This is a genomic window from Embleya sp. NBC_00888, from assembly GCF_045207655.1.
GTDB lineage: Bacteria > Actinomycetota > Actinomycetes > Streptomycetales > Streptomycetaceae > Embleya.
Map to the genome: position 1 here is coordinate 5168107 of NZ_CP108784.1, position 229738 is coordinate 5397844.

217 protein-coding genes, 2 tRNA genes and 1 riboswitch (2 of these 220 running past the window's edge) are annotated in these 229738 nt (G+C 71.0%); of the genes, 150 read left to right on the top strand and 69 right to left on the bottom strand.

The genetic code is table 11. From position 1 onward, the window contains the following. A protein-coding gene (locus OG948_RS22075; RefSeq protein WP_406298183.1) for a pyridoxal phosphate-dependent aminotransferase crosses the window boundary here: on the bottom strand, window positions 1-915 show its 5' portion. The gene continues 327 nt to the left of window position 1, outside the view; only the first 915 of its 1242 coding nucleotides appear in the window; the start codon lies at window positions 913-915; the stop codon falls past the left edge of the window. A 205-nt stretch (window positions 916-1120) separates the two neighbouring features. Between OG948_RS22075 and OG948_RS22080 the strand changes: the two genes are divergently transcribed. From OG948_RS22080 to truA, 48 genes are all read left to right on the top strand, one after another. Next, window positions 1121-1193: transfer RNA gene (locus OG948_RS22080), tRNA-Trp, on the top strand. 119 nt (window positions 1194-1312) lie between these two features. Then, complete coding sequence (gene secE / locus OG948_RS22085; protein ID WP_079026295.1) at window positions 1313-1639, top strand: preprotein translocase subunit SecE; 327 nt, start codon at window positions 1313-1315, stop codon at window positions 1637-1639. A 65-nt stretch (window positions 1640-1704) separates the two neighbouring features. Further along, a complete protein-coding gene (gene nusG / locus OG948_RS22090; RefSeq protein WP_406298184.1) occupies window positions 1705-2553 on the top strand; it encodes a transcription termination/antitermination protein NusG in 849 nt (282 codons plus the stop codon). Between the two features lie 173 nt (window positions 2554-2726). After that, a complete protein-coding gene (rplK, locus tag OG948_RS22095) occupies window positions 2727-3161 on the top strand; it encodes a 50S ribosomal protein L11 (protein ID WP_020549250.1) in 435 nt (144 codons plus the stop codon). A gap of 130 nt (window positions 3162-3291) precedes the next feature. Beyond that, a complete protein-coding gene (gene rplA, locus OG948_RS22100; RefSeq protein WP_020549249.1) occupies window positions 3292-4008 on the top strand; it encodes a 50S ribosomal protein L1 in 717 nt (238 codons plus the stop codon). A 460-nt stretch (window positions 4009-4468) separates the two neighbouring features. Next, entirely contained in the window at window positions 4469-5032 is a 564-nt protein-coding gene (gene rplJ, locus OG948_RS22105) for a 50S ribosomal protein L10 (protein WP_406298185.1), read from the top strand. Between the two features lie 93 nt (window positions 5033-5125). Then, window positions 5126-5506 carry a 50S ribosomal protein L7/L12 gene (rplL, locus tag OG948_RS22110; RefSeq protein ID WP_406298186.1) on the top strand — a complete coding sequence of 127 codons (381 nt, stop codon included), beginning with the start codon at window positions 5126-5128 and terminating at the stop codon, window positions 5504-5506. Between the two features lie 670 nt (window positions 5507-6176). Next, window positions 6177-9656 carry a DNA-directed RNA polymerase subunit beta gene (rpoB, locus tag OG948_RS22115; RefSeq protein ID WP_406298187.1) on the top strand — a complete coding sequence of 1160 codons (3480 nt, stop codon included), beginning with the start codon at window positions 6177-6179 and terminating at the stop codon, window positions 9654-9656. Window positions 9657-9794: 138 nt separating this feature from the next. Further along, window positions 9795-13670 carry a DNA-directed RNA polymerase subunit beta' gene (locus OG948_RS22120; protein ID WP_391585398.1) on the top strand — a complete coding sequence of 1292 codons (3876 nt, stop codon included), beginning with the start codon at window positions 9795-9797 and terminating at the stop codon, window positions 13668-13670. A gap of 147 nt (window positions 13671-13817) precedes the next feature. Next, window positions 13818-14330 carry a DUF4190 domain-containing protein gene (locus tag OG948_RS22125; protein WP_406298188.1) on the top strand — a complete coding sequence of 171 codons (513 nt, stop codon included), beginning with the start codon at window positions 13818-13820 and terminating at the stop codon, window positions 14328-14330. A gap of 450 nt (window positions 14331-14780) precedes the next feature. Next, the gene (gene rpsL / locus OG948_RS22130) at window positions 14781-15155 is read left to right on the top strand and encodes a 30S ribosomal protein S12 (protein WP_020549242.1); all 375 of its coding nucleotides are present in this window, start codon (window positions 14781-14783) and stop codon (window positions 15153-15155) included. Then, window positions 15155-15625 carry a 30S ribosomal protein S7 gene (gene rpsG, locus OG948_RS22135; RefSeq protein WP_020549241.1) on the top strand — a complete coding sequence of 157 codons (471 nt, stop codon included), beginning with the start codon at window positions 15155-15157 and terminating at the stop codon, window positions 15623-15625. The genes rpsL and rpsG overlap by 1 nt, the downstream gene beginning before the upstream one ends. A 42-nt stretch (window positions 15626-15667) precedes the next feature. After that, complete coding sequence (gene fusA, locus OG948_RS22140) at window positions 15668-17797, top strand: elongation factor G (RefSeq protein WP_395871693.1); 2130 nt, start codon at window positions 15668-15670, stop codon at window positions 17795-17797. A 132-nt stretch (window positions 17798-17929) separates the two neighbouring features. Further along, a complete protein-coding gene (tuf, locus tag OG948_RS22145; protein WP_395871691.1) occupies window positions 17930-19123 on the top strand; it encodes an elongation factor Tu in 1194 nt (397 codons plus the stop codon). A gap of 525 nt (window positions 19124-19648) precedes the next feature. Next, a complete protein-coding gene (gene rpsJ / locus OG948_RS22150) occupies window positions 19649-19957 on the top strand; it encodes a 30S ribosomal protein S10 (RefSeq protein ID WP_020549238.1) in 309 nt (102 codons plus the stop codon). A gap of 13 nt (window positions 19958-19970) precedes the next feature. Beyond that, entirely contained in the window at window positions 19971-20615 is a 645-nt protein-coding gene (gene rplC / locus OG948_RS22155) for a 50S ribosomal protein L3 (RefSeq protein WP_391585394.1), read from the top strand. A gap of 5 nt (window positions 20616-20620) precedes the next feature. Then, on the top strand, window positions 20621-21298 hold the full coding sequence (gene rplD / locus OG948_RS22160; RefSeq protein WP_395871689.1) for a 50S ribosomal protein L4: 678 nt from the start codon (window positions 20621-20623) through the stop codon (window positions 21296-21298). Next, the gene (gene rplW / locus OG948_RS22165) at window positions 21295-21636 is read left to right on the top strand and encodes a 50S ribosomal protein L23 (RefSeq protein WP_020549235.1); all 342 of its coding nucleotides are present in this window, start codon (window positions 21295-21297) and stop codon (window positions 21634-21636) included. The genes rplD and rplW overlap by 4 nt, the downstream gene beginning before the upstream one ends. A gap of 34 nt (window positions 21637-21670) precedes the next feature. Next, complete coding sequence (rplB, locus tag OG948_RS22170) at window positions 21671-22507, top strand: 50S ribosomal protein L2 (protein WP_020549234.1); 837 nt, start codon at window positions 21671-21673, stop codon at window positions 22505-22507. An 11-nt stretch (window positions 22508-22518) separates the two neighbouring features. Further along, window positions 22519-22800, top strand: a complete 282-nt coding sequence (gene rpsS / locus OG948_RS22175) for a 30S ribosomal protein S19 (protein ID WP_020549233.1) — start codon at window positions 22519-22521, stop codon at window positions 22798-22800. Between the two features lie 43 nt (window positions 22801-22843). Then, window positions 22844-23188 carry a 50S ribosomal protein L22 gene (gene rplV, locus OG948_RS22180; RefSeq protein ID WP_026217944.1) on the top strand — a complete coding sequence of 115 codons (345 nt, stop codon included), beginning with the start codon at window positions 22844-22846 and terminating at the stop codon, window positions 23186-23188. Then, entirely contained in the window at window positions 23188-24060 is an 873-nt protein-coding gene (gene rpsC, locus OG948_RS22185; RefSeq protein WP_078975729.1) for a 30S ribosomal protein S3, read from the top strand. Before rplV ends, rpsC begins: the two co-directional genes overlap by 1 nt. A 5-nt stretch (window positions 24061-24065) precedes the next feature. Next, window positions 24066-24485 (top strand): 50S ribosomal protein L16, encoded by a 420-nt coding sequence (rplP, locus tag OG948_RS22190; protein WP_020549230.1) that lies wholly within the window; start codon window positions 24066-24068, stop codon window positions 24483-24485. Beyond that, window positions 24485-24718, top strand: a complete 234-nt coding sequence (rpmC, locus tag OG948_RS22195) for a 50S ribosomal protein L29 (protein WP_020549229.1) — start codon at window positions 24485-24487, stop codon at window positions 24716-24718. Before rplP ends, rpmC begins: the two co-directional genes overlap by 1 nt. Further along, window positions 24715-24996 carry a 30S ribosomal protein S17 gene (rpsQ, locus tag OG948_RS22200; RefSeq protein WP_355532996.1) on the top strand — a complete coding sequence of 94 codons (282 nt, stop codon included), beginning with the start codon at window positions 24715-24717 and terminating at the stop codon, window positions 24994-24996. Before rpmC ends, rpsQ begins: the two co-directional genes overlap by 4 nt. Window positions 24997-25058: 62 nt before the next feature. After that, the gene (rplN, locus tag OG948_RS22205; RefSeq protein WP_020549227.1) at window positions 25059-25427 is read left to right on the top strand and encodes a 50S ribosomal protein L14; all 369 of its coding nucleotides are present in this window, start codon (window positions 25059-25061) and stop codon (window positions 25425-25427) included. Window positions 25428-25442: 15 nt separating this feature from the next. Continuing rightward, window positions 25443-25766 carry a 50S ribosomal protein L24 gene (rplX, locus tag OG948_RS22210; RefSeq protein WP_026217943.1) on the top strand — a complete coding sequence of 108 codons (324 nt, stop codon included), beginning with the start codon at window positions 25443-25445 and terminating at the stop codon, window positions 25764-25766. Beyond that, complete coding sequence (rplE, locus tag OG948_RS22215; RefSeq protein ID WP_020549225.1) at window positions 25766-26335, top strand: 50S ribosomal protein L5; 570 nt, start codon at window positions 25766-25768, stop codon at window positions 26333-26335. The genes rplX and rplE overlap by 1 nt, the downstream gene beginning before the upstream one ends. Window positions 26336-26379: 44 nt before the next feature. Next, window positions 26380-26565, top strand: a complete 186-nt coding sequence (locus OG948_RS22220) for a type Z 30S ribosomal protein S14 (protein ID WP_020549224.1) — start codon at window positions 26380-26382, stop codon at window positions 26563-26565. 187 nt (window positions 26566-26752) lie between these two features. Then, window positions 26753-27151 (top strand): 30S ribosomal protein S8, encoded by a 399-nt coding sequence (gene rpsH, locus OG948_RS22225; RefSeq protein ID WP_020549223.1) that lies wholly within the window; start codon window positions 26753-26755, stop codon window positions 27149-27151. A gap of 18 nt (window positions 27152-27169) precedes the next feature. Then, the gene (gene rplF / locus OG948_RS22230; RefSeq protein WP_406298189.1) at window positions 27170-27709 is read left to right on the top strand and encodes a 50S ribosomal protein L6; all 540 of its coding nucleotides are present in this window, start codon (window positions 27170-27172) and stop codon (window positions 27707-27709) included. A 2-nt stretch (window positions 27710-27711) separates the two neighbouring features. Beyond that, window positions 27712-28095 carry a 50S ribosomal protein L18 gene (rplR, locus tag OG948_RS22235; RefSeq protein WP_020549221.1) on the top strand — a complete coding sequence of 128 codons (384 nt, stop codon included), beginning with the start codon at window positions 27712-27714 and terminating at the stop codon, window positions 28093-28095. A gap of 46 nt (window positions 28096-28141) precedes the next feature. Continuing rightward, window positions 28142-28747, top strand: coding sequence for a 30S ribosomal protein S5 (gene rpsE / locus OG948_RS22240; RefSeq protein ID WP_020549220.1), 606 nt, complete (start codon window positions 28142-28144; stop codon window positions 28745-28747). Beyond that, complete coding sequence (rpmD, locus tag OG948_RS22245; protein ID WP_020549219.1) at window positions 28747-28929, top strand: 50S ribosomal protein L30; 183 nt, start codon at window positions 28747-28749, stop codon at window positions 28927-28929. Before rpsE ends, rpmD begins: the two co-directional genes overlap by 1 nt. Before the next feature lies 1 nt (window position 28930). Continuing rightward, entirely contained in the window at window positions 28931-29389 is a 459-nt protein-coding gene (gene rplO, locus OG948_RS22250) for a 50S ribosomal protein L15 (RefSeq protein ID WP_395871687.1), read from the top strand. Window positions 29390-29738: 349 nt separating this feature from the next. Then, entirely contained in the window at window positions 29739-31061 is a 1323-nt protein-coding gene (gene secY, locus OG948_RS22255; RefSeq protein ID WP_020549217.1) for a preprotein translocase subunit SecY, read from the top strand. Beyond that, complete coding sequence (locus OG948_RS22260) at window positions 31062-31715, top strand: adenylate kinase (RefSeq protein WP_406298190.1); 654 nt, start codon at window positions 31062-31064, stop codon at window positions 31713-31715. Window positions 31716-31858: 143 nt separating this feature from the next. Next, on the top strand, window positions 31859-32626 hold the full coding sequence (gene map, locus OG948_RS22265) for a type I methionyl aminopeptidase (RefSeq protein ID WP_406298191.1): 768 nt from the start codon (window positions 31859-31861) through the stop codon (window positions 32624-32626). A gap of 88 nt (window positions 32627-32714) precedes the next feature. Then, window positions 32715-33281, top strand: a complete 567-nt coding sequence (locus OG948_RS22270) for a DUF1707 domain-containing protein (RefSeq protein ID WP_406298192.1) — start codon at window positions 32715-32717, stop codon at window positions 33279-33281. 18 nt (window positions 33282-33299) lie between these two features. Further along, entirely contained in the window at window positions 33300-33680 is a 381-nt protein-coding gene (locus OG948_RS22275; protein WP_406298193.1) for a DUF1707 domain-containing protein, read from the top strand. 195 nt (window positions 33681-33875) lie between these two features. After that, entirely contained in the window at window positions 33876-34097 is a 222-nt protein-coding gene (gene infA, locus OG948_RS22280; protein ID WP_018382544.1) for a translation initiation factor IF-1, read from the top strand. Window positions 34098-34213: 116 nt separating this feature from the next. Next, entirely contained in the window at window positions 34214-34327 is a 114-nt protein-coding gene (gene rpmJ, locus OG948_RS22285; protein ID WP_009740505.1) for a 50S ribosomal protein L36, read from the top strand. A 182-nt stretch (window positions 34328-34509) separates the two neighbouring features. Then, window positions 34510-34890 carry a 30S ribosomal protein S13 gene (rpsM, locus tag OG948_RS22290; protein WP_020549212.1) on the top strand — a complete coding sequence of 127 codons (381 nt, stop codon included), beginning with the start codon at window positions 34510-34512 and terminating at the stop codon, window positions 34888-34890. Between the two features lie 67 nt (window positions 34891-34957). Beyond that, window positions 34958-35359, top strand: a complete 402-nt coding sequence (gene rpsK, locus OG948_RS22295) for a 30S ribosomal protein S11 (RefSeq protein WP_020549211.1) — start codon at window positions 34958-34960, stop codon at window positions 35357-35359. 28 nt (window positions 35360-35387) lie between these two features. Next, window positions 35388-36014, top strand: coding sequence for a 30S ribosomal protein S4 (gene rpsD / locus OG948_RS22300; RefSeq protein ID WP_020549210.1), 627 nt, complete (start codon window positions 35388-35390; stop codon window positions 36012-36014). A gap of 100 nt (window positions 36015-36114) precedes the next feature. After that, window positions 36115-37131: a DNA-directed RNA polymerase subunit alpha gene (locus tag OG948_RS22305; protein WP_020549209.1), complete on the top strand. Its 1017-nt coding sequence runs from the start codon at window positions 36115-36117 to the stop codon at window positions 37129-37131. A 99-nt stretch (window positions 37132-37230) separates the two neighbouring features. Further along, on the top strand, window positions 37231-37752 hold the full coding sequence (gene rplQ / locus OG948_RS22310; protein ID WP_406298194.1) for a 50S ribosomal protein L17: 522 nt from the start codon (window positions 37231-37233) through the stop codon (window positions 37750-37752). 100 nt (window positions 37753-37852) lie between these two features. Further along, the gene (gene truA, locus OG948_RS22315) at window positions 37853-38695 is read left to right on the top strand and encodes a tRNA pseudouridine(38-40) synthase TruA (RefSeq protein WP_406298195.1); all 843 of its coding nucleotides are present in this window, start codon (window positions 37853-37855) and stop codon (window positions 38693-38695) included. A gap of 44 nt (window positions 38696-38739) precedes the next feature. Here the strand turns inward: truA and OG948_RS22320 are convergent, their stop codons facing one another. Continuing rightward, complete coding sequence (locus OG948_RS22320; RefSeq protein WP_406298196.1) at window positions 38740-39786, bottom strand: hypothetical protein; 1047 nt, start codon at window positions 39784-39786, stop codon at window positions 38740-38742. Between the two features lie 357 nt (window positions 39787-40143). On the opposite strand from OG948_RS22320, the gene rplM reads away from it, so the two are divergent. The 3 genes from rplM to glmM all read left to right on the top strand — a co-directional run bounded on the left by rplM (window position 40144) and on the right by glmM (window position 42642). After that, complete coding sequence (gene rplM, locus OG948_RS22325) at window positions 40144-40587, top strand: 50S ribosomal protein L13 (protein ID WP_020549205.1); 444 nt, start codon at window positions 40144-40146, stop codon at window positions 40585-40587. Between the two features lie 41 nt (window positions 40588-40628). After that, on the top strand, window positions 40629-41114 hold the full coding sequence (gene rpsI / locus OG948_RS22330) for a 30S ribosomal protein S9 (protein WP_020549204.1): 486 nt from the start codon (window positions 40629-40631) through the stop codon (window positions 41112-41114). A gap of 160 nt (window positions 41115-41274) precedes the next feature. Then, window positions 41275-42642, top strand: a complete 1368-nt coding sequence (gene glmM / locus OG948_RS22335) for a phosphoglucosamine mutase (protein WP_406298197.1) — start codon at window positions 41275-41277, stop codon at window positions 42640-42642. A gap of 21 nt (window positions 42643-42663) precedes the next feature. On the opposite strand, the gene OG948_RS22340 is transcribed toward glmM, so the two are convergent. Further along, window positions 42664-43638 (bottom strand): DUF389 domain-containing protein, encoded by a 975-nt coding sequence (locus OG948_RS22340; RefSeq protein WP_406298198.1) that lies wholly within the window; start codon window positions 43636-43638, stop codon window positions 42664-42666. 19 nt (window positions 43639-43657) lie between these two features. Next, window positions 43658-44626 (bottom strand): type I pantothenate kinase, encoded by a 969-nt coding sequence (gene coaA / locus OG948_RS22345; protein WP_395871666.1) that lies wholly within the window; start codon window positions 44624-44626, stop codon window positions 43658-43660. Between the two features lie 93 nt (window positions 44627-44719). Between coaA and glmS the strand changes: the two genes are divergently transcribed. Beyond that, on the top strand, window positions 44720-46570 hold the full coding sequence (gene glmS, locus OG948_RS22350; protein ID WP_395871664.1) for a glutamine--fructose-6-phosphate transaminase (isomerizing): 1851 nt from the start codon (window positions 44720-44722) through the stop codon (window positions 46568-46570). 96 nt (window positions 46571-46666) lie between these two features. Here glmS and OG948_RS22355 read toward each other — a convergent pair whose 3' ends face one another. Next, a complete protein-coding gene (locus OG948_RS22355) occupies window positions 46667-47221 on the bottom strand; it encodes a MarR family winged helix-turn-helix transcriptional regulator (RefSeq protein ID WP_406298199.1) in 555 nt (184 codons plus the stop codon). A gap of 112 nt (window positions 47222-47333) precedes the next feature. On the opposite strand from OG948_RS22355, the gene OG948_RS22360 reads away from it, so the two are divergent. From OG948_RS22360 to tsaE, 6 genes are all read left to right on the top strand, one after another. Then, window positions 47334-48290: an EamA family transporter gene (locus OG948_RS22360; protein ID WP_406298200.1), complete on the top strand. Its 957-nt coding sequence runs from the start codon at window positions 47334-47336 to the stop codon at window positions 48288-48290. 122 nt (window positions 48291-48412) lie between these two features. Then, complete coding sequence (locus OG948_RS22365; RefSeq protein ID WP_395871658.1) at window positions 48413-48781, top strand: holo-ACP synthase; 369 nt, start codon at window positions 48413-48415, stop codon at window positions 48779-48781. An 11-nt stretch (window positions 48782-48792) separates the two neighbouring features. After that, entirely contained in the window at window positions 48793-50259 is a 1467-nt protein-coding gene (locus tag OG948_RS22370; RefSeq protein ID WP_406298201.1) for an NAD(P)H-hydrate dehydratase, read from the top strand. Between the two features lie 131 nt (window positions 50260-50390). Further along, window positions 50391-51548 (top strand): alanine racemase, encoded by a 1158-nt coding sequence (gene alr / locus OG948_RS22375; RefSeq protein ID WP_406300316.1) that lies wholly within the window; start codon window positions 50391-50393, stop codon window positions 51546-51548. Further along, entirely contained in the window at window positions 51545-52687 is a 1143-nt protein-coding gene (locus tag OG948_RS22380; RefSeq protein ID WP_406298202.1) for an alpha/beta fold hydrolase, read from the top strand. Before alr ends, OG948_RS22380 begins: the two co-directional genes overlap by 4 nt. 146 nt (window positions 52688-52833) lie before the next feature. Then, complete coding sequence (gene tsaE, locus OG948_RS22385) at window positions 52834-53364, top strand: tRNA (adenosine(37)-N6)-threonylcarbamoyltransferase complex ATPase subunit type 1 TsaE (RefSeq protein WP_406298203.1); 531 nt, start codon at window positions 52834-52836, stop codon at window positions 53362-53364. Window positions 53365-53415: 51 nt separating this feature from the next. Here tsaE and OG948_RS22390 read toward each other — a convergent pair whose 3' ends face one another. Beyond that, the gene (locus OG948_RS22390; RefSeq protein WP_406298204.1) at window positions 53416-55731 is read right to left on the bottom strand and encodes a transglycosylase domain-containing protein; all 2316 of its coding nucleotides are present in this window, start codon (window positions 55729-55731) and stop codon (window positions 53416-53418) included. A 179-nt stretch (window positions 55732-55910) separates the two neighbouring features. Next, window positions 55911-56531 (bottom strand): L,D-transpeptidase, encoded by a 621-nt coding sequence (locus OG948_RS22395; protein WP_406298205.1) that lies wholly within the window; start codon window positions 56529-56531, stop codon window positions 55911-55913. Window positions 56532-56714: 183 nt separating this feature from the next. On the opposite strand from OG948_RS22395, the gene tsaB reads away from it, so the two are divergent. The 5 genes from tsaB to OG948_RS22420 all read left to right on the top strand — a co-directional run bounded on the left by tsaB (window position 56715) and on the right by OG948_RS22420 (window position 60620). Further along, window positions 56715-57398 (top strand): tRNA (adenosine(37)-N6)-threonylcarbamoyltransferase complex dimerization subunit type 1 TsaB, encoded by a 684-nt coding sequence (gene tsaB / locus OG948_RS22400; protein WP_406298206.1) that lies wholly within the window; start codon window positions 56715-56717, stop codon window positions 57396-57398. 124 nt (window positions 57399-57522) lie between these two features. Then, window positions 57523-58011 (top strand): ribosomal protein S18-alanine N-acetyltransferase, encoded by a 489-nt coding sequence (gene rimI / locus OG948_RS22405; RefSeq protein WP_406298207.1) that lies wholly within the window; start codon window positions 57523-57525, stop codon window positions 58009-58011. Next, window positions 58004-59047: a tRNA (adenosine(37)-N6)-threonylcarbamoyltransferase complex transferase subunit TsaD gene (tsaD, locus tag OG948_RS22410; protein ID WP_406298208.1), complete on the top strand. Its 1044-nt coding sequence runs from the start codon at window positions 58004-58006 to the stop codon at window positions 59045-59047. The genes rimI and tsaD overlap by 8 nt, the downstream gene beginning before the upstream one ends. Before the next feature lie 59 nt (window positions 59048-59106). Further along, entirely contained in the window at window positions 59107-59382 is a 276-nt protein-coding gene (locus OG948_RS22415; protein WP_406298209.1) for a hypothetical protein, read from the top strand. 344 nt (window positions 59383-59726) lie between these two features. Further along, window positions 59727-60620 (top strand): polysaccharide deacetylase family protein, encoded by an 894-nt coding sequence (locus OG948_RS22420; protein ID WP_406298210.1) that lies wholly within the window; start codon window positions 59727-59729, stop codon window positions 60618-60620. 19 nt (window positions 60621-60639) lie between these two features. Here the strand turns inward: OG948_RS22420 and OG948_RS22425 are convergent, their stop codons facing one another. Next, a complete protein-coding gene (locus OG948_RS22425) occupies window positions 60640-61848 on the bottom strand; it encodes a THUMP-like domain-containing protein (RefSeq protein ID WP_406298211.1) in 1209 nt (402 codons plus the stop codon). Window positions 61849-62093: 245 nt separating this feature from the next. On the opposite strand from OG948_RS22425, the gene groES reads away from it, so the two are divergent. From groES to OG948_RS22440, 3 genes are all read left to right on the top strand, one after another. Further along, complete coding sequence (groES, locus tag OG948_RS22430) at window positions 62094-62402, top strand: co-chaperone GroES (RefSeq protein ID WP_161359282.1); 309 nt, start codon at window positions 62094-62096, stop codon at window positions 62400-62402. Between the two features lie 134 nt (window positions 62403-62536). Further along, complete coding sequence (gene groL, locus OG948_RS22435; protein ID WP_395871633.1) at window positions 62537-64165, top strand: chaperonin GroEL; 1629 nt, start codon at window positions 62537-62539, stop codon at window positions 64163-64165. Window positions 64166-64359: 194 nt separating this feature from the next. Continuing rightward, window positions 64360-65178, top strand: coding sequence for an SDR family oxidoreductase (locus tag OG948_RS22440; protein ID WP_406298212.1), 819 nt, complete (start codon window positions 64360-64362; stop codon window positions 65176-65178). Between the two features lie 145 nt (window positions 65179-65323). On the opposite strand, the gene OG948_RS22445 is transcribed toward OG948_RS22440, so the two are convergent. Beyond that, window positions 65324-65659: a WhiB family transcriptional regulator gene (locus tag OG948_RS22445; protein WP_406298213.1), complete on the bottom strand. Its 336-nt coding sequence runs from the start codon at window positions 65657-65659 to the stop codon at window positions 65324-65326. Window positions 65660-66150: 491 nt separating this feature from the next. On the opposite strand from OG948_RS22445, the gene OG948_RS22450 reads away from it, so the two are divergent. The 5 genes from OG948_RS22450 (at window position 66151) to OG948_RS22470 (ending at window position 70736) form a co-directional block, all read left to right on the top strand. Then, complete coding sequence (locus tag OG948_RS22450; protein WP_020549179.1) at window positions 66151-66762, top strand: response regulator transcription factor; 612 nt, start codon at window positions 66151-66153, stop codon at window positions 66760-66762. Between the two features lie 233 nt (window positions 66763-66995). Beyond that, the gene (gene shbA / locus OG948_RS22455; protein ID WP_205354273.1) at window positions 66996-67589 is read left to right on the top strand and encodes an RNA polymerase sigma factor ShbA; all 594 of its coding nucleotides are present in this window, start codon (window positions 66996-66998) and stop codon (window positions 67587-67589) included. Beyond that, window positions 67586-67792, top strand: coding sequence for a hypothetical protein (locus OG948_RS22460; RefSeq protein WP_395871627.1), 207 nt, complete (start codon window positions 67586-67588; stop codon window positions 67790-67792). The genes shbA and OG948_RS22460 overlap by 4 nt, the downstream gene beginning before the upstream one ends. Before the next feature lie 204 nt (window positions 67793-67996). After that, window positions 67997-69499, top strand: coding sequence for an IMP dehydrogenase (gene guaB / locus OG948_RS22465; RefSeq protein ID WP_395871626.1), 1503 nt, complete (start codon window positions 67997-67999; stop codon window positions 69497-69499). A gap of 121 nt (window positions 69500-69620) precedes the next feature. Beyond that, window positions 69621-70736, top strand: a complete 1116-nt coding sequence (locus OG948_RS22470; RefSeq protein ID WP_406298214.1) for a GuaB3 family IMP dehydrogenase-related protein — start codon at window positions 69621-69623, stop codon at window positions 70734-70736. Here the strand turns inward: OG948_RS22470 and OG948_RS22475 are convergent. Next, a complete protein-coding gene (locus OG948_RS22475) occupies window positions 70714-71154 on the bottom strand; it encodes a hypothetical protein (protein WP_406298215.1) in 441 nt (146 codons plus the stop codon). The two genes, OG948_RS22470 and OG948_RS22475, sit on opposite strands and share 23 nt — an antisense overlap. A gap of 181 nt (window positions 71155-71335) precedes the next feature. On the opposite strand from OG948_RS22475, the gene OG948_RS22480 reads away from it, so the two are divergent. The 7 genes from OG948_RS22480 (at window position 71336) to OG948_RS22510 (ending at window position 83953) form a co-directional block, all read left to right on the top strand. Next, complete coding sequence (locus tag OG948_RS22480; RefSeq protein WP_406298216.1) at window positions 71336-73042, top strand: glycerol-3-phosphate dehydrogenase/oxidase; 1707 nt, start codon at window positions 71336-71338, stop codon at window positions 73040-73042. A 244-nt stretch (window positions 73043-73286) separates the two neighbouring features. Continuing rightward, window positions 73287-75131, top strand: coding sequence for a serine/threonine-protein kinase (locus OG948_RS22485; protein ID WP_406298217.1), 1845 nt, complete (start codon window positions 73287-73289; stop codon window positions 75129-75131). A 39-nt stretch (window positions 75132-75170) separates the two neighbouring features. Next, window positions 75171-76958, top strand: a complete 1788-nt coding sequence (locus OG948_RS22490) for a serine/threonine-protein kinase (RefSeq protein WP_406298218.1) — start codon at window positions 75171-75173, stop codon at window positions 76956-76958. A 109-nt stretch (window positions 76959-77067) separates the two neighbouring features. Then, the gene (locus OG948_RS22495; protein ID WP_406298219.1) at window positions 77068-78744 is read left to right on the top strand and encodes a protein kinase domain-containing protein; all 1677 of its coding nucleotides are present in this window, start codon (window positions 77068-77070) and stop codon (window positions 78742-78744) included. 223 nt (window positions 78745-78967) lie between these two features. Beyond that, entirely contained in the window at window positions 78968-80806 is a 1839-nt protein-coding gene (locus OG948_RS22500) for a serine/threonine-protein kinase (protein ID WP_406298220.1), read from the top strand. Window positions 80807-80873: 67 nt separating this feature from the next. Then, on the top strand, window positions 80874-82268 hold the full coding sequence (locus OG948_RS22505) for a dihydrolipoyl dehydrogenase family protein (protein ID WP_406298221.1): 1395 nt from the start codon (window positions 80874-80876) through the stop codon (window positions 82266-82268). A 101-nt stretch (window positions 82269-82369) separates the two neighbouring features. Beyond that, window positions 82370-83953 carry a succinic semialdehyde dehydrogenase gene (locus tag OG948_RS22510; protein WP_406298222.1) on the top strand — a complete coding sequence of 528 codons (1584 nt, stop codon included), beginning with the start codon at window positions 82370-82372 and terminating at the stop codon, window positions 83951-83953. Between the two features lie 602 nt (window positions 83954-84555). On the opposite strand, the gene OG948_RS22515 is transcribed toward OG948_RS22510, so the two are convergent. Further along, complete coding sequence (locus OG948_RS22515; RefSeq protein ID WP_406298223.1) at window positions 84556-84840, bottom strand: chorismate mutase; 285 nt, start codon at window positions 84838-84840, stop codon at window positions 84556-84558. Window positions 84841-85131: 291 nt separating this feature from the next. Here OG948_RS22515 and guaA point away from each other — a divergent pair, with 291 nt between their 5' ends. Together guaA and OG948_RS22525 are read left to right on the top strand one after the other, a co-directional pair. Next, the gene (gene guaA, locus OG948_RS22520) at window positions 85132-86721 is read left to right on the top strand and encodes a glutamine-hydrolyzing GMP synthase (protein WP_406298224.1); all 1590 of its coding nucleotides are present in this window, start codon (window positions 85132-85134) and stop codon (window positions 86719-86721) included. Window positions 86722-87021: 300 nt separating this feature from the next. Then, complete coding sequence (locus OG948_RS22525; RefSeq protein ID WP_406298225.1) at window positions 87022-88218, top strand: hypothetical protein; 1197 nt, start codon at window positions 87022-87024, stop codon at window positions 88216-88218. 100 nt (window positions 88219-88318) lie between these two features. Here the strand turns inward: OG948_RS22525 and pcrA are convergent, their stop codons facing one another. Next, window positions 88319-90835, bottom strand: a complete 2517-nt coding sequence (gene pcrA / locus OG948_RS22530) for a DNA helicase PcrA (RefSeq protein WP_406298226.1) — start codon at window positions 90833-90835, stop codon at window positions 88319-88321. A gap of 157 nt (window positions 90836-90992) precedes the next feature. Between pcrA and OG948_RS22535 the strand changes: the two genes are divergently transcribed. Together OG948_RS22535 and OG948_RS22540 are read left to right on the top strand one after the other, a co-directional pair. After that, window positions 90993-91712 carry a PIG-L deacetylase family protein gene (locus OG948_RS22535; RefSeq protein WP_406298227.1) on the top strand — a complete coding sequence of 240 codons (720 nt, stop codon included), beginning with the start codon at window positions 90993-90995 and terminating at the stop codon, window positions 91710-91712. Between the two features lie 45 nt (window positions 91713-91757). Further along, the gene (locus tag OG948_RS22540) at window positions 91758-92996 is read left to right on the top strand and encodes an IS4 family transposase (protein ID WP_406298148.1); all 1239 of its coding nucleotides are present in this window, start codon (window positions 91758-91760) and stop codon (window positions 92994-92996) included. Between the two features lie 308 nt (window positions 92997-93304). On the opposite strand, the gene OG948_RS22545 is transcribed toward OG948_RS22540, so the two are convergent. Continuing rightward, complete coding sequence (locus tag OG948_RS22545) at window positions 93305-93661, bottom strand: hypothetical protein (RefSeq protein WP_395869993.1); 357 nt, start codon at window positions 93659-93661, stop codon at window positions 93305-93307. A 344-nt stretch (window positions 93662-94005) separates the two neighbouring features. Then, a riboswitch (cyclic di-AMP (ydaO/yuaA leader) is annotated at window positions 94006-94143 on the top strand. Between the two features lie 9 nt (window positions 94144-94152). On the opposite strand from OG948_RS22545, the gene OG948_RS22550 reads away from it, so the two are divergent. Continuing rightward, window positions 94153-95238 (top strand): NlpC/P60 family protein, encoded by a 1086-nt coding sequence (locus tag OG948_RS22550; protein WP_406298228.1) that lies wholly within the window; start codon window positions 94153-94155, stop codon window positions 95236-95238. Window positions 95239-95333: 95 nt separating this feature from the next. On the opposite strand, the gene OG948_RS22555 is transcribed toward OG948_RS22550, so the two are convergent. Both OG948_RS22555 and OG948_RS22560 read right to left on the bottom strand, forming a co-directional pair. Beyond that, window positions 95334-96011, bottom strand: a complete 678-nt coding sequence (locus OG948_RS22555) for a LuxR C-terminal-related transcriptional regulator (RefSeq protein WP_406298229.1) — start codon at window positions 96009-96011, stop codon at window positions 95334-95336. Next, entirely contained in the window at window positions 96008-97270 is a 1263-nt protein-coding gene (locus OG948_RS22560) for a PspC domain-containing protein (protein ID WP_406298230.1), read from the bottom strand. Before OG948_RS22560 ends, OG948_RS22555 begins: the two co-directional genes overlap by 4 nt. Window positions 97271-97403: 133 nt before the next feature. Here OG948_RS22560 and OG948_RS22565 point away from each other — a divergent pair, with 133 nt between their 5' ends. Further along, a complete protein-coding gene (locus tag OG948_RS22565) occupies window positions 97404-98681 on the top strand; it encodes a PspC domain-containing protein (protein WP_406298231.1) in 1278 nt (425 codons plus the stop codon). Window positions 98682-98757: 76 nt separating this feature from the next. Next, complete coding sequence (locus OG948_RS22570) at window positions 98758-99294, top strand: hypothetical protein (RefSeq protein ID WP_406298232.1); 537 nt, start codon at window positions 98758-98760, stop codon at window positions 99292-99294. A gap of 64 nt (window positions 99295-99358) precedes the next feature. Here OG948_RS22570 and OG948_RS22575 read toward each other — a convergent pair whose 3' ends face one another. The 3 genes from OG948_RS22575 to OG948_RS22585 form a co-directional block, all read right to left on the bottom strand. Then, a complete protein-coding gene (locus OG948_RS22575) occupies window positions 99359-100276 on the bottom strand; it encodes a glutathione S-transferase family protein (protein WP_406298233.1) in 918 nt (305 codons plus the stop codon). Window positions 100277-100345: 69 nt separating this feature from the next. After that, window positions 100346-102043 (bottom strand): peptidoglycan DD-metalloendopeptidase family protein, encoded by a 1698-nt coding sequence (locus OG948_RS22580; RefSeq protein WP_406298234.1) that lies wholly within the window; start codon window positions 102041-102043, stop codon window positions 100346-100348. Between the two features lie 89 nt (window positions 102044-102132). Next, window positions 102133-103002: a lipase family alpha/beta hydrolase gene (locus OG948_RS22585; protein WP_406298235.1), complete on the bottom strand. Its 870-nt coding sequence runs from the start codon at window positions 103000-103002 to the stop codon at window positions 102133-102135. A 270-nt stretch (window positions 103003-103272) separates the two neighbouring features. Here OG948_RS22585 and OG948_RS22590 point away from each other — a divergent pair, with 270 nt between their 5' ends. The 3 genes from OG948_RS22590 to OG948_RS22600 all read left to right on the top strand — a co-directional run bounded on the left by OG948_RS22590 (window position 103273) and on the right by OG948_RS22600 (window position 106751). Then, complete coding sequence (locus tag OG948_RS22590) at window positions 103273-103683, top strand: cobalamin B12-binding domain-containing protein (protein WP_395869976.1); 411 nt, start codon at window positions 103273-103275, stop codon at window positions 103681-103683. Window positions 103684-103772: 89 nt separating this feature from the next. Beyond that, the gene (locus OG948_RS22595) at window positions 103773-105125 is read left to right on the top strand and encodes an SWIM zinc finger family protein (protein ID WP_406298236.1); all 1353 of its coding nucleotides are present in this window, start codon (window positions 103773-103775) and stop codon (window positions 105123-105125) included. A gap of 147 nt (window positions 105126-105272) precedes the next feature. Beyond that, window positions 105273-106751, top strand: a complete 1479-nt coding sequence (locus tag OG948_RS22600) for a DUF5691 domain-containing protein (protein ID WP_406298237.1) — start codon at window positions 105273-105275, stop codon at window positions 106749-106751. A gap of 22 nt (window positions 106752-106773) precedes the next feature. Here OG948_RS22600 and OG948_RS22605 read toward each other — a convergent pair whose 3' ends face one another. Further along, on the bottom strand, window positions 106774-107415 hold the full coding sequence (locus tag OG948_RS22605) for a Uma2 family endonuclease (RefSeq protein WP_406298238.1): 642 nt from the start codon (window positions 107413-107415) through the stop codon (window positions 106774-106776). Window positions 107416-107586: 171 nt separating this feature from the next. Between OG948_RS22605 and OG948_RS22610 the strand changes: the two genes are divergently transcribed. Genes OG948_RS22610 through OG948_RS22620 form a run of 3 tightly spaced genes read left to right on the top strand, consistent with a single transcriptional unit; the run spans window position 107587 to window position 112147 of the window. After that, window positions 107587-108690 (top strand): AAA family ATPase, encoded by a 1104-nt coding sequence (locus tag OG948_RS22610; protein ID WP_406298239.1) that lies wholly within the window; start codon window positions 107587-107589, stop codon window positions 108688-108690. Further along, complete coding sequence (locus OG948_RS22615) at window positions 108690-110987, top strand: DUF5682 family protein (RefSeq protein ID WP_406298240.1); 2298 nt, start codon at window positions 108690-108692, stop codon at window positions 110985-110987. Before OG948_RS22610 ends, OG948_RS22615 begins: the two co-directional genes overlap by 1 nt. Next, window positions 110984-112147 carry a VWA domain-containing protein gene (locus tag OG948_RS22620; RefSeq protein WP_406298242.1) on the top strand — a complete coding sequence of 388 codons (1164 nt, stop codon included), beginning with the start codon at window positions 110984-110986 and terminating at the stop codon, window positions 112145-112147. The genes OG948_RS22615 and OG948_RS22620 overlap by 4 nt, the downstream gene beginning before the upstream one ends. A gap of 81 nt (window positions 112148-112228) precedes the next feature. Here OG948_RS22620 and OG948_RS22625 read toward each other — a convergent pair whose 3' ends face one another. Next, window positions 112229-112849, bottom strand: coding sequence for a Uma2 family endonuclease (locus OG948_RS22625; RefSeq protein WP_406298243.1), 621 nt, complete (start codon window positions 112847-112849; stop codon window positions 112229-112231). 409 nt (window positions 112850-113258) lie between these two features. On the opposite strand from OG948_RS22625, the gene sucC reads away from it, so the two are divergent. Next, complete coding sequence (sucC, locus tag OG948_RS22630) at window positions 113259-114434, top strand: ADP-forming succinate--CoA ligase subunit beta (RefSeq protein ID WP_406298244.1); 1176 nt, start codon at window positions 113259-113261, stop codon at window positions 114432-114434. A gap of 16 nt (window positions 114435-114450) precedes the next feature. Then, window positions 114451-115335 carry a succinate--CoA ligase subunit alpha gene (gene sucD / locus OG948_RS22635; RefSeq protein WP_126637535.1) on the top strand — a complete coding sequence of 295 codons (885 nt, stop codon included), beginning with the start codon at window positions 114451-114453 and terminating at the stop codon, window positions 115333-115335. Between the two features lie 94 nt (window positions 115336-115429). Here sucD and OG948_RS22640 read toward each other — a convergent pair whose 3' ends face one another. Further along, window positions 115430-116650: an RNA polymerase sigma factor gene (locus OG948_RS22640; protein WP_406298245.1), complete on the bottom strand. Its 1221-nt coding sequence runs from the start codon at window positions 116648-116650 to the stop codon at window positions 115430-115432. A 139-nt stretch (window positions 116651-116789) separates the two neighbouring features. Here OG948_RS22640 and OG948_RS22645 point away from each other — a divergent pair, with 139 nt between their 5' ends. Further along, window positions 116790-118568 (top strand): DUF6350 family protein, encoded by a 1779-nt coding sequence (locus OG948_RS22645; protein ID WP_406300317.1) that lies wholly within the window; start codon window positions 116790-116792, stop codon window positions 118566-118568. A gap of 52 nt (window positions 118569-118620) precedes the next feature. Here the strand turns inward: OG948_RS22645 and OG948_RS22650 are convergent, their stop codons facing one another. After that, window positions 118621-119283 carry a hypothetical protein gene (locus OG948_RS22650; protein ID WP_402230324.1) on the bottom strand — a complete coding sequence of 221 codons (663 nt, stop codon included), beginning with the start codon at window positions 119281-119283 and terminating at the stop codon, window positions 118621-118623. 324 nt (window positions 119284-119607) lie between these two features. Here OG948_RS22650 and purN point away from each other — a divergent pair, with 324 nt between their 5' ends. Further along, the gene (gene purN, locus OG948_RS22655; RefSeq protein WP_406298246.1) at window positions 119608-120252 is read left to right on the top strand and encodes a phosphoribosylglycinamide formyltransferase; all 645 of its coding nucleotides are present in this window, start codon (window positions 119608-119610) and stop codon (window positions 120250-120252) included. Further along, entirely contained in the window at window positions 120249-121844 is a 1596-nt protein-coding gene (purH, locus tag OG948_RS22660) for a bifunctional phosphoribosylaminoimidazolecarboxamide formyltransferase/IMP cyclohydrolase (protein ID WP_406298247.1), read from the top strand. Before purN ends, purH begins: the two co-directional genes overlap by 4 nt. A gap of 118 nt (window positions 121845-121962) precedes the next feature. Here the strand turns inward: purH and OG948_RS22665 are convergent, their stop codons facing one another. Next, a complete protein-coding gene (locus OG948_RS22665; protein ID WP_406298248.1) occupies window positions 121963-122619 on the bottom strand; it encodes an RDD family protein in 657 nt (218 codons plus the stop codon). A gap of 235 nt (window positions 122620-122854) precedes the next feature. Between OG948_RS22665 and OG948_RS22670 the strand changes: the two genes are divergently transcribed. From OG948_RS22670 to OG948_RS22680, 3 genes are all read left to right on the top strand, one after another. After that, window positions 122855-125044: an FUSC family protein gene (locus OG948_RS22670; protein ID WP_406298249.1), complete on the top strand. Its 2190-nt coding sequence runs from the start codon at window positions 122855-122857 to the stop codon at window positions 125042-125044. Next, complete coding sequence (locus OG948_RS22675; RefSeq protein ID WP_406298250.1) at window positions 125041-125898, top strand: bifunctional methylenetetrahydrofolate dehydrogenase/methenyltetrahydrofolate cyclohydrolase; 858 nt, start codon at window positions 125041-125043, stop codon at window positions 125896-125898. Before OG948_RS22670 ends, OG948_RS22675 begins: the two co-directional genes overlap by 4 nt. A 122-nt stretch (window positions 125899-126020) precedes the next feature. Further along, window positions 126021-126401, top strand: coding sequence for a DUF3017 domain-containing protein (locus OG948_RS22680; protein WP_395869943.1), 381 nt, complete (start codon window positions 126021-126023; stop codon window positions 126399-126401). 125 nt (window positions 126402-126526) lie between these two features. Here OG948_RS22680 and OG948_RS22685 read toward each other — a convergent pair whose 3' ends face one another. Further along, window positions 126527-127900: a glutamine synthetase gene (locus OG948_RS22685; RefSeq protein WP_406298251.1), complete on the bottom strand. Its 1374-nt coding sequence runs from the start codon at window positions 127898-127900 to the stop codon at window positions 126527-126529. Between the two features lie 231 nt (window positions 127901-128131). Here OG948_RS22685 and OG948_RS22690 point away from each other — a divergent pair, with 231 nt between their 5' ends. Further along, complete coding sequence (locus OG948_RS22690; protein ID WP_406298252.1) at window positions 128132-129121, top strand: malate dehydrogenase; 990 nt, start codon at window positions 128132-128134, stop codon at window positions 129119-129121. Between the two features lie 251 nt (window positions 129122-129372). On the opposite strand, the gene OG948_RS22695 is transcribed toward OG948_RS22690, so the two are convergent. Beyond that, the gene (locus OG948_RS22695; RefSeq protein WP_406298253.1) at window positions 129373-130395 is read right to left on the bottom strand and encodes an ADP-ribosylglycohydrolase family protein; all 1023 of its coding nucleotides are present in this window, start codon (window positions 130393-130395) and stop codon (window positions 129373-129375) included. 149 nt (window positions 130396-130544) lie between these two features. Here OG948_RS22695 and OG948_RS22700 point away from each other — a divergent pair, with 149 nt between their 5' ends. After that, a complete protein-coding gene (locus OG948_RS22700) occupies window positions 130545-131039 on the top strand; it encodes a MarR family winged helix-turn-helix transcriptional regulator (RefSeq protein WP_406298254.1) in 495 nt (164 codons plus the stop codon). Between the two features lie 737 nt (window positions 131040-131776). On the opposite strand, the gene OG948_RS22705 is transcribed toward OG948_RS22700, so the two are convergent. Further along, a complete protein-coding gene (locus OG948_RS22705) occupies window positions 131777-133081 on the bottom strand; it encodes a cytochrome P450 (RefSeq protein ID WP_406298255.1) in 1305 nt (434 codons plus the stop codon). Continuing rightward, entirely contained in the window at window positions 133033-133266 is a 234-nt protein-coding gene (locus tag OG948_RS22710) for an SCO4848 family membrane protein (protein ID WP_406298256.1), read from the bottom strand. The genes OG948_RS22705 and OG948_RS22710 overlap by 49 nt, the downstream gene beginning before the upstream one ends. A gap of 236 nt (window positions 133267-133502) precedes the next feature. Here OG948_RS22710 and OG948_RS22715 point away from each other — a divergent pair, with 236 nt between their 5' ends. After that, window positions 133503-134585: a D-alanyl-D-alanine carboxypeptidase family protein gene (locus OG948_RS22715; RefSeq protein ID WP_406298257.1), complete on the top strand. Its 1083-nt coding sequence runs from the start codon at window positions 133503-133505 to the stop codon at window positions 134583-134585. A 98-nt stretch (window positions 134586-134683) separates the two neighbouring features. On the opposite strand, the gene OG948_RS22720 is transcribed toward OG948_RS22715, so the two are convergent. From OG948_RS22720 to trpS, 3 genes are all read right to left on the bottom strand, one after another. After that, complete coding sequence (locus tag OG948_RS22720; protein ID WP_406298258.1) at window positions 134684-135691, bottom strand: YihY/virulence factor BrkB family protein; 1008 nt, start codon at window positions 135689-135691, stop codon at window positions 134684-134686. A gap of 75 nt (window positions 135692-135766) precedes the next feature. Beyond that, complete coding sequence (locus OG948_RS22725) at window positions 135767-136309, bottom strand: 2'-5' RNA ligase family protein (RefSeq protein ID WP_406298259.1); 543 nt, start codon at window positions 136307-136309, stop codon at window positions 135767-135769. A gap of 10 nt (window positions 136310-136319) precedes the next feature. Then, window positions 136320-137348 carry a tryptophan--tRNA ligase gene (trpS, locus tag OG948_RS22730; RefSeq protein WP_406298260.1) on the bottom strand — a complete coding sequence of 343 codons (1029 nt, stop codon included), beginning with the start codon at window positions 137346-137348 and terminating at the stop codon, window positions 136320-136322. Between the two features lie 580 nt (window positions 137349-137928). Here trpS and OG948_RS22735 point away from each other — a divergent pair. Both OG948_RS22735 and rocD read left to right on the top strand, forming a co-directional pair. Then, window positions 137929-138810: a dimethylarginine dimethylaminohydrolase family protein gene (locus OG948_RS22735; RefSeq protein WP_406298261.1), complete on the top strand. Its 882-nt coding sequence runs from the start codon at window positions 137929-137931 to the stop codon at window positions 138808-138810. A gap of 159 nt (window positions 138811-138969) precedes the next feature. Further along, window positions 138970-140238 (top strand): ornithine--oxo-acid transaminase, encoded by a 1269-nt coding sequence (gene rocD / locus OG948_RS22740; RefSeq protein WP_406298262.1) that lies wholly within the window; start codon window positions 138970-138972, stop codon window positions 140236-140238. 148 nt (window positions 140239-140386) lie between these two features. On the opposite strand, the gene OG948_RS22745 is transcribed toward rocD, so the two are convergent. The 3 genes from OG948_RS22745 to OG948_RS22755 form a co-directional block, all read right to left on the bottom strand. After that, window positions 140387-141808: an ATP-binding protein gene (locus OG948_RS22745; protein WP_406300318.1), complete on the bottom strand. Its 1422-nt coding sequence runs from the start codon at window positions 141806-141808 to the stop codon at window positions 140387-140389. Window positions 141809-142064: 256 nt separating this feature from the next. Further along, entirely contained in the window at window positions 142065-142667 is a 603-nt protein-coding gene (locus OG948_RS22750; protein WP_020554598.1) for a TetR/AcrR family transcriptional regulator, read from the bottom strand. A gap of 58 nt (window positions 142668-142725) precedes the next feature. Continuing rightward, window positions 142726-143694: an acyl-CoA desaturase gene (locus OG948_RS22755; RefSeq protein WP_406298263.1), complete on the bottom strand. Its 969-nt coding sequence runs from the start codon at window positions 143692-143694 to the stop codon at window positions 142726-142728. 344 nt (window positions 143695-144038) lie between these two features. On the opposite strand from OG948_RS22755, the gene OG948_RS22760 reads away from it, so the two are divergent. From OG948_RS22760 to pth, 5 genes are all read left to right on the top strand, one after another. Then, window positions 144039-144111: transfer RNA gene (locus OG948_RS22760), tRNA-Gln, on the top strand. 172 nt (window positions 144112-144283) lie between these two features. Then, window positions 144284-145822, top strand: a complete 1539-nt coding sequence (glmU, locus tag OG948_RS22765) for a bifunctional UDP-N-acetylglucosamine diphosphorylase/glucosamine-1-phosphate N-acetyltransferase GlmU (protein ID WP_406298264.1) — start codon at window positions 144284-144286, stop codon at window positions 145820-145822. Continuing rightward, complete coding sequence (locus tag OG948_RS22770) at window positions 145819-146796, top strand: ribose-phosphate diphosphokinase (RefSeq protein ID WP_406298265.1); 978 nt, start codon at window positions 145819-145821, stop codon at window positions 146794-146796. The genes glmU and OG948_RS22770 overlap by 4 nt, the downstream gene beginning before the upstream one ends. Before the next feature lie 411 nt (window positions 146797-147207). Further along, window positions 147208-147789 (top strand): 50S ribosomal protein L25/general stress protein Ctc, encoded by a 582-nt coding sequence (locus OG948_RS22775; protein WP_395869911.1) that lies wholly within the window; start codon window positions 147208-147210, stop codon window positions 147787-147789. Window positions 147790-147831: 42 nt separating this feature from the next. Next, the gene (gene pth / locus OG948_RS22780; protein WP_360307941.1) at window positions 147832-148428 is read left to right on the top strand and encodes an aminoacyl-tRNA hydrolase; all 597 of its coding nucleotides are present in this window, start codon (window positions 147832-147834) and stop codon (window positions 148426-148428) included. A 69-nt stretch (window positions 148429-148497) separates the two neighbouring features. On the opposite strand, the gene OG948_RS22785 is transcribed toward pth, so the two are convergent. Continuing rightward, the gene (locus OG948_RS22785; RefSeq protein ID WP_406298266.1) at window positions 148498-148980 is read right to left on the bottom strand and encodes an SUKH-3 domain-containing protein; all 483 of its coding nucleotides are present in this window, start codon (window positions 148978-148980) and stop codon (window positions 148498-148500) included. Between the two features lies 1 nt (window position 148981). Beyond that, window positions 148982-149497, bottom strand: coding sequence for a YwqJ-related putative deaminase (locus OG948_RS22790; RefSeq protein ID WP_406298267.1), 516 nt, complete (start codon window positions 149495-149497; stop codon window positions 148982-148984). Window positions 149498-149785: 288 nt separating this feature from the next. Between OG948_RS22790 and OG948_RS22795 the strand changes: the two genes are divergently transcribed. The 7 genes from OG948_RS22795 (at window position 149786) to OG948_RS22825 (ending at window position 156958) form a co-directional block, all read left to right on the top strand. Beyond that, a complete protein-coding gene (locus OG948_RS22795) occupies window positions 149786-150847 on the top strand; it encodes a Gfo/Idh/MocA family protein (RefSeq protein WP_406298268.1) in 1062 nt (353 codons plus the stop codon). Next, window positions 150844-151809, top strand: a complete 966-nt coding sequence (locus tag OG948_RS22800) for an NAD-dependent epimerase/dehydratase family protein (RefSeq protein ID WP_406298269.1) — start codon at window positions 150844-150846, stop codon at window positions 151807-151809. Before OG948_RS22795 ends, OG948_RS22800 begins: the two co-directional genes overlap by 4 nt. Before the next feature lie 100 nt (window positions 151810-151909). Further along, window positions 151910-153073 carry a DegT/DnrJ/EryC1/StrS family aminotransferase gene (locus OG948_RS22805; protein ID WP_406298270.1) on the top strand — a complete coding sequence of 388 codons (1164 nt, stop codon included), beginning with the start codon at window positions 151910-151912 and terminating at the stop codon, window positions 153071-153073. Next, the gene (locus OG948_RS22810; protein WP_406298271.1) at window positions 153073-153783 is read left to right on the top strand and encodes an acetyltransferase; all 711 of its coding nucleotides are present in this window, start codon (window positions 153073-153075) and stop codon (window positions 153781-153783) included. The genes OG948_RS22805 and OG948_RS22810 overlap by 1 nt, the downstream gene beginning before the upstream one ends. Beyond that, on the top strand, window positions 153773-154909 hold the full coding sequence (locus OG948_RS22815; RefSeq protein WP_406298272.1) for a DegT/DnrJ/EryC1/StrS family aminotransferase: 1137 nt from the start codon (window positions 153773-153775) through the stop codon (window positions 154907-154909). The genes OG948_RS22810 and OG948_RS22815 overlap by 11 nt, the downstream gene beginning before the upstream one ends. After that, window positions 154906-156429, top strand: a complete 1524-nt coding sequence (locus OG948_RS22820; RefSeq protein ID WP_406298273.1) for a Rieske 2Fe-2S domain-containing protein — start codon at window positions 154906-154908, stop codon at window positions 156427-156429. Before OG948_RS22815 ends, OG948_RS22820 begins: the two co-directional genes overlap by 4 nt. Window positions 156430-156802: 373 nt before the next feature. After that, window positions 156803-156958 (top strand): hypothetical protein, encoded by a 156-nt coding sequence (locus OG948_RS22825; RefSeq protein WP_406298274.1) that lies wholly within the window; start codon window positions 156803-156805, stop codon window positions 156956-156958. Between the two features lie 107 nt (window positions 156959-157065). Here the strand turns inward: OG948_RS22825 and OG948_RS22830 are convergent, their stop codons facing one another. The 3 genes from OG948_RS22830 to OG948_RS22840 all read right to left on the bottom strand — a co-directional run bounded on the left by OG948_RS22830 (window position 157066) and on the right by OG948_RS22840 (window position 160647). Then, on the bottom strand, window positions 157066-158322 hold the full coding sequence (locus OG948_RS22830) for a nucleotide sugar dehydrogenase (protein ID WP_406298275.1): 1257 nt from the start codon (window positions 158320-158322) through the stop codon (window positions 157066-157068). 56 nt (window positions 158323-158378) lie between these two features. Further along, entirely contained in the window at window positions 158379-159008 is a 630-nt protein-coding gene (locus OG948_RS22835; protein WP_406298276.1) for a hypothetical protein, read from the bottom strand. A gap of 172 nt (window positions 159009-159180) precedes the next feature. After that, window positions 159181-160647, bottom strand: coding sequence for an aldehyde dehydrogenase family protein (locus tag OG948_RS22840; protein WP_406298277.1), 1467 nt, complete (start codon window positions 160645-160647; stop codon window positions 159181-159183). A gap of 264 nt (window positions 160648-160911) precedes the next feature. Here OG948_RS22840 and mfd point away from each other — a divergent pair, with 264 nt between their 5' ends. The 3 genes from mfd to OG948_RS22855 all read left to right on the top strand — a co-directional run bounded on the left by mfd (window position 160912) and on the right by OG948_RS22855 (window position 166481). Next, entirely contained in the window at window positions 160912-164469 is a 3558-nt protein-coding gene (gene mfd, locus OG948_RS22845; protein ID WP_406298278.1) for a transcription-repair coupling factor, read from the top strand. 218 nt (window positions 164470-164687) lie between these two features. Further along, on the top strand, window positions 164688-165407 hold the full coding sequence (locus OG948_RS22850) for a SurA N-terminal domain-containing protein (protein ID WP_406298279.1): 720 nt from the start codon (window positions 164688-164690) through the stop codon (window positions 165405-165407). Window positions 165408-165428: 21 nt separating this feature from the next. Continuing rightward, window positions 165429-166481 (top strand): MazG family protein, encoded by a 1053-nt coding sequence (locus OG948_RS22855; protein ID WP_406298280.1) that lies wholly within the window; start codon window positions 165429-165431, stop codon window positions 166479-166481. Window positions 166482-166557: 76 nt separating this feature from the next. Here the strand turns inward: OG948_RS22855 and OG948_RS22860 are convergent, their stop codons facing one another. From OG948_RS22860 to sdhC, 4 genes are read right to left on the bottom strand one after another with little or no spacing between them, the layout of a single operon-like run. Next, on the bottom strand, window positions 166558-167340 hold the full coding sequence (locus OG948_RS22860; protein WP_395866534.1) for a succinate dehydrogenase iron-sulfur subunit: 783 nt from the start codon (window positions 167338-167340) through the stop codon (window positions 166558-166560). After that, window positions 167337-169094 carry a succinate dehydrogenase flavoprotein subunit gene (sdhA, locus tag OG948_RS22865; protein ID WP_406298281.1) on the bottom strand — a complete coding sequence of 586 codons (1758 nt, stop codon included), beginning with the start codon at window positions 169092-169094 and terminating at the stop codon, window positions 167337-167339. The genes OG948_RS22860 and sdhA overlap by 4 nt, the downstream gene beginning before the upstream one ends. Window positions 169095-169122: 28 nt before the next feature. Further along, window positions 169123-169569: a succinate dehydrogenase hydrophobic membrane anchor subunit gene (locus tag OG948_RS22870; protein WP_395866482.1), complete on the bottom strand. Its 447-nt coding sequence runs from the start codon at window positions 169567-169569 to the stop codon at window positions 169123-169125. Window position 169570: 1 nt separating this feature from the next. Beyond that, window positions 169571-169951: a succinate dehydrogenase, cytochrome b556 subunit gene (sdhC, locus tag OG948_RS22875; protein ID WP_360307991.1), complete on the bottom strand. Its 381-nt coding sequence runs from the start codon at window positions 169949-169951 to the stop codon at window positions 169571-169573. 395 nt (window positions 169952-170346) lie between these two features. Here sdhC and OG948_RS22880 point away from each other — a divergent pair, with 395 nt between their 5' ends. The 10 genes from OG948_RS22880 (at window position 170347) to OG948_RS22925 (ending at window position 184520) form a co-directional block, all read left to right on the top strand. Beyond that, entirely contained in the window at window positions 170347-172254 is a 1908-nt protein-coding gene (locus tag OG948_RS22880) for a methylmalonyl-CoA mutase subunit beta (RefSeq protein WP_406298282.1), read from the top strand. After that, the gene (scpA, locus tag OG948_RS22885) at window positions 172251-174467 is read left to right on the top strand and encodes a methylmalonyl-CoA mutase (RefSeq protein ID WP_406298283.1); all 2217 of its coding nucleotides are present in this window, start codon (window positions 172251-172253) and stop codon (window positions 174465-174467) included. Before OG948_RS22880 ends, scpA begins: the two co-directional genes overlap by 4 nt. Next, complete coding sequence (meaB, locus tag OG948_RS22890; protein WP_406298284.1) at window positions 174467-175465, top strand: methylmalonyl Co-A mutase-associated GTPase MeaB; 999 nt, start codon at window positions 174467-174469, stop codon at window positions 175463-175465. Before scpA ends, meaB begins: the two co-directional genes overlap by 1 nt. A gap of 184 nt (window positions 175466-175649) precedes the next feature. Then, window positions 175650-176858 (top strand): amidohydrolase, encoded by a 1209-nt coding sequence (locus tag OG948_RS22895; protein WP_406298285.1) that lies wholly within the window; start codon window positions 175650-175652, stop codon window positions 176856-176858. A 399-nt stretch (window positions 176859-177257) separates the two neighbouring features. Next, window positions 177258-178370 carry a BMP family protein gene (locus OG948_RS22900; protein ID WP_406298286.1) on the top strand — a complete coding sequence of 371 codons (1113 nt, stop codon included), beginning with the start codon at window positions 177258-177260 and terminating at the stop codon, window positions 178368-178370. 128 nt (window positions 178371-178498) lie between these two features. Continuing rightward, a complete protein-coding gene (locus OG948_RS22905; protein ID WP_406298287.1) occupies window positions 178499-180115 on the top strand; it encodes an ABC transporter ATP-binding protein in 1617 nt (538 codons plus the stop codon). Next, entirely contained in the window at window positions 180112-181437 is a 1326-nt protein-coding gene (locus tag OG948_RS22910) for an ABC transporter permease (RefSeq protein ID WP_406298288.1), read from the top strand. Before OG948_RS22905 ends, OG948_RS22910 begins: the two co-directional genes overlap by 4 nt. Before the next feature lie 29 nt (window positions 181438-181466). Beyond that, complete coding sequence (locus OG948_RS22915) at window positions 181467-182783, top strand: ABC transporter permease (protein WP_406298289.1); 1317 nt, start codon at window positions 181467-181469, stop codon at window positions 182781-182783. Between the two features lie 6 nt (window positions 182784-182789). After that, window positions 182790-183179 (top strand): cytidine deaminase, encoded by a 390-nt coding sequence (locus OG948_RS22920; protein ID WP_406298290.1) that lies wholly within the window; start codon window positions 182790-182792, stop codon window positions 183177-183179. A 54-nt stretch (window positions 183180-183233) separates the two neighbouring features. Next, complete coding sequence (locus tag OG948_RS22925) at window positions 183234-184520, top strand: thymidine phosphorylase (protein ID WP_406298291.1); 1287 nt, start codon at window positions 183234-183236, stop codon at window positions 184518-184520. A gap of 166 nt (window positions 184521-184686) precedes the next feature. Here OG948_RS22925 and OG948_RS22930 read toward each other — a convergent pair whose 3' ends face one another. Next, entirely contained in the window at window positions 184687-185415 is a 729-nt protein-coding gene (locus tag OG948_RS22930; RefSeq protein WP_406298292.1) for a nitroreductase family protein, read from the bottom strand. A 68-nt stretch (window positions 185416-185483) separates the two neighbouring features. Here OG948_RS22930 and OG948_RS22935 point away from each other — a divergent pair, with 68 nt between their 5' ends. After that, window positions 185484-185882, top strand: coding sequence for a winged helix-turn-helix transcriptional regulator (locus OG948_RS22935; protein WP_406298293.1), 399 nt, complete (start codon window positions 185484-185486; stop codon window positions 185880-185882). Between the two features lie 9 nt (window positions 185883-185891). On the opposite strand, the gene OG948_RS22940 is transcribed toward OG948_RS22935, so the two are convergent. After that, the gene (locus tag OG948_RS22940; protein WP_406298294.1) at window positions 185892-186062 is read right to left on the bottom strand and encodes a hypothetical protein; all 171 of its coding nucleotides are present in this window, start codon (window positions 186060-186062) and stop codon (window positions 185892-185894) included. A 65-nt stretch (window positions 186063-186127) separates the two neighbouring features. Further along, entirely contained in the window at window positions 186128-187435 is a 1308-nt protein-coding gene (locus OG948_RS22945; protein WP_406298295.1) for an MFS transporter, read from the bottom strand. A gap of 63 nt (window positions 187436-187498) precedes the next feature. On the opposite strand from OG948_RS22945, the gene OG948_RS22950 reads away from it, so the two are divergent. From OG948_RS22950 to OG948_RS22960, 3 genes are all read left to right on the top strand, one after another. Next, a complete protein-coding gene (locus tag OG948_RS22950) occupies window positions 187499-188473 on the top strand; it encodes a LysR family transcriptional regulator (RefSeq protein ID WP_406298296.1) in 975 nt (324 codons plus the stop codon). A 65-nt stretch (window positions 188474-188538) separates the two neighbouring features. Then, window positions 188539-189672 (top strand): adenosine deaminase, encoded by a 1134-nt coding sequence (locus OG948_RS22955; RefSeq protein ID WP_406298297.1) that lies wholly within the window; start codon window positions 188539-188541, stop codon window positions 189670-189672. A 199-nt stretch (window positions 189673-189871) separates the two neighbouring features. Continuing rightward, on the top strand, window positions 189872-190270 hold the full coding sequence (locus OG948_RS22960; protein ID WP_406298298.1) for a hypothetical protein: 399 nt from the start codon (window positions 189872-189874) through the stop codon (window positions 190268-190270). Window positions 190271-190504: 234 nt separating this feature from the next. Here OG948_RS22960 and OG948_RS22965 read toward each other — a convergent pair whose 3' ends face one another. From OG948_RS22965 to OG948_RS22985, 5 genes are all read right to left on the bottom strand, one after another. Further along, window positions 190505-191539, bottom strand: a complete 1035-nt coding sequence (locus OG948_RS22965; RefSeq protein WP_406298299.1) for a trypsin-like serine peptidase — start codon at window positions 191537-191539, stop codon at window positions 190505-190507. A 134-nt stretch (window positions 191540-191673) separates the two neighbouring features. After that, window positions 191674-191865 carry a PspC domain-containing protein gene (locus OG948_RS22970; RefSeq protein WP_395866443.1) on the bottom strand — a complete coding sequence of 64 codons (192 nt, stop codon included), beginning with the start codon at window positions 191863-191865 and terminating at the stop codon, window positions 191674-191676. A gap of 101 nt (window positions 191866-191966) precedes the next feature. Next, window positions 191967-192617, bottom strand: a complete 651-nt coding sequence (locus tag OG948_RS22975) for a hypothetical protein (protein ID WP_406298300.1) — start codon at window positions 192615-192617, stop codon at window positions 191967-191969. A 23-nt stretch (window positions 192618-192640) separates the two neighbouring features. Then, window positions 192641-194293: an ATP-binding protein gene (locus OG948_RS22980; protein WP_406298301.1), complete on the bottom strand. Its 1653-nt coding sequence runs from the start codon at window positions 194291-194293 to the stop codon at window positions 192641-192643. Next, entirely contained in the window at window positions 194290-194967 is a 678-nt protein-coding gene (locus tag OG948_RS22985) for a response regulator transcription factor (protein WP_174861367.1), read from the bottom strand. Before OG948_RS22985 ends, OG948_RS22980 begins: the two co-directional genes overlap by 4 nt. Window positions 194968-195133: 166 nt before the next feature. Between OG948_RS22985 and OG948_RS22990 the strand changes: the two genes are divergently transcribed. From OG948_RS22990 to OG948_RS23010, 5 genes are all read left to right on the top strand, one after another. Next, window positions 195134-195757 carry a SigE family RNA polymerase sigma factor gene (locus OG948_RS22990; RefSeq protein ID WP_395866437.1) on the top strand — a complete coding sequence of 208 codons (624 nt, stop codon included), beginning with the start codon at window positions 195134-195136 and terminating at the stop codon, window positions 195755-195757. Between the two features lie 350 nt (window positions 195758-196107). After that, window positions 196108-196440, top strand: a complete 333-nt coding sequence (locus tag OG948_RS22995; RefSeq protein WP_406298302.1) for a hypothetical protein — start codon at window positions 196108-196110, stop codon at window positions 196438-196440. A 98-nt stretch (window positions 196441-196538) separates the two neighbouring features. After that, window positions 196539-197381 carry a hypothetical protein gene (locus tag OG948_RS23000; protein WP_406298303.1) on the top strand — a complete coding sequence of 281 codons (843 nt, stop codon included), beginning with the start codon at window positions 196539-196541 and terminating at the stop codon, window positions 197379-197381. Next, a complete protein-coding gene (locus OG948_RS23005; protein ID WP_406298304.1) occupies window positions 197378-198400 on the top strand; it encodes an endonuclease/exonuclease/phosphatase family protein in 1023 nt (340 codons plus the stop codon). Before OG948_RS23000 ends, OG948_RS23005 begins: the two co-directional genes overlap by 4 nt. Before the next feature lie 149 nt (window positions 198401-198549). Next, window positions 198550-198687 carry a hypothetical protein gene (locus OG948_RS23010; protein WP_406298305.1) on the top strand — a complete coding sequence of 46 codons (138 nt, stop codon included), beginning with the start codon at window positions 198550-198552 and terminating at the stop codon, window positions 198685-198687. A 68-nt stretch (window positions 198688-198755) separates the two neighbouring features. On the opposite strand, the gene OG948_RS23015 is transcribed toward OG948_RS23010, so the two are convergent. From OG948_RS23015 to deoC, 3 genes are read right to left on the bottom strand one after another with little or no spacing between them, the layout of a single operon-like run. Beyond that, window positions 198756-199634, bottom strand: coding sequence for an aldehyde dehydrogenase family protein (locus OG948_RS23015; protein ID WP_406298306.1), 879 nt, complete (start codon window positions 199632-199634; stop codon window positions 198756-198758). Then, window positions 199627-201063: an aldehyde dehydrogenase family protein gene (locus OG948_RS23020; RefSeq protein ID WP_406298307.1), complete on the bottom strand. Its 1437-nt coding sequence runs from the start codon at window positions 201061-201063 to the stop codon at window positions 199627-199629. Before OG948_RS23020 ends, OG948_RS23015 begins: the two co-directional genes overlap by 8 nt. Window positions 201064-201068: 5 nt before the next feature. Beyond that, a complete protein-coding gene (gene deoC, locus OG948_RS23025; protein WP_406300319.1) occupies window positions 201069-202043 on the bottom strand; it encodes a deoxyribose-phosphate aldolase in 975 nt (324 codons plus the stop codon). Between the two features lie 94 nt (window positions 202044-202137). Here deoC and OG948_RS23030 point away from each other — a divergent pair, with 94 nt between their 5' ends. Further along, on the top strand, window positions 202138-202722 hold the full coding sequence (locus OG948_RS23030; RefSeq protein ID WP_406298308.1) for a PH domain-containing protein: 585 nt from the start codon (window positions 202138-202140) through the stop codon (window positions 202720-202722). An 88-nt stretch (window positions 202723-202810) separates the two neighbouring features. On the opposite strand, the gene OG948_RS23035 is transcribed toward OG948_RS23030, so the two are convergent. The 4 genes from OG948_RS23035 to OG948_RS23050 form a co-directional block, all read right to left on the bottom strand. Then, a complete protein-coding gene (locus tag OG948_RS23035; RefSeq protein ID WP_406298309.1) occupies window positions 202811-203143 on the bottom strand; it encodes a hypothetical protein in 333 nt (110 codons plus the stop codon). Window positions 203144-203369: 226 nt separating this feature from the next. Beyond that, window positions 203370-205064 carry a phospho-sugar mutase gene (locus OG948_RS23040; RefSeq protein ID WP_406298310.1) on the bottom strand — a complete coding sequence of 565 codons (1695 nt, stop codon included), beginning with the start codon at window positions 205062-205064 and terminating at the stop codon, window positions 203370-203372. A 52-nt stretch (window positions 205065-205116) separates the two neighbouring features. Then, window positions 205117-205926 (bottom strand): purine-nucleoside phosphorylase, encoded by an 810-nt coding sequence (locus OG948_RS23045; RefSeq protein ID WP_406298311.1) that lies wholly within the window; start codon window positions 205924-205926, stop codon window positions 205117-205119. 284 nt (window positions 205927-206210) lie between these two features. Further along, window positions 206211-206651, bottom strand: a complete 441-nt coding sequence (locus tag OG948_RS23050) for a gamma-glutamylcyclotransferase (RefSeq protein WP_395866415.1) — start codon at window positions 206649-206651, stop codon at window positions 206211-206213. A 36-nt stretch (window positions 206652-206687) separates the two neighbouring features. Here OG948_RS23050 and OG948_RS23055 point away from each other — a divergent pair, with 36 nt between their 5' ends. Both OG948_RS23055 and OG948_RS23060 read left to right on the top strand, forming a co-directional pair. Continuing rightward, window positions 206688-208106: an NAD(P)H-quinone dehydrogenase gene (locus OG948_RS23055; RefSeq protein WP_406298312.1), complete on the top strand. Its 1419-nt coding sequence runs from the start codon at window positions 206688-206690 to the stop codon at window positions 208104-208106. Window positions 208107-208625: 519 nt separating this feature from the next. Then, complete coding sequence (locus tag OG948_RS23060; protein WP_020552647.1) at window positions 208626-209444, top strand: DeoR/GlpR family DNA-binding transcription regulator; 819 nt, start codon at window positions 208626-208628, stop codon at window positions 209442-209444. A 21-nt stretch (window positions 209445-209465) separates the two neighbouring features. On the opposite strand, the gene OG948_RS23065 is transcribed toward OG948_RS23060, so the two are convergent. The 3 genes from OG948_RS23065 to OG948_RS23075 all read right to left on the bottom strand — a co-directional run bounded on the left by OG948_RS23065 (window position 209466) and on the right by OG948_RS23075 (window position 212550). Further along, window positions 209466-210128, bottom strand: coding sequence for a hypothetical protein (locus OG948_RS23065; RefSeq protein ID WP_406298313.1), 663 nt, complete (start codon window positions 210126-210128; stop codon window positions 209466-209468). Window positions 210129-210353: 225 nt separating this feature from the next. Further along, window positions 210354-212123: an acetyl/propionyl/methylcrotonyl-CoA carboxylase subunit alpha gene (locus OG948_RS23070; protein ID WP_406298314.1), complete on the bottom strand. Its 1770-nt coding sequence runs from the start codon at window positions 212121-212123 to the stop codon at window positions 210354-210356. A 214-nt stretch (window positions 212124-212337) separates the two neighbouring features. Further along, the gene (locus OG948_RS23075) at window positions 212338-212550 is read right to left on the bottom strand and encodes a hypothetical protein (RefSeq protein ID WP_395866405.1); all 213 of its coding nucleotides are present in this window, start codon (window positions 212548-212550) and stop codon (window positions 212338-212340) included. Between the two features lie 424 nt (window positions 212551-212974). On the opposite strand from OG948_RS23075, the gene OG948_RS23080 reads away from it, so the two are divergent. Further along, window positions 212975-213505, top strand: a complete 531-nt coding sequence (locus OG948_RS23080) for a hypothetical protein (protein ID WP_395866403.1) — start codon at window positions 212975-212977, stop codon at window positions 213503-213505. Window positions 213506-213568: 63 nt separating this feature from the next. Here OG948_RS23080 and OG948_RS23085 read toward each other — a convergent pair whose 3' ends face one another. Both OG948_RS23085 and OG948_RS23090 read right to left on the bottom strand, forming a co-directional pair. After that, window positions 213569-214387: a helix-turn-helix transcriptional regulator gene (locus tag OG948_RS23085; RefSeq protein WP_406298315.1), complete on the bottom strand. Its 819-nt coding sequence runs from the start codon at window positions 214385-214387 to the stop codon at window positions 213569-213571. Between the two features lie 77 nt (window positions 214388-214464). After that, window positions 214465-214920, bottom strand: a complete 456-nt coding sequence (locus OG948_RS23090; RefSeq protein ID WP_406298316.1) for a hypothetical protein — start codon at window positions 214918-214920, stop codon at window positions 214465-214467. Between the two features lie 247 nt (window positions 214921-215167). Here OG948_RS23090 and OG948_RS23095 point away from each other — a divergent pair, with 247 nt between their 5' ends. After that, window positions 215168-216859, top strand: a complete 1692-nt coding sequence (locus tag OG948_RS23095; RefSeq protein ID WP_406298317.1) for a hypothetical protein — start codon at window positions 215168-215170, stop codon at window positions 216857-216859. 48 nt (window positions 216860-216907) lie between these two features. Here OG948_RS23095 and OG948_RS23100 read toward each other — a convergent pair whose 3' ends face one another. The 4 genes from OG948_RS23100 to OG948_RS23115 form a co-directional block, all read right to left on the bottom strand. Further along, window positions 216908-217516: a Maf family protein gene (locus OG948_RS23100; protein ID WP_406298318.1), complete on the bottom strand. Its 609-nt coding sequence runs from the start codon at window positions 217514-217516 to the stop codon at window positions 216908-216910. A 35-nt stretch (window positions 217517-217551) separates the two neighbouring features. Beyond that, on the bottom strand, window positions 217552-217668 hold the full coding sequence (gene mmpB, locus OG948_RS23105; protein WP_395866393.1) for a morphogenic membrane protein MmpB: 117 nt from the start codon (window positions 217666-217668) through the stop codon (window positions 217552-217554). 126 nt (window positions 217669-217794) lie between these two features. Beyond that, the gene (locus tag OG948_RS23110; protein WP_395866391.1) at window positions 217795-217992 is read right to left on the bottom strand and encodes an acyl-CoA carboxylase subunit epsilon; all 198 of its coding nucleotides are present in this window, start codon (window positions 217990-217992) and stop codon (window positions 217795-217797) included. A 71-nt stretch (window positions 217993-218063) separates the two neighbouring features. After that, the gene (locus tag OG948_RS23115; RefSeq protein WP_395866389.1) at window positions 218064-219650 is read right to left on the bottom strand and encodes an acyl-CoA carboxylase subunit beta; all 1587 of its coding nucleotides are present in this window, start codon (window positions 219648-219650) and stop codon (window positions 218064-218066) included. Between the two features lie 103 nt (window positions 219651-219753). Between OG948_RS23115 and OG948_RS23120 the strand changes: the two genes are divergently transcribed. From OG948_RS23120 to OG948_RS23130, 3 genes are all read left to right on the top strand, one after another. After that, window positions 219754-220572 carry a biotin--[acetyl-CoA-carboxylase] ligase gene (locus OG948_RS23120; RefSeq protein ID WP_406298320.1) on the top strand — a complete coding sequence of 273 codons (819 nt, stop codon included), beginning with the start codon at window positions 219754-219756 and terminating at the stop codon, window positions 220570-220572. A gap of 318 nt (window positions 220573-220890) precedes the next feature. Beyond that, a complete protein-coding gene (locus OG948_RS23125; RefSeq protein WP_406298321.1) occupies window positions 220891-221421 on the top strand; it encodes a PH domain-containing protein in 531 nt (176 codons plus the stop codon). A 57-nt stretch (window positions 221422-221478) separates the two neighbouring features. Continuing rightward, on the top strand, window positions 221479-222570 hold the full coding sequence (locus OG948_RS23130) for an adenylate/guanylate cyclase domain-containing protein (protein ID WP_395866383.1): 1092 nt from the start codon (window positions 221479-221481) through the stop codon (window positions 222568-222570). Between the two features lie 49 nt (window positions 222571-222619). On the opposite strand, the gene OG948_RS23135 is transcribed toward OG948_RS23130, so the two are convergent. Further along, window positions 222620-223015 (bottom strand): SRPBCC family protein, encoded by a 396-nt coding sequence (locus tag OG948_RS23135; RefSeq protein ID WP_406298322.1) that lies wholly within the window; start codon window positions 223013-223015, stop codon window positions 222620-222622. Between the two features lie 379 nt (window positions 223016-223394). On the opposite strand from OG948_RS23135, the gene OG948_RS23140 reads away from it, so the two are divergent. Beyond that, complete coding sequence (locus OG948_RS23140) at window positions 223395-225191, top strand: GGDEF domain-containing protein (protein WP_406298323.1); 1797 nt, start codon at window positions 223395-223397, stop codon at window positions 225189-225191. Window positions 225192-225305: 114 nt separating this feature from the next. Here the strand turns inward: OG948_RS23140 and fdhD are convergent, their stop codons facing one another. Continuing rightward, entirely contained in the window at window positions 225306-226154 is an 849-nt protein-coding gene (gene fdhD, locus OG948_RS23145) for a formate dehydrogenase accessory sulfurtransferase FdhD (RefSeq protein ID WP_406298324.1), read from the bottom strand. A gap of 162 nt (window positions 226155-226316) precedes the next feature. Here fdhD and hutH point away from each other — a divergent pair, with 162 nt between their 5' ends. Both hutH and OG948_RS23155 read left to right on the top strand, forming a co-directional pair. Continuing rightward, window positions 226317-227888, top strand: coding sequence for a histidine ammonia-lyase (gene hutH / locus OG948_RS23150; protein ID WP_406300320.1), 1572 nt, complete (start codon window positions 226317-226319; stop codon window positions 227886-227888). 193 nt (window positions 227889-228081) lie between these two features. Beyond that, complete coding sequence (locus OG948_RS23155; protein WP_406298325.1) at window positions 228082-228942, top strand: MurR/RpiR family transcriptional regulator; 861 nt, start codon at window positions 228082-228084, stop codon at window positions 228940-228942. Window positions 228943-229044: 102 nt separating this feature from the next. Here the strand turns inward: OG948_RS23155 and OG948_RS23160 are convergent, their stop codons facing one another. After that, complete coding sequence (locus OG948_RS23160; protein WP_406298326.1) at window positions 229045-229332, bottom strand: hypothetical protein; 288 nt, start codon at window positions 229330-229332, stop codon at window positions 229045-229047. A gap of 207 nt (window positions 229333-229539) precedes the next feature. On the opposite strand from OG948_RS23160, the gene hutU reads away from it, so the two are divergent. Beyond that, a protein-coding gene (hutU, locus tag OG948_RS23165; RefSeq protein WP_402230414.1) for a urocanate hydratase crosses the window boundary here: on the top strand, window positions 229540-229738 show its 5' end (the start). 1475 nt of this gene lie beyond the right edge of the window; the window shows 199 of its 1674 coding nt (coding positions 1-199); it begins with the start codon at window positions 229540-229542; its stop codon lies beyond the right edge, outside the window.

The following is a 229738-nucleotide window of genomic DNA, read 5'->3' on the forward strand; positions in this document are numbered from 1 at the left end:
CACCGCGGTCAGGTCGCCGGTCAGCGCGGCGAGCGCGGCGGCCTGTGCCACGTTGCACACGTTCGAGGTGGCGTGCGACTGGAGGTTCGTCGCGGCCTTGATCACGTCCCGGGGACCGATCACCCAGCCGACCCGCCAGCCGGTCATCGCGTAGGTCTTGGCGACCCCGTTGACGATCACGCAGCGGTCCGCCAGCTCCGGCACCACCACCGGCATCGAGACGAACTCGGTGTCGTCGTAGACCAGGTGTTCGTAGATCTCGTCGGTCAGCACCCACAGCCCGTGCTCGACCGCCCAGCGCCCGATCGCCTCGGTCTGCGCCCGCGAGTACACCGCGCCGGTCGGGTTCGACGGCGAGACGAACACCAGCACCTTGGTGCGCTCGGTGCGCGCCGCCTCCAACTGCTCGACGGACACCAGATAGCCGGTGGTCTCGTCGGCGACCACGTCCACCGGGACCCCGCCCGCGAGCTTGATCGACTCCGGGTAGGTGGTCCAGTACGGCGCGGGCACCAGCACCTCGTCGCCCGGGTCCAGGATGGCGGCGAACGCCTCGTGGATGGCCTGCTTGCCGCCGTTGGTGACGAGCACCCGGTCCGGCTCCACCGCCAGGCCCGAGTCGCGCAGCGTCTTGGCGACGATCGCGGCCTTCAACTCCGGCAGCCCGCCGGCCGGGGTGTACCGGTGGAATCCGGGCTCGCGGCACGCCGCGACCGCCGCGTCCACGATGTAGTCGGGCGTCGGGAAGTCCGGCTCGCCGGCGCCGAAGCCGACCACGGGGCGACCGGCCGCCTTGAGCGCCTTGGCCTTGGCGTCGACCGCGAGCGTCGCGGACTCGGCGATGGCGCCGACGAGGGCGGAGATCCGACGCTCGGACGCGGGTACGGACGGGGAACTGGAGGTGGGAGCCGTCATGCCCGGCATGGTGCCATTCCCGTCCCACCGGGGGCACGCGGAAAACGGGCCGGCGGCGCCCGACGGCCGGCCCGCACGGCACGGGTTCGACCTGACGCACTCGACCCCGTACACTCGACGCTTGGCGGTCCCAACCTGCGTGCTGCCGCGCCCGAAAATTTCGTGTTCTCGGGTCGGCGACTCCGCTAGGTTGATGACCACGTGAAGGGCACTAGCTCAATTGGCAGAGCACCGGTCTCCAAAACCGGGGGTTGGGGGTTCAAGTCCCTCGTGCCCTGCGATGTGCGACCGCGGTCGATCCCCGGATCGACCGTGACTCGCACGCAGTCAGCGCAAACTGTCGGCGCCGACAACCCCGTCGGTGATCCACGGTCGGACCGGATCAGGTGAGGACGAGTTGACGGAGGCCCACGGCTCCACGGCTACGCCTGAGCACAGCAGCTCTGATGGCCGCGGCTCCGACGACGAGCCCCCCGGCGGTCGCCGGGCGAACCGCCCGAAGGGCTCTTCGGGCAAGCCGGAGCAGAAGAAGAAAAACCTGTTCGCGCGGGCGGCTCTCTTCTACCGGCAAATCATCGCCGAGCTGCGCAAGGTCGTTTGGCCGACCCGCAACGAGCTGAGCACGTACACCACGGTGGTCATCGTGTTCTGTCTGATGATCATCGGAATCGTCTACGGACTCGACCTCGGCTTCGCGAAGGCAGCGCTCGCCATCTTCGGCTGAGCCCCATCCTTGCGCAGCGCGCCTGCAACGACCGTTCGACCCCCAGCCAGGAAGAAGCACCCAACGTGTCTGACCCGAACCTGTCCGCCGACAACTCCGCCGACGAGACGGCGGCCCTGTCGGAGCAGGCGGAGGCCGCTGCTCTCGAGGACGCCCTCGAGGACGCGGCCGAGGCCCCGGCCGTCTCCACCGATGACGAAGTGGAAGACGCCGAGGCCACCGAGGACGACGCCGAGGGCGTGGACGACGAAGAGTTCGATGACGACGACGAGGCCGCCGAGGCCGAGGACGACGCCGAGCTCGAGGACGCCCCCGAGGGCGACCCGGTCGAGGACTTCAAGGAAGCGCTCCGTCGCGCCCCGGGCGAGTGGTACGTCATCCACTCGTACGCCGGCTACGAGAACCGCGTGAAGGCCAACCTCGAGTCCCGCACCACCTCGCTCAACATGGAGGACTACATCTTCCAGGTCGAGGTGCCGCAGGAAGAGGTCGTCGAGATCAAGAACGGCCAGCGCAAGACCGTCAAGCGCAACAAGTTCCCCGGCTACGTGCTGGTCCGGATGGACCTGACGAACGAGTCGTGGGGCGCCGTCCGGAACACCCCCGGTGTCACCGGCTTCGTCGGCAACGCGCACGAGCCCTTCCCGCTCACCCTCGACGAGGTCGTCAAGATCCTCGCCCCCGAGGAGGAGAAGGCGACCGGCGGCGGCAGCGGTGCCAAGAGCACGACCGAGGTCAAGGTGCTCGACTTCGAGGTCGGCGACTCGGTCACCGTCATCGACGGTCCCTTCGCGACGCTGCAGGCGACGATCAACGAGATCAACGCCGATTCGCAGAAGGTCAAGGGTCTGGTGGAGATCTTCGGGCGCGAGACGCCGGTCGAGCTCTCGTTCAACCAGATCCAGAAGAACTGATACTTCCCCCAGGTGGGACCCCGTTTCGCCGGGGTCGCATCCGGGTGGTGGACAAGGCGCCCTCACAACGGTGGTTATCGTTGAGGGGGCGCCGCACCGCGTGGCGGGCCCGAACACGTCCGCGCTCCGCGTGGTGATCGGGACGTACATCTCGTCGAAGGACCCGGAAAAAAATGCCTCCCAAGAAGAAGAAGCTGTCAGCGATCATCAAGCTGCAGATCAAGGCCGGCGCAGCCACGCCGGCCCCGCCGGTCGGCCCCGCGCTGGGTCAGCACGGCGTCAACATCATGGAGTTCTGCAAGGCCTACAACGCCGCGACCGAGTCGCAGCGTGGCGACATCGTCCCGGTGGAGATCTCGGTCTACGAAGACCGTTCCTTCACCTTCGTGACGAAGACGCCGCCGGCCGCGCGCCTGATCCTCAAGGCCGCCGGTGTCGAGAAGGGCTCGGGCGAGCCGCACAAGACCAAGGTCGCCAAGGTCACCCGCGAGCAGATCCGCGGCATCGCGCAGACCAAGATGGCCGACCTGAACGCCAACGACATCGACGCCGCCGAGAAGATCATCTCCGGCACCGCGCGTTCGATGGGCATCACGGTCGAGGGCTGATCCAGCCCCGCAGTCAGGCAGTACCGGAATCGACGCGAGGACGTGCGCGACAGCCCACGGCCCCGCGGAGTGGAAGGGTCCGCGCGACCCGCTCCCACCACAACTCCTTTCAGAATTCCAGGAGCTTTCAGTGAAGCGCAGCAAGTCCTACCGCGAGGCCGACACCAAGATCGACCACGAGCGGCTCTACTCGCCCCTCGAGGCCGTTCGTCTGGCCAAGGAGACCTCGCCCACCAAGTTCGCGGGCACCGTCGAGGTGGCCATGCGTCTGGGCGTCGACCCGCGCAAGGCCGACCAGATGGTCCGCAGCACCGTCATCCTCCCGCACGGCACCGGCAAGACCGCCCGGGTCCTGGTCTTCGCGACCGGTGACCGTGCCGAGGCTGCCAAGGCCGCCGGCGCCGACATCGTCGGTTCCGACGAGCTCATCGACGAGGTCGCCAAGGGTCGGCTCGACTTCGACGCCGTCGTCGCCACCCCGGACCTGATGGGCAAGGTCGGCCGCCTGGGCCGCGTGCTCGGCCCGCGTGGCCTCATGCCCAACCCGAAGACCGGCACGGTCACGCCCGACGTGGCGAAGGCCGTGAACGAGATCAAGGGCGGCAAGATCGAGTTCCGCGTCGACAAGCACTCGAACCTGCACTTCATCATCGGCAAGACGACGTTCGACGACACCCAGCTCGTCGAGAACTACGCCGCCGCCCTCGAAGAGGTGCTCCGCGCGAAGCCGTCGGCCGCCAAGGGTCGCTACATCAAGAAGGTCGGCGTCTCGACCACGATGGGCCCCGGCATCCAGGTCGACCCCAACCGCACCCGCAACCTCCTGGTGGAGGAAGAGGCGGTCTGACCGCCCCGCACGCGAACGAGGCCCGGCACACCACACGGTGTGCCGGGCCTCGGCGCGTCCGCCCGCGCCCGGCAGACCGGGGCGCGGGCACCGAGGACGGGCCGAAAACCCGCCGGCAGAACCGTCGTCGCCCACCCGCCGGCAACCGATTTGCTCCGAACGAGTGCCGTCGCGTACCTTGAGTCCAAGCCAAAGACCGTCGGTCGTTGTCGTCGTGCCGTAAGGCAGGGTCGGCAAACGAAGGTTCCGCATCGCGGACGACCTGCGCAGGTGTGAACGTGAGACGTTGCCCTCGAGGCACGCGCATGGCGCGTGATTCGAGGATGTACGCCCCGTGCGCCTGCGCCGGGGCGTTTTTCGTATGTGGACCCCTTCCGCCCTGCGGACCGGCGTATTCATCCGGCACACGATCGACCGCCACGGTCGATCGGCAATCGCATCGCGGAAGGAGGCCAGCCCTATGGCGAGGCCCGACAAGGCGGCCGCGGTCGCCGAGCTCACGGAGCAGTTCCGTGACTCGAACGCCGCAGTGCTGACCGAGTACCGCGGGCTCACCGTCGCGCAGCTCAAGGAGCTGCGTCGTTCGCTCGGTGAGAACGCGCAGTACGCCGTGGTGAAGAACACGCTGACCAAGATCGCCGCCAACGAGGCGGGCATCGATCAGCTCGACGACCTCCTCGAGGGCCCGTCCGCGATCGCGTTCGTCACGGGTGACCCCGTGGAGGCCGCGAAGAGCCTGCGTGACTTCGCCAAGGCGAACCCCCTTCTCGTCATCAAGGGCGGCGTCCTTGAGGGCAAGGCGCTCAGCGCCGACGAGATCAAGAAGCTCGCGGACCTCGAGTCCCGCGAGGTGCTGCTCTCCAAGCTGGCGGGCGCCATGAAGGGATCCATGGCCAAGGCCGCGGCGACCTTCCAGGCCCCGCTCACGGAGTTCGTCCGCACTGCGGACGCGCTTCGGGCGAAGCTCGAGCAGGGCGGTGCCGGCGAGCCGGCTCCCGCCGCCGAGGCCGAGACCGCCGAGTAGTTCGGCAGTCGCGACCGACGTCGCCGGGGGCAGCGCCCCCGCCCATCCACACCACCCGGCACCAGCCGAATTGATCAGGAAGGACCGCCGATCATGGCGCTCACCCACGAAGAGCTCATCGAAGAGTTCAAGGCCATGCCCCTCATCCAGCTCTCGGACTTCGTGAAGCTGTTCGAGGAGACCTTCGACGTCAAGGCTGCCGCCCCGGCCGCCGTCGCGATCCAGGGTGCCTCCGGCGTCGTCGCCGACGCCCCCGAGGAGCAGGACGAGTTCGACGTCATCCTCACGGGTGCCGGCGACAAGAAGATCCAGGTCATCAAGGAGGTGCGCGCGCTCACGAGCCTCGGTCTGAAGGAGGCCAAGGACCTCGTGGACTCCGCCCCCAAGGCGCTCCTGGAGAAGGTCTCGAAGGAGGCCGCCGAGAAGGCGAAGGCCGCCCTCGAAGGCGCCGGCGCCTCGGTCGAGGTCAAGTAATTCGACGCCGCCCACCGGGTGGCATCACCGAAGGCGATCGTCCGTCAGGGCGGTCGCCTTCGGGCTTTTCCGGGGCTCTCCGGGGGCGCCTCGCGGGCGTCGGTCGAGCGCCGCGGCGGGCCGCGCGAGGGTGGGGATACCCCTGTCGGCCTCGCTCGAAAGGGTGATACTCCCAACACCCTCGGCACCCGTGGGACCCCCTCGTACCAGGCCCGTCGTGCCTCGGCGAGGGCGCGCGCCACGGCGCGCGCGGCGACTTCCGAGCGCCGGATCCGGTCGTTGTCGGACCGCCGGTCTACCGTGTTTTCCAGGCTTCCCGAGGCTCCTCGCGAGCGCGGTCGGCCACTGTGACGAGACTCTCGTCGCAGGCCGCGGGATCGGGACCTCCGTCCGGTTTTCTCGGTCCGCGGAAGGGTTCCGTCGGCTCTGAGGGGGAAAGCAACCCCTTGACGAACGGTTCGGGGCGCGCAATTCTTCGGACGCACCCCTGAAGCACGGTTGCCGGATGGTTTCTGAATCCGGGTTGTGGACCGGCCCTTCGTAGGGGCTGGACAGCGGTGTGCCTTGTGGCTACACTGACCCTTTGCGCTGCCTATTGACTTCTCCCGGTGTATGAACCCGGGCCGTCTTGTATGCGCATAGTGAGTCCGAGCCCTCGGAAGGACCCCTCTTGGCCGCCTCGCGCACCGCCTCCGCTACCAACCCCGGCGCCGCCACTGCCCCGCTCCGCATCTCCTTCGCCAAGATCAGGGAACCCCTGGAGGTTCCGAACCTTCTCGCGTTGCAGACCGAGAGCTTCGACTGGCTGCTCGGCAACAGTGCGTGGAAGGCACGGGTCGAGGCCGCCCTCGCGGGCGGACAGGATGTGCCCACCAAGTCCGGCCTCGAAGAGATCTTCGAAGAGATCTCTCCGATCGAGGACTTCTCCGGGTCGATGTCCCTGACGTTCCGGGACCACCGGTTCGAGCCTCCGAAGAACTCCATCGAGGAGTGCAAGGAGCGCGACTTCACCTACTCGGCGCCGCTGTTCGTCACGGCCGAGTTCACCAACAACGAGACCGGCGAGATCAAGAGCCAGACGGTCTTCATGGGCGACTTCCCGCTCATGACGAACAAGGGCACCTTCATCATCAACGGCACCGAGCGTGTCGTGGTGTCCCAGCTCGTTCGTTCCCCGGGTGTCTACTTCGACAGCCAGGTCGACAAGACGTCCGACAAGGACATCTTCAGCGCGAAGGTGATCCCCTCGCGTGGTGCCTGGCTCGAGCTGGAGATCGACAAGCGCGACACCGTCGGTGTCCGCATCGACCGCAAGCGCAAGCAGAGCGTCACCGTGCTGCTCAAGGCGCTCGGCTGGACCGACTCCCAGATCCTCGAGGAGTTCGGCCAGTACGAGTCGATGCGGCAGACCCTGGAGAAGGACCACACCCAGGGCCAGGACGACGCGCTGCTGGACATCTACCGCAAGCTGCGTCCGGGGGAGCCGCCGACCCGCGAGGCCGCGCAGACCCTGCTCGAGAACCTCTACTTCAACCCGAAGCGCTACGACCTCGCCAAGGTCGGCCGCTACAAGGTGAACAAGAAGCTCGGGGTCGAGCAGGCGTTGGACGCCGGCGTCATGACCGTCGAAGACGTCATCGCGACCATCAAGTACCTGGTCAAGCTGCACGCCGGTGAGGTCGACATGGCCGGCGCGTCCGGCCAGGAGATCGTGGTCGAGGTCGACGACATCGACCACTTCGGCAACCGTCGCCTGCGCAACGTCGGCGAGCTCATCCAGAACCAGGTGCGCACCGGCCTGGCCCGGATGGAGCGCGTCGTCCGCGAGCGGATGACCACCCAGGACGTCGAGGCGATCACGCCGCAGACCCTGATCAACATCCGGCCGGTCGTCGCCTCCATCAAGGAGTTCTTCGGCACCAGCCAGTTGTCCCAGTTCATGGACCAGACGAACCCGCTGTCGGGCCTGACCCACAAGCGTCGTCTGTCCGCGCTGGGCCCCGGTGGTCTCTCCCGTGAGCGGGCCGGCTTCGAGGTCCGTGACGTGCACCCGTCGCACTACGGCCGGATGTGCCCGATCGAGACCCCCGAAGGCCCGAACATCGGTCTGATCGGCTCGCTCGCGTCCTACGGTCGGGTCAACGCGTTCGGTTTCGTGGAGACCCCGTACCGCAAGGTGATCGAGGGCCGGGTCACCGACGGCATCGACTACCTGACCGCGGACGAGGAAGACCGCTTCGTCATCGCCCAGGCGAACGCGCCGCTGAACGAGGACGACTCGTTCGCCGAGGCCCGTGTGCTCGTGCGTCGCCGCGGCGGCGAGATCGACTACATCCCCGGCGACGAAGTCGACTACATGGACGTCTCGCCGCGCCAGATGGTGTCGGTCGCGACCGCGATGATCCCGTTCCTCGAGCACGACGACGCGAACCGCGCGTTGATGGGCTCGAACATGATGCGCCAGGCCGTGCCGCTGCTGAAGGCGGAGTCCCCGCTGGTGGGCACCGGCATGGAGTACCGCGCCGCGGTCGACGCCGCCGACGTGATCACCGCCGAGAAGCCGGGCGTGGTCCAGGACGTCTCGGCCGACTACATCACCGTGATGAACGACGACGCGACGTACACCACGTACCGCGTGCAGAAGTTCATGCGCTCGAACCAGGGCACGTCCTTCAACCAGAAGGTCGTCGTCGACGAGGGCGCGCGGGTCGAGGCCGGCCAGGTGCTGGCCGACGGTCCGTGCACCGAAGAGGGCGAAATGGCCCTCGGCAAGAACCTGCTCGTGGCGTTCATGCCGTGGGAGGGCCACAACTACGAAGACGCGATCATCCTGTCGCAGCGTCTGGTGCAGGACGACGTCCTCTCCTCGATCCACATCGAGGAGCACGAGGTCGACGCCCGGGACACCAAGCTCGGCCCGGAGGAGATCACCCGGGACATCCCGAACGTCTCCGAGGAGGTCCTCGCGGACCTGGACGAGCGCGGCATCATCCGGATCGGCGCCGACGTCGTCCCCGGCGACATCCTGGTCGGCAAGGTCACGCCCAAGGGCGAGACCGAGCTGACCCCGGAGGAGCGCCTGCTCCGCGCGATCTTCGGCGAGAAGGCGCGCGAGGTGCGCGACACCTCGCTCAAGGTCCCGCACGGCGAGTCGGGCAAGGTCATCGGCGTCCGCGTGTTCGACCGCGAGGCCGGCGACGAGCTGCCGCCGGGCGTGAACCAGCTCGTTCGCGTCTACGTCGCGCAGAAGCGCAAGATCACCGACGGTGACAAGCTCGCCGGTCGCCACGGCAACAAGGGCGTCATCTCGAAGATCCTGCCGGTCGAGGACATGCCGTTCCTGGAGGACGGCACCCCGGTCGACATCATCCTCAACCCGCTCGGTGTCCCGTCCCGAATGAACCCGGGTCAGGTCCTGGAGACGCACCTCGGCTGGATCGCCAAGACCGGCTGGAGCGTCGAGGGCGACGACGAGGACTGGAAGGGTCGCCTCCGGGCGATCGCGGCCGACCAGGGTGCCCCCGGCACCAACGTCGCCACCCCGGTCTTCGACGGTGCGCGCGAGGAGGAGATCACCGGTCTCCTCGACTCGACCAACAAGACCCGCGACGGCGTCCGTCTGATCGACGGCACCGGCAAGGCGAAGATGTACGACGGCCGCTCCGGCGAGCCGTTCCCGCACCCGGTCTCGGTCGGGTACATGTACATCCTCAAGCTGCACCACCTGGTCGACGACAAGCTGCACGCCCGGTCGACCGGTCCCTACTCGATGATCACCCAGCAGCCGCTGGGTGGTAAGGCCCAGTTCGGTGGCCAGCGCTTCGGTGAGATGGAGGTGTGGGCACTCGAGGCATACGGTGCCGCCTACGCCCTCCAGGAACTGCTGACCATCAAGTCCGACGACGTCCTCGGCCGCGTGAAGGTGTACGAGGCGATCGTCAAGGGCGAGAACATCCCGGAGCCGGGCATCCCCGAGTCCTTCAAGGTGCTCATCAAGGAGATGCAGTCGCTCTGCCTCAACGTGGAGGTCCTCTCCAGCGACGGTATGTCGATCGAGATGCGCGACACCGACGAGGACGTCTTCCGCGCTGCGGAGGAGCTTGGTATCGACCTGTCGCGGCGCGAGCCGAGCAGCGTCGAAGAGGTCTGAGGCTCCCTCCCGGGTCCGGCCGTGAGGCCGGCCCCGGGATTTCGACCCCAGTCCTGATGAAGACACACACTGGTGATCACGGCACAGCCCCCGCCGTGACCGCCGGGACCAAACCCCGAAAGAGGGATTGACGAAACAGTGCTCGACGTCAACTTCTTCGACGAGCTGCGTATCGGCCTCGCTACCGCAGACGACATCCGCCAGTGGTCGCACGGTGAAGTCAAGAAGCCCGAGACCATCAACTACCGCACCCTGAAGCCGGAAAAGGACGGGCTCTTCTGCGAGAAGATCTTCGGTCCGACCCGGGACTGGGAGTGCTACTGCGGCAAGTACAAGCGCGTCCGCTTCAAGGGCATCATTTGTGAGCGCTGCGGCGTCGAGGTCACTCGCGCCAAGGTGCGTCGTGAGCGCATGGGCCACATCGAGCTCGCCGCGCCGGTCACGCACATCTGGTACTTCAAGGGCGTGCCCAGCCGCCTCGGCTACCTGCTCGACCTCGCCCCGAAGGACCTCGAGAAGGTCATCTACTTCGCGGCGTACATGATCACGTACGTCGACGACGAGCGTCGCCAGCGCGACCTGCCGTCCCTCGACGCCAAGATCTCGGTCGAGCGGCAGCAGATCGAGCAGCGTCGCGACGCCAGCGTCGAAGAGCGCCAGAAGAAGCTCGAGACCGACCTCGCCGAGCTGGAGGCCGAGGGCGCCAAGTCCGACGTCCGCCGCAAGGTGCGCGAAGGCGCCGAGCGCGAGATGAAGCAGCTGCGCGACCGCAACCAGCGCGAGCTCGACCGTCTCGACGACGTCTGGACCCGGTTCAAGAACCTCAAGGTCCAGGACCTCGAGGGCGACGAGATCCTGTTCCGCGAGATGCGGGACCGGTTCGGCACGTACTTCATGGGCGGCATGGGCGCGCAGGCGCTCCAGCGTCGGCTGGAGTCGTTCGACCTCGACGCCGAGGCCGAGAAGCTGCGCGAGATCATCCGCACCGGCAAGGGCCAGAAGAAGACCCGCGCGCTCAAGCGCCTCAAGGTCGTCTCCGCGTTCCAGCAGACCCGGAACAGCCCCAACGGCATGGTCCTGGACTGCGTCCCGGTGATCCCGCCGGACCTGCGTCCGATGGTGCAGCTGGACGGTGGCCGCTTCGCGACCTCCGACCTGAACGACCTGTACCGCCGCGTGATCAACCGCAACAACCGGTTGAAGCGTCTGCTCGACCTCGGCGCCCCCGAGATCATCGTGAACAACGAGAAGCGGATGCTCCAGGAGGCCGTCGACGCGCTGTTCGACAACGGCCGCCGCGGTCGTCCGGTGACCGGCCCGGGCAACCGGCCGCTCAAGTCGCTGTCCGACATGCTCAAGGGCAAGCAGGGTCGTTTCCGCCAGAACCTGCTCGGCAAGCGCGTGGACTACTCCGCGCGTTCGGTCATCGTCGTCGGCCCGCAGCTCAAGCTGCACCAGTGCGGTCTGCCGAAGGCCATGGCGCTCGAGCTGTTCAAGCCGTTCGTGATGAAGCGCCTGGTGGACCTCAACCACGCGCAGAACATCAAGTCGGCCAAGCGCATGGTCGAGCGCGCCCGCCCCGTGGTGTGGGACGTGCTCGAAGAGGTCATCGCCGAGCACCCGGTGCTGCTCAACCGCGCACCGACGCTGCACCGTCTGGGCATCCAGGCGTTCGAGCCGCAGCTCGTCGAGGGCAAGGCCATCCAGATTCACCCGCTCGTGTGCACCGCGTTCAACGCGGACTTCGACGGTGACCAGATGGCCGTGCACCTGCCGCTGTCCGCGGAGGCGCAGGCCGAGGCCCGCATCCTGATGCTCTCGAGCAACAACATCCTGAAGCCGGCCGACGGTCGTCCCGTCACCATGCCGACCCAGGACATGGTGCTGGGCCTGTTCTTCCTGACCTCCGAGCGGGAGAACACCAAGGGCGACGGACGCGTGTTCGCGTCCACGGCCGAGGCGATCATGGCGTTCGACGCCCGTGAGCTCGACCTGCAGGCGAAGATCGAGCTGCGACTGCCGGCGGGCACCGTCCCGTCGCGCGGCTGGGTCGCGCCCGAGGGCTGGGAGCCGGGTTCGCCGCTGCGCGTGCGCACCTCGCTCGGTCGCGCGTTGTTCAACGAGCTCCTGCCGGCGGACTACCCGTTCGTCGACGAGGAGATCGGCAAGAAGACGCTGTCGATCATCGTGAACGACCTGGCGGAGCGGTACCCGAAGGTGGTCGTGGCGGCGACGCTGGACAACCTGAAGGAGGCCGGCTTCCACTGGGCCACCCGTTCCGGTGTCACCGTCTCGATCTCCGACGTCGTCGTGCCGCCGGCGAAGAAGGAGATCCTGGAGCGCTTCGAGGCCCAGGCCGAGAAGGTCCAGAAGCAGTACGAGCGCGGCCTGATCACCAAGGACGAGCGTCAGCAGGAGCAGATTCAGATCTGGACCAAGGCGACCAACGAGGTTGCCGAGGCGATGAACCTGAACTTCCCCAAGACGAACCCCATCTTCATGATGGTCGACTCGGGTGCTCGCGGAAACATGATGCAGATGCGTCAGATCGCGGGTATGCGTGGTCTGGTGTCGAACGCCAAGAACGAGACGATCCCTCGTCCCATCAAGGCGTCCTTCCGTGAGGGTCTGTCCGTCCTCGAGTACTTCATCTCGACGCACGGTGCCCGTAAGGGTCTGGCCGACACCGCGCTGCGTACCGCCGACTCGGGTTACCTGACCCGTCGTCTGGTGGACGTCTCGCAGGACGTGATCGTGCGCGAGGAGGACTGCGGCACCGACCGCGGCTTGGTCCTGTCGATCGCCACCCGCGGTGCCGACGGCGTGCTCCGCAAGGACGACGACGTCGAGACCAGCGTGTACGCCCGCAACCTGGCCGAGGACGTCGTCGTCGACGGCAAGGTGCTGGCCCCGGCCAACGCCGACCTCGGCGACGTGATCATCAACCACCTCGTCGCCGAAGGCGTCGAGTCGGTGAAGACGCGTTCGGTGCTGACCTGCGAGTCCAAGGTCGGTACGTGCGCCATGTGCTACGGCCGCTCGCTGGCGACCGGCAAGCTCGTGGACATCGGCGAGGCGGTCGGCATCATCGCCGCCCAGTCGATCGGTGAGCCCGGCACCCAGCTCACGATGCGTACCTTCCACACCGGTGGTGTGGCGGGTGACGACATCACGCAGGGTCTGCCGCGTGTCGTCGAGCTCTTCGAGGCGCGCACCCCCAAGGGTGTCGCCCCGATCAGCGAGGCGGCCGGTCGGGTGCGCATCGAGGACACCGAGAAGACCCGCAAGGTCGTGGTGGTCCCGGACGACGGTTCCGAGGAACTGGCGTACGCGGTCAGCAAGCGCTCGCGCCTGCTGGTCGACGAGGGCGACCACGTCGACGTCGGTCAGAAGATGCTCGTCGGCGCGGTCAACCCGCACGACGTGCTGCGCATCCTCGGCCAGCGCGCGGTGCAGATCCACCTCGTGGCGGAGGTCCAGCAGGTCTACCGCTCGCAGGGTGTGTCGATCCACGACAAGCACATCGAGATCATCATTCGGCAGATGCTCCGCCGCGTGACGATCATCGAGTCGGGCGACGCCGAGCTGCTTCCGGGCGAGCTCGTCGAGCGCGGCCGGTTCGAGACCGAGAACCGTCGGGTGATGTCGGAGAGCGGGCACCCGGCCTCGGGTCGTCCGCAGCTCATGGGCATCACGAAGGCGTCGCTGGCCACCGAGTCGTGGCTGTCGGCGGCCTCCTTCCAGGAGACCACCCGAGTGCTGACCGACGCGGCGATCCACGCCAAGTCGGACCCGCTGCTCGGCCTGAAGGAGAACGTGATCCTCGGCAAGCTCATCCCGGCCGGTACGGGCATGCCCCGCTACCGCAACATCCGGGTCGAGCCCACCGAAGAGGCCAAGGCCGCGATGTACTCGATGTCCGGGTACGACGAGGCCGACTACTCCGCGTTCGGTTCGGGCTCCGGCCAGGCCGTCCCGCTGGAGGAGTACGACTTCGGCGGCTACCAGGGCTGATTTGCCCACAGCCGGGAACAGGGCCGTCACCTTTCGGGGTGGCGGCCCTGTCGCGTGCGCGGACCCGGGTTGTCCGCAGGCCTCCATGCCGGCTCCGATCGGTGCGACGATGCTGCACAACGCGCCGTCCCACCCCGGGAGAACCCCATGAGCACCCCTGACGGGCCGCAGTACGAGCCCCGATACGAGCCGCACGAAGACCAGCCCCCGGGCGCCGCCTGGAGCCCCTACGGCGAGCCGCCCCCGCCGCACGGCCAGGGCTACGCCCCGGGGGAGCAGCCCCCGCCGTACGGGTACGGCCAGGCGCCGCCGTACGGGCAGCAGCAGCCGTACGCGTACGGCTACTACCAACACCCCGGCTACGGCGGATACCTGCCCCAGCCGGGCACCAACGGCCTGGCCATCGCCTCGATGATCCTGGGCATCGTCTGGATCTATTGGATCGGCAGCCTGCTCGCGGTGATCTTCGGGCACATAGCCCTGGCCCAGACCGAGCGCACCGGTCAGCAGGGTCGGGGCATGGCGATCGCCGGCGTGGTGCTGGGCTGGATCGGCATGGCGCTGCTGGCGCTGGTCATCGTGATCGTCGTGCTGGACTCGGACGGCCACGACTATTCCGATCACCTGAATCTGTTCGGCGCGCTGCGCGCCGTGTGCTGAGTCACCGCGGTCCCGCCCGGGCGACCACCACGCGTGCGCTCGTTCGCCTCCGGCCGCAATGCCGGGTACGGTGGGGCTCGGAGGGTGATGTACCGCCCTGAACGATTCGGTGCTCCACCAAGGTGAGAGCGCCGAATTCCATGTCGTGGCGGGGGTCTTTCTTTTCGCTTTGACCTCTGCTGCTGTGGTAGGTAGTCTCTCTCCTTGTGCCTGGGGTGTCCCCGGGCTCTTGTGCCTGCGCTCACCGCAATCCCCACGGGATGCGTGCGTGAGAGGGCGTAAGGGACCGACCCGCAGCCTCCACAGCAAGCACACTCCCAAGACCGGGCGACACGCCCGACCGCGGGGGTCGGACTTGCGGTTGGCTCCGGCGTCGACCGGGATGCAGGCCGATTCAGACATTGCAGTCGCTTCAAAAAGACCGCTCGGCACGAAGAAGACGGAGACGCGGTGCCCACGATCCAGCAGCTGGTCCGAAAGGGCCGCCAGGACAAGGTCGACAAGGCCAAGACTCCGGCGCTCAAGGGGAGCCCGCAGCGTCGCGGCGTGTGCACCCGTGTTTACACGACGACGCCGAAGAAGCCGAACTCTGCGCTTCGCAAGGTCGCGCGTGTGCGCCTCACGAGTGGCATCGAGGTGACGGCCTACATCCCCGGTGAGGGTCACAACCTCCAGGAGCACTCGATTGTGCTCGTTCGCGGTGGTCGTGTGAAGGACCTCCCCGGTGTCCGCTACAAGATCATTCGTGGTTCGCTCGACACCCAGGGTGTCAAGAACCGCAAGCAGGCGCGCAGCCGCTACGGCGCGAAGAAGGAGAAGAGCTAATGCCGCGTAAGGGCCCTGCCCCCAAGCGACCGGTCATCATCGACCCGGTTTACAACTCGCCGCTGGTCACCTCGCTGGTGAACAAGGTCCTGATGAGCGGCAAGCGCTCCGTCGCCGAGAAGATCGTCTACGGCGCTCTCGAAGGCTGCCGCGAGAAGACCGGTACCGACCCGGTCATCACGCTCAAGCGCGCGCTCGAGAACGTGAAGCCGACCCTCGAGGTCCGCAGCCGCCGTGTCGGTGGCGCGACCTACCAGGTGCCGGTCGAGGTCCGTCCGGGCCGCTCCACGACCCTCGCTCTCCGCTGGCTCGTCGGCTACTCCCGCGCCCGTCGCGAGAAGACGATGACCGAGCGTCTGATGAACGAGCTCCTGGACGCGAGCAACGGTCTCGGTGCCGCGGTCAAGCGCCGCGAGGACACGCACAAGATGGCCGAGTCCAACAAGGCCTTCGCGCACTACCGCTGGTAGTTCCACCCGCAACGACGAGAAGCCGAGAGAAGACAAGCCACGATGGCTACCACTGCTCTTGATCTGGCCAAGGTCCGAAACATCGGCATCATGGCCCACATCGACGCGGGCAAGACCACCACCACCGAGCGGATCCTGTTCTACACCGGGGTCAACTACAAGATCGGTGAGGTTCATGAGGGCGCTGCCACCATGGACTGGATGGAACAGGAGCAGGAGCGCGGCATCACCATCACGTCTGCCGCGACGACCTGTCACTGGACGCTCGAAGACGTCGATCACACGATCAACATCATCGACACCCCGGGCCACGTCGACTTCACCGTAGAGGTGGAGCGTTCGCTGCGTGTGCTCGACGGCGCCGTCACCGTCTTCGACGGTGTCGCCGGCGTGGAGCCGCAGTCCGAGACCGTTTGGCGTCAGGCCGACCGGTACGGCGTGCCGCGTATCTGCTTCGTGAACAAGCTCGACCGCACCGGCGCCGAGTTCCACCGCTGTGTCGACATGATCGACGAGCGGCTGGGCGCGGTTCCGCTGGTCATGCAGCTTCCGATCGGCACCGAGATGGACTTCCAGGGCGTTGTCGACCTGGTCGCCATGAAGGCGCTGGTCTGGTCGGCCGAGGCGGCCAAGGGCGAGATGTACGACGTCGTCGACATCCCGGCCACGCACACCGAGGCCGCCGCCGAGTACCGCGGCAAGCTGCTCGAGACGATCGCCGAGTACGACGAAGAGATGATGGAGCTGTACCTGGAGGGCGAAGAGCCCACCACGGAGCAGCTGATGGCCGCGATCCGTCGCGCCACCATCGCCTCGACCAAGGGTGACAACAAGGGCCAGCCGACGTTCACTCCGGTGTTCTGCGGTACCGCGTTCAAGAACAAGGGCGTTCAGCCCCTGCTCGACGCGGTCGTCCGTTACCTGCCGTCGCCGCTCGACATCGAGGGCATCCAGGGCCACGCGGTGAACAAGGAGGAAGAGGTCATCGTTCGCCAGCCGAGCGATGACGAGCCTTTCGCGGGCCTCGCCTTCAAGATCATGCGTGACCCGCACCTGGGCAAGCTCACCTTCGTTCGGGTCTACTCGGGTGTCCTCGAGGCCGGCAGCTCCGTGCTGAACTCGGTCAAGGGCAAGAAGGAACGCATCGGCAAGATCTACCGGATGCACGCGAACAAGCGTGAGGAGATCCCGTCGGTCGGCGCGGGCGACATCATCGCCGTGATGGGTCTCAAGGACACCACCACCGGTGAGACGCTCTGCGACCCGGCGAACCCGGTGATCCTGGAGTCGATGACGTTCCCGGCCCCGGTCATCCAGGTGGCCATCGAGCCGAAGTCCAAGGGCGACCAGGAGAAGCTGGGCGTCGCCATCCAGTCCCTCGCCGCCGAGGACCCCTCGTTCCAGGTGCACACCGACGAGGAGACCGGCCAGACGATCATCGGCGGCATGGGCGAGCTGCACCTCGAGGTGCTGGTCGACCGGATGAAGCGCGAGTTCCGCGTGGAGGCCAACGTCGGCAAGCCGCAGGTGGCCTACCGCGAGACGATCCGCAAGGTCGTCGAGCGCGTGGACTACACGCACAAGAAGCAGACCGGTGGTACCGGTCAGTTCGCCAAGGTGCAGATCGCGCTCGAGCCGCTCGAGGGTGACGCGTACGAGTTCGTCAACAAGGTCACCGGTGGCCGTATCCCCAGGGAGTACATCCCCTCGGTGGACGCGGGTGCGCAGGAGGCCATGCAGTATGGCGTTCTCGCCGGCTACCCGATGGTCGGCGTGCGTCTGACGCTGATCGACGGTGGCTACCACGAGGTCGACTCGTCCGAGCTCGCGTTCAAGATCGCCGGTTCGCAGGCGTTCAAGGAAGCGGCCCGGCAGGCCAGCCCGGCTCTCCTCGAGCCGATGATGGCCGTCGAGGTCACCACGCCCGAGGACTACATGGGCGACGTGATCGGCGACCTCAACTCGCGTCGCGGCCAGATCCAGGCCATGGACGAGCGCTTCGGTGCGCGCGTCGTCAAGGCCTTGGTCCCGCTTTCGGAGATGTTCGGCTACGTCGGCGACCTCCGCAGCAAGACCTCGGGTCGCGCGAGCTACTCCATGCAGTTCGACTCCTACGCCGAGGTTCCGAGGAACGTCGCCGAGGAGATCATCGCCAAGTCGCGCGGCGAGTAATCACCGCCCCAGCGGCAGCAGCGATACCAGGGGGACCCGGGGTCCGTATCCGGACTCCGGTGCCCCCGCCCCGGCTCACCCCCGATACCCGACGTCGTACGGCGTAAAGAACCAGTCCACAGGAGGACCCCAGTGGCGAAGGCTAAGTTCGAGCGGACTAAGCCGCACGTCAACATCGGCACCATTGGTCACATCGACCACGGTAAGACGACGCTGACCGCGGCGATTACCAAGGTGCTGCACGACGCGTACCCGGACCTGAACCCCTTCACGCCGTTCGACCAGATCGACAAGGCGCCGGAGGAGCGGCAGCGCGGTATCACGATCTCGATCGCGCACGTCGAGTACCAGACGGAGAACCGTCACTACGCGCACGTCGACTGCCCCGGGCACGCCGACTACATCAAGAACATGATCACCGGTGCCGCGCAGATGGACGGCGCGATCCTCGTGGTCGCCGCCACCGACGGCCCGATGCCGCAGACCAAGGAGCACGTGCTCCTGGCCCGCCAGGTCGGCGTTCCGTACATCGTGGTCGCGCTGAACAAGGCCGACATGGTGGACGACGAGGAGATCCTGGAGCTCGTCGAGCTCGAGGTGCGCGAGCTCCTCTCCGAGTACGAGTTCCCGGGCGACGACCTTCCGGTCGTGCGGGTCTCGGCGCTCAAGGCGCTCGAGGGCGACAAGGAGTGGGGCAGCAAGCTGCTCGAGCTCATGGCCGCCGTCGACGAGGCGATCCCGACCCCGCCGCGTGACACCGACATGCCGTTCCTGATGCCCGTCGAGGACGTCTTCACGATCACCGGTCGTGGCACCGTCGTCACCGGCCGCATCGAGCGTGGCATCGTCAAGGTCAACGAGACTGTCGACATCGTCGGCATCAAGGAGACCAAGACCACCACGACGGTCACCGGCATCGAGATGTTCCGCAAGCTGCTCGACGAGGGCCAGGCGGGCGAGAACGTCGGTCTGCTCCTGCGCGGCATCAAGCGCGAGGACGTCGAGCGCGGCCAGGTCATCATCAAGCCGGGTTCGGTCACGCCGCACACCGACTTCGAGGCTCAGGTCTACATCCTGTCGAAGGACGAGGGTGGCCGTCACACCCCCTTCTTCAACAACTACCGGCCGCAGTTCTACTTCCGTACGACGGACGTGACCGGCGTGGTGACCCTCCCCGAGGGCACCGAGATGGTCATGCCGGGTGACAACACCGGCATGGACGTCGCGCTGATCCAGCCGATCGCCATGGAAGAGGGTCTGCGTTTCGCCATCCGCGAGGGTGGCCGCACCGTGGGCGCCGGCCAGGTCGTCAAGATCAAGAAGTGATGAAATCCCGCCCGCCGGTCCACCTGGGTCGGCGGGCGGGGCTTTGTCCGGATCGATTCCACCCCCTAGGTGGGACCGGATATCCATTGCTCGGGGGCTCTCTCAAACCTGGGGGAGTCGCTCGATTGGCCAAGCCCGCCATTCGTGGGGCATACTAGCCAAGTTGCTCGGATAGACAACGGGCTGCGCCGTGCCTGTCGAACAGACAGAGCCGTGGCGCCGGCCCCGTTGGCTCCGAACAATCGGTGGACTTCTGTCCTGCCACCCATGCAGCCGGCGTCGTCGCTTAGCGACCTCGTGCCGTCCTTTCGCTTGCCGCAGCGAAGGTGACGCCGAGAGTACGTTGCCCAGGCCCCCAGGCCGCCCGTAAGGGTTTCCAAGGGGCGCTTGTGAGCAACAGAGCGACACGCCCGACCGCGGGGGTCGGCGGGGAAGGGAAACCCCAAGGGGTTTTCAGCCCAAGTCTTCTCCCCGTGTCAGCGGGGGTGATCCGCAGCGGTACGAGAGAAGGAATTCGAAGCAGCCATGGCGGGACAGAAGATCCGCATCAGGCTCAAGGCCTACGACCACGAGGTCATCGACAGCTCGGCGAAGAAGATCGTCGAGACGGTGACGCGTACTGGTGCGCAGGTTGCGGGACCGGTGCCGCTGCCGACCGAGAAGAACGTGTACTGCGTCATCCGCTCGCCGCACAAGTACAAGGACTCGCGCGAGCACTTCGAGATGCGCACTCACAAGCGGCTCATCGACATCCTCGACCCCACGCCGAAGACGGTCGACTCGCTTATGCGTCTCGACCTGCCGGCCGGCGTCGACATCGAGATCAAGCTCTGAGGACGCACCGACGATGACGAAGCAGATGAAGGGCATTCTGGGCAAGAAGCTCGGCATGACCCAGGTCTGGGACGAGAACAACCGCGTCGTTCCAGTGACTGTGGTCGAAGCCGGGCCCTGCGTCGTGACCCAGGTCCGCAACGCCGAGGTCGACGGCTACTCCGCCGTCCAGATCGCGTTCGGCGCGATCGACCCGCGCAAGGTGAACAAGCCGCTCGCCGGCCACTTCGCCAAGGCCGGGGTGACCCCGCGTCGCCACCTGGTCGAGCTCCGTACCTCCGACGCCGGCGAGTACACGCTGGCGCAGGAGATCACCGCCGAGGTGTTCGAGGCCGGCCAGAAGGTCGACGTCATGGGCACCTCGAAGGGCAAGGGCACGGCCGGTGTCATGAAGCGACACGGCTTCAAGGGTCTCGGCAGCTCGCACGGTACGCAGCGCAAGCACCGCTCGCCCGGCTCGATCGGTGGCTGCGCCACCCCGGGTCGTGTGTTCAAGGGCGTGCGCATGGCAGGCCGCATGGGTAACGAGCGCGTCTCCACCCAGAACCTGACCGTGCACGCCGTAGACGCCGAGAAGGGCCTGCTCCTGATCAAGGGCGCGGTCCCCGGCCCCAACGGCGGCCTGGTGCTGGTGCGCACTGCTGCGAAGGGTGTGTGAATTTCATGACCAGCATTGACGTTCTTTCGCCCGCCGGCGAGAAGTCCGGGACGATCGATCTCCCCGAGGGGATCTTCGACGTCCAGGTGAGCATCCCGACGATCCACCAGGTCGTCGTGGCCCAGCTCGCCGCGGCTCGTCAGGGCACGCACAAGACCAAGACTCGTGGCGAGGTCCGCGGCGGTGGGCGCAAGCCGTACCGCCAGAAGGGCACCGGTCGCGCCCGTCAGGGCTCGACCCGCGCGCCGCAGTTCGCCGGTGGTGGCGTCGTGCACGGTCCCGTGCCGCGCGACTACGAGCAGCGGACCCCGAAGAAGATGAAGGCGTCCGCCCTGCGCGGTGCCCTCTCCGACCGGGCGCGTCACGAGCGCATCCACTGCGTTTCCGCGCTGGTCGAGGGCGACAAGCCCTCGGTCAAGGCGGCGAAGACGCTGCTCGGCAAGATCAGTGAGCGCAAGAACGTGCTCCTGGTCGTCGAGAAGTCCGACACCACTGCCTGGCTGAGCGCCCGCAACCTTCCGCAGGTGCACTTGCTCGAGGTCGGGCAGCTGAACACCTACGACGTGCTCGTCTCCGACGACGTGGTCTTCACGAAGGCCGCTCTGGAGCGCTTCATCGCCGGACCGGCGCAGGCCGCCTCGGCGGTCGCGAGCTCCGACGAGCTCGAAGGGAGCCACGCGTGAGCACCGACACCGTCGAGAGCACGACGAAGGTCACCAGCAAGACCTACACCGACCCGCGCGATGTGCTGCTGAAGCCGGTGATCTCGGAGAAGAGCTACGGGCTCATCGACGAGAACAAGTACACGTTCATCGTGCACCCCGACGCCAACAAGACCCAGATCAAGCAGGCCGTCATCGCGGTCTTCGGGGTCAAGGTCGAGAGCGTCAACACGATCAACCGCGTCGGTAAGCGCAAGCGCACCAAGACCGGTTTCGGCAAGCGCAAGGACACGAAGCGCGCGATCGTCACCCTTGCAGAGGGCGAGCGGATCGACATCTTCGGTGGACCCGTCGGCTGACGGCCGCTGATACGGACGAGGACTAAGAGAAGCCATGGGCATCCGCAAGTACAAGCCGACGACGCCGGGCCGTCGTGGCGCCAGCGTCGCCGACTTCGTCGAGATCACGCGGTCCGAGCCGGAGAAGTCGCTGGTCCGCCCTCTGCACAGCAAGGGTGGTCGTAACAACCACGGCCGTGTGACTGCTCGCCACCAGGGTGGCGGCCACAAGCGCGCGTACCGACTGATCGACTTCCGGCGCAACGACAAGGACGGCGTTCCGGCGAAGGTCGCTCACATCGAGTACGACCCGAACCGCACCGCGCGCATCGCTCTTCTGCACTACGCGGACGGCGAGAAGCGCTACATCCTGTGCCCGAACAAGCTGAAGCAGGGCGACCGGATCGAAAACGGTCCGGGCGCCGACATCAAGCCGGGCAACAACATGCCGCTCCGGAACATCCCGGTCGGTACGGTCATCCACGCCATCGAGCTTCGGCCCGGTGGCGGCGCGAAGATCGCCCGTTCCGCGGGTGTCAGCGTGCAGCTGCTGGCGAAGGAGGGCGCTCACGCGACCCTCCGCATGCCCTCGGGCGAGATTCGCCTGGTGGACGTGCGCTGCCGGGCGACGGTCGGCGAGATCGGCAATGCCGAGCAGTCGAACATCAACTGGGGCAAGGCCGGTCGCATGCGCTGGAAGGGCAAGCGCCCGACCGTCCGCGGTGTGGCGATGAACCCCATCGACCACCCGCACGGTGGTGGTGAGGGTAAGACCTCCGGTGGTCGCCACCCGGTGAGCCCCTGGGGTAAGCCCGAGGGTCGTACTCGTCGGCCGAAGAAGGCCAGCGACAAGCTCATCATCCGCCGCCGCAAGACGAACAAGAAGCGCTAGGAGCAGTCTCGATGCCGCGCAGTCTCAAGAAGGGACCCTTCGTCGACGGCCACCTGATCAAGAAGGTGGACGTACAGAACGACAAGGGAACCAAGAACGTCATCAAGACCTGGTCCCGCCGCTCGATGATCGTCCCGGCGATGCTGGGCCACACGATCGCGGTGCACGACGGCCGTAAGCACGTCCCGGTGTTCGTGACCGAGTCGATGGTCGGCCACAAGCTCGGCGAGTTCGCGCCGACTCGGACCTTCCGCGGTCACGAGAAGGACGACCGGAAGTCGCGTCGTCGCTGACGCGGCGAATCGCATGGATATCGAGATGAGCAAGGGGACGTCGATGGAAGCCAGGGCTCAGGCGCGGTACATCCGCGTCACGCCCATGAAGGCCCGCCGTGTGGTGGACCTCATCCGTGGCATGAACGCCGCGGAGGCCCAGGCGGTCCTGCGATTCGCTCCGCAGGCCGCGAGTGAGCCGGTCGGCAAGGTGCTGGACAGCGCCATTGCCAACGCCGGTCACAACCACAACTTGGACACGAACATCCTGTACGTGTCCGCCGCCTACGTGGACGAGGGTCCGACCCTCAAGCGTTTCCGTCCGCGGGCACAGGGCCGGGCGTACCGCATCCGCAAGCGCACCAGCCACATCACCGTGGTTGTCGCCGAGAAGGAGAGGACCCGCTAGTGGGCCAGAAGGTTAACCCGCACGGGTTCCGTCTCGGCATCACCACGGACTTCAAGTCCCGGTGGTACGCCGACAAGCTGTACAAGGACTACGTCGGCGAGGACGTCAAGATTCGTCAGATGATGACGAAGGGCATGGAGCGCGCCGGGATCTCGAAGGTAGAGATCGAGCGCACCCGTGAGCGCGTCCGCGTCGACATCCACACCGCCCGGCCGGGCATCGTCATCGGCCGTCGTGGTGCGGAGGCCGACCGCATCCGCGGTGAGCTCGAGAAGCTCACCGGCAAGCAGGTTCAGCTGAACATCCTCGAGGTCAAGAACCCCGAGGTCGACGCTCAGCTTGTGGCGCAGGGTGTGGCCGAGCAGCTCTCGAGCCGCGTGTCCTTCCGCCGCGCGATGCGCAAGGCGATGCAGAGCTCCATGAAGGCCGGGGCCAAGGGCATCAAGATCCAGTGCGGTGGTCGTCTGGGTGGGGCCGAAATGTCCCGCTCGGAGTTCTACCGTGAGGGTCGCGTGCCGCTGCACACGCTGCGCGCCAACGTCGACTACGGCTTCTTCGAGGCCCGTACGACGTTCGGTCGCATCGGTGTGAAGGTGTGGATCTACAAGGGCGACGTCAAGAACATCGCCGAGGTTCGCGCCGAGAACGCCGCGGCTCGCGCCAGCAACCGTCCCGCCCGTGGTGGCGCTCCCGAGCGTCCCCGTCGTGGCGAGGGTGGTGGCGGCGGTCGTGGCGGCGAGCGCGGCGGCCGTGGTGGCCGCGGCGGACGTCCGCAGCAGAACGACGCGCAGGCCACCGGTTCCTCGGACACCGGCTCCGCGCCGGCGGCCGAGGCTGTGAACTCGGCGCCCGAATCCGGATCGGAGGCCTGACCCCGATGCTGATCCCCCGCAGGGTCAAGCACCGCAAGCAGCACCACCCCAAGCGCGGTGGCCGCGCCAAGGGCGGTACGGAACTGGCGTTCGGCGAGTACGGCATCCAGGCCCTCGGCCAGGCGTACGTGACCAACCGTCAGATCGAGTCCGCTCGTATTGCCATCACCCGGCACATTCGCCGTGGTGGCAAGGTGTGGATCAACATCTACCCCGACCGTCCGCTGACCAAGAAGCCTGCCGAGACCCGCATGGGTTCCGGTAAGGGCTCGCCCGAGTGGTGGGTCGCGAACGTCAAGCCCGGTCGGGTGATGTTCGAACTGTCGTACCCGAACGAGAAGGTGGCTCGTGAGGCGCTTACCCGCGCCGTGCACAAGCTGCCGATGAAGTGCCGGATCGTCCGGCGCGAGGCTGGTGAGGCGTGATGGCGGCCGTTACCAAGGCGTCCGAGCTCCGCGAACTCGGTGACGAGGAAATCGTCGCCAAGCTCCGCGAAGCCAAGGAGGAGCTGTTCAACCTCCGTTTCCAGGCGGCGACCGGGCAGCTCGAAAACCACGGGCGGCTCAAGGCTGTCCGTAAGGACATCGCCCGGATCTACACGCTGATGCGCGAGCGCGAGCTGGGCATCGACGTGCAGGAGACCGGAGGCGCGGCGTGAGCGAGAAGACTGAGATGACTGAAGCAACCCGGGGTTTCCGCAAGACCCGTGAGGGCCTCGTCGTCAGCGACAAGATGGACAAGACCGTCGTTGTCGCCGTCGAGGACCGCGTGAAGCACCCGATGTACGGCAAGGTCATCCGCCGCACGAACAAGCTGAAGGCTCACGACGAGCAGAACGCCTGTGGCGTCGGTGACCGTGTCGTCCTCATGGAGACTCGGCCGCTGTCCGCCAGCAAGCGTTGGCGCATCGTCGAGATCCTCGAAAAGGCCAAGTAGCGAGCGCCGGTCGCCCCACCAACCGTGGGTCGTGACCGCGACGTGACGATCAGGAGTTAGACGTGATCCAGCAGGAGTCGCGACTGCGAGTCGCCGACAACACGGGTGCGAAGGAGATTCTCTGCATCCGTGTGCTCGGTGGCTCCGGCCGGCGCTACGCGGGCATCGGGGACGTCATCGTTGCCACCGTCAAGGACGCGATCCCCGGTGGCAACGTGAAGAAGGGTGACGTCATCAAGGCGGTCATCGTGCGGACCGTGAAGGAGCGCCGGCGTGTCGACGGCTCCTACATCCGCTTCGACGAGAACGCCGCCGTTGTCCTGAAGAACGATGGCGAACCCCGAGGCACCCGTATTTTCGGCCCGGTCGGCCGTGAGCTTCGTGAGAAGAAGTTCATGAAGATCATCTCGCTCGCGCCGGAGGTGCTCTAACCAATGGCGAAGGCGATGAAGATCAAGAAGGGTGACCTGGTACAGGTCATCACGGGCAAGGACAAGGGCAAGCAGGGCAAGGTCATCGCGGCCTACCCGCCGAAGGAGCGCGTCCTGGTCGAGGGCGTCAACCGGATCAAGAAGCACACCAAGGTGGGTCAGTCCGCCAAGGGTGCCAAGACCGGTGGCATCATCACCCAGGAAGCCTCCATCCACGTCAGCAACGTGATGCTGGTCGTGGAGAAGGACGGTAAGAAGGTCCCGACGCGGACCGGCTTCCGGTTCGATGACGAGGGCAACAAGATCCGGTACGCCAAGCGGACCGGTGAGGACATCTGATGACGGTCACCACTGAGGCGCGCGAACTGCCGCGTCTGAAGCAGCGTTACCGCGAGGAGATCCTCGGCAAGCTGCGTGAAGAGTTCTCGTTCGAGAACGTCATGCAGGTTCCGGGTGTCACCAAGATCGTGGTCAACATGGGTGTGGGCGACGCCGCCCGCGACTCGAAGCTGATCGACGGCGCGATCAAGGACCTGATGGCCATCACCGGCCAGAAGCCCCAGGTCACGAAGGCCCGCAAGTCCATCGCGCAGTTCAAGCTGCGCGAGGGTCAGCCGATCGGCGCGCACGTTACACTGCGCGGCGACCGGATGTGGGAGTTCCTCGACCGTCTGCTGTCGATCGCTCTGCCGCGTATCCGCGACTTCCGCGGCCTCTCGCCGAAGCAGTTCGACGGCCGCGGCAACTACACCTTCGGTCTCACGGAGCAGTCGATGTTCCACGAGATCGACCAGGACAAGATCGACCGCGTTCGCGGCATGGACATCACTGTGGTGACCAGCGCCAAGAACGACGACGAGGGCCGCGCTCTGCTGCGTCTCCTCGGCTTCCCGTTCAAGGAAGCGTGAGCAGTCGGCTCGCCGACTGAGGAACGCAACAAGGAGACTGAGACGTGGCGAAGAAGGCCCTGATCGCAAAGGCCGCCCGCAAGCCGAAGTTCGAGGTTCGTGGCTACACGCGCTGCCAGCGCTGTGGCCGTCCTCACTCGGTGTACCGCAAGTTCGGTCTGTGCCGTGTGTGCCTGCGCACCATGGCGCACGCCGGCGAGCTGCCGGGCGTCACCAAGAGCAGCTGGTAGTTCGCGGCGGCCGTTTCGACGGCCGACGCGACCCGGCACATCGCCCGTCCCGCGGGGACGAGCGAGAACAGTAACGACGTCGTAGGTCCCGCACCGCAGTCGTCGCTCCGCCGCCCTCCCTCGGGAGGGCGGCGGAGCGAGGGATCGCACGCCGGGAAACCACGGCGAGAAAGGCCTTGAGGCCGTCATGACCATGACCGACCCCATCGCAGACATGCTGACCCGTCTGCGGAACGCCAACTCGGCATATCACGACGATGTCGTGATGCCGTTCAGCAAGATCAAGTCGCACATCGCGGAGATCCTCCAGCAGGAGGGTTACATCCAGGGCTGGCGCGTCGAGGACGCGGAGGTGGGCAAGAAGCTCACCGTCGTCCTCAAGTACGGCCCGAACCGCGAGCGCTCGATCGCCGGCGTCCGCCGTGTGTCGAAGCCCGGTCTGCGGGTGTACGCAAAGTCCACGAACCTGCCGAAGGTGCTCGGTGGCCTCGGCGTCGCGATTATCTCGACGTCGACCGGTCTCCTCACCGACAAGCAGGCGGCCAAGAAGGGCGTGGGCGGGGAAGTCCTCGCCTTCGTCTGGTAAGGGAAGGGAAGGAGAGCAATGTCGCGCATCGGACGTCTCCCCATCCCGGTTCCCACCGGTGTGGACGTCACCATCAATGGCCGCGAGGTTGTCGTGAAGGGCCCCAAGGGTTCCCTGTCGCACACCATCGCCGCCCCGATCGAGATCGCACAGTCGGATGACGGCACCCTCGCGGTGACCCGTCCCGACGACGAGCGTCGCTCGAAGGCCCTGCACGGGCTGTCCCGGACGCTGGTGGCGAACATGATCACTGGTGTGACCCAGGGATACATCAAGAAGCTCGAGATCAGCGGTGTCGGTTACCGAGTCCAGGCGAAGGGCTCCTCGCTGGAGTTCGCGCTCGGATTCAGCCACCCCGTCGTCGTCGAGGCCCCGGAGGGCATCACCTTCGTGGTCGAGGCCCCGACCCGTTTCTCGGTCGAAGGCATCGACAAGCAGAAGGTCGGTGAAATCGCCGCGAACATCCGCAAGCTGCGGAAGCCCGACCCGTACAAGGCCAAGGGCGTCAAGTACGCCGGCGAGGTCATCCGCCGCAAGGTCGGAAAGGCTGGTAAGTAGGCATGGCTGTCGGCGTGAAGACCGGCAAGGGCGTTGCGAAGAAGTCTGTCGCACGCAAGCGCCGGCACATCCGGGTGCGGAAGAAGGTTTCCGGCACCCCGCTGCGGCCCCGTCTCGTCGTGAGCCGCTCCACCCGTCACATGGTGGCGCAGGTTATCGACGACATCGCCGGCCACACTCTCGCTTCGGCCTCCACGATGGACCCGTCCATCCGTGGTGGTGAGGGCGACAAGACCGCTCAGGCTCGCAAGGTCGGCGAATTGGTCGCCGAGCGCGCGAAGGCTGCCGGTGTAGAGGCCGTTGTGTTCGACCGCGGTGGTAACAAGTACCACGGTCGTATCGCCGCCCTCGCGGATGCCGCACGCGGTAACGGGCTGACCTTCTGAGCCCGCTCCGGGACAAGCTTCGAACGACAGATGTGAGGACATTCTGATGGCTGGACCCCAGCGCCGCGGTGGCGGCGCCGGCGGCGGCGAGCGGCGGGACCGGCGGGATCGACGTGATGGTGGCGCAGCCGCCGAGAAGACCGCTTACGTCGAGCGCGTCGTCGCGATCAATCGCGTCGCCAAGGTCGTGAAGGGTGGTCGTCGCTTCAGCTTCACCGCGCTGGTCGTGGTTGGCGATGGCGATGGCACCGTAGGTGTCGGTTACGGCAAGGCCAAGGAGGTGCCGGCCGCGATCGCCAAGGGTGTTGAAGAGGCCAAGAAGCACTTCTTCAAGGTCCCCCGTATCCAGGGCACCATTCCGCACCCGATCCAGGGTGAGAAGGCTGCCGGCGTCGTGCTCCTGAAGCCGGCCTCGCCGGGTACCGGTGTCATCGCCGGTGGCCCCGTGCGCGCCGTGCTCGAGTGCGCCGGCATCCACGACGTGCTGAGCAAGTCGCTCGGTTCGTCGAACCCGATCAACATCGTGCACGCGACCGTCGCGGCGCTCCAGGGGCTCGTTCGCCCCGAGGAGATCGCGGCTCGTCGTGGCCTGCCTCTGGAGGACGTGGCCCCGGCCGCGCTCCTGCGGGCCCGCGCGGGGGTTGGTGCGTAATGGCACGTCTCAAGGTCACGCAGACCCGATCCAAGATCGGTGGCAGGCAGAACCAGCGGGACACTCTCCGTTCGCTCGGTCTCAAGCGCGTCCACGACGTGGTCGTCAAGGAAGACCGCCCGGAGATCCGCGGCATGATCGCGACGGTGTCGCACCTCGTCACCGTCGAGGAGGTCGACTGACATGGGTGCTGACAACCCGCTGAAGGTGCACCACCTGCGGCCCGCCCCGGGCGCCAAGACCGCCAAGACCCGCGTGGGTCGTGGCGAGGGCTCCAAGGGTAAGACCGCCGGTCGTGGCACCAAGGGCACCAAGGCTCGTTACCAGGTGCCGGCCCGCTTCGAGGGTGGGCAGATGCCGCTGCACATGCGGCTGCCCAAGCTCAAGGGCTTCAAGAACCCGTTCCGGGTCGAGTTCCAGGTCGTGAACCTGGACAAGATCGAGGCCCTGTACCCCAACGGTGGCGAGGTCACCGTCGAGGGTCTGATCGAAAAGGGCGCGGTTCGCAAGAACCTGCCCGTCAAGATCCTGGGCACCGGCGAGATCTCGGTTGCCGTCCAGGTGAAGGTGCACGCCTTCTCCGGCTCGGCGAAGACCAAGATCGCCGCCGCGGGCGGTTCGACCGACGAACTGTCGGTCTGATCCGAACGCGGGACAAGGTGTGATCGTCATGGCCCGTTCGGATCGGTACCGAACGGGCCTTGACGTCGTTGGAGGCTATAGCGCAGGGGTGTCACGCCGGTAAGGTGGTGGCGCCCCTGTGGTTTGCTGTGACGTGGGGGCAGGTTCATTGCTCCACCCCCACACATGACTTGCTCTGTTTTTACCGTGTGTTGTGTCATGTCGCAGGAACGTCGGGCCGGGGCGATACTTCCGGGCCGTCGGCGCTGTTATTGTCCGTGAGGTTCCTGTGTGGGACCTGACCAGTGGTCCTACCGGACCGACGACTCGATCGACTCGCCCCTAAGACGGGCGAGGCGCAGGAGGCAGTGTGCTCACCGCGTTCGCCAGGGCGTTCCGCACGCCCGACCTGCGCAAGAAGCTGCTGTTCACGTTGGCGATCATCGTCCTCTTCCGGATCGGGTCGCATATCCCGGTACCGGGCGTCTCGTTCGAGATGGTGCGCTCTTGCGTAGAGGACTCCAACCGGAACAGCCTGTTCGGCCTCGTGAACATGTTCAGCGGCGGCGCGCTGCTGCAACTCACGATCTTCGCGCTGGGGATCATGCCGTACATCACGGCGAGCATCATCCTGCAACTCCTCACCGTGGTGATCCCGCGGTTGGAGGCCCTCAAGAAGGAGGGCCAGTCCGGCACCGCGAAGATCACCCAGTACACGCGCTACCTGACCATCGCCCTGTCGATCCTGCAGTCCACCGCGCTGATCGCCACCGCCCGCAGCGGCGCGCTGTTCTCCAGCGCCCGCAGCGCCACCTGCGACCCGCAGGGCATCGTTCCGGACGACTCGCTCTTCCGAGTGATCGTCATGGTCGCCGTGATGACCGCCGGCACCTCGACGATCATGTGGCTCGGTGAGCTGATCACCGACCGCGGCATCGGCAACGGCATGTCCATCCTGATGTTCGTCTCGGTCGCCGCCGGTTTCCCGGCCGCGCTGTGGACGATCAAGGAGCAGGGCACCATCGGCGGCGGCTGGGTACCGTTCTTCACCGTCATCGCCATCGGCCTCGTGATGGTCGGCCTGGTGGTCTTCGTGGAACAGGCGCAGCGCCGGATTCCGGTGCAGTACGCCAAGCGCATGATCGGGCGTCGCGCCTACGGCGGGACCTCGACCTACATCCCGCTCAAGGTGAACCAGGCGGGCATCATCCCCGTCATCTTCGCCTCGTCGCTGCTGTACATCCCGGCTCTCATCGCTCAGTTCAGCGGTGGGAAATCGGACTGGGCGGTATGGATCGAACGCCACTTCGTCAAGGGCGACCATCCGCTGTACATGATCACGTACTTCCTGCTGATCGTCTTCTTCGCGTTCTTCTACGTGGCCATCACGTTCAACCCCGAAGAAGTTGCCGACAACATGAAGAAGTATGGTGGCTTCATTCCGGGGATCCGCGCCGGCAGACCGACCGCGGAATACCTGAACTACATCCTCACCAGGATCACGTGGCCCGGATCGTTGTACCTGGGCATGATCGCGTTGGTACCCAGCATCGCGCTCGTGCTCTTCAACGCCAACCAGAACTTCCCGTTCGGCGGCACGAGCATCCTGATCATCGTGGGAGTGGGTCTGGAAACCGTGAAGCAGATCGAGAGTCAGCTCCAGCAGCGCAACTACGAAGGCTTCCTCCGCTAAATGCGTATCGTTCTCGTGGGGCCTCCCGGCGCGGGTAAGGGAACCCAGGCCCAGTACATCGCCGCCAACCTGTCGATTCCCGCCGTCTCGACCGGTGACATCTTCCGCGCCAACGTGAGTCAGGGCACCCCGCTCGGCCGCGAGGCGAAGACCTACATGGACGCGGGCAACCTGGTACCCGACGAGGTGACCATAGGCATGGTCCGGGAGCGCCTGGCGCAGCCGGACGTCGCCGCCGGTTTCCTGCTCGACGGGTTCCCGCGCAACACGGCCCAGGCCAAGGTGCTCGACGAGATCCTCGCCGAGAACGACACCGAACTCGACGTCGTGCTCGAACTCAAGGTCGACGACTCGGAGATCATCCAGCGGATCTCCGGCCGTCGGCAGTGCCGCGCCAACGGGCACGTCTGCCACATCCTGACCGACCCGCCGAAGGTCGCCGGGGTCTGCGACGAGTGCGGGAGCGAGCTGTACCAGCGCGACGACGACCGCGAGGAGACCGTCCGGCACCGTCTGGACGTGTACAAGGAGCAGACCGAACCCTTGGTCGGCTATTACTCCGAGCGCAACCTCCTGCTGCCGATCCAGGCGACCGGTCCGGTCAAGGAGGTCACCGAGCGCGCGATGGCCGCGCTTCGGGAGTTCGGCGCCTGATCGGGCGTCGGCCGCGACAGACATCACACATGGGCGATCCGGGGAAACCCCGGATCGCCCATCGTGCTTTCGCGCCGACACACAACTTCGGCGACACACGAATACGAATGAGGACGGCCATGCCGGTGTTCAGGAAGCGGCAGATGCGAATCGAACGCAAGACGCCCGAGCAGATCGAGAAGATGCGTCGTGCCGGGGCCGTCGTGGCGCACACCCTGGAGGCGCTGCGCGAGGCGGCGAAGCCGGGCGTGACCACGGCCGACCTGGACGCGATCGCCGAGCGCTCGATCCGCGCCGCGGGCGCGATCCCCTCGTTCAAGGGCTACCACGGCTTCCCCGCGTCGATCTGCGCGTCGGTCAACGACGTGGTGGTGCACGGGATTCCGGACGAGACGCCGTTGCGCGACGGGGACATCATCTCGATCGACTGCGGGGCGATCCTGGACGGCTGGCACGGCGACTCGGCGATCACCGTGCCGATCGGCACGGTGCGGCCCGAGGTGCTCGAACTGAGCCGGGTGTGCGAGCAGTCGATGTGGGCGGGCATCGAGGCCGCGGTGGCCGGCGGTCGGCTGACCGACATCAGCCACGCGGTGGAGAAGTCGATCCGGGCCAACCCGCTGCCGGGCGGCGCCAAGTACGGCATCGTCGAGGACTACGGCGGCCACGGCATCGGCACCGAGATGCACCAGGACCCGCACGTGCTCAACTACGGCCCCGGCGGGCGCGGGCCGCGCCTGGAGGTCGGGGTGTGCCTGGCGATCGAGCCGATGGTCACCCTCGGCAAGCCGGACACGTACACGCTGGCCGACGAGTGGACGGTCAAGACCACCGCGGGTGGCTACGCGGCGCACTGGGAGCACTCGATCGCGATCACCGAGAACGGGCCCGTGGTACTGACGCTGCCCTGATGCCAGACCCCCCTCAATGGTGGGGCTGGCACCATGTACGACTCTTCGCGCCCTGCCTAGTGTCGATGACATGGTGAGGACTCCGACCATGCGGGCATCCGACGTGGACCGTGAGGCGGCGGTGACGCTGCTGCGCGATCACCACGCCGTCGGACGGTTGACGCTCGCAGAGTTCAACGAACGCATGGGGGCCGCCTACGAGGCGGTCACGCTGGGGGAACTGGCCCGGCTGATCGCCGATCTGCCGCCGCCGGAACACCTGGAGGCGGACGTCGAGGTGATCCGCGCGCGGATGGCCTACGAGGTGGCCCGCACCCGGGCGACCCTGGCCCGGCCGGTCGCGCCGGAGTCGCCGCCGGCCGCGTCGTGGCCGACGCCCCGACCCGCGCCGGCGCCGGTCCGGCCGCAGGTGCGCCGAGAGGTGGTTCCGACGCACGGGGAGCGCGACGGGTGGGCCGCCGGCGCGCGGGCCCTGCGCGCGGCGTGGACCACGCTGAACGCGATCACCGCGTTGAACGTGGTGATCTGGCTGCTGGTCGCGGTGGCCGGTACCGGGGTCGTGTACTTCTGGCCGGTGTGGGTCTACGGTCCGGCCGCGGCCGTGCTGGGTTCGATCCAGATGGTCTACTGGCGCCACGGGCGCTCCTCGCCGTGACCGGGCTACCCTCGTCTCATGGACCGAGATCCGAACGCTCCCGCGACTCCCACGGACCGCGAACGCGTGACCGCCGAGCTGCGTGAGCACCTCGCGTCGGGTCGGCTGGCGCTGTCCGAATACCGGGCGCGCCTGGACGCGGTCCGCCGAGCCGGTACGGTGGGGGAGCTCGACGCGGTCTCGGCGAATCTGCCGGGTCGCGAGGATCGAGACGACGCGGCGGGTGCGACGCCGCCGCCGGAGTACCGACCGATCGTCGACGCGCCTCCACGAGCCGGTGCCTACGGTCCGGCGGAGGAGCGGCGTCCGCGGGTTTCCACCGCGACGTTGAACAAGGTCTGGTTGGTCGTGATGTCACTCGGCGTGCTGGTGTGGGCGCTGGTCTACTTCCTGAGGTAGGCCGACGGGCCCGGCGGGAACGGAACCTGCGGTTCCGGGCCCGGTTTCGCTTTCACTGGCCGAGTGCCTTAGACTGACTCGTCGGCTCACATGTAGCCAGGTTTGGCGCGCCCGTCATCTGGGCGCCAAAAATTTGAGCTTCGTCATGTGCGCCGGGTAACGGTAGCTGATCCCGAGATACGAAGCGCGGAGGACATGCCCAAGAAGCAAGGGGCCATCGAAATCGAGGGCACCGTCATCGAGTCGCTCCCCAACGCCATGTTTCGCGTGGAGCTTCAGAACGGGCACAAAGTCCTCGCGCACATCAGTGGGAAGATGCGGATGCACTACATCCGTATTCTTCCGGACGACCGGGTTGTCGTGGAGCTGAGCCCTTACGACCTGACCCGCGGCCGGATCGTCTACCGCTACAAGTAGGCGAGCCCCGGCCCTGCCCACGCCGAGCGTGGTGTGCGGGGCTTGGACGCAAACCGATAACCGACTCGGCGACGGCGGCGTGCCCGCACGCCTTCGTCACACGTACCGGAGAAATCATGAAGGTCAAGCCGAGCGTCAAGAAGATCTGCGACAAGTGCAAGGTGATCCGCCGTCACGGCCGGGTCATGGTGATCTGCGAGAACCTGCGCCACAAGCAGCGCCAGGGCTGAGCAGCACCCCCCTCGCACAACGAGCGATCGACGCGCGACGCACCCCGTAAGAGCCGCAGCACCCGACCCCCGTCTCGTGCGGGACGCCACCCTCGGCCGGAGGCCGAGGACCGAGGACATCTCCAGAAGGTGTGCCGGACCGGTGCTGGGCCAGACCTCCGACTAAACCAGGAGCCACACATATGGCACGCCTCGTCGGCGTCGACCTCCCCCGTGAGAAGCGGGTCGAGGTCGCTCTGACCTACATCTTCGGCGTCGGGCGCACTCGTGCGCTGGACACGCTGAAGAACACCGGTGTCAACCCCGACACCCGCGTCCGCGATCTCGCCGAGGACGACCTGATCAAGCTTCGCGACTGGATCGAGTCGAACTACCGCGTCGAGGGTGACCTCCGCCGCGAAGTTCAGGCCGACATCCGCCGCAAGGTCGAGATCGGTTGCTACGAAGGTCTGCGTCACCGTCGCGGTCTTCCCGTCCGCGGTCAGCGCACCCACACCAACGCGCGTACCCGCAAGGGCCCGCGCCGCGCGATCGCCGGCAAGAAGAAGCCGGGCAAGAAGTAGTCCGCGTACGACGGATCACGCGGTCCTCAATTCGTAGCGGACCGACGACCTCAGGAGTTTCCAGCAGATGCCTCCCAAGAGCCGCGCGGGCGCCAAGAAGGTGCGCCGCAAGGAAAAGAAGAACGTCGCTCACGGGCACGCCCACATCAAGAGCACGTTCAACAACACCATCGTTTCGATCACGGACCCCAGCGGCAACGTGATCTCGTGGGCCTCCGCGGGCCACGTCGGCTTCAAGGGTTCGCGCAAGTCGACCCCCTTCGCCGCGCAGATGGCCGCCGAGTCCGCCGCGCGTCGTGCCCAGGAGCACGGCATGCGCAAGGTCGACGTTTTCGTCAAGGGCCCGGGTTCCGGTCGTGAGACCGCCATTCGTTCGCTGCAGGCCACCGGCCTGGAGGTCGGCTCCATTCAGGACGTCACCCCCGTGCCGCACAACGGCTGCCGCCCCCCCAAGCGCCGCCGCGTCTGACCAGCAGCTGACTAGGAGTTAAAGAACAATGGCGCGTTACACCGGCGCGGACTGCAAGCGCTGCCGTCGCGAGAAGATGAAGCTGTTCCTCAAGGGCAGCAAGTGCGAGGGCCCGAAGTGCCCGATCGAGATTCGCCCCTACCCGCCGGGTGAGCACGGTCGTGGCCGTACCAAGGACAGCGAGTACCTGCTGCAGATGCGCGAGAAGCAGAAGTGCGCGCGCATCTACGGTGTGCTCGAGAAGCAGTTCAAGGGCTACTACGAGGAAGCGAACCGTCGCCAGGGCAAGACCGGCGAGAACCTGCTTCGCATCCTCGAGTCGCGCCTGGACAACGTGGTCTACCGCGCGGGCTTCGCCAAGTCGCGTGACCACGCCCGTCAGCTCGTTCGCCACGGTCACATCGTGGTCAACGGCGTCAAGACGGACATCCCGTCGTTCCGGGTCTCCGACAACGACATCATCGAGGTCCGCAAGGACTCGGTCGAGCTGACCCCGTTCGTGGTCGCCCGTGCCGAGGCCGGCGAGCGCACCGTCCCGGCCTGGCTCGAGGTCATCCCGGGCAAGATGCGCATCCTCGTGCACTCCCTCCCCGCGCGTCAGGTCATCGACACGCAGGTGCAGGAGCAGCTCATCGTCGAGCTCTACTCCAAGTAAGAGCTCCACGGGATCGGGCGGACCGGGATTGTGCCGGTCCGCCCGTATCCTTGTTTCCACTGGCGTCAAATAGCGGGCGTCATTACCAGGAGGCATCCCCATGCTTATCGCCCAGCGGCCGACCCTCACCGAGGACGTCGTCGACGAATACCGCTCGCGGTTCGTCATCGAGCCCCTCGAGCCCGGCTTCGGCTACACGCTCGGCAACTCGCTCCGTCGTACGCTCCTCTCCTCGATCCCGGGCGCGGCTGTCACCAGCATCCGGATCGACGGCGTCCTGCACGAGTTCACCACCGTGCCGGGTGTCAAGGAGGACGTCACCGACCTCATCCTGAACATCAAGCAGCTCGTCGTCTCCTCGGAGCACGACGAGCCGGTCGTGATGTACCTGCGCAAGCAGGGCCCGGGTGTGGTCACCGCCGGCGACATCGCGCCGCCGGCCGGTGTCGAGGTGCACAACCCCGACCTGGTCCTGGCGACGCTGAACGCCAAGGGCAAGCTGGAGATGGAGCTGACCGTCGAGCGCGGTCGCGGCTACGTCTCCGCGGTGCAGAACAAGCAGGCGGGCCAGGAGATCGGCCGCGTGCCGGTCGACTCGATCTACTCGCCGGTGCTCAAGGTCACGTACAAGGTCGAGGCCACCCGTGTCGAGCAGCGCACGGACTTCGACAAGCTGATCGTCGACGTCGAGACCAAGCAGTCCATGCGTCCGCGCGACGCGATGGCCTCCGCGGGCAAGACGCTGGTCGAGCTGTTCGGTCTCGCCCGCGAGCTGAACATCGACGCCGAGGGCATCGACATGGGCCCGTCGCCGACCGACGCCGCGCTCGCGGCCGATCTGGCGCTGCCGATCGAGGAGCTCGAGCTCACGGTCCGCTCGTACAACTGCCTCAAGCGCGAGGGCATCCACACCGTGGGTGAACTGGTCGCGCGCAGCGAGGCCGACCTGCTGGACATCCGCAACTTCGGTGCGAAGTCCATCGACGAGGTCAAGGCGAAGCTCAACGGGATGGGTCTGGCCCTCAAGGACAGCCCGCCCGGGTTCGACCCGACCGCCGCCGCGGACAGCTTCGGCGACGAGGACGACCACGGCTTCGCCGAGACCGAGCAGTACTGAGCTTCGTCGCGAGGCGTAGCCCACCACCCGGGCCGACCGGCCCGGGTGGACTGACGCCGGTACCTGATACGGCCGGCGCAGGAATATCTAGGAGAGAACATGCCCAGGCCCACCAAGGGTCCGCGCCTCGGCGGCGGCCCGTCCCACGAGCGGCTGATCCTGGCCGGTCTCGCGACGGCGCTGTTCGAGCACGGTCGGATCACCACGACCGAGGCCAAGGCGCGTCGGCTGCGTCCCGTCGCCGAGCGACTGATCACCAAGGCGAAGAAGGGCGACCTGCACAACCGTCGCCAAGTGCTCACGATCGTTCGTGACAAGAGCGTCGTGCACGCGCTCTTCGAGGAGATCGCTCCTCGGTACGAGAACCGCCCGGGCGGTTACACGCGCATCACCAAGATCGGCAACCGCAAGGGCGACAACGCGCCCATGGCGGTCATCGAGCTGGTCGAGGCGCTGACCGTGGCGCAGACCGCGGTCGGCGAGGCCGAGGCCGCCACGAAGCGCTCGGTCAAGGAGCAGGAGACCGCCAAGGTCGAGACGACGAAGGTCGTCGAGACCGAGGAGGCGCCCGCCGCCGAGGCCGAGCAGGCCGAGGAGAGCAAGGACGCCGACAAGGCCTGACGGTCTCGTCGCATGCTCCACGCGTTCTGAATCACAGTGCGAGCCCGTCCCCCGTATCCGTACGGAGGGCGGGCTCGCGCCATGCCCGGAGGTGGTTGAGGTGGTGCGCTTGCGCATCGATCTGTCGTACGACGGCACCGAGTTCGCGGGCTGGGCCCGGCAGCGCGAGCTGCGCACCGTGCAGGGCACGCTGGAGAGCGCCCTGACCACCGTGCTGCGGCTGGCCGAGCCCGCCCAGCTGACGGTGGCCGGGCGCACGGACGCGGGGGTGCACGCGCGGGGCCAGGTGGCCCACCTCGACGTGCCCGACGAGGTGTGGGCCGCGCTGGGCGACGTGGCGCTGCGTCGGGTCACCGGGGCGCTGCCGCGGGACCTGCGGGTGCGCGACATCACCGTGGCGCCCGAGGGCTTCGACGCCCGGTTCGGCGCGATCTGGCGGCGCTACGCGTATCGGGTGTGCGACGCGCCGGGCGGGGTGGACCCGCTGCGGCGGGGCAGCGTGGTGTGGCACGACCGGCCGCTGGACGAGACCCGGATGAACGCGGCGGCGCAGCGGCTGTTGGGCGAGCACGACTTCGCGTCGTTCTGCCGCAAGCGCGAGGGGGCCACGACCGTGCGCTGCCTCCAGGACTTCTCCTGGGCGCGCGAGACGCCGACCGGGGCCGATGTGGGTCCCGCGTTTCGGCCGGTGATCGTGGCGACCGTGCGGGCCGACGCGTTCTGCCACAACATGGTGCGCTCGCTGGTGGGCGCGATGCTGGCGGTGGGCACCGGACGCAAGCCGGTGGAGTGGCCGCTGGAGGTGCTCGGGCGCGCGGTGCGCGACTCGGGCGTGCACGTCGCGCCCGCGCACGGGTTGACCCTGGAGGAGGTGGCCTACCCGGCGGACGCGTTGCTCGCGGACCGGGTGACGGCCACCCGTCGGCGCCGGGACGGCGGCTGAGTTCGGGACGGGCGGGGCCGGGAGGCGGCCCCGGCCCGTCCGGGTCAGCCCTGGATCTGTTCCAAGGCCTTGCGCCGGTTCTCGTCGTCGATCTGCTTGGACCGCGCCTCGCCGCGTGCGGTCAGCGAGTTCCACAGGAACTTGTCCACGTCGTCCTGGGCCTGCGCCATGGTCTTGTCGTCGCCCACCGGGTCCTTGCCGTCGGCGTACCAGTCCAGGGTGAACAGCGCGTAGCGGCCGACGGAGTTGCGCAGCTTGCCGTGTTTTTGCTTCTGCGCGTCGAGGACCTTGACGCCGGGGCCGGCCAGCGGCAGCAGTTCGCCGCCGTCCTTGCCGTTCTTGATCGCCGCGGCCTTGTCGGCCGAGGGGAACGAGGCGACCGCGGCGGTGGAGACGACGCCGTTCGGGCCGACCACCGCGAGCCGGATGAGCTGGGTGCACTGCTGGTTGCGCGCGGCCGGGCCGAGCTTGCCGTCGGTGCCGTCCGAACAGGTGTTGTCCAGCTTGCTCGCGACCACCGAGTACTGCCGCCCGTTGACGGTGAACTTCGCGCCGGGGAACAGCGATTCGACCGTGAACGGCGCGTTGTCCAGGGCCGGGTCGGCGAGCACGGCCTGGGCCGGGGGCGGCGGCGGGACGGTGGGCGCGGGGCGGAAGGTGGGCTTGGCAGGGGCGAAGGTCGAGGCGGACGGGCCGCCCGAGGCGCCCGGTCCCGCGCTCTTCTCGTCGTCGCCGCCGGAGGTGGCCATGACCGCCGCGACCACGCCGCCGATCAGGGCGAGGCCGAGCACGGAGCCGCCCACGGTGAACAGCAGCCTGCGGCGGCGGGCCGCCGCGTCGCGTCGCTCCGCCAGCGCGTCCCAGTCGGGACCGGCGGAGGAGCCGAACTGTTGTTGCCCCGTTGGCTGTTCGTGCGCCGGTCGGGCGAAGGGCTGCTGTGGCTGGGGATGCGGCTGTGGCCCCTGGGGGCCGTGCTCCTGGGTGGGGAACGGTTCCCACGCGTGGGCCGGCTGCCCCGGTGACCCGGGCCCGCCCGGGCGTACGCTCCAGGGCTGCTGCCCGTCGTCTCCCGGTGTACCGACCCCCGACATACCCGCCCCCTGCAAGGAGTGATCCGCCTCGGCTCCCCATGCGCCGACGACCCGATCGTTCGGCGCATCGTACCTATCCGCCGATCCGGTGAGGACCGGCGTGGCACGGTAGGAGCACCCGCGCGGATGGCTTACGCTGGGGAGGGGCGTGAGCAGATCATCGCCCCATTGCTCGTTTTGACCGGCACCCCCTTGACCCGGTATTGTGCCGGTTCGTTGTGCGTATTGGCTTGCTTGAGTGGAGTCGGTACGCCGGGCCGCCGGCCACCGGAGTCCGCATTCGGTTCGGAATCATCTCCCGGACAGCCAGTCGGCATCCGTAAGCACACACTCACGAAGAAGCGAAGGCTATCGACCGTGCGCACGTACAGCCCCAAGCCCGGCGACGTCCAGCGTCAGTGGCACGTCATCGACGCGACCGATGTCGTGCTCGGCCGTCTGTCCACCCAGGCTGCTGCCCTGCTCCGGGGTAAGCACAAGCCGGTGTACGCGCCGCACGTCGACACCGGCGATTTCGTCATCATTGTGAACGCCGACAAGGTTCACCTGTCGGGCAACAAGCGCAGCCAGAAGATGGCGTACCGCCACTCCGGCTACCCGGGTGGCCTCCGCGCCGTCCGCTACGACGAGTTGCTGGAGAAGAACCCCGAGAAGGCCGTGGAGAAGGCCATCAAGGGCATGCTCCCGAAGAACACCCTGGGTCGGCAGATGTTGTCGAAGCTCAAGGTGTACCGCGGTTCCGAGCACCCGCACTCGGCGCAGCAGCCGGTTCCGTTCGAGATCACCCAGGTCGCGCAGTAGTCACGGCCACCGCCTGACGAACGAATAGTTTGAGGAGAACAGTGGCCGAGACCATTGCAGAAACCCCGATCGAGGAGACCGAGGGTCTTCCGCTCGAGAGCTACACGTCCGAGTCGCTCGCCTCGCGCTTCAGCGAGCCGCAGGCGGGTTCGGCCACCGGCCGCCGCAAGGAAGCCGTCGCGCGCGTCCGGATCGTTCCGGGCACGGGCAAGTGGAAGATCAACGGGCGCACGCTCGAGGAGTACTTCCCGAACAAGGTGCACCAGCAGCTCGTCAACGAGCCCTTCAAGGTGCTCGAGCTGGACGACCGCTACGACGTGCACGCCCGCATCCACGGTGGCGGCGTCTCCGGCCAGGCCGGCGCGCTGCGTCTGGGTGTGGCCCGTTCGTTGAACGAGGCCGACGTCGAGGCGAACCGCCCGGCGCTCAAGAAGGCCGGCTTCCTGACCCGTGACCCGCGTGCCACGGAGCGCAAGAAGTACGGTCTGAAGAAGGCGCGCAAGGCGCCTCAGTACAGCAAGCGCTAAACAGCCCGCAGCACCCTCTGCGGCTGTACGCAGCGTCATCAGGCCCCGGGGGCACGGTTCGTGCCCCCGGGGCCTGATGCATTTTCCGGCGGTACTCCTGGGGGAGTGGCGTCGCGAGGTAGTGTCCGAGACATCCGGAATGTATGCGGGAGATCCAACTGTGGGACGACTCTTCGGTACGGACGGCGTGCGTGGCCTGGCGAATGGCCGGCTGACCGCGGAACTGGCGCTCGATCTGGCGGTCGCCGCCGCGCGGGTGCTCGGATCACGCGGCCGGGACGGGATTCCGCAATCAGGGCACGGCCGCAGGCCGTTCGCCGTGGTGGGTCGTGACCCCCGGGCCTCCGGAGAGTTCCTCGAGGCGGCCGTGGTCGCGGGTCTGGCGGGCGCGGGTGTGGACGTGTACCGCGCCGGCGTGTTGCCGACGCCGGCGATCGCCTACCTGACCGGGCTGCTCGGCGCGGACATGGGCGTGATGCTGTCGGCGAGCCACAACGCGATGCCGGACAACGGGATCAAGTTCTTCGCGCGGGGCGGGCACAAGCTGCCCGACGACGTGGAGAACGAGATCGAGGCGCTGCTGGGCACCGCGTGGGAGCGGCCGACCGGCTCCGGGGTGGGTCGGGTGCAGGACCATCCCGAGGGCCACGAGCGCTACGTCGAGCACCTGCTGTCCTCGCTGCCGCATCGCCTGGACGGGCTCAAGGTCGTGGTGGACTGCGCGAACGGCGCCTCCTCGGCGGTGGCGCCGGACGCGTTGCGTCGGGCCGGGGCCGAGGTGATCGCGATCCACGCGGAGCCCGACGGGCTGAACATCAACGACGACTGCGGTTCCACGCACATGGACGCGCTGCGGGCGGCCGTGGTCGAGCACGGCGCGGACGCGGGCATCGCGCACGACGGCGACGCGGACCGGTGCCTGGCGGTGGACGCGCGCGGCGAGTTGGTCGACGGCGACGCGATCCTGGCGGTGCTCGCGCTGGCGATGCGCGACGGCGGACAGCTCGTGGAGAACACGCTGGTGGCCACCGTGATGTCCAACCTGGGACTCAAGCTGGCCATGCAGGCCGCGGGCATCAAGATGGTGGAGACCGCGGTCGGCGACCGCTACGTGCTGGAGGCGATGCAGGCCTCGGGCCTGTCGCTGGGCGGCGAACAGTCCGGCCACGTGGTGTTGTTGGACCACGCGACCACGGGCGACGGCACGCTGACCGCGCTGCGCCTGCTCGCGCGCGTCGCCGAGACCGGCACGCCGCTGCACGAGTTGGCCTCGGTGATGACGCGCCTGCCGCAGATGTTGGTCAACGTCGCCGGCGTGGACCGCACCCGGGTGCACACCACGCCCGAACTGGCCCAGGCCGTCGCGCTGGCGGAGAAGCGATTGGGCGACACCGGCCGGGTGTTGCTGCGTCCCTCGGGCACCGAGCCGTTGGTGCGGGTGATGGTCGAGGCGCAGACGCACGACCAGGCGCACGACGAGGCCGCGGGTCTGGCCGAGGTCGTGCGGACCCTGCTCGCGCTGGAGTAGCACGGTCGAACCCCCGCGGGTTCACGACGACTTGCCGGCCCCCGTCGTAGGCGACGGGGGCCGTCGTTTCGCCCGGGCGGCCTGCAGGCTCCACAGGCCGCGCTGGAGGAGCAGGGTGAGGGTGCCCGCGAGCACGATGCCGACCAGGTTCAGGCCGAGTTGGCCCAGCGAGCCGGCCGCCTGCCGGTAGTCGGCGTACCGGATGGCCACCGACGCGTTCGCGGCCGCGGGCACGGTGGTGACCGAGATCAGTACGCCGATCAGCGCGCCGGACTTGGCGCTGGTCAGCGAGAGCATGCCCGCGACGCCGGCGAGCAGCGCGACCCAGAACGACAACCAGTCCGGTTGGAAGATGAACTCGGTGAGTGGGCGCGAGCGTTCGAGCATTTCGCGGTCGAACAGGCCGAACGCGCCCAGGAGTGCGGTGAACGCCATGGTGATCGCCATCGCCACCGGGAAGCCGATCAGCAGCGCGAGCGCGGAGCGGCCGGCGAGTCGGGGCTTGCGCTGCACGGCGGCCACGCACAGTCCGGCGAGCGGGCCGAACTCGGGTCCCACCACCATCGCGCCGACGATCAGGATCGGGTTGTCCAGCAGTACACCGCACGCCGCGATCATGGTGGCCACCGTCAGGAAGGCCAGGAAGGTCACCGAGAGGGTGGACTCCTCGGAAGTGGCCTCCTCGATCTCCTCCCAGACCACGGAATCGGCGCTGTCGCCCGGCGCCTTGCGCTCCGCCTCGTCCGCGGACCGGGACAACATCACGTCCAGGTCCTCGAGCGCGATCGCGCCGTCGTCCTCCAGGCCCAGCGCGCGCAGGTCGGCGAGCACCGCACTGGTGGCCTCGCGCGCGAGATCGCAGGCGATCACGTCACCGGTGGGCTGCACCGCCGCGCCCGGCCACACCACCAGATGGGTCGCTCCCGGCTCGACGAGCAGCAGGTCGCGCACGGCGGCGCTGCGGTCGGCCGGGACGATCAGGCGCAGATGGAACATCCCGTGACGGTACCCGCCTTCACAGCTTGCGCAGTCGCAATCTGCTCACCGCGTGCTCCGCATCCTTTTGCAGGACCAGCGTGGCGCGGGCGCGGGTGGGTCGGATGTTCTGCACCAGGTTGGTCTCGTTGATGGTGGCCCAGGTGTTCTCCGCGTAGCGCAGCGCGTCCTCGGGGGTCATCACCGCGTACTTGCGGAAGTACGAGGCCGGGTCGCGGAACGCGGTCTGGCGCAGCTTGACGAAGCGTTCCAGGTACCAGCGGCGGATGTCCTGGGTGCGGGCGTCCACGTACAGGCTGAAGTCGAAGAAGTCGGACAGCGCGAGTCGGGGTCGGCCGTCGGCGGTCGGCGAGGCGGGTTGCAGCACGTTCAGGCCCTCGACGATCAGGATGTCGGGCCGGTGGATGGTCAGCCGCTCGTTCGGCACGATGTTGTAGGTCAGGTGCGAGTACACCGGCGCGGTGACCTCGGGCTTGCCCGCCTTGACGTCGGCGACGAAGCGCACCAGGGCGCGTCGGTCGTAGGACTCGGGGAAGCCCTTGCGGTGCATGATCCCGCGGCGCTCCAGCTCCTCGTTGGGGTAGAGGAAGCCGTCGGTGGTCAGCAGTTCGACGTGCGGGTGGTCGGGCCAGCGGGCGAGCAGTTCGCGCAGGATGCGGGCGGTGGTGCTCTTGCCCACCGCGACGCTGCCCGCTACGCCGATCACGAACGGTATGCCCGGGTTCTCGCCGTTGCCCAGGAACGTGGTGAGCGCGCGGCCCAGGCCCCGGGTGGCGCCCACGTAGAGGTTCAGCAGCCGGGACAGCGGCAGGTAGACGTCGGAGACCTCGTCGAGGTCGACCACGTCGCCCAGGCCGCGCAGGCGTTCGAGTTCGTCGGCGGTCAGTGGCAGCGGCGTCCCGGCCCGAAGCCGGGTCCAGGCGGCGCGGTCGAGTTCGACGAAGGGGGACAGGTCGCGAGCCGGCCCCTGAGCCGCGAAGGAGTGCACGTGCCTATTGTCCCGAGTGTGTGCCCGCGCGCCGTCGCCGGGCCGTCGAACGTGTTTCCGCCGGCCCGATGTGGACCCCGTAGGCTGGCCCCCATGTGCGGGATTGTGGGATATGTGGGCGCTCAATCGGCGCTGGACGTGGTCATCGGCGGGCTCAAGCGGCTGGAATACCGCGGTTACGACTCGGCCGGGGTGGCCGTGCTCTCCGCCGGTGCCCTGGTGAGCGAGAAGCGCGCCGGGAAGCTGGCCAACCTGGTGGGCGCGCTGGCGGAATCGCCGCTTCCGGTGGGGACGTGTGGCATCGGGCACACGCGGTGGGCCACCCACGGTGCGCCCAACGACGCGAACGCGCATCCGCATCTGGACAACGCGGGTCGGGTCGGCGTCGTACACAACGGGATCATCGAGAACTTCGCCGCGCTGCGCGCCGAGCTGGCCGAGCGCGGGCACAAGCTCGCCTCGGAGACCGACACCGAGGTGGTCGCGCACCTGCTGGCCGAGGAGTTCGCGGGCGCGGGCGAGGACCTGGCCGAGGCGATGCGCCGGGTCTGCCGTCGGCTGGAGGGCGCGTTCACCCTGGTCGCGGTGCACGCGGACGCCCCCGACGTGGTGGTCGGCGCGCGCCGCAACTCGCCGCTGGTGGTCGGTCGCGGTGTCGGCGAGAACTTCCTCGCCTCGGATGTGGCCGCGTTCATCGAGCACACGCGCGAGGCGATCGAACTGGGCCAGGACCAGGTGGTCGAGCTGCGCCGGGACGCGATCACGGTGACCGACTTCGACGGCGCGCCCGCGGCCATTCGCGAGTACCACGTGGACTGGGACGTGTCGGCCGCCGAGAAGGACGGCTACGACTACTTCATGCTCAAGGAGATCGCCGAGCAGCCCAAGGCGGTCGCCGACACGCTGTTGGGCCGGATCGGCACCGACGGGCGCCTGGTGCTCGACGAGGTGCGGATCGCGGACGAGGTGCTGCGCGAGATCGACAAGGTCGTGATCATCGCCTGCGGCACGTCCTTCCACGCGGGACTGATCGCCAAGTACGCGATCGAGCACTGGACCCGCGTGCCCTGCGAGGTCGAACTGGCCAGCGAGTTCCGCTACCGCGACCCGATCCTGGACCGGCAGACGCTGGTGGTGACCATCTCGCAGTCCGGCGAGACGATGGACACGCTGATGGCCCAGCGGCACGCCCGCGAGCAGGGCGCCAAGGTGCTGGTCATCTGCAACACCAACGGCTCGACGATGCCGCGCGAGGCGGACGCGGTGTTGTACACGCACGCGGGCCCCGAGGTCGCGGTCGCCTCGACCAAGGCGTTCCTGACCCAGTTGGTCGCCTGCTACCTGGTCGCGCTGTACCTGGGCCAGGTGCGCGGCACCAAGTGGGGCGACGAGATCACCGAGGTGATCGAGCAGCTCGCGGCGATGCCGGAGATGGTGGACAAGGTCCTGGACACGATGGAGCCGGTGCGCGAGCTGGCCCGTTCGCTCAAGGACGCCGGTTCGGTGTTGTTCCTGGGCCGGCACGTGGGTTACCCGGTGGCCCTGGAGGGTGCGCTCAAGCTCAAGGAGCTGGCGTACATGCACGCCGAGGGCTTCGCGGCGGGCGAGCTCAAGCACGGTCCGATCGCGCTGATCGAGGAGGGCCTGCCGGTCGTGGTGGTGGTCCCGTCGCCGCGTGGGCGCTCGGTGCTGCACGACAAGATCGTGTCCAACATCCAGGAGATCCGGGCCCGCGGCGCACGCACCATCGTGATCGCCGAGGAGGGCGACGAGGCGGTCGTGCCGTACGCCGACCACCTGGTGCGCATCCCGGTCACGCCGGTGCTGCTGCAGCCGCTGGTGTCCACCGTGCCGTTGCAGGTGTTCGCGTGCGAGCTGGCCACGGCCAAGGGCCACGAGGTGGACCAGCCGCGCAACCTGGCGAAGTCGGTCACGGTCGAGTAGTCCGACCCGATCCTCGACCGCCCCGCGCCCCCTTCGTCGAAGGGGCGCGGGGCGGTTTCGCGTTTCGGGCGGGGCGCTCGGGCGGATCGGTTCGGGTCAGCCCAGGTGGGTGTCGCCCTGGGCGATCAGGAGCTTGCGCAGCAGGGCGTTGAGCTGGTCGCGCTCGCTTTCGTCGAGGACGGCGAGGAAGCGGCCCTCGTTCTCCAGGTGGCCGACCAGGATGTCGTCCACGAGCTTGACGCCCTCGGGGGTCAGCTTGACCAGGACCGAGCGGCGGTCCTCGGCGCTGACCGAGCGCTCGACCAGGCCCTTCGCGGTGAGCTTGTCCACCCGGTTGGTGATCGCGCCCGACGTGACCATCGCCGAGCGCAGCAGCGTGCCCGCGCTGACCCCCTCGACGCCGCCGGAGCGGCGCAGCGTGGCCAGCACGTCGAACTCGGAGAAGTCGAGCCCGTAGCGGGCGAAGTAGGTGCGCAACGTCTGGTCGATGAACCGGCGCAGCCGGTTCATCCGCCCGACGGCCGCCATGACGTCGAGGCTCTCGGGAGCGATGTCGGGCCGCTCCCGGTGCCATTGGTCCCAGACGTCGTCGATCGCGTCGCGGCTGTCTGCGTCGCGGATGTCTGTCTCGGATGTGCCGCGTTCGGTCATGCCGCCAATTTATCTCAACGCTCATCTACTTGACGCTCACAGAAGGAAGGTATTTACTTATCTCAACGCTCAGATAGTTACTGCTCGCAAAACTAGCGTTGAGGTGAATGGCATGGCGGTTCAGGGTGGCAGCAAGGGACTCGGTCGTGTGGGGATGCTCCTGGCGACGGCCGTGGCCCCGGCCACGTGGGGGACCACCTACCTCGTGACCACGGAGATGCTCCCGGCCGACCGGCCGCTGCTCGCGGCCGGCGTGCGGGCGTTGCCCGCGGGTCTGCTCCTGGTCGCCATGTCCAGACGGCTGCCGACCGGGGTGTGGTGGTGGCGCTCGTTCGTCCTGGGGATGCTCAACGTCGGGTTGTTCTTCCCGCTGATCTTCGCCGGCGCGTACCGCCTGCCCGGTGGTGTCGCGGCCACCATCGGCTCGGTGTCGCCGCTGATCGTCGCGGGCCTGTCGTTCCTGATCCTGAAGGTGCGGGCACAACCGCGGGTGCTGCTCGCCGGCGTGGGCGGCGTGGTCGGGGTCGCCCTGCTCGTGCTCGGCTCGGAGGCCGAACTCGACCCGATCGGTGTCGGCCTGATGCTGCTGGCCACCACCCTGATGGCGATGGGCGTGGTGATGTCGGCGCGCTGGGGTCGACCCGAGGGGGTCTCGCTGTTGGCCACCACCGGTTGGCAACTCACCGTCGGCGGCATGGTGATCGTCCCGATGATGTTCGCGATCGAGGGCATGCCGCCGGTGCCCACCGGCCGCAACCTGCTCGGCTTCGGCTACCTGGTGCTGATCGGCACCGCGCTCGCCTACGTGCTGTGGTTCCGCGGCATCGAGCGCCTCGGCGCCGGCGTGGCGTCCTTCCTCGGCCTGGTCAACCCGGTGGTCGCAACCCTCGCCGGCCTGCTCGTGCTGAGCCAGACGCTGACCGCGCTCCAGGTGCTCGGGCTGCTGATCGCCCTCGGCGCGATGTTGCTCGGCCAGCGGCAGTCGCGGCGGCGCACCGAGGTGCGCGTCGAGCCGCCGGTGACTTTGGTCAACGAGCGCAACCGGGCCGACGTCGTCGAGGCGTCGTGACCCGAGAGCGCCCCACGAGCCCACCGGGCCGCATCCCCGCCGGGGGTGCGGCCCGGGCTCGTCGTGGGCCGCACCCCCGTGGGCCGGGACGCCGGCGGCCCCGGTGTTTGTAGGCTCGGGCCGTGATCATCGGTGTGGGTATCGACGTCGCGGACATCGCGCGGTTCGGGCAGTCGTTGGAGCGGACCCCCGGTTTGGCCGATCGGCTCTTCACCGAGGGGGAGCGCTGGGTGCGGTCCGGGCAGGAACGCGGCGTCGCCTCGCTGGCCGCCCGGTTCGCCGCCAAGGAGGCCCTGGCCAAGGCGCTCGGCGCGCCCGGCGGCCTGCACTGGCTGGACGCCGAGGTGACCACCGAGGACTCCGGCCGGCCGCTGCTCGCGGTGACGGGCACGGTCGCCGCGCGGGCCTTCGAACTGGGCGTGCGGCACTGGCATGTGTCGCTCAGCCACGACGCGGGCATTGCTTCCGCTGTCGTCATCGCCGAGGGCTGAGGGGGTCGCGCATGCGCGCAGCGCACGACGTCGAGCAGGTGCGCGGCGCGGAGGCCGCGCTGTTGGCCGCGTTGCCCGAGGGCACGCTGATGCGGCGCGCCGCGACCGGCCTGGCGCATACGTGCGCCCGACTCCTCGGCCGGGTCTACGGCACCCGGGTCGCGCTGCTGGTGGGCAGCGGCGACAACGGCGGGGACGCGCTGTACGCGGGCGGCATGCTGGCCCGACGCGGCGCGCGGGTGGACGCGTTGCTGCTCGCGCCGGAGCGGGCCCACCCGGCGGGCCTGGCGTGGGCGCGGCGGGCCGGCGTACGGGTGTGGGACGCCGGGGCGCCGGACCGGGCCACCACGATCGACCTGCTCGGGCGGGCCGACCTGGTGCTCGACGGCATCGTCGGGATCGGCGGCAAGGGCGCGCTGCGCCCGCCCGCCGCGGAACTGCTCGCGCACGTGCGGGATTCGATCGTGGTCGCGGTCGACGTGCCCAGCGGGGTGGACGCGGACACCGGGCGGGTCGAGGGCGCGGCGGTGCGGGCCGATGTCACGGTCACCTTCGGCACCTACAAGCCCGGCCTGCTGGTCGACCCCGGAGCGCAGTACGCCGGCGTGCGGCACCTGGTGGACATCGGGCTCGACCCGCACCTGCCGACGTCGCGGGTGGAGGTCCTGCAACACGCGGACGTGGCCCGGCTGTTGCCCGCGCCCACGGGGGAGAGCGACAAGTACTCGCGCGGGGTGCTCGGCGTGGTCGCCGGCTCGCCCCGATACCCCGGCGCGGCGGTGCTCGTGGTCGGCGCGGCCGTGCGCGGCGGCGTGGGCGCGGTCCGCTGCGCCGGTCCGGACCAGGTGTTGCGCCCGGTGCTGGCGGCCTGGCCGGAGACGCTGGCGACCGAGGCGGCCCCGGTCGACGCCGGTCGGGTGCAGGCCTGGGTGGTGGGACCGGGCCTGGACACCGACCAGGACGCCCAGGCGCGCTGGGCGGGCGTACTGCACGGCTCGGTGCCGGTGCTGGTGGACGCGGACGGACTGACCCTGCTCGCCCGGGCGAGACCCGGCACCTGGCCGACCCCCGCGCTGCTCACCCCGCACGCGGGAGAGGCGGTGCGCCTGTTCGCCGCCGCCGGGGTCGTCACGACCCGCGAACGCGTCGAGGCGGAGCGGCTGGAGCATACGCGCCGGCTCGCCGCGCTCTACGCCTGCGTGGTGCTGCTCAAGGGCTCCACCACGGTGATCGCCGCGCCCGACGGCCGGGCCAGGATCAATCCCACCGGCACCCCGTGGCTGGCCACCGCGGGCAGCGGCGACGTGCTCTCCGGCCTGGCCGGCGCGCTGCTCGCGGCGGGCCTGGACCCGCTGGACGCCGGTTCGGTGGCCGCCTACCTGCACGGCCTGGCCGCCCGCGCGCTGCCCGGCCCGGTGACCGCGCCGGACCTGATCCGGGCGCTGCCCGCGGTGTGGGCGGACGTCACAGGCACGTGACAGGGAGACCGCCCCGGCACGGGCCTGCCACACTGGGAGTCTTGAGCTCCGGGATGCCCGGCCCCGGATCCCGTCCGGAGCCGGGACGCGGGCTCTCGTCGATGACCGTCGTCGGAAGGACCACCAGCCACATGCGTGCCGAGGCGCGGATCGATCTCGATGCCATTCGGGACAACATCGCGGCCGTCCGGGCTCGGGTGGGCTCGGCGGCGGTGATGAGCGTGGTCAAGGCGGACGCCTACGGACACGGCCTGCTCCCGTGCGCGCGGGCGGCCCGTGCGGGCGGCGCCGCGTGGCTGGGCACCGCGGTGGTCGAGGAGGCGCTCGCGTTGCGCGCGGCCGGCGACACCGGGCGCGTGCTCACCTGGTTGTGGGCCCCGGGCGACCGCTTCGAGGACGCGGTGCGCGCCGACGTGGACATCTCGGTGAGCGGGCTCTGGGCGATGCGCGAGGTGGTGGACGCCGCACGGGCGAGCGGCCGGACCGCACGCGTGCACCTCAAGGCGGACACCGGCCTGGGCCGCAACGGTTGCCAGCCCGCCGACTGGCCGGCCCTGGTCGAGGCCGGGCTCAAGGCCCAGGCCGACGGCGCCGTGGAGGTGGTCGGCCTGTGGTCGCACTTCGCCTGCGCGGACGAGCCCGGACACCCCTCGATCCCGGTGCAACTGGTCGAGTTCACCGAGATGCTGGCGCACGCCGAGGGCCGCGGGGTCACCCCCGAGGTGCGGCACATGGCCAACTCGCCCGCGACGCTGCTGCTGCCCGAGTCGTACTTCGACCTGGTCCGGGTGGGCCTGGTCAGCTATGGCCTGTCGCCCGTGCCGGAGGTCGGCGGCCCCGCCGACTTCGGGCTGCGCCCGGCGATGACGCTGGCGGCGAGCCTGGCCGGGGTCAAGCGGGTCCCGGCCGGGCACGGCGTGTCCTACGGGCACTCGTGGATCGCGCCGCGCGAGACCACGCTCGCGCTGGTGCCCACCGGCTACGCGGACGGCATCCCCAGGAACGCGAGCAACGCCGGTCCGGTCCTGGTGGCCGGCCGCCGGCGCACGATCGCGGGCCGGGTGGCGATGGACCAGTTCGTGGTCGACCTCGGCGACGACCCGGCCGCCGCGGGCGACGAGGCGATCCTGTTCGGGCCGGGCGATCGGGGCGAGCCCACCGCGGAGGACTGGGCGGTGGCGACCGGCACGATCAGCTACGAGATCGTCACCCGGATCGGCGCGCGGGTGCCTCGCGTGTACACCGGGACGACCGCCGGGACGACCGCCACCGGGACGGCCGCGCCGTGAGCACCCCCGTGCCGGGCCCCTCCGGCGGCGGTCGTGCGCTCGGCCGCCGGGCCGGCATCGTGGGCGCCGCGGTCGGTGTGCTCGCGGCCGGCGCCGCCGCGGGCGTGGCGATCGAGCGAATGACCGTCGGCCGCGCGTTCCGCCGCCGGACCGAGGCGCAGATGGACGCGCTGGCCGAGTTCGGCACGTTGCGCGGCGAACCGCACATCGTCACCACCGGCGACGGCATCGAGCTGTACGCCGAGGTGGACGGCAGGCGCGACGCGGCGGTGACCGTGGTGCTGTGTCACGGCTACTGCCTCGACATGGACTGCTGGCACTACCAGCGGGCCGAACTGCGCGACGAGTACCGCCTGGTGTTCTACGACCAGCGCAGCCACGGCCGATCCGGCCGGGGCGCGCCGGAGACCTCGACGATCGACCACCTCGGCGCCGACCTGTACACGGTGCTGACGGAACTGGCGCCCGAGGGACCGCTCGTGCTGCTGGGCCACTCGATGGGCGGGATGACCATCATGGCGCTGGCCGATCAGCACCCCGAGTTGTTCGGGGACCGGGTGATCGGCGTCGCGCTGATGAACACCTCGGCGGGCCGCTGGGCGACGGTGACGCTGGGCATTCCCGCGGCCGGCGCCCGGCTGGTGCACCGGATCGCGCCCGGGTTGCTGCGTACGCTCGGCCGGCGGGCCGCGCTGGTGGAGGCGGGTCGGCGGGCGGCCCGCGACCTGGTGTACCTGTTCACCGAGCGGTACGCGTTCGACTCCGAGGTGGATCCGACCCTGGTGCGGTTCACCGACCGGATGATCTCCGGTACGCCGATCGACGTGATCGCCGAGTTCTTCCCGGCCTTCGAGGCACACGACAAGATGGCCGCGCTGCCGGCGCTGGCGGGGGTGGAGACGCTCGTGGTGGGCGGCGAGGGCGACCTGATCGCGCCGGCCACGCACAGCGAGGCGATCAAGGAGGCGCTGCCCGGCGCCGAGTTGCTGATCGTGCCGCAGTCGGGGCACCTGACCCCGCTGGAGCATCCGGAGGTGGTCAACGCGGCCGTGCGCGATCTTCTCGCGCGCGCCGCGAGTGCACCCGGGCGGCGCGCCGGGCGATCCGGCGGGCACGCGCGCGGCGAATCGTCCGCATAGGTCGGAATCGACGCGAGTCGTGATCCTGCGGGACAGTGATCCCGGGTGATGACCTCGAGCGATGATCCCGGGAAGCCGGGACGGCTCGGGGAGGGCGGGCCCGAAGCGGTTCGGGTTCGCGAGTTCGGCGTGGTGGGAGTGCTGAAGTGGTGCGAAGTGTGACGGTGACGGTCGCCGGCGGCGCGGACACGCGCGCGCTCGGCGCCCGCCTGGCCAAGTTGCTGCGGGCCGGCGACCTGATCGTGCTGTCCGGCGGCCTGGGCGCGGGCAAGACCACGCTGACCCAGGGCATCGGGGTCGGCCTGGGAGTGCGCGGCGCGGTGACCTCGCCGACGTTCGTGATCGCCCGGGTGCACCCCTCCGAGGTCGGCGGCCCGGCCCTGGTGCACGTCGACGCCTATCGGCTCGGCGGTTCGGCGGACGTCACCGCCGAGATCGACGGCCTGGACCTGGACGCCTCGCTCGACGAGTCGGTGACCGTCGTGGAGTGGGGCGAGGGCATGGTCGAGGAACTGACCGAGGACCGCCTGGACATCGCCATCGCGCGCGACGCGCTCGGGCCGGACGCGCTCGCGGAGAGCGCGACCGACTTCGCCGGCGACGAGGTGCGCGCGATCCGGGTGACCGGGGTCGGCGCCCGCTGGGCGAGCGTCGACCTCGACGCGTTGGCGGGCTGAACCGGACCGGGATCGGCCGACCCGGACCGGGACCAAGGCCCTGGGCCGGGATCAGGTGACGGCCGCCGCCGGGGACTCGGGCGCGTCCGGGGACTCGGGCACGTTCGAGGGCGGGCGGCTGGTCGCGCCGCCGCCGCCCGAACCGCCCGGCGGGGCGGACGTGGCCGGCGGGCGGGTGCCGGTCGCCGGGGGCGTGGTCGGCGGAGCGGTGGTGCCGGTGTCGCCGGTCGGCGGTCCGGTGGTCGGCGTGGCCGGCGCGCTGGGCGTGGCGGTACCGGTGTTCGGCGGCACCAGGCTGGTGTCCGGCCCACCGAGGCCGCCGGCGGTCTCCTCCGGGAAGTCGGTCGCCTTCTGCCCGGCGAGTGCGGCACGCATGTAGGTCGTCCACATCCGGGTCGGCAGGTTGCCGCCGTCCACCCGTTCCAGCCCGGCGACCCCGGACAGGGACAGGAACGCGTGCGTCGCGGCGTCCTCGCGGAACATGCCCATCGAGGTGGACAGGTCCGGGGTGTACCCGACGAACCAGGCCGAGCGGTTGTCGTCGGTGGTGCCGGTCTTGCCCGCCGCCGGGCGGTTCAGCGCCTGTGCGCGAAATCCGGTGCCGCTGTCCACGACGCCGCGCAGCACCTGGGTGACCGCGTTCGCCTCCTGGTCGTCGTAGGGGTTCTCGGTGTCGTGATCGGGCAGGTCCACGGTGTCGCCGGAGCGGGTCAACCGGTCCACCGGGTAGGGCGCGCGCTGTTTGCCCTCGGCCGCGAACGTGGCGTACGCCGAGGCCATGTCCAGCGCGCTGGGGGTGGAGGTGCCCAGCGACACGGACGGGATCGGTTGCAGCCCCGGCGTGCTCGCGGGCAGTCCCGCGTCCACCGCGGCCCGCACCACCCGGTCGGGGCCGACGTCCATGCCCAGTTGGGTGTAGACGGTGTTCACCGACTTGTCCATCGCCCGGGCCAGGGTGATCTGCCCGTAGTCGACGCCGTCCTCGTTGCCCGGTTGCCAGGGCACGCCGTCCTGGAGGACGGGCTTGCCGTTCGGGTAGCGGATCACCACGTTGTCGTTGCCGTTGTAGACCGTGCGCGGGCTGATCCGGTCCCGCCTGCCGTCGCGGTCCTGCACGCCGTCGCGCAGTCCGGCGGCCAGCACGAACGGCTTGAACGTGGAGCCGACCTGCACGTCGCGGCGGGTGGCGTCGTTGACGAACTGCCGGACGTAGTTCGGGCCGCCGTAGATCGCGACGATCCGGCCGCTGCCCGGCTCCACCGACGCCGCGGCGACGCGTACGCCGACGTCCGCGGAGCGCTCGGCCGGGTCCAGCGACTGGGCGAGCTGGTCCTGCACGGTCTGCTGGAGCACCTCGGTCATGCGCTTGTCGAATGTCGTGGTGATCGCGTAGCCGCCGGCGTCGAGCCGGTCCTCGTCGACCACGTCGTGGTCGAGCAGGTAGCGCTTGGCCATCTCCACCAGATAGCCGTTGACCCCGGCCAGGTTGGCCGCCGGACGCGGGTCGATCGGCTCCGGGAAGACCATGCCGGCGCGCTGCTCGGGGGTGAGCCACTTCTCCTTGACCATGCCGTCCAGGACGTAGTCCCAGCGTGCGAGCACCCGCCGCCGGCCCGCCTCGGTGGTGTTGCGGACGTCGTTGGCGCTGGGCGCGTTCAGCAGCACCGCCAGGTAGGCGCCCTGCTCGACGGTGAGTTGCCCGACGTCGATGCCGTAGTACGCCTGCGCGGCGGCCTGGATCCCGTACGCGCCGCGGCCGAAGTACACGCTGTTGAGGTAGCCGGTGAGGATCTCGTCCTTGGAGACGGTGCGGTCGAGTTTGACCGAGATGATCGCCTCCTTGAACTTGCGGCCCAGCGTCTGCTCCTGGGTCAGGTAGACGTTCTTGACGTACTGCTGGGTGATCGTCGAACCGCCCTGGAGACCGTCCGAGCCACCCGCGGCGTTGCGCAGCAGGGCACGCACGGTGCCGGTGATCGATACGCCGGCGTTGGAGAAGAAGGAGCGGTCCTCGGCGGCGAGCACCGCGTGCTGCACGTCGATCGGGATCGCGGCCAGTGGCACGGTCTGCCGGTTGGTGGTGCCGGTGCGGGTGATCTCGCTGCCGTCGCTCCAGTACCAGACGTTGCTCTGCTGCCGGGCCTGGGCGTTGACGGTGTGCGGGACCGGGGTGACCGCGTAGACCAGGCCCACGGCGGCGAACAGGCCGGACAGGACCAGCAGGACGAAGGTGAGCAGGTGCTTGAACGAGGGCAACCAACGCCGGAGTCCCCGCCGATTGCTCCGGGGGTAGTCGAACAACCTGCGCCGGGGAGTCGGCCCCTGGACGTCGCCGGGACCGCTCGGACCGGAGGAGTCGTGCGCCACGCCGCCACCATTTCCTCGGTGCCATTGCCCTGACGGGCCCTGTCGGTCAGCCGCGCGTGCCCGATGGGGCTGGTGTGACCGGAGGGATCATCATCCTGATGATATGTGGGCAAAGCATGGGGATAGCCGCTGAATGGGGCAATGGTGGGCGTGGCGTGGTGAATCGGACCGCTGTGCGGTCAGGGCACCACGATCACGGGTGTGCCGACCGGGGCGAAGGCCCACAGGGCCGCGCCGTCGTCCGGCTTGGAGCGGATACCCGCGCTCCTGCCCGCCGGTGTGGAGGCCTTCGGACGTGCGGTGCCGCTGGGGGAGGGGCCGGGCTTGGCGCCGGTGTCGATCTTGTCCAGCGGGGTGTCCGTCGCGGCGAAGCCGAGCGGGATGCCCTGCACCGCGCCGAAGCGCACCGAGTAGGTGATCCGGAGGTTGTCGCTGCCGGTCTGCGCCTCCTCCTTCTTCAGGGTCACCTGGTACGAGCCCGGTTGCGGCTTGACCGGCGCGTTCGCGACGGCGTACTCGCGCAGCGTGCGCTCGGCCTCGTCGACCAGCCAGACGTGGCTGTCCTTGATCGAGTAGACGACCCGCTTGCCGGTGCCGGAGCCCGCGGGCACGGGCGGCGGTACGTAGACCGGGGGCACGGGCGCCCCGGACGGGGCGGTGGGGGTCGGCGTGTTCGTGCGCGCTATCCCCCGGTTGTCCGGTGCCGAGTTCGCGGCCTGCGCCGCGAGGAAGCCGACGCCGACCAGTGCGGCGATGGTGATGCCCGCGACGGCCACGCCCGGGTTGAGCCGCTTCGCCATTGCCTTGGGTCCCTCTTCCGCCGTGTGGTGGCCTCCATGGTGCCGGCAGGCACCGTCCGCGCGTTGGAGCCGGGTGCACTTTTCCTTCCCGGCGGCCCGCGGCGCCCGTCCGCACCCCGGGCACCCACGCGTCCCGCGGGCGCGGCGGGCGAGAGCGCGGCGCGCGGTCGGTAGCCTGGTGCCGTGCTGCTGCTCGCCTTCGACACCGCCACCCCGGCCGTCACGGTCGCCCTCCACGACGATTCCGCCGTCCTCGCCGGTTCCACCCGGGTCGACGCCCGTCGGCAGGGCGAACTGCTCGCGCCCGGCATCGCCGACGTGTTGCGCGCGGCGGGCCGAACCCGCGCCGACGTCACCGCCATCGCGGTCGGCGTCGGGCCCGGGCCGTACACCGGCCTACGCGTGGGCATCGTGACCGCGCTCGCGATGGGCGACGCGCTCGGCATCCCCGTGTACGGCGTGTGCACCCTCGACGCGCTCGCGTACGCGGCCCGCCGGGACGGCACCGTCACCGGGCCGTTCGTGGCGGCGACCGACGCGCGCCGCAAGGAGGTCTACTGGGCGCGGTACGACGATGCGGGCGCGCGCGTGCGGGGCCCGGCGGTGGATCGCGCCGGCGACCTGGCCGAGGACGTCACCAAGCTGCCGGCGGTGGGCGCGGGCGCCGCGTTGTACGCGGGGACGTTCACCGACGCGCGTTCGCCGGAGCACCCGGACGCGGCGGCGCTCGCGGCGTTCGCCGTACGGCGACTGGCGGCCGGGGAGGCCCTGTCGACCCCCGAGCCGTTGTACCTGCGCCGCCCCGACGCGCAGGTTCCCGCGGGCTACAAGGCCGTGACACCCGACGGACCGCCGCCCCGGGCCTGACGGTCACCGATCCGCGGTCCGCGACGCCGGCGCCACCCGGGCAACCCCTGACGGTCGCACCGCCCCCGGGCCGGCCCGATCGATCGGGCTCAAGGGGTGGTTGGGCAGTCGATACACTCCCGGCATGGAATCCGGCCCTCGGCTGCGGCGCATGCGGTGGTGGGACATCGAGGCCGTCATGCGACTCGAACACGAACTGTTCGCCGAGGACGCGTGGTCGGCCGGGATGTTCTGGTCCGAGTTGTCCGAGCCCGAGTTGCGCTGTTACGTGGTGGCCGAGGACGAGACCGGGGCGCTCGCCGGGTACGCCGGGCTCGCGGTGATCGGCGACGAGGGCGACGTGCAGACGATCGGGGTGCGCCGCGATCGCTGGGGGACGGGCCTGGGCTCGGTGTTGTTGACCGAGCTGCTCGATCTGGCGCTCGAACGCGGCTGTCGGGACGTACTGCTGGAGGTGCGCGTGGACAACGCCCGCGCACAGGCGCTCTACGAGCGCTTCGGATTCAAGGGGATCGGCGTGCGGCGGGGCTATTACCAGCCCGCCAACGTGGACGCGCTCGTGATGCGCCGCGATCTCAAGGAACGTCGGGAAGGAACGGCCACCGGTGGCTGACGAACCACTCGTCCTGGGCATCGAGACCTCGTGCGACGAGACGGGCATCGGCATCGTGCGCGGCACCACGCTGCTCGCCGACGCGGTTGCCTCCAGCGTCGACGAACACGCCCGGTTCGGCGGGGTGGTGCCCGAGGTGGCCAGCCGCGCGCACCTGGAGGCGATGGTGCCCACGGTGCGCCGCGCGCTCGCCGACGCGGGTGTCACCATGCGCGACATCGACGCGATCGCGGTCACCTCCGGCCCCGGCCTGGCGGGGGCGCTGCTGGTCGGCGTCGCGGCGGCGAAGGGCTACGCGATCGCGCTGGACAAGCCGCTGTACGGCGTCAACCACCTGGCCTCGCACGTGTGCGTGGACCAGTTGGAGCACGGCAGGCTGCCCGAGCCGTGCATGGCCCTGCTGGTCTCCGGCGGACACTCCTCGCTGCTCCTGGTCCCCGACATCACCGCCGACGTGCGGCCGCTCGGGTCGACCATCGACGACGCGGCGGGCGAGGCGTTCGACAAGGTCGCGCGGGTGCTCGGGCTCGGCTTCCCGGGCGGACCGGTGATCGACCGGCGGGCGCGCGAGGGCGACCGCACGGCGATCGCCTTCCCACGCGGGCTGACCGGACCGCGCGACGCGCCCTTCGACTTCTCCTTCTCCGGCCTCAAGACCTCGGTCGCGCGCTGGGTCGAGGCCCGGCAGCGGGCCGGCGAGACGGTGCCGGTGGCCGACGTCGCGGCCTCCTTCCAGGAGGCGGTGGTGGACGTGCTGACCCGCAAGGCGATCCGCGCCTGCAAGGAGAACGGCGTCGAGCACCTGATGATGGGCGGCGGCGTCTCGGCCAACTCGCGGTTGCGCGCCCTGGCGCAGGAGCGCTGCGACGCGGCCGGGATCGTGCTGCGGGTGCCGCGGCCGGGCCTGTGCACCGACAACGGCGCGATGGTCGCCGCGCTGGGCGCCGAGATGGTCGCCCGGGACCGGGCCCCGTCCACGCTGTCCATCCCGGCCGACTCCTCGATGCCGGTCACGGTGACGCAGGCACTGTCGTAGTCGCGGGCGCTCACGCCGGAGTACGACGGTTCGGGAACGGTGGAGACGGGAGAGGCGAGATGGCGATCGCGGCGATGTGGGAGGCCAGGGCCGAGGCCGGTGGGGGAGCGGCGCTGGCCGCGTGGGTGCACGCCGCGGCGCTGCCGGTCCTCGTCGACGCGCCCGGCCTGGAAAGGGTCGAGGTGTTCGCCTCCTCCGACGAGCGGGACGGCGACCGGGTCGTGGTGATCGCGCTGTGGACCGGCGAGCCGGTGTCGCTGCCGGACCCCCCGGCCGCGCTGGCCGCCCGCCCGCCGCACGCGTGGAGCTTCGAACGGCTCAGCGTCGGCCCCTGACCGGGCGCCGCGTTCGGGCCGACACGCGCGAGTGGGCGTCCGGGTCCGCGTCGGAGTTCCGGTCCGTGTCGGCGTCCGGGCCCGCGTCGGGTCCGGGTCCGCGCAACACTCGACCCGCGTCCGACGAGGAGGCCATTCGCAAGCCGGACGCGGGTCGAGTGCCTTGGCTGATGGCTGCGTGCCGCCGCACGTGCCATTGGCCTTGCCGGGAGTGTGCCCAGCTCATCGGCTGCTCAACAGTCCTTCGACAGTCCCTTGAACAGCCCTTGTCCGGACCGTGACAGGCCGCCGCGACGCGTAGCGTGGGCGCGATCGGAGCACACGAACGAAAGGGCCCGGCGACAGTGGCGCATCGAACGGTACAAAAGCGGCGGGGCGCGGCCCGCACCTCGGCCCTGATCGGCCTGGCCGGCGCGCTGCTCGTCGCGCTGACCGGCTGCGGCGGCTCCGACGACACCGCCGCGGTCAAGGGCACCGGCCGGCCCACCGGCGGCGCGTCCACCGACCCGACCAGGCCCACACCCGCCGCGAAGCCGGACACCCCGGGCGCCGACGCCGCCGCGCTCGCCGCGAAGTGGAACCTGAAGCCGTTCACCCCGCCGCCCGCCCCGCCCGCGGTCAAGCCGATCAAGGCCGGCGGGCCCAAGCCGCCGGTGGTGGACAAGATCCCCACCGAGGAGAAGATCGTGTTCATCACGATCGACGACGGGGCGGAGAAGGATCCCGGGTTCCTCGACATGATGCGGGACCTGCGGATCCCGGTGTCGATGTTCCTCAACGACACCTACGTGCGGCAGGACCCGGAGTACTTCCGCAAGCTCCAGGCGCTCGGCGCCACGGTGCAGAACCACACGCTGTCCCACCCGGACCTCAAGACGCTGGGCGCGGAGGCGCAGAAGCACCAGATCTGCGGTCAGCAGGACCGACTCGCCGAGATCTACGGCAAGCGCCCGACGCTGTTCCGCCCGCCGTACGGCAACTGGAACGCGACCACGCAGACGGTGGCCGGTGGTTGCGGCGGGATCGACGCGATCGTCAAGTGGCAGGAGTCGATGCAGATCAACGACATGCAGTACGTGGGCGAGAAGAAGCTGCACCCGGGCGACATCATCCTGGCCCACTTCCGCGGGCCCGGTGAGCTCAAGGGCACCACGATGACCGAGATGTTCGGCAACATGCTGCGCAAGATCCAGGCCCAGGGCTACACGGTCGCGCGCCTGGAGGACTACATCGGCTGAGGCCCTCCCGGTCGCTCGACTACCCCGCCGAGGCCCGCCGATCGGTCGGCTGCCCCGGGGACACCGGCTGCCCGATCAGCATCGTGGGCGCGCCCGCCACCCGGGTCAGCAACACCGTGGCCGCGTTCGGGCCGGTCGGCCCGACCCGGCGGCGGACCTCCTCGGGTTCGACCGCCGAGCCGCGCTTCTTGACCGTGAGGTTGCCGACGCCGCGCTCGCGCAGCAGGGCCTTGAGCCGCTTCAGGTTGAACGGCAACACGTCGGTGATCTCGTACACGCTCGCGAACGCGGTGGCGACCAGCTTGTCCGAGGCGAGGTAGGCGATCGTCTCGTCCACCAGGTTGCCGTCCACCAACTCGCCCACCTCGGCCACCAGGTGCGCCCGGATCACCGCGCCGTCCGGCTCGTAGAGGTAGCGGCGGACCGGGCCCACCGGTGCCCTGCGGGCCGGGCCCGAGGCCAGCGCGGCGCCGGCGGGCAGCACGGTGGCGCGCAGGCCGCCACGCGCTAGCCGACCCCACCACAACACCGCCTCCTTGACGTCGCCGCGATCGGAGACCCACTCGGCCTCCATGCCCTCGGGCACGATCTCGTGCGGGATGCCGGGCGCGACCTTGGCCGCGCCGCACGGCACCCGGGCGGCGAGCGTGGTCAGGAACGAGAACGGCGGCGAGTATGCCCGGGGGTCGAAGGTGCGGCCCCGGGCGGTGCGCCGGGCCGGGTCGATCAGCGCCGCGTCGTACCCGCCCAACTCCACCTCGGTCACGTCCGCGCACTCGACGGTGAGCAGGTGCGCCAGGCCCAGCGCGTCGGCGTTGGCCCGGGCGACCGCGCAGGTCAGCGGGTCCAGGTCGACCGCGTGTACGGCGATCCCGGCGCGGGCCAGCGCGAGCGCGTCGCCGCCGATGCCGCAACACAGGTCCACGACCCGGTCGATCCCGCCGGCCGCGACCAGCCGGGCGGCCCGGTGCTCGGCCACCGAGGTGCGGGTGGACTGTTCCAGCCCATGGGGTGTGAAGTACATCCGCGCCGCGTCCGCACCGAACTTGGCCCGCCCGCGCTGCCGCAGCCGGGACTGGGTGAGCGCGGCGGCCACCAGCTCCGGCGTGTGCTCCCGACGCAGCCGGGTGGCCAACGACAGCTCTTCGCCGATCTCGTGGTCGGCGAGCAGGTCCAACAACGAATGGCCCTCGTCGGTCAGCAGCGCGGTGAAAGCTTCGGTGTGCACGCGCCCATTCTCGCCGAGCGCCGCCGGCCCCCGTCGGGAAGGCCACCGGTATGAACAATGCGGTCCGACGCGCTGAATCTGGCACTCTGGTTGACGGAGTGCTAACCGCCACCTAGTGTCTGTGCTGGCACTCTCCCCATGAGTGTGCCAGTGCGATACGAGCAGGTCCGGCACCCGCGACGACGGATCTGTCCCATCGCCGACAGACATTTTTCCGTGAGATCTCCGAAGGGGGAGGTCGCATCGTGACGACCGCCAACACCAAGGTTGCCATCAAGCCGCTCGAGGACCGCATCGTGGTTCAGACGCTTGAGGCCGAGCAGACCACCGCGTCGGGTCTCGTGATCCCGGACACCGCCAAGGAGAAGCCCCAGGAGGGCGTCGTCCTGGCCGTGGGCCCGGGTCGTTTCGAGGACGGTCAGCGTCTGCCGCTCGACGTGAGCGTCGGTGACACCGTGCTGTACAGCAAGTACGGCGGCACCGAGGTGAAGTACAACGGCGAGGAATACCTCGTTCTCTCGGCTCGCGACGTGCTCGCGATCATCGAGAAGTGACATCGCGCTGACGCGCCGGAACCGGTGACGGTTCGACGACCCCGCCCCGGATCGCCCTGCCCTCGCGGCCGGTGGACCCGGGGCGGAGTCGGTTGTACGACGTCGACTAGCAACCTTTAAGGACGAAGACCCTCATGGCGAAGATCCTCCAGTTCGACGAGAAGGCCCGGCGGTCGCTGGAGCGCGGCGTCAACGCGCTGGCCGACACCGTCAAGGTCACGCTCGGCCCCAAGGGCCGCAACGTCGTGATCGACAAGAAGTTCGGTGCCCCGACCATCACCAACGACGGCGTGACCATCGCCCGTGAGGTGGAGCTCGAGGACCCGTACGAGAACCTCGGCGCGCAGCTGGCCAAGGAAGTCGCGACCAAGACCAACGACATCGCGGGTGACGGCACCACCACCGCGACGGTGCTCGCCCAGGCGCTGGTACGCGAGGGTCTGCGCAACGTGGCCGCCGGCGCGGCCCCGATGGACCTGAAGAAGGGCATCGACCTCGCCGTCGCCGCGGTGTCCGAGCAGCTGCTCAAGACCGCCCGCGCGATCGACGGCAAGGAAGACATCGCCGCCGTCGCCGCGCTCTCGGCGCAGGACCAGCAGATCGGCGAGCTGATCGCCGAGGCCATGGACAAGGTCGGCAAGGACGGTGTGATCACCGTCGAGGAGTCCCAGACCATGGGTCTGGAGCTGGAGTTCGCCGAGGGCCTCCAGTTCGACAAGGGCTACCTGTCGCCGTACATGGTCACCGACCAGGAGCGTATGGAGGCCGTCCTCGACGACCCGTACATCCTGATCCACCAGGGCAAGATCTCGGCCATCGCCGAACTGCTGCCGCTGCTCGAGAAGATCATCCAGGCCGGCGCGTCCAAGCCGCTGCTGATCGTCGCCGAGGACGTCGACGGCGAGGCGCTGTCGACCCTGGTCGTGAACAAGATCCGCGGCACGTTCAACGCCGTCGCGGTCAAGGCCCCGGGCTTCGGCGACCGCCGCAAGGCGATGCTGGAGGACATGGCGATCCTGACCGGCGGTCAGGTCATCGCCCCCGAGGTCGGCCTCAAGCTCGACCAGGTCGGCCTGGAGGTGCTGGGCAGCGCCCGTCGCATCACCATCACCAAGGACGCGACCACCCTGGTCGACGGCGCCGGCGACGCCGCCGCGATCGCGGACCGGGTCAAGCAGATCAAGCGCGAGATCGACGACACCGACTCCGACTGGGACCGCGAGAAGCTCCAGGAGCGCCTCGCGAAGCTGGCCGGCGGCGTGTGCGTGATCCGTGTGGGCGCGGCCACCGAGGTCGAGCTCAAGGAGAAGAAGCACCGCCTCGAGGACGCGGTCTCCGCGACCCGCGCGGCCATCGAGGAGGGCATCGTCGCCGGCGGCGGCACCGCCCTGGTGCACGCCGTCTCCGTGCTCGCCGACAACCTCGGCCAGACCGGCGACATCGCGACCGGCGTCGCGGTCGTGCGCCGCGCCGCGGTCGAGCCGCTGCGCTGGATCGCCGAGAACGCGGGCCTCGAGGGCTACGTCATCGTCAACAAGGTGCAGGAGCTCGGCATCGGGCACGGCTTCAACGCCGCGACCGGCGAGTACGGCAACCTGGTCGACTCGGGCGTCATCGACCCGGTCAAGGTGACCCGTTCCGCGCTGCAGAACGCCGCGTCGATCGCGTCGCTGCTGCTCACGACCGAGACCCTGGTCGTCGAGAAGCCGGCCGAGGAAGAGCCCGCCGCGCACAACCACGGCGGCCACGGCCACTCGCACTAGTTCCACCCGCGACACCTGCGACACCCCGCGACACCCCGACGGGCCCGACCGCTTCGCAGCGGTCGGGCCCGTCGGCCTTTCCGGTGCCGGCCCGATCTGCGAGAGTGCCGGGAGCCGTTAACTGACGGACCGTCAGGAGTCGGTCGGGCGACTGCCGTCGAGCGCCGTCGGTCGGGCACCATCGAAGGAGAGACATGGGTACCTACGCGATCACCGGAGCGGCCTCGGGTCTGGGCGCCGCGACCAAGGCCCGACTGGAGGCGGACGGCCACCGGGTGATCGGCGTCGACCTGCACGACGCCGACGTCGAGGTGGACCTGAGCACCGCCGAGGGGCGCGCCGAGGCGATCGCCGCGGTCACCGGGCTGTCCGGCGGGGCACTCGACGGCTTCGTGCCCTTCGCGGGTCTGGCGGCGGCCACCGGGCGCCCGGGCGGTCTGCTCGTGTCGGTGAACTACTTCGGCGCGATCGCGCTCCTGGAGGGGCTGCGTCCGCTGCTCGCGGCCGGCACGAACGCGTCCGTCGTGCTGATCAGCTCGAACTCGACGACCGCCCAGCCGAACTGGCCGGTGGAGGTGGCCGAGTTGTGTCTGGCGGGCGACGAGGCGGGCGCGACGGCGGCGACCGAGGCGTTCGGCGAGTTCGCCGCGCTCCAGGCCTATCCCGCGACCAAGGCCGCGCTCGCGTGGTACGCGCGCATCAAGTGCGCCGAGTACATCGCCGACGGCATCCGGCTGAACGCGATCGCGCCGGGTCTGATCGAGACGCCGATGACGGCCGAGGGTCGCAAGGACCCGCTGACCGCCGAGGGCATGGAGATGTTCCTGAACACGATCCCGGCCGGCCGCGGCGGCCGGCCCGAGGAGATCGCCGCGCTGGTGGCGTTCCTGCTCGGCGGCGAGTCGAGCTTCTTCGTCGGTTCGGTGGTCTTCTGCGACGGCGGTACCGACGCGGCGTTCCGGGGCAAGGACTGGCCGAAGGTGTGGGAGATGGACATGTCCGCCTTCCAGTAGGCGATCGCGGCGCCTCGGCGTCGGTGTGGTGACACGCGCGGCGTCGCGTGCGTCACGTGCCGCGACTCGTGGTGACACGTGCCGTGCCCAAGCTCGGCGGCCCGCCCCCGGTTCCGGGGGCGGGCCGCCGAGCTTGGTGTGTGTCTCAGTGCGTCACGTGCGCGCCGCCGGCCGCGGCTGCCGCGCGTTCCGCGGCGACCCCGTGTCGGCGGTCGCTGTCGAGTTCGACCCGTTCGTCCTCGGTGAGCCCGCCCCATACGCCATACGGCTCGCGCACCTTCAGGGCGTGCGTGGCGCACTGGCGACGGACCGGGCACCGCATGCAGACTTCCTTGGCCGAAGCCTCTCGGGCGACCCTGGCGGCGCCTCGCTCGCCTTCGGGATGGAAGAACAGTGCGCTGTCGACTCCGCGACAGGCTGCCGAGAGCTGCCAGTCCCACAGATCGGCGTTGGGGCCGGGGAGTCGCGAGAAATCAGCCATGACTCGTCCCTCTTGCTTATCGCGTACGAGTTGTCGGTGAGCAGGGTTGCCACCTCGGGTGCAGACCGTGCAGAACAGTCGTGATCAAGCGATCAGAAGTAGGTGCGACTGTGTCACGAATTGATCAGTTCCAATCCTAATTCCCACTTATGCACTGAAAGCAGAAAAAATTACTCACTCTGGTGGCTCACGGACACCGGTGGGTGCGCTTCGGTGGGATTCGAGGAGGGGAAGCGGTGGAAGGTGACGGTGAGTGCGCGAACGATCACCCGTGCGTGTCCTCGGGCTCGGTCGCCTCGTTGTCGTAACGGCGGAGCGGAACTCCCCCCGTAACCCTTTCGAGTGATGCTCGTTGGGGTGGGTGAAGCGGTTGGCGATGGAGGCGGTCGGGGTCGAACCCCGAGTCACCGTTCTCCGGGACCGCCGCAAAGGAAACGGTACGTACAGGCGTGGAGGCTCAACGTGACGCGGATCCACTGCGGAGGCCGGCGATGACGACCGTCCTGGTCTGCGACGATTCCCCGCTGGTTCGGGAGACCCTGCGGCGGGCGGTGGCCACGGTCCCCGGCGTCGAGAGGGTGACGACGGCCACGAGTGGCGAGGAGGTACTGCGGCGCTGGGGCGCGGAGCGGTCCGATCTCGTCCTCATGGACGTGCGGATGCCCGGGCTCGGCGGCGTCGAGGCGGTGCGCCGCCTCCTGGCCGGCGACCCCGGCGCACGGGTGATCATGCTGACGATGGCCGAGGACCTGGACGGCGTGGCCCTCGCGGTCGCCGCCGGGGCTCGGGGATATCTGCACAAGGACGCGTCGCGCGCGGAGTTGCGCGCGACCGTCTCCCAGGCGCTCGCCGACCCGACCTGGCGGCTCGCGCCCCGGCGTCTGCGTTCGCCCGACATGGGCGTGGCGCCGACCCTGACGGCACGTGAGATCCAGGTGCTCGAAGGGATGAGTCACGGGCGCAGCAACGCCGAGATCGGGCGCGAACTGTTCCTGTCGGAGGACACCGTCAAGACCCACGCGCGCCGGCTGTTCAAGAAGCTGGGCGCGTCCGACCGGGCCCACGCGGTCGCGCTCGGATTCCGGTGGGGACTCGTGCGATGACGCACACACGCGAGGACTCCCCCGACCGTGAGGGGCCCGGGGGTCGCCTCCCGGGTGGGCACGGTCGGTGGGGACTTGTGCGATGAGGCGTGTGCCGACGGCCCCCGACGGGCGAGGGTCCGTGCGGTGATTGCCGTTGCCCGGGGGGCCGGATGAGTCCCCCGGGTCGGCATGGCCGCGATTCGGTCGCCGATCCCTGCATACTGAATGGCATGGGTGGGACCCCCGAGCGAATGCCGGACGAGCCGTACGAAGCACACGCGCAGGCCGACGACGGCATGCGTGCCGTCGTGGTTCGCGCGGTCCAGGGGGACGTGCAGGCGACCGACGAACTGCTCGCGTACGTGCGACCTCTGGTGTTGCGCTACTGCCGGGCCCGGCTCGGCCGGGTCTCCGGCGCCGAGCACGCGGCGGACGACGCCGCGCAGGAGGTCTGCCTGGCGGTGTTGTCCGCACTGCCGCGCTATCGCGACGAGGGCCGCCCGTTCGAGGCGTTCGTGTTCGGCATCGCGGCACACAAGGTGGTCGACGTGCAGCGTGCCGCGATGCGCGGCGCGGTGCCCACGTGCGATCTGCCGGAGGCGGTGGACGACCATCCCGGTCCCGAGGACCAGGTGGTGCGGCGCAGTGACGCCGCGCACGCCCGGGCCCTGCTCGGCCGCCTTCCCGACAACCTGCGCGAGTTGCTCGTGCTGCGGGTCGCCGTCGGGCTCTCCGCCGAGGAGACCGGGCGGGCGATGGGCATGTCGCCCGGCGCGGTGCGGGTCGCGCAACACCGTGCGCTGACTCGCCTGAGGGCGTTGGCGGGCGAGGAGAAGACCGCGTGAGCGGCGGCGGTGTGCGGTTCGGCGGCCGATCCGGCACCGCCGACCTGGGCCTGCTGCGGCAGGACGACGAACTCGTCGAGCAGTTGCGGCGGCGCCGTCCCACGCCCGCCCAGGACCGGATCGCCCGGCTGTTCGACGCGCTGCTCGCCGAGGTGGACGGCACCGCGGCGAACCGTCGCCGGGCGGTGCCCGACCGCTGCTGAGGCGGGTCGGGAATGGCGCGGACCCGGTGGGCGGTTGTGCTCACCATCGGCAAGCGGGCTCGAAGCACCGCGTGGGGCCAGTAGCATGAACCCTCAATCCACCCATCCGCTTGCCGAGAGCGCGTTTCCGCCGTACCCGGGGACCCGCCCTGTTCGGGGAGCGGGCCGGCGGAGCGGTCCATCGGAATACCTTCGGAAGGTGTCATGAGTCTCACGGCCGACGGCGTACCCGAGAAGTTCGCGATGCTCGGGCTGACGTACGACGATGTCCTGCTGCTGCCGGGCGCGTCCGACGTCGTGCCGAGCGAGGTGGACACCTCCGCCCGGGTCACCCGCAACATTCGCGTCCGGATCCCGCTGTTGTCCTCCGCGATGGACACCGTGACCGAGGCCCGGATGGCGATCGCCATGGCCCGTCAGGGCGGCGTCGGCGTGCTGCACCGCAACCTCTCGATCGAGGACCAGGCCGCGCAGGCGGACACGGTCAAGCGCTCCGAGGCCGGCATGGTGCTCGACCCGATCACCATCGGCGCGGACGCCACGCTCCAGGAAGTCGACGCGCTGTGCGCGCGGTTCCGGATCAGCGGCGTCCCGGTCACCGACGACAACGGTCGGCTGCTGGGCATCGTGACCAACCGCGACCTGCGCTTCGAGGTCGACCACTCGCGCCGGGTGCGCGACATCATGACCCCGATGCCGCTGGTCACCGGCAAGGTCGGCACCACCGGCGACCAGGCGATGGAACTGCTGCGCCGGCACAAGGTGGAGAAGCTGCCGCTGATCGACGACGCGGGCAAGTTGCGCGGTCTGATCACGGTCAAGGACTTCGTCAAGAGCGAGCAGTACCCGAACGCGACCAAGGACGCGGACGGCCGACTGGTGGTCGGCGCCGCGATCGGCACCGGCGACGACAGCTACCGCCGGGCCCAGGCGCTGGTCGAGGCCGGCGTCGACTTCATCGTGGTGGACAGCGCGCACGGCCACTCGCGCAACGTCCTGGAGATGATCGCCAAGGTCAAGGCGAACACCAAGGTCGAGGTGATCGGCGGCAACATCGCCACCCGCGACGGCGCGCAGGCGCTGATCGACGCCGGCGTGGACGGCGTCAAGGTCGGCGTCGGCCCGGGCTCGATCTGCACCACCCGGGTGATCGCGGGCGTGGGCGCGCCGCAGGTCACCGCGATCTACGAGGCGGCCCAGGCCGCCCGCGCGGCGGGCGTGCCGGTGATCGGCGACGGCGGCCTGCAGTACTCCGGCGACATCGCCAAGGCGATCGCGGCCGGCGCCGACACGGTGATGCTCGGCAGCCTGCTCGCGGGCTGCGAGGAGAGCCCCGGCGACCTGATCTTCATCAACGGCAAGCAGTTCAAGTCCTACCGGGGCATGGGCTCGCTCGGCGCGATGCAGTCGCGCGGCCAGGCCAAGTCCTTCTCCAAGGACCGCTACTTCCAGGACGACGTGCTCTCCGAGGACAAGCTGGTCCCCGAGGGCATCGAGGGCCAGGTGCCCTACCGGGGCCCGCTCTCCGCCGTCGCGCACCAGTTGATCGGCGGCCTGCGCGCGTCGATGGGCTACGCGGGCGCCGCGACCGTCACCGAGCTCCAGGACAAGGGCCGCTTCGTGCGGATCACCTCGGCCGGGCTCAAGGAGTCGCACCCGCACGACATCCACATGACCCAGGAAGCGCCGAACTACCACTCGCGCTAGATCGCGCCACACCCCGAGGGGCTTCGTCCGTACCGCGGGCGGGGCCTCTCGCCGGTTTGCCCGCCCCGTACCCTGGGATACGGGTTTTCCCATCCACCGATTCCAGCAGGAGAGGCGCAACGTGACTGAGGTCGAAATCGGCCGGGGCAAGCGTGGCCGGCGTGCCTATCACTTCGACGACGTCGCCATCGTCCCCAGCCGGCGGACCCGGGACCCCGAAGAGGTCTCGATCGCGTGGCAGATCGACGCGTACCGGTTCGAGCTGCCCTTCCTGACGGCGCCGATGGACAGCGTCGTGTCGCCGCAGACCGCGATCGAGGTCGGTCGCATGGGCGGCCTGGGCGTGCTCAACCTCGAAGGGCTGTGGACCCGCTACGAGGACCCGACGCCGCTGATCGAGGAGATCGGCGCGCTGGACGAGGACGCGGCCACCCGGCGGATGCAGGAGATCTACGCCGAGCCGATCAAGGAGGAGCTGATCGGCGCGCGGATCAAGCAGATCCGCGACTCGGGCGTGGTCACCGCCGCGGCGCTGTCGCCGCAGCGCACCGCGCAGTACCACAAGGCCGTGATCGACGCGGGCGTGGACGTGTTCGTGATCCGCGGCACCACGGTCTCGGCCGAGCACGTCTCCGGGCGCGCCGAGCCGCTGAACCTCAAGCAGTTCATCTACGACCTCGACGTGCCGGTGATCGTCGGCGGTTGCGCGACCTACCAGGGCGCCCTGCACCTGATGCGGGCCGGCGCGGCCGGGGTCCTGGTCGGCTTCGGCGGCGGCGCGGCGCACACCACCCGCGGCGTGCTCGGTGTCGCGGTGCCGATGGCCACCGCGGTGGCGGACGTGGCCGAGGCACGCCGCGACTACCTCGACGAGTCCGGTGGCCGGTACGTGCACGTGGTCGCCGACGGCAGCGTGGGACGCAGCGGCGACATCGCCAAGGCGGTCGCGTGCGGCGCGGACGCGGTGATGATCGGTTCGGCGCTGGCCCGGGCCGGCGACGCCCCCGGCGCCGGGCACCACTGGGGCTCCGAGGCGCACCACCCGGAACTGCCGCGCGGTCGGCGGATGAACCTGGGCGCGGTGGGCACGCTGGAGGAGATCCTGCTCGGTCCCTCGCACGTATCCGACGGTTCGATGAACCTGTTCGGCGCGCTGCGCCGGGCGATGGCCACCACCGGCTACTCGGAGCTCAAGAAGTTCCAGCAGGTCGAGGTCACCGTCTCGCCCGCACACTGACCGAAGTCCGCACACCGACGAGGTCCGCACACCGGCGCGGTCGCCGCCCGGGAAGTCGGTGCCCGGACCGAAGTTGCCGAACGGCCCCGAACACCCTTGGTGTTCGGGGCCGTTCGCGGTCGCGGTCGGCGCGGTCGGCGCGGTCGGCGCCGGGGGAGGTGTGTGCCCGCGGGGTGCCGTCGTCGCCGGTGAGCGCGAGTGCGGTGAGTACGCCCGCCGCGATCAGGACGACCACGAGCAGCGCCGCGACCGGTCCACCTCGTCCGGCCGGCAGCCCCTCGGGTGCCCGTACCTCCGTGAGCGCGACCTCGCGGCCCAGGGTGACGTCCCGGGCCCGCCGCACCGTGCCCACGCCGCCCGCGCCGAGGCGTTCGATCGGCTCGAACCGACCGTCGCCGACCATGCGTCCCGCGTCCACGCCGCCCCCGGAGCCGAGTACGGGGAACCGGCGCGCGCCTTCCGGCCACGGCGCCGGTGCCGGAACCCACCCGGAATGACAGGGCGCGTGGTCCGGCCGACGGGCATTGGGTAGGCGGGGGTGGGGCGAGTCGCCCGATCGGTGTGGTCCGGTAGGTGATGATCGGTTTCGGAGGTGGCTGATGCGGACCGCGGCGATGGGACCTCGGGCGCGCGCGCAGGCGTTGCGGCGGATGACCGAGCGCGAGTTGGACGTGGTCGTGGTGGGCGGCGGCGTGGTCGGCGCGGGCACCGCCCTGGACGCGGTCACCCGCGGCCTCTCGGTGGGACTGGTCGAGGCGCGCGACTGGGCGTCGGGCACCTCCAGCCGGTCCAGCAAGCTGATCCACGGCGGCCTGCGCTACCTGGAGATGCTCGATTTCGCGCTGGTGCGCGAGGCGTTGCGCGAGCGCGGACTGCTGCTGCACACCCTCGCGCCGCACCTGGTCAAGCCGGTGTCCTTCCTGTACCCGCTGCGCCATCGAGGCTGGGAACGGCCGTACGTCACGGCCGGGGTGACGCTCTACGACACCATGGCGGCCTCCACCGGGCGTGCTCGCGGGCTGCCCCGGCACCGGCAATTGACGCGGCGGCAGGCGCTGCGCCTGGCACCGGCGTTGCGCAAGGACTCGCTGGTGGGCGCGGTGCAGTACTACGACGCGCAGATGGACGACGCGCGGTACACGATGACGCTGGTGCGCACCGCCGCCGGCTACGGCGCGCACGTGGCCTCGCGCGCGACGGTGACCGGGTTCCTGCGCGAGGGCGAGCGGGTGGTGGGCGTGCACGTGCGCGACATGGAGACCGGTGGGACGTACGACATCCGGGCCGGGCAGGTGGTCAACGCCACCGGGGTGTGGACGGACGAGACGCAGGCCCTGGTCGGCGAGCGCGGGCAGTTCCACGTGCGCGCGTCCAAGGGCATCCACCTGGTGGTGCCCAGGGACCGGATCCACTCCTCCACCGGCCTGATCCTGCGTACCGAGAAGAGCGTGCTGTTCGTGATCCCGTGGGGGCGGCACTGGATCGTCGGCACCACGGACACCCGGTGGGACCTGGACAAGGTGCACCCCGCGGCCAGCCGGGCGGACATCGAGTACCTGTTGGAGCACGTCAACCGGGTCCTGGCGGTGCCGCTCACCCGGGAGGACGTCGAGGGCGTGTACGCCGGACTGCGGCCGCTGTTGGCCGGCGAGTCGGACGCCACGTCGCAACTCTCGCGCGAGCACACCGTCGCGCACCCGGTGCCCGGTCTGGTGGTGGTCGCGGGCGGCAAGTACACGACGTATCGGGTGATGGCCGCGGACGCGGTGGACGCGGCGGTGCACGGACTGGACCGCAAGGTCCCGCCGAGTTGCACCGAGACGGTGCCGCTGGCCGGCGCGGAGGGGTATCCGGCGCTGTGGAACGCGCGGGCCTCGATCGCGACGCGGACCGGGCTGCACGTGGCCCGGGTGGAGCACCTGTTGAACCGGTACGGGTCGATGATCGAGGAGGTGCTCGCGCTGATCGCGGACGATCCGGAGTTGGCCTATCCGCTGGACGGCGCGGACGACTATCTCGCCGCCGAGGTGGTGTACGCGTGCACCCACGAGGGCGCGTTGCACCTGGGCGACGTGCTGGATCGGCGGACCCGGGTCTCGATCGAGATGTTCGACCGCGGCGCGCGGGCGGCGCGGGCCTGCGCGGCCTTGATGGCGCGGGTGCTGGGGTGGGAGGAGGAGCAGTCGCGGCGGGAGGTGGAGTACTACCTCAAGCGGATCGAGGCGGAGCGGTCCTCGCAGGAGCAGATGGACGATCACACCGCGGACGCGGTGCGGCTGGGCGCCGAGGACATCGTGCCCGGGTGAGGCGGCTCCCGACCGTGCCCGCGGCGCGGGAGCGCCCCGCGACCGGCCCGCTCGGCACGGTTGATCGCGTCGCGGTTGGGGCACCTTCCGGGGCGTCGTCGCGTTCCATCGATACGCCGGCCAGGTGTCTTTCGGCGATGTTCGTCCCGGAACCGGTGGACCCCGCGCGCCGCCGGACTGGAGTATGGAAAGGGCAACCACCCGATCGCGCGGCGGGACCGCGGCTGCATGGGGAGCGAGAGACTTGACCGACCCGGAGGCACCCGAGCGTTTGGTCGCGGGGCGATACCGCCTGGGTGATCAACTGGGCCGGGGCGGCATGGGCACGGTCTGGCGGGCCGTGGACGCCATGCTCGACCGCGACGTGGCGGTCAAGGAGATGCGGCTGCCTCGCTACGAGGACGACGACGAGCGCGGCACGCTGAGCGCGCGGATGTTGCGCGAGGCGCGCGCGGCGGCGCGGATCGACCATCCCAACGTGGTGACCATCTTCGACGTGGCCGAGGAGGACGGGCGGCCGTGGATCGTGATGGAGCTGGTCCGCGGCCTGTCCCTGGCGCAGGAGCTGGACAAGGAGGGGCCGATCCCGTCCGAGCAGGTCGCCGAGCTGGGGCTGCGGCTGCTCGCGGCGCTGGAGGCCGCGCACGAGGCCGGCGTGCTGCACCGGGACGTCAAGCCCGGCAACGTGCTGCTCGCCCGCAACGGCCGGGTCGTGCTCACCGACTTCGGGGTCGCCTCGGTCGAGGACAGCGCCACGCTCACCCAGGCCGGCGCGATGGTGGGATCGCCCGAATACCTGGCGCCCGAGCAGATCGCGGGCGAGCCGCCCGGACCGGAGGCCGACCTGTGGTCGCTGGGCGCGACCTTGTTCGAGGCGGTCGAGGGCCGCCCGGCGTTTCGCCGCAACACGCACGCGGCCACGCTGGCCGCGGTCGCCGCGGGCCGCTTCCCGGAGATCTTCCTGGCCGGCCCGCTGACCCCGGTGCTCAAGGCGCTGATGGTCAAGGACCCGAGCCGGCGCGGCTCGCCGGCGCACGTGCGCGAACTGCTCCTGGCGGTCGTCGAGAGCGGTCCCAACCCGGCCGGCGGCCAGATCGCCGAGCGCTTCGTCCCGGACCGGACCCGGCCCGGCGCGGTCCGTCGGCACGGCGTGCGGGTGTCCGGCCATCCCCAGGCGCCGTCCGGGCCGCGCACGCCTCGGCCGCCGGGCAAGATCGGCGCCACCGCCTACCGGCCCGGCCGGGGCAGCCTGGACGAGACCTCGCCCAACGTGCGGCTGCCCCGCGAGGGCGGCGTCTTCCGGGCTCGCTACCGGCGCTGGCCGCGCTGGTGGTTCCGGCACTGGACGACCATCCTGACCTCGGTCGGCATCGCCACCGCGGCCGGCGCGCGCTGGTTGGCCGCGTTCGGCAACTGGACCGGGATGTACACGATCGTGCTGCTCGCGCTCGCGCTGAGCGTGTGGCTGGTGTTGCCGCACCGGCGGATCTCCCGATCGGTGCCGATCGCGATGTTGCTCGGGGTGATCGCCGGTGGAGCCTTGGAGGCCGCGCGGATCAATCCCGACCCGATCATCGTGGGTGCCCTGATCGGCGGCTGCCTGGTGGTCGGCCCGTTCGTGGACAACAAGGTGATACCGCGACTGCGCCGCCGACGGCGGACCGATCTGGGCTTCGCGCTGCCCGTTCCGGAGGGCTGGACCTGCACGGACAGCCCCAGCGGATTGACGGTGACCGATCCGGACCGGCTGATCTCGGTGACCGTGACGGTGGATCGGGGCATCGTGATGGCCCCGGAGGAATCGGTCGCGCACCGTGAGCACGGCAGCATCGGCGGCCGGGAGCGACTGGACGGCGAGGACTATGAACGGCTGCTCCTGCGGGCCACCGACTACCGCGGGCACGAGGCCGCGGAGTGGGAGTACGTGTGGCGCGGCCAGGACCTGATCCCCTACCACGGCAAGGACCTGGTGGTCCGCACCGCGTCCGGCGTGCGCTACTGGCTGACCGTACGCGGACGCGACGATTTGTGGGGGACCGCCGGCGCGTACTACGAGCACGCGCGTGGACACCTGTCGATCGCGGGCTGACCCGGGTCGACGCGGAGACGATCGTGTCGAGGGGTCGGAATGAGTGGGCGCGTGCTCGCGGGGCGGTATCGGCTGGTCGAGGTGCTCGGTCAGGGCGGCATGGGGGTGGTCTGGCGGGCGCACGACCCGACCATCGGGCGGGACGTGGCGATCAAGGAGTTGCGGCTGCCCGAGCACCTGGAAGCAGACGAGGTCGAGCGGCGCTCGGCGCGGATGCGGCGCGAGGTGCGCGCGGCGGGCCGGGTCCGGCACGCGAACGTGGTCACCGTGTTCGACGTCGTGGTCGAGGACGGCCGCCCGTGGATCGTCATGCAACTGCTGCCCGGCCGGCCGCTGACCGCGCTGATCGCCGAGGGCGCCATGGAGCCGGACCGGGCCGCGCGGATCGGCGCGCGGATGCTCGCGGGTCTGGCCGCCGTGCACGGGGTGGGCATCGAGCACCGCGACGTGAAACCCGCCAACGTCATGGTGGACGAGGACGACGGCGTGGTGCTGACCGACTTCGGCATCGCCACCCACGCGGACGCGCCCTCGGTCACCGAGACCGGTGCGACGGCGGGCACCCCCGAGTACATGGCGCCCGAGCGCGCGAGTGGGCAGCCGTCCGGGCCGCCCGCCGACCTGTGGTCGCTGGGCGTGACGCTCTACGAGATGGTCGAGGGGTACTCGCCGTTCCGCCGGGACAACCCGCTGGCCACGTTGCAGGCGGTCGCGGCCGGGACCTGCCCGCCGCCCGGGTGCGCCGGGCCGCTCGCCGAGGCCGTGCTCGGACTGCTCACCCGGGATCCGGCCGCACGGATGACGGCCGAGGCCGCGGCGCCGCTGTTGGCCCGGGTGGGCGGGAGCGGCGGGTCGCCGGCGCGCCCTGACGTCGAGGTCACCGAAGTGCGCGAGTCGATGCCCGTACCGGTCCCGCCCCCGGTTCCGCCTTCCATCCCGCCTTCCATCCCGGCTTCGGCCTCGCCTTCGGTCCGGCTCCCGGGCGTCGTCCCGCCGGCGCCGCCGCGGCCGGTCGGTCCGCCGCCGATGCCGGCCGGGCCGCCGACGCCCGCACCGACCGGGCGGCCGGCCCGGCTGTTCATCGTGCTCGGCACGGTGGTCGCGGTGCTGCTGACCGCCGCCGGAGTCACGATCGGCGTGCTGGTGGGGCGGAACGGGGCGGACCGCCCGGACGCGGCCTCGGCGAGCGGGCCGCGCCGTACGGCCCCGGTGGTCTCGGCCGGCCCCGGCGTCGCCCAACCGGACACGCCGGCGACCTCGACCGCCGGCGCCCCGACCGGTGCCGCCCGCCCGAGCGCCCCGACCGACCCGGGCGTCGTCGGGCCCGCGACGACGCCCGCGCGGGTGGACACCCTCGCTTCGACGAACCCGCCGGGCGGCTTCCGACGGGTCACCTCGCGCGGCGCGTTCACCGTCCTGGTGCCGGCCGAATGGACCGACCGCGACGCCGTCGGCGAGCGGGTCTACTACCGCTCGCCGGACGACCTGTACCGCCTCGGAGTGCGCCCGGACGCGTCCGACGCCAAGGGTGATCCGTGCGGCGAATTGGCCGTACAGGAGTCCAAGGGCCTGGGACCGGGCACCTATATCGGAAACGGAACGGACTACCATCTGATCCGGCTCGAGTGCACCACCGTGCACGGACAGGTCGCCGGACTCTGGGAGTTCCGCTGGAACGACCGGGGCACCGTGCGCCGATCGATCAACATGCGCTTCGTCGAGGACGGCCGGACCTGGGACTTCTGGGTCTCCGGTCCGGACTCCGGCTCGGCGCTGGTGCGTTCGGCCTTCGACGCGGCCCGCGAGAGTTTCGCGCCGGGCGCGTGATCGATCGCTCTCGGGCGGAACCTTCGGAGCACACCGGACGTCTTACCCGTGACGCCAATGACGCGCCGACGGGGCGGATCGGTGGTGTCCACGGTCTGGGGAGGACCACGTGGCACACGACAGCGGCTCGCACGGCCGCCTGGTGGATGGGCGCTATCGGTTGGGCGAACCGCTCGGGCGCGGCGGGATGGGCACGGTCTGGCTCGCCTTCGACGAGCTCTTGCGCCGGGACGTCGCGGTCAAGGAGGTCCGGATACCGGACGACCTGGACGAGATGGAGACCCAGGGGCGCTGCGAGCGCGCGCTGCGCGAGGCCCGCGCGGCGGCCCGGATCACCCACCCCAACGTGGTCACCATCTTCGATGTCGCCGAGGACGACGGGCGTCCGTGGATCGTGATGGAGCTGGTCCGCGCCCCCTCTCTCACCGACGTGCTGGAAGAGGGCCGGATGGCCCCGCACGAGGCGGCCGAGGTCGGCCTGGCGGTGCTCGCCGCGCTGCGCGCTGCGCGCGCCGCCGACGTGCTGCACCGGGACGTCAAGCCCAGCAACATCCTGATGGCGCCCGGCGGTCGGATCGTGCTGACCGACTTCGGCATCGCCACCGTGGCCGGCTCGGTGACGCTCACCGCGACCGGGATGCTGGTCGGCTCGCCCGAATACCTCGCGCCCGAACGGGTGCTCGGGCGTCGGCCCGGCCCGGCCTCGGACCTGTGGTCGCTCGGGGTGACGCTGTATCAGGCGGTGGAGGGTTTCTCGCCGTTCCGGCGCACCGGCGCGATGGACACGCTCAGCGCCGTGCTCACCGACGAGCCCGCGCCGCCGCGCCAGTCCGGCGCGCTGTGGCCGGCGATCGAGGCGTTGCTGCGCAAGGACCCGCTGGAGCGGGCCGACGAGGACGACACCGAGCGTCTGCTGATGGCCGCGATGGTCAGCGGCGGCGCGCCCGTTCCCCAGGAGCCGAGCGCGGAGCCGATCCCGCCGGGGACGGCGACGGTGGAGGACCCGGGCGGTGTGCGGGGCGTGACCCGGTCGTCCTGGCAGCAGGCCCCGCAGTCGCCGGAGACCCCGCATACCCCGCAGATGCCGCCGCCGATCTGGCAGCAGGAACCGCCGGTGAGCCCGGCGCCGCCGTTCGGCGCGGTGAGCCGGGCCGATCCGGACGGTGCGACGGGCGGGTATCCGCTGACCGGGTCGCACGCCTATTCGCCCGCCGACGCGGTCCACGGGTCGGAGACCGCCGACGACCGGCCCAACCCGGTGCTGATCGGCGCGGCCGCGGGTGCCGCGGCCCCCGGCGACCGCGCGGCCAAGAAGCGGCGCAAGACCATCCTCCTCGGCGGCATGGTCGCCGCGGCGGTGACCGCGCTGGCGATCTGCGTGCCGGCCGCGATGGGCGGACAGAGCGGCAACGGCGGCAACTCCGACGCGCCCCGGCAGGGCGGCTCGTCGCAGGGCGCCTCGGCGGCCGCGAACCCGCAGGGCACCGGCAACCGCAGCGACGTGCTGCACACCGCGGGCGGTTCGGCCGGCACCGGACAGAGCGGCACCGGCACCTCGGGCAACAGCAGCCAGGGCGGCGGGTCGACTCGCACCTCTCGGCCCACCACCTCGAACACGGGCAACCCGTCCACGTCGCGCCCGCCCACCTCGCGCCCGCCGACCACCACCTCGCCCCCGCGCACCACGGCTCCGGCGACCACGCGCCCGCCGATCGACCCGACGAAGGGCGGCGGCGGGGCGAGCGGCGCACCGCGGAACCAGGGCGACGCGACGGCGGCGAACTGATCCCGGTCGGCCGGCACGCCGTAGGGTGTGCCGGCGATCCCCGATCGCCCGCCCGGTCGAGGGCGTGTCCTCGGTCGCCCGACAAGGGACCGAGGACACCCTCCAGGGGCGGTCGACGCGCCCGAGGCTTGCTTCCTCCCGCCGATCCCGGGGTCGCATCTAATGTGACGGGTTCTAGTCTGGAGATGGCCGGCGGGACAGTCGGCTGACGCGGGGAGGGTACGTGGCACAGACCGGGGGCACGCGCGGCCGGATCGTCGGCGGGCGCTACCGGTTGGGCACCATGCTCGGCCGAGGCGGCATGGGCACGGTATGGCGTGCCGTCGACGAGATGCTGCACCGTGACGTCGCGATCAAGGAGTTGCGACTGCCCGACCACCTCGACGACGAGGAGAAGGAGCTAGCCCGCGAACGCACGCTGCGCGAGGCCCGTTCGGCCGCCCGGATCGGTCATCCCAACGTGGTCACCATCCACGACGTGGTCGAGGACGGCGGCGTCCCGTGGATCGTGATGGAGCTGGTCGAGGCCCAGTCGCTGGCCGAGATCCTGGAGACCCAGGGCACGCTGACCCCGGCGGACGCCGCCGAACTCGGCATCAAGGTGCTCGACGCGCTGCTCGCCGCCGACGACAAGGGCGTGCTGCACCGCGACGTCAAGCCCGCGAACATCCTGGTCACCCCGCACGGTCGGGTCGTGCTCACCGACTTCGGGATCGCCACCGCGACCGGCACCGCGACGCTCACCACGACCGGCATGCTGGTCGGCTCGCCGGACTTCCTGGCGCCCGAGCGGGCCGAGGGCAAGCGTCCCCTGCTCGCCGCCGACCTGTGGTCGCTGGCGGTCGTGCTCTACATGGCGGTGGAGGGCCGGAACCCGTTCCGCCGGGGCACGATGATCAGCACGCTGAACGCGATCCTGACCGATCAGGCCGATCCGCCCCGGCACGCGGGCGGGCTCGAACCGGTGATCGACGGCTGGCTGATCAAGGACCCGGACCTGCGGATGGGGGTCGAGGAGGGCGCCCGGATCCTGCGCGACGTGGCGAACTCGACGCCGTCGCGGCAGTTCGACGCGGTCCCTCCGCCGCCCACGCACAGTCCCGCACCGCAGACCCCGACCACCCCGGTCGGGGCGTACGACCCGCACCAGCACGCGCAGCCCGGCTCCGACAGCGGCGCGACCCAGCACCCCGGCGGCAACACGCCGCCCACGGCGTGGTCGCAGCCGGCGCACTCGCCCGCCGACGCGGCGATGTCGTCGACCCGCACCGGGTCGCCGGTCGGCGACCCGCCGCACCGGCCGCCGACCCCGCCGGAGCCGTACCGGCCGACGCCGGAGCCGCGTCGTGGCGGCAGAGGGCGGGTCGTGGCGGTCGTCGCGCTCGTGGTCGCGCTGATCGTGGGCGGTGTCGTGGTGGGTCTCGTGGTCACCAAGGACAAGGACAAGGGCGACAAGGCGGGGACGAACCCGGCTTCGTCGGGCGAGGTCACCCCGGGGCCGACGGGGAGCAGCGCGCCGAACCCCACACCGCCGGGCAGCACTGCCCCGACGACGCCTCCCCCGACCGTCTCGGGCCGACCGGCCAACCCGCCCGCCGGCTACGAACTGGTCCGCGACCCGCTCGGGTTCTCGATGTTCATGCCCTCGGGCGCGACTCGCAGTCTGACCGGCGTCAACCGCGACCAGATCAAGTACCTGACGGCGGACAAGAAGACGGTCTACCTGATCGGCGCGACCCCGGTGGGCAACGATCCCAAGGGAAACTTCGAGACGATCGAGCCGACGGCGCAGAAGCGGACCGCGTACAACCGGCTGCAACTGCGGGACTTCACCCCCGTTCCGCCCGGCTCGCGCAAGGCGGCGCTGTGGGAGTACACCTGGCAGGGCGACCCGATCGGTGAGGACACCACGAAGCGGGTGCCCAGTCACGCGATGAATCTGGGCATCGTGACGAACGGCAACACGGACTACGCGTTGTACGTGGCGTCCTACGAGTCGAACTGGGACTCGTTCTCGCGGGACCGGTTCGACAAGATGACGGAGTCCTTTCAGGGCCGCTGACGCGTGAGTTCGGGCCGAGCCCCGGGGTACGGTCCGGGGGAGCCCAGCCATCCCCGGAGGTACGCAAGTGACCACGCAGCGCCCCGAAACTTCCGCACCCCTCGACGTCGACGTGATCGTCCTCGGTCTCGGCGTGGGCGGTGAGGCCGTCGCCGGCAACCTGGCCTCGGCCGGCTTGGAGGTCGTGGGCATCGAGGACGGCCTGGTCGGCGGCGAGTGTCCGTACTGGGGGTGCATCCCGTCCAAGGCGATGGTGCACGCGGCCGGCGAGGCACGGCACCGGGAGCATCCCGACTGGTCGAAGGTCGCCGCGCGGGTGCGCGAGTTGACCGCCGACTGGAACGACCGGGCGGCGGTGGACCGACTGGTCGACAAGGGCATGACGTTCGTTCGGGGCGCCGGCCGGATCACCGACGTGGACACGGTCGAGGCGACCGACGCGGACGGCGTCGTGCGGCGTTTCCGGGCCCGGCACGCGATCGTGGTCGGCACCGGCACCAAGGCGTTCGTGCCGCCGATCGAGGGCCTCGCGGGCACCCCGCTGTGGACCAACCGCGAGGCGATCGAGGCCGACCGGGCGCCGCGCTCGCTCGCGGTGCTCGGCGGCGGCGCGATCGGTCTGGAACTCGCCCAGGTGTTCGCCCGGTTCGGCACCGACGTGACGATCGTGGAGAACGGCGAACGGGTGCTGGCCGTCGAGGACCCGGAGTCCTCGGAAACGGCCGCGTGGGCGCTGGGCGAGGACGGTGTGCGGATCCACCTGGGCGTGCGGGCCGAGCGGGTCGCGTACGACGGCAGGACGTTCACCCTCTCGTTGTCCGACGGGCGCTCGATCGAGGCGGAGAAACTGCTCGTGGCCACGGGCCGGCGGGTGGACATGGCCGCACTCGGCGCCGAGGCGCTCGGCGTCGATCCGCACGCGCACGCGCTGCCGGTGGACGGGCAGTTGCGGGTGCGGCCCGGTGGTGAGCCGCCGGCGGTGTGGGCGGTCGGCGACGTCACCGGGCAGGGCGCGTTCACCCACGTGGCGATGTACCAGTCGGCCATCGTGACCAAGGCGGTCCTGCACACGATCGGTCGCGGCGCGGCGGGCCCGGACGCGGACCACAGCGCGCTGCCGCGGGTGACGTTCGTCGACCCGGAGATCGGCGCGGTGGGTCTGACCGAGCATCAGGCCCGGGCCGCCGGGCTCACCGTGCGGATCGGCCTCGCCGACCTGGCCGCCTCCTCGCGCGGCCACATCACCGGCGCGCGCGGTTTCGTGAAGGTGATCGAGGACGTCGACCGCGGCGTGCTGGTCGGCGCGACGGCCGTGGGCCCGGCCGGCGGCGAGATCCTGGGCGCGCTCGTGGTCGCCGTGCGCGCGGCGGTGCCGGTGGCCACACTGCGGGACATGATGTACGCGTATCCGACCTACCACCGCACCATCGAGTCGGCGCTGGCCGATCTCGACACGGACTGAGCGGCGCCGGCCGGTCGATCCGGCGGGCACGGACGTGCCGTGCCCGCCGCGCACCGGACGGTTCTTGTTACCGCCAAGTAGTGCTGTCTAGGCTGGACGGCATGACGGACATCGCAGCGCCCGCGCCCGCAGCAGCATCCATCGACCTGCCGAGCCTGCCCGCCGAGCGGCTCGCCCGTCGCGTCGTGACCGGCCCCGTGCCGACGATGGTGACCACCCGCAGTCCGTTCGACGGCTCGCCGATCGCCGAACTCCCGGAGTCCACCCCGGAGAACGTGATCTCCGCGTTCGCCCGCGCGCGGCTCGCGCAGACCGCGTGGGCCAAACGTTCGGTGCGCGAGCGCACGGCGGTGTTCCTGCGGTTCCACGACAAGGTCCTGGAGCGTCAGTCGGAGATCCTGGACATCATCCAGACCGAGACCGGCAAGGCGCGCAAGCACGCGTTCGAGGAGGTCCTGGACGTCGCGCTGTGCTCGCGGCACTACGGCCGGCGCGCCGCGGGCTACCTGCGCGAGCGCCGTCGGGCCGGTGCGCTGCCGGTGTTGACGAAGGCGATCGAGGTGCGTCACCCCAAGGGCGTGGTCGGCCTGGTCTCGCCGTGGAACTACCCGCTGGCGCTGTCCATCGGCGACGCGATCCCGGCCTTCGTCGCGGGCAACGCGGTGGTGATGAAGCCGGACACGCAGACCGCGTTGACCGCGCTGTGGGCCCAGGACGTGCTGATCGAGTGCGGCCTGCCCGAGGACCTGTGGCAGATCGTGCTCGGCGACGGCCCGGTGGTGGGCACCGCCGTGGTCGAGGGCGCGGACTACGTCGGCTTCACCGGCTCCACCCGCACCGGCCGCGAGGTGGCGCAGCGGGCCGCCGCACGCCTGGTCGGCGCGTCGCTGGAGTTGGGTGGCAAGAACGCGATGATCGTGTTGCCGGACGCGGACCTGGACCGGGCCGCCGAGGGCGCGGTGCGCGCGTGCTTCTCCTCCGCCGGACAACTGTGCATCTCGATCGAGCGGATGTACGTGCACGCCGACATCCACGACGCGTTCCTGGACCGCTTTCTGGCCCGGATCCAGACCATGCGGCTCGCGGCCGGCTTCTCGTGGGACACCGACATGGGCTCGTTGGTCTCCCGCCGTCAGTTGCACGCGGTGAGCAGGCACGTGGACGAGGCCCGGGAGGCGGGCGCGCGGGTGCTGATCGGCGGCACCGCGCGACCGGACCTGGGTCCGTTGTTCTACGAGCCGACGGTGCTCGCCGACGTCACGCCCGAGATGGCGGTGTGCGCCGAGGAGACGTTCGGGCCGGTGGTGTCCGTGTACCCGTTCACCGAGGAGGAGGACGTCGTCACCCGCGCCAACGAGACCGCGTACGGGCTCAACGCGAGCGTGTGGACGCGCGACACCCGGCGCGGCGGCGCGCTCGCGCGGCGGCTGCGCGCGGGCACGGTCAACGTCAACGAGGGCTACGCGGCGGCGTACGGCAGCGCGGGCGCGCCGATGGGCGGCATGGGCGACTCCGGCCTCGGCCGACGGCACGGCGCCGAGGGGATCATGAAGTTCACCGAGGCGCAGACCGTGGCCACCCAGCGGCTGCTCCCGATCGCCGCGCCCTTCGGCATGAGCGACGAGCAGTGGGCCCGCTCGCTGACCCTGTCGTTGCGGATCATGAAGACCCTCCGGGTGCGCTGACCCGCCGCGTGCGCCGACCGACCCCGCGCGCGCCGATTCCGCGTGCGCGCCGACGCTCTGCCGGTGCGGCCGCGCGCGGTGCGGTGCGCGCCGGCGCGGCGTGCGGCTCGCGGGGCGTGCGGGTGCGCAAGGGTGAATTCCGATCGCCGGGGGAGCCCGGGATGGGCGCCGGAAAGTCGGGACAAAATGACATCTATCGAACGATTAATGATCATCATTTGCGCTAACCGGACGTCCCCGGCTCGGCTCCGCGGTTCCGCGGAACCACCGAACCGGGCCGGGAATCCCGCTACTCTTGGCGCTGCCGGCGGCAATGGCGTGAAAGATCCGCTTTGCGGTGAATGAGGCACGCCGAAGCGCGGCGCGTTCGGGCCGATCCGCGGATCGGCCCAAGGCGCGGCGGCCGGTGTCGAGCGTCCCCGACACCGGCCACCGGCGGGGTTGTGACCGGTTGCTGTCCCCTGCGTCCCGGTCACGGCACCAACGCGAGGTCCCACGGCGCACCGATTGAGCGCGCCTCATCGCGTCGGCGGTCCTGCGTTGCCCGGCCCGCGCATCAAGCGGGCCGGCCATCAGTCACAACGACGGCCGGCGCGGTGAGGTTACGCCTGCGGCCGGACCCGACCCCGACACAGCTCCAAAAGCGTCAGCGCCACGGTCGTGCCCGGCTTGCCCAAGCCCTCGCGGTAGCGGGCGATCACCTCCATCTCGCGGGACAACTGCACCCGATTCCCGCCGGACGCGACGCGGACCCGCTGAATCTCCGCCGAGGTGTCCACCCGCTCGGTGATCAGCGCGATGATCCGCCGGTCGAGATCGTCGATCCGGGCCCGGCCCGCGCCGATCACGTCGTCGGGGGACTGCGGGTTCGTGGTGGTGTCTGCCATCGATGGCCTGCTCTCCGGAGAGGGTCCGTGCTCCGGGGCGGCGGCGGTGAACGCGAAGACGCCCCGGGTACCGGACCCGGGGCGTCTTCGTCTGCCTGTGGCTGTACTCGTTCAGGCGGTGACGGCGGCGCCGGGGATCCCGGTGCCATAGGTAAAGCTGCGCGTCACGCCGAACGAGGACATGGCCGTCAGTATGCCGGGCCCGCCGGCGCGGACACCAGCCGGGGTCACCCGGGCGGCGCCGGTAGAATCGGCATCCACCCCTTTTTTCGCTTCGCCGGAAGGCCCCTCGTGACCTTTGCCAGCCCGGACGGGGGCGGCACCGAGACCGTCCTCGTCGTCGACTTCGGTGCCCAGTACGCCCAGCTCATCGCCCGCCGGGTGCGCGAGGCCCGCGTGTACAGCGAGATCGTGCCGCACAGCATGCCCGTGGCGGAGATGCTCGCGAAGCAGCCGGCCGCGATCATCCTGTCCGGCGGCCCCTCCTCGGTGTACGCGGACGACGCGCCCAGCATCGACCCGGCGCTGTTCGAGGCCGGCGTGCCGGTGCTCGGCATCTGCTACGGCTTCCAGGCCATGGCGCAGTCGCTGGGCGGCGTGGTCGAGAAGACCGGTCTCGCCGAGTTCGGCGCGACGCCGCTGACCGTGACCGGGACGACCAGCACGCTGTTCGACGGGCTGCCCACCGCGTTGTCGGTGTGGATGTCGCACGGCGACTCGGTCTCCGGCGCGCCCGAGGGCTTCACGGTCACCGCGACCAGCGCGGGTGCGCCGGTCGCCGCGATCGAGAACGACGGGGCGCGGCTGTACGGCGTGCAGTACCACCCCGAGGTGATGCACAGCGAGCACGGCCAGGCCATCCTGGAGCGCTTCCTGAAGGTGGGCGCGAAGCTCTCGGCGAACTGGACGATGGTCAACATCGTCGAGGAGCAGGTCGAGCTGATCCGCGAGACGGTCGGCGACAAGCACGTGATCTGCGGCCTGTCCGGCGGCGTGGACTCCGCGGTCGCCGCGGCGCTCGTGCAGCGCGCGGTGGGCGACAAGCTCACCTGCGTGTTCGTGGACCACGGGCTGCTGCGCAAGGGCGAGCCCGAGCAGGTCGAGCGCGACTACGTGGCGGCCACCGGCGTCTCGCTCAAGGTGGTGAACGCGCAGGAGCGCTTCCTGACCGCGCTCGCCGGGGTCACCGACCCCGAGGAGAAGCGGAAGATCATCGGGCGCGAGTTCATCCGCGTGTTCGAGCAGGCCGCGGCCGAGGTGGTCGCCGAGGCCGGCGCGCACGGCGAGGAGGTCGAGTTCCTGGTCCAGGGCACGCTGTACCCGGACGTGGTCGAGTCCGGCGGCGGCACCGGCACCGCGAACATCAAGTCGCACCACAACGTGGGCGGGCTGCCCGAGGACCTCCAGTTCAAGCTGATCGAGCCGCTGCGCAAGCTGTTCAAGGACGAGGTGCGCGCGGTCGGCGAGCAGTTGGGCCTGCCGTCCGAGATCGTCTGGCGCCAGCCGTTCCCGGGCCCCGGGCTGGGCATCCGGATCATCGGCGAGGTCACCGCGGACCGCCTGGAGATCCTGCGCGAGGCGGACGCGATCGCACGTGAGGAGTTGTCCCGGGCGGGCCTGGATCGGGAGATCTGGCAGTGCCCGGTCGTGCTGCTCGCGGACGTGCGCTCGGTCGGCGTGCAGGGCGACGGCCGTACCTACGGTCACCCGATCGTGTTGCGCCCGGTGTCCTCCGAGGACGCCATGACGGCCGACTGGTCGCGGCTGCCCTACGACCTGCTGGCCCGGATCTCCAACCGGATCACCAACGAGGTCCGGGAGATCAACCGGGTCACGCTGGACGTCACCAGCAAGCCCCCGGGCACCATCGAGTGGGAGTAGTCCCCACCCGCTCGCACGTGCTTTCGCCGGCCTCCGCCCGATTTCGGACGGGGGCCGGCGGTCCGTTCGGGACTTGCCCGGGTCTGCTCGGCGAGCCGGCGGGACGCCTTGTGGGACACGGAAGTTGACGTTGCGTCGGGTGTTCGATCGACAATCCGTGCGATCACCCGACCGGGCCCGTGCGACCTCCCTCGGATGCGGCACAATGTGCCGCTGAACGAGCACGTTCGTATGTGGTGGTGGGGAGGGCGTGGCGAAGTGGCGCACGGTGTCGGTGTGCACGGACCGGACTGTCATTGCGTGGTCCGGGAGGAATACCGCAGGACCGTCGCCGATTTCGAGACGTTGCGGCGGGCATTGGCCCGCAAGGAGGGTGTGCCCTCGGCGGTCGCCCACTCCGACGGCGGCGCGCGCCAGTGGATCTCCGACGAACTGCGGGGCAAGGCACAGGAGTTGGCCGCAGTGCGCCGGGCCCAGGGACGCGCCTGGCTGCACGTGCTCGGCGGGCGCGCGCTGATCGTGTTGTGGCTCCTGGTCGCCGTACTGGTCCTGGTCCAGGCACTCACCGCGATCGGCGCCGGCTGGACCGGCTCGCGCACCGCCGGGATCGTGGCCGCCGTGGTGGTCGCCGGAGCGCTCAGCGTGGTCGGGTGGGCCGCCCGGGCGGGCGGCGGCGTGTTCGCGCCCGTACGGGGCCTGGACGGCCGTCTGTCCACCTCCAAGGCGGTCGCCGCGCTGTGGATGGTGGCGCTGATGTACTGCTTCGCCTTCCTGGGCATGCGGCTCGCCTCCGCGTCCGGGACCGGCGATCGCGATCGGCTCCTGGACCGGCTCGGCGACATCGCGCTGGACCAGATCACCCTGGTGGCGGCGCCGCTGCTCGCCGCGGTGGCGGTCCGCCGCATCGTCGGCGACAAGGTCGGCCGACGCGTGCTCCAGAAGTTGCGCGCCGACCAGGCCTCGCTGCGCGACCTGGTGACCGACGACGCGGGCCGGGCCTCCTTCGTGGACGCGCAGTACGTCCTGGTCAACCTGGTCGCGGTGGGCTTCGTCGTGGTCGGCCTGGCCCGCGACCCGGACCGGCTCCCGGACATCCCCGCCACGCTGGTCGCGCTCGCCCTGGTCTCGGTGGTCACCTACCTCGCGGGCAAGCTGGCCGAGAACGACCGCCCGGTGATCCTGTCCGTGGTCCGCGTGCGCACCCGCGGCGACCTGGACTCGGCGGTGCGCCAGGGCGACGACATCGAGGTACGCGGGATCAACCTCGCGGCGGGCGGCTCGCACGAGGCGGACCTGCTCGCCCGGGTGGTGGTCAAGTTCGGCGCGGTGCACGTGCACGCCCCGCTGATCCCGGCCGACACCGGATTCGCCAACCCCTCCGACGCGTGCGTGGTGGTCCCGGTCCCGGTCGACGTGGACCCGGGCCGGGTGGAGTTGTGCGTGGTGTCCGCCTCCGGTGTGGAGTCGGCGCCCTACGAGATCCAGATCTCCGGCTAGTCCGCCTCCCTCTCCCCGGCGGTTCCTCGCGCGAACGCGGGCGGGCCGGGCCGATTCACTCGGCCCGGCCCGCCCGCGTTCGCGCGACGAGGTTCGCGCGCTACAACTTCTGCACCGGCGCGTAGCGCAGCAGCAGGGTCTTCTCGCCGCCCGCGCCGAAGTCGATCGTGGCCTTGGCCTTGTCGCCGGTCTCGGCGGTGGAGACCACGGTGCCCAGACCGAACTTGTCGTGGGTGACCCGGTCGCCGGGGGACAGCGCGACGATCGGCCGTTCCTTGATCTGCGCGCCCTTGCCGAAGCCACCGCGCGAGCCGACCGTCGACTTGGTCGCGGACAGCGCCTTGGCCGCCGACGGGGACGTGCCGCGCCAGTCGACCAGCTTCTCGGGCAACTCGCCCAGGAAGCGCGACGGCGGGTTGTACGACGGCGCGCCCCACGCGCTGCGCATCTTCGCGAGCGTGACGTGCAGCCGCTCCCGGGCGCGGGTGATGCCGACGTAGGCCAGTCGGCGCTCCTCCTCCAGTTCCTTCGCGTCGCCCAGCGAGCGCATGTGCGGGAAGACGCCGTCCTCCAGACCGGTCAGGAACACGGTGGGGAACTCCAGGCCCTTGGCGGTGTGCAGGGTCATCAGCGTGACCACGCCGCCGTCCTCGCCGTCGGTGGGGATCTGGTCCGAGTCCGCCACCAGGGAGACCCGCTCCAGGAAGTCGGCCAACGTGCCGGCGCCACCCTCCTGCGCCTGGGCCTGCTCGAACTCCAATGCCACCGCCGCGAGTTCCTGGAGGTTCTCGATCCGGGTCTCGTCCTGCGGGTCGCTGGACGCCTGCAACTCGGCCAGGTAGCCGGTCTGTTCCAGGATCGCCTCCAGCACGGTCGCCGGACCCGCGCCGCCGTCCACGACCGCGGTGAGGTCGTCGAGCAGTTGCACGAAGCCCTTGACCGCGTTGGCGGACCGCTTGGCCAGGCCCGGCGCGTCCTCGGCGCGGCGCAGTGCCCGGGCGAACGGGATCCGGTCGCGGGTGGCGAGCACCTCCAGGCACGCCTCGGCCCGGTCGCCGATGCCGCGCTTGGGCACGTTCAGGATCCGCCGCAGCGAGACGGTGTCGTCCGGGTTGGCCAGCAGCCGCAGGTAGGCGAGCACGTCCCGGACCTCGCGGCGCTCGTAGAAGCGCACACCGCCGACGACCTTGTACGGCAGCCCGACCCGGATGAAGACTTCCTCGAACACGCGGGACTGGGCGTTGGTCCGGTAGAACACCGCGACCTGGCCCGGCTTGGTCTTGCCCGCGTCGGTGAGCCGGTCCACCTCGTCCGCGACGAACTGGGCCTCGTCGTGCTCGTCGTCGGCGACGTACCCGACGATGGGGGTGCCCTCGCCGGCGTCCGTCCACAGGTTCTTCGCGCGCCGATTGCTGTTGCGCTCGATCACCGCGTTGGCCGCGCTGAGGATGGTCTGCGTCGAGCGGTAGTTCTGCTCCAGCAGGATCGTCGTGGCGTCGGGGTAGTCGGCCTCGAAGTCGAGGATGTTGCGGATGGTCGCGCCGCGGAACGCGTAGATCGACTGGTCCGCGTCACCCACCACGCACAGCTCGGCCGGTTCGATCTCGGCCAGGCCCGCCTCGGCCGGGTTCACCAGGTCGCCGTCGACCGTGCGCCGGGGGCCGCTGCCCGCCGCGCCGCCGACCAGTTCGCGCACCAGCGTGTACTGCGCGTGGTTGGTGTCCTGGTACTCGTCGACCAGCACGTGCCGAAAACGCCGCCGGTAGTGCTCCGCGACGTCCGGGAACGCCTGGAGCAGATGCACCGTGGTCATGATCAGGTCGTCGAAGTCCAGCGCGTTGGCCTGGCGCAGCCGCTCCTGATACATCGTGTACGCCTGACCGAGGATGCGCTCGGTCTCGTTGATCGCCTTCGCCGCGAAGTCCTCGTGGTCGACCAGCTCGTTCTTGAGGTTGGAGACCTGCGCGTTGAACTTGCGCGGCGGGAACTTCTTCGGGTCCAGGTCCAGGTCGCGGCAGACCATCGCCATCAGCCGCTGCTGGTCGGCCGAGTCGTAGATGGAGAACGACGAGCTCATGCCGAGCTTCTTGTACTGCTGCCGCAGGATGCGTACGCACGCCGAGTGGAACGTGGACACCCACATGGCCCGGGTGCGCGGCCCGACCAGCGCCTCGACCCGTTCACGCATCTCGGCGGCGGCCTTGTTGGTGAAGGTGATCGCCAGGATCTCGCCGGGGTGCACGTCCCGGGCCGCGAGCAGATACGCGATCCGGTGGGTCAGCACGCGCGTCTTGCCGGAGCCCGCGCCGGCCACGATGAGCAGCGGGGACCCCTCGTGCACGACCGCGGCGCGCTGTTGCGGGTTCATTCCGTCCAGCAGCCGCGCCGGATCCACGACCGGGCGCGGCGCGCCGTTGCGGTAGTAGGCGTCGCGCGGCTCGGGCGGCGGTGCGTACTGCCCTTCGTACAGGTCGTCCGGATAGTCCTCCGGAAGGCCGTACACGTGGTTCTCGTCCGGCTCGGGCGGCAGCGGAATGTCGTCCGCGGGGCTCGTGGGGGACTTCTTGGCCGCGGTCTCGAAACCGGGCAGGGGGATGTCGTCGAAGAGGCTGCTCATCGTTCCCCGAGTCTAGGTGGGTAACAAGCGAGTCGTGCTCGGCCCTTTGTACAGAGCGGAGATCATTGCGCCGACGACGGGTTTTCGCCGCCGGCATCACGTCGATCGGGATCGGTGGATCACCGGTCGGGGATCGATCCGATCAAGGGAGTACATCGTGCTGGACGATCGTGACGTGGAACGGGTGCTGGTGCTGGCCGCGCACCCGGACGACATCGACTACGGGGCGGCGGGGACGGTGGCGACCTGGACCGAGGCCGGCGTCGAGGTGAGCTATTGCCTGGTCACCGACGGGGACGCGGGCGGCTTCGACCCGGCGGTGCCGCGATCCGAGATCGGCGGGATCCGGCGGGCCGAGCAGACCGCGGCGGCGGCGCACGTGGGGGTGAAGCGGCTGTACTGGCTCGGCTACCCGGACGGACGGTTGGCCGCGACCCTCGAACTGCGGCGCGACATCACCCGGGTGATTCGGCAGGTGCGGCCGCAGCGCATGGTGATCCCCAGTCCCGAGCGGGACTGGACGCGGCTCGCGCCCAGCCATCCGGATCATCTGGAGGCGGGCGAGGCGGCGATGCGGGCGATCTACCCGGACGCCCGGAACCCCTTCGCGCACCCCGAGTTGCTGGACGCGGAGGGACTGCGGGAGTGGACCGTGCCGGAGACGTGGTTGTCGCCGACGGGGGACCCGGACCACGCGGTCGAGGTGAGCGCGGTGTTCGAGCGCAAGATGGCGGCGTTGTTGTCGCACACGAGTCAGACGAGTCATCTGTCCGGGCTGCGCGATGAGGTGACCAGGATGCTCGGCCGCAATGCCCTGCGGTTCGGTCTGGGCGCGGGGCGGATGGCCGAGGTGTTCCGGGTGGTGGACACCCGCTAGACCCAATACCAGTGACTTTGATGGGGTTCGCTCGTTGGATGGGTTGTGCCAAGGCCTGGGCAGGTGAAGTCGTCGACGGGTGAGCGGTTCTCGGATCGGATCGCGTTGGGGGTGTTGACGCGTGCGTTTCCGCCGGAGTTGGTCGACGAGGTGGTCGCGGGGTGTGGGCGGGTCGAGCAGCGTCGTCGGTTGTTGCCGGCGAGGGTGGTCGTCTACTTCGTCCTGGCGATGTGTCTGTTCTCGGGTCAGGGCTACGAGGAGGTCGCGCGTCTGCTCACGCAGGGTCTGGAGCGGGAGCGTCGGTGGGTGGGGACGTGGCGGGTTCCGACGACCGGGGCGATCGGGCGGGCGCGGCTGCGGTTGGGGCCGGAGCCGTTGAGGGTGTTGTTCGCTCGGGTGTGTCGTCCGGTGGCGGTGCCGGGGACGGTCGGGGCGTGGTATCGCGGGCGCCGTCTGGTCGCGGTGGACGGCACGACCTTCGACCTGCCCGACAGCGAGGCGAACGCGGGTTTCTTCGGTCGGCCGGGTACGAGTCGGGGCCAGGGTCGGAGCGCGTATCCGCAGGCGAGGGTGGCCGTGTTGGTCGAGTGCGGCACCCACGTGGTGTTCGCGGCCGACATCGCGCCGCTCGCCGTGCGCGAAACGACCGCGGCCCGGCGGTTGTTCGCGTCGTTGGAGCCCGGGATGCTCCTGTTGGCCGACCGGGGTTTCCACGACTTCGAACTGTGGCGGGCGGCCTCCGGGACCGGCGCGGACCTGTTGTGGCGGATCAAGGGCAACGCCGTGCTCCCGGTCCTGACCTCCCTGCCCGACGGGTCCTACCTGTCCGAGATCTTCGCCGGTCACGACCGCCGGCGCGTCGATCCGATCCGGGTCCGTGTGGTCGAGTACACCCTGGGCCCGGGCGGTGGGGAGGAGATCGTGTATCGGCTGATCACCACCGTCCACGATCCCTCGGCGGCTCCGGCCGCCGAGTTGGCGGCGCTGTATCACGAGCGGTGGGAGATCGAGACCGCCCTCGACGAGATCAAGACCCACCAGGGCGGTCCCGGCCACGTGTTGCGTTCCCGTCACCCGGCGGGTGTCGAACAGGAGATCCTCGGTGTTCTCCTGGTCCATCACGCCCTGCGCGACCTGATGCACCACGCCGCTCGGGATGTGGACTGCGACCCGGACAGGCTGTCCTTCATCCGAACCCTGCGCGTCGTCCGCCGCCACGTCACCGGCCAGGCGGCGTTTTCCCCCCTCCCGACTCGCCGTCGCACTCCTCGCCACCCTGTGTGAGATCCACGAACGGCCCCTGCCGCCGAGGCGGTTGCGCTCCAACCCCCGCGTCATCAAACGCAAGATGTCCAACTGGGCGCTCAAGCGAACCGAGCACCGCAGCACACCCCCACCGAACCCACCCGACGTCACGCTCGTCGGACCGACCCGCACCACCCCAACCTGCCGCAGAAAGACCTAAAAACACCGGTATTGCCGCTAGACCCTGTCCGGCGGACCCATCGGGATCCGCCGGACAGGGCCTGGCGCGCTCGGCGAGGGATCGAGGACACGCCCGGGAGGTGAGCCGGCGGGTTCGTCGCGCCGGCTCAGGTCCACATGACGGCGATGGCGATGTTCGCCACGGTCAGCAGGCCGATCGCGCCGAGGACCTTCGGGGAGACCCGGTCCGCGGCGCGATTGCCCCAGACCAGCAGCAGGATCGCCAGCAGGATCACCAGCTTGGTGCCGATCTTGGCGTTGTCCACGTCCTGGTCCAGACCCGCCTGGACCACCCCGACCAGCGCCAGACCGGTGACGAGCATGGTCAGCGCACCGTGCGTCATCGCGGGCACGATCCGCACGTCGCCGGTGCGCAGCCCGGACATCTGGGTGAGAAAGCCGCCGAGCAGGGACGCGATGCCCACGATGTGCAGGACCAGCAGGATCTGCCGCAGAACGTCCACGTCGTACAACTCCTCGTCGGCTCCTCGCGCGGCGCCCGGGACGCCGTCGTCGTTGCGGGTCGCAGCTTAGCCGGCGGCCGATAAGGGACCTTCCGGTTGGTCATACGCGAGTAATGTGCGCCAAACGGCTCAAGATCGACTTTCGGGAATCCGGGCGCTTTTCCCGTGATACGGGGAGAAGGAAACGGCGACCTTGGTAAAGTTTTGGCAATGCAGAGGCCAATGGTGATGGTCGTGACACGCCTGTGACTAGTGTTCTGCGACAGGCGATCGGCTCGACGTCGGCCACCCGGTCGACACGATCGCCTCCGCCGAATTCGGGGACGCGTTTCGGTGACTGTGGGTGACCGCAGTCGTCGCGGCGAGAAGCCGGAACCGGGGACCCTCGCAGTCCCTGGGGTGAATCGGTGCTCCGGCACCGTAGGGCGCCTTCTTCCGCCCGAACCCGTCAGCTAACCCGGTAGGCGGCCGAGGAAGGAGACCCGCCACCAGTGGCGTCCCAACGTCGACCCGGGCAGCACCGCAAGCCCAAGCCGCGCACCGCCGTCCGTACCGCAGCGACCGTCGTCACGGCCGCCGCGACGATGACCGGCGTGATGACCTTCGCCGGCACCGCGAGCGCGGATCCCGCGCAGTCGTTCCAGCAGACCAAGGAACGCGTCAACCAACTGCACAGCGACGTGATCAAGGCCACCGACGCCGCCAACGGCGTCGAGGAGCAGATCACCAAGCAGCAGGGCACCGCGAACCAGACGCAGGCTCGGATCACCGAGGAACAGACCGCGCTGAACGCCCTGCGCGACCAGATCGGTGTCCTGGCGGCCAACCAGTACCGCAGCGGCGGCCTGCCGCCGTCGCTCTCGCTCGCGCTCAGCGGCGACCCCGAGGGTTACCTGCAGAAGTCGCAGATGATGTCCCAGCTCGACGGCCAGCAGGCCGCCAAGCTGAAGCAGATCGCGGCGCAGGCCCGAGTTCTCCAGCAGGACCGCACCGAGGCCTCCTCGCAGCTCGCGGAACTGGAGAAGCTGCGGACCGAGCTGAACAAGAACAAGGCCGACATCCAGGCCAAGCTCTCCGAGGCCCAGCGGCTGCTGAACACGCTCACCGAGCAGCAGAAGAAGGAAGTCCTCGACTCGGACGAGCACGCGGGCGACACCTCGCGTACGCCCGACCGCAGCTCGCGGGACAAGGAGAAGGACACCGCGCCGGCGACCAACATCCCGGCCTCCGGCCGGGCCCAGGCCGCGATCAACTTCGCGTTGGCGCAGATCGGCAAGCCGTACGTCTCCGGCGCCGAGGGCCCCGGCTCGTACGACTGCTCCGGCCTGACCCAGGCGTCCTGGAAGGCCGCGGGCGTGACGCTCACCCGCACCACCTGGACCCAGATCAACGACGGTCCCAAGATCGCCAAGAGCGCCCTCCAGCCGGGCGACCTGGTGTTCTTCTACTCGGACAACCGGCACGTGGGCATGTACATCGGCAACGGCCAGATCGTGCACGCCCCGCGTCCGGGCAAGACCGTGACCAAGGCGCCGCTGGACTCGATGCCGTTCCTCGCGGCCATCCGACCCGGCTAGGCCCACCGGACACCGACGACACCTCGACGGCGCCCGTCCTCGGAACGAATCCGAGGGCGGGCGCCGTCGTGTGTGCCGGGGTACCGCCGGTCCGGTCAGACCAGCCGGCGGTCGGTCGCCCAACGGGTCAGCTCGTGCCGGTTGGAAAGCTGCAACTTGCGCAGCACGGCGGACACATGGGTCTCCACCGTCTTGACCGAGATGACCAGCCGCCGGGCGATCTCCTTGTACGCGTAGCCGCGCGCGATCAGCCGCAGCACCTCGCGCTCGCGCTGGGTGAGCCGGTCCAGGTCCTCGTCGATCGGCGGCACGTCGGTGGCCGCGAACGCGTCCAGCACGAAGCCCGCCAGACGCGGCGAGAACACCGCGTCGCCCTCGCCGACCCGGCCGATCGCGCGGATCAGCTCGTCGCCGGTGATCGACTTGGTCACATAGCCCCGGGCGCCACCGCGGATCACCCCGATCACGTCCTCGGCCGCGTCCGAGACGGACAGCGCCAAAAAGCGCACGGCCGGGATCAACGACGCGCACTGGCGCAGCACCTCGACCCCACCGCCGCCGGGCAGGTGCACGTCGAGCAGGACCACCTCGGGACGGGTCTCGGTGACCACGGCCACCGCGCTCGCGACGTCGTCGGCCTCGCCGACCACCTCGACCGCCTCGCCGATCTCGGCGCGCACGCCGGTTCGGAACATCCGGTGGTCGTCGACCAGGACCACCCGGGTACGGGGCGCTCCCTCCGGGTGCTCGGTGCTCGTCTCGGTGGCGTTCACGTGTTCGTCCTTCCCACAGCGGCCCGGCCGGCCTCGGCTCGGCGCATCTCCAGCTCGACCTCGGTGCCCTCGCCGGGTTCGCTGCGGATGTTCGCGGCGCCCCCGTTGCGGCGCATGCGCCCCAGCACGGACTCTCGCACACCGAGCCGGTCGGCGGGCACCGCGTCCGGGTCGAAGCCGGGTCCGCGGTCCCGGACGAAGACGGTGACCATGTCCTCGTCGGCCTCGCCGAACACCGAGATCGCCGCGCCGCCCGCGTACTTCGCCGCGTTGACCATCGCCTCGCGCGCGGCGGCCAGCAGCGCGGCCAGCTTGTCGTCCACCGGGCAGTCGCCCACGGACACCACCTCGATCGACACGCCGTGCGCGTCCTCGACCTCGGCCGCGGTCGAGCGCAGCGCGGCGGCGAAGGTGCGATCCGGTTCCTCGCCGTCGGGGCGGTACAACCACGCGCGCAGCTCGCGCTCCTGCGCGCGGGCGAGCCGGGCCACCTCGCGCGGGTCGTCGACCTGACGCTGGATCAGCGTCAGCGTGTGCAGCACCGAGTCGTGCACGTGCGCGGCCACCTCGGCGCGCTCCTGGGCCCGGATCCGGGCCCGGCGCTCGGCGCCCAGCTCGCGGGTCTGCCGCAGCAGATACGGGCCGAAGATGACCAGCAGCCCGACCAGGAGCAGCCCGGCCCCGCGCATCGCGGCCAGCGCGTCGCCGAGGCCGCCCCGGCCGAACGAGAAGAACACCAGACCGGCCAGCACCAGCGTGGCGCCGACGAAGGTGCGCAGCGCGCCGGCCACCCGGCTGCGCCCGTCCAGCGAGAACCACCGGTTGCGCTGCGACTCGTCCGCCTGGCGCCACAGCAGGATCACCCCGGGGCCGGCCACCAGCAGCGGCCAGATCCAGTCCCCGACCTTGCTTCCGCTCGTGGTCGCGCCCACGCCGGTGAGCATGGTGGCGGCGATCAACACGATGATCAGGGCGAGCGCCTGATGCCGCTCCCGACCACGTTCGCGCGGCGGCGGGGCCGTGGTCCCCGCGCCCTGCGGTACGAAGATCCAAAAGGCCGCGTAGAGCGCGATCCCCAGACCCGCGAAGAACGCGAGCGCGACGAAGGCGACCCGCAGCAGCAGCACCTCGACACCGAGGTGCTCGGACAGACCGCGCGCGACGCCGCCGGCGAACCGGTGGGAGGCGGCGCGCCGGAGCCGGGGGGTCGACGGCGCGGGCCGGACGGGCGCGGCGGGCGGGGGGTAGACGGCGGTCACACGACCGATCGTCACACGCCGGCAAGCCCCGACGCATCAGGGCCCGACCCTGATTCGCCCTCAGGGTCGAACCAGGGGCGGGCCAGGGCGGAGCCCGATGGGAACGGGGCGGCGGGAGCGCCACGATGGACCCATGAACGACGACATGAAACCCGGTATCTCGGCCGGCGACCGGGCCGGCGACGTCCCGGGCGGCCCTCCGGGGTCGTCCGCGGCGCCCACGACGACGATTCGCCCCCAGCTCCTGCGCAGCACCGAGGACCGGATGGTCTCGGGCGTGTGCGGCGGCCTCGGCGAGCACTTCGGCCTCGACCCCGTGATCTTCCGCATCGTGTTCGCGGTGCTGTCGCTCTTCGGCGGGGTGGGCGTACTGGTGTACAGCCTGGGCTGGCTGTTGATCCCGGCCCGGGGCGAGGAACAGCCGCTGCTGCGGCGGATCCTGTCCAGGAAGTTCGACTACGGGGCGTTGGCCGCCGCCGCGGTCGCCGTCATGGGGGTCGCCTTGTTCTTCACCTACCTGGACTCGGGCTTCGGTCCGTCCATCCCGCTGCTGATGATCACCGCCGTGGTGTTGTTCATGGTGTGGTCCGACACGAAGAAGAAGCACGAGGCCGCCGTCCGCACGGCCGGGGTCGCGGCGATGGCGCCGGCTCCCACCCAGGTGGACGCCCGGCCGGACGGCGCGACGGTCCCCGGGCCGCCGATGTGGTGGCAGGTGCCGGGTTCGGGGTCCGCGGAGGAGAACCGGCCCGCCTCGGCGCCGGCGCCGGTGCGCCCCAAGCGCCCGCGCTCGTGGCTGCGGCTGGCCACGCTGTCCGCGGCCACCGCCGCCGGCGGTCTGCTGTGGAACCTGGACCACACGGGGGCCGCGGACGTGACGCCCACCGTCGCGCTCGCGATCCTGCTCGGCATCGTCGGCCTGGGGCTGCTCGCGGGCTCCTGGTTCGGCCGGGCCCGGCTGCTGATCGTGCCCGCCGTCGTGCTCACCGCGCTGCTCGCCGCGGTCACCACGATCACCGTGCCGCTGACCGGCCCGTCGGGTGAGCGCACCTACACGCCCACCTCGGTCTCGGCGCTGCCGACCTCGTACGAGCTGGGCATGGGCACGATGGACATCGACCTGCGTCGGCTCGACCTCGGGGCCGGCGGCAGCGCGACGGTCAAGGCCCGGATCGGCGTCGGGCAGATCCAGGTCTGGGTGCCCAAGGACGTCACGGTGGTCTTCCGGGGCGGCGCCGACGTCGGCCAGGTGCGCACGTCGGCGGGCCGGGACGAGGGCTACCGACCGCGGCGCGCGGAGACCACGGCTCCGGAGGCGGGGCCGGGGCGCGGCACGATCACGCTCGACCTCAAGGTCGGCCTGGGTGAGGTCGAACTGCTGAACGGCGACGACGGCCGGGAGCCCCGATGAGCGCGCCGACGGTCGACCCGATCGGCATCCGAAGGACCCGACAGTGCACCGTGACCCGGATGGAGGGCGATTTCCGATGAGGCTGAACAGGTACCGCTTCGACCCGATGGCCCTGATCGCGGGCGCGGTCTTCACCGGCATCGCGGTCGCCTATCTGCTGCGGGCGACCGGCGCCGTGTCGGTGAGCCCGCAGTGGGTGCTGGCCACCGCGGCGATCGGAGTGGGGCTGGCCGGGCTGGCGGGGGCGCTGTGGGCGCTGCTGCCCAAGGGCGGGCCGGAGCCGGTGGCGGCGCCGATGCGTCCGATGGCTTCCACGACGACTTCGCCGGAGTCGGTCGAGCAATTCGAGCAATTCGAGCAGTTCGAGCCGGGAGCCTCGTCGGAGCCGACCGCGTCGTTCGCGTCGACCGCTTCGCTCGAGCCGACGGTTTCGCCCGGGTCGACCGCTTCGCTCGCGATCCACGATGTGAGCGAGGACGTCGCCGAGCCGTACGCCGACGACGCGGCCGAGAACGGGCACGGAGCCGAGGCGGCGGGCGACGCCCCGGGCGAGGACGACACCGGGGACGACCGCCCCGACCCGGAGCCGCCGACGGTGGACCTGACCAAGTAGGCGCCGGCGGGTACGAGTGCGCGGGTGGGCCGACGGCCCACCCGCGCACTCGTCGTGTCCGTGCTCAGCCGCGCCCGTGCGGCGTGAGCCACAGCGCCGCGTCCGGCCCCTTGGGCACGACGCCGGTCGGGTTGATCATGTCGTGGGTGACGTAGTAGTGCCGCTTGATGTGGTCGAAGTCGACCGTGTCGCCGAAGCCCTCGGTCTGGAACAGGTCGCGGGCGTAGGCCCACAGGACCGGATACTCGGTCAGCTTGCGCAGGTTGGTCTTGAAGTGGCCGTGGTAGACCGCGTCGAAGCGGACCAGCGTGGTGAACAGCCGGATGTCCGCCTCGGTGATCGTGTCGCCGACCAGGTAGCGCCGCCCGGTCAGCCGCTCCTCCAGCGCGTCCAGGCGGGCGAACAGCGCGTCGAACGCGGCCTCGTAGGCCTCCTGCGTGGTGGCGAACCCGCAGCGGTACACGCCGTTGTTGACGTCCCGGAAGACGTCCGCGTTGATCGCGTCGATCTCGGCGCGCAGCGGCTGCGGGTACAGGTCCGGCGCGCCGGCGCGGTGCAGCGCGGTCCAGCGGGTGGAGAGGTCCAGGGTGATCTGCGGATAGTCGTTGGTGACCACGTGCCCGGCCCGCAGGTCGATGATCGCGGGCACGGTCACCCGGCCGGCGTAGGTCGGGTCACTGGCCCGGTAGGCGTCGGCGAGGAAGGCCAGCCCGGTGGCCGGATCGCGCCCGTCGGGGTGATTGGTGAACCGCCAGCCGGTCTCGTCCCGGATCGGGTCCACGACGGACAGCCCGAGCGCGTCCTCCAACCCGAGCAGCCGCCGCACGATCACCGCCCGGTGCGCCCAGGGACACGCCAACGACACGACCAGCTGGTATCGGCCGGCCTCCGGGTCGGGACGTCCGGTGAACCGATTGGCCTGCCGGACGAACTCCCCGCGCTTTCCCGTCTCGGCCGCGAACTGCGGCTCGGAAGTGGTCATGCGTCCACGGTAGATCGCCCGGACCCGGACCGGGGGTCGGCGAGCCGACGCGGGCCCGACGGGCCCGCGTCAGGTCGGGTCGAGGCCGTTCGCGCGGAGCCAGGGGAGCGGGTTGATCGGGGCGCCGCCGCCCGGGCGCACCTCGAAGTGCAGGTGCGGGCCGGTGCTGTTGCCGGTGTCGCCGCTGTAGGCGATCACGTCGCCCGCCTTGACCGGGCCGGAGCGGATCTTGGCCCGGGTCAGGTGGCAGTACCAGAACTCGGTGCCGTCCTTGGCGGTCAGGATCACCATGTTGCCGTAGGCCGAGTTCACCTCGGTGCGCACCACGCCGTCCATCACCGCGAACACCGAGGTGCCCAGGTCCACCGGGAAGTCGATGCCGGTGTGGGTGTGCGCCCAGCGCGAGCCGGAGGAGCCGAAATAGGCGCTGAGGCCGCGCTGAGTGACCGGGAGGAAGTACTTGGGCCTCAGGGACTCCTTGCGCTGGCGCTCGGCTTCCTGGGCCCGCTGAGCCTCTTCCTGGGCCCGCCTGGTCTCGTCCTGACGCTCCTGGAGGGAGATCCGGGTCTGCGCGCGGCTGGCACGCTCGGCGAAGTCCTCGGCGCCGACCTGGAGATCCACCAACTGCTTGTCCATCGGCGACATCAGCGGCAGGTCCTCGCCGCCCGCCACCGGGTCCGCGTCCTTGGTCTCGGCACCCGCGGTGTGCAGGCCGCCGATCGCGGCGACGGCCATCGCCGCCGCGCCCATCACCGCGAGCGGCGCGCCGGCGGTGAGCGGGAGCGCGCGTTTGCGCTTGACCTTGGCCTTGGCCGGGCTCTCCTTCGGCCGCGTGTCCGCGGCCGGCCGGTCCTGTCGCCGGCTCCGCTCGACCGGCTCGTCGGTTGCGTCGTCGTCCGGCTCGACCTCGTTGTCGGTGCGGGCCGGCACGCTGTCGCCGTGGTCACCGGGATCGAAGGCGGGCTCGATCGGCGCGGGCGTCGTGCCGTCGTCGAACAGGTCCGTCGTCGAGCGGTTGCCACCGGACCACATGTCGGCGTCGTCGCGCACCGGGACGGGGGAGAACCAGGTGTCGGACTCCCACGCGGCGGTGTCCGAAGCGGCGTACCACATACCGGTGTTCGAGCCGTTGTCCCAGGACGGGTCGACGTACGGCGCGGCCGGCGCGTCCTGGACCGCGGTGTCGGTGACCGCCCAGGCCCGGGTCTGCGTCTGCGCGCCGTAGGCGGCGTACCCGCCGCTGTCCGGGACCGCCGCGTAGCCGTACGTGCCCGAGGCGTCGTAGCCGGTCACGGCGTCGTAGCCGCCCGAGACGGCGGCGTGCGCGCCGCTGTCGTACCCGTCCGACGACCCGCCCGGGATCGCCCGGCCGTACGCGTCGTAGCCCGGCACCGAGGCGTATCCCGAGGCGTCGTAGGCGGGTTGGTACCCGGACGCGTCGTAGCCCGAGGAGCCGTAGGCCGAGGAGCCGTAGCCGGGCGTGGCGTAGCCCGCGGGATCGTGGTTGGTGCCGGCGTACGTCGCCGTCGCGTCGTAACCGTCGTACGACGGAGCCTGCGCGCTCCAACCGCCCGAGGAATCGACCGCCGGGTAACCGCCGTTCGTACCGGCCGAGTACACGTTCGTGTCGTACCCGGAGGTCTGGCCGTATCCCTGGTCATAGCCGCCCTGGAACGAGCCGGACGGGCCGTAGGGGGAGTACGCACCCTCGGCGTCCGGAACGTAGCGACCCTGCTGATCCTCGCTCGGATAGCGAACGTCCGTCACCTACGTCGCCTTCGTCTCGGGGGCTGGTCGGAATCGGACTGTAGTGCTCTTGACGTTCGCAGGACAATCCTCGCGATGAGAACCGCAGGTCAGGCCGCCGAGCGGGTGACGAGGGCCGGCGGTGTCGAAGCCGGTCGCGCGGCCGTCGGCGCGGCGTCGCGCCCGATCGGGCGCACGGTGCAGAGCAATCGGGTGATCTCCGCCAATACGGGCGCGTGCACGGTCAGCGTGACATGCCCGGCGCCGGGAACCAGGACGTTCACCGCGTCCAGGTCCGGGTGGTCGATCGCGCCCGACCACAACGGCAGTACGAACGGGTCCAGGTCGCCCCGGTAGGCCACGAAACGCGTCGCGCAGCCGGGCGCCGGCCTCGCCAGCGCGGCGATCGGCGCTCCGGCCGGGAGCAGTTCCCGGACCAGCGGGTGCGCGCTGAGCAACCGTGCGGTTCGGGTGCCGCCGTGCGGGGTGCCCAGGGTCACCACGGTGCGCACCAGTGCGTCGCCGCCGAGCAACTGGGCGTGGTAGCGGGCGATCAGGCCGCCGAGGCTGTGGCCGATCACATGCACACCGGTCGCGCCGTCCCGCGCGCACACCCGCTCGATGTACCGGCCCAGCAGTGCCGCCTTGCCCGCCACGTCGCCGCCGACCGGGTTGTGGTTGACCGCGTGTACGTCCGCGCCCGCGCGCAGCAGCGACCGGCGCAGCGGGCCGAAGATCGAACGGTTGTCGGCCAGCCCGTGCACGAGCACCACCGGGAGCCGCTCGCCGGCCTCGATCGGCGCGGGATCGGACCGCGTGCCGGTCCCGTGACGGGCGGTCGGGCGCATCGGCAGCAGGCCGCCGGGGTAGCGGGCCAGGTGTCCGGCGATCAGCGCGACCTCGCGCGCCGCGCCACGCAGGATCGCGGCGGGCGGCAGCACGGGGCCGGGGCGGTCGGGAGCGGGGGACGCGAGCGCCATGACGGGCCTCCGAGGGGCGACGCGGGACGGGCCCGGCGGATGTGGCGCGTCGCGCGGCGCCCACCGACGGTCGCGAACCGCCTACTGGTGGGTATCCCCGACGACACGCGGACGAAACGGTGGGTTCATCGACATGACGGTCATTCAGGGTCTCTGTTGCCAAAGGGACTTCGCCCGGCGGGTGATCGTCGCGGGGACCACCCCGGGCGGCCCGCCCCGGTCGGGGGTTACGCTCCGGGCGAGGGCTTCGCGATGTACATGGAGGCAGTGATGGGTGTTCCCGGACCGATCAGGATCGTGGTGGCCAAGCCCGGTCTCGACGGGCACGATCGCGGCGTCAAGGTGGTCGCCCGCGCGCTGCGCGACGCGGGCTTCGAGGTGGTCTACACCGGATTGCACCAGACCCCGGTCCAGATCGTGGAGACGGCCATCCAGGAGGACGCCGACGCGATCGGCCTCTCCGTGCTCTCCGGCGCGCACATGACGCTGTTCGCCAAGGTCATCGAGTTGCTCAAGGAGCGCGAGGCGGAGGACATCCTGGTCTTCGGCGGCGGGATCATCCCGGAGGAGGACGTCCCGGAGCTCGAGCGGATCGGCGTCGCGGCGGTCTTCACGCCGGGCGCGCCGACCACCGACATCGTCGACTGGGTGCGCGCGCACGTGGCGACCACGCCCGCCTGACCGGGCACTTCGCCCGGATCGGGACAACCGGCGGTCGGGTTCGGCCGGCGCGTACACACGTGTCGGTGCGGGCCCGTACCGTGACCGTCATGCTGGAACGGTGGACCGCGGAACAGGTGCTGGCTCTCGCTCCCGACGCGGCGTCACGCAAGGCCGGGAGCAAGCTGGCGACACCACGCCCATGGTCGGCCGCGGGTGCCACGACCTTCGCCGGCGGGGGCGGCGCGGTGTGGGGCGTGTGCGCGGGAAGCGGGGCGACGCCCTACCGCACGGTGGTCGACCTGAGCGGACCCGCGTCGCAATGCTCGTGTCCCAGTCGCAAATTCCCGTGCAAGCACGTGCTCGGGCTGCTGCTCCTGTGGACGGCCGACCCGACGGCCGTGCCCGCCGACGCGGGCGCCCCGGACTGGGCGGACGTGTGGTTGACCGGGCGGCGGGAGCGGGCCGGCAAGGCCGCGTCGGCCGGATCCGCGCCGGCCGACCCCGTCGCGGCCCGACGGCGGGCCGAACAACGCGCGGCGCAGGTGGCCGAGGGTGCCGAGCGGTTGCGCCGCTGGCTGGCCGACCGGGTCCATCAGGGCCTGGCGGGCACCGAGCGCGAGGGATACGCCATGTGGGACGGTATCGCCGAGCGCATGGTCGACGCCAAGGCACCGGGGTTGGCGGCCCGGTTGCGCGCGGCCGGCGCGATACCGGCGTCCGGGGCGGAGGGCTGGCCGGGCCGACTGCTCGAGGACTACGCCGAGTTGTGGCTGCTGCTGCGCGCCCACGAACACGCCGACGACCTGGACCCGTCCCTGGCGGCCGGGCTGCGGGCGCGGATCGGCTGGACCGTGGACGCGGAGGACGTGCTGCGCAAGGCCCGGGAGGCGGGCACGGTGGTGCGGGATCGCTGGCTGGTACTGGGCAGCCGGGACAGTGTGGACGGCAATCTGACGGAGCGTCGGATCTGGCTGCGCGGCACGGAGTCCGGTCGGCCGGCGCTGGTGCTGGCCTTCGGGCCGCAGGGTCGCGCGCCGCAACTGGCGCTGCCGGTGGGCCGATCGATCGAGGCCGACGCCGCCTTCCACGACGACGCGGTGCCGTTGCGGGCGGCGTTGGGCGAGCGGAGCGGCGCGTCGTTGGAGGGCGCGGAGCCGGCGGGGGTCGGGCCGGAGGAGGCCACCGTGGGCTACGCCGAGGCGCTGCGCAGCGAACCGTGGCTGGAGGCCTGGCCGGTGGTGTTGGCCGACGTGGTCGCGGTGCCGGAGCCGATGGGCTGGCGGATCGCGGGAGCGGACGGCTTCTGGCTGCCGGTGGACCGCGCGCGGACCGGTGAACAGGCGCTGTGGCGGCTGTCCGCGATGTCGGGTGGCGCCGGGCTGACCGTGTTCGGCGAGTACGGCGCGCGCGGGTTCGTCCCGGTGACCGCGTGGCACGAGGGCCAGGCCGTGCAGTTGTAGCCGGTCGCACCGCTCGGCCCGGGCGCGGGACGGCGCCTCGGCGGACGGCGGCGCCTCGGTGCGCGAGATCGGCCCGGGAGGGCCCGGAGACCATCGGCGGTGTGTCGGTCGGCGTTGCCGATCGGCCTGTGCGGAAGGGGAGTTCGGATGCGGGTGGCGGATCCGGTGTGGGACGACCTGGTGTCGGCGGCGTTGGTGGGCACCGGACGGCGCCCGGCCGCGGAACTGCCCGCGCGGGACGCGCTGGGCACACTGGCCGCGCGGGTGGACCGGGCGGACGAGGCGGTGCGGCTGCTCGACCTGGCCGCGATCGTGATGGTGCATCGGCGCGCGGGCCGGCGAGCCCCCGCGGGTGCGCCGCCGGCGCCGTGCACCGAGGTGGACTCCCGGCCGGCCGTGCCGGAGCCGGCCCGAGCGCGGCTGCGGATCCTGCTCGAGGGCGACGGGATGGACTTCCTGCCCGAGTGGCTCGCGCTGGCCCGCGCGGCCGGACTGCGCGCGCCGGAATCCGAACTGCCGGCGTTGTTGACCGCCGCCCGCTCGCGGACCGACCTGCGCGAGACCGTGGCCGACCTGGCCGGACCGCGGGGGCGCTGGCTGGCCGGGCTCAATCCGGAGTGGGTGTGGCTGACCCGGATCGCGGCCGGTGCCATCGACGATCCGGTCGAGCAGTGGCGACACGGACGGTTCGGTGAGCGGCTCGCGGCGTTCGAGGTGCTGCGCGGCGAGGATCCGGACGCGGCCCGGGGGCTGTTGGCCCAGGTGTGGCACGCCGAGCCTGCCGAGGATCGCTCGGTGCTGGTGGCGGCGCTGCGCACCGGGTTGTCGGGCGGCGACGAGGCGTTCCTGGAACAGGCCCTGGACGATCGGGCCAAGGTGGTGCGGGTGGCCGCCGCGCGGTTGCTCACCGAGTTGCCCGGTTCGGCCTTCGTGGCCCGGATGCGTGAACGGGCGCTGGCCTGTCTGCGGCCCGGCGGCGCGGGTCGGGTACTGGTGGTGCCGCCGAGCGAGTGCGACGAGGCGATGCTGCGGGACGGCATCGCGGAGACCTCGCCGACCGGGCGCGAGGACCACTCGTGGTGGCTGGGCGAGATCGTCGCGGCCACGCCGCTCGGGGTGTGGCGGGAGGTGTTCGGGGCGAGCCCCGAGGAGATCGTGGCCCGCCCGCTGCCGCGCCGCTTCGTCGAGGACGTCCGGGAGGGCTGGGCCCGCGCGGCCGTGCTCCAGCGGGACGTGGCCTGGGCCCGGGCGCTGGCCGGGCGCGGCGCGCCCACCCGGCTGCTGACCGTGCTGCCGGCGGCCGAGTGCGCCGAACACGTGGCCCGGCACATCGCCGCGCACGGGCTCTCCGAGGCCCTGCAACTGCTGACCAACTGCCCGGCGCCATGGCCGGCCACGCTGGGCGACGCGGTCCTGGACGCGCTCGCGAGCGCGGCCGAGGGCGGCGGCTACCCCTGGAGCTTCAGCGGCGCCCGCGACGTGGCCGGCCGCGGCCTGGACCCGATCACGATCGACCGGGTGGAGCACCTGGCCGAGGGAGAGGGCGAATGGCCCAAGGCCTTCCGTGCCCTGGCCGACACCCTGCGCTACCGGGCCACGATGCGCGCGGAACTCCTGGGCGGCTGAACCCGAGGGGCACGCAGGCCGGTCAACGGATCAACGCGGCCACATCCAGCACGAGCGGGAACGGCACGTCGAGCTTCATGGTGCCGCGATGGACCCCGGTCGCCACATACGCCTGAGTCGCGGGGTCGAGCTCGTAGACGTAGACCACGGCGTTGCCCATGTCCTTCTCGATCCGCCAGAAGTTCGCGATGCCGCTCTTCGCGTAGAGCGCCGGCTTGACGTTCCGATCGCGATCCTCCGACTCGGGGGAAACGACCTCGACGACAAGGCGAACATCGGCGGGTTGAAACGCGGTCAACTCCGGGTTCTGCGCGGCGGTGGCGTCCACCACCGTCAGGTCGGGCTCCGGACGTGACCTGCGCCCCAGGCGAATCGTCATCTCTCGGGCGATGAAGAAGCTCGGCGGGGCCTGGGCTTCGAGTGAGGCGTTGAGCCGGTTCAAGACCCGCATGTGGAATAGGGATTGTGGCGACATCACGACGAGGGCTCCGTGGATCAGCTCTATCCGACGCGGAGCCTCGGGCGGAAGCCGATCGAGATCCTCGGCCGTCCAGCCACCTTCGGGACCGGGGTAGAACCATTCCGGCAGTGCCTGTGTCATCACCGGCGGCCTCCCAACGTCGTCAATGGACCCTGGGACGATAGTAGGCAGATTTTCCCGCATGGTCCGAGATCGGCACGAAGTCGCTCGTGTGAGTGACCTGCGCCCGAATACCGACGATCGAGGTCGCGACCCGACCACGTGTGGCCACTTCACGGCGCCCGAAGTGTCGGACCCGAGCGGCAGGATTATGCGTGTTCGGGTTTGTTCGAGCCCTGGGGGAGCGCTGTGACCATGTCCGCCGAACCGGTTGAGCAGAGTGTCCTGCGGGCGCACGCCGAGGACGCGTTCGCCGCCGAACTGGCCGCGCTCGCCGCCGCCGACGAGCGGCCCCGGCCGCCGCGCTGGAAGCTTTCGCCGTGGGCGGTGGCCACCTACCTGCTGGGCGGCACGCTCCCGGACGGCACGGTGATCTCGCCCAAGTACATCGGCCCCCGGCGGATCATCGAGGTCGCCGTCACCACGCTGGCCACCGACCGCGCGCTGCTGCTGCTCGGCGTGCCGGGCACGGCCAAGACGTGGGTGTCCGAACACCTGGCCGCCGCCGTGTGCGGCGACTCCACGTTGCTGGTCCAGGGCACCGCGGGTACGCCCGAGGAGGCCATTCGCTACGGCTGGAACTACGCACGACTGCTCGCGCACGGGCCCAGCCGCGAGGCGATGGTGGCCGGCCCGGTGATGCGCGCGATGAGCCGCGGGCTGGTCGCCCGGGTCGAGGAACTGACCCGCATACCGGCCGACGTACAGGACTCGCTGATCACCATCCTGTCCGAGAAGACGCTGCCGGTACCGGAGTTGAACGACGAGGTCCAGGCCGTGCGCGGGTTCAACCTGATCGCCACCGCCAACGACCGCGACCGGGGCGTCAACGAGCTGTCGTCCGCGCTGCGCCGCCGATTCAACACCGTGGTCCTCCCGTTGCCCGCGACCGCGGACGCCGAGGTGGACATCGTCAGCCGCCGGGTGGCCCAGCTCGGCTCCTCGCTCGATCTGCCGCCGGTGGCCGCCGCCGAGGCCGAACTGCGGCGCGTGGTCACGGTGTTCCGCGAACTGCGCGGCGGCCTGACCGAGGACGGCCGGACCAAGCTGAAGACCCCGTCCGGGACCCTGTCCACCGCCGAGGCGATCTCGGTGGTGACCGGCGGCCTCGCACTGGCCGCGCACTTCGGCGACGGCGTGCTGCGCTCGGCGGACGTGGCCGCGGGCATCGTGGGCGCGGTGGTCAAGGACCCGGCCGCGGACACCCTGGTCTGGCGCGAGTACCTGGAGACGGCGGTGCGGCCGCGGGCCGACTGGCAGGACTTCTACCGGGCCTGCCGCGACGCGGACCGTACCTGATGCCCACCCCCGCGCCCGAACCGCCGATCCTGCTCGGCGTCCGGCACCACGGCCCCGGTTCGGCCCGGGCCGTCGCCGCCGCGCTCGCGCAGGTCGAGCCGGACATCGTGCTGATCGAGGGCCCGCCCGAGGCGGACGTGCTGCTGTCCTTCGCCGCCGACCCCGACATGCGACCGCCGGTCGCGCTGCTCGCACACGCCGTCGACGACCCGGCCCAGGCCGGCTTCTGGCCGTACGCCGACTTCAGCCCCGAGTGGGTGGCCATCCGACACGCCGGCGCGCACGGCGTACCGATCCGGTTCATCGACCTGCCGGTCGCGGTCTCCTTCACGCTCGACCGGGCCCGCCGCGAACGCGCGGCCGACGACCCGCCCAGGGACACCGAGGCCGCGCCCGCGCCGCCGCGCGTCGATCCGATCGCGGAGCTGGCCCGACTGGCCGGCCAGGACGATCCGGAGCGCTGGTGGGAGGACGTGATCGAGCACCGGCTGCCCACCGGCGGGGACGCGCTGACCCCGTTCGCGGCGCTCGCCGACGCGATGGCCGCGCTGCGCGAGGACGAACCCGCGCCCGCCCCCGTCTTCGGGGCCGAGCCCGACGTCGAGCGGCTGCGCGAGGCGTACATGCGCCAGTGTGTGCGCTCCGCGCGCCGTGCCGGACATCGCCGGATCGCCGTGGTGTGCGGCGCGTGGCACCTGCCCGCGCTCGCCGCGCCGGTCTCGGCCGCCGCCGACCGCGCGCTGCTCGCGCCGCACCGGGCCAAGGTCAAGGTGGAGAGCACGTGGGTGCCGTGGACGCACCGCCGACTCGCGCAGAGCTCCGGCTACGGAGCGGGCGTCGCCTCGCCCGGGTGGTACCGACACCTGTACGCGAGCACCGACGAACGCGAGCTGCTGCCACGCTGGTTCGTGCGGATCGCGTCGCTGCTGCGCGACGCGGGCCACCCGGTGTCCTCGGCGCACGTGATCGAGGCCACCCGGCACGCGAGCGCGCTGGCCGCACTGCGCGATCGGCCGCTGGCCGGCCTGGACGAGACGATCGAAGCGGTCCGCGCGGTGATGTGCGACGGCGTCACCGGGCCGCTCGCGCTGGTCCACGACGCGCTCGTGGTGGGCGACGTGATCGGCGAGGTGCCCGACGCGGTGCCCGCCGTACCGCTCCAGCGCGACCTGTCCCGCGAACAGCGCCGACTGCGGCTGCGGCCCGAGCCCTCCGCCCGTGAACTCGAACTCGACCTGCGCAAACCCTCGCACGCCGACCGCAGCCGACTGCTCAACCGACTCGCGCTGTTGGACGTGCCGTGGGGCGTGCCGGCCCGGGCCCGGGAGGGCAAGGGCACCTTTCGCGAGACCTGGCGCCTGGACTGGCAACCGGAGTTGGCGATCCGGGTCGCCGAGGCGGGCGTGTGGGGAACCACCGTGGTCGCCGCCGCCGCGGCCCGCACGGCCGACCTGGCGATCCGGGCCGAATCGCTCGCCGAGGTGACCGACGTCGCCGAGCGCTGCCTGCGTGCCGATCTGCCCGGCGCGCTGCCGCTGATCATGCGCGTGCTGGACCAACGCGCCGCGTTGGACACCGATGTGAGCCGACTCGCCGAGGCGCTGCCGGGTCTGGTGCGCGCGCTGCGCTACGGCGACGTACGCGGCACCGACACCTCCGCGCTGGGTACCGTGGTGGCCGGTCTGGTGGTCCGGATCTGCGTCGGGCTGCCGCCCGCCTGCGCGGGCCTGGACGAGGACGGCGCCAAGGCGATGCGCCGACGCCTGGACGACGTGCACGCCGCCGTGCAACTGCTGCCCGACGAGCAACAGTTCGAGTGGTACGCGACCCTGGACCGGCTCGCCGACCGGGAGAACCTGCCCGGCCTGCTCACCGGCCGAGCCACCCGGCTGCTCCTGGACCTGGGCCGGCTCGACCCGGAGGCGGCCGCCCCGCGGCTGGCCCGGGCACTGACCCGAGGCGTCCCGCATCGCGAATCGGCCGCCTGGATCGAGGGCTTCCTGGCCGGCGGCGGCATGCTGCTCGTGCACGACGAACGCCTGCTCGCGCTGGTCGACGAGTGGATCACCGGCACCCCCGACGACCTGTTCACCGAGATCCTGCCGCTGCTTCGACGCACCTTCGCCACCTTCGCCGCGGCCGAGCGCCGGATGCTGGGCGAGCGGGTCCGCACCCCCGCGCACGCCGCTGTACAGGCCGCCACCGCCGACCTGTTCGACACCGCGCGCGCCGACGCCGTACTGCCGTTGCTGGCCGAGATCCTCGGCCTCGAACGCCGAGAGGCGGCCACCCGATGAGCGAGAGCACGAGCGACGAGCGACTGCGCCGCTGGCGCCTGGTGCTGGGCGGCGACGCGGACGGCACCGGCTACGGCCTGACCGGCGAGGACACCCGGATCGACCGGGCCCTGGCCGCGCTCTACCGCCCGGGAAACCCGGCCCCGCGCGGCAGCAGGCGCGGCACCGGCCCACGCGCCGCCGGCCTGGGCGCCTCCGCGCCGTCGGTGGCCCGCTGGCTCGGCGACATCCGCGCACACTTCCCGGCGGGCGTCGTACAGATCCTGCAGCGGGACGCGATCGAGCGGCTCGACCTGACCCGGCTGCTCCTGGAACCGGAGATGCTGGCCGCCGTCGAACCGGACGTGCACCTGGTCGGCACGCTGCTCGCGCTCAACAAGCTGATGCCCGAGGCCACCAAGGAGGCCGCCCGCGCGGTGGTCCGCACCGTCGTCGAGGACCTGGAGCGTCGGGTCGCGCAGCGCACCACGAGTCTGGTCCAGGGCGCGCTGGACCGGGCGACCCGGATCAACCGGCCGCGGCACCACGACATCGACTGGAACGCCACGATCAAGGCCAACCTCAAGCACTACCAGGCCGAACACCGCACGATCGTGCCGGAGCGACTGGTCGGCTACGGCCGGCAGCGGCACGGCGTGCGCAAGGACGTGATCCTGTGCGTCGACCAGTCCGGCTCGATGGCGGCGTCGGTGGTCTACGCGTCGGTGTTCGGCGCTGTGCTGGGCTCGATGCGCTCGTTGGAGACCTCGCTGGTCGTCTTCGACACGAACGTGGTCGACCTCACCGGGCAACTGGACGACCCGGTGGACGTGCTGTTCGGCACCCAACTCGGCGGCGGCACCGACATCAACCGCGCGCTGGCCTACTGCCAGTCCCTGATCACCCGACCCGCGGAGACGGTCGTCGTGCTGATCAGCGACCTGTACGAGGGCGGTGTCCGCGACGGGATGTTGCGTCGCGCGGCGGCCATGCAGGCGGCCGGCACCTCGTTCGTCACCCTGCTCGCCCTCTCCGACGAGGGCGCCCCGGCCTACGACCACACCAACGCGGCAGCCCTGGCCGCGCTCGGCAGCCCCGCCTTCGCGTGCACCCCCGACCTGTTCCCGGAGGTGATGGCGGCGGCGATCCAGGGCCTGCCACTCCCGATCCCGGAGCCGTAGCGTCCGGGCCGACGTGTCACGCCGGTTCCCCGGGTGAGGGCAGGACCATCCAGAGCCCGTCCGTGCCGGAGCCCTGGAACGTCAGGTCAAGGCAGCGGTGTCCAGGGCGGGGAGGTCGTCGGGGAGTTGCAGCTTTTCGCCGAGCGCCACCGGGTCGGCGGATCGATAGTAGGATTCCTCGCCCCGATCCACCGGGTCCGAGTGGCAGACGGCCAACCTCTTCTGTCGGTCGATGAGGACGTAGATGGGGATACCGGCACGGGCGTACGTGCGGTACTTCCCCTCTCGGTCCACCTTCCCGTTGCTGGGAGACGTGATCTCACCGGCGAGGTGGACCATGCTCGCCGGATACCAGCCGTCGTGACTGGTGCGGTAAGCCTCATCAGAGTCGTTCGGCAGACGGTACGGAATCACGAAATCCGGGATGAAGGCCCCGGTTACGTGCCTTTCCCCGGCCGGTTCCGAGCAGTATCCGTTGCCGATCAGAGCCAAGTCGACGCCTGCCATCCGCAACTGAACGATCAGTTCGACGGCCCAGCGATTGTGCTGGTCGTTTGCCGGCGGCGTCATGTGATAGTTCCCCTCGATGAACTCCACGCGCACGCCCTTCGGGGCCGCCAGCGTGGCGATGAACGCGGTGGGCCGCGTGGTGAAGACATCGAGCGGCGAGGCGATCTCCGGCTCGTGCGCGAGCGCCGTCATCTCGACTCCTTCTTCGGGACTGGGTTGCGTGTCCATGCTGTCCGCTCCGTTCGTCCGTCTGTCGGGATTCCCTGTAAGTGTGATTGTCGGCCGCAGGGCTTCGGCGTGGGATGGGACACATTGCCGCGATCACGGTCCGTTTCGGCGTGTTCCCTGTGTCACGGTGGAACAGGCCTAAACGGGCGGATCTCGACACCCGGCAGGGTTGGTTTCGAGCTTTGCTCGCGGAGTGTGATCAAGACCCTGATTCGGGGCCCGCGCTCCTGCCCGATAACCTGCCAGGCGGATCAGCTACGCGTGCGGACGCCGTCCACCAGAGTCTGGGGGCGAGCCTGCCGGACCCTGCGCGACGACGGACGCGGCTGCGCATGTTCCGCATATCCGATCGCGATCACAAGGACGGACCCGCGTGGACCTGTTCGAGTACCAGGCGAGGGATCTCTTCGCTAAGCACGGTGTGCCGGTTCTGCCCGGTGAAGTCGTCTTCACGCCGGAGGAGGCACGGGCCGCCGCCGAGCGCATGGGCGGCAAGGCCGTCGTCAAGGCGCAGGTGAAGGTCGGTGGCCGCGGCAAGGCCGGTGGCGTCAAGCTGGCGTTCAGCACCGACGAGGTCGTCGAGAAGACCGAGCAGATCCTCGGCCTCGACATCAAGGGCCACATCGTCAAGAAGGTCATGCTGGCCGGGCTGGCCAAGCCGGTGGACGAGTACTACGTCTCGTTCCTGCTCGACCGCACCAACCGCACCTTCCTGGCGATGGCGTCGGTCGAGGGTGGCGTCGAGATCGAAATCGTCGCCGAGGAGAACCCCGACGCGCTCGCGAAGATCCCGGTCGACGCGATCGAGGGCGTGACCGAGGCCAAGGCCCGCGAGATCGTCGAGGCGGCGAAGTTCCCGGCCGAGCTGCACGACCAGATCGTCGCGACCCTGAAGACGTTGTGGACCGTCTTCGTCGAAGAGGACGCCACGCTCGTCGAGGTCAACCCGCTGATCAAGTCCGAAGAGGGCAAGATCATCGCGCTGGACGGCAAGGTCTCGCTGGACGAGAACGCGGACTTCCGGCACCCCGACCACGAGGCGCTCGAGGACAAGGACGCGGCCGACCCGCTGGAGGCGGCGGCCAAGGCCAAGGGCCTCAACTACGTCAAGCTCGACGGCTCGGTCGGCATCATCGGCAACGGCGCGGGCCTGGTCATGTCCACGCTCGACGTGGTCGCGTACGCCGGGGAGAACCACGGCGGCGTGAAGCCGGCCAACTTCCTCGACATCGGCGGCGGCGCGTCCGCCGAGGTGATGGCGAACGGCCTGGAGATCATCCTGGGCGACGCCGACGTCAAGTCGGTGTTCGTCAACGTCTTCGGCGGCATCACCGCGTGCGACGCGGTCGCGAACGGCATCGTGCAGGCGCTCGAACTGCTCAAGCAGAAGGGCGAGGCGGTCACCAAGCCGCTCGTCGTGCGTCTGGACGGGAACAACGCGGAGCTGGGTCGGCAGATCCTGACCGACGCGAACCACCCGCTGGTCCAGCAGGTGGACACCATGGATGGCGCGGCCGAGCGGGCCGCCGAGCTCGCTGCCGCGAAGTAAGGGAGACCGACCCAACATGGCTATCTTCCTGACCAAGGACAGCAAGGTCATCGTCCAGGGCATGACCGGCTCCGAGGGGATGAAGCACACCCACCGGATGCTCGCCTCCGGGACGAACATCGTCGGTGGCGTGAACCCGCGCAAGGCCGGCACCACGGTCGACGTGGACGGCACCGAGGTACCGGTATTCGGCACCGTGGCCGAGGCCATGGAGGCCACCGGCGCGGACGTCACGGTGGTCTTCGTGCCGCCGAAGTTCACCAAGGACGCCGTGGTCGAGGCCATCGAGGCCGGGATCGGCCTCGCGGTGGTCATCACCGAGGGCGTGCCGGTGCACGACACCGCGCAGTTCTGGGCGCTCGCCGGCGCCAAGGGCAACAAGACCCGGATCATCGGCCCGAACTGTCCCGGCCTGATCACCCCGGGTCAGTCCAACGCGGGCATCATCCCGGCCAGCATCACCAAGCCGGGCCGGATCGGTCTGGTGTCCAAGTCGGGCACCCTGACCTACCAGATGATGTACGAGCTGGCCGACATCGGCTTCTCGACCGCCGTCGGCATCGGTGGCGACCCGATCATCGGCACCACGCACATCGACTGCCTCCAGGCGTTCCAGGACGACCCGGACACCGACGCGATCGTGATGATCGGCGAGATCGGCGGCGACGCCGAGGAGCGTGCCGCGGCCTACATCGCCGAGCACATCACCAAGCCGGTCGTCGGCTACGTCGCGGGCTTCACCGCCCCCGAGGGCAAGACCATGGGCCACGCCGGCGCCATCGTCTCGGGCTCCTCGGGCACCGCGCAGGCCAAGCAGGACGCGCTCGAGGCCGTCGGCGTCAAGGTCGGCAAGACGCCGTCCGAGACGGCGCGCCTGATGCGCGAGATCATGGCGGGCTGACCCACCGGTCGCCCGTAGCCGACGACGCCCCGCGAACCGCTTTCCAGGCGGTTCGCGGGGCGTCGTGGTTTCCTCCCGCCCGGACGGGACCCGGTCAGCGCATCGGCGTGCGCCGCAGACCGTTGTCCACGCAGCTCGTGTCGAGCACGAACGCGCTCTCCGGGGCCAACATCGTGTCCGGCCCGGTCGGGGCCGCCGACGCGAGGGTGAACACCCCGGTCGGGGTCGGCCCGAATGTGCGTTGCCCGGTGGGCGCCACCGGCCGGACCAGCGGCTTGATCGGCTGCGTCGGCGCGGCGGCCGGCTCCGGGACGGCGGGCTGCTCGGCCGGTCCCGCCGCGGGTGCCGGCGTCGATTCCGCGGGTGCCGGCTCCGGCTCCGGCTCCGGTTCCGGTTCCGCGGGCGCCGGCGCGGCCGGCGGAGCGGTCGCCTCCGGCGTCGGTGGTGCGGCGGCCGGTGCGGGCGGAGCGGCGGCCGGCGCCGGTGGGGTCTCCGCGTCGCCGGGTACCGGTGGCAGGCGCCGGGCCACCTCGGGACCGGTGATCGGCTGGACCCGGTAGCCGCCTCGCGAGTCCCGCGAGGTGGCCGGATCGAGCAGCCGGGGCAGCGACGTGATCACCAGCGCGAGGACCGCCGCCGCGACCACCGCGATCAGCACCGAGGTCCGGGCCCTGCTGCCCAGCCTGGCCGCGTGCGGCCCGCGCACGCGCGGTTCGTAGCGTGCCGCGAGGTCGCACGTGATCGTGCTCAGGAAGTCGTGCGCCTCCTGGCAGTTCGGTGACGGCCCGGTCAGCGCCGGAACCAGCTCGGCCAGGTCCTCGTGCGCGTGCACGAGCCGCATCAGGGTGGCCTCGGTGGTCGCCTCGGTCTCGACCGCGACCTGCTCCGGCGACATCCCGAACAGGTGGCGCAGCACGAACACCCGCCGACGGTGCCCGGGCACCCGCTGGAGCGCGCGCAGGAGCGCGATGTCCTGCTCGCGACGCGCGTCGTCGTCCGCGTGCGGGACGACCCGGCCGGTGTGGTCCGGATGCGGTACCAGACGCCACATCGCGCGCCGCAGCAGGAACCGGTGGCCGAGCGCGAGGTCGCCGGCGAGGGTGCGTACGTGGCCGGCGTCGGCCGGAGTGTTCGCGACGTCCGGCAGGTCGCGCCAGACCCGCGCGAAGGCGCGCCGGGTCACGTGTGCGGCCCGGGTGGGGCTCGCGGTCAACAGGTACGCGTAGCGCGCGATGTCGGACGCGATCGCCGCGTGCAGGGCCTCGAAGCCCGGGGCACGCTCGCGGGAGGTGTTCCGCTCGTCGTCGATGCCCATAGGGGCATGAGGTACCCGAGGGGCGATTGATAATGCATATCAACTGACCTCAATCGAGCAAATGGGGTGTCTTGCCGCGCTCGGCGGCCATATGCGGCCCGGATCGGATCCGCGTTGGCAGCATGGGGCCGTGACCGAAATGCCGGAAAGCGAACGCGGCCCGTCGGCGCCCTGGACGGTGGCCCGATCCACCCCGTGGGCCGGCGTCGAGCGCCTTCCGGCCACCCCCGAGATGTCCCCACCCCAAGCTCTGGGGGAGTCGCCCGGCTCGCTGCCGGAGGCGGAACCCGGGTCGGTCGGCGATCCCCCCGAAACCGCCGAGACGCCGGGACCGTCCGGGCTGCCGGAGCAGGTGGACCTGGTGGATCCGGTGGCTCCGGGCGGTCCGGGCGGTCCGGAGGGCTCGGCGGACTTCTCCGAACCCGCGGAGCCCGCCGACGAGCACTCGGAGTCCACCGAGGCCACCGAGGCCACCAAGCCCACCGAGGCCCTCCCCGCCCCGCCCCGCCCCGAGGCTCCGCCGATCGTCGCCCCGCCCAAGCCGGACCGTCCGCCCGCCGCGTTCCCGGTGTCGAGCCCCGTCGAGACCCCCGGCGGGCCCGAGTCGCCCGCCGATCGCCCGTGGGCCCCACCGGAGCCCGGCCGCTCGCCGGCGGCGGTCCTGGCCGCCCTGCCGGGCCTGCCCGCCCTGGTCGCCTTCGCCGGTCGCCGCCCCGACACCGCCCGGATCGCGCAGGCGCTGGCCCGAGGCGTGGTGTCGGCGCTGCTCGCGGTCGGGGCCGGACTCGGCGGCGTGGCGGTGCTCGTGCTGATCGTGGCCATGTGCGGCGCCACCTCGGGCGGCTTCGATCACCCGCAGGCGCTGCTGCGGGTGATCGGCGGCATCTGGCTCGCCGCGCACCACGTGGGCTTCGAGTTCGTCGAGATCAGCCATCGGGCGACCGGATCGGTCGAACCGATCGTGACCGTGGTACCTCTGCGGCTCGCCCCGCTCGGTCTGACCGTGCCGCTGATCTGGGTGTTGTGCCGGATCGGCCGGCGGCTCGCGGACGGCCTGGCCGGGACCGCGATCGTGCTCGCGTCCCAGGTGCTGGTGTACACCGGCCTGCTGTACGCGGTCGCCGTCGGCGTCGGTACGGCGAGCGTGCGGCCCGTGTTCGGCACGGTCGCGCCGGCCGCGCTCGGGGTCCTGGCGGCGGGGGTGCTCGGCGCGTTCGGGCCCGCGCTGGTCCGGGTGCCCGCCGTCCGTGCCGCCCTGGCCTCGGCCGCGGTGCTCGCGGCGGGCGGGGCGCTCCTGGTGCTCGCGTGCCTGTTCGCGCACGCGGGCCAAGTCCGGGTCGCGCTGGCGCTGACCACCCACGACCCGGTCGGCTTCGCGGCGCTGGCCGTACTGTGCGCCGCGCTGGTGCCCAACGCGATCGTGTGGGCGGTGTCCTACGCCGCCGGTACCGGGTTCGCGCTCGGCGCGGCCACCACCATCGCGCCCACCGGCGGCACCCTGGGCACGCTGCCCACCCTGCCGTTGCTCGCCGCGTTGCCCGGCCCGGCCACGGTGCCCTCCACCGCGTGGGCGCCCGCGGTGCTCCCGCTGCTCGGGGGCGTCGCGGCGGGCTTCTTCGCGGCCCGCGCCGAGCCGCCCCGGGCCTGGCTCGCGGTCACCTCGCACGCCGCGGGCGCGGGCCTGGGCGTCGGCCTGCTCGCCCTCGCCTCGGCCCGACTCGCCTCCGGCACCGCCGGCCTGGCCAACCTCGCCGACCTGGGCCCGAACGTGTGGCGCACCGCCGCCGCGCTGACCGTCGAGATCGCGCTGATCGCCGCCCCGACCGCGCTGGCCACGACCTGGTGGCGCGGCCGGGAAAGCCCGAAGGCCGCCCCCGCCGAAACGGAGACGGCCCTCGGAACCACCGGCCCTTCGTAGCCGAGCGCGGCACCGCAAGAAGAACGCGGCACCCAGCGGCACCCAGCGGTACCTAGAACGTGCCGTCCACGACCCAGTGGTAGCGCTCGGGCAGCTTGTCCAGGCAGCGCTGCTCGCCGGTCTTGGTGAGCGCGCTGTCCATGCAGTCGTAGTAGTCCTTGTTGACCGCCTCGAACGTCCACACGCCCAGCACGTAGACCACCGCGATCGCGCCGGTGACCAGACCCGCGAGCGCGGCGCCGGAACGGGCGCCCGCCGGTCGGCGAACGCGCGGCCGATGCGCCGGACCGCCCGGGGCGTGCCCCGGATGCCGCGCGGTGCCGCCGGGACCCTCCTCGATTCGCGGTCCGGCCGTGGCCGGCGTCGTCCCGCGCACCGTGCGGATGCCGAGCACCAGCGCGACCACGCCCAGCACCACGCCGAGCACCAGACCCAGGTCGGACGGCAGGAACAGCGCGAAGAACACCGCCCACACCCCCGACCACAGCGCCAGTCGGCCGTTGCGGACCCGGATGTCCTTCGGGTCGGGCTGCTCGCGCGGTTCGCGCGGAGCCCGCTGCGGCCGGTCCTCGCGACCGTGCCGATCGCCCCCGTTGCCGCCGTCCCCTCGCCCGTTGCCGGGCACGTTCCACGGGGCGGCCGGCGGGCGATCGGGCGTACCCTCCGGCGGCGGGGCGTAGGGATCCCGCTCGTCGGTCTCGTTGCCGGTACTCATCCTCTGCCTGCCCTCGTCGTGCCGGATCGCGGGATTCCCTTCCCAGGATCGTACGTGTGCGGGGTGCACCGTAGCCGGGCGGCGGCGCCCAAGTGGCCCCAAGGGCCCGTCGGGCGCGGATGCCGCCGGGTCCGCCGATGCCGTCCCACCCCGCCGGTTCGGTACTGCCTACCCCCTGACGCTATCGTTGCCGACGTACGGGCGTCGCTCCGTGTTCCCGCCTCCTGTCGGGGAACGCCCGCCGGCCCCGTACGAGATCCCGGCGAGAGCCCGAATCCGTGTGGTGCCTCTCCCGCCCTTCCTTCCGGAAAGAGCCTGAAAGCAGTGGCCGTTCACGCCCCGCGTACCCCCGGGCCGGCCCGGCTCGTCGTCCTCGTCTCCGGCTCCGGCACCAACCTCCAGGCCCTGCTCGACGCGTGTGCGGATCCCGCGTACGGCGCGAGCGTGGTGGCCGTGGGCGCCGACCGCGACGGCATCGCGGGGCTGACCCGGGCCGAGCGGGCGGGCGTGCCCACCTTCGTCGAACGCGTCGCCGATCACCCGGACCGGGCAGGCTGGGACGCCGCGCTGGCCGACGCGGTCGCCGGGTACGAACCCGATCTGGTGGTGTCGGCCGGCTTCATGAAGATCCTGGGCCCGCGCTTTCTGGCCCGCTTCGAGGGACGCACCGTCAACACCCACCCCGCACTGTTGCCCTCGTTCCCCGGCGCGCACGGCGTCCGGGACGCGCTCGCGTACGGCGCCAAGGTGACCGGCTGCACGGTCCACCTCGTGGACGCCGGCGTGGACACCGGGCCGATCATCGCTCAGGGCGTCGTCACGGTCGAGGACGGCGATCACGCCGACGGCGGCGACGCGTTGCACGAGCGCATCAAGACTGTCGAGCGCACCCTGCTCGTCGAGGTCGTGGGCCGGCTGGCCCGCGAGGGCTACCGCATCGAAGGAAGAAAGGTCCGGATCCCCGCATGACTTCCGCCGCCCCCACCCCCACCCCCACTCCCGCCACCGAGGACGAGGCACGCCGCCCGATCCGTCGCGCGTTGATCAGCGTGTACGACAAGAGCGGCCTGGAGGAACTGGCCCAGGGCCTGCACGCGGCCGGCGTCGAGCTGGTCTCCACCGGCTCCACCGCCGGGCGGATCGCCGCCTCGGGCGTGCCGGTGACCAAGGTCGAGGAACTGACCGGTTTCCCGGAATGTCTGGACGGCCGGGTCAAGACGCTGCACCCGCGCGTGCACGCCGGCATCCTGGCCGACCTGCGCCTGGAGTCGCACCGCGCGCAGCTCGAGGAGCTGGACGTACGGCCGTTCGACCTGGTCGTGGTCAACCTGTACCCGTTCACGCAGACCGTCGAGTCGGGCGCGACCCCGGATGAGTGCGTCGAGCAGATCGACATCGGCGGCCCGTCGATGGTCCGAGCCGCGGCCAAGAACCACCCCTCCGTCGCGGTGGTGACCAGCCCGGACCGCTACGCCGACGTGCTGGCCGCGCTCGAGGCGGGCGGCTTCGACCCGGCGCAGCGCAAGCGGCTCGCGGGCGAGGCGTTCGGGCACACCGCCGCCTACGACGTCGCGGTCGCCTCCTGGTTCTCGAACAGCTACGCGCCGGCCGACGAGGAGAGCTTCCCGGCCTTCCTCGGCTCGGTCCGCCGCCGGGAGAACGTGCTCCGCTACGGCGAGAACCCGCACCAGGCGGCGGCCCTGTACGTGGACGGCACCGGCGGCCTCGCGGGCGCCGAGCAGTTCCACGGCAAGGAGATGTCCTACAACAACTACATGGACACCGACGCGGCCCGGCGTGCCGCGTACGACCACGAGCAGCCGTGCGTGGCGATCATCAAGCACGCCAACCCGTGCGGGATCGCGATCGGCGAGGACGTCGCCGAGGCGCACCGCAGGGCGCACGCGAGCGACCCGGTGTCCGCCTACGGCGGCGTGATCGCGGTCAACCGACCGGTGAGCGTCGCGATGGCCGAGCAGGTCGCGGGGATCTTCACCGAGGTGATCGTCGCGCCGGACTACGAGGACGGCGCGGTCGAGGTGCTCGCCCGCAAGAAGAACATCCGGGTGCTGCGCGCCCCCGAGGCACCGCGCACGCCCGCCGAGTTCCGCCAGATCGACGGCGGCCTGCTGTTGCAGAACGCGGACCGCTACCAGGCGCCCGGCGACGACGCCGCCGCCTGGACGCTCGCCACCGGCGAGCCCGCCGACGCCGAGACGCTGCGCGACCTGGTGTTCGCCTGGCGCGCGGTGCGCGCGGTCAAGTCCAACGCGATCCTGCTCGCGTCCGGCGGCGCGACCGTGGGCGTGGGCATGGGCCAGGTGAACCGGGTCGACTCGGCCAAGCTGGCGGTCACGCGCGCGGGCGAGCGGGCGGCCGGCTCGGTCGCCGCGTCCGACGCGTTCTTCCCGTTCGCCGACGGCCTGGAGGTGCTGATCGCGGGCGGTGTGCGCGCGGTGGTCCAGCCCGGCGGATCGGTTCGCGACGAAGAGGTGGTCGAGGCGGCACGTGCGGCCGGGATCACCATGTACCTCACCGGGACCCGGCACTTCTTCCACTGAGTCCACCGCTCGACCGCGATCCGGGTGACCGGGCCGCGGTGAAGGCACGCGAGGCGCGACCCCGGCGGGGTCGCGCCTCGCGCGTGTGATGAGAGTGCCGCTCGGATCGGGGTGGTGCTCAGACCTTGACCACGACCGTCGAGCAGACCTTGTCCGCGAACGTCTGCTTCTTGTCGTCCCACAGCGGCCACAGCCAGCCCAGAAAGCACGCGAGCGAGTCCAGGAAGTGGGCGAGCCAGCGAACGAACGCCATCCCGAAGCCGGTCGGCATCCCGTCGCTCTCGCGCAGCACCTTGATGCCCACGGCGCGCTTGCCGATGGTCTGCCCGGTCTTGCCCTGGCGGTACAACTGCCAGAGTTGGAAGGCCAGCGAGATCAGGCCGCCTATGACGATCAGGATGACCGGACCGGCACCGCCGTCGTACTCGGTCGTCTCGCTGCCGTCGAGGTTCTCGGTGACCGTGGTCTTGTCCTGGAACCAGATGTAGCCCGCGATATAGGGGATCGAGACCGGCAGCATGACGAGCGCGTCGACCAGCAGCCCGCCTGCCCGACGGCCCCAGCTCGCGCACCACTCGCCGATGTTCGGCGGCGGGCCGTAGCCGGCGGGTGGACCGTAACCGGGTTGGCCGTAGCTCGGCTGGCCATAGCCCGGCTGACCGTAGCTCGGCTGACCGTAGGCGGGTTGGCCATAGCCGGGCTGACCGTAGCCCTGGCCTTGGCCCTCGGCGCCGTAGCCGGACGGCGGGCCGTACGGACCCGGAGGTTGGGACATGCGGAACTCTCCCCTGAGAACGCGCGTACACGCGATACGCGGCGCGATGGTTCCGGGTTTCGTCGACACGCGAACGCCGAAACGGGCCGCGATGTCGCCCCCACCGCCCGGAGCCTGTTGGAGGCGGCACCCTACACCTCGGCGGTTGGCGCGCGGTAGGTCCGCGGCGGGTGCCGTGACCGGGGTCATGGTGGGGGACTTGGCATTCCGCGCGAAAGGTGCGTTGCATAGGAGGATGCAGGATCAGGCGACACCCGGACCCCAGCCGAAACGCGCACAACTCGCGTTGCCGCCGGGGCCCTCGGCGACCTCGTCCGATCCGCCGACGCTGCCGCCGTTCCCGGCCGTACACCCGCCCGAGCTGGGTCCGCAGAACCAGATCAAGCCGCTGGTCACACTCACCGGCAAGGGCTTCACCTGGGCGTCCGGGGCACGCGCCGCGCTCGGCGTGGGCATCCCGTTCGCGATCGTCACCGCGACCCTGGGCCTGGGCTACGCCACCTTCGCCGCGCTCGGCGGCTACACCGTCCTGTACGCGGCCAAGGAGCCGTACGCGCGCCGGGCGATCACCCTCGCGCTGGTCGGTCTGGGGCTGGCCCTGTCGCTGACCCTGGGCTCGCTCGCGGCCGGCACCGCGCTCCTGTACGTCCCGGTGATCACCCTGGTCGCCACCGTCGCCACCTTCCTGTGCGGCGCGTTGCAAGTGGACCGCCCGGGCGGCTACATGTTCACCCTGGTCTGCGCGATGGGCGCGTTCTTGCCGCACCAACCCGACATGGTCCCCGAACGGGCCGCGCTGGTGCTCGCGGGCGCGGCCGGCGCGTGGCTGGTGTCGATGTCCGGCTGGCTGCTGCGCCCGCGCCACCCCGAGCACATGGCGCTCGCGGCCTGTTTCGAGGCGCTCGCCGACTTCTTCGCCGCGATCGGCGACCAGCCCAGCGACGCCGCCCGACACCGCGCGTCCGAGACGGTGCACAGCGCGTGGGTGACCGTGTTGCGCGCGGACACCAAGCGCAACCGGCGTACCGGTGAGGCACGTCGGCTGCGGGTGTTGTGTCGGCGGGCGCTCGACCTGTTCCAGGCCGCGCAACTGCTCGCCGTCGAGCGCACCCGGCCGCTGCCGCCGGAGATCCCGGACACCGTGCGCGCGCTGGCCGGTGCGGTCGGCCGGCCCAAACTGGTCCCGGTCATGCCCGCGGTGCTCGCCGACACCGAGACCGCCGCCGAACGCCTCCTGCGCACGGTGCTCAAGGCCGCCGCCGAGGCGGCCGGTCGGCCGGCGGTCAAGGAGGGCGAGATCATCCCCGGTCGGCGGCCCACCGCCGGCGAGCGCCTGCGCGCCGCGTTCGACCGCGCGTCGCTGGTCCCGCCGACCGCGCTGCGTACCGGGCTCGGGGTCGGTTCGGCGACGCTGGCCGCCGCGCTGTTGCCGGTGGTGCACCCGGTGTGGGTGGCCATCGCGGCCGGTGCCGCGCTCCAGGGCGGCAATGTCGTGCTCGACTTCGGCCGGGTGTTGCAACGGGCGATCGGCACGCTGGTGGGCGTCGCGGTGATCGCGCTGTTCTTCCACGACCTGATGCCCAACCAATGGCTGGTGGTGATCGCGGTCGCGCTGCTGTTCGGCGCGACGCAGACGGTGATCGCCCGCAACCTCGCCGTGGCCGCCGCGTGCGTGACCCCCGTCGGCCTCTTCCTGGCCGCCGCCGGCCAACCCGGCGCGCATGTGGGCGACCTGGCCGCCACGCGCCTGATCGACACCGTGCTGGGCCTGGCCGTCGGCCTGACCGCGAGCCTGGTGTTGTGGCCGCGCGCGTCCGCGACCCGACTGCCGCGCCAACTGGGCCGGACCATCCGCGCCGAGGGGCTGCTGCTGCGGGCCACGGTCACCGGGCAGATCGTGGACGATCGCGCGTGGGGCAGCACCCGCCGGGCGGCCCGCCGCGAACTGCTCGACCTGTGGAGCGTGTACGAGGCGGCGCTGGGCGAGTTCACCGGCCGCCGCCTGGACGCCGAACGGCTGTGGCCCGCGATCGTGACCGCCCAGCGGCTCGGCTACCGGCTGATGACCGCGCCCGAGACCTACCGCAGCACACCGCCCGAACCCATTCCCGAGGACGACCTGGCCCGTCTGGACGCCTATCTCAACGAACTGGCCTCGGCCGCCGAGGAGCGCCGCCCCCCGACGCCGCCCGAACTGCCGGACCTGTGGGGGCATCCGGTGCCGCGCCAACACCTCAAACGGCTGGGCGAGGCGATCGCCCGGGCGAACGAGCCGGTGCCGACCTGGCAACTGCCCGAGTTCGTCCAACAGCGCATCCTGGCCCCGCCGGTACGCCTTCTGCACGGGGCCCGCCGCGCGGCCGGCTCGGATACGGGACAATCTCAACGACCGGCCCGGAACCGTGGACCAGGAGACAGAACTTGAAGGCGCAGATCCTCGACGGCAAGGCCACCGCCACCGCCATCAAAGCCGAACTGGCCGTACGGGCCGAGGCCCTGAAGGCCCGAGGCATCACGCCGGGTCTGGGCACCGTGCTCGTGGGCGACGACCCCGGCAGCCACTCGTACGTGCGTGGCAAGCACCGCGACTGCGCCCAGGTGGGCATCGCGAGCATCCAGCGCAACCTGCCCGCGGACGCGACGCAGGAACAGGTCGAGGATGTGGTGCGCGAGCTCAACGCGGACCCGGCCTGCACCGGCTACATCGTCCAGCTCCCGCTGCCCAAGCACCTGGACGCCAACCGGGTCCTGGAGCTGATGGACCCGGACAAGGACGCCGACGGCCTGCACCCGACGAACCTGGGCCGGCTGGTGCTGGGCCAGGAGGCGCCGCTGCCGTGCACCCCGCGCGGCATCGTCGAACTGCTCCGCCGGCACGACATCGAGATCAACGGCGCCGAGGTCTGCGTGATCGGCCGAGGCGTCACCGTCGGCCGTCCGATCGGCCTGCTGCTCACCCGCCGCACCGAGAACGCCACGGTGACCCTGTGCCACACCGGCACCAAGGAACTGCCGTTCCACGTGCTCCAGGCGGACATCGTCATCGCCGCGGCCGGGGTGCCCGGACTGATCAGCGCCGACATGGTCAAGCCCGGCGCGGTGCTGCTCGACGTGGGCATCACCCGTACCGAGCAGGGCCTGGTCGGCGATGTGCACCCGGAGGCGTACGAGAAGGCCGCGTGGGTCGCCCCGATGCCCGGCGGGGTGGGTCCGATGACCCGCGCGATGTTGCTCACCAACGTCATCGAGGCCGCCGAGCGGCAGGTCACCAGCCTGTGATCGGACCGTGCCGGACTCGGGGCGGGGGCCGCACGGGCGTGGGCACGGGCCCGCGACGCGTGCCCGCCGCACCCGGGTCCGGCGCGGATCCGCTGCCGGCGAGATGAGGAGAGGTGGGACCTGTGGCAACCGCTCGGGGGCGACGCAAGGACGGCAGGAGGAAGGAGCCGGGCACCTACCCGCCCGAGGGCGGTGCCTCGCCGGCCGGACCGGGGCCGTTGCGGGAGTGGCCCGCGATGGTGGTCTTCGGCTGCCTGCTCGCCGCGCTGCTGACCGCCGCGCTGAACGGCTTCCGGATCGCCGCGATCCTGATCGCCGGCACCTTCCTGATCGCGGCGATACTGCGGCTGTTCGTCTCCGACGTGGGCGTGCTGGCGGTCCGCAGCCGGTTCACGGACGTGGGCGTGCTGCTGTTCTTCGGCGTCGCGGTGCTGTTGCTCGGGCTGAGCATCCCCGATCCGCTCGTCGACCTGCCGTGGGTGCCCAAGCGCACCGGCTCCTAGTACGGCACTAGTGGTGTCCTCGACGCCCTCGGTCGCCCGACGGGGGATCGCGGACACGTCCCGGGCATCGTCGGCGTCCGCCCGGCGCGTCGAGGGGTCGGCTCCTCGACGTGCCGGTGGGCGGGTCAGTACAGCCGGCGTGCGTCGGCCGCGATCTCGCTCGGGGTCATCCCGGCCGAGCGGGCGATCTCGGCGCGGCGGACCGCCGTGATCGCGTCGAACAGGATCTCGCCGAGTGCCTCGCGCAGCACCGCGCTCGCCTCCAGCGCCTCCAGCGCGGCGGCCGGCGACTCCGGCAGTCGGGGCACGCCGGCGACGGCCGACGGATTGCCCGCCACCTCCGCCGGCAGCCGCAGCTCGTCCTCGATGCCGGCCAGTCCGGCCGCGATCACCGTGCCCACCACCAGGTAGGGATTGGCCGTCGCGTCGAAGCACTTGAGTTCGGCGTTCGCGGCGTGTTGCCGTTCGCCCGCCATCCCGGTGATCAGCCGCAGCGCCGCCTCCCGGTTCTCCAGGCCCCAGCAGCGGTACGCGCCCGCCCAGCGGTCCGGGACCAAGCGCAGGTGGCCGGCCGCGCCCGGGGCGCCGATCGCCAGCAGCGCGGGCAACTCGCGCAGCACCCCGGCCAGGAACGCCTCGCCCTCGCGGGTCAGCCCCTGCGGCCCCTCGCCACCGTGGCACAGGTTCATCCCGTCGCGCCACGGCGAGAAGTGCAGGTGCGCGCCGTTGCCGACCTCGCCGGGCAGCACGCACGGCGCGAAGGAGACCGCGTGTCCGTGCCGGGCGGCGACCGCGCGGATCGTCTCGCGCACCAGCACCGTGGTGTCCGCCGCGCCGACCGGGTCCTCCGGCGCGACGGAGACCTCCAACTGGCCCGCCGCGTACTCCGGATGCACCTGCAACACGCTCACGTCCTGGGCGGCGAGCGCGCGGATCAGCTCGCGCAGTTGATCGGATACCCGAACCATCCGGGTCATCCCGTACGCGGCCTTGTGGAACGCGGGGACGAAGGAGCCGTCCGGGCCCTCGGTGCCGGTGATCCACTCGACCTCGAAGCCCATCCGCAGCGACAACCCGCGCAGCCCGGCGCGCGCGGTCATCCGCCGGGCGAAGGCACGTTGGCAGCCCGGGTAGGGCACGCCGTCCTGGGTGTACCGGTCACCCGGCGCCCAGGCCCAGCCCGGCTGCGCGGCCAGCGGGCGCAGTGCCGCCAGGTCGGGGATCAGCCGCAGATCGCCGGCCGGGCCGCCGACCAGCGAGCCGGCGGTGATCGAGTCGTCGGCGAGAAAGACGTCGAACACGGGGGAGAAGCCCACGCCGTGCGTGGCGACCGCGTCCAGGCGCGAGTACGGGATCGCCTTGACCCGGGTGATGCCGGCGTTGTCTACCCAGCCGAGCACGACCGCGTCGATCGTCTCGAGCGCGGCGGGCCGCACCGACGGCTCGAGTCGGCCGGGGGTGGGCACACAGGTCGTCTCGGTAAGGTCCGACAGATGCATGTGGTCACCCTCCGGGTGTGGGTGGCTTCGGTGAGTCACGAACCTATCGGCCGGCTCCGCGGAAACGAAAACCGGGCGGTGCAATAGGCTTCGGGGCGAACCTCACACCGGTGGTTGGCCGAGCGGCCCCGGGGCGGGAGTAATGTGGCGGCGAAAAGTATCTCGATGCCGAGCTACCGGCGGACTGCCATCGGCGTCGGATCCCGCCGCAGCAGAGGAGACCCGCGCGCAATGTCCCGTACCCCCGTCAACGTCACCGTCACGGGCGCGGCCGGTCAGATCGGCTACGCGTTGCTGTTCCGCATCGCCTCCGGTCACCTGCTCGGCCCCGACACCCCGGTGCGCCTGCGCCTTCTGGAGATTCCGCAGGCGGTCAAGGCCGCCGAGGGCACCGCGATGGAGCTCGACGACTGCGCGTTCCCGCTGCTCGCCGGGATCGACATCTTCGACAACCCGACCGACGGCTTCGCGGGTGCGAACGTGGCCCTGCTCGTCGGCGCCCGCCCGCGCACCGCGGGCATGGAGCGCGGCGACCTGCTGGCCGCCAACGGCGGCATCTTCAAGCCGCAGGGCGAGGCGATCAACGCCGGTGCCGCGTCCGACATCAAGGTGCTCGTGGTCGGCAACCCGGCCAACACCAACGCGCTGATCGCGCAGCAGCACGCGCCGGACGTACCGGCCGAGCGCTTCACCGCGATGACCCGCCTGGACCACAACCGCGCGCTGACCCAGCTCGCGAAGAAGACCGGCGTCGCGGTCACCGACATCGCGAAGCTGACCATCTGGGGCAACCACTCGGCCACCCAGTACCCGGACGTCTTCCACGCGCAGATCGCGGGCAAGAACGCCGCCGAGGTGGTCGACGACCAGACCTGGCTCGCGGACACCTTCATCCCGACCGTCGCCAAGCGCGGCGCGGCGATCATCGAGGCGCGCGGCGCGTCCTCGGCGGCGTCCGCGGCCAACGCGGCGATCGACCACGTGCACACCTGGGTCAACGGCACCGCCGACGGCGACTGGACCTCGATGGGTGTCGTCTCGGACGGCTCCTACGGCGTGCCCGAGGGCCTCATCTCGTCCTTCCCGGTGGTCTGCGAGGACGGCAAGTGGGAGATCGTCCAGGGCCTGGACATCAACGAGTTCTCCCGCGGCCGGATCGACGCCTCGGTGCGGGAGTTGGCCGAGGAGCGCGACGCGGTGCGCGAACTGGGCCTGATCTGAACCCGAGCCGGGATCCGGGCGGAACCCGAGCCGAATCCGGGTCGGGAGCCGTTCGCCGGTTCCCGGTGAGGCCTGGTCGGTGGTGACCAAGGGCGGGCCGAGCGGCCCGCCCTTGGTGTGTTCCAGGAGCCTGCTGAGCACGATCGTGCTGTGGGTGCCGAGCACCAGGGGCTCGGTGCTCCAGCCCGACGCGTGCGGATCCACCCGGGCGTGGAAGCCGCGGATCACGCCGGCCTCGCGCAGTTGGTCCACTACCCGATTCGACCGGGTTGGTGCCCGGGTCCGAACGGCTCGGCCGGCGCCGCGACCGGGAGCGGCCCGGGGCGGTAGCGGTTCTCCGGCCGTACGCCGCCGGTGTCGACCCAGGTCGGGAGCGGTTCGCGGGCGGCGAGCCAGCTGTCGGGGATGCCGCGCAGGCCCGTGCGCGACGCGACCACACCGGCCGTGATCGCGCACGTGGTGTCCACGTCGCCCATGCCCCGCGCGGTGTCCCACAGGGCGTCCTCGAGCGCGTCGAGCCGGCGTGCCGCCGTCCACAACGCGAACGGGACCGTGTCGGGCGCGCTCATTCGGGAGCCGTTGCCCAGCACGCTCACCGCGTGCGGGACCGAGGACGTGGCCGGCAGTCGGGACGCGGTCCGGATGCCCGAGGCCACGTCTCCCTCCGGCGTGTGCTCCGCCACCTCGGTCAGGAACTCGACCGGATCCGGGGCCGGTTCGTCCCGCCCCCGGGTCGCCAGCGCCGCCGCGATCGCCACCGCGACCGCGCCCGCCGCCGCCTCCGGGTGGGCGTGCGTGGTCGCGGCCGAGCGCTCGGCCGCGGCCGCGACGTGGGCGAGTCCCGCGTGCGCGTGCCACGCGCCCAACGGCGCGACCCGCATCGCGGTGCCGTTGCCCCACGAGCCCTGGCCCTCGAATTGACGGCGCGTCACCTCGCGCCACGGCTCACCCTCGCGGATCGCGCGCAGCACGCCGTGCATCGAGGCGCCGTAGCCGCGATGCGGGTCGGCCTCGTACGACGCGGCGAAGTGCGCGGCCAGCGCGTCCTGATCCACGTCGTCGCACAGGTGCAGGATGCGCAGCACGGACAGCGCCATCGCGGTGTCGTCCGTCCACTGCCAGAACGCGGCATCCGGAGCGATTCGGCGGGCCTGACGTTCGGTCGGGTCGGGGTGTTTGCGCCTGAGGACGAACCACTGTTCGCCGAAGGCGTCGCCCAGAGCCAGGCCATGCAGTGCGCGTGCCGCGTCGGCGACGCGTCGGGTACGGTCCATACGCTCAGCCTGTCAGCCGGTCCCGAACCGGACCAGGCATTTCCGGCACGCCCGAAGCCGCTCGCTTCCGGGAGGAAAGTGTCGGATATTGCTCAGTCTTATCTCGACATCAAGAGGCTCGGCGTCGAACGACTCGCTAGAATGAATTCATGAAAGACGAGGTCGATCGGCTTGTCGCGGCGTGGAAGCGGGAGCGCCCGGACCTCGACGTCGAACCCCTCGAAGTACTGAGCCGGGTCACCCGACTGGCGCGCCACCTGGACCGCGCCCGGCGTAGCGCGTTCTCCGCGCGCGACCTCGAACCGTGGGAGTTCGACGTGCTCTCCGCGCTGCGTCGCGACGGCGCGCCGTATCAGCTCTCGCCCGGCCAACTGCTCACCCAGACCCTGGTGACCTCCGGGACGATGACCAATCGCATCGACCGCCTCGCCGCCAAGGGCCTGGTGTTGCGACTGCCCGATCCCGACGATCGGCGTGGCGTGCTGGTCCGGCTGACCGACGACGGCCGCGATCGCGTCGACGCGGCGATGGCCGAGCTGCTCGACCAGGAACGGGCCATCCTGGCCGGCCTGACGATCGAGCAACAGGCGGCCCTGGCCGGGCTTTTGCGTTCACTTGTCGCGCCGTTCGACAACCACGCCTGAAACAAACCTCTTTGGCCATTTCGTAGCCTTGATTCACTCTTAGTGATCAATTGTGTCAAGGACCCGTTGTGTGTCGGGAACGGCTCCCTGTAGACAAGTCCCTGTTGGGAAGCGGACCGCAAGGGTCCGCCTCGGGGAACAGGAGCAGGGCATGACGTCCATCATTCGCCCGGTCGGCGGGACGCGTCGCGAGCGGCGTTCGGCGTGCGACCGGACCGACCGACCCACTCCCGCCGAACTCGCCGCCCTGACCGGGCACGACTAGCGCCGGTCGACCGGGGCTCGGGCCGGGGGGCTCGGCTCGGGGGTCGGACTCGGGGTTCGGGCCGGGGGGTTCGGGTTCGGGGGTCGGAGGAACCGGGAGGGGTTCCGTCAGGGGGAGCGACTCCGCACCCGATCCGCGAAGGCGTCTTGGGGAAGTAACGCCGGAGTGGGTCGGAACGTGGTTGTCGAGGAGTGACGCGCCGGGGGCGTGGGGTGCGGGGCACAGCGGGAACGCGGGGGACACAGGGGAAATGGGGCGGGGAACCGGGGCGGGGACGACCGGGGCGGAAAAGTGGGAGGGAAACCGGGAGGGGACCGGGCGGGGAAGCGCGCGCAGGGGGCGATTCGGGGAGAAAGGCAGCCGGGATCACGCACGACGGCGGGCCGGCGGATGACGATCCGCCGGCCCGCCGTCGATGTCGTCCATACCTGCGATGGAGGTGATTGCGACTACGTCTTCGCATGCCTCCCGACTACGTCTCCGGCGTGAACGTCACCGGCAGCCGCTGCAGCCCGCGCATGATCAGCCCACCCCGCCACCGCAGTTCGTCCTTCGGCAGCGCGAGCCGCACGTCCGGCAGCCGATCCAGCAACGTGCCGATCGCGATCTGTCCTTCGAGCCGGGCCAGCGGCGCGCCGATGCAGTAGTGGATGCCGTGCCCGAACGCGAGGTGCTGATTGTCCGCGCGTGCCGGATCGAGCAGATCGGGCACGGCGAACCGGCGCGGGTCCCGGTCGGCCGCCGCGAGTACGACGAGTACCGGTTCGCCCGCCGGGATCAGCGTCCCGCCGATCTCCACCTCGGTGGTGCTGAAGCGCCACGTGGCCACCTCGACCGGCCCGTCGTAGCGCAGCAGTTCCTCGACGGTGGGCGCGAGCAGCGTGGGGTCGGCCCGTACCGCGAGTCGCTCGGCGTCGTGCGTGAGCAGCGTCAGCAGGCCGTTGCCGATCAGGTTGACCGTGGTCTCGAAGCCGGCGAAGAGCAGGATGAAGGCCATCGCGGCGGCCTCGTCCTCGGTCAGGTGTTCGCCGTGGTCGCTCGCCCGGATCAGCCCCGAGATCAGGTCGTCGTCCGCGTCGGTGAGCGTCGCGCGCTTGCGATGGATCAACTCGGCGAGGTACGTACGCATGTGCCGCACCGCCCGGGCCACCCCGCCGCGCGGCCCGGAGCCGTGCCGGATCATCATCCCGGCCCAGGTCCGGAAGTCCGCCTGGTCCTCCTCGGGCACACCGAGCAGGTCGCAGATCGCGTAGATCGGCAGCGGGAACGCGAAGTCGTGGATCAGGTCGGCCTCGCCGGCACGGGCGAAGTCGTCGAGCAGCCGGTCCGTCAGGGCCTGGATCCGGGGCCGGAACTCCTCGGCCCGACGCGGCGTGAATGCCTTGGACACCAGTCGGCGCAGCCGGGTGTGGTCCGGCGGGTCGAGGTTGAGCAGGTGCGCGCCGACGCCCGAGCGCTGTTCGCCGGGCACCCCGACCTTGCCCTGCTTCCAGGCCGCCTCCGAGCGCCGTGGGTCCTTGCTCAGTCGCTGGTCGGCGAGGGCCTGCCGGGCGTCCGCGTACCGGGTGACCAACCAGGCCTCGACCCCGCTGGGCAGCGTGGTGCGATGCACGGGCGCGTGCTCGCGCAGGTGCGCGTACGCCGGGTACGGGTCGGCGATGAACTCCCGGGAGAACAACTCGGGTCCGGCCGGCATCGCGTGCGCCGGGCAGCCCGTGGGGTCGTCGGTCACGGCTGCGGGGTCCGCGCCGCGCGCAGGCCCTTGATACCGAGCCATCCGATCGCGTTGCCCGCCACGAACGAGACGATCGTCAGGGCCAGGTGGATCAGGAAGAACGCGGTCGCGCCGTCGTTCCAGGACCGGTCGTCCGCCCAGATGTTCTTGAGGAAGTTCGGCCACAGGATCCAACTCCAGATCCCGAACAACACCAGACAGGTGGAAACACCTCGGCCGATCCTCAACGTGAAGCACCCGTTCCTCGGTCAAAACCTCAGCAAATTTGTCCCGGTTCAGTATGCGGCGGCGCGGTCGACGAACCGCAGCCGGGGGCCGCCAGTACGCTCATCACATGTCTGATTGGTTCCGGGCTTCTCGGAAGCCGGCCGTGTTCTGTGCTGCCGCGCTCGTTTTCACGTTGGGTCTTGTTCCGGCCGCTCGGGCCGCCGGGACCACCCCGGAACCACAGCCGCCATCACCGATGTCCGATCTCGGCGGCCCGCGGCTGGCCCAGCCGGGCGTACAGAGCGACCTGCCGCCGGGCGCACCCCCGTTGCCCGCCGTCGAGGGCTGGGCGTGGGTGGTCGCGGACGCGGACAGCGGCAAGATCCTGGCGGCGAAGAACCCGCACTGGAAACTGCCGCCGGCCAGCACGCTCAAGATGTTGTTCGCCGACACCGTGCTGCCCAAGATCGACCGCAACACCACCTACCAGGTGACGCCCGCCGACCTGCGCAACCTCGGCGAGGGCAGCAGCCTGGTCGGGATAAAGGAGAACGAGACCTACAAGGTCGAGGACCTGTGGCGCGGCGTGTTCCTGCGCTCGGGCAACGACGCGGTGCGCGTGCTGTGCGCGATGAACGGCGGCGTGCCCGCGACGGTGCAGCAGATGAACGAGCGGGCCAAGCAACTCCAGGCGGGCGACACGAACGTGGTCTCGCCGGACGGCTACGACGCACCCGGGCAGGTCTCCAGCGCGTACGACCTCGCGCTGTTCGCCCGCGAGGGGCTCAAGAACAACGACTTCCGCTCCTACGCGAGCACCAGGGTCGCCGACTTCCCGGGCGTGGCGGGGGCCAAGTTCCAGATCCAGAACACCAATACGATGCTCGGCCAGTACCCCGGCATGATCGGCGTCAAGAACGGCTACACCACCAACGCCGGCAACACGTTCGTCGGCGGTGCGCAGCGCGGTGGGAAAACCCTGCTGGTGAGCCTCATGCACGTCGAGGGCAAGGGCAAGACCTACGAGGACACCGGCAAGTTGCTCGACTGGGGCTTCGCCGCGCTGGCCCAGGCGAAGCCGATCGGCGCGCTGGTCGATCCGTTGTCGAGCCCGGGCGACAAGGGTGACAAGAAGGACAAGGGCTCGAAGCCGACCGATGCCAAGTCGGGCGACGCCAAGACCGCGCAGGCGGTGTCCTCTTCGGACGACGGCGGGTTCGCCTGGGGACTGTGGGCGGGCATAGGGGTGCCGGCGGCACTCGTGCTGGGGGGCGGCGTGTTGTTCGCCCTTCGGCGGCGCGAGGGGGATTCGGGCGCTCGGTTCGAGGATTTGCGGTAGGTGTCGGCGGGCTCGGATCGGCCTCGAACGCCGGCCCGGCTGATGGTGCTCGGCCCGGGACGGGTGGCCTCGCGCGTCGGCCGGGCCGGGCGGTGGGCTCAGGGGCGCTTTCGGGTGAAGCGCTCCAGCAGGATGCCGAGTGCGGCGGTGCCGGCCATCGCGAGGCCGTAGGTGCGGGCCGGGTGCGCCTGCTTCCCGCCGTAGCGGGACAGCTCCAACGGCGGTTCGGCCGCGGCCTTCTCGGCGGCGGCCTCGGCGTTCTCCCCGACCTCCGCGGCCTCTTGCGCGTTGGCCGTCCACGCCGCGCAGAACAGCAGCAGCCGGGTCACGAAGTAGATCCACAGGAGCAGCGCGACCGGCACCCCGAACGCGCCGTACGCGCTCTTGCCCGCGACGCCCGCGATGTACGAGGACACCAGCAGCTTCAACAGTTCGAAGCCGATCGCGCCGATCAGCGCGCCCTTGAGCGCGACCGACCGGCCCATGGTCAGCCGGGGCATGCCGACCAGCAGGTACAGGAACAGCACCACACTCGCGCCGACGGCGACCGCGAACGCGGCGATCTGGAGCAGGATCCGGCCGACCGGCTGGTGTTCGAGCCCGATCGAATCGGAGATCTCCCGGATCACGATGGTCGCGAACGTGGACGCGCCCACCGACAGCGCGAGCGCCAGCCCCAGGCCGATCAGCACACCCACGTCGGCGATCTTGCGCACGACCGCGTTGCCGGGTTCCTCGTCCACGTCCCACAGCGCCCGGATGGACGAGCGGGTCGCGTCCACCCACCCGGTCCCCGACACGAGCAGCACCGCGCCGCCGATCGCCCCGACCGCGCCGGCGTTGCGCACCAGCGCGTCCAGGTCGAGCTTGTCCGCGATGCCGGGGATCTGCTCGGAGATCTTGTTCTGCATGCGCTGGACCTGGGACGGGTCGAGCGCGGCGGCCACCACCGCCGCCGCCAGCGTGATCAGCGGGAACAGCGACAGGAACCCGTAGTAGGTCACCGCCGCGGCCAGCCGGTTGCCCTGCCGATCGCCATAACGCGAATACGCCCGCCACGTGGGGCCGATGACCGGGATCCTGCCCAGTCGTTCCTTGATCGCCACGGCTGACTGCTGCCCAACCGACGCCCGGCCCACACGCGACTCCGCTCTGTGACGTCCCGCGTGGCCGAGACGGCGTCACACGGGCAGGGGTCCTGGCAACGATTGGCCGAACGCGAAGTCACGTTGCGGGCGCCACACCCCGTCGGCGCCGTGCTCGTACAGGCTGAAGCCCCAGATCGGGAAGACCGCGTCGTAGTCGACGAGTTCCGCGAAGGCCAGGTCGAGCATATGGTCCGGCAGGTGGTGCGCGATGGTCACGTGCGGGTGGTACGGGAAGTGCAACTCGCGCTCCAGCGGCCCGGACCGCACCGCGGCCTCGATCCGCTCGCACTCCGGGATGCCGCGCGCGACCTGGACGAACACCACCGGCGAGGTGGGGCGGAACGTACCGGTGCTGCGCAGGTGTATGTCGAACGGGGCCTCGCCGGCGGCGACCGCGCGTAGATGTTCCTCGACCTCGGCCATCGCCTCGTCGGCCACCTCGGTGGGCGGCAGGAGGGTCACGTGGGTCGGGATGGCGTTCGCCAGCGGATCTCCGAACCCCGCGCGGCGAGCCTGGAGCTCACTGCCGTAGGGCTCGGGGATCGCGATCGATACCCCGATGGTGCGCTTCGCCATGTGTTGCGCCTCAGACTCCCATCCGGCCGGTCATCGGAGGCAGGAAGCCGACGCGGTCGTAGGTTTTGGCCAGCGTCTCGGACGCCACCACGCGGGCCTTCTCCGCACCTCGCGCGAGCAGCACGTCCAACTCGCCCGGGTCGTCCAGGTACGTGCGCACACGCTCCTGGAAGGGCGTCACGAACTCGACGAGCACCTCGGCCACCTCCTTCTTCAGGTCGCCGTAGCCCCTGCCCGCGAATCGCTCCTCCAACGCGGCGATCGAGGTGCCGGACAGCGCCGAGTGGATGGTGAGCAGGTTGGACACGCCCGGCTTGTCGGTCTCGTCGAAGCGCACCTCGGTGCCGGTGTCGGTGACCGCGCTGCGGATCTTCTTGGCGCTGACCTTGGGGTCGTCGAGCAGATTGACGATGCCCTTGGGCGCCGAGGCCGACTTGCTCATCTTGATCGTCGGGTCCTGGAGATCGACGATCTTGGCCGTTTCCTTGACGATGAACGGCTTGGGAATGACATACGTCTGCCCGAAGGTCGTGTTGAAGCGCTGCGCGACGTCGCGGGTCAGCTCCAGGTGCTGGCGCTGGTCCTCGCCGACCGGGACCGCGTCCGCCTGGTAGAGCAGGATGTCCGCGACCTGGAGCACCGGGTAGGTGAACAGGCCGACCGTGGTGCGGTCGCTGCCCTGCTTCGCGGACTTGTCCTTGAACTGGGTCATCCGCGCGGCCTCGCCGAAGCCGGTCACGCAGTTCATGATCCAGGCGAGCTGCGCGTGCTCGGGCACGTGGCTCTGTACGAACAGCGTGCAGCGCTCGGCGTCGAGGCCGGCCGCGAGCAGTTGTGCGGCCGAGACCCGGGTGCGCTCGCGCAATTCCTTCGGGTCCTGCGGAACCGTGATCGCGTGCAGGTCGACCACACAGTAGAAGGCATCGTGGCTGTCCTGGAGCGACACCCACTGGCGGATCGCACCCAGGTAGTTGCCCAGGTGGAACGAATCCGCGGTGGGCTGGATTCCGGACAGAACACGGGGACGCGTCGATGCCATGACGTCATTCTCTCAGGCGCGTGAGGCGGATCCGGTCAGGGGAGCCACGCGACCCCCGCGCCGGGCGCACAACAAAGCGCACGGGCGCCCCGGGAAACACGCAACGATCGTGCGGGGGTGGACAACACAGGCGCCTTTACTCGCCCTTCGGGCGCGACCTAGGCTGGGCAGGGCCGATACAGAGGGTCGTCGACCGCACATCCACGGTGACGACCGCGCGGCTCTCGGCCTGCCGCCAAGCACCGGCCTGCCGTCCTGCACGGCTACACCGACGGCGCGGCACATCGACGTGGGTCGCGGAGATCCCGCGCCCACGTGTGCCGCCGCCGTCCGCGAGAAGGGGATATCGCGTGCGCCTCACCTCGTGCTGCGGTCGATCGGGCCGTTCCGTCCTGCGGTCCGAGCGCATATCGACCGGAGTCGAGCGGAGCCGGCTGCCCCGGCAGCGCCGCCGAGGGTTCGTCGCGCCACGCGCCGCGGAGCTGCGGCACTACGTGATGTGCCCGCCGGTGTTCCTGGACACGCGCACGGACGCGGCGGCGCTTCGGGGCTCGGCGGCGCTCCCGGGCACCGAGGCGCTATGTGCCCGCCGGTGTTCCTGGACACGCGCACGGACGCGGCGGCGCTTCGGGGCTCGGCGGCGCTCCCGGGCACCGAGGCGCTTCGGGGCTCGCGGGGGCTCGTGGGCTCGTCGGAGGCGATCGTGTCGGACGCACGGGTGCCCGCGGGTGAGACCGGGTTCGCGGCGCGGACCACGAGCGCGATGGGTCAGTGGGAGCGGTTGCGCGGGACGCTGATCGCGCTGGGGCATCGAGTCAGCCTGGTCGCGGGTCGGCCGGGGTTGCCCGGCATGGTGTTCGCCGCGCGGGCCGCGACCGTGGTGGGTGGCCGGGTGCCGGCCGCGCGTCCGCGCTCGGCGGACCGCTCCGCCGAGACGCCGGCCTACCTGGAGTGGTTCGACCGGCACGGATTCGGGGCGGGTCTGGAACCGGTGTTCGCGCACGAGGGTGAGAGCGACCTGATCCCGGCCGGCCCGCGGCTGCCGGCCGCGGCGGGACCGCTCACGGAGCCGGCCGCGCATGCCGAGGCGCAGGCGTTCTTCGGCCTGGGGGTGCTCGCGCTCGAACTCGCCGACCCGCGCTTCGCCCGGCTCGGCTCGGCGCTGACCGTGCTCGGCGAGCACACCGCGGCCTACTGCCCGGGGGCGTTCACCCCGACCGCGCAGCGCCGACTGGCCAGGGTCTTCCCGGAACGCATCGAGGTCGACGAGGCGGACGCGCTCGCGCTCGGCCTGGACGCGGTCTCCGACGGGCGCAGCGTGGTGCTGGGCGACACCACACCGCCGCTGGCCGCCCGGCTCGCGGACCGGGGATTCCGTACGATCGAACCGGACATGTCGGCATTCGCGGCACATGGGGCGAGCGTGCGCAGTTGCGTACTGGAGTTGCGCGCCGCCCGTTGATCACGTGTGCTCGCGGGGTATCCCGTATCCACCTGCCCGCGCATGTTTTCCACATCTTGCCGTCGTTGCGTGATTTCTTCGTCTTCGTACCGTTCTCCGCCGTCGTATCGAGCTCCCCACCGTTTCGCGTACCGATCTCCACCGTTGCGAAAGGACGTCATGAGCACGCAGCACTCGCCCGTCCCCACCTCCGAGAACAAGGCCGGTGTCGGCCGCCCGGCCGGCCCCGGGGCCGAGAGCACCCGACTGATCGAGCTGGCCGAGGACTTCAGCGCGCACAATTACCACCCGCTGCCGATCGTGATCGCCGAGGCGCACGGTGCGTGGATGACCGATGTCGAGGGGCGGCGCTACCTGGACATGCTGGCCGGGTATTCCGCGCTCAACTTCGGGCACGGCAACGCGCGGCTGATCGACGCGGCCAAGCGGCAGCTGGATCGGGTCACGCTCACCAGCCGGGCGTTCCACAACGACCGGTTCGCGCCGTTGTGCGAACAGCTCGCGCAGCTTGCCGGCATGGAGATGGTGCTGGTGATGAACACCGGCGCGGAGGCGGTCGAGACCGCGGTCAAGACGGCGCGCAAGTGGGGCTACGAGGTCAAGGGCGTACCGGACGGGCAGGCCAGGATCGTCGTCGCGGCCGGCAACTTCCACGGCCGCACCACCACGATCGTGAGCTTCTCCACGGACGAGGAGGCACGCAGGCACTTCGGCCCGTACACCCCGGGCTTCGACGTGGTGCCCTACGGCGACGCACAGGCGCTGCGCGCGGCGATCACCGAGAACACGGTGGCGGTGCTGATCGAGCCGATCCAGGGCGAGGCGGGCGTGCTGGTCCCGCCGCCCGGCTACCTGGCCGAGGTGCGGCAAGTCACCCGGGAGCGCGACGTGCTGTTCATCGCGGACGAGATCCAGTCCGGGCTCGGTCGCACCGGCCGCACCTTCGCGTGCGAGCACGAGGGTGTGGTGCCGGACATGTACGTCCTGGGCAAGGCGCTCGGCGGCGGCATCGTGCCGATCTCGGCCGTGGTGTCCTCGCGCGCGGTGCTCGGGGTCTTCGCGCCGGGCGAGCACGGGTCGACCTTCGGCGGGAATCCGCTGGCCTGCGCGGTGGGCCTGGAGGTGCTGGAGATCCTGCGCTCGGGCGAGTTCCAGCAGCGCTCCGCCGACCTCGGCGACCACCTGCACCGCGAACTCGGCGCGCTGCTCGGCCACTCGGTGGTCGCGGTGCGCGGTCGCGGCCTGTGGGCAGGCGTCGACATCGACCCGGCCTTCGGCACCGCGCACGAGGTCTCCGAGGCCCTGATGGCCCGGGGTGTGCTGGTCAAGGACACCCACGGCCAGACGATCCGCATCGCCCCGCCCCTGGTCATCTCCAAGGACGACCTGGAGTGGTCCCTGGACCAACTGAGGGCGGTGCTGGCCTAGCACGGGGGCGGGTGAGGACGGTCGCGCAGTCGAGGCTTTCGCGGCCGTCCGTCCCACGAACGCGGTCGTCTCGGGACGGCAGGGCGTGGGCGCCTACGGGGCCGCCGTTCGGAAGCGCCGCCACGCGGAGAGCGAACGGTTCCGGGATTCACTCGGCCCGCCAAGCCCCCAGGAGTTCGGCGGGCCCGAACGTCGCCTGGAGCCCGGAGCAATCGACACCGCTTCGCGAGACGCCGACCAGGGGGATCGACTCGTCGGTGAGCGCCGCTCGGTGTTTGTGCAGCGAGGCCAGGTCGTGGGCGTCGAAGGGGGATGATTCAAGCCACTTGATCGACCCCAGGAACAGCAACCGCTTGGCCACAGGCTGCCGGTCGGCTCCCACCAGGTCGATCTCGACGTCGTTGCTTCGGGTCCAATAACCGCCGATGGCGGGCGCGGCGGGCAGGTCGCCGGCGGGCAGGATCCGGGCCAAGGCCTCTCGGATCAACGGCTCGACGGCGCGTCCTCGCCAACTGGTCCACCCGCCCCTGATCCGAGCCAGCGTGAGATCGCCGCGCATCCGCTCGATCTCCGGCATGTGCGGGTCGAGGAAGGCCAGCCAGAAACGCAGGTATGGATCCGCCACGCGATAGCGGCGCTCCTTCGAGGGGCGCAACGAGACGGGCAGTTCGGTTGCCACGACCCGCTTGTCGACCAGCAGATCCGCCGCCCTGCTCAGGGTGCTGTGCGCGAGCCCGCCGGCGGCGCGCGCGATGTTGGTGAAGGTGCGCTCGCCTGCGCCGATCGCGCGCAGCACCTCCCTGCCCATTGCCTGCGGTGGGAACTCCGCGGCGAGGGAGCGCTCGGCCGAGACCAGGAGAGCGGAGATCGGATTCTCCAACGCCGCCCCCAGGAACTCCCACATCGAAGCCCCCGGCCGCCACTCACGACAGATCAACGGCAGCCCGCCGGTGATCAGTGCGGCGTCGAACGCGTCGGCGGGTGCCAAGTCCAGCATCTCGCCGAGGTCGGCAGGGTTCAGCGGGCCGACGACCATCTCGCGTCCCCGCTGATGGAACGGGCGCTCGTAGCTGTCGAGCGCCTGCATCATCGACAGATCGGACCCCACCAGGAGCAAAAGGACCGGCTTGCGGCAGAGCAAGCGGTCCCAGGCTCGCTGGAGCATGCCCTCGAAGGCCTCGATCCGTTCCATCAGGTATGGCACCTCGTCGATCACCACGACACTCGGCGCGTCATCGGGCAGGATCTCCGCCAGGAGGCGGAAGGCCGCGTTCCACCGGCTCGGAGCCTCCTCCGCGAAGAGTGAGTGATCCGGCAGGGTGGATTGGTTCATCGAGTCGAGGAGCTCCGCCAGTTCGTCCTCGGCCGAGCCGCCGCCCGCGGTGAAGAACAGATGGGGGACCGCCGCCTGCCGGAGGAACTCCTCGACCAGGGTGGACTTGCCCACCCGGCGCCTGCCACGCATGAGCACGCATTGGCCGGGCCGTGCCGAGCCGACGGCCTCGCGGACTTCCTCGAGCGTGTCGCGAAGCGTGCGCAGTTCGCGTTTCCTGCCGATGAAGCGATGCACGAGGAGTCCCATCGGGCCGGGCGGTGACGTCGATCCGTCTAATGGTAGCGCAGTAGATACTATCGCCGGCGATACTATCTGAATTGGAACCATGGTGATCCGGATCCGGTCGACCGGGGCAGGCCGGCGACCGTGATCTCGGCCGCCGGCCACGCGTGATTCGCGTCGCCATGCGGGCTGGAGCGGACCGGCCGATGACAACCCGTGAGGGGCCGGCCCGCCGGGCCGGCCCCTCACGGGTTCGTCGAGATCATCCTCACGAGCTGCGGCGGCCGACCAGTCTCGGCTTCGGTTCGATGCCGGAGAGGCCGTTCCAGGCCAGGTTGACCAGGTGTGCGGCCACGTCGGCCTTCTTCGGCCGGCGGACGTCGAGCCACCACTGGCCGGTCAGGGCGACCATGCCGACCAGCATCTGGGCGTACATCGGCGCGAGCTTCGGGTCGTAGCCGCGCGACTTGAACTCCAGGCCGAGCACGTCCTCGACCTGCGAGGCGATGTCGCTGATCAGCGACGCGAACGTGCCGGTGGACTGGGCCACCGGCGAGTCCCGGACCAGGATCCGGAAGCCGTCCGTGTTCTGGTCGATGTAGTCGAGGAGCGCGAAGGCGGCCTGTTCCAGCAGTTCCCTGGGGTGCCCGCCGGTCAGCGCGCTCGTCACCATGTCCAACAATGCGCTGGTCTCGCGGTCCACGACGACCGCGTACAGGCCTTCCTTGCCCCCGAAGTGTTCGTAGACCACCGGCTTCGAGACGCCCGCCTTGTGGGCGATCTCCTCGACACTCGTCGCGTCGTAGCCACGCTCCGCGAACAGTGTTCGACCGATGTCGATCAACTGCTCCCGACGCTCTTTCCCGGTCATGCGCACACGACCGCCGCCGCGCGGTGCACTCCGCCTGCTGCTCTCGGTCACTGCCCCATCATGCCGCGCGGCGTGCCGCGACCCGTTCCCGGTCCGGCCAACGCACGTCCGAGACCCAGCCGAGCTTCTCCATCCAGCGGATCGCCCGGGCGCTGCTGTCGAGCTGACCACGCAGTACGCCGTGCCGTGCGCTGGTCTGATCCGCGTGGTGCAGGTTGTGCCAGGACTCGCCCATCGAGGGGATCGCCAGCCACCACACGTTGCCCGAGCGGTCGCGCGATTTGAACGGGTGGTCGCCGACCGCGTGGCAGATCGAGTTGATCGACCAGGTCACGTGGTGCAGCAGCCCGACCCGGACCAGCCCGGCCCAGAAGAACGCGGTCACCGCACCCTGCCACGACCACGCCCACAGGCCGCCGACCAGCGCCGGAGCCGCCAGGGACACGGCGACCCAGAGTGGGAACTGGCGGGAGACGCGAATCATGTCGCGGTCCTTGAGCAGGTCGGGCGCGTACTTCTCCTGCGAGGTCTGCTCGACGTCGAACAGCCACCCCATGTGCGCCCACCACAGGCCCTTGGCCAGCGCGCCGACGCTGGTGCCGTAGCGCCACGGCGAGTGCGGGTCGCCCTCCTTGTCGGAGAACTTGTGGTGCTTGCGGTGGTCGGCGACCCACCGCACCAGCGGACCCTGCACGGCCATGTTGCCCGCGATCGCGAGCGCGATCCGGACCGGGCGCTTGGCCTTGAACGACCCGTGGGTGAAGTAGCGGTGGAACCCGATCGTGATCCCGTGGCCGGTGATGGCGTACATCACCACGCCGATCACCACGTCGCGCCAGGACAGTCCCCAACCCCATGCCGCCGGCACCGCTGCCACCAACGCGAGGAACGGGATGCCGATGAAGAGCGCCAGTGCGATCTGTTCGGCGAAGTGCTTGCGCTCGCCGCCGAGCGTGCCGCGCGGGGCCGCGTCGTCGGCGGGCTTCCGTTCGGCTTCGAGCACGCTGGTGCCGGGGGAAGGGGTCATAGGGATTCCCTCAGGTCGGGGACAGGCGATGCTACGGCGACGTAACCTACGGGGCCGTAAGTTCCGCCAGTATGGCAGGTCATGAGCGGAAAGTGAGGTGTCCGCGGGGCCTCCGATTTTTCCGGGCACCTTGGTCAAAACCCTTGTGTCGGACGGCTTCCCGGCCCGGTCGGGAGCATGCGCGATGCGTCCGGCGGGCTTTTCGGGACCGCCGCGCGGCCGACTTCCGCGATGTTCGATGGGGTCGGCGGGGGGTTATTCGCGCACGAAGCGTCGAGGGGCCGGCATAGTAGGTGCCGTGAAAACGGGATGAGCCCGCCTGCCAAGCGGAATGCCCGATTCATTCCGCTATGGTGTAACTCGGCAGCACACGGGGTTTTGGTCCCCATGGTCCAGGTTCAAATCCTGGTAGCGGAGCCTTTCGGCAGTGCCGACCGCAGCGGCGCGTGGAGCCTTCTCCCGACGGCGCTATCCTCGTAGGGCCCGGTTTGTTCGGCTCGGCTTCGTCGTGCCGTCATTTCGTTTCTCCGGAGTCGGCCTCCGGAGTCGCCGGGCATCCCCCGCCAGCGATGCCGAGGAGCCTTGCTCTGTGAGCCCCATCCGCCCGGCTGCCGTCGTCGTACTTGCTGCGGGTGAGGGCACCCGCATGCGCTCCAAGACCACCCCGAAGGTGTTGCACGCCCTGGCCGGTAGGGCCATGGTCGGGCACGTGGTCGAGGCCGCGCGACGGTTGGATCCCGAAGACCTGATCGTCGTCGTCGGCCACGGTCGCGACCAGGTCGCGAAATATCTGTCCGAGCTGGACCCGGCCGCCCGGGTGGTCGTCCAGGAACAGCAGAACGGCACCGGCCACGCCGTCCGCGTCGCCCTGGACGGGCTCGCCGAGTCCGGCCGGGAGCCGGACGGAGTGGTCCTGGTCACGTGCGGGGACACCCCGCTGCTCACCTCGGACAGCCTGGCCGCGATGGTCCACACGCACGAGCGCGAGGGCAACGCGGTCACCGTGCTCTCCGCCGTCGTGCCGGATCCGGCGGGCTACGGCCGGATCGTGCGGGAGAACACGCCCGACGGGCGCGGCGCCGTCACCGCGATCGTCGAGCACAAGGACGCCTCCGCCGCCCAGCGCGCGATCGCCGAGATCAACTCCGGCGTGTACGCGTTCGACGGCAAGCTGCTGCGCGAGGCGCTCGGCCGGATCACCCCGCACAACAGCCAGGGCGAGGAGTACCTCACCGACACCCTGCACGTGCTGCGCGAGGCCGGACATCGGGTGGGCGCCGCGGCCGCCGTGGACCACCGGGAGATCCTGGGCGTCAACGACCGGGTGCAGCTCGCCGAGGCGCGTCGGGTGTTCAACGACCGCCTGATCGAGGCCGCGATGCGCTCCGGCGTGACCGTGATCGACCCCGCGACCACGTGGGTCGACGTGGACGTCACCTTCGAGCCGGACGCCGTGATCCACCCCAACACCCAACTGCACGGCGCCACCAGCGTCGCCGCCGAGGCCGTGGTGGGCCCCAACTGCACGCTGCGCGACACCCTCGTCGGCGAGCGGGCCCACGTGTACAACGCCACCACCGAGGGCGCCGAGATCGGCCCCGAGGCGACCGTGGGTCCGTACACCTACCTGCGACCGGGCACCCGGCTCGCGGGCAAGGCCAAGGCAGGCGGTTTCGTGGAGATGAAGAACGCCGTGGTGGGCGAGGGATCCAAGGTGCCGCATCTGACCTACGTCGGGGATGCGACCATCGGAGTGGGCGCCAACATCGGTGCGGCCACGATCTTCGTGAACTACGACGGAGTGAGCAAACACCACACGGTGGTCGGGGACCACGTGCGAGTGGGCAGCGACACCATGCTGGTCGCCCCGATCGAGATCGGCGACGGTGCCTACACGGCCGCCGGATCGGTGATCACAGAAGATGTCCCGCCCGGTGTGATGGCGGTGGCGCGGGGGCGCCAGCGCAACATCGACGGGTGGGTCGCACGCAAACGCGCGGGTACGGCCTCGGCGCAGGCCGCCGAACGCGCGCTCGCGTCGAGCCAGGGCGACGCGGGTGACGTGCACACAACGGCCGGGCCGAACGACGGTTCTGCCGAGGCGAATGGCAAGGAGACGGTGCTGTGAGCGGGATCAAGGTGACGCCTGAGCGCAAGCTCATGCTCTTCACGGGCAGGGCCCACCCCGAACTTGCGAAGGAGGTGGCCTCGGAGCTCGGTGCGGATCTCGTTCCCACCAAGGCCTTCGAGTTCGCCAACGGGGAGATCTACGTACGTTTCGAGGATTCCGTACGAGGTGCCGACGCGTTCGTGATCCAGAGCCACACGGCTCCGATCAACACGTGGATCATGGAACAGCTCATCATGATCGATGCGCTCAAGCGGGCCTCCGCCAAGCGCATCACGGTCATCGTGCCGTTCTACGGCTACGCCCGACAGGACAAGAAGCACCGCGGTCGCGAGCCGATCTCGGCCCGACTGATGGCGGACCTGTTCAAGACCGCCGGCGCCGACCGGCTGATGGCCGTGGACCTGCACACCTCGCAGATCCAGGGCTTCTTCGACGGTCCGGTGGACCACCTGTTCGCGCTGCCGCTGCTGGCCGACCACGTCGGCAAGCGGGTGGACCGCGAGCGGCTCACCGTGGTCTCCCCGGACGCCGGCCGCGTGCGGGTGGCCGACCAGTGGACGGACCGCCTCGGCGCGCCGCTGGCGATCATCCACAAGCGTCGCGACCCCAACATCGCCAACGAGGTCACCGTGCACGAGGTGGTCGGTGACGTCGCCGGCCGTACGTGTGTGCTGGTCGACGACATGATCGACACCGGTGGCACGATCTGTGCCGCCGCCGACGCGCTGTACGAGAATGGCGCCGCCGACGTGATCGTGGCCGCCACCCACGCGGTGCTCTCCGGCCCCGCCGTGGACCGGCTGAAGAACTCGCGGATCAGCGAGGTCATCGTGACCAACTCGCTGCCGATCGAGGAGGAGCGTCAGTTCGACAAGCTGACCGTCCTGTCGATCGCGCCGATGGTCGGCCGGGCGATCCGGGAGGTCTTCGAGGACGGTTCGGTCACCAGCCTCTTCGAGGGCCACAGCTGACCCACCACACTGTCGACGGCGGCCCCCGAACGGGTCGTCGAGCCGTAACTCACGTACGCCGCCCGGTCGTTCGGCCGGGCGGCGTACGTGTGCCCACCTGCTTTTCGAGGTATCTTGCGTCGAATGGGGCGCGCGCCATCACTCGTTCGAGTGGCGCTCCCCGCGACCCGATTTCGGGGTGACCGAGAAGAGCGGGTAGGCTAACGGGGTTGCCCGGCGAGGGATGCGCGCTACTTGCTCCGTGATCGACGCGGTAGTTGTGTGTCGTGTACTCCTCCAAGGCTTTTGCAGGGGACCCGGTGCCACTCGGGCACCTACGAACCGACTCCGGCCATCACCGTCCGCAGTCGATCCGCACCATGGGGACCCCGCCCCGCCATCCGCCACCGCGTCGTTCGAGGAGTACCCGTCGTGTCCGAGGTCCGTATCGTCGCCGAGCCGCGTTCCGAGTTCGGCAAGGGTGCCGCCCGTCGCGCCCGTCGCGCGGGTAAGGTGCCGGCCGTCCTCTACGGTCACGGCTCCGCTCCGCTCCACCTTGCGCTTCCGGGCCACGAGCTCATGCTCGCGCTCAAGACCCCCAACGTCCTGTTCTCGCTGGACATCGACGGCAAGGCGCAGCTCGCCCTGCCCAAGGACGTCCAGCGTCACCCGATCAAGCGGCACCTCGAGCACGTCGACCTGCTGATCGTCCAAAAGGGCGAGACGGTCACCGTCGAGGTTCCGGTCAGCACCGTCGGCGAGATCGCCCCGGGCGGCCTGCTCGAGACCGTCGTTCCGGCGCTCCCCGTCGAGGCCGACGCCACCGCCCTCCCCGGCACCATCGAGATCGACGTGACCGGCCTTCAGCCGGGCGCCTCGGTGCACGCCAAGGACATCAAGCTGCCCAAGGGCACCGCGCTCGCGGGCGACCCCGAGGCCGTCATCCTGCACATCCTCACCCCGTCGGCGCCGGAGCCGACCGCCGAGGAGACCGCGGCGGCCGACGAGGCCTGATCCGGTCCGTTGTCGTAGGACGAACGCGGGGACAACAACATCATGAGTGAGTCGCAGGCCCACGCCGGCACGGAGAACAGTCCGTGGTTGGTCGTGGGCCTCGGCAATCCCGGGCCCGAGTACACCGGGAATCGCCACAACGTCGGGTTCATGGTCGTCGATCTGCTCGCCGAGCGGGATCGATCGAAGTTCAAGGCGCACAAGTCGCGCGCGCAGGTGGTGGAGACCCGGATCGGTCCGCACCGGGTGGTGCTGGCCAAGCCGATGTCGTTCATGAACCTGTCCGGCGGTCCGGTGACCGCGCTGCGCGACTTCTACAAGATCCCGGTCGCGAACATCATCGCGGTCCACGACGAGTTGGACGTCGACTTCGGCGTGCTGCGGCTCAAGCGCGGTGGCGGCGACAACGGGCACAACGGCCTGAAGTCGATCACCAAGTCGCTCGGACCCGACTACCTGCGGGTGCGGTTCGGCATCGGTCGTCCGCCCGGGCGGATGGACGTGGCCGCGTTCGTGCTCAAGGACTTCTCCGCGACCGAGCGCAAGGAACTCGCGTTCGAGGTGGACCGCGCCGCCGACGCGTGCGAGGCACTGGTACGCGAGGGCCTGGAGCGCGCGCAGAATCAATTCAACACCTGACCCGACGGGTCGCGACGTGCACGAGGGCGGGTTTCCCACGGGGACCCGCCCTCGGGCGTACCGGGCCGGCTACCAGCGTCCGTCGTCGCGGATGCGCACCGGGGCGTGGCCCAGCACCAGCGCGCTGATCGCGCTGTCCATCGACGAGCCGATGAACCACTCGCCGGTGTGGTCCAGACCGAACACCCGACCGCTCGGGTCGATCGCCAGATAGCCGCTGCCGCCGTCCTCGTCGCCGAGCGGGGCCAACGGGGTGCCCAGCGCGCGGCCCACGTCGGTGAGCGTGCGCGGCAGGTGCAGGCCCCGGGTGGGGTCGATGGTGAACGGCCGGCGCAGCACGTCCTTGCCCGCGCCGCCGATGGCGAAGTGCAGCGTGCCGAACTCGGCCCAGGCCACCAGCGCCGCCGGGAACACGCTGTGCCGGTGCCCGTCGGGTGACTCGTGGTCGCTGATCTGCCGGGCCCACGCCTCGGCCTGGGTCAGCCGGCGCCGGCCCACGGTCCAGCCGGCCCGCTTGAGCTCGTGCACCACGTCGGAGGAGAAGCGCGACACGTCAGCCGCTTTCCGTCGAGGCGACGCCGAAGTGCTCGAGCATCGCCGCGCACGACCGACACGGCGGTTGATACGTGTCGTGCTGCGGGTCGCCGTCCTCGCGGATCCGCCGCAGGGTCAACTTCGCCCCCTTGAGCGAGCGCCGCGCCTCCTGCACGGTGAACGGCCGCCGGGCCGCCCGCTTGGTGCGCGCCGCCTCGGCCTCGAAGAGGTGCTCGGACACCAGCTCGACCTCGGGGCAGCGGCCCCGCCAGCGCTCGCGCGACTCGACCGGGAGCGCCGCCAGGAAGTCCCGGACCAGCGGATGCGCCGTCGGCACGGTGTCGCCCTTGGCGCCGGCCCGGGTGCGGATGCGCTTGCCGACGAACAGCGCGGCCGCCACGGCCGGGAGGATGCTCTCGCGGGTCCCTCGCGGGCCGCCGCTCTCGGGCGGCTCGGGATCCGCCGGCTCCAGGTCCGGATCCACTTCCGCCGTACGTTCCTTCGCCAGGGTCGTCGTCGGAGTACCCGCGGCCACGTGGCGTTCCCTTCTCGTTCATGTGCTGCTTCGGTCGGCGCTGCTTGTGTCGAGATCTCGATCATGCCGGCGCCGTGGTCGGTGACTGTGCGTGTAACAGCGTGCCAAACGTCTCGGTGACCCGTGCAACCGGGACTCCCGCAAGGATCTTCGCAGTTCGGTCCGACCCGCGGATTTCCCGGTTGACCCCCGGCGGAGCGAATCGGGCGCTAGCTTCGTTCGAGTGGGGGTGCCGTGCGGCGGCTGGGCCCGTGCGGCCGGGGGGAGCAGGGGAGTTGACGTTCCGTCATGTCGAATTCCGGGTCTGGGCGGGCCATCGGGCTCGCCGTCATAGGGGCCGGCTATTGGGGGCCCAATCTGGTGCGCAACGCGCAGGCCACACCGGCCCTGCGGGTGGAGTGGTTGTGCGACCTCGACGAGGCCCGGGCCCGTGCGGTCCTGGGTGAGTACAGCACGGTCCGGGTGAGCACGTCGTACCAGGACGTCCTGGCCGACCCGCGTGTGCAGGCCGTCGCGATCGCGACGCCCGCCGGGACCCACTTCGACCTGGTCGCGGCGGCCCTGGAGGCGGGCAAGCACGTCCTGGTCGAGAAGCCGATCACATCCGATCACGCGGACGCGGTCAAGCTGGTCGAACTGGCCGAGCGCAACGGGCTGACGCTGATGTGCGACCACACGTTCTGTTACATGCCGGTGGTCCGGCACATCCGCGAATTGATCCACGGCGGCGAACTGGGCGACATCCGCTTCATCGACTCGGTGCGGATCAACCTGGGCCTGGTCCAACCGGACGTGGACGTGCTGTGGGATCTGGCGCCGCACGACCTGTCGATCCTGGACTTCATCCTGCCGCCCGGCGTGCGACCGGTGTCGGTGTCCGCGCACGGCGCGGACCCGCTGGGCACCGGCCGGGCCTGTCTGGCCTACCTGGTGGTGCGGCTGAACACCGGCGCCATCGCGCACATCCATGTGAACTGGCTCTCGCCGACCAAGGTGCGCACCACCATCATCGGCGGCTCGCGGCGCACCCTGGTGTGGGACGACACCAATCCAACCGCCCGCCTTCAGGTGCACGACAAGGGCATCGATCTCGCCGAGGACGCCGCGCTCAGCCCGGAGGCCCGGCGGGAGAAGCAGATCTCCTACCGGGTGGGCGACGTGGTCTCGCCCGCGCTGCCCGAGCGGGAGGCGCTGCGCGCGGTGATGGCCGAGTTCGCCGAGGCGATCGGCACGTCCCGGCCCGCGCTCACCGACGGCCGCGCGGGTCTGCGCGTCCTGGAACTGCTGGAGGCCGCCACGCGCAGCCTGGAACTGGGCGGCGTCACCGTCGCGCTGGGAGAACTTCGATGAGTGTCGAGATAGCCGGTTCGCGCTGTGTGGTCACCGGTGGGGCCGGGACCATCGGATCCACCATCGTGGACCACCTGTTGGCCGCCGGCGCGGCGAAGGTGGTCGTGCTGGACAACCTGACCCGGGGGCACCGGGGCAACCTGGCCCGGGCGCTCGCCGACGAGCGGGTCGACCTGGTCGAGGGCGACATCCGCGATCGCCCGCTGCTCGCCCGCCTGATGCCGGGCACCGACGTGGTGTTCCACCTCGCCGCGATCCGGATCACCCAGTGCGTGGAGGAACCCCGGCTCGCGCTGGAGGTGTTGGTGGACGGCACCTACGACGTCATGGAGGCGGCGGTCGCCGCCGACGTGCGCAAGGTGGTCACCTCCTCCTCCGCGTCGGTCTACGGCCTCGCCGAGGAGTTCCCGACCACCGAGCGGCACCACCCGTACGACAACGACACGCTCTACGGCGCGGCCAAGCTGTTCAACGAGGGCCTGCTGCGCAGTTTCCGGGCGATGTACGGCCTGGACTACGTCGCGCTGCGCTACTTCAACGTCTACGGTCCGCGGATGGACGTGCACGGTCTGTACACCGAGGTGCTGATCCGCTGGATGGAGCGGATCGGCAAGGGGGAACCCCCGTTGATCTTCGGCGACGGCTTGCAGACCATGGACTTCGTGTACACCGAGGACATCGCGCGCGCCAACCTCCTTGCCGCGCGCGCCGATGCGAGCGGCGAGGTGTTCAACATCGCCTCCGGGAGCGAGACTTCGCTGCGCGGGCTGGCGGAGAGGCTGCTGGTGGTGATGGGCGCGGACGGGCTGGGGATCGAGTACGGCCCGGCCCGGGCGAGCGGCGGGGTGACCCGACGGCTGGCCGATACCACCAAGGCGGCACGGGAGTTGGGCTTCACCGCCGAGGTGGACATCGACGAGGGGCTGCGCCGACTGGTGGCGTGGTGGCGGGACGCGGTCTGATCCGACCGGGGCACCGAGGGGGTTCGGTGCGTAGCGGGTGCGGGCGGGCGCGGCTGGGACATGGGTTGGCAGGGCGGACCGGGCTGGGGGAACAGGCACGATGAGCATGGAACGAATTCCGGTGATGCGCCCCTGGATGGGCGAGGAGGAGGCCGCCGCGGCGGCCGACGCGGTGCGCTCGGGGTGGGTGGCCCAGGGGCCCCGGGTGGCCGCCTTCGAGCAGGCCTTCGCGGACTATGTCGAGGTGCCCGCGGCGATCGCGGTCTCCTCGTGCACCACCGCGCTGCACCTGGCGTTGATCAACGCCGGGGTGGGGCCGGGCGACGAGGTCGTGGTGCCCTCGTTGTCGTTCGTGGCGACCGCGAACGCGGTGCGCTACGTCGGCGCGCGACCGGTGTTCGCCGATGTCGATCTCGGCACCGGGAACCTGACCCCGGAGACGATCGAGACGGTGCTCACCGCCGCGACGCGCGCGGTGATCCTGGTCGACCAGGGCGGCATCCCCGCCGATCTCGACGGTGTGCGGGCACTGGTGGACGGCCGGGGCATCGTGGTGGTGGAGGACGCGGCGTGCGCGGCGGGCTCGATCTACAAGGGCCGCCCGGTGGGCGCGGGCGCGATGTCCGCGACCTTCTCGTTCCACCCGCGCAAGCTGCTGACCACCGGCGAGGGCGGCATGCTCACCCTCGCGCGGGAGGGCGCGGCGCCTCGGCTGCGTCGGTTGCGCGAGCACGGGATGAGTGTGAGCGCGGCCGACCGGGACGCGGCGGACCGCGCGGGCGGGGCGCCCGTGGTGGAGAGCTACGACGAACTGGGCTACAACTACCGGATGACCGACATCCAGGCGGCGGTCGGCCTGGTGCAGCTCGGCCGGTTGCCGGCGATGGTCGCCCGTCGGCGCGAACTGGCGGCTCGCTACCGCGAGTTGCTCGCCGACGTGGCGGGCCTGGAGACGGCGGCGGACCCGGCGTACGGACTGACCAACTATCAGGCGTTCTGGGTGCTGCTGCCCGAGGACTTCCCCGTGTCGCGCGACGACCTGCTCGGCGAGCTCGCCCGGGCCGGGATCTCGGCGCGTCGGGGGATCATGGCGGCGCACCTGGAGCCGGCGTACGCGGACGTCGAGCACGTGCCGCTGCTCGCCACCGAGCGGCTGACCCGGGACTCGCTGATCCTGCCGCTGTTCCACGAGTTGACCGAGGCACAGCAGGACCGGGTGGTCGCCGCGGTGCGGGCGGCGGCCGGCGTCCGGGCGGCGGTCTAGTGTCCTTTCGCGACCTGCTCCTGGTCGGAGCCGGGGGATTCGCCCGCGAGGTGGCCGCGGCGATCCCGGAGTTCCGCGCGCCGCGCGGTAGTTCGGGATGGCGGTTGCTCGGTTTCCTGGACGACGATCCGGCCCGGTGGGACACCGAGGTGGACGGCGTCGCGGTGCTCGGCGGGGCCGACGCGGCGCACAAGTGGCCGGACGCCCTGGTGGTGGTGTGCGTCGGGAGTCCGACGAATTGGTGGAGCCGGTCCCGGGTGGTGGCCCGGCTGGGCCTGCCGGAGAGCCGCTGGGCCACGCTCGTGCACGTGAGCGCGGTGGTCCCGCGCACGTGCGAGGTGGGGCCGGGCGCGGTGTTGATGGCGCAGACGGTGTTGACCACCTCGGTCCGGGTGGGCGCGCACGCGCACGCCATGCCGCAGGTGGTGCTGACCCACGACGACGACGTGCGCGAGTTCGCCACGCTGGCCTCGGGGGTTCGGCTCGCGGGTGGGGTGACGGTGGGCCGGGAGGCGTACCTGGGGGCCGGTGCGCTGGTGCGCGAGCAACGCGTGATCGGCGCCCGGTCGCTGGTGGGGATGGGCTCGGTCGTGACGCGGGACGTGCCGCCGGCCGAGGTGTGGGCGGGGGTGCCGGCCCGCCGACTGCGGTCGGCGCCGATTCCCGCCGCCGAGCCGCAACGACGAGGGGGAGATGCGGATGAGTGCTGACCTGGACCGGATTCCGTTGGTGGACCTGGCCGCGGCGCACGCCGAGGTGGCCGCCGAGGTCGAGGCCGGCATCGCCCGGGTGCTGGCCACGTGCGCGTTCGTGGGCGGTCCCGACGTCGCGGGCTTCGAGGCCGAGTACGCCGAGTTCTCCGGCGTCGCGCACTGCGTGGGGGTGGCCAACGGCACCGACGCGGTGGAGTTGGCGCTGCGGGTGCTGGGCGTCGGCGCGGGCGCGGGCGTGGTGATGCCGGCGAACACGTTCGTGGCGACCGCCGAGGCGGCCGTTCGCGCGGGCGCGCGGCCGGTGTTCGCCGATGTGGACGACGAGTACCTGCTGCTGGACCCGCAGCGGGCCGCCGAGGCGCTGGGCGGTCCGGTCGAGGTCCGTGCGCTGCTGCCGGTGCACCTGAACGGGCAACTGGCCCCGATGGGCGCGCTGCGGGCGCTGGCGGACGCGCGCGGGCAGGCCCTGGTGGAGGACGCCGCGCAGTGCCAGGGCGCGACCCAGGACGGCCGCGGGCCCGGCACGTGGGGGCCCGACGCCATCGCGGCGACCAGCTTCTACCCGGGCAAGAACCTGGGCGCGTACGGCGACGGCGGCGCGGTGGTGACGAACAGCGAGGCGTACGCGCTCGCGCTGCGCGAGATGCGCGACCACGGCTCGTCGCGCAAGTACGTGCACACGCGCCTGGGCTTCAACTCGCGCCTGGACACCATCCAGGCCGCGGTGTTGCGGGCCAAGCTGGGCCGGCTGGCGCAGTGGAACACGCGGCGGCGGGCGGCCGCGGCCCGCTACGACGCGCTGCTGGCCGGGATCGAGGGGGTGCGGGTGCCGCGGACCGCGCCGGGCAACGAGCACGTGTGGCACCTGTACGCGGTCCGGGTGCCCGAGCGGGACAAGGTGCTCGCGCTGCTGAACGAGGCGGGGGTCGGCGCCGGCGTGCACTACCCGGTGCCGGTGCACCTGCAGCCCGCGTTCGCCGAACTGGGTTATGCGCGCGGCGACTTCCCGGTCGCCGAGCGGGCCGCCGAGCAGATCCTGACGTTGCCGCTGTACCCGCAGCTCACCGTCGCGCAGCAGGAGCGCGTCGTGGAGGTGCTCGCGGGAGCGCTGAGCCGGCTGTGAGGCCCGGGTCCGACGAGCGGCCGGCGGGTGCGCCCGCGCCCGGTGCGATCCGCTATCTCGGCCACGCGGGCTTCACGGTCGCGCACGCGGGCGTCTCGCTGCTGATCGACCCGTGGTTCCATCCGGCCTTTCTCGGCGCGTGGTTCCCGTTCCCGGACAACCGCGAGTTGCTGCCCGGGGTGCTCGCCGGCGGGCACGACCTGCTCTACCTCTCGCACCTGCACGAGGACCACTTCGACGAGCGGGTGCTGGACCGGCTCGACCGCGGCATCACCGTGGTGCTGCCCAGGTACCGGTCCAAGTCGATGGTCAAGCGGATGAGCGCGCTGGGCTTTCGCGAGCAGGTGGTGCTCGGCCACCGGGAGTCGTTCACGCCCGCGCCCGGGCTGACCCTGACCATGCTGCTGGACACCAGCCACAAGGAGGACAGCGGCCTGCTCGTGGATCTGGCCGGCCACCGCTTCCTGGATCTCAACGACTGCAACACCCCGCTGGGCGAACTCCCGGGCGACATCGACCTGTTGTCCGCGCAGTACTCCGGTGCGATGTGGTACCCGAACGCGTACGCGTATCCGGAGGAGACCCAGCGCAAGAAGACCGCCGAGGTGCGCTCGGACCTGTTCGACACGCTGGTGCGCAAGGTCCGGCTGACCGGGGCGCGCGCGTATCTGCCCTCGGCCGGTCCGCCGGTGTTCCTGGATCCCGAACTGGCCCGGTACAACGACCGGGACGAGACGATCTTCCCGCTGTGGGACGCGTTCGCCGACGACTTCGCGGCGGCCTGTCCCGGCGTGCGGGTGGTCGAGGCCGCGCCGGGCGACGACCTGAGCGCGCCGACCGGACCGGTGGCCCACTGGCGCACCGACGCGTACCTGAGCGCGTACCGGGACCGCCGCGAGGCCGAGTGGCGGGCGTACGGGGACGGTGCCTTCGAGCCGGTCACGGCGACCGAACTGGACGCCTATCTGGCCCGGTTGCAGAGCTGGAACAAGCGCTTCCTGGGCGACTGGCGCAAGGACGTGCGGCTGACCTCGGACGGCGGTTCGTGGTCGGTGCGGCTGGGCCGGATCGCGGGCGACATCGTGTTCGAGGAGGAACCGGTGGATCCCGCCTACACGATCGAGGTTCCGCAGCGGGCGCTGCGCGCGATCGTGGACGGCGCGGTCGGCTGGGAGGAGGCGCTGCTGTCGATGCGACTGGGTCTGGCCCGCGACCCGGACGTGTTCGACCTGACCCTGATGAGCCTGCTGCGCTACGGCGAGCACCCGGCGCAGACCATGCAGATGGTCCGCGAGCGCGAATCGGCCGCGCACGGCGAGTCGATCGTGCGGTGCGGGGTGCGGATGCAGCGCTTCTGCCCGCACGCCGGCGAGGACCTGTCGCACGCGGACATCGAGGCCGGCGTGCTGGAGTGCCCGCGGCACCACTGGAAGTGGCGCCTGGACACGGGGGAGTGCGTGTCGGGCGGCACGGTGCCACTGCGGGTCGAGCCGACCGGTCCGGATGTTCCGAGCCGGTGACGGCCGCCGCCGATCGTTCTCGACACGCGTTCGGGCCGCGTGGGTTGACATAACGTCTCGCGCCTATCGGCAGCCGACCGGCTCGTCTTGTGTGCCGTCACCCTTGCGAGCGAGCCCGCGTCACTCGTTCGACCTATTTGTAATAAGAGATCATGGATCGCGGTATTGCATCCTTTGTATGTCGGTAACGACGCGTTAGGCATTCGAAAGGAGAACGTTCTTCTCCGGAACGTCCTGGTTTCGTCACGAGCGTGTCATGGCGTGTCGAGTGTCGGTCGCGCGGCGGTCACAAGTGCTGCGGTGTGGCCGTCCAAGTCATTCGCGTCCCCCGGTCGGGGCGGGAGTGGCGCCTGTGATGTCTGGGAGGTTGTCCATGAGCACCTGGGGATGGGTCTGCCTGGAGAACGGTTGTTCGTCGAAGTCCGACGGCGCCCGTCAGCGGTACCGGTCGAAGGACGCGGCACAGGTGGCGGCCAAGGCGCACACCAAGGCCACCGGGCACAAGACGAAGATCGTCGAGTACAGGTAATCGGCAGGCGTCACCCGCCGGACGCGGATGACGGCACGAGCGGGAACAGGCCGGGCCGGCGCACGGTGGTCGACATCCACGACCACCGCGCGCCGGCCGGAACGGCCCTACAGCACCTCGATGTTGGGCCCCGCGCCGAGCACCCGACGACAGTCGAGCACATAGTCGGCGGCGCGCAACAGATCCAGGTCGACGTCGTCGTGATCGACGAGCAGGACGACCGCGTCCGCGGCGGCCACCGTCTCCGCGGTCAACTCCACCCGCCGCAACCGGGCGTCCACGACCTGGGCGAGGTCCACGTGCGGGTCGGCGGCGGTGACCTCCGCGCCCAGGCTCAGCAACAGCCGGGCCACGTGCGCGGACGGCGACTCCCGGGCGTCGCCGGTGTTCTTCTTGTACGCGAGTCCCACCAGCAGCACCCGCGAGCCGTTGACCGACCGGCGCCGGGTGTTGAACGCGGCGGTGAGCCGGCGGATCACGTAGTCCGGCATGTGGTTGTTGACGTCGTTGGCCAACTCCACGAAGCGAAAGCTCCGACCGAGCGCGCGCTGCACCCGCCAGGACAGGTACGACGGGTCGATCGGCAGGCAGTGCCCGCCGACGCCCGGCCCAGGGGTGAAGCGCAGGAACCCGAACGGCTTGGTCGAGCAGGCGTCGATCGCCTCCCACACGTCGATGCCCAGATCGTGGGCGAACATCGCGACCTCGTTCACCAGCGCGATGTTCACGTGCCGGAAGGTGTTCTCGATCAGCTTGACCAATTCGGCCTCCTTGGGCGAGGAGACCGGCACGACACGGTCGATCAGCGACCCGTAGAAGTCCTCCACGACCGCGAGCGAGGCGGCGTCCACCCCGGAGACCACCTTCGGGGTGTTCACCAGGTTCCAGGTCGGGTTGCCCGGGTCGATCCGCTCCGGGCTGTAGCCCAGGTGGAAGTCCCGGCCGGCGGTCAGGCCGGAGCCCTCCTCCAGGATCGGGCCGACCAACTCCTCGGTGGTGCCCGGGTAGGTGGTCGACTCGAGCACCACGCAGGCGCCGGGACGCAGGTAGCGGGCCAGCGTGCGCGCGCACTCCTCGATGTAGCTCAGGTCCGGGACGCCCTCGCGCAGCGGCGTGGGCACGGTGATCACCGCGATGTCGTAGCCGCCCAGATCCCGCGGCTCGGCGGTGGCCCGATAGCTGCCCGCGTCCAGGATCGCCCGCACGTGCGCGGACGGGATGTCCTCGACGTACGACTCGCCCGCCGCCAGTCGCTTGACCCGCCCCTCGTCGACGTCGTAGCCGACCACCTCGTGGCCCACCTGTGCGGCCCGAACCGCCAGCGGCAGCCCCACGTACCCCTGACCGGCGATGACAACACGCATCCGAGAATCCCCCTCCTCGCGCAACCGCCCACCCCCGAGCGGCTGGTGACGCAACGTCAGGTGCGGCCCGGCACGTGATCGGCACGCGGCTTGGCCACCACCCAGGACGACACGAGCCCGGCCACGCGTTCGCCGCGCACCACCGCTCCGGGAAAGCGCGAGAGCAACTCGCCGCGCCGGGCCGGGAACACCGCGGGCGGCGCACCGACGACCCGCGAGCGCACCCGGCCGGGCATCAGATGCAGCGCCGGCAGCGAGGTCTGCGGATCGAGCGGGTGCTCGCGGGCGGCGGCGCGCAGCCAATAGCGCTCCGCGCTCGCGTGCACGACGTCGGCCAGTCGGGCCCGCGCGGTCGGCACGGCCAACCGATCCAGCAGCCCGTCGCACACCACCAGGTCGCAACTCCCGGACCACTCCAGCGGATCGGCCGCCTCGCGGACCAACCACGAGGCCAGTTCGGCGGACTTGTCCGCGGCGTCGACCACGCGCACGTGCGCCGGCCGGACCGGGGCGTGCCACCAGAACTCGGCCGAGCCGCCCAGGTCCACCACCCGCAACCGCTCGATGTCCGGGAACGCCTCGCGGAACCACGACCATCGCCGCGCCCGCGCCCCGGCTTCCACCTGCGTGCGCGCGGCTCCCGCGCGCACCGACCAGGCCCGGACCAGACGTTGCGGTGGTGACATCGTGCGCGATCCCCCCTGACGAGCCCGCGACCGAGCGCCCCGGGCCGAGCTCAGGCTATGGCCATAACCCGACCCCCACGCGGGAAACCGGCGAACCCGGGACGGCCCGGACGCGAACATGCGAACGGCCCCGGGGAAGGATCCCGGGGCCGTTCGCGGTCATCGCGAGCGGTCAGGCGCTTGGCCAGACGATGCTCTGGATCTCGCTGTAGGCGGCCAGTCCGTACGAGCCGCCGTCGCGGCCGACACCGGACTGCTTGAAGCCGCCGAAGGCGGCCTCCATGTTGCGCCCGACGGTGTTCACACCGACACCGCCCGAGCGCAGCCGGCGGGCGATCCGATAGGCGCGCGTGCTGTCGCCGGAGAACACGTAGGAGAGCAGACCGTAGTCCGAGTCGTTGGCGATCCGGATCGCCTCCTCCTCGTCCCCGTCGAACGGGATCACCGTGACCACCGGGCCGAAGAACTCCTCACGCGCGATGGTCATGTCGTTGGTCGCGTCCGCGAACAGCGTGGGCGCGACGTAGAAGCCCTTCTCGAAGTCCGGTCGCTCGCCGCCGACCACCAGGCGGGCGCCCTCCTCGCGGCCCTTGGCGATCAACGCCTCCACCCGGCCGCGCTGCACCGCCGAGATGACCGGGGTGACCTGGGTCGCCGGGTCCAGCGGGCTGCCCACCTTCAGACCGCGCGCGTGCTCCGCGAGCCGTTCCACCAGCCGGTCGTAGATGCCGCGCTGGGCGATCACCCGGGTCGGCGCGGTGCAGATCTGGCCCGCGTAGAAGCTCCACACGGTGCCGATGCCGTGCACGGCCGCGTCCAGGTCCGCGTCGTCGAGCACGACGCACGCGCCCTTGCCGCCGAGCTCCATGAGTTGACGCTTGAACGTGCGACCGGCGACCTCGGCGATCCGCGAGCCGATCAGCGTCGAACCGGTGAAGCTGATCATGTCCACGTGCGGCGAGGCCACCACCGCCTCGGAGACGTCCACTCCCGAGCCGGTGATGATGTTCAGCACGCCGGCGGGCAGCCCGGCCTCGGCCAGCGCCTCGGCCATCCGGTACACCGCCAGCGGGTCCTGCGGCGCGGGCTTGACCACGACCGTGTTGCCCATCGCCAGCGCCGGCGCGACCTTGCCCGCGGTGTTCGCGAGCGGGTTGTTGTACGACGTGATGCAGGTGACCACACCGACCGGCTGGCGGATCTCCTGCGCGCCGAAGATGCCCGCGCGGCTCAGCGCGGTCTCCGGGGTCGGCTGCGGGTTGAGCGCGAACTCGGTCGGCTCCAGCGCGCCCTTGGCGTAGCGCTTGAAGCGCGAGTACGTGGTGCCCAACTGCATCATGCCCGCGACCGCGAGCGTGGCGCCGGTCTCGGCGGAGGCGAGCGGGACCACTTCGGCGCCCATCTTCAGGAACAGGTCCGCGGCCCGGTCCAGGATGCCGGCGCGCTCCTCGGGGGTGGTCCTCGACCAGGTGTCGAACGCCTCGGCCGCCGCCGCCGCGGCCGCGTTCGCCTGCTCCACCGACGCCTCGGGCGCCAGGCCCACGACCTCCTCGGTCGCCGGGTTGATCACTTCGTAGTGACCCCGCTCCGGCTCGACCCATTCGCCGCCGATGTAGAGCTTCTGCTGCGCGCTGCTCATCGTGTCCGTCGTCTCCCCTGGTCCAGCCGCTGCCCCGGACTCCCGACGCGCCGTCGAAAATCCGACGACCCGTCAGATTCCTGTTCGCAGGCCATTGGACCCCCTAACAGTCGCATTGCCAAGAGGGTGGGGTAGGCGGTGCTGGTCACAGTCACGCATTGTCATCGCGGGCCACACGGACCCCTTCGGGCGTAGGGTTGTCGGGGAACCCCGGTCCTTTTCCAAGGTCGGGGCCGTTCGCGTTGCGGAGGATCCAACCGGCCCATGAGTCTGACCGGTCTGCTAGACATCGTCGTCCAGGACCCCGCCGTCGCCGAGGCGGTGCGGGCCGCGTCCGAGGGCCGCGGTACCGCCCTCGACCTCGTCGGACCACCGGCACTGCGCCCGTTCGTGGTGGCCGCCATCGCGGCCCGCGCGGATCGGCCCGTGCTCGCGGTCACCGCCACCACCCGCGAGTGCGAGGACCTGGTGGCGGCCCTCGGGTCGCTGCTGCCCGAGGACTCCGTCGTGGAATACCCCTCGTGGGAGACACTGCCGCACGAGCGGCTCTCCCCGCGCTCGGACACCGTCGGGCGCCGACTCGCGGTGCTGCGCAGACTCGCGCACCCGACCTCGGGCGGCCTCGCCGACTCCGGCACCGGAACCCTCAAGGTCGTCGTCGCGCCGATTCGCAGCGTGCTCCAGCCCCAGGTCAAGGGGCTGGGCGAGCTGGAACCGGTGGCCCTGACGGCCGGGCAGGACATCGCCCTGGACACCGTCGTCGAGCAGCTCGCGGCCGCCGCCTACTCCCGGGTCGACCTGGTGGAGAAGCGCGGCGAGTTCGCGGTGCGCGGCGGCATCCTGGACGTCTTCCCGCCGACCGAGGAGCACCCGCTCCGGGTCGAGTTCTGGGGCGACCAGGTGGAGGAGATCCGCTGGTTCAAGGTCGCCGACCAGCGCTCCCTGGAGACCGCCGAACACGGTCTGTGGGCACCGCCGTGTCGCGAGCTGCTGCTCACCGACGAGGTGCGCGAGCGGGCCCGCGAGCTGCTCGAGGAGCACCCGGGTCTGGTCGAGATGCTCGGACGGATCGCCGAGGGCATCGCGGTCGAGGGCATGGAGTCGCTCGCGCCCGCCCTGGTGGACGACATGGAGCTGCTCCTGGACGTGCTGCCGGCCGGGAGCCATGTGCTGGTCTGCGACCCGGAGCGGGTGCGCACCCGTTCGGCGGACCTGGTGGCCACCAGTCGCGAGTTCCTGGACGCCTCCTGGGCCGCCGCGGCGGGCGGCGGGGAGAGCCCGATCGATCTGGGCGCGGCGTCGCTGTGGAGCCTGGCGGACGTGCGCGAGCACGCCCGAGAGATCGGCGTGCCGTGGTGGTCGCTGAGCCCGTTCAGCGCGGACGCCGACGACGCGGGCACCGAGATCGGCGCGGTCGAGGTCGAGGCCTATCGGGGCGACGCGCAGCGGGTGCTGGCCGAGATCAAGGGCCGGCTCGCCGAGGACTGGCGCGTGGTGCTGGTCACCGAGGGCCACGGCCCGGCCGCGCGCTTCGTCGAGACGTTGTCCGGCGAGGGCGTGGCCGCCCGCCTGGACGGCGACCTGGCCCAGGTACCCGACACCGGCATCGTGCACGTGACCACGGGCTGCATCGGCCACGGCTTCAGTTCCGAGCCGCTGCGTACGCTGGTGCTCACCGAGGAGGACGTCTCCGGCCAGCGCACCTCCACCAAGGACATGCGCCGGCTGCCCAGCCGACGGCGCAACATGGTCGACCCGCTGCAACTGCGGGCGGGCGACTTCGTGGTGCACGAGTCGCACGGCGTGGGGCGCTACGTCGAGATGGTCCAGCGCACCGTGCAGGGCGCGCAGCGCGAGTACCTGGTCCTGGAGTACGCGCCGGCCAAGCGCGGCCAACCCGGCGACCGACTGTTCGTGCCCACCGACCAGCTCGAGCAGGTGACCAAGTACGTCGGCGGCGAGAGCCCGTCGCTGCACCGGCTCGGCGGCGCCGACTGGGCCAAGACCAAGGCCAAGGCGAAGAAGGCGATCAAGGAGATCGCGGGCGACCTGATCAAGCTCTACTCGGCCCGGATGGCCGCGCCCGGACACGCGTTCGGCCCGGACACCCCGTGGCAGCGCGAGCTGGAGGACGCCTTCCCCTACGTCGAGACGCCCGACCAGCTCTCCTCGATCGAGGAGGTCAAGGGCGACATGGAGAAGCCGATCCCGATGGACCGGCTGATCTGCGGCGACGTCGGCTACGGCAAGACCGAGATCGCCGTGCGCGCGGCGTTCAAGGCGGTCCAGGACGGCAAGCAGGTGGCCGTGCTCGTGCCGACCACGCTGCTCGTCCAGCAGCACTTCTCCACCTTCTCCGAGCGCTACGCGCAGTTCCCGGTCGTGGTCAGGTCGTTGTCGCGGTTCCAGACCGAGACCGAGGCCAAGGCCGCGCTGGAGGGCCTGCGCGAGGGCTCGATCGACATCGTGATCGGCACCCACCGGCTGTTCTCGTCCGAGACGAAGTTCAAGGACCTGGGCCTGGTGATCGTCGACGAGGAGCAGCGCTTCGGCGTGGAGCACAAGGAGCAGTTGAAGAAGCTGCGCGCGAACGTGGACGTGCTGACCATGTCCGCGACGCCGATCCCGCGCACCCTGGAGATGGCGGTCACCGGCATCCGCGAGATGTCCACGATCACCACGCCGCCCGAGGAGCGGCACCCGGTGCTCACCTTCGTCGGTCCGTACGAGGAGAAGCAGATCGGCGCCGCGATCCGGCGCGAGCTGCTGCGCGAGGGTCAGGTCTTCTACATCCACAACCGGGTCGAGTCGATCGATCGCACGGCCGCGAAGATCCGCGAGATGGTGCCCGAGGCCCGGGTGGCCATCGCGCACGGCCAGATGCACGAGAACGCGCTCGAACAGGTGGTCGTCGACTTCTGGGAGAAGGAGTTCGACGTCCTGGTGTGCACCACGATCGTCGAGTCCGGCATCGACATCTCCAACGCGAACACGCTGATCGTGGAGCGGGCCGACAACTTCGGCCTGTCCCAGCTCCACCAGCTCCGCGGCCGGGTCGGCCGTGGCCGCGAACGCGCGTACGCGTACTTCCTGTACCCGCCGGAGAAGCCGCTGACCGAGACCGCGCACGAGCGGCTCGCCACCATCGCCCAGCACACCGAGATGGGCGCGGGCATGTTCGTGGCGATGAAGGACCTGGAGATCCGCGGCGCGGGCAACCTGCTCGGCGGCGAGCAGTCCGGGCACATCGCGGGCGTGGGCTTCGACCTGTACGTGCGCATGGTGGGCGAGGCGGTCAACCAGTACAAGGAGCTCGCGGCGGGCGGCGAGGGCGTGGAGGAGACCCCGGAGATCCGGGTCGAGCTGCCCATCGACGCGCACGTCCCGCACGACTACGTGCCCGGCGAGCGACTGCGGCTGGAGGCGTATCGGCGGATCGCGGCGATCACCTGCGAGGCGGACATCGACGCGGTGCGGGCCGAACTGGTGGACCGCTACGGGCCGTTGCCGCAGCCGGTGGAGAACCTGTTGGAGGTGGCCCGGTTCCGCGCGCACGTGCGCGGCGCGGGCGTCGCCGATGTCACCCTCCAGGGCAACTTCGTCCGGTTCGGGCCGGTCGATCTGCGCGAGTCGCAGCAGTTGCGACTCCAGCGGCTCTACCCGAAGACCCTGGTCAAGACGGCCACCCACCAGATCCTGGTGCCCAAGCCGATGACCGCGCGGATCGGCGGTCAACCACTGCGCGACGTCGCGCTGCTGGCCTGGGCGCGAGATCTGGTGGACGCGATCCTGCTGGAGCCGATCGGCGCGGCGAAGAAGTGACGAGGGTTCCCGGGCCGGTGCGACCAGCCGGCCCGGGACCCGGTGCGGCCCGCCGACCCGAGACGTCGCCGGTCCGCCGACGCGGTCCGGATGATCTTGGCCAAAGTGCGGACTTCGAGCGTGCCCACCCGTATCTTTGATCGTTGGTCATGGGTCGCACGCCTGCCGTGGCCGACAGTCGCACCGTCGTACAGCGCCATCGAGCCCCGGGAGTTCGTGTGAGTCGCACGTCGCGTTCCGTCCCTGTCGATTCCGCGCACCGCCGGCGCCGGTCCGCGGCCCGGGCCCGGGTGGCCGCGCTGGGCCTGGTGCTCGTCACCGGTTTCGCGCTCTCCGGCTGCTCGGAGTCCAAGGCCGGCGCCGCCGCCGTGGTCGGCGGGGACCGGATCGAGATCTCCACCCTGAACGCCAAGGTCGACAAGCTGGAGCAGGCGTTCTCCCGGAACAACCTGTCGCTGGCCGGCACGAGCGCCCAACTGGAGGCCAACCAGGCCGAGTTGGTGCAGCTCATTTCGCGACGGGTGGTCGACGAGGCGGCCCGGCGCAACCACGTCACGCTGAACGCGACCCAGGTGCTCGCGGCCCGGCGCACACTGGAGGCGCGGTTCCCCAGCCCGGAGGCGCTGCAGGTCCGGCTGTTGCAGACCGGTGTGTTGCCCGGCGAGGTCGACGACTTCGTCCGCACCGAGGCGCTCAAGCCGGAGATCGCCAAGGCACGCGGGATCCAGCTCGGCTCGGCCGATGCCCAGGAGCAGCTCGCGGCGTACCTGAGCGACGTGGCGAGCTCGATGAAGATCACGGTCAACCCCAGGTACGGCACCTGGGACTCGGCGAAGCTGACCACGACCGCCGCGGCGTACTCGTGGCTCGCCCCGGGCACCCAGCCCGCCGGGGCCGGCCTCACCGAGGTCCCGCCCGGCGCGGGGGGCGGCGCCTGACCCGGACCGTAGGCTGGCCGGGTGAGTGACTCGCCTGCTTCCGCGCCGCCCGCCCGTCTCGTCCTGCTCGCCGGGACCCATCGGGTCGCACCCGGTCTGTTGAGCTGGCCCGCGTGGCACACGCTGCGCGAGGCCACCGGCACGCCGACCGGGTGCGTGTTGTCCGCCGACGCCGACCACCCGCAGCTTCCGTATCTGCGCGAGGCGGGCGTCGAGGTCGAGATCGTCGACCCGGACGCGGGCTCGCGGGTGCTCGCGCGCCGGCTGCTGGAGCGGGCCCGGGCCGGCCTGGTGGTGTGGCTCGCGGCCACCGACGACGATCCGGGCCTGGGCGCCTCGCTCGCGCAGGTCGCGGCGGGCGGTGAGGACGCCGAGCCGATCCCGGAGATCGAGCTGTTGCCCGGCGCGTGGGACCTGCCGGGCGCGCGGCTGCTCGACCTGGTCGCGGTGATGGACCGGCTGCGCTCGCCCGGCGGTTGCCCGTGGGACGCGAAGCAGACCCACGAGTCGCTCGCGCGGTATCTGGTCGAGGAGACCTACGAGCTGGTCGACGCGATCGACTCGGGGGACCGCGAGCACCTGCGCGAGGAACTCGGCGACGTGCTGATGCAGGTGTTCTTCCACGCCCGGGTGGCCGAGGAGGACGAGGCCGACCCGTTCTCGATCGACGACGTGGCCGGCGCCATCGTGGACAAGCTGATCAGCCGTCACCCACACGTGTTCGCGGACGTCGAGGCGGACACGCCGGAGGCGGTCGAGGCGAACTGGGACGCGCTCAAGGCGGCGGAGAAGAGCGACCGGGACTCGGCGCTGGACGGGGTGGCGCTGAGCCAGCCGGCACTGGCGCTGGCGGCGAAGTTCTTGTCCCGCACGCGCAAAGCGGGTCTGACCGTGCCCACACCCACGCTGCCGACGGCCTTCGAGGACGACGACTACGCCGGCCCCGAGGCGATCGGCGACCTGCTCCTGGCCGTCACCGAACTCGCCGCCCGGCAAGGCGTCGACGCCGAGACCGCGCTCCGCGCCGCGACCCTGCGCCACGGCGACCGGGTGCGCGCGGTCGAGCGCGGCTAGGCCCTGTCCGGCCGAAACGCACGAGGGCCCGGAACCGATCGGCCGATCGGTTCCGGGCCCTCCTCGCGTCAATCGATCACACGCGGCGGAAGATCAGCGCGCGCTTGACCTCCTGGATCGCCTTGGTGACCTCGATGCCACGCGGGCACGCCTCGGTGCAGTTGAAGGTCGTACGGCAGCGCCACACGCCCTCCTTCTCGTTGAGGATCTCCAGGCGCTCCTCGGCGCCCTCGTCCCGCGAGTCGAAGATGAACCGGTGCGCGTTGACGATCGCGGCCGGGCCGAAGTACTGCCCGTCGCTCCAGAACACCGGGCACGACGTGGTGCACGCCGCGCACAGGATGCACTTGGTGGTGTCGTCGAAGCGCTCCCTGTCCTCAGGCGACTGCAATCTCTCGCGCGTCGGCTCATTGCCCGACGTGATCAGGAACGGCATCACGTCCTTGTACGCCTGCATGAACGGATCCATGTCGACGACGAGGTCCTTCTCCAGCTTCAGGCCCTTGATCGCCTCGACCGTGATCGGCTTGGACATGTCCAAGTCCTTGACCAGGGTCTTGCAGGCCAGCCGGTTGCGACCGTTGATCCGCATCGCGTCCGAGCCGCAGATGCCGTGCGCGCACGAGCGTCGAAAGGTCAGCGAACCGTCCTGCTCCGCCTTGATCTTCATCATCGCGGTGAGGATGCGCTCGGTCGGGTCGGCCTCGACCCTGAAGTCCTGCCAGTACGGCTCCGCGTCGGTCTCCGGGTTGAACCGGCGGATCCGCAGCGTGATCGTGATCAGGGTGTGGTCACGCTCGGCGGCCGTGGCTCCGTGCCCCTTGCCGGGCGCGGTCTCTTCCACTACGGCAGTCATCAGTACTTACGCTCCATCGGCTGGTAGCGGGTGACCACGACCGGCTTGTAGCCCAGGCGGATCGAGTGCTCGCCCTTCGCGTCGACCTCGCGGTACGCCATCGTGTGCTTCATGTAGTTCTCGTCGTCGCGCGCCTGGAAGTCCTCGCGCGCGTGCCCGCCGCGGGACTCCTTGCGGTTCTGCGCGCCGACCACCAGGACCTCGGCGAGGTCGAGCAGGAAGCCCAGCTCGATCGCCTCGAGCAGGTCGGTGTTGTACCGCTTGCCCTTGTCCTGGATGGAGACGTCCAGGTAGCGCTTCTGCAGGCTCTTGATGTCCGAGAGCGCCTGCTTGAGCGTCTCCTCGGTGCGGTAGACGCCGGCGTTCGCGTCCATCGTCTCCTGCATCTCGGCGCGGATCGCGCCGACCCGCTCGGTGCCCGCGCTGTCCCGCAGCCGCTCGATCAGCTCGACGACCGTGGCCTCGGGGACCTCCGGCAGCTCGACGAAGTCGTGCGTCGTGGCGTATTCGGCGGCGGCGATGCCGGCGCGCCGACCGAACACGTTGATGTCGAGCAGCGAGTTGGTGCCCAGGCGGTTGGAGCCGTGCACCGACACGCAGGCGACCTCGCCGGCCGCGTACAGGCCGGGCACCACCGTGGTGTTGTCCGAGAGCACCTCGGCCTCGACGTTGGTCGGGATGCCGCCCATCGCGTAGTGCGCGGTGGGGTACACCGGGACCAGCTCGGTGGTCGGCTCGACGCCCAGGTAGGTGCGCGCGAACTCGGTGATGTCGGGCAGCTTCTCCTCGATCTGCTCCGCCGGCAGGTGGGTCAGGTCGAGGTAGACGTAGTCCTTGTTCGGACCCGCGCCGCGGCCTTCGAGCACCTCCAGGACCATCGAGCGCGCGACGATGTCACGCGGCGCGAGGTCCTTGATGGTGGGCGCGTAGCGCTCCATGAAGCGCTCGCCGTCCGCGTTGCGCAGGATGCCGCCCTCGCCGCGCGCGCCCTCGGTGAGCAGGATGCCCAGGCCCGCGAGGCCGGTCGGGTGGAACTGGTAGAACTCCATGTCCTCCAGCGGCAGCCCGCGGCGCCACGCGATGCCCATGCCGTCACCGGTGAGGGTGTGCGCGTTCGAGGTGGTCTTGAAGACCTTGCCGAAGCCGCCGGTCGCGAAGATCACCGACTTGGCCTGGAAGACGTGGATCTCGCCGGTGGCCAGCTCGTACGCCACCACACCCGAGGTGGTCTTGTTGCCCGCCTCGTCCTCGGCCAGCAGCAGGTCGAGCACGTAGAACTCGTTGTAGAACTCGACGTTCTGCTTGACGCAGTTCTGGAACAGCGTCTGCAGGATCATGTGGCCGGTGCGGTCCGCCGCGTAGCACGAGCGGCGCACGGCCGCCTTGCCGTGGTCGCGGGTGTGGCCGCCGAAGCGGCGCTGGTCGATCCGGCCCTCGGGGGTCCGGGAGAAGGGGAGGCCCATCTTCTCCAGGTCCAGGACGGCGTCGATCGCCTCCTTGCACATGATCTCCGCGGCGTCCTGGTCGGTGAGGTAGTCACCACCCTTGACCGTGTCGAACGTGTGCCACTCCCAGTTGTCCTCCTCGACGTTCGCGAGGGCGGCGCACATGCCGCCCTGCGCCGCGCCGGTGTGCGAACGCGTGGGGTACAGCTTGGTCAGTACGGCGGTACGGCTGCGCTTGCTCGACTCCAGGGCCGCGCGCATGCCGGCGCCGCCCGCGCCGACGATGACGGTGTCGTACTTGTGGGTCTGCATGATGCTCGTTCAGTCCTCGGGGTACTGGTCAGCTGCCGATGTTCGGGTCGAAGGTGAAGATCACCAAGGTCCCCAGGAAAAGCACGATCAGCGCGGACGTGTAGAGCAGCGCCTTGAGCCAGAACCGGGTCTGGTCCCGCTCCGCGTAGTCGTTGATGATCGTGCGCAGACCGTTGACACCGTGCAGCTCGGCGAGCCACAGCATGATGAGGTCCCACGACTGCCAGAACGGCGAGGACCAGCGGCCCGCGACGAACGCGAAGCCGATCTTGGACACACCGCCGTCCAGGACGAGCTGAATGATCAGGTGGCCGATGACCAGGACGACCAGGAGGACGCCCGACAGCCGCATGAACAGCCAGCCGTAGAGCTCGAAGTTGGTCTTGGTCGAACGCGGTGAGCGCTTGCTGCGCGGAGACTCGATCGACGGACCGCCGCCGTGGATCTTGGGCGCGTTTTCGATGGTGGCGGACACTTCAGCTCCCGAAGATGGTCTTGATCGAGTGCTGCAGGATCGGGTAGGCACTCCCGGCCATCAGCACGACCCAGACGCCGACGACAGTCCAGAGCATCTGCTTCTGGTAGCGCGGGCCCTTCTCCCAGAAGTCCACCGCGATGATCCGCAGACCATTGAGTGCGTGGAACAGGATGGCCGCGACGAGCCCGTACTCGAGCAGGTTGACGAACGGGTTCTTGTAGATCTCGATCGTCTCGTCGTACGCCTCGGGCGATACGCGAACGAGTGCGGTGTCGAGGACGTGCGCGAACAGGAAGAAGAAGATGAGGACGCCGGTGACTCGATGAGCCACCCATGACCACATGCCTTCCCGGCCGCGGTAGAGCGTTCCAGCCGGCACGGAAACTACCCTCCGGGTGCGGTACAAGGGGGACGCGGCCGGCTGGGAGGGTGTCCGCATTCCGTGTCGGACCCTCTGGTTGTCGGTCGGCCCGGCCGGGTATCGGTCGCCCGGCCCCGGCCATGGTAGCCACCGATGAGGGGGCCTCTTGTGGCAGGGCGCGCGATGTGATCCATTCCGCATGACGGAGTGGAACCATCCGGGTGACCCGGACGTCGAGGGGTCACGATTCACTGACGCCCCGTCAGCACCCGTACGGGTGAAAGCCGCACGGGTGCGGACGAAAGATCGAGGCAAGCGCTGCGCCGCAGGTCGAAGATGTGACCGGCGGGTAGGGCCGGCATCACATCGACAGTGCGTATTCATCGGCCCCGTCGGTCCATACGATGCGACCCATGACGGAGGCTACTGTCGATGGCGGCACGTCTACCGGGTCCACCTTCGCGAGCCAGTTCCCGCAGCCCACGCGGGAACAATGGCAGCGCCTCGTGGCCGGCGTGCTCCGCAAATCGAAGGTGCTGGGCGAGAACGACGCGCCCGAGCACCCCGAAGACCTGCTGGCGACCACTACCTACGACGGCATCAAGCTGTCCCCGCTGTACACGGAGGCGGCCGCCCGGCCGGGCGTGCCCGGGCTGAGTCCGTTCGTCCGGGGCTCGCGCGCGGCCGGACACGCCGCCGACGGCTGGGACGTGCGTCAGTCGCACGCCGACTCCGATCCGGCCCGCGCCAACGAGAGTGTGCTCGCCGATCTGGAGAACGGGGTCACGTCCGTCTTCCTGCGGGTGGGCGACGGCGCGCTGGCGCCGGCGGACCTGGCCCGCGCGCTCGACGGCGTGCTGCTCGACCTGGCACCGGTGGCCCTGGCCACCGGTGCCGACTTCGTCGCGGCCGGCGACGCGTTGCTCGCGGTGTTCCGCGCGAGCGGCATCGCGCCGGGCGAGCCGCGCGGCAACCTGGGCGCCGACCCGATCTCGCACCACGCGCGCACCGGGGCGGGCGCCGACCTGGTGGCCGCCGCGGACCTGGCGGCCCGCGCGCACGCCGAGTTCCCGGGCCTTCAGGCGATCGCCGTGGACGGGCAGCCGTACCACGAGGCGGGTGGCTCGGAGGGCCAGGAGTTGGGCGCGGCCACCGCCGCCGGCGTCGCGTACCTGCGCGCGCTGACGGCTGCCGGGCTCGACGTGGACACCGCGCTGGGCCTGGTCGAGTTCCGCTTCGCGGCCACCGCCGAGCAGTTCCCGACGATCGCCAAGCTGCGCGCGGCCCGCCGGTTGTGGGCCCGGGTCGCGCAGGCGTCCGGTGCCTCCCCGGCGGCCGGCGCGCAGCGCCAACACGCGCTCACCTCGTGGGCGATGACCACCCGGCGCGACCCCTGGGTCAACATGCTGCGCACCACGGTCGCCTCCTTCGCGGCCGGCGTCGGCGGCGCGGACGCGGTCACCGTGCGCGCCTTCGACGCGGCGATCGGCCTGTCCGACCCGTTCTCGCGGCGGATCGCCCGCAACACGCAGGCGCTGCTCCTGGAGGAGTCGCACCTCGCGCAGGTGATCGACCCGGCCGGCGGCTCGTGGTTCGTCGAGCAACTCACCGACGACCTCGCCCGCACCGGCTGGGCGTTCTTCCAGGAGATCGAACGACGCGGCGGGATCGTCGCGGTGCTCGACTCGGGTTGGCTCGGCGAGCGCCTGGCCGAGATCCGAGCCGAGCGGGACCGGGACATCGCCCACCGGACCGACCCGATCACCGGCGTCAGCGAGTTCCCGAACCTGACCGAGGCGCCCGTCGTGCGCGAACCCGCGCCCGACGTCCCGGTCTCCGCCGCCGGGCTGCCCCGGGTGCGCTACGCCGAGGCGTACGAGTCGCTGCGCGACGCCTCGGACGCGCTGCTGGCCGCCTCCGGTGAGCGCCCGAGCGTCTTCCTGGCCACCCTGGGCCCGCTCGCGCAGTACACCGCGCGGGCCGGCTTCGTGACCAACCTGTTCGCCGCCGGTGGCATCGCCGCCGTCGAAGCGGGCATCACCGCGGTGGACGAGGGCGCGGTCGAGCAGATTCTCGAGCGCTGGACGGCGGCCGGCCGCCCGGCGACCGCCGTGCTCGCCTCCTCGGAGAAGCTGTACGCGAGCCTGGCGGCACCGGTGACCGCGGCGCTGCGCGCGGCCGGCGCCCGCCGGATCCTGATCGCGGGCCAAAAGGCGCACGGAGCGGACCCGGACGGGTACGTGTACACCGGGTGCGACGCGCTCGAGGTCCTGCACGCCACGTACCAGACCCTGGCGGAATCCCCGGAGGGGGCGAAATGAGCATTCCCGACTTCACCCAGGTCGAGCTCGACGCGCCCGCGTCCGGTGACCTCGACGCGTGGCGGGACGCCGTGCGCGAGGAGACCGGCAAGGACGCGGACGCGCTGACCCACGACACCCCCGAGGGCATCCCGCTCAAGGCGCTGTACACCGAGGAGGACCTGGAGGGGCTCGACTTCCTGGGCACCTACCCGGGCATCACGCCGTTCCTGCGCGGTCCGTACCCGACGATGTACGTCAACCAGCCGTGGACGATCCGCCAGTACGCGGGCTTCTCCACCGCCGAGGAGTCCAACGCCTTCTACCGGCGCAACCTGGCGGCGGGCCAGAAGGGCCTGTCGATCGCGTTCGACCTGGCCACCCACCGCGGCTACGACTCGGACCACCCGCGGGTGACCGGCGACGTGGGCATGGCGGGTGTCGCGATCGACTCGATCTACGACATGCGCCAACTCTTCGACGGCATCCCGCTGGACCGGATGTCGGTGTCGATGACGATGAACGGCGCGGTGCTCCCGGTGCTCGCGCTGTACATCGTCGCGGCGGAGGAGCAGGGGGTGGCACCGAAACACCTGACGGGGACGATCCAGAACGACGTCCTCAAGGAGTTCATGGTCCGCAACACCTACATCTATCCGCCCAAGCCCTCGATGTCGATCATCTCCGACATCTTCGCGTACACGTCGCAGAAGATGCCGAAGTTCAACTCGATCTCGATCTCCGGCTACCACATCCAGGAGGCCGGGGCCACGGCCGACCTGGAGTTGGCGTACACGCTCGCGGACGGCATCGAGTACCTGCGCGCCGGTGTCGCGGCGGGCCTGGACATCGACGCGTTCGCGCCGCGCCTGTCGTTCTTCTGGGCGATCGGGATGAACTTCTTCATGGAGGTCGCCAAGCTGCGCGCGGCGCGCCTGCTGTGGGCCGACATCGTCAAGTCGTTCGGCGCGAAGAACCCCAAGTCGTTCTCGCTGCGCACGCACTCGCAGACCTCGGGCTGGTCGCTGACCGCGCAGGACGTGTTCAACAACGTGGTGCGCACCTGCCTGGAGGCGATGGCCTCGACCCAGGGGCACACCCAGTCGCTGCACACCAACGCGCTCGACGAGGCGCTCGCGCTGCCGACCGACTTCTCCGCCCGGATCGCGCGCAACACCCAGTTGTTGCTCCAGCAGGAGTCGGGCACGTGCGACGTGATCGACCCGTGGGGCGGCTCGGCCTACATCGAGCGGCTCACCCACGACCTGGCGGTCCGTGCCCGCGAGCACATCGCCGAGGCCGAGCGGGCGGGCGGCATGGCGTCGGCGATCGCCGAGGGCCTGCCCAAGCTGCGGATCGAGGAGGCGGCGGCGCGCACCCAGGCCCGGATCGACTCGGGTCGGCAGTCGGTGATCGGCGTGAACAAGTACCTGGTCGCCAGCGACGAGGCGATCGACGTGCTCAAGATCGACAACAAGGCGGTCCGCGAGGGCCAGTTGGACAAGTTGCGCAGGTTGCGCGAGGAGCGCGACGAGGACGCGGTGCGCCGCGCGCTGGCCGCGCTGTCCGGCGCGGCGCAGGCCGACGTCGAGGGCACCCGGCCGCGCGACCTCGAACACAACCTGCTCGCGCTCGCGGTGGACGCCGCGCGGGCCAAGGCCACCGTCGGCGAGATCTCCGACGCGCTGGAGTCGGCCTACGGGCGCCACCAGGCGCAGATCCGCACGCTGACCGGGGTGTACCGGGAAGAGGTGGGCATGTCGCCGAACGTCGAGACGGCGCGCTCGCTGGTCGCCCGGTTCGAGGAGTTGGAGGGCCGCCGCCCGCGCATACTGGTCGCCAAGATGGGCCAGGACGGGCACGACCGAGGCCAGAAGGTGATCGCCACCGCGTTCGCCGACCTCGGCTTCGACGTGGACGTGGGCGCGCTGTTCCAGACGCCGGGCGAGGTGGCCCGACAGGCGGTCGAGGCGGACGTGCACGTGGTCGGGGTGTCCTCGCTCGCGGCCGGTCACCTCACCCTGGTGCCGGCGCTGCGGCAGGAACTCGCCGCGCTGGACGCCGAGGAGATCATGGTCGTGGTCGGCGGGGTGATCCCGCCCGCCGACGTGCAGCCGCTGCTGGACATGGGCGCCACGGCGGTCTTCCCGCCCGGCACGGTGATCGCGGACGCCGCGGTGGACCTGCTCAAGGGCCTGTACAAGCAGTTGGACCACGAGCTGCCGGTCGACTGATGGCACGCGTGATCGACGTCGGCGCGTACGCCGAGGGCGTGCTCGCGGGCAACCGGACGATCCTGGCCCGGGCGGTCACGCTGGTCGAGTCCACCCGGGCCGACCACCGCGACCTCGCGCAGGAGTTGCTGGTCAAGTTGTTGCCGCACGCCGGCGGTGCCCACCGGGTGGGCATCACCGGCGTGCCGGGCGTGGGCAAGTCCACCTTCATCGAGACGCTGGGCACCCGGTTGACCGGCGAGGGGCACCGGGTCGCGGTGCTCGCGGTGGACCCGTCCTCCTCGCGGCACGGCGGCAGCATCCTGGGCGACAAGACCCGGATGGGCCGACTCGCGGTGGACGACAACGCGTTCGTGCGCCCCTCGCCCACCGCCGGCACCCTGGGCGGCGTCGCGCGGGCCACCCGCGAGTCGATCGTGCTGATGGAGGCGGCGGGCCACGACGTGGTGCTGGTGGAGACGGTCGGCGTGGGCCAGTCCGAGACCACCGTGGCGAACATGGTCGACTGCTTCCTGTTCCTGACCCTCGCGCGCACCGGCGACCAGCTCCAGGGCATCAAGAAGGGCGTGCTGGAACTGGCCGACGTGGTCGCGGTGAACAAGGCGGACGGCGAGTACGCGCTCGCGGCCCGCCGCGCGGCCCGCGAACTGGCGGGCGCGCTGCGGCTGATGCGGCGCGCGGGGGAGTCGTGGACCACGCCGGTGCTGACCTGTTCCGGCCTGTCCGGGGAGGGCCTGGACGAGGTCTGGGAAACCATCCTCAAACATCGGCGCACGCTGGAGGAAACCGGCGAATTGACCGAATTGCGGCGCCGGCAACAGGTCGACTGGACCTGGGCGACGGTGCACGACTCGCTGCTCGCCGAGTTGCGCGGGCACCCCGCGGTGCGGGCTATCGTGCCCGACCTCGAACGCGACGTCCGCGATGGCCATCTCACCGCGACGCTTGCCGCGTCTCGCATCCTGGACGCGTTCCATGGGCGGCAAGGGCAGTCCTGATCAATGGGGCGCTTGGTTGATACGCGGCCGAGTGGGCAGAAGCCGGCCAATGGCGAAACGGGCGGACAGTCATACCCCTACCGGCGGTAGCGCATGCGCCGGCGGGAGGCTTTTTTCTCACCCGAACGGGGGTAATTCGCTCCCTACCACGTCGCGAAGACCGATGCAACGTACTCTTGCGTGGGTGAGCGAATCCCTCCACGCCCAGGCCGCCGCCAAAGCCGCGGCTTTCGCCGACGAGCTGGTCGCCTTTCGGCGCGACCTGCACATGCATCCGGAGCTGGGTCGGGAGGAGTTCCGTACCACCGGGCTCATCCGGGAACGGCTGGTACGCGCGGGCCTGAGCCCGCGGCTACTGCCCGGCACGGGCCTGGTGTGCGACATCAGACCCCAGCGGGCCTCGCCCGGCGCCCGGACCGCGGGCGAGCGGATGATCGCCTTCCGCGGCGACATCGACGCGCTGCCGGTGGACGACGTCAAGGACGTGGCCTACCGCTCGACGGTGCCCGGCCGCGCGCACGCGTGCGGCCACGACGTGCACACCTCGATCCTGCTCGGCACGGGCCTGGTGCTGGCCGAGTTCGCCCGGGACGGGCTGTTGCCCCGACCGGTGCGGCTGATCTTCCAGCCCGCCGAGGAGAAGCTGCCGGGCGGCGCGCTCGACGTGATCAAGGCGGGCGGCCTCGCGGGTGTCTCGGAGATCCACGCCATCCACTGCGACCCCAAGGTCGAGGTCGGCCGGGTCGGGCTGCGCGCCGGCGCGATCACCTCGGCCTGCGACCGGGTGGTGGTCACCCTCACCGGCGCGGGCGGCCACACCGCCCGTCCGCATCGCACCACCGACCTGGTCACCGCGCTGGCCAAGCTCGCCTCGGAGCTGCCCTCGGCGTTCTCCCGGCGGATCGACCCGCGCTCGGGCGCGAGCCTGGTGTGGGGGCGGATCCAGTCCGGCTCCGCGCCGAACGTGATCCCGCAGCACGGCGAGCTGGAGGGCACCCTGCGCTGCCTCGACCTGGAGGCGTGGCGACAGGCTCCGGACGTGATGCACGAGCTGGTGGACGCGATCGCCTCGACCTACGGCGCCAAGTGGGAGCTCGAACACCACCGGGGCGTGCCGCCGGTGGTCAACGACCCCGACGCGGTCGCCTCGATGCGCACGGTCGCGACCGGGGTGCTGGGCGCGAGCGCGGTCGAGAGCACCGAGCAGAGCCTGGGCGGCGAGGACTTCTCGTGGTTCCTGGACCAGGTCCCCGGCGAGCTCACCCGGCTCGGCGTGCGACCCGCCGGGCACCCCGTATACGACCTGCACCAGGGGAGTTTCGACGTCGACGAGCGGGCGATCGGAGTCGGCGTCCGACTCTTCGCCGGGCTGGCGCTGCGGCCCTTTCGTTGACCCCGACCGGACCGGGTGCGCGCCGCGCGGGCGGGTGCGCCGGGAAGGGACGTATGCGGAACTGTTAACCGCCGCGACCCCGGTCCCCGTTCCTCCCGCGTTCGTAAGTCTGTAATGTTCCGACCCGGTGCCGTTCGATCACGTGCGGCACCGGGTCTTTTCCGTCTGTCATGTCGCGGACTGCCCGGTTCCGCGCCGACCCGTCTCTGCTCCGGCTACTCGGCCGGGCTAACGGGGCGTGTTGCGGTGGCGATTCACGGTTTTTGTCGCTCATATTCTTTTACTAGGTATGCTCTCCGACGGCTAGCAGGTCTACGCGCGTTTACCAGGGATGCAAGCGCGTCAGAGTCTGCATCTGGGAGCAGCGCCCGAAGGGGCGCTCATCGGAAGGAGACACCCGTGCGCCGGGTATCCAAGGTGACCGCGGCTGCGGTCGGCGTCACTCTCGCCCTTACTGCCACCGCCGCGTGCGGTAGCAAGCCCAAGGACGACGACAAGAAGTCGAATTCGGGCAGCAGTGCCACCCCGGGTGGTACGCAGGCGACCAAGATCGACTTCAAGGCATGCATGGTGACGGACACCGGCGGCATCGACGACCGCTCCTTCAACGCCTCCTCGTGGGCGGGCCTGCAGCAGGCCAAGTCGGAGCTCGGCGTCGACGTGAAGTACATCACCTCGAAGACCGAGAACGACTACGTGCCGAACCTGAACAGCCTCGTGAACGACAAGTGCGGCCTGATCATCGCCGTCGGCGGCCTGATGGCCGACGCGACCAAGGCCGCCGCGACGACGCACAAGGACCAGAAGTTCGCGATCGTCGACTCGGCCAGCATCGAGCCGAACGTGCAGGGTTTGCAGTTCAACACGGCCGAGGCCGGCTTCCTCGGCGGCTACCTCGCCGCGGGCTACTCCAAGACCGGCAAGGTCGCCACCTTCGGTGCGAAGGCGATCCCGCCGGTCACCGTGTTCATGGACGGCTACGTCCAGGGCGTCAAGTACTACAACCAGACCAAGGGCAAGAACGTCCAGGTCATCGGTTGGGACGAGGTCAAGGGCGACGGCTCGCTCACGGAGAAGTTCGACTCGCCCTCCGACGGCGAGCGCACCGCCAACGACTTCATCGCCCAGGGCGCCGACGTGATCATGCCGGTCGCCGGTCAGACCGGTCTCGGTGCCACCTCCGCCGTGCAGAAGAGCAACGGCAAGGCGAGCGTCATCTGGGTCGACACGGACGGCTACGAGAGCGCCCCGCAGTACAAGACGGTGTTCCTGTCGACCGTGACCAAGGACATCAAGGGCCAGGTGTTCAACGCGGTCAAGGCCGCGGCGACGAACCAGTTCACCACCAAGTCCACGATCGGCACGCTGGCGAACAACGGGGTCGGCCTGGCGCCGTTCCACGACTTCGACTCGAAGGTCCCCGCCGAGCTCAAGAGCGAGCTGGACGCGGTCAAGGCCGACATCGTCAGCGGCAAGATCAAGATCACCTCGAAGAACCAGCCGAAGAGCTGACTTCGACGATCGGGCGCCGCGGAAGCAGATTCCGCGGCGCCCGTGTCCGTACCGCCCGGGCCCCGCGGGGACCCGGGTCGAACCCGTAGCGGCCCCTCGCGGGGGGCGTAGCCGAGGAGGTCTCCGCGTTGAAGCTCGAACTGCGCGGAATCACGAAACGGTTCGGGTCGCTGGTCGCCAACGACCACATCGACCTGACCGTCGAGCCGGGGGAGATCCACTGCCTTCTCGGTGAGAACGGTGCCGGCAAGTCGACCCTGATGAACGTGCTCTACGGGCTCTACGAGCCCACCGAGGGCGAGATCGTGGTCGACGGCACCCCCCGCAAGTTCCGGACCGCCGGCGACGCGATCGACGCGGGCATCGGCATGGTCCACCAACACTTCATGCTGGTCCCGGTCTTCACCGTCGCCGAGAACGTCATGCTCGGCCACGAGGAGACCAAACCGCTGGGCTGGCTGGACCGCCGTCGGGCCCGCAAGAAGGTGCTCGACCTCGTCGACGAGTACGGCCTCAAGGTCGACCCGGACATGTTGGTCGAGGACCTCCCCGTCGGTCTGCAACAGCGGGTGGAGATCCTCAAGGCGCTGGTGCGCGACGCCAAGGTGCTCATCCTGGACGAGCCCACCGCGGTGCTCACCCCGCAGGAGACCGAGGAACTGTTCCGGGTGATGCGCGCGCTGCGCGCCTCCGGCCACTCCATCGTGTTCATCACGCACAAGCTCAAAGAGGTCAAGGCGGTCGCCGACCGGATCACCGTGATCCGGCGCGGCAAGGTCGTCGGCACCGCGGACCCCGCCTCCTCGGAGAAGGAACTCGCGTCGCTGATGGTCGGCCGGCCGGTCAAGCTGGTGGTCGACAAGCCCGAGGCGAAGCCGGGCGCGGTCCGGTTGGAGATCGACGACCTGACCGTGCTCGACGGCAACGGCCAGGCCGTGGTGGACCGGGTCGACCTGCGCCTGCACGAGGGCGAGATCCTGGGCATCGCGGGCGTGGACGGCAACGGCCAGAGCGAGTTGACCCAGGCCATCCTGGGCCTGCGTACGCCCGCCGCCGGGAAGATCAGCCTGGACGGACACGACCTCGCGGGCCGTACCCCGCGGCAGATCCTCCACTCCGGCGTCGGCTTCGTGCCCGAGGACCGTCAGCACGACGGCATCGTCGGCGACTTCACGGTGGCCGAGAACCTGGTGCTGGACCTGGTCACCCAGCCGCCGTTCGGTCGCCGTGGATCGATCCACTTGGGCGCGGTGCGCGACAACGCGCGCAAGCGGGTCGAGGAGTTCGACATCCGCACCCAGACCATCGACTCGCCGGCCGGCACGCTGTCCGGCGGCAATCAGCAAAAGGTCGTCGTGGCACGCGAACTCTCGCGCCCGTTGCGGCTGTTCATCGCCTCGCAGCCCACCCGAGGGGTGGACGTGGGGGCGATGGAGTTCATCCACAAGCGGATCGTGGCCGAGCGCGACGTCGGCACCCCGGTGATCATCGTGTCCACCGAGTTGGACGAGGTGGTCGCGCTGGCCGACCGGATCGCGGTGATGTATCGCGGTCGGATCGTGGACATCGTGCCGCCCACCACGTCCCGGGGGGACCTGGGTCTGCTGATGGCCGGCGTGATCCCGAACCGGGACGGGGCCCAGGCGAGTGCACCGGCCGGCGCCACCGCGGCGACCACGAAGCCGGACGCGGCCCAGACCGCCATCGACAGCGACGAAACCCCGGGGGAGGAGGACCCAGCGTGACCGAGGACAACAAGAGCACGCCCGGCGAGCCGAGCGAGGCGAAGCCGGCCCTGACCGAGAAGACGGCCGGGGCGAGCCCGTCTGCGCCGTCGAAGCCCTCGCTCGGTCGGGCCATGCTCGACGCGATCATCACCGGCAATACGGCCGTGGTGACCTTCCTGGCGATCGTGCTCGCGCTGGTCGTCGGCGGCGTCCTGATGATCCTCGCGGACCAGGACGTGCTCGACGAGTACAAGTACTTCTTCGCCGCCCCCGGCGAAGCGCTCTCCAGCTCCTGGACCCTGGTCTCGGACGCCTACACGGCGATGTTCAAGGGCGCGATCGTCAATCCGGACACCTTCTCCGACGGTTCGGTCGAGGACATCTTCCGGCCGATCTCCGAGACGATCACCCAGGCCACGCCGCTGATCTTCGGCGGTCTCGCGGTCTCGATCGCCTTCCGCACCGGGCTGTTCAACATCGGTGCGCAGGGCCAGATCATCGCCGGCGCGGTGTTCGCGTCGTGGGTGGGGTTCGTCGTCGACCTGCCGCCGGTGATCCACCTGGTCTTCGTGATCCTCGCCGGCGTGATCGGGGGCGGCCTGTACGCGGGCATCGCCGGTTTCCTCAAGGCCCGCTACGGCGCGCACGAGGTGATCGTGACGATCATGCTCAACCACATCGCGGTGCTGCTGCTCGGCTGGCTGCTGACCACCGACGCCTTCCGCCGGGGCGGCCAGTCGCAGCCGATCGGCAAGGACGCGAACGAGAACGCGGTGCTGCCGAACCTGTTCGGCGACAACCTGCGGATCCACTTCGGCATCATCCTGGCGCTGGTCGCGGCCGGGGTCTACTGGTGGCTGCTCAACCGCTCCACGCTCGGTTTCGAGCTGCGCGCGGTGGGCTCCAACCCGGAAGCGGCGCGTACGGCGGGCATGAGCGTGGCCCGCGCGCAGATCCTGGCGATGGTGATCGCCGGTGCGATGGCCGGTCTCGCCGGTGTCTCGCAGGTGATGAGTTCGACCAACCCGGCACACACGCTGACCCCGAGCATCGACGCCGGCATCGGCTTCGACGCGATCACCGTGGCCCTGCTCGGCCGCACCAAGCCGCTGGGCACCGTGCTGGCCGCGCTGCTGTTCGGCGCGCTGCGCGCGGGTGGCTCGACCATGCAGGCGTCCGCGAACGTGTCCGTCGACATCGTCATCGTCATCCAGGCCGTGATCGTGCTGTTCGTCGCGGCGCCGCCGCTGGTGCGCTCGATCTTCCGGCTGCGCGGGGCCCGCACGGGCGCCGAGGGCGGGCCGTTGGCCGCCAAGGAGACCGTGGGGGTCCAGGCATGAGCGAGCGGAACCCTGAAGGAGGCACGCAGGTGGCGGACACCGTGATCGCCCCCCACGTGGAGGCACCGGTGAACCCCACCGGCGAGGCCGCCGACGTGGTGCGGGCCGCGGCTCGCAAGAAGGCCCTGATCACGGGCATCGGCTTCGTCCTGGTCGGGCTGTACGCGCTGTGGGCGTTCGGCTTCGGCACCGAGAGCGGCGTCGACGCGGTCTTCGGGATGAACGTGCCCAACCGCGACACCACCGAGGTCGGCGACCTGTCGCTGCCCGCGCGGGCCGTCGCGATCGCGATGTCCGTGGTGTGCATGATCGCGGGCGGGCTGCGGATCGTGCTGGACCGCTCGCGCGTGGCGATCCGGCTGAGCATCGCGCTGTTCCTGGTCGCGTTCGTGATCGCGTTCCTGGTGTGGGCGGTCGCGGGCAAGCAGATGTCCTTCGCGGGCGCCCTGCAGAACACGCTGCTGGCCGCCGTGCCGCTCGTGCTCGGCGCGCTCGCGGGCGTGATCGGCGAGCGTTCCGGCGTGGTCAACATCGCCATCGACGGTCAGTTCCTGTTCGGCGCGTTCGCCGCCGCGCTCACCGCCTCGGTCACCGGGTCGCTGTGGGCGGGGCTGGCCGCGGGCGCCGTGGCCGGTGGGCTGATCGGCGCCCTGCTCGCGGTCTTCGCGGTGCGCTACCTGGTCGAGCAGGTCGTCCTCGGTGTGGTGATCAACCTGCTGGTGGCCGGCATCACCGGCTTCCTGTACACGCAGCTCCTGCAGAAGGACCCCGAGGGCTACAACAACCCGGGCGTGTTCGAGAACATCCGGATCCCCGGCCTCGCCGACATCCCGGTGATCGGCCCGGTGCTGTTCGACGTGAACATCATCGTGTACCTGATGTACGCGCTGGTCGTGATCGTGCAGCTCGGCCTGTTCCACACCCGCTGGGGTCTGCGGGCCCGCGCGGTGGGCGAGCACCCGACGGCGGCGGACACGGTCGGCATCAAGGTCAACGCGACCCGCTACCGCAACGTGATGATGGCGGGCCTGATCGCCGGCATCGGCGGCGCGTTCCTGACCATCGGCACGGTGGGCACGTTCTCGAAGGACATGACCTCGGGCGCGGGCTACATCGCGCTCGCGGCGGTCATCTTCGGGCGCTGGCGTCCGCTGGGCGCGGTGGCCGCGGCGCTGCTGTTCGGCTTCACGAGCGCGCTGGCCACGTCGTTGCAGCCGCTGAACACGTCGATCCCGAGCCAGTTCCTGCAGATGATGCCGTACGTCGTGACGATCTTCGCGGTGGCCGGTCTGGTCGGCAAGGTGCGCGCGCCCGCGGCGGCCAACAAGCCCTACACGAAGGGCTGACGGGGGGTGCCGGAGATTGATTGGCGCGCGCTGCGGGACGCGGCGACGGCGGCGATGCGGGGTGCGTACGCGCCGTACTCGAAGTATCCGGTCGGCGCCTCGGCGCTGGTGGACGACGGCCGGATCGTGTCCGGGTGCAATGTGGAGAACGCGTCGTACGGTCTCACGCTGTGCGCGGAGTGCGGCCTGGTGTCCGCGCTGCACGCGAGCGGCGGCGGCAGGCTCGTGGCGTTTTGCTGCGTGGACCGCGAGGGTGCGGTCCTGATGCCGTGCGGGCGCTGTCGACAACTGCTGTGGGAGCACGGCGGCGCCGAGATGTTGTTGGAAACCAAGCACGGGGTACGGCCGTTGCGGGAGATCCTGCCGGATGCCTTCGGGCCCGACGATCTTCGCTAGCACGAGCTCGTGACCCGAACAGGTCGCCTCGGCGGCCAGGAGAGAACGGACAGCATGGACGCGATTTCGGTCATCCGTACGAAGCGGGACCGCGGTGAACTGACGGCGGCTCAGATCGACTGGGTGGTCGATGCGTACACGCGCGGCGAGGTCGCGGACGAGCAGATGTCCGCGCTCGCGATGGCGATCCTGCTCAACGGCATGAACGCGAGCGAGATCAACCGCTGGACCGAGGCGATGATCGCCTCGGGCGAGCGGATGGACTTCTCGGGGCTGTCCCGGCCGACCGCGGACAAGCACTCGACCGGTGGCGTCGGCGACAAGATCACCCTGCCGCTCGCGCCGCTGGTCGCCGCGTGCGGGGTCGCCGTCCCGCAGTTGTCGGGGCGCGGGCTGGGGCACACCGGCGGCACGCTGGACAAGCTGGAGGCCGTGCCCGGGTGGCGGGCGGCGCTGTCCAACGACGCGATGATGCGCGTGCTCGAGGACGTCGGCGCGGTGATATGCGCGGCGGGCGACGGCCTCGCGCCGGCGGACAAGAAGCTGTACGCGCTGCGCGACGTGACCGGCACGGTCGAGGCCATCCCGCTGATCGCCAGCTCGATCATGAGCAAGAAGATCGCCGAGGGCACCGGCGCGCTGGTGCTCGACGTCAAGGTCGGTTCCGGCGCGTTCATGAAGGACCTGGCCGACGCGCGCGAACTGGCGCGCATCATGGTCCGGCTGGGTGTGGACCACGGGGTCAAGACGGTCGCGCTGCTGACCGACATGTCCACCCCGTTGGGGCTGACCGCGGGCAACGCGCTGGAGGTCCGCGAGTCGGTCGAGGTGCTCGCGGGCGGCGGTCCGGCGGACGTGGTCGAGCTGACCCTCGCGCTCGCGCGCGAGATGCTCGCGGCGGCCGGGCAGACCCGGATCGACCCGGCGGACGCGCTGCGCGACGGCTCCGCGATGGACGTGTGGCGGCGGATGATCCAGGCCCAGGGCGGCGACCCGGACGCGAAGCTGCCGGTGGCGCGCGAGACCCAGGTGGTCACCGCGGCCGCGTCCGGCGTGCTGACCCGGATGGACGCCTACGAGGTCGGCGTCGCGGCCTGGCGCCTGGGCGCGGGCCGGGCCCGCAAGGAGGAGCAGGTCCAGGCCGGCGCGGGCGTCGAACTGCACGCCAAGCCGGGCGACATGGTCACCGCCGGTCAGCGGCTGATGACCCTGCACACGGACACCCCGGAGCGGTTCGACTACGCGAGCGAGATCCTCGCCGACGCGGTCACGATCGCGCCGGCCGGCACCGCCTTCGAGGCCACCCCGATCCTGATCGACCGGATCGGCCCGACGACCTGACGCTCCACCGCGCACGACGAGGCCCTCGACTCCCGGCCGGGAGCCGAGGGCCCGTTCGCGTACGGGCCGGCTCGCGTGCGGCGGCCGTCCTCGCGCGGCACCCGGGCACGACGCTCCGGTCCTCCCGCGACAACGGACCCGCCGAGATCCCCGGGACGGGTCCCGGTCACGACCCCGCGGCGCCGTAGCGGCCGTGGAAGACGTTGTGCTCCAGGGCCCGGCGCCCGGGATGGCGCCGCTCCTCGGCCGGTCGGCCGACCGCGACGATCAGCGCGATCGCCAGGTCGTCGCGGTCCGCGACGCCGATCGCCCGTTTGACCAGGTCCTCGTCCCATCCGTTCATCGGCGACGTGGCCAGGCCCAGTTCGGTCGCGGCGAGCATGACGTACGTGGCGGCGATCATCGCGTCCTTGACCGCGTACTCGCGCAACAACCCGCGCGCCGCCAGGCCTTGCTGGAACTCCTGGGAGGCGGCCGCGAACATGGTCGCGAACTCCTCGCTCCAGGCGCCGTTGCGGCGTGCCGACGCGTACACGTCGGCACGCTCCTCGCGCCAGGCCTGCGGCTCGGCGACGAAGACCAGCAGGACCGGCGCCTCCAGGGCCTGCGGTTGGCCGCCGGTGGCCTCGATCAGGCCCGCGCGGCCCGCGTCGTCGGTGACCACCACGATCGAACGGTCCTGGAGGTTCCAGCTCGTGGGGGCCTCGACGGCGAGTTCGAGCAGCGTGCGCAGGGTTTCGGCGGGGACCGGCTCGGGGCGGTAGTGGCGGACGGTGCGGCGGGTGCGGATGGCCTCGGTCACCGAGTGGGCCCGGATCGAAGTGCCGTTGTCCGAGCTGCGGTTGTCCGAGACGTGGTCGGCCGGTGTGCGGGTGTTCGACAGGTGGTTGCTCATGGCCACAATTCTTGGAGAGTCACTCTCCAATGGGAAGTAGGCACTAATTGGTGCGCTACTCTCCCCACATGGTGACCATCATCGAATCGGTCGGCCTCCCCGCCGACGTCTACAGCGCCAAGTGCGCGACGCGTCAGGTGCTGGACCACATCGCCGGCAAGTGGACGGTGCTGATCGTGGACGCGCTGCGGGACGGCACGATGCGGTACACGGACCTGAGCCGGCGGATCGAGGGGGTGTCGCAGAAGATGCTCACGCAGACCCTGCGCAGCCTGGAGACGGACGGTTTCGTGCTGCGTACGGTGACCCCGACCATCCCGCCCCGGGTGGACTACGAACTCACCGATCTGGGCCGCAGCCTGGGCGGGCCGATCCGCGCGCTGCGCGAGTGGACCGAGACGCACATCAACGAGATCGAGCGGGCCCGGATCGTGGCCGCCGAGCGCAAGGTGGCCCAGGGCTACTGACCGTCTCGGTCACAGTGCCCGCAGGAGCGGGGCGGTGATCGCCACGGCCGAGGCGAGGATCACGAACAGGCAGCCGAGCAGCGCGCAGCCCGCGCGCACGGTGTGCGGCCGGTACACCCGGCCGAAGTCGTCGCGGTCGCCGGGGCGGGGCGCCGGGGACGGGTCGTGCCGCTCGTTCATGGCGCACAGCATGCCAAGGCCGGCCGGGGGATCCGATCGGGCCCCGGCCGGCCTGTGCGCACCGCTCAGGCGGTGGAGCGCACGTGGTGCGCGCGGGGCCGCCGCCGGATCGCCGCGGACGCCGTCGCCGCGCCGGTCACCCGGCCCCTGAGCCCGAAGGCCACCCACCCCGCCGCCGCCATCAGCACCAGCACGAGCAGCACCGCGCCCGCCCAGCCGTGACCGTGGAAGGCGACGCCGCCGATCGGGCCGCCCACGCTCGCGCCGAGGTAGTAGGCCGCCAGGTACAGCGCGGACGCCTGCGCGCGGCCCTCGGTGACCCGCAGGCCCACCGCCGAACTGGCCGCCGAGTGGCCCGCGAAGAAGCCCGCCGTGAGCACGACCAGGCCCACCACGACCAGCGCCAGGTTGTCCGGCAGGGTCAGCAGCGCACCCGCGGCGGTGATCGCCGCCGCAGCCCACAACGTCGCGCGGTGCCCGATCCGGCCGACCAGCCGACCCGACGCGGCCGAACTGAAGGTGCCAGCCAGGTAGATCACGAAGATCGCGCCGACCACCGTCTGCGGCAGCCCGAACGGCTCGGCGAGCAGTCGGTAGCCGAGGTAGTTGTAGACCGTGCCGAACGCCGCCATGAAGACCATGCCGAGCAGGTACAGCCGGCGCAGCACCGGATCGGCCAGGTGCGAGCGCAGCACGCCGGTGAGTTGCCGGGCGGTCATGGTCGACGGGGTGAAGTTGCGCGACGGCGGCAGCAATACCCGGAAGGCGACCGCCGACCCGAGGGCCAGCAGGCCGACCGCCACCAGCGCGACCCGCCACCCGCCCAGGTCCGAGGCCAGACCGGTGACCAGTCGGCCGCCCATGCCGCCGATGCTGTTGCCCGCCACGTACAAGCCCATCGCCGAGCCGAGCGAGGGGCCGTCGACCTCTTCGGCGAGGTAGGCCATCGCGGTCGCGGGCAGCCCGGCCAGCGCCACACCCTGCACCGCGCGCAGCACCACCAGGGTGCCGAAGTCCGGTGCGAACGCGGCCAGTACGCCCAGCAGGGCCGCGCCGAACACGGAGATCGTCATCACCCGGGAGCGGCCCCACCGCTCGGACAACATGCTCACCGGGATCACCGCCAGGGCCAGCGCGCCGGTGGTCACCGACACGGACAGGCTGGCCGTCGCCGGGTCCAGGTGGAACCCGTCGGACAACTCCGGCAGCAGCGTCTGGGTGGCGTAGAGCATCGCGAAGGTCGAACAGCCCGCGGCGAACAGTGCCAGGTTGACCCGACGGTAGGCGCGCGAACCGCGCGTGTGCCGGACGGGAGCGGCGGTGATCGGGTCGGTGGTTGGGGCGGGGTCCGAAGCACTGTTCGATGCGGGCATGTGTACGAAACTAGGCCGCGTCGTTTCATGCGTCCAATGCATGTTTAGGCGAGAATCCATGCTGTGTCGTATGACAGCAGATCAGCCGAGGTTTCCGCGGCCATCGCCCCGCTCCTGACGCAATTCGCCGCGGTCGCACGCGAGGAGCACATCACTCGGGCCGCCGCCGGACTGGGTGTTCCGCAGCCCACGCTCAGCCGCACGATGGCCCGACTGGAGGCCGACGTGGGTGTCCCGCTGCTGGCCCGGACCGGGCGCGGGGTCACGCTCACCCGGCAGGGTCACACCCTGCTCGGCTATGTGGAACAGGCACTCGCGCTGCTGGAGCGCGGGCTGGACGAGGTGATCGAGGACGCGGGCGGGGCACGCGGCAAGGTCGCGTTCGGCTTCCTGCACACGATGGGCCCCGAGGCGGTGCCCGGCCTGCTGCGCGCCTTTCGGGTACACCACCCCGGGATCCGGTTCCAGTTGGTCCAGGACTCCGCCTCGGCGATGTTGGACCGGATGCGGGCCGGCGAACTCGACCTGTGCCTGACCGCGCCGCTGCCGGACGCGCCGGACCTGGCCGTGCGCGCGCTGGACGATCAGCGGCTCTACCTGGTGGTGCCGGCCGACCATCGGCTCGCGCACCGCCGCCGGGTGCGGTTGGCCGAGGCGGCCGAGGAGGTGTTCGTGTGCATGGAGCCGGGCTACGGGATGCGCCGGATCACCGACGCGCTGTTCGCCGAGGCGGGGTTCGTGCCCAGGATCGCCTTCGAGGGCGAGGAGGCCGAGACGTTGCGCGGCCTGGTCGCGGCGGGCCTGGGCGTGTCGCTGCTGCCCGCCCCCGACGCCCCGCGCCCGGGCACCGTGCATCTGGCCGTCACGGCCCCCCGCGCCTTCCGCACGATCGGCCTCGCCTGGATGCCGGCCCGCCCCGAAACCACCCCCGTACGCCTGTTCCGCGAATTCGCGCTCGGCCGCCGCGGCCGGCTCCTGCACCCCGAGCACGCCCAGCCCACCCCCCGCGACCCGGCCCCGCCGCAAGCCGCCCGGTAGGCCACCCGCAAAACCGGCCCGACAAAGAGCACATGATCTACGCGCGTAGGCAGTAAAGTCCTTTCATGTACAGCAGTCACCCGAACACGCCCGCTGCCTCGCCCACGGTCGAGCAGATCCGGCGCGCACCCAAAGTCCTGCTCCACGACCACCTCGACGGTGGGCTCCGTCCCGCCACGATCATCGAACTCGCCGAGGCGGCCGGATACGACCGCCTCCCCAGCACCGACCCCGAGGCGCTCGGCACGTGGTTCCGCGAGGCCGCCGACTCCGGCTCGCTGGAGCGTTACCTGGAGACCTTCGACCACACCGTGGCGGTGATGCAGACCCGTGAGGGCCTGTTCCGGGTCGCCGCCGAATGCGCCGAGGACCTCGCCGCCGACGGTGTGGTCTACGCCGAGATCCGCTACGCCCCCGAACAACACCTGGAAGCCGGCCTGACCCTGGACCAGGTGGTCGAGGCGGTCGAGGCGGGCTTCCGCGAGGGCGAGCGCCGCGCGGCCGAGGCGGGCAACCGGATCAAGGTCGGCGCGCTGCTGACCGCGATGCGGCACGCGGCCCGCTCGCTGGAGATCGCCGAACTCACCAACCGACACCGCGACATGGGCGTGGTCGGCTTCGACATCGCCGGCGCCGAGGCGGGCTTCCCGCCCACGCGCCACCTGGACGCGTTCGAGTACCTCAAGCGGGAGAACAACCACTTCACCATCCACGCCGGCGAGGCGTTCGGCCTGCCGTCGATCTGGCAGGCGCTCCAGTGGTGCGGCGCGGACCGCCTGGGCCACGGCGTGCGGATCATCGACGACATCACGGTCAAGGACGACGGCAGCGTCGAACTCGGCCGGCTCGCCGCGTACGTGCGCGACAAGCGCATCCCGCTGGAGATGTGCCCGACCTCGAATCTGCAGACCGGCGCCGCCACGTCCTACGCGGATCACCCGATCGGCCTACTGCGCCGACTCTATTTTCGGGTGACCGTGAACACTGACAACCGTTTGATGAGCGGTACGTCGATGACCCGGGAGTTCGAGCACCTCGTCGAGGCGTTCGGCTACGGCCTGGACGATCTCCTGTGGTTCACCGTCAACGCCATGAAGAGCGCCTTCCTGCCCTTCGACGAGCGGCTCGCGATGATCAACGAGGTGATCAAGCCCGGCTATGCCGCGCTCAAGTCGGAATGGCTTTTCGGTCGGAACTGACCTTTCGCGGGTGCGCCCGACCGATTCGGACCGGTTCGGATCGCGGGCGCACCCCGAGGCCCCTCCGGGTTCGGGCGAACGGCCTGACCTGACCCGAAGGGGGTGTTTTGCGCATTCCGCGTCCGATTCGCTACGTTGCGGTCTCACTTCGTAACGGGGTGTGTCTTGCCCCGCCCGAATCGAGAAACCGAGGATGCACATGCGATCGGTAACGCGTAAGGCGGCCATCACGGCCGGGCTCGGCGCGGCAATGGCAGCGGGCGCCGCAGGCTCCGCGAGCGCCATGCCGGTGACCGACCTGGTCGACGGACTGGCCCCGGCCGCCGCAACGGCCCAGGCGGCCCTGCCGGATGCCGCCGCGCCGTTCCCGCTGTCCCAGGTCACCGACAAGCTCCCCGTCGGCGAGGTGCTCACCCCGGGTCACACGGCCGGGACCATGGCCCGCAGCATGGAGCAGGGCATGAGCGGCTTCGCCGCGCAGGACGGCCAGGCCAAGGGCGGCCTGGGCTCGCCGCTCAACGCGCTGCCCACCGACACGCTGCCGACGGGCGAGTCCTCGCCGCTCGGGGACCTGCCGCTGGGTGGCCTCTCTCTCTGACACCCGCATCGGGTTCCGCACCTGCCGCCGGGCCGGGTCGTCGGCGCGGAACCGGTCGGTCCTGTCGTGCCACGGGCCGTGTCCATCGCGTGTCGATCCTGCGCGAGGACACGGCTTCGTCGTGCCGTACGCACGGTGTCGTCGTGCCCGTGCGGCTTCGGCCCGCCGGCCCCCGACCCATCGCACGCCGCCGACCCGTTACACGCCGCCGACCCGTCACCGGCCGGCGACCCGTCACAGCGAGTCGTACATGTCCTTTGCCACATCGCCCAGATACGGCCCGGTCATGGTGCGCGAGTTCCGCGTGGTCACCCCCAGCGAGACATTGCTCACCAGGTAACTTCGCCCGTTCACCTCGGCGAACCAGCCGCCGCCGGAGGACCCGCCGGTCATCGTGCAGCCCATCCACAACATGTCCGGCTGCGGCCAGCCGTCCTCACGGAAGTCCGTGGTGGGCGACGAGCACGTGTAGAGCGTGGTGCCGTCGTAGGGCGTGTCACCCGGGTAGCCGAACGACTGCACGCGAAGGTGTCGCGGCGCGTTCCAGAGCACGTCCGCGCCCGCTCCCGCCGCGTCCTCCAGAGTGCGCCCGCCGCGCGAGTCGACGATGAAGGCGCCGTAGTCGAACGGTGACGCGCTCGCGTCCCTGCCGCCCGGATCGGCGTTCTGCGCCCACTGGTTGCTCACCGTGATCCGCCGGGCCGGCCACCGTCCGTACGGTTCGCGCTCCGCCGGAGTGCGACCCGCGCCGTTGTACCCGGGCACGAAGGTGACCTTGTCGTAGAAGTCCCCGTCCCGGCCGCCGTGCAGACAGTGCGCCGCCGTCCACACCATGTTGCCGGTGGGGTGGTGCACGACCGTGCCGCTGCACTCGGCGACGCCCTCCGGCGTCCGGAAGAAGATCTTGCCCCGGATCGCCGTGTCGGGCTCGGTGTACGGCGAGGCCACCCGGCGCGCCTGGATCGTCGGCGGCTGGCGGTAGTCCGCCTCGGGCCGCTGCTGCTCCTGGTCGGGCAACTGCGGCGGCTGTTGGTCGGGCGAGATCTCCGCGCCCCGGGGCTTGGCCTCGTCCTGCCGGTCCTGGTCCCAGAACCCCCGGGTGTCCTCGATGTCCCTGTCGCTGTACTGCTTCGAGTTCATCGCCTGCGTGCGCCCGGCCTCGACCGCCAGCGTGCCGCTGAGCACCAGCCCGACCAGGGTCACCAGGACGCCGGCGATCACCGACATCGTGATGATGAGGTTCTTGTTGTGCGTGCTTCCCGGTTGCATGTCCCCGCCCCCCGACCGAGCGCACGGCCCGGAACCCTCCGGTCCCGCGAGACCACTCGATCGAACCGCCTACCCATCCGTTGATCGGATGATAGGCGCCGGCGCGGTCGGGCCGTTGCTCCGTCCCGCCTCGCTCAGTCCTGGGGCAGCAGGATCCACAGCGCGATGTACAGCAGGAACTGCGGGCCCGGCAGCAGGCAGGAGAGCACGAACACCACGCGGACGGTGGTGACGGACCAGCCGTAGCGGCGGGCGATGCCGGCGCAGACGCCGGCGATCCGGCGGCCGTGACGCGGGCGACTGAGGGTCGCGGTGCTCATGGTCATGGCGGTTCCTCCTCGATGCGGCGGCGCCTGACGCGGCGTCGTCGTACTTCGAAGGTAGGACGATTCGGACCCGGCCACATCCGTCGCAGGACCCGGCTTGCTCATCCGCCTTGGGGAGTAAGGGTCTTCCCGGAGGGGCGGGATTGCGGCCAGTCCTTGTCGAACGCCGACGGCGGACCGGAGGCCCGGGCGGCGGGGGACGGCGTGGCCGTGGTCTTGCGGCTGATGTCGAGGTAGTTCTCGCACCGGTAGCTCTCCGGCGGCGTGCGCCGACCCGCGAGCAGCACCGTGTCGCCGCCGGACGCGCTCTGCAGCGTGCAGACCACCTGCCCGAGCGCGATCGTGGCCAGTGCCGACAGCGGCGCGTCCAGCCGGAACAGGGTGGGCGGGTCGCCCTCGCGCCGGTCGGCCGCGACCAGGCCGCCGGCGGGCAGCGCGGTGGTGTACCCCTCCAACGCCTCGGCGTCGTTGGGGCCCAGGTGCAACTCTTCCAGGAGCTGGTTGACCTGGTCGGTGCGCGGCTTGTCCGGCGCCGCCTCGGCGGGCCGCAGCACCAACCGGCCGCCCCGGGGCAGCGCCTGGAGCCGGTTGTCCTTCACCAGGTAGACGATGTGCCGCTCCGAGCCGGGCAGCCGGCTCTGCGCGGACGGCGCCGTACGACTGGCCGGCTTCCCGGCCCCCACCGGTCCCTCGGTCGGCCGGATCCCGCACGACGTGAGCGCGGCGAGCACACCGGTCGTCGCGAAGATCACGATCGGAAGCCGCCGGCGGGGTCTCAACGCCTGTCTCCTCGCTCGTCGTGCGTGCCGGCACCGTTGCCGCCGAGGTCGGCGCCTGCGTGCTCCGGGTGCTCCGCGTTCTCGGCGTCCAGGTCGGCGTGCACACCGTCGTCCTCGACGCCCTCGTCCGGGTCGATTATCTCTTCGAGCTCGGGCGGCACCAGCGGCAGGCGCAGGGTGAACTTCGCACCGCGGCCCGGCATGTTCGACGCGTACGCGGTACCGCCGTGGATCCGCGCGTTCTCCATCACGATGGACAGCCCCAGCCCGCTGCCCTCGGACCGTGCCCGCGAACTGTCCGCCTTGTAGAACCGGTCGAACACGTGCGGCAGTACGTCCTCGGGGATGCCCGGCCCGGTGTCGGAGACCTCGATCACGAGATCCTCCTCCGGACCGGCGAGCGTGCCGGGTATCGCCACACGCGGTTCGTGGTGGATCTCGACGGTCACCGGCGAGCCGCCGTGCCGCAACGCGTTGCCCACCAGGTTGGAGACCATGACGTCCAGTCTGCGCGGGTCCACCCGGGCCAGGATGCCCCGGGGTGCCCGAAGGTCCACCGCGTCCATCCAGGCGCGCGCGTCCAGGCACGCGGTGACCAGGTCGGTGATGTCCACCTCGTCCGCGACCAGCGCGGCGGTGCCCGCGTCGAACCGGGACACCTCCATCAGGTCCTCGACCAGCGTGGCCAGCCGCTCGATCTCGGCGACCACCAACCGGGCGGCCGGCGCGCCCTGCTCGCCGAGGCTGTCCGCCTCCTCCTCGAGCAACTCGCTGACCGCGGTCATCGCCGCCAACGGGGTGCGCAGTTCGTGCGAGACGTCCGCGACGAAGCGGCGCGAGGACGACTCCAGCGCGCGCAGCTCGGCGACGCTGCGCTCCAGCTTCTCCGCCGCGTCGTTGAACGTCCGGGACAGGTCGGCGAGTTCGTCCGAGCCGCGCACGTCCAGCCGGGTGTCCAGGCGACCCGCGCCCAGCTCGCGCGCGGCGTGCCCGAGCCGGCGCACCGGGCGCAGGATGTGCCGCGCGGCGAACAGCGCGACCACCGCGGCCGCGCCCAGCGCCAGCAGGGTGCCCACGATCAGGTAGCGGGCCAGCGAGTTGAGGTCGGCCTGTTCGTCCTTGAGCGACTTGAACATGTAGCCGGTGGCCCCGTTCGGCACCACCCGGGTGCCACCGACCAGATAGGGCTGTCCCTCGATGTCGATCCGCTGGAAGTACATGTGGAAGCCGCCGCCGCCGTCGGCGGTCTGCACCATGCGCTGCAGCCTCGCGGGCACCCGCTCCAGCGGGAACCGGGTCGGGTCGGAGGCGACCGGGCGGCCGTCGGTGCCGACCAGGACCACGGAGTAGCCGAAACTGCTCTCCCGCATCTGGTCGACGGCGGGCCCCAGATCGGCCTGGTCCGGGTGTTCCGGGAGACCCGCGGAGACCCGGCCGAGGTTGTCCCGGAACTCGGTGAGCACCGAGTCCTGCGCGCGCTCCAGCACGGCGGTCCGGGTCAGCCAGTAGGCGATGCCGGACGCCGCGACCGCGGCGATCAACGCGACCAGCGCGAAGGCGACGAGCACCCGAAACCGCAACGAGCGCAGCTTCAGGGTCGGCGCGACCCGGCGGACGATCCGGCGTACCAGCGGCGGCCGGCCCGTCACTGGGGCGGGTCGAGGCGGTAGCCGACGCCCCGGACGGTACGGATCAGTGTCGGCGCGGACGGGGTCTGCTCCACCTTGGCGCGCAGCCGCTGGACGCACGCGTCCACCAGGCGCGAGTCGCCGAGGTAGTCGTGCTCCCACACCAGGCGCAACAACTGCTGCCGGGAGAGCGCCTGACCGGGCCGCCGGCTCAGCTCGACCAGGAGCCGCAGCTCGGTCGGGGTGAGCTGGAGCTCCTCGCCGGCCTTGGTCACCGTCATCGCGTTCCGGTCGACCACCAGGTCGCCGAACACCGACGCGTCGGACACCTCGCGCTCGCCGCGGCGCAACACCGCGCGGATGCGGGCGTCCAGCACGCGCGGCTGGACCGGCTTGACCACGTAGTCGTCGGCGCCGGACTCCAGGCCGACCACCACGTCGATGTCGTCGTTGCGCGCGGTGAGCAGGATGATCGGCAGCGAGTCGGTGCGGCGGATCCGCCGGCACACCTCGAAGCCGTCGATGCCCGGCAACATCACATCGAGCACGATCAGGTCGGGGCGCTGCTCGCGCCACCGTTCCAGGCCGGCCTCACCGGTGGCAGCGGTGACCACGCGATGGCCCTGGCGCCCCAGGGCGAGTTCGAGTCCGGTTCGTACGGACTCGTCATCCTCGATAAGCAGCAGGTAGGGCACGCAGGCCATTGTGTCTGACGTCACGGCTGGGAAGAACACGGGGAGGCCCCTTCCGGTTCGCCGCCCGAGGTCGCTGTTGCATACCTGTGACAGCTCACCGACCTGACGATGAAGCCCGCCCAGCAGGCTGTACATCGTGAACGAGCGCCGAACCGGGGGAGAAGTCATGCAGTCCCAGACGCAGTCGCAGGGCATCCGCAAGGACAACCGCCGTACCGTCGTCGCCCTTGCCCCGCTGAACGGCAACGCGCGTAGTGCTTCGTGCACGGACAGTGTCGACGACGAATTCACCGCGTATGTCCGTGAGCGCCGGTCGGCGCTGTTCGCCACCGCGTATCACCTCACGGGTGACCGCAACGAGGCCGAGGACCTGTTGCAGAGCGCGCTGATGAGCACGTACCAGGCGTGGGGTCGGATCCAGGACAAGGCCGCACTGGGCGGTTACCTGCGCCGCACGATGACCAACCTGCACATATCGGCTTGGCGTCGTCGGCGGATCAACGAGTACCCCTCGGAGGAGCTGCCCGAGCGTCCGGACGGTTCGGACTCGATGGGCGACACCGAGCTGCGTGCGGTGCTCTGGCGCGCGCTGGCCAAGCTGCCCGAGCCGCAGCGCACCATGCTGGTGCTGCGCTACTACGAGGGTCGCACCGACCCCGAGGTGGCCGAGGTGCTCGGATGCAGCGTCGGCACGGTCAAGTCGAGCATCTGGCGCGCGCTGCGCCGGCTGCGCGAGGACGACGCGCTGAGCTTCGGTGCCGACGAGGCGTTCGCCGAACTCGTCGCCTGAGCCCGGGGCTTCGTCGCCCGAGCCGCGCCGGCCGATTCCACTCGTACTCGCGTTCGCGATCCGGTGCGATCCGCGTGCGCCGCGCGCACCCGTTCGCTCGCCCGCGTCCTTCTCTCGTGTCGCGGTTTCCCCTGTGCAGTTGTGCCGTGCGGTTGTGCGTCGTACCGGTGTCGATGTGTCCCGGGCCGAAGGTGTGTCATCGGCAGGGACGGCGGATGGGGCTGTGACGGTTCCGTCGAATTGGGAGCGAATTCGGGACATCGGCGCCCGGGGCGCCGAATTGCGCTCGACGTAGCCGAGTGGCTACGTTGCGTGGTCAATCTCCTAGTCGACTGGGAAGGGCCATCGCCATGTCCTCCGTTCTTCGCACCGTGCTCGCCGCCACATCCCTCGGCGCCGCCGCCGCGTTCGGCATCGCCGGGAGCGCCACGGCCGCGCCCGTCGTGCCCGACGAGATCTCCCGTACCGACGTGCCCGCGGCCGGCCAGGGCACCGCCGCGGCGACCGGAGCCGTGCTCGGCGTCGTGGAGCGCGCGCAACTCAACCCGATGAACGGCGGTGGTCTGAACCCGCTGTCCAACAGCGTCGGCACCGACGTGGGCGACATGCCGGTCGGCACCAGCCTGGTCACCGGCGACCTCGCCGACGGGATGACCGTGCAGGAAGCGCTCGATCGGCTCTGAGCCGGCCGGCCACCCCACCCGGCGCCCGTCGGCGCCCTGCCGCGAGGCCCGCGCCCGTCTACCCTGAGCCGCGAACACGGCCACGGGGAGGCAGTCGGATGCGGCAGGAAACGGATCGTTTGCGGGAACCGGCGGCTTGGGCGCTGGTCGGCTTCGTGGCACTGCAGTTGGCGGTGGACGCGTTGCGCGTCCTGTTCGGCGTGGGCTCGGGGGTGCACGGCTTCCGGGCGCGTGCCTACGGCGGTCAGTCCGCCCTGCTCGACGTGCTCACGCCGGTGCTGCTCGCGGGCGCGGTGCTGCTGGCGACCCATGCCGGCCGGCCCACGCCCAGGGCCCGGGTGATCACACGTGTCGCGCTCGGAGTGCTCGCCGTACAGGGCGCCGTGGGGCTCACCGCGGCGCTGGGCGGGCTCGCCTACGACGGCGGCGGGTTCGCCGACATACCGGCCGGGGCCCGGGTCGAACAGAGCACGATCAACGTGGGTGTCCTGGTGATGTTCGCGCTGTGCGCCTGGTTCCTGATCGTGGTTCTGGGCGCGCCGGTCACGCCGACGGTCACCCGCGGCAAGTCGCTGCCGCATCGGGAGTGGCTCTCGCACGGGCGGGACGCGACGGGCGCCGGCCAACCGGTGAGCACGTCCGGGCAGTACCCGGCGTACTCCGGGACGGGCACCCGGTACGCCGGGTCCACCGGTGAACACGTCACGCCGACGGACGTGGACCGGACCCGGGCGAGGGGTTCCGAACCGAGTGCCGAACCGAGTGCCGAGCCGGCGTCCACGCCGCCGCACGGCGCCGCGACAGGGCCGCGGACCGCCGTTTCCGAGACCGGCCCGCGGACCGTCGTGTCCGCGAGCACTCCGGGCACCGGCACCCCGGCCGTGCCGCCCCGGCCGGCCGCTCCGCCGGCGCCGCCCACGCACGGAGGGACCCGGCCGTGACCGCCGAGGTCGAGACGGAGTCGGCGCGGGAGATCCCGCCGCCGCCTCGGCTGTGGCGGGTGCGCCGGCGCACCCGCACCTTCGGCCGCAGCGTGGTCGGCCTGATCTTCGCGGGCGCGGTGCTGGTGACGGGAGCGCGGCTGCTCGTGTTCGACGCGATGTGGCCGGTCGCGATCGTGACCGTGTTCGCCCCGTACGCGGCGGCGGCCTCGGTGCTCGTGCTGCTCGGGGCCGCGCTGCTGCGGATGCGGCTGACCCTGCTCGTCGCGCTGGGCCTGGTGGTCGTCCACACCCTGTGGATGTTGCCGAGACTGACCCCCGCCGACGGCCCCGCGCCCGGCGGCGCGCGGTTGCGCGTGATGACCTCGAACGCCTACTTCGGCAAGGCGGATCCGGTACGGATCACCGACCTGGTGCGCCGCGAGCGGGTGGACGTGCTGGCCGTGGAGGAGCTGACGCCCGAACTGGCGGCGGGCCTGGAGCGGGCCGGCCTCACCCGGGAACTCCCGTACTCGGCCGGGACCGGCGAGCCCGGCGCGGCCGGACTGGCGATCTACGCACGCCGGCCGCTGACCGAGGAGCGGCTGCTGCCCGAGCGCACCACGATGCCGATGCCCGGCGCCACCGTGGAGGTGTACGGGCGCCCGGTCCGGATCCAGGGCGTGCACACCATCCCGCCGATGCGCGGGCAGGCCGGGAAGTGGGCCCACGACATGGACGCGCTGCGCCGCGAGGCGGAGCGGCGCACCCTGCCCGCGATCTTCCTCGGCGACTTCAACGCGACCTCGGACAACGCCTCGTTCCGCGCGCTCACCGGCGCCGGGCTGCGGGACGCGCACGAGGAGCGCGGCCGGATCCTGGCGCGCACCTGGCCGATGGCGTACTTCCACGGCCTGCCGCCGCTGTTCGGGATCGACCACGTGCTGGTCACGGGCGGGATCGAGGTGGTCTCGGTGTCCGAACACCGCGTGCCGCACACCGATCACGCCGCGGTGATCGCCGAGGTGTCGCTGCGCTGACCACTCGTCAAGATCCCGTCAGGAGTGCCCTCACCCGCGTCGATGCCGCGTCAACAGGCCCGAGACGGTCGCCGCGCGCGGCTGGCGTCGAGTCTCGCAAGGCGGTTCGCCCGGCGACCGCACTTTCGCAACTCCGAGGATCTGATCGCATGTCCGCTCTGTTCGCCCTCTTCGCCGTCGTCGTGATCGCCCGCGTCCTGGCCACCTGGAAGCTCTCCACCCGGCGGCCCGCCGACACGAAGGGCCCGGCGACGCAGAGCCGCGCCGACCGCGTGCTCGCGGCCTGAAGACGCGAGGACCGTCACCCGCGTGGGTGACGGTCCTCGCGCTCTCGCCGCCCGGAGCGGTCCGGCGATCAGTGCCCGGTCGGGTGCCAGACCGTGCGGATCTCGGTGAACGCCAGCATCCGACCCGTGCCCGGGTCCGCCGACCAGTCCGGCTCCTTGGCCTCGGGGCGCAACACGCGCTTGAGGTTGTCCGCCGCCGCGATCTCCAGGTCGCGCGCCGACGCGACTCCCGCGTCCGGCGCCACGCCGGTCAGGTCGATCGCGTTGACGTCCTGGTGGGACGCGAGCGTCGGGGCGATCTCCGCCGGGTGCCCGGTCAGGATGTTGATCACCCCGCCCGGCAGGTCGGACACCGCGAGCACCTCGGCGAAGGACAACGCGGGCAGCGCCGAGGCGCCGGCCGCGAGCACGACGGCGGTGTTGCCGGTGGCGATCACCGGCGCGACCGCGCTCGTCAGGCCCAGCAGCGACGAGCGCTGCGAGGCGATCACCGCGACCACGCCGGTGGGTTCGGGGGTGGACCAGTTCGCGAACGGACCCGCGACCGGGTTGGCGCCGCCCGCGACCTGGGCGAGCTTGTCGGTCCACCCGGCGTACCAGACCCAGCGGTCCACGGCCGCGTCCACCGACGCGAGCGCCTTGGTCCGGCCGATGCCCTCGGCCGCGGCGACCTCGGTCGCGAACTGCTCGCGCCGACCCTCCAGCATCTCGGCGATCCGGTACAGGATCTGGCCCCGGTTGTAGGCGGTGGCGCCCGACCAGCCCGGGAATGCCTTGCGCGCCGCGACGACCGCGTCGCGGGCGTCCTTGCGGCTGCCGCGCGGCGCGTTCGCCAGGGTCCGGCCCTTGCTGTCGGTCACCGCGTACACCCGCCCGCTCTCGGACCGGGGGAACTTGCCCCCGACGTACAGCTTGTAGGTCTTCAACACCTCAAGGCGCTCAGACATCGAGGTAGGCCTCCAGCCCGTGGCGGCCACCCTCGCGGCCGAAGCCCGACTCCTTGAACCCGCCGAACGGCGAGGCCGGGTCGAACTTGTTGAACGTGTTGGTCCACACGACGCCCGCCCGCAACCGCTGCGCGGTCCACAGGGCCTTGGCGCCCTTCTCCGTCCACACGCCGGCGGACAGGCCGTACGCGGAGTTGTTCGCCTTCTCCACCGCCTCGGCCGGGGTACGGAAGGTCTGCACGGTGAGCACCGGGCCGAAGATCTCGTCCCGGGCGATCCGGTGCGCCTGCGTGACGCCGGTGAACACCGTCGGCGGGAACCAGAAGCCCTTGCCGGGCAGCTCGCCGGCCAAAGACCAGCGCTCGGCACCCTCGGCCTCGCCCGCCGCGACCAGTTCCTGGATCCGGGAGAGTTGCGCGGCCGAGTTGATCGCGCCGACGTCGGTGTTCTTGTCCAGCGGGTCGCCCACGCGCAGCGTCTTGATCCGCCGGGTCAGGCTCGCCAGCAGTTCCTCGGCCACCGACTCCTGCACCAGCAGCCGCGAGCCGGCGCAGCAGACCTGGCCGCCGTTGAAGAAGATGCCCTCGACGATGCCGTCCACGGCGGAGTCGATCGCGGCGTCGTCGTAGACGATGTTCGCGGCCTTGCCGCCGAGTTCGAGGGTGACCCGCTTGCGGGTGCCCGCGATGGTGCGGGCGATCTCCTTGCCCACGGCGGTCGAGCCGGTGAAGGCGACCTTGTCCACGTCCGGGTGAGCGATCAGTGCGCGACCGGTCTCGCCGGCGCCGGTGACGATGTTCAGCACACCGTCCGGCAGCCCGGCCTCGACGCAGATCTCGGCGAACCGCAGCGCGGTCAGCGGGGTGCTCTCGGCCGGCTTGAGCACCACGGTGTTGCCGCCCGCGAGGGCCGGCGCCACCTTCCAGGCCAGCATCAGCAGCGGGAAGTTCCACGGGATGACCTGACCGGCCACGCCGATCGGCTTCGGGTCGGACCCGAAGCCGGCGTGCGCGAGCTTGTCGGCCCACCCCGCGTAGTGGAAGAAGTGCGCCGCGACCAGCGGGATGTCCACGTCGCGCGACTCGCGGATCGGCTTGCCGTTGTCGATCGACTCCAGGACCGCGAGCTCGCGCCCGTGCTCCTGGATCAGCCGGGCGATCCGGAACAGGTACTTGGCCCGCTCCGCGCCGGGCAACGCCGACCACGACTTGAACGCCTTGCGCGCGGCCTTGACCGCGCGGTCCACGTCCGCCTCGCCGCCGACCGCGATCTCGGCCAGCACCTCCTCGGTCGCCGGGTTCACCGTCTTGAGCCGACCGCCGTCCGCCGCGTCGGCGAACTTTCCGTCGATGAACAGCCCGTACGCCGGGGCGATGTCGACGATCGCGCGCGACTCGGGCGCGGGCGCGTACTCGAATGGGTTGCCCATGGCTGTCAGTCCACCGTCACGTAGTCGGGGCCGGAGTAGCGGCCCGTGGCCAGCTTCTGGCGCTGCATCAGGAGGTCGTTGAGCAGGCTGGAGGCACCGAGCCGGAACCAGTCCGGGTCCAGCCAGTCCGAGCCCACCGTCTCGTTGACCAGCACGAGGTACTTCATCGCGTCCTTGGTGGTGCGGATCCCACCGGCCGGCTTGACGCCGACCTGCGTACCGGTGGCCTCGCGGAAGTCGCGGACCGCCTGGAGCATCACCAGCGTCACCGGCAGTGTCGCGTTGACCGCGACCTTGCCCGTGGACGTCTTGATGAAGTCGGCACCCGCGAGCATCGCGAGCCACGACGCGCGGCGGACGTTGTCGTACGTCGACAGTTCACCGGTCTCCAGGATGACCTTGAGGTGGGCGCTGCCCCCACCGGCGGCGGCGCTGCGGGCGCACGCCGCCTTGACCGCGACGATCTCGTCGAAGACGGCCCGGTAGCGACCGGACAGGAACGCGCCCCGGTCGATGACCATGTCGATCTCGTCGGCGCCGGCGGCCACCGCGTGGGCGACATCGGCCAGCTTCACGTCGAGTGCGGCGCGTCCGGAGGGGAACGCGGTCGCGACGGCCGCGACATGCACTCCGGAATCGCCGAGCGCGGCCTTGGCCTCGGCGACCAGGTCGCCGTAGACGCAGATCGCGGCGGGCCGGGGCGCGTCCGGTGCGCCCGGGTCCGGATGCAGCGCCTTCGCGCACAGGGCCCGGACCTTGCCCGGGGTGTCGGCACCTTCCAGTGTGGTCAGGTCGATCATCTTGATGGCGAGGTCGATCGCGGCGACCTTGGCCTCGTTCTTGATCGAGCGGGTGGCGAGCATTGCTGCCCGCGCTTCGGTCCCGACCCTGTCGACGCCGGGAAGCCCGTGCAGAAAGCGTCGAAGGGCCGCTTCGGACGAGGTGACCTCGGCCGGGTCGGCGAGAATTGCAGACGGCATGCTCACAAGACGAGCATATCTACTCGCGTAGCGTCGGGCCCAGTGGTCCGGTCGAGCCAAACCCGACCGGTCCCGTGCGGCACAATCACCGGTCATGAGCAGCGACGAGGACATCACCACGTATCGCTCCCGGCCGGCGATGGCCGTCGGGGTGCTTCTGATCGCCGCCGGGGTGTGGATGGTGATCGACACGCTGATCCGCGGCGAAGGCAGTACCAAGTGGCTCGCCGTCGCCGTCGTGGTCTTCTTCGCGGTCCTGGTGGTCGCGCTCACCCTGCGCTCGGCGGTGCTGGTCGGGCCGGAGCACCTGGTGATCCGCAACCCGTTCCGCACCATCGTGGTGCCCTGGGGCGCGGTGGAGCGGGTCCGGGCCGAGTACTCGATCGAGGTGCGCGCGGACGAGAAGTCGTTCCACATCTGGGCCATCCCGGTCTCGCTGCGCGAACGCAAGCGGGCGCTGCGCCAACAGGGCCGCTCGGCGGCGGAGGACCCGTACGGCCACGGCGCGCACGACCTGCCCCAACTCTCCCGCGCCGACCAGGTCGTGGACGACCTGCGCGGGATGAGCGAACAGTTCGCCGCCAAGTCCACCGGCCCGGTCCGAGTCCAGTGGTCGATGGAGATCCTCGGCGGCCTCGTGCTCTCGGGCGCGGCCTCGCTGGTGCTGGGCCTGATCTGATCCGATCGGGTCCGGGAGGACACGAACGCCGACCGAGCCCTGCGCGGGCCCGGTCGGCGAGTGGTGCGCGTCGGTCGTTCGGCCGCGTTCAACGACCCCGTCGGCGCAGTACGCGCGCGGCGCTGTAGAGCACGATCAGAGCGGCGGTGACGGCGAGCGCGGCGCCCGTGACCGGCTCGACCACCGCTCCGCCGAAGCCGCGTCCGGCGGCGAGATCGCCCGCCGAGGTGTCGAAGAGGGCGTCGGCGACGCCCGAGAACAGCGGATAGGCCGACACGAACGCGAGCACCGGCAGGATCAGCAGGCCGACGAAGGTCGCGAGCGCGGGGACGGAACGCCCGGCCTTCGCCCACTGCCAGACGTGCCGCGGCCGGATGCGCGGGGCAGTGTTCGGGGCGGGGAACTCGGACAGGGTGCTCATGGCGTCCTCTGGGAGCCGGGGGATCGACTGACCCCTCCACGATCCGCCGGCGACCGGTTCGGGCACATCCACCCGAAGGGCCGGCTCCGCCCCGTACCGCGGTACCACGCGCCCCCGGGTCCGTCCTCCGAACGGCTCGGCCTCGGGTCGTACGCGAGCGGGGCGGGACGGTCGATCGACCGTCCCGCCCCGCTCGCCCACCGGTCCGCGTCGGCCGGGAGGCGTCCTACATGCCCAGCGTCGCGGCCAGGTCCCGCTTCAGCCGCTCCAACGCCGCGTGCGCCGCCGCGCGGGCGCCGTCGACACCGACCTCGGCGATCCGCTTCGGGTCGACCACGACCTCCAGGTAGGCCTTGAGCTTGGGTTCGGTCCCGGAGGGACGCACCACGACGCGGCCCGCGAGCAGGTCCGCGCCGTCGCCGGCCAGCGTGTAGCGCAGGCCGTCGGTGGGCGGCAGGCCGTCGGCCGGCGGGTGCAACAGGTCCTCGGCACTCGTCACGGCCAGCTCTCCGAGCGTGCGTGGGGCCCGCTCGCGCAGCCCCCGCATCGCGTCCGCGATCGACTCGAGACGGTCCACCCGCACCGAGTACTGGTCGGTCGCGTACAGCCCGTACCGGGTCGCGACGGCGTCCAGCAGGTCGGGCAGCGTGCGGCCGTCCCGCTTGGCGCGGGCCGCGAGTTCGGCCAGCATCAGCGCGGCGGTGACGCCGTCCTTGTCGCACACCCCGACCGGGTCCACGCAGTAGCCCAGCGCCTCCTCGTACGCGAACGCCAGGTCGGGCACGCGGGCGAGCCACTTGAAGCCGGTCAGCGTCTCGGTGTGGGCGATGCCGTTCGCGCGCGCGATCGCGCCCAGCAGCGAGGAGGACACGATCGTGGTGGCCAGCACGCCGTCGGTGCCCCGGCGGGCCACCTCGTCGCCGAGCAGGGCGCCGACCTCGTCGCCGCGCAACATCCGCCAGCCGCCCGCGACCGCCGGGTCCGGTACCGCGACCGCGCACCGGTCGGCGTCCGGGTCGTTGGCGATCACCACGTCCGCGTCCTCGGCGAGCGCGGCGCGGAACGCGAGGTCCATCGCCCCGGGCTCCTCCGGGTTCGGGAAGGCCACGGTCGGGAAGTCCGGGTCCGGATCGGCTTGTTCGGGCACCGGTCGAACGTCGGCGAAGCCCGCGCGGTCGAACGCGCCGAGCATCACGGTGGTGCCCACGCCGTGCATCGCGGTGTGCACGATCCGCACGTCGCGCGGCCCGGCCGGGTCGACGACGGTCACGGCGCGGTCGAGGTAGGAGTCGATCAACGCCTCGCCGAGGGTCTCCCAGCCGTCCTCGGCCATCGGCACGTCGGCCAGGGAGCGGACCGCCGCGATGTGCCCGGCGATCTCCGCGTCGGCGGGCGGCACGATCTGCGACCCGTCGCCGAGGTAGACCTTGTAGCCGTTGTCGCGCGGCGGGTTGTGGCTCGCGGTGACCATCACCCCCGCGACGCAGCCCAGGTGCCGGATCGCGTAGGCCAGCACCGGTGTGGGCAGCGGGCGGGGCAGCAGCAGCGCGTGCAGCCCGGCCGCCTCCATGACGGCGGCGGTGTCCCGGGCGAACACGTCGGACTTGTGCCGTGCGTCGAACCCGATCACCACCGCGTTGCGGGTCGCGGCGGGCGCGGCGGTGTTGGTGACGTACGCGGTCTTGAGGTACGCGGCCAGACCCGCCGCCGCGCGGATCACCACCGCGCGGTTCATCCGGTTCGGCCCGGCGCCCAATTCGCCGCGCAGCCCCGCGGTGCCGAACTGGAGCAACCCGGCGAAACGATCCGCGAGGCCCTCCCGATCGTCCGCCTCGAGCAACGCCTCGAGTTCGGCCCGGGTGTCCGGGTCCGGGTCCTCGGCCAGCCAGGCGCGTGCGATCTCGATGACGTCGCTCAACACGGACTCCTCGGTGCGGAATGATCAAAGAGGACGGGAACGGTGCTGCGGGCGCTCAGATGCGCGGCAGCACCTGGGTCAGCAGTCGGCCCATGCGCTCGGCGGACGCGCGTCCGGCGGCCAGGACCTCTTCGTGGTTGAGCGGCTCGCCGGTCATGCCCGCGGCGAGGTTGGTGACCAGCGAGATGCCCAGGATCTCGGCGCCGGCCTCGCGCGCCGCGATCGCCTCGATGGTCGTGGACATGCCGACGAGGTGCCCGCCGATCGCGCGGACCATGCCGATCTCGGCCGGGGTCTCGTAGTGCGGGCCGGGGAACTGCACGTACACGCCCTCTTCGAGGTCGGGCTCGACCTCGCGACACAACGCGCGTAGCCGCGGCGAATAAAGGTCGGTCAGGTCGACGAAGTTGGCCCCGACGATGGGCGACGCGGCGGTCAGGTTGATGTGGTCGCTGATCAGCACCGGCTGACCGGGCACGAAGGACGGGCGCAGGCCGCCGCAGCCGTTGGTCAGTACGACGGCCTTGCAGCCGGCCGCGACCGCGGTGCGCACGCCGTGCGCGACGGCCGCGACGCCGTGCCCCTCGTAGAGGTGGGTGCGGCCGAGGAAGACCAGCGCGCGGCGGTCGCCGATGACCAGCGAGCGGACCGTGCCGGCGTGGCCCTCGACGGCGGGCGGCGGGAAGCCGGGCAGCTCGGTGACCGGGAACTCGTGCTCCGGGTCGCCCAGCATGTCGGCGGCGGGCACCCAGCCAGAGCCCATGACGAGCGCGATGTCGTGCGTCGCGGCACCGGTGAGCCGCTGAAGGCTTTCGGCGGCCTCGGCGGCGGCCGTGTACGGGTCGTGGCTATCCAATACGTTCACATCGATGAGCGTAAATGCTGCACCCGCAAAGGGCGCGGGCGGGGTCTATGCGCGTAGAAGACTGTGATACGACCGCAATGACAGCGGGGGTCGACTGGTGTGGGTTGGTGGCGATACGTCCGTTCAGACGATCGGGTCGGACCGGGATCGTGTCGCTCGCCACTCGGGGACGCGCGCGACCTCGACGCGGCGGGTGTGCACACCCGGGGTCGGCCGGCCGCGGGCCGCCTCCGGCCCGGTCGGCCGGCCGGTTCGGTCCTCGGGCCGGCCGGGTGCGCCGCGGGCTACGTGCAGGGGCGGTTGCGGAGTTCCTTGACGTAGTCGTCGGGGGCGCCGGCGGACTCGGCCGACTCGGCGACCATGCCGAGGTAGCGCGCCGAGGGCAGGCCGCCCTCGTAGTCGTTGAGCACGTACAGCCACGCGACCTGCTCGCCGAACAGGGACTCCACCCGGACCCGGACCTTGCGGTACAGGCCCAACGGCATGCCCTCCCACCGGTCGAGGTCGGGCTCGTCCATCTCGGCCAGGTCGTACAACGCGACGAATACCTGGGACAACTCGTCCTCGACGACCGTGGCCAGCGATCCGTCCCAGCCCAACTGCTCGCCGCCGAAGGTCAGCCGCCAGCCGGGCAGCCAACCGGTGTGGCGCAGAGGGGAGTGCGGGGCACGCCGAGCCATCTGCCGCGCGTCGAGGTTGCTTGCGTACGCGGCGTAGAGGGGCATGGCCGCAGCCTACGCGACGCGCGGTCATGGGAGAGAATGACACCCGTGACTCGGATTGTGATCGTAGGCGGAGGACCCGGCGGGTACGAGGCGGCTTTGGTCGCGGCACAGCTCGGAGCCGAGGTGACGGTGGTAGAGCGCGAAGGGGTGGGTGGTGCGGCGGTACTGACGGACTGTGTCCCGTCCAAGACCCTGATCGCCACGGCCGAGGTCATGACGAACTTCGCCGACTCGCACCACGAGCTCGGCATCTACGTCGACGACGGCACGCCGGGCACGCTGGATCGCCCGATCGTGGGCGTGGACCTGGGCGTGGTCAACCGACGCGTGCTGCAACTGGCCAAGGCCCAGTCCAACGACATCGCGCAGAGTGTCACCCGCGCCGGCGTGCGGGTGCTGCGCGGCACCGCCCGGCTGGACGGGCCGCGCCGCGTGGTGGCCGACCTCGCCGACGGCTCCGAGCGCACGCTCGACGCGGACGCGATCCTGATCTCCACCGGCGCCCACCCGCGCGAGATCCCGGGCGCGGAGCCGGACGGCGAGCGGATCCTGAACTGGAAGCAGATGTACGGCCTGTCCGAGCTGCCGCGCGAGCTGATCGTGGTCGGCTCCGGGGTCACCGGCGCCGAGTTCGCCGGTGCGTACCAGGCACTCGGCTCCAAGGTGACCCTGGTCTCCAGTCGCGACCGGGTGCTCCCGGGCGAGGACCCGGACGCGGCCGAGGTGCTCGAAGGCGTCTTCCGGCGGCGCGGGATGCGGGTCATGTCGCGCTCGCGCGCGGAGAGCGTCAAGCGGGACGGGGACAGCGTCATCGTCACCCTGACCGACGGTCAGATCGTCGAGGGCAGCCACTGCCTGGTCGCGGTCGGCGCGATCCCCAACACCGCGGGCATCGGACTGGAGGAGGCCGGCGTCTTCCTCAAGGACACCGGACACGTGCGGGTGGACCGGGTCTCGCGCACCACCGCGAACGGGGTGTACTCGGCGGGCGACTGCACCGGCGTGTTCGCGCTCGCGTCGGTGGCGGCGATGCAGGGCCGGATCGCGATGTACCACATGCTCGGCGACGCGGTGGCCCCGCTGAACCTCAAGGCAGTGTCCTCGAACGTGTTCACCGACCCCGAGATCGCCACGGTCGGATATACCCAGGCCGCGATCGACGCGGGCGAGATCGACGCGCGCGGCGTCAAGCTGCCGCTGTCGCGCAACCCGCGGGCCAAGATGCAGGGCATTCACGACGGCTTCGTGAAGCTGTTCTGTCGGCCGGGCACCGGCATCGTGGTCGGTGGTGTGATCGTGGCGCCGCGCGCGAGCGAGTTGATCCACACCGTCGCCCTCGCGGTGGACCTGCACCTGACGGTCGACCAGATCGCCAGCGGATTCACCGTCTACCCCTCGCTTTCGGGTTCGATCGCGGAAGCCGCCCGGCAATTGCACCGGCGCGAGCGTTCCTGACCCGGGGCCGAATCGGCCGGGTCGAATCCGCCGGGTGGATCCCGGGGTGTCGGGTCGATCCTTATCGGCGCGGGACACCCCGGGCGGCCCCGATGTCAAGATCATCGCAGCCCGGGCCGGGTGGCTCCGGCGCGCGGGGGGCGCGCGTAATTCGGATTCCGCGCCCCTGTGCACTCCACTTACGGGTGGCTTTTCTCGAACATCCGCTGTCCTTCGGGGCCGCCGCGCATACTCGAATCGGACCGGGTGTGATCGCCTCCTCGCGGTGTGTTCGGCGTCCGTCGAGTCCGGCTGACGCGGAATCAAAATCTGTGTACAGCAGTGCTATCCGCTTCCCGGTGAGCAGCGTTATGGTTGGCCCTCGCGAACGCTGCGGCTTCGCTGCGCCCGGAAACCGAAGCGGTCTTATCACTTTGATGAACAAGTTCGGGTAAGAGTCGCAAGCGGCTGATAAGAGCCGGTCGTTCGCGTTACCTTCGTCACGTGTTCGCAGCAGAGCGTCGTCAACTGATTCTTGAAATGGTGCGGGCCAACGGAGCGGTGTCCCTTCGGGAACTCGCCCGGGTGGTCCAGACGTCCGAGGTGACGGTTCGGCGGGACGTGCGGGCCCTGGAAGCCGAAGGGCTGCTCGACCGTCGGCACGGTGGAGCGGTACTGCCCGGTGGGCTGTCCCGTGAGCCGAGCTATTCGCAGAAGACCCACCTCGCGGCGGCGGAGAAGGCGGCCATGGCCGACCTCGCGGTCTCCCTCGTCGACGAGGGGGACGCGATCGTCGTGGGCGCCGGCACCACCACGCAGGAGCTGGCCCGCAGGCTGGCCCGGATCCCGGGCCTGACCGTGGTCACCAACTCCCTTCTCGTCGCGCAGGTCCTCGCCCACGCCAATCGGGTCGAGGTCGTGATGACCGGCGGCACGCTGCGCGGGTCGTCCTACGCGCTGGTGGGCAGCGGAGCCGAACAGGCCCTCGCGGGTCTGCGCGTGCGCCGCGCGTTCGTGTCCGGCAACGGGCTCACCGCCGAGCGTGGCCTGTCCACCCCCAACATGCTGTCCGCGAGTGTGGACCGCGCCCTGATCCAGGCCGCCCACGAGGTCGTCGTCATGGTCGACCACACCAAGATCGGTGTGGACACCATGTTCCAGACGGTGGCCCCCGAGCGGATCACCCACCTCGTCACCGACGAGGACGCTCCCGGTCCGGAGAGCGAGGCCCTGGCCGAGCTGGGCGCACAGGTGCACATCGCCCCCCTTCCGCAGCGAGCCGTCCCCGGCGCCCGTGCGGAGTTCAACGGGGAGCGGATGCGCGACATGCGCGTCCCGGGGGTGATGCCCGACCAGTGAGCAGGACCTTGCCGCCAGGTGTCACCCGCCGACCGCCCGGCGCCCCCCGGGCAACGCGCGCCGCACCTGTTCGACCAGGTCCCCGCCGAAGGCACCGAACCCCGTCGCCGACCACACGCTCCGCTCCGCCGGGACCTCGTAGTAGGGCAGGTACGCCCCGTCGGCGACCCGCGCGGTGAGGATGTCCGGCATCGTGCGCTCGCTTCCGGCGACCGGACACGGCCGGCACGCCGGTACCGGCGCGGCCGGTCCTCGCATCGCCCACCGCATCGTGGCGTGCGCGGCGCCGTGCAACGGATCGAACGGACACACCGACACCTCGAACCGACGATCCGGGCCGACCTCGTCCACGGAATCGGCCGCCGCGGCCACTTCCAGCGCCCGGACTCCGTGCCACACCAATACCCACGCGCCCGCGAGATCGGGGAGATCGGGGAGATCGGGGAGATCGTCGGCGTCCCGCAGCACCCACGAAGCCGCCTCGCCCGCGTCCAGGGCCCGCAGTTGTGCCGCCAACGCGGCCGGCCGCTCGGCCGGTACGAGCGCCTGCGTGCGCCGGGTCGACTCGGCGAGTCGTTCGATCACGTCTTCGCGCGGCCACGCGACCGACTCGGACCGTGCCCGCTCGAGCAACTCGGGCGGGACCGAGAAGACGGCCGGTTCACCCGACGCGGTGGCGCGCAAGGGCGGATGCGACGACCGGGCGCCACGTCGACGATCGGACCACCGCACGCCCAGGGCGGCTCCGGCGCCGCCGGCCGCGATGGCGGTGGCGATCGGGAACCAGTGGTCCGAGCCGAACCCCCTCCGACGCTCGCATGGACGATCGCCCCCGCGCCGACGTGTCGGGCGGGGGCGATCGTGGCGTGCGTCGGGATCGTGGCTGATCCCGGTGGGTGTGCGCCCGGGTCAGTCCTTGATCTCGCAGAGCACCGCGCCGGACGTGACCGTCGCGCCGACCTCGGCGACCAGGCCCTTGATCGTGCCGGACCGGTGGGCGTTGAGCGGCTGCTCCATCTTCATCGCCTCGAGGACCACGATCAGCTCGCCCTCGGCGACCTCCTGGCCCTCCTCGACCGCGACCTTGACGATGGTGCCCTGCATCGGGCTGGCCAGCGAGTCGCCGCTCGCCGCGGCGCCGGCCTTCTTGCCGCCGCCGCGCTTGGGCGCCTTCTTCCCGGCGGCCGGGACCGCCGCGCCGGACGCGCCGAGGCCCGCCGGAAGGGTGACCTCGAACCGCCGACCGTTGACCTCGACCACGACGGTCTCGCGCTCGCCGGCCTCGTCGGCCCCGTCCGCGCCGCCGCCGAACGGGGCGATCGTGTTCTCGAACTCGGTCTCGATCCACCGGGTGTGCACCGTGAACGCGTCGGTCGAACCGTCGAGCTCGGGCGCGAACGCCGGGTCCACCACCACCTCGCGGTGGAAGGTGAGCGCGGTCGCCATGCCGTCCACGACGAACTCGTCCAGCGCGCGCTTGGCCCGCTGGAGCGCCTGCTCGCGGTCGCGGCCGGTGATGATCAGCTTCGCCAGCAGCGAGTCCCACGCCGGGCCGATCACCGAGCCCTGCTCGACGCCCGAGTCCAGGCGTACGCCCGGACCGGACGGCGGCAGCCACGTGGTGACCTCGCCGGGGGCGGGCAGGAAGCCGCGCCCCGGGTCCTCGCCGTTGATCCGGAACTCGAACGCGTGCCCGCGCAGCGGCGGGTCGTCGTAGCCGAGCACCTCGCCGTCGGCGATCCGGAACATCTCACGCACCAGGTCGATGCCGGTGACCTCTTCGGTGACCGGGTGCTCGACCTGGAGGCGGGTGTTGACCTCCAGGAAGGAGATGGTGCCGTCCTGGCCGACCAGGAACTCGCAGGTCCCGGCGCCGACGTAGCCGGCCTCCTTGAGGATGGCCTTGGACGCGCGGTACAGCTCGGCGTTCTGCTCGTCGGACAGGAACGGCGCGGGCGCCTCCTCGACGAGCTTCTGGTGCCGGCGCTGGAGCGAGCAGTCGCGGGTGGACACGACCACCACGTTGCCGTGGGTGTCGGCCAGGCACTGCGTCTCCACGTGCCGCGGCTTGTCCAGGTAGCGCTCGACGAAGCACTCGCCGCGGCCGAACGCGGCCACCGCCTCGCGCACCGCCGAGTCGTACAACTCGGGGACCTCTTCGAGGGTGCGAGCCACCTTGAGGCCGCGCCCGCCACCGCCGAAGGCGGCCTTGATGGCGATCGGCAGGCCGTTGGCCCTGGCGAACTCCACCACTTCCTCGGCACCCGAGACCGGGTCCGGGGTGCCGGCGACCAGGGGCGCGCCGGCCCGCTGGGCGATGTGTCGGGCGGCCACCTTGTCACCGAGGTCGCGGATCGCCTGCGGCGGCGGTCCGATCCAGGTGAGGCCGGCGTCCAGCACGGCCTGGGCGAATTCCGCGTTCTCCGACAGGAACCCGTATCCGGGGTGGATGGCGTCCGCGCCCGAGTCCTGGGCGGCCCGCAATACCTTGGCCACGTCCAGGTAACTCTCGGCCGGAGTGTTCCCGCCGAGCGCGTGGGCCTCGTCGGCCACCCGCACGTGCAGAGCATCCCGGTCCGGCTCGGCGTAGACGGCCACACTGGCGATACCGGCATCCCGGCATGCTCGGGCGACGCGGACCGCGATTTCCCCACGGTTGGCGATGAGTACCTTGCGCACGATCTGGCTCCCTCCTCAACTGCGGAGAGTCTAGGGATTCGGAGGCGGGCACCCTCGGCCGCCCCACCTCGTCATGGGTACGGCTACCCGCCACGTTCATGGCCATCGGTGGAGCTGCCGGCCACGTTGCCGGTGGGGTCAACGTACTCCGGACGAGGTCGGCGCCGACGCTCGGGTACGGCTGTAACGTGTTTCAGTTTATTGTCGGGTCCGGTCAGCCGCCCAGGCAATCGCCGCCGGACGCGTGTCCGAGCAGTCCGCTTTCGGGTACGTTCGCCCCGGCCATCTTCCCGCAGTGCTTGCAGGCCTTGGCCCACGGATTGCCGGTCGGTCCGTCGGGCCCGTACTGATACACCCACTCGTGGTCGTCGTGACCCTCGGCACACATGTCCCACGCGTTGCCCGGTTCCCGCACGTCTCGCGTCATTCGCCCTCTCCTCGCGTCTGTCGTGCGCAGGCTACGAGCGCGCACGGGCGACGGAGGCCGAAACGCGCGAATCGCCCGGCGGCGGGCCGGGGGTGGAGCAGGGGTGGGGCGCGCGGCAGGCCCGACGCCTGGCGCGGTTCGTGGGCCGGAGTGGCGCGCGCGGATCGCCTGGCGCGGGGGCGGTGGGACGTGCGGCTCGTCGGGAGCGGGTCGCGGCGGGGGCTGCGGATGGGGGCCGGACGTGGCCGAGACGTCCGGCGGACGGGCAAGGTGTCGGTCGCGCTCGTGCGCGACTCGGGCGGGGGTGCGGGTGTGGGTCGGCTGCTCGACCGGGGGGTATTCGGGCCGTGGTGTTTCCCCTGGGCGGGGCCGGCTGCCACGATGTGAGCGTCTACGGCATCCCATGCCTGGGCAGGAGGTACTGGTGGCAGAGGTGTTCTTGCGCCGGCTGACCCGTTGGCAGGCCGACCAACAGCGGGAATCCGTCGCGGATACGTACGTCAAGAGCTACGGCGAGGATCCGCCGGGCCGCCCCGATTTCCTGCGGCGCTATGCCGAGCACATCCAGCAGCCGGGGTTCGAGATGGTGGTCGCGAACGGTGCCGGCGCGGCCGGTTGCACGTACGGCTTCCCGCCTCGACGGGCGAGTGGCTGGTGGACCGGCTTTCACGGCGATCTGCCCGAGGACGTGGCCGAACTGGCCTCGGCCGGAAAGGTGTTCGTGATCGTCGACCTGATGGTCGTGCCACAGCACCGGCGGCAGGGGCTGGCCGGCCGGATGCGGGAGAGGCTGCTCGCGGGCACCGACGCGAAGTTCGCCGCGGTCCGGGTGCACCGGGACAACCACGCCGCGCTCGCCGCGTTCCGCTCCTGGGACTGGGCCCGGCTGGGCGAGTGGCAACCCGACCCGGCGACCGAGCCCGCCGAGGTGTGGGGGTACCGGATCCGCGCCTGAACCCGGGGCTCCGGTGCGTGCCGCCGCGGTCGGTCGCCGTAAGAGGGTCCGCGCCGCCCGCGGTCAGTCGCCGTGCAACTCGCGCAGGATCTGCCCGGTGCGCTTGTCCGCGGGATAGAACGACTCGATCGAGATCTCGGCCACGGTGATGTCGACCGCGGTGCCGAACGTGGCCACGGTGCTGACGAAGGACAACACCTCCCCGCCGAACCGGATGCCCAGCGGGATCGCCGGCGCACCGGGACCGGCCGCGTTCGGCGGCTCGCCGCCCGGGTAGCCGCTCACCTCGTCGTACAGCGCCCGGACCAGCGGGTCCGCGGTGATCGCGGCCTGCCGACGCAGCCGGTGCAGCAGGTGCGCGCGCCACTGCGCGAGGTTGACGATCCGCGGCGCCATGCCCTCCGGGTGCAGGCTCACCCGGTAGGCGTTCAGCGGGTCGGTGAGCAACTCGGGGGCGACGCCCTCGGTGAACAGCGCGATGCTCGGCGTCGCGTCGACGATGTTCCACGCCCGGTCCACGATCACCGCCGGGAACGGGCCGTGCCCGACCAGGATCTGGCGCATCGCGGCCATCACCGCGTCCAGCTCCGGCGCGTCCAGGCGGCTCTCGTTGTACACCGGCGCGTGGCCCGCCGCCTGCAACATGCGATTGCGTTCGCGCAGCGGGACCTCCAGGTATTCGGCCAGCCGCAGCACCATGTCCCGGCTGGGCACCGCGCGACCGGTCTCGATGAAGCTCAGGTGCCGGGTGGACACCTCGACCTCCACGGACAACTCCAACTGGCTCAACCGCCGGTGTTGCCGCCAGTGGCGGATCAGCTCGCCGCTCGACCGCCGGCCGGCGGGCCGCTCGGTGACGACGCTTGCGCTTCCCGAACTCATGGCACCAGACCGTACGCGGTGTTCCACGATCTCGGCGCGGTGTGTCCGGAACGGTCCGCCGGCTCCTCTGCGTACGGTCATCGCACGGACTTGCGTGCCTTGCGCAGGGCGAACATCTGGAGGTCGGCGAAGCCGAGCACCGCGATCGCCTGGAGCACGATCAACGTGGTGCCCAGACCGGTCGGGTCCATCCAGCCCGCGACGGCCGTCAGCACGCTGTCCGCGAACCACAGCAGGTTGAGTCCGATCACCACGCGCACCGCGGTGCGATGCGGCGTGGCGCGCGTGGCCACCCGCCAGACGCCGAGCGCGTACAGCACCAGGAAGGCGCCGAGCCCGGCCAGGAAGGCGGTGGACAGGCCGAGCGCGCCGTCGAAGGCGGCGCAGCCGACCAGCGCGGCCAGGCCCACCGCGCCGGTGGCGATCGCGTCGAGCCGAAGTGCGATCCGCAACAGGCCGGTGTCGCCGCGGACGGAGCCGTCCTCGCCGGAATCGGCGGCCGCGAGTGTGGAGTGCAGGGACTGGGCGCTCATGGGATCCTCCAGGGTCGATTGCCGACATCGACGACTGTGCTGGAGACCGGGTAGGGCGGTCGATTCCCTCCGAGGTAATGTCCGGCGATCGACGGGCCCGCGCGGGGGCCGGCGCACGGACGTTCCGAGGGATGGTCGAGGGACTTCCGGCGAATCCGAAACAGGCGGGTCCGCGTCTCCCGCTTCGGGAGCGGACGAGCGTCGTCCTTCCCTAAGCTGCGTGTAAATCGACCCGGGGGAGACGGCCATGGCCGGCGGAGTGGTACGCAAGGCCTACGAGGCCGGCGCCGGATTCGCGGAGGGCCGCGCGCGGCGCCCCGAACCGGTGGGCCGGCTGTCCCTGGAGTGGGTGCCCGGGGTGCTGCTGGTCGTGCTCGGCACGGCCGCCGCCCTGGTACTGCTCCGGGCCGGCATCGACCCGTCCGCACCGGCCCCGGCCGTCGCGGACCCGGACACGTACGGATCGGCGCCGGCGCCGGTGAGCCCGGGCGCCGGCGACTGGTCGGTGTGGGACCTGATCGCGGTGTTGTTGCCGTGGGCGGTGCCGTTGGTGATCGGCGGGGTCGGGCTCACCGACAGCGTGTTCACCCACCGCCGCGGCGCGGTCGGCGGCGTGCTGGTGATCGGCCTGGCCGGTGCCGCGCTGACCACCGCGCTCGACCCGATCGCCACGCACTACGACGGCTCGGGCGACGCGCGCTGGCTCGGCTTCGTGTACCTGTTGCGGTTCGGCTTCGCCGTCCAGGTGCTGGTCGGCGTGGTGTTGTGGATCCACCTGGCGGTGCCCCGGCACCAGGCGCCGTTGAACGCCGCGTTCGCGGCGACGCTCGCGGCGGGTGTGCCGCTGCTGTTCGTGCTCGGCGGGCGGGACGTGCTCGACCCGATGTGGGAGTCCGGTGCCGGTCTACAGACCTGGCTGCCGCTCGCCGCGTTCGGCTACCTGCTGATCCTGCTGCCCACCGGTCGGGTCCTGGTGCCGCCGGGGCGCGGCTGGCAGGAGTCCCAAGCGGGCGCCTTCGGCGGGGTGTTCCTGCTCGGGCTGGCCGGCGTCGGGGTGTCCGCCGCGACCGTCGTGATGGGCGACGACAAGCCCCGCGTGCTCGGTCTGTGGCCGATCGTGGCGCTGGCCGGCTGCCTGGTCGCCGCGCTGCTGACCTACCGGGTGGACGGGATCCGCTCGGTGGCGGGCGCGCTGCTGGCGATGGCGGTCGGGCTGGCCGCGTTCCCGGCCGCGCTGTTCGCCTGGGACCGCACCGAGGGCAACCCGGGCCTGGGCCTGGACGGGCCGGGCGAATACGTGCCGTGGCTGCTCGGTCTCGCCGTCGCGGGCATCGTGGGTGCGGTCGCGGCCCGCATGCTGGGGTCGTACGCGATCGGCCTGGCCGCACTCGCCCTGGTCCTGGCCGAGTTCATCGGTCCGGCGGCCGGCTCCGGGCATCAGCTCGCGGTGCGCTGCGCGGGCGCGGCGGCGATCGGTGTGGTGGTCGGCGGGCTGCGCCCGGAGGCCGCGATCGCGGGGTTCGGGCTGGGCGCGGCGTGCGGACCGGTGTGGCCGGAGCTGCAGGCCGCGTCGGCGGACTACGAGTGGGTGGAGTGGCTGACCAGGAAGCCCGGCGGCGTACCGCTGCCGCTGCTCGTACTCGCGGCGATCGCGCTGCCGTTGGCGGTCCTGGCCGGGATGCGCGGCACGCCCACGCCGCCCCCGCGATCCGGTCCCGGGCGCGGGCGCGGGCCCGGATCCGGCCCGGTCGGCGCCCCGGTGCCCGGTGGCGGTCCGTGGGCCCCGAACGCCTACGCCGAACCCGCCCCGCAGCCCTATCTGCCGCAGCAGCCCAACGCCGGCTCGTACCAACCGCAACCGCCGTCGTCCGGGCTGCCCAACCTGGGCCCCGGCCCGGTCCGCCGGGACCTGAACCGGCCGGACGGATCCGGCTCCTGAGGACACGTCAGCGCCCGGGGCGGGAGCGCCCCGGGCCGCATCGCCCGATCAGGTCCACAGGTCGACGATCCGCACGCCCACGCCGTCCAGGAGCCGGCGCAGCAGCGGCAACGACAGGCCGATCACATTGCCCGGGTCGCCGTCGATGCCGTCCACGAACGGCGACGCGTACCCGTCCAGGGTGAACGCGCCCGCCACGTGCAGCGGTTCGCCGGTGGCGATGTAGGCGGCGACCTCGTCGTCGGACGGCGTGCCGAACCGCACCGTGGTGGCCCCCACGTCGGACACCCGCAGGCCGCTGCGGCGGTCGATCACGCAGTGCCCGGTCAACAGCACCCCGGAGCGTCCGCGCATGGCCTGCCAGCGGGCCAGCGCGTCGGCGGCGTCGACCGGCTTGCCCAGCGCACGACCGTCCAGCTCCAGCACCGAGTCGCAGCCCAGGACCAGTTCGTCGCCGCCCAGGTCGGCGGCGACCGCGTCGGCCTTGGCCTCGGCGAGCAGCAGCGCGAGTTCGCGCGGGGAGGCGGCGGTGAGCGCGTCCTCGTCGACGCCGCTGACCACGACCTTCGGATCCAGCCCGGCGTCGCGCAGCAGCTTCAGGCGTGCGGGGGAGGCCGAGGCGAGCACGAGGGAACGGGAGGGGGTGCGGTCGGTCATGCCGCCAACGTACCGGGCGCCGGATCGCGGGCCGGTCACAGTCCGAGCAGGAGCAGGCCGAGGATCACCACCACGGGCAGGATCCACACGGCGCGCCGAAGCTGGGCCACGGCGCGCCGGGTTTCCTCGGAGAACTCGTCACGCTCACGCATGCGTCCATCGTGGGCCGCGCATCACGGTGCGATCTTGAGTACGGGTACTCAAGTCGGGTCGTGCGATAGGCCGACAACGCATATGCCGATGGACCGAATTGTCGATCGTCGCAGAAATGGTCCCGGTCAGGACGGCCAGGCGCTCGCGCGCCAGGCCCCCGGCCCGGGACGCAGTTGCCGGCGCACCAGCCGGGCCGGCGCGTTCCACTGCGAGGGCGCCGCCGGCTCCGGCGCGACGCCGCCGCCGCGCGCCTTGGCCGCCACCACGGTGACGATCACGGCCAGCTCCTCCGGGGTGGGTTCACCCCGCACCACCTTGATCATGGGGACCTCCAGGCCCTGACCGGGTCGGCCCGCCGCGCACGGCGCCGCGGGACCGACTCGGTGTGGTCCGACTACAGCGGGATGTTGCCGTGCTTCTTCGGCGGCAGCGTCTCGCGCTTGCCGCGCAGCGCGCGCAGCGCCTTGACCACGTGCGCCCGGGTCGAGGACGGGCGGATCACCGCGTCGACGTAGCCGCGTTCGGCGGCCACGTACGGGTTGCACAGCGTGTCCTCGTACTCCTGGATCAGCCGCGCGCGGGTCGCCTCGGGATCGTCGGCGGCGGCGATGGTGCGCCGGTGCAGGATGTTCGCCGCGCCCTGCGCGCCCATCACCGCGATCTGCGCGGTCGGCCAGGCCAGGTTGACGTCGGCGCCCAGGTGCTTGGAGCCCATCACGTCGTACGCGCCGCCGTACGCCTTGCGGGTGATGATCGTCACCAGGGGCACGGTGGCCTCGGCGTACGCGTAGATCAACTTCGCGCCGCGCCGGATGATGCCGTTCCACTCCTGGTCGGTGCCCGGCAGGAAGCCCGGCACGTCCACGAAGGTCAGCACCGGGATGTTGAACGCGTCGCAGGTGCGCACGAAGCGCGCGGCCTTCTCGGACGCGTCGATGTCCAGCGTGCCGGCGAACTGCATCGGCTGGTTGGCCACGATGCCCACGGATCGACCCTCGACCCGGCCGAAGCCGACCACGATGTTCGGCGCGAACAGCGGCTGGACCTCCAGGAAGTCCGCGTCGTCCAAGACGTGCTCGATCACCGTGTGGATGTCGTACGGCTGGTTCGCCGAGTCCGGGATGAGCGTGTCCAGCTCGCGGTCGTGGTCGGTGGTCTCCAGGTCGGCGGCCTCGTCGAAGGACGGGGCCTCCTCCAGGTTGTTGCTCGGCAGGTAGGACAGCAGGCCCTTGACGTACTCCAGGGCGTCCTTCTCGTCCGCGCCCATGTAGTGCGCGTTGCCGGACTTGCTGTTGTGCGTGCGCGCGCCGCCGAGGTCCTCCATCGTGACGTCCTCGCCGGTGACCGTCTTGATCACGTCGGGACCGGTGATGAACATCTGCGAGGTCTGGTCGACCATCACGACGAAGTCGGTGAGCGCGGGCGAGTACACGTGGCCGCCGGCCGCCGCGCCCATGATCAGCGAGATCTGCGGGATCACCCCGGAGGCGATCACGTTGCGACGGAAGATCTCGCCGTACAGGCCGAGCGAGACGACGCCCTCCTGGATGCGCGCGCCGCCGCCCTCGTTGATGCCCACCAGCGGGACGCCGGTCTTGATCGCGAGGTCCTGGATCTTGACGATCTTCTCGCCGTACACCTCGCCCAGGCTGCCCCCGAACACGGTGACGTCCTGGGAGAACACGCACACCTGGCGACCGTCGACCGTGCCGGAACCGGTCACGACGCCGTCGCCGTAGGGGCGGTTGGCCTCCAGGCCGAAGTTGGTCGAGCGGTGCCGCGCGAACTCGTCGAGTTCGACGAACGAGCCCTCGTCGAGCAGGTACTCGATCCGCTCGCGCGCGGTCATCTTGCCCTTGGCGTGCTGCTTCTCGACCGCTCGGGCGCTTCCGGCGTGAACCGCCTCGTCGATGCGACGCTCGAGGTCGGCCAGCTTCCCGGCGGTGGTGTGGATGTCGGGATCGCCCTGTACTGGGTCCATCGTGCTGGCTCCTGTCAAGTCGAACGGCGGCGATCGGTAGCGTAGCCGCGCCACGCCGGCGAGCATCACCGCCCTGCCCCGCGGTGCCTTCTAGGGTGATCGGATGGACTCTCCTTTCACGGATCTGGACCGCCCGCCCCTGAACGAGGCGGCGCTGCGCCGGGCCCTGCTGGTACCGGGTGGGTTGTGGCGCGAGGTGGACGTGCTGCCCGAGACCGGATCGACCAATGTCGACCTGGCCCGCAGGGCGGACGAGGCGGAGGGCCTGATCCTGGTCGCCGAGTCGCAGGTGGCCGGGAAGGGCCGGCTGGACCGGCGCTGGAGCGCGCCGCCACGCTCGGGCATCGCGGTGTCGGTGACGCTGGCGCCGAACGAGGTGCCGGTCGCGCGCTGGGGCTGGCTGCCGCTGCTGGCCGGGGTGGCCGCGGCCGCGGCGGTGTCCCGGGTGGCCGGTGTGCAGGCGCGGCTGAAGTGGCCCAACGACCTGCTGGTGGGCGAACGCAAGCTGGCCGGGATCCTGGCCGAGCGGGCCGGCGCGGGCGTGGTGCTGGGCATCGGCCTGAACGTCTCGCTGCGCGAGGAGGAACTGCCGGTACCGACCGCGACCTCGTTGCTGCTGGCCGGGGCCGAGAGCATCGACCGGGATCCGATCCTGCGCGCGATCCTGCGCGAGTTGGAGGACTGGTACACCCGCTGGCGGCTGGCCGGCGGCGACGCGCGTACGAGCGGCCTGCTCGCCGCCTACACCGACGCGTGCGCCACGATCGGGCGCCGGGTCCGGGTCGAACTCCCGGCGGACCGCACCCTGGAGGGTCCGGCCACCGGCATCGACGACGACGGCCGGCTCCTGGTCACCACCACCGACGGCCCCACCGCGGTCGGCGCCGGCGACGTGGTCCACGTCCGTCCCACCACCGACTGACCACCCGCCCCACCCGCGCCCGCCGGCCGCGCATCGCATGTTCGTCCTTTCCCGCCACGTGCGCTGCGAGGCCGGCTCGGCTCCACTCCCCGGCCGAATTCCGCGGCTCGGCCACCGCCGGTCGCGGGTCGCGTGTTCGTCCCTACCCGCCACCCGCGCCGCGAGGCCGTCCCGGCTCCACCTCTCGCCCGAATTCCACAGCCTCCGCACCTTGCGCAACGGGTAAGCGGGTGGGCGCAAAAACCATGCCTTCGGCATGCCTCCCGGCCCTCCGCCCAGGAGACCCGCACAATCGTGGGTGACCCATCAGGAGGCCCGGTGTTCCCCATCACAGCCGAGGTCGACGACGACACGCTCTTCGTCGTGCGTCCGCACTGGATGCACCTCGTCCGCCCCGCCCTCGCCCTGTTCGCCACCGTCGCCGTCACCGGCTTCCTCGCCGCGCTGACCCCGCCGAACGCCGCCGCGGGCTGGATCCAGCCCGCCGTGCTCCTGGCCGGCCTCGCGGTGCTGATCCGCTGGAGCGTCGTCCCGTGGCTGGCCTGGCTGGGCACGCTGTACTCGGTCGCCGCGGACCGGATGACCGTGCGTACCGGCACGGTGACCCGGGAGATCCGGGTGGTTCCGTTCGCCCGGGTGGAGGACGTACTGGTCGAGCACGAGTCGTTCGCGGACCGCGTGCTCGGCGCGGGCACCCTCGTGCTGGTGCCGGTCGGCGACCGGGACCAGCTCGAACTGCCCGGTCTGCCGCGCGTGGTGCGGCTGCAGAGCGAGCTGCTCGTGCTCGTGCGGCGGGCCGCCGCCGAGCGCGGGAAGCAGGTGGCTCCGCCCGACCCCGAACCTTTGTGACCCCCGACACGTAGTGTGGCTCCGACGAGACCATCCTTCGCACACCGGTGGAGCCACATGCCCGAGGAACGGACCCGCGTGGAGCCCGGCGCGGGCGCCGGGGCCGACGCGGCCGATCAGCACGCCCTGCCCGACCTGTCCGACATCGAGGCGGTCAACAACACCATCGCCGACGTCGAGCAGGTCGTCCTGGGCGCACCACGGCGATACACCTCGGGCCAGGTCGCCGACCTGGTCGGAGTGCCCCTCGACGAGGCCCGCAGGTTGTGGCGGGGCCTGGGCTTCGCCGACTTCGGTCCGGCCCGCGCGTTCACCGACGCCGACGTCGCGGCGCTCAAGCACCTGCGCGAGCTGACCGAGTCCGGGCTGTTGCCGGCCACGGTCGCGGCGCAGTTCGTGCGCTCGGTCGGCCAGACCATGGCCCGGTTCGCCGAATGGCAGACCGAGGCGTGGGTGGAGTACATCGGCAACGAACTCACCGGCAGCCGCTCCGAGCAGGTGGTCACCACCGCGGGCGACGTGATGCTCGAGCTCGAACCGCTGGTCATCTACGCCTGGCGGCGACACCTGGCCGCGGCCAGCTCGCGGGCGATGCAGGGCCTGACCGATCCGCAGACGGTGGGCCAGTCGCTGGCCGTCGGCTTCGCCGACCTGGTCGGTTTCACCCGGCTGTCGCGCAACCTGGAGGAGGCCGAGCTCGGCCGCCTCGTGCAGACCTTCGAGGACACCGCCGTCGACGTGATCGCCGAGCAGGGCGGGCGGCTGGTCAAGACGCTGGGCGACGAGGTGCTGTTCGTGACCTTCTCGCCGGACTCGGCGGTCGAGCTGGGCCTGCGGCTGGTCGAGGCGATGGCACAGGAGGAGATCCTGCCCGCGCTGCGGGTGGGGATCGCGTACGGCCACGTGCTCTCCCGGATGGGCGACGTGTTCGGCACCACGGTCAACCTGGCCAGCCGGTTGACCGCGCTGAGCCCCAAGGACGCGGTGGTGGTCGACCGCGAACTGGCCGCGGCGCTGGAGGGCGACAACCGCTACGAACTGCACCCGATGTGGCGCCGCCCGGTGCGCGGCCTGGGCCTGGTCGAACCCTGGACGGTCTGCCGCCCGGGAAGCCCGTTGCCCGATCCGCTCGCCCCGGCGGTCGGGTGAGGCCCGGATCCGGCCCGGGACACCCGGCGCCCCGGTGTCCGCGACGCGGTCAGGCGAAGGCCGCCCGCAGGTCGCGCAGCGCCGGTCGCATCACCACGTGTTCGAGCTCGCGCAGCACCGCGAGTTGTTCGGTCGGCGTGCTCTCGAACCGGACCGACCACACCACCAGGCACATCGTGCCGCCGGCGATCGATTCGAGTGCGAGCCGGCCGAGCAGCGGCAGGCCGTCCAGCGCCCGGTAGGTATAGGTGTGGTGTGCCGCGTCGTGCGAGACCAGCCGTTCGCGCACGGTCGAGCCGTCGGGTCTGCGGACGCGTCGTTCGTTCCCGTCGTGCTCGTCCACCGGCCACGGGTACCACCCGGACGGGTCCTCGAAGTCTCCTACTGCCTCCCAGATCCGGATGGCCGGTACGTCGATCGCGGCGATGACGGAAAGCGTGGGCACGCGTCGCTCCTTCGGGCTGTGCCCGCGACCGTACTCGTTCGGCCGAGATCGTGGGACCCCTCCACGTTGTCTTCACAACCTCTCGCCCCGATGCGCCCTGCTGCGCTACGGAGCGGACACGGGGCGTTGCGGGCGCGAGGCACAGGAGTAATGTGCGCAGGACGCGAAGCCGGGGTATACAAGCGCTTCGCTCGCACCGGAGCGAGCCCCCGGGCTCACGCGCGGGCGCACGGCGGCCACGTCGGCGCCGGCCGGGGCCCACAACTTGGAACACACGCGAACAGCGACCCGTCGAGGTGGCGGCATGACGCGGGTGCACGTTGCCATAAATCGGGCAATATCTGACATATCCTCTGGTCTCGGTGCTGGTGGATTGGGGGTGAGAACCGTAGCTTCGCGACCCGATTCGAGCGCTCCCGGAACCGAGGGCTCGGGCGGCCTGCCCGACGATCTGCCCGGTATGCCCGGGGACACGTGTCCGGAACCCGTCGCCCTGGTCGAGGGGCCGGACGCGGCCCGCAGGCTGCACGCGATCATCCATCTGGCCAAGACGCTCGCCACCACCCACCACTTCCTCGAGGTGGTCCGGGTGTCCGCGGCCCAGGCCCGGTCGGCGATGGGCGCCGCGCACGCCTCGATCTCGGTCTGGGAGCGGGACACCGGACGGCTGCGCGTGCTGGTCAACGACGGCGAACTCGCCGAGGGCGAGGAACCGCTGCCGGCCGCGGAGACGTATCCGGTCACCGACTTCCCGGACATCATCGAGTCCGAGTCCTGGCCCACCACGTGGTCGCGCTGTGTGGACGATCCCGAGCACGCGCGCGACCCCGAGCGGGTCGCGGCGATGCTGCGCCGGGGCCGGCACGACTGCATGGTCGCGCCGATCATGGTCGAGGGCCGGGTGTGGGGCGAGCTGTATCTGGCCCGGCGCTCCGACCAGTCGCGGTTCGAGCCGGTGGACGCCGAGTTCGCCGGGGTGCTCGCCGCGCAGATCTCGGCCGGGCTGGCCCAGGCCGAGCACTTCGAGCGGATCGAGAAGCTGGCCTTCACCGACCCGCTGACCGGCCTGGCCAACCGGCGCGCGATCGACGCCCGGCTGGACGAGGCGATGGCCCGGCACTACCGCGAGGGCGTCGTGGTCAGCCTGATCGTCTGCGACGTCAACGGCCTCAAGCGGCTCAACGACGAGCGCGGCCACGACGTCGGCGACCGCCTCCTGGAGCGGTTCGCCGACCAGCTCTCCGCGTGCGGCGCGATGTTGCCGGGCGCGATGGCGGCCCGGCTCGGGGGCGACGAGTTCTGCGTGCTCGCCGAGGGCTATCCGCCGGACGACGTGGTCGCGGTCGCCGAGGAACTGTGTCGGCGCGCGCTGCGGATGCACGACGGCGAGGGCGTGGCCTGCGGTGTGGCCTCCACCGGCGATCCGGTGGGCCCGGTGACCAGCGCGGACCGCCTGTTCCGGCTCGCCGACGCGGCGCAGTACCGGGCCAAGGGCTCGCGCTCGACCCGGCCGGTGGTCGCCGGGCGCGGGCAACAGCCCGACCTGACCCTGTCCCTGGCGCGGGAGGCGCAGGACGACGCGGAGGCCGAGGGCCCCGGCCCGCACCGCGACCGCCGCCGGTTCCGCGGCGCGCTGCACAACGCCGAACCGGGCCGGCTGCTCGCGGCGGTACTCGCGGTCCTGGACGAGCGCGAGCCCAAGAGCGTGCACCGCGCGGACACGCTGGGCCGGCTGGAAATCGTCGCCGACACCTTCGCGCGGATGCTGGACGGGGTCGCGTGGTGGGTGTCCTACCTGCCACCGGGCGGCCGGGTGCTGCGCACGGTGCGCTACTCGATCCACCGCCTGACCGGCGTGCAGAGCCAGGCGGGGCAGCGCTACGACGCGGTCACCGCCGAATACGACCTGGCGCACTATCCGGCCACGGCGCACGCGGTGCAGGGCGGCAGCTTCGTCGCCGAACTCGGTGACCCGGGCACCGATCCGGCCGAGGAGGACCTGCTCCTGGTGGGCGGCTACAAGGCGATGGTCGCGGCCGGCGGCAGCAACGCGGCGGGCGGCTGGCTGGTCGAGATCTACGCCGACGACCTGAGCCTGAGCGTCACCGGCCTGGCCCCGGTGCTGCGCGCGCTGGTGGCGGTCGCGCTGACCGGAGGCGCCTCGCTCCCGGAGTGACGGCGCGGACGGGCGCCCGGCTTCCGGGGCGACCGCACGGACCGGCCCTTCGCCGACACGGCGACCGCGACCGTCGCAAGGACCCGGGCGGCCGGGCTCGGAGCGCCCCCGCGATCAGGCCGACGGCCGGGACGAGTGCACCGTCACCCGATCCTGGTGGCTGTACACGTTCGCCGAGCGCCCGCGCAGGAAGCCGACCAGGGTCACCCCCGCGTCCGCGGCCAGGTCCACCGCCAGTCCGGACGGGGCGGACACCGCGGCCATCACCGGCACCCCCGCCATCGCGGCCTTCTGGGTCAGCTCGAACGAGGCCCGCCCGCTGACCATCAACACGTGGCCGGCCAGGGGCAGCAGGCCCTCGCGCAGCGCCCAGCCGACTACCTTGTCCACCGCGTTGTGCCGACCCACGTCCTCGCGCACGCACACCATGTCGCCGGCCGCGGTGAACAGGCCCGCCGCGTGCAGGCCACCGGTGCTGGCGAACACCTTCTGCGCCGCCCGCAGCCGATCGGGCAACGCGTACAGCACCTCCGCGTCCACCCGAACCGGGTCCGCGAGCACGTCGAAGCGCGACATCCGGCGCAGCCCGTCGATCCCGGTGCTGCCGCAGATCCCGCACGCGCTCGAGGTCCACACCCCGCGCATCAGGCCCGGATCCGGGGCGGGCACGTGCGCTGCGAGCACCGCGTCCACCACGTTGTACGTGTTGTGGCCCTCCTCGTCGGTGCCCGCGCAATAGCGCATCGCGGTCAGGTCCCGGGCCGCGCCGATCACGCCCTCGGCCGCCAGGAACCCGGCGACCAGGTCGAAGTCGTCACCCGGTGTGCGCATGGTCACCGTGATCGTGCGCCCGCCGATCCGGATGTCCAGCGGCTCCTCGGCGACGAGCGTGTCGGTGCGGGTGACGGCCGGTGCGTCGCCGCCCAGTCGCAGGACCTTGTGGCGAGAGGTGACCCGACCCACGGCACTGCCTTTCCTCGGTTCTCTCCGGGCGGTCGGATCCGCTCCGGGACGGCGCACGACCGGTGGCACGGAAACGCCGCGAACGTGCCGTACGCCTCCCGGCACGGTAGCCGCCCTGGCGTTGTCGCGATCCATGCACATAATGTTCGAGTGAATAATGATCTGCACAGCGCCCCAGAGACCGCCCCCGCCACCGTCCTGATCGGCGAGGCCGGGATGTCCCCGCAGGATGTCCTCGCGGTCGCCCGCGCCGGCGCGCGCGTCGAACTCACCGAGAGCGCGATCAAGGCGATGGCCGCATCACGCGCGGTCGTCGAGGGCCTCGCCGCGCGCACCGAACCCGTGTACGGGGTGTCCACCGGCTTCGGCGCGCTCGCCGTCCGGCACATCAGCCCCGAACTGCGCACCCGACTCCAGCATTCGCTGGTCCGCTCGCACGCCGCCGGAATGGGCCCCCGGGTCGAGGACGAGGTGGTCCGCGCGCTGATGCTGCTGCGGCTCAAGACGCTGTGCTCGGGACGCACCGGGGTGCGGCCGATCGTCGCGCGGACCATGGCCGGACTGCTCAACGCGGGCATCACGCCGGTGGTCCGCGAATTCGGCTCGCTCGGGTGCAGCGGCGACCTGGCGCCGCTGGCGCACTGCGCGCTCGTGCTCACCGGCGAGGGCGAGGCGGCCGGCCCCGACGGCGTGGTGCGACCCGCCGCGGAACTGCTCGCCGCGGCCGGGCTGGAGCCGATCGAGCTCAAGGAGAAGGAGGGCCTGGCCCTGATCAACGGCACCGACGGCATGCTGGGCATGTTGTTGATGGCCGGGGCCGACCTCGCCCGCCTGTTCACCACCGCCGACATCACCGCCGCGATGACGATGGAGGCGCTCCTGGGCACCTCCCGCGTGCTCGACCCGGCGCTGCACGCCATCCGCCCGCACCCGGGCCAGGCGGCCAGCGCGGCGAACATGCTGCGGGTGCTGGAGGGTTCCGCGCTGACCGGGCACCACCAGGACGCCGCGCCGCGCGTCCAGGACGCCTACTCGGTGCGCTGCGCGCCGCAGGTCGCGGGCGCCGGCCGGGACACCCTCGCGCACGCGCTGCTGGTGGCCGACCGCGAACTCGCCTCCGCCGTGGACAACCCGGTGATCCTGGAGGACGGCCGGATCGAGTCCAACGGCAACTTCCACGGCGCGCCGGTGGGCTACGTGCTCGACTTCCTCGCCGTCGCGGTGGCCGACCTCGGCTCGATCGCCGAGCGCCGCACCGACCGCCTGCTCGACCCCTCCCGCTCGCACGGCCTGCCCGCGTTCCTCGCCGACGACCCCGGCGTCGACTCCGGCCTGATGATCGCGCAGTACACCCAGGCCGCGCTGGTCTCCGAGTGCAAGCGCCTGGCGATGCCCGCGTCGGCCGACTCGATCCCCAGCTCGGCGATGCAGGAGGACCACGTCTCGATGGGCTGGAGCGCGGCCCGCAAGCTGCGCCGCGCGATCGACAACCTCAACCGCATCCTGGCCATCGAGCTCACCACCGCCGCCCGCGCCCTGGACATGCGGGTCGCCGCCGGCCTCGGCGCGCCCGCGCCCGCCACCGCCGCGGTGATCGCCGCGTTGCGTGCGAGCGGCGCCGAGGGGGTGGGCCCGGACCGCTTCCTGGCCCCCGACCTGGAGGCCGCCGACGCCTTCGTCCGGGCCGGCAAGGTGATCGAGGCCGTCGGCTCGGCGGCCGGCGAGCTGAACTGACCCCCGCGCGCCGCACCGACCCCGAGCGCGCCGATCCGAGCCGGCGTCGGATCGGGCAGGATTGCCTGGCGCGGACCGCCGCCACCCGCGGCGGTCCGCGCCTTCCCGCAGCGTCCGCAGCCGGGCCCGCCGCACCCGGTGGGCGCGCCCGAGCGACGCGCCGGCAACGGCGACGACCCAGCAACGAGGAGACATGTCGGTGGCCGACGACGAAGCGAGCCCTTCCGCCCGCCTGCTCGCCCTCTTCGAGCGCCACCGGCTCACCCCCACCCAGCGCCGGATCGCCCACTGCCTGGTCCGGCACGCGGGCGAGGCGGTGTTCCTCTCCAGCGTCGAGGTGGCCCAACTCGCCGGGGTCAGCCAGCCCTCGGTGACCCGGTTCGCGGTCGCGCTCGGCTTCGACGGCTACCCGGCACTGCGCCGACACCTGCGCGAACTCGGGCTGCCGACCACGTCCGAGTCCTCCGCCGAGGTGGACCGCAACGAGTACGTCGGCGCCGTGCACGCCGAGATCGCCAACCTGACCCGGGTCGCCGAGCAACTCGCCGACCCGGGCCCGATCGCCCGCGCCGCCGCGCTGCTCGCGCCCTCGCGCCCGCTGGTGGTGCTGGGCCTGCGGACCGGGATGGCGCCGGCGCGCGGCTTCGGCTATTTCGCGGCCAAGGTGCTGCCCGAGGTGCGGGTGCTGGACGAGGGCGGCTCGCTCCTGGTGGACCGGCTCGACCAGGCCCGCGCGGCGGGCGCCACCGGCCTGCTGTGCTTCGCGCTGCCGCGCTATCCGCGGGAGTTGGGCGAGGGCCTGCGGGTCGCGCGCGACCTGGGCCTGCGGATCGTCACCGTCACCGACAGTCCGTTCGCGCCGGCGGCGGCGCTGTCCGACGCGGTGCTGATCGCGGGCGTCGGTTCGCAGTTGGTCTTCGACTCGTACGGGGCACCGATCCTGATGGGGCAGATCCTGCTCCAGGCGATGTGCGATATCGAGCCTGCGCGGGCGCAGGCCCGGTTGGAGGAGTTCGAGAAGCAGGCGGGGGAGCGCGGGCTGTTCGACGTGTGAGCCTCGCGGTGGCGGCCGGCTTGTCCTCAAACGCCGGACGGGCTGATTTTGCTGTGACCGGGTGCGGTGCCGGGGTCGGGTGTCGCGCGGCGTCGGGTGACCTCAAACGCCGGACGCGCCGTTGTGGCCGCGGTGCGCCGGCATGATCGAGATGGCGCCGAGCATGGCCAGTACGCCGACGAGCGCCGCGCCGCCGGCGATCAGCGCGGTCTCCGCGTAGCGCGGGATGCTGAGCAGGAAGCCGCCGGTACACAGCAGCGCGCCGATCATCACCACCAGGGCCACCACGCCCGGCTCGCGCCCTCGACCGCGCACCAGCATGACCAGGCCCGCGAACGCGACGAACGCGCCCAGTGCGGTGATCGCCCAGAGCACCTCCTGCAGATCCATGCCGACCGGCTACCCGGCGCCGGTCCGCGCCGACCGCCGATCGCATGAAATGGCACCGAATGGGTCAAGTCCCTCGATGTCGCGCTGCCCACACCACCCACTGGGCCGGCTCTCTTGGCGACGCCTTGCAGAACAGATAGATTCACTCTCGAACGGACTGAATGTTTTCATACAGAGATCGTGCACGGAGACAGAAGGGGCGCCGCCATGTCGGACCACACCGCAGGACCGCGCGAGGTTCGCGCACCACGCGGGAGCACGCTCACCACCCGCGGCTGGCAGCAGGAGGGCGCCCTGCGGATGTTGCTGAACAACCTCGACCCCGAGGTCGCCGAGCACCCGGACAAGCTGGTCGTCTACGGCGGCACCGGCAAGGCGGCGCGCGACTGGCGCTCGTTCGAGGCGA

Excerpts from the sequence above, each read along its gene's own strand:
- mfd (WP_406298278.1), top strand. The coding sequence starts at position 160,912 with ATGAGTCTGACCGGTCTGCTAGACATCGTCGTCCAGGACCCCGCCGTC.
- rplB (WP_020549234.1), top strand. The coding sequence starts at position 21,671 with ATGGGCATCCGCAAGTACAAGCCGACGACGCCGGGCCGTCGTGGCGCC.
- OG948_RS23120 (WP_406298320.1), top strand. The coding sequence starts at position 219,754 with ATGGACTCTCCTTTCACGGATCTGGACCGCCCGCCCCTGAACGAGGCG.
- OG948_RS23000 (WP_406298303.1), top strand. The coding sequence starts at position 196,539 with ATGCGGCAGGAAACGGATCGTTTGCGGGAACCGGCGGCTTGGGCGCTG.
- OG948_RS22940 (WP_406298294.1), bottom strand. The coding sequence starts at position 186,062 with ATGAACGAGCGGCACGACCCGTCCCCGGCGCCCCGCCCCGGCGACCGC.
- OG948_RS22815 (WP_406298272.1), top strand. The coding sequence starts at position 153,773 with ATGAGTGCTGACCTGGACCGGATTCCGTTGGTGGACCTGGCCGCGGCG.
- OG948_RS22995 (WP_406298302.1), top strand. The coding sequence starts at position 196,108 with ATGTCCTCCGTTCTTCGCACCGTGCTCGCCGCCACATCCCTCGGCGCC.
- OG948_RS22605 (WP_406298238.1), bottom strand. The coding sequence starts at position 107,415 with ATGCGGGAAAATCTGCCTACTATCGTCCCAGGGTCCATTGACGACGTT.
- rpsK (WP_020549211.1), top strand. The coding sequence starts at position 34,958 with ATGCCTCCCAAGAGCCGCGCGGGCGCCAAGAAGGTGCGCCGCAAGGAA.
- OG948_RS23115 (WP_395866389.1), bottom strand. The coding sequence starts at position 219,650 with ATGGACCCAGTACAGGGCGATCCCGACATCCACACCACCGCCGGGAAG.
- OG948_RS23030 (WP_406298308.1), top strand. The coding sequence starts at position 202,138 with ATGAGCAGCGACGAGGACATCACCACGTATCGCTCCCGGCCGGCGATG.
- rimI (WP_406298207.1), top strand. The coding sequence starts at position 57,523 with ATGGAATCCGGCCCTCGGCTGCGGCGCATGCGGTGGTGGGACATCGAG.
- OG948_RS22670 (WP_406298249.1), top strand. The coding sequence starts at position 122,855 with ATGCAGGATCAGGCGACACCCGGACCCCAGCCGAAACGCGCACAACTC.
- rpsE (WP_020549220.1), top strand. The coding sequence starts at position 28,142 with ATGGCTGGACCCCAGCGCCGCGGTGGCGGCGCCGGCGGCGGCGAGCGG.
- OG948_RS22395 (WP_406298205.1), bottom strand. The coding sequence starts at position 56,531 with ATGGCGAAGCGGCTCAACCCGGGCGTGGCCGTCGCGGGCATCACCATC.
- rpsH (WP_020549223.1), top strand. The coding sequence starts at position 26,753 with ATGACCATGACCGACCCCATCGCAGACATGCTGACCCGTCTGCGGAAC.
- OG948_RS22695 (WP_406298253.1), bottom strand. The coding sequence starts at position 130,395 with ATGGACCGTACCCGACGCGTCGCCGACGCGGCACGCGCACTGCATGGC.
- OG948_RS22595 (WP_406298236.1), top strand. The coding sequence starts at position 103,773 with ATGCTGGAACGGTGGACCGCGGAACAGGTGCTGGCTCTCGCTCCCGAC.
- OG948_RS22370 (WP_406298201.1), top strand. The coding sequence starts at position 48,793 with ATGCGCGCAGCGCACGACGTCGAGCAGGTGCGCGGCGCGGAGGCCGCG.
- rpsD (WP_020549210.1), top strand. The coding sequence starts at position 35,388 with ATGGCGCGTTACACCGGCGCGGACTGCAAGCGCTGCCGTCGCGAGAAG.
- OG948_RS22340 (WP_406298198.1), bottom strand. The coding sequence starts at position 43,638 with ATGTTCCATCTGCGCCTGATCGTCCCGGCCGACCGCAGCGCCGCCGTG.
- rpmD (WP_020549219.1), top strand. The coding sequence starts at position 28,747 with ATGGCACGTCTCAAGGTCACGCAGACCCGATCCAAGATCGGTGGCAGG.
- OG948_RS23035 (WP_406298309.1), bottom strand. The coding sequence starts at position 203,143 with ATGAGCACCCTGTCCGAGTTCCCCGCCCCGAACACTGCCCCGCGCATC.
- OG948_RS22305 (WP_020549209.1), top strand. The coding sequence starts at position 36,115 with ATGCTTATCGCCCAGCGGCCGACCCTCACCGAGGACGTCGTCGACGAA.
- scpA (WP_406298283.1), top strand. The coding sequence starts at position 172,251 with ATGAGCATTCCCGACTTCACCCAGGTCGAGCTCGACGCGCCCGCGTCC.
- infA (WP_018382544.1), top strand. The coding sequence starts at position 33,876 with ATGCCCAAGAAGCAAGGGGCCATCGAAATCGAGGGCACCGTCATCGAG.
- OG948_RS22880 (WP_406298282.1), top strand. The coding sequence starts at position 170,347 with ATGACGGAGGCTACTGTCGATGGCGGCACGTCTACCGGGTCCACCTTC.
- OG948_RS22320 (WP_406298196.1), bottom strand. The coding sequence starts at position 39,786 with ATGTCGGGGGTCGGTACACCGGGAGACGACGGGCAGCAGCCCTGGAGC.
- OG948_RS22480 (WP_406298216.1), top strand. The coding sequence starts at position 71,336 with ATGCGGACCGCGGCGATGGGACCTCGGGCGCGCGCGCAGGCGTTGCGG.
- OG948_RS22565 (WP_406298231.1), top strand. The coding sequence starts at position 97,404 with ATGAACGACGACATGAAACCCGGTATCTCGGCCGGCGACCGGGCCGGC.
- trpS (WP_406298260.1), bottom strand. The coding sequence starts at position 137,348 with ATGGCATCGACGCGTCCCCGTGTTCTGTCCGGAATCCAGCCCACCGCG.
- OG948_RS22445 (WP_406298213.1), bottom strand. The coding sequence starts at position 65,659 with ATGGCTGATTTCTCGCGACTCCCCGGCCCCAACGCCGATCTGTGGGAC.
- rpmC (WP_020549229.1), top strand. The coding sequence starts at position 24,485 with ATGGCGGCCGTTACCAAGGCGTCCGAGCTCCGCGAACTCGGTGACGAG.
- OG948_RS22700 (WP_406298254.1), top strand. The coding sequence starts at position 130,545 with ATGAAAGACGAGGTCGATCGGCTTGTCGCGGCGTGGAAGCGGGAGCGC.
- OG948_RS22750 (WP_020554598.1), bottom strand. The coding sequence starts at position 142,667 with ATGACCGGGAAAGAGCGTCGGGAGCAGTTGATCGACATCGGTCGAACA.
- OG948_RS22415 (WP_406298209.1), top strand. The coding sequence starts at position 59,107 with ATGGCGATCGCGGCGATGTGGGAGGCCAGGGCCGAGGCCGGTGGGGGA.
- OG948_RS22360 (WP_406298200.1), top strand. The coding sequence starts at position 47,334 with ATGGCGGTTCAGGGTGGCAGCAAGGGACTCGGTCGTGTGGGGATGCTC.
- OG948_RS22275 (WP_406298193.1), top strand. The coding sequence starts at position 33,300 with ATGGACCGAGATCCGAACGCTCCCGCGACTCCCACGGACCGCGAACGC.
- OG948_RS22715 (WP_406298257.1), top strand. The coding sequence starts at position 133,503 with ATGTCCGATCTCGGCGGCCCGCGGCTGGCCCAGCCGGGCGTACAGAGC.
- deoC (WP_406300319.1), bottom strand. The coding sequence starts at position 202,043 with ATGCCGTCTGCAATTCTCGCCGACCCGGCCGAGGTCACCTCGTCCGAA.
- OG948_RS22515 (WP_406298223.1), bottom strand. The coding sequence starts at position 84,840 with ATGGCAGACACCACCACGAACCCGCAGTCCCCCGACGACGTGATCGGC.
- OG948_RS22620 (WP_406298242.1), top strand. The coding sequence starts at position 110,984 with ATGAGCGAGAGCACGAGCGACGAGCGACTGCGCCGCTGGCGCCTGGTG.
- OG948_RS22925 (WP_406298291.1), top strand. The coding sequence starts at position 183,234 with ATGGACGCGATTTCGGTCATCCGTACGAAGCGGGACCGCGGTGAACTG.
- OG948_RS22585 (WP_406298235.1), bottom strand. The coding sequence starts at position 103,002 with ATGGCGCTCGCGTCCCCCGCTCCCGACCGCCCCGGCCCCGTGCTGCCG.
- rpsM (WP_020549212.1), top strand. The coding sequence starts at position 34,510 with ATGGCACGCCTCGTCGGCGTCGACCTCCCCCGTGAGAAGCGGGTCGAG.
- OG948_RS22640 (WP_406298245.1), bottom strand. The coding sequence starts at position 116,650 with ATGGGCATCGACGACGAGCGGAACACCTCCCGCGAGCGTGCCCCGGGC.
- rplF (WP_406298189.1), top strand. The coding sequence starts at position 27,170 with ATGTCGCGCATCGGACGTCTCCCCATCCCGGTTCCCACCGGTGTGGAC.
- OG948_RS22970 (WP_395866443.1), bottom strand. The coding sequence starts at position 191,865 with ATGACCATGAGCACCGCGACCCTCAGTCGCCCGCGTCACGGCCGCCGG.
- rplX (WP_026217943.1), top strand. The coding sequence starts at position 25,443 with ATGAAGATCAAGAAGGGTGACCTGGTACAGGTCATCACGGGCAAGGAC.
- rplO (WP_395871687.1), top strand. The coding sequence starts at position 28,931 with ATGGGTGCTGACAACCCGCTGAAGGTGCACCACCTGCGGCCCGCCCCG.
- OG948_RS22725 (WP_406298259.1), bottom strand. The coding sequence starts at position 136,309 with ATGGCGAAGCGCACCATCGGGGTATCGATCGCGATCCCCGAGCCCTAC.
- OG948_RS22960 (WP_406298298.1), top strand. The coding sequence starts at position 189,872 with ATGCGATCGGTAACGCGTAAGGCGGCCATCACGGCCGGGCTCGGCGCG.
- OG948_RS23075 (WP_395866405.1), bottom strand. The coding sequence starts at position 212,550 with ATGACGCGAGACGTGCGGGAACCGGGCAACGCGTGGGACATGTGTGCC.
- rplV (WP_026217944.1), top strand. The coding sequence starts at position 22,844 with ATGGAAGCCAGGGCTCAGGCGCGGTACATCCGCGTCACGCCCATGAAG.
- OG948_RS23055 (WP_406298312.1), top strand. The coding sequence starts at position 206,688 with ATGACACCCGTGACTCGGATTGTGATCGTAGGCGGAGGACCCGGCGGG.
- OG948_RS22685 (WP_406298251.1), bottom strand. The coding sequence starts at position 127,900 with ATGCATCTGTCGGACCTTACCGAGACGACCTGTGTGCCCACCCCCGGC.
- rplC (WP_391585394.1), top strand. The coding sequence starts at position 19,971 with ATGACGAAGCAGATGAAGGGCATTCTGGGCAAGAAGCTCGGCATGACC.
- OG948_RS22665 (WP_406298248.1), bottom strand. The coding sequence starts at position 122,619 with ATGTCCCAACCTCCGGGTCCGTACGGCCCGCCGTCCGGCTACGGCGCC.
- OG948_RS22575 (WP_406298233.1), bottom strand. The coding sequence starts at position 100,276 with ATGACCACTTCCGAGCCGCAGTTCGCGGCCGAGACGGGAAAGCGCGGG.
- OG948_RS23095 (WP_406298317.1), top strand. The coding sequence starts at position 215,168 with ATGGCCGGCGGAGTGGTACGCAAGGCCTACGAGGCCGGCGCCGGATTC.
- OG948_RS22830 (WP_406298275.1), bottom strand. The coding sequence starts at position 158,322 with ATGCGTGTTGTCATCGCCGGTCAGGGGTACGTGGGGCTGCCGCTGGCG.
- OG948_RS23015 (WP_406298306.1), bottom strand. The coding sequence starts at position 199,634 with ATGTCTGAGCGCCTTGAGGTGTTGAAGACCTACAAGCTGTACGTCGGG.
- rpsS (WP_020549233.1), top strand. The coding sequence starts at position 22,519 with ATGCCGCGCAGTCTCAAGAAGGGACCCTTCGTCGACGGCCACCTGATC.
- OG948_RS22600 (WP_406298237.1), top strand. The coding sequence starts at position 105,273 with ATGCGGGTGGCGGATCCGGTGTGGGACGACCTGGTGTCGGCGGCGTTG.
- rplQ (WP_406298194.1), top strand. The coding sequence starts at position 37,231 with ATGCCCAGGCCCACCAAGGGTCCGCGCCTCGGCGGCGGCCCGTCCCAC.
- OG948_RS23060 (WP_020552647.1), top strand. The coding sequence starts at position 208,626 with ATGGTGCGGGCCAACGGAGCGGTGTCCCTTCGGGAACTCGCCCGGGTG.
- rocD (WP_406298262.1), top strand. The coding sequence starts at position 138,970 with ATGAGCACGCAGCACTCGCCCGTCCCCACCTCCGAGAACAAGGCCGGT.
- rplK (WP_020549250.1), top strand. The coding sequence starts at position 2,727 with ATGCCTCCCAAGAAGAAGAAGCTGTCAGCGATCATCAAGCTGCAGATC.
- OG948_RS22610 (WP_406298239.1), top strand. The coding sequence starts at position 107,587 with ATGTCCGCCGAACCGGTTGAGCAGAGTGTCCTGCGGGCGCACGCCGAG.
- shbA (WP_205354273.1), top strand. The coding sequence starts at position 66,996 with ATGCCGGACGAGCCGTACGAAGCACACGCGCAGGCCGACGACGGCATG.
- pth (WP_360307941.1), top strand. The coding sequence starts at position 147,832 with ATGAGTGAGTCGCAGGCCCACGCCGGCACGGAGAACAGTCCGTGGTTG.
- guaB (WP_395871626.1), top strand. The coding sequence starts at position 67,997 with ATGAGTCTCACGGCCGACGGCGTACCCGAGAAGTTCGCGATGCTCGGG.
- OG948_RS23090 (WP_406298316.1), bottom strand. The coding sequence starts at position 214,920 with ATGAGCGCCCAGTCCCTGCACTCCACACTCGCGGCCGCCGATTCCGGC.
- groL (WP_395871633.1), top strand. The coding sequence starts at position 62,537 with ATGGCGAAGATCCTCCAGTTCGACGAGAAGGCCCGGCGGTCGCTGGAG.
- rplE (WP_020549225.1), top strand. The coding sequence starts at position 25,766 with ATGACGGTCACCACTGAGGCGCGCGAACTGCCGCGTCTGAAGCAGCGT.
- OG948_RS22450 (WP_020549179.1), top strand. The coding sequence starts at position 66,151 with ATGACGACCGTCCTGGTCTGCGACGATTCCCCGCTGGTTCGGGAGACC.
- OG948_RS23160 (WP_406298326.1), bottom strand. The coding sequence starts at position 229,332 with ATGGATCTGCAGGAGGTGCTCTGGGCGATCACCGCACTGGGCGCGTTC.
- OG948_RS22805 (WP_406298270.1), top strand. The coding sequence starts at position 151,910 with ATGAGCATGGAACGAATTCCGGTGATGCGCCCCTGGATGGGCGAGGAG.
- OG948_RS23020 (WP_406298307.1), bottom strand. The coding sequence starts at position 201,063 with ATGGGCAACCCATTCGAGTACGCGCCCGCGCCCGAGTCGCGCGCGATC.
- OG948_RS22270 (WP_406298192.1), top strand. The coding sequence starts at position 32,715 with ATGCGGGCATCCGACGTGGACCGTGAGGCGGCGGTGACGCTGCTGCGC.
- sdhA (WP_406298281.1), bottom strand. The coding sequence starts at position 169,094 with ATGCAGACCCACAAGTACGACACCGTCATCGTCGGCGCGGGCGGCGCC.
- rpmJ (WP_009740505.1), top strand. The coding sequence starts at position 34,214 with ATGAAGGTCAAGCCGAGCGTCAAGAAGATCTGCGACAAGTGCAAGGTG.
- OG948_RS23010 (WP_406298305.1), top strand. The coding sequence starts at position 198,550 with ATGTCCGCTCTGTTCGCCCTCTTCGCCGTCGTCGTGATCGCCCGCGTC.
- OG948_RS22990 (WP_395866437.1), top strand. The coding sequence starts at position 195,134 with ATGCAGTCCCAGACGCAGTCGCAGGGCATCCGCAAGGACAACCGCCGT.
- OG948_RS22935 (WP_406298293.1), top strand. The coding sequence starts at position 185,484 with ATGGTGACCATCATCGAATCGGTCGGCCTCCCCGCCGACGTCTACAGC.
- rplJ (WP_406298185.1), top strand. The coding sequence starts at position 4,469 with ATGGCGAGGCCCGACAAGGCGGCCGCGGTCGCCGAGCTCACGGAGCAG.
- OG948_RS22490 (WP_406298218.1), top strand. The coding sequence starts at position 75,171 with ATGAGTGGGCGCGTGCTCGCGGGGCGGTATCGGCTGGTCGAGGTGCTC.
- rplD (WP_395871689.1), top strand. The coding sequence starts at position 20,621 with ATGACCAGCATTGACGTTCTTTCGCCCGCCGGCGAGAAGTCCGGGACG.
- OG948_RS22260 (WP_406298190.1), top strand. The coding sequence starts at position 31,062 with ATGCGTATCGTTCTCGTGGGGCCTCCCGGCGCGGGTAAGGGAACCCAG.
- OG948_RS22645 (WP_406300317.1), top strand. The coding sequence starts at position 116,790 with ATGCCGGAAAGCGAACGCGGCCCGTCGGCGCCCTGGACGGTGGCCCGA.
- OG948_RS23100 (WP_406298318.1), bottom strand. The coding sequence starts at position 217,516 with ATGACCGACCGCACCCCCTCCCGTTCCCTCGTGCTCGCCTCGGCCTCC.
- rpsJ (WP_020549238.1), top strand. The coding sequence starts at position 19,649 with ATGGCGGGACAGAAGATCCGCATCAGGCTCAAGGCCTACGACCACGAG.
- map (WP_406298191.1), top strand. The coding sequence starts at position 31,859 with ATGCGAATCGAACGCAAGACGCCCGAGCAGATCGAGAAGATGCGTCGT.
- OG948_RS22735 (WP_406298261.1), top strand. The coding sequence starts at position 137,929 with ATGTGCCCGCCGGTGTTCCTGGACACGCGCACGGACGCGGCGGCGCTT.
- rplR (WP_020549221.1), top strand. The coding sequence starts at position 27,712 with ATGGCTGTCGGCGTGAAGACCGGCAAGGGCGTTGCGAAGAAGTCTGTC.
- OG948_RS22955 (WP_406298297.1), top strand. The coding sequence starts at position 188,539 with ATGTACAGCAGTCACCCGAACACGCCCGCTGCCTCGCCCACGGTCGAG.
- OG948_RS22510 (WP_406298222.1), top strand. The coding sequence starts at position 82,370 with ATGACGGACATCGCAGCGCCCGCGCCCGCAGCAGCATCCATCGACCTG.
- OG948_RS22755 (WP_406298263.1), bottom strand. The coding sequence starts at position 143,694 with ATGACCCCTTCCCCCGGCACCAGCGTGCTCGAAGCCGAACGGAAGCCC.
- purH (WP_406298247.1), top strand. The coding sequence starts at position 120,249 with ATGACTTCCGCCGCCCCCACCCCCACCCCCACTCCCGCCACCGAGGAC.
- rpsG (WP_020549241.1), top strand. The coding sequence starts at position 15,155 with ATGCCGCGTAAGGGCCCTGCCCCCAAGCGACCGGTCATCATCGACCCG.
- OG948_RS22930 (WP_406298292.1), bottom strand. The coding sequence starts at position 185,415 with ATGAGCAACCACCTGTCGAACACCCGCACACCGGCCGACCACGTCTCG.
- OG948_RS23130 (WP_395866383.1), top strand. The coding sequence starts at position 221,479 with ATGCCCGAGGAACGGACCCGCGTGGAGCCCGGCGCGGGCGCCGGGGCC.
- OG948_RS22125 (WP_406298188.1), top strand. The coding sequence starts at position 13,818 with ATGAGCACCCCTGACGGGCCGCAGTACGAGCCCCGATACGAGCCGCAC.
- OG948_RS22965 (WP_406298299.1), bottom strand. The coding sequence starts at position 191,539 with ATGCAACCGGGAAGCACGCACAACAAGAACCTCATCATCACGATGTCG.
- OG948_RS23050 (WP_395866415.1), bottom strand. The coding sequence starts at position 206,651 with ATGCCCCTCTACGCCGCGTACGCAAGCAACCTCGACGCGCGGCAGATG.
- glmS (WP_395871664.1), top strand. The coding sequence starts at position 44,720 with ATGTGCGGGATTGTGGGATATGTGGGCGCTCAATCGGCGCTGGACGTG.
- OG948_RS23155 (WP_406298325.1), top strand. The coding sequence starts at position 228,082 with ATGTCGGTGGCCGACGACGAAGCGAGCCCTTCCGCCCGCCTGCTCGCC.
- OG948_RS22570 (WP_406298232.1), top strand. The coding sequence starts at position 98,758 with ATGAGGCTGAACAGGTACCGCTTCGACCCGATGGCCCTGATCGCGGGC.
- OG948_RS22690 (WP_406298252.1), top strand. The coding sequence starts at position 128,132 with ATGTCCCGTACCCCCGTCAACGTCACCGTCACGGGCGCGGCCGGTCAG.
- OG948_RS22355 (WP_406298199.1), bottom strand. The coding sequence starts at position 47,221 with ATGACCGAACGCGGCACATCCGAGACAGACATCCGCGACGCAGACAGC.
- OG948_RS23110 (WP_395866391.1), bottom strand. The coding sequence starts at position 217,992 with ATGATCAAGGTGGTGCGGGGTGAACCCACCCCGGAGGAGCTGGCCGTG.
- OG948_RS22440 (WP_406298212.1), top strand. The coding sequence starts at position 64,360 with ATGGGTACCTACGCGATCACCGGAGCGGCCTCGGGTCTGGGCGCCGCG.
- sucD (WP_126637535.1), top strand. The coding sequence starts at position 114,451 with ATGGCTATCTTCCTGACCAAGGACAGCAAGGTCATCGTCCAGGGCATG.
- OG948_RS22705 (WP_406298255.1), bottom strand. The coding sequence starts at position 133,081 with ATGGCTCGGTATCAAGGGCCTGCGCGCGGCGCGGACCCCGCAGCCGTG.
- OG948_RS23085 (WP_406298315.1), bottom strand. The coding sequence starts at position 214,387 with ATGAGTTCGGGAAGCGCAAGCGTCGTCACCGAGCGGCCCGCCGGCCGG.
- rplL (WP_406298186.1), top strand. The coding sequence starts at position 5,126 with ATGGCGCTCACCCACGAAGAGCTCATCGAAGAGTTCAAGGCCATGCCC.
- fusA (WP_395871693.1), top strand. The coding sequence starts at position 15,668 with ATGGCTACCACTGCTCTTGATCTGGCCAAGGTCCGAAACATCGGCATC.
- OG948_RS22835 (WP_406298276.1), bottom strand. The coding sequence starts at position 159,008 with ATGTCACCACCGCAACGTCTGGTCCGGGCCTGGTCGGTGCGCGCGGGA.
- OG948_RS22590 (WP_395869976.1), top strand. The coding sequence starts at position 103,273 with ATGGGTGTTCCCGGACCGATCAGGATCGTGGTGGCCAAGCCCGGTCTC.
- OG948_RS22800 (WP_406298269.1), top strand. The coding sequence starts at position 150,844 with ATGAGTGTCGAGATAGCCGGTTCGCGCTGTGTGGTCACCGGTGGGGCC.
- rplP (WP_020549230.1), top strand. The coding sequence starts at position 24,066 with ATGCTGATCCCCCGCAGGGTCAAGCACCGCAAGCAGCACCACCCCAAG.
- OG948_RS22795 (WP_406298268.1), top strand. The coding sequence starts at position 149,786 with ATGTCGAATTCCGGGTCTGGGCGGGCCATCGGGCTCGCCGTCATAGGG.
- alr (WP_406300316.1), top strand. The coding sequence starts at position 50,391 with ATGCGTGCCGAGGCGCGGATCGATCTCGATGCCATTCGGGACAACATC.
- OG948_RS22625 (WP_406298243.1), bottom strand. The coding sequence starts at position 112,849 with ATGACGGCGCTCGCGCACGAGCCGGAGATCGCCTCGCCGCTCGATGTC.
- OG948_RS22615 (WP_406298240.1), top strand. The coding sequence starts at position 108,690 with ATGCCCACCCCCGCGCCCGAACCGCCGATCCTGCTCGGCGTCCGGCAC.
- OG948_RS22825 (WP_406298274.1), top strand. The coding sequence starts at position 156,803 with ATGAGCACCTGGGGATGGGTCTGCCTGGAGAACGGTTGTTCGTCGAAG.
- OG948_RS22650 (WP_402230324.1), bottom strand. The coding sequence starts at position 119,283 with ATGAGTACCGGCAACGAGACCGACGAGCGGGATCCCTACGCCCCGCCG.
- pcrA (WP_406298226.1), bottom strand. The coding sequence starts at position 90,835 with ATGAGCAGCCTCTTCGACGACATCCCCCTGCCCGGTTTCGAGACCGCG.
- OG948_RS22840 (WP_406298277.1), bottom strand. The coding sequence starts at position 160,647 with ATGAGCAGCGCGCAGCAGAAGCTCTACATCGGCGGCGAATGGGTCGAG.
- meaB (WP_406298284.1), top strand. The coding sequence starts at position 174,467 with ATGGCACGCGTGATCGACGTCGGCGCGTACGCCGAGGGCGTGCTCGCG.
- OG948_RS22945 (WP_406298295.1), bottom strand. The coding sequence starts at position 187,435 with ATGCCCGCATCGAACAGTGCTTCGGACCCCGCCCCAACCACCGACCCG.
- mmpB (WP_395866393.1), bottom strand. The coding sequence starts at position 217,668 with ATGCGTGAGCGTGACGAGTTCTCCGAGGAAACCCGGCGCGCCGTGGCC.